Annotated in this window: 144 protein-coding genes and 6 pseudogenes; 63 read left to right on the top strand and 87 right to left on the bottom strand. The window is 71.8% G+C overall.

The window, feature by feature from the left end; translation table 11 throughout:
* Positions 1-519, bottom strand: a pseudogene (locus ADK41_RS05090) (helix-turn-helix domain-containing protein); the annotation flags it as partial.
* Between the two features lie 228 nt (positions 520-747).
* Positions 748-1,230: an ATP-binding protein gene (locus ADK41_RS05085; protein ID WP_030830721.1), complete on the bottom strand. Its 483-nt coding sequence runs from the start codon at positions 1,228-1,230 to the stop codon at positions 748-750.
* Positions 1,231-1,384: 154 nt separating this feature from the next.
* Here ADK41_RS05085 and ADK41_RS05080 point away from each other — a divergent pair, with 154 nt between their 5' ends.
* From ADK41_RS05080 to ADK41_RS05070, 3 genes are read left to right on the top strand one after another with little or no spacing between them, the layout of a single operon-like run.
* Positions 1,385-2,269: a helix-turn-helix domain-containing protein gene (locus tag ADK41_RS05080; protein ID WP_030830719.1), complete on the top strand. Its 885-nt coding sequence runs from the start codon at positions 1,385-1,387 to the stop codon at positions 2,267-2,269.
* Positions 2,266-2,475 (top strand): DUF397 domain-containing protein, encoded by a 210-nt coding sequence (locus tag ADK41_RS05075; RefSeq protein WP_030830716.1) that lies wholly within the window; start codon positions 2,266-2,268, stop codon positions 2,473-2,475. Before ADK41_RS05080 ends, ADK41_RS05075 begins: the two co-directional genes overlap by 4 nt.
* Positions 2,476-2,510: 35 nt before the next feature.
* A complete protein-coding gene (locus tag ADK41_RS05070; protein WP_234318901.1) occupies positions 2,511-4,388 on the top strand; it encodes a hypothetical protein in 1,878 nt (625 codons plus the stop codon).
* Positions 4,389-4,418: 30 nt separating this feature from the next.
* Here the strand turns inward: ADK41_RS05070 and ADK41_RS05065 are convergent, their stop codons facing one another.
* The gene (locus ADK41_RS05065; protein WP_030830710.1) at positions 4,419-5,846 is read right to left on the bottom strand and encodes an amidase; all 1,428 of its coding nucleotides are present in this window, start codon (positions 5,844-5,846) and stop codon (positions 4,419-4,421) included.
* Positions 5,847-6,291: 445 nt separating this feature from the next.
* Positions 6,292-6,486 carry a hypothetical protein gene (locus ADK41_RS05060; protein WP_030830707.1) on the bottom strand — a complete coding sequence of 65 codons (195 nt, stop codon included), beginning with the start codon at positions 6,484-6,486 and terminating at the stop codon, positions 6,292-6,294.
* 185 nt (positions 6,487-6,671) lie between these two features.
* On the opposite strand from ADK41_RS05060, the gene ADK41_RS05055 reads away from it, so the two are divergent.
* Positions 6,672-8,810, top strand: a complete 2,139-nt coding sequence (locus ADK41_RS05055; RefSeq protein WP_030830704.1) for a S9 family peptidase — start codon at positions 6,672-6,674, stop codon at positions 8,808-8,810.
* Between the two features lie 100 nt (positions 8,811-8,910).
* Here ADK41_RS05055 and ADK41_RS05050 read toward each other — a convergent pair whose 3' ends face one another.
* From ADK41_RS05050 to ADK41_RS05030, 5 genes are read right to left on the bottom strand one after another with little or no spacing between them, the layout of a single operon-like run.
* Positions 8,911-9,984 carry an ABC transporter ATP-binding protein gene (locus ADK41_RS05050; RefSeq protein ID WP_030830701.1) on the bottom strand — a complete coding sequence of 358 codons (1,074 nt, stop codon included), beginning with the start codon at positions 9,982-9,984 and terminating at the stop codon, positions 8,911-8,913.
* Positions 9,977-10,951 (bottom strand): ABC transporter ATP-binding protein, encoded by a 975-nt coding sequence (locus tag ADK41_RS05045; protein WP_030830698.1) that lies wholly within the window; start codon positions 10,949-10,951, stop codon positions 9,977-9,979. The genes ADK41_RS05050 and ADK41_RS05045 overlap by 8 nt, the downstream gene beginning before the upstream one ends.
* A gap of 6 nt (positions 10,952-10,957) precedes the next feature.
* Entirely contained in the window at positions 10,958-11,938 is a 981-nt protein-coding gene (locus ADK41_RS05040; protein WP_030830695.1) for an ABC transporter permease, read from the bottom strand.
* The gene (locus tag ADK41_RS05035) at positions 11,931-12,854 is read right to left on the bottom strand and encodes an ABC transporter permease (RefSeq protein WP_030830690.1); all 924 of its coding nucleotides are present in this window, start codon (positions 12,852-12,854) and stop codon (positions 11,931-11,933) included. The genes ADK41_RS05040 and ADK41_RS05035 overlap by 8 nt, the downstream gene beginning before the upstream one ends.
* Before the next feature lie 6 nt (positions 12,855-12,860).
* Positions 12,861-14,486: a peptide ABC transporter substrate-binding protein gene (locus tag ADK41_RS05030; RefSeq protein ID WP_030830687.1), complete on the bottom strand. Its 1,626-nt coding sequence runs from the start codon at positions 14,484-14,486 to the stop codon at positions 12,861-12,863.
* 190 nt (positions 14,487-14,676) lie between these two features.
* On the opposite strand from ADK41_RS05030, the gene ADK41_RS05025 reads away from it, so the two are divergent.
* Positions 14,677-15,099, top strand: a complete 423-nt coding sequence (locus tag ADK41_RS05025) for a YunG family protein (RefSeq protein WP_030830684.1) — start codon at positions 14,677-14,679, stop codon at positions 15,097-15,099.
* 93 nt (positions 15,100-15,192) lie between these two features.
* Here ADK41_RS05025 and ADK41_RS05020 read toward each other — a convergent pair whose 3' ends face one another.
* From ADK41_RS05020 to ADK41_RS04990, 7 genes are all read right to left on the bottom strand, one after another.
* Entirely contained in the window at positions 15,193-16,341 is a 1,149-nt protein-coding gene (locus ADK41_RS05020) for an ABC transporter ATP-binding protein (RefSeq protein ID WP_030830682.1), read from the bottom strand.
* Positions 16,334-17,392 carry an ABC transporter ATP-binding protein gene (locus tag ADK41_RS05015; protein WP_030830679.1) on the bottom strand — a complete coding sequence of 353 codons (1,059 nt, stop codon included), beginning with the start codon at positions 17,390-17,392 and terminating at the stop codon, positions 16,334-16,336. The genes ADK41_RS05020 and ADK41_RS05015 overlap by 8 nt, the downstream gene beginning before the upstream one ends.
* 11 nt (positions 17,393-17,403) lie before the next feature.
* On the bottom strand, positions 17,404-18,366 hold the full coding sequence (locus ADK41_RS05010; protein WP_030830676.1) for an ABC transporter permease: 963 nt from the start codon (positions 18,364-18,366) through the stop codon (positions 17,404-17,406).
* Positions 18,359-19,288: an ABC transporter permease gene (locus tag ADK41_RS05005; protein ID WP_030830673.1), complete on the bottom strand. Its 930-nt coding sequence runs from the start codon at positions 19,286-19,288 to the stop codon at positions 18,359-18,361. The genes ADK41_RS05010 and ADK41_RS05005 overlap by 8 nt, the downstream gene beginning before the upstream one ends.
* A 130-nt stretch (positions 19,289-19,418) precedes the next feature.
* A complete protein-coding gene (locus ADK41_RS05000; RefSeq protein WP_030830670.1) occupies positions 19,419-21,032 on the bottom strand; it encodes a peptide ABC transporter substrate-binding protein in 1,614 nt (537 codons plus the stop codon).
* A 713-nt stretch (positions 21,033-21,745) separates the two neighbouring features.
* Entirely contained in the window at positions 21,746-23,653 is a 1,908-nt protein-coding gene (typA, locus tag ADK41_RS04995; RefSeq protein ID WP_030830667.1) for a translational GTPase TypA, read from the bottom strand.
* Positions 23,654-23,956: 303 nt separating this feature from the next.
* Positions 23,957-26,146, bottom strand: a complete 2,190-nt coding sequence (locus ADK41_RS04990) for an ABC transporter family substrate-binding protein (protein ID WP_030830664.1) — start codon at positions 26,144-26,146, stop codon at positions 23,957-23,959.
* Between the two features lie 290 nt (positions 26,147-26,436).
* On the opposite strand from ADK41_RS04990, the gene ADK41_RS04985 reads away from it, so the two are divergent.
* The 4 genes from ADK41_RS04985 to ADK41_RS04970 are packed head-to-tail and all read left to right on the top strand — an operon-like array spanning position 26,437 to position 30,323.
* Complete coding sequence (locus ADK41_RS04985; protein WP_030830661.1) at positions 26,437-26,730, top strand: hypothetical protein; 294 nt, start codon at positions 26,437-26,439, stop codon at positions 26,728-26,730.
* Positions 26,731-26,774: 44 nt separating this feature from the next.
* Positions 26,775-27,611: a hypothetical protein gene (locus ADK41_RS04980; protein ID WP_030830658.1), complete on the top strand. Its 837-nt coding sequence runs from the start codon at positions 26,775-26,777 to the stop codon at positions 27,609-27,611.
* A gap of 16 nt (positions 27,612-27,627) precedes the next feature.
* Entirely contained in the window at positions 27,628-29,562 is a 1,935-nt protein-coding gene (locus ADK41_RS04975) for a fumarate reductase/succinate dehydrogenase flavoprotein subunit (RefSeq protein ID WP_030830655.1), read from the top strand.
* Entirely contained in the window at positions 29,559-30,323 is a 765-nt protein-coding gene (locus tag ADK41_RS04970; RefSeq protein ID WP_030830652.1) for a succinate dehydrogenase/fumarate reductase iron-sulfur subunit, read from the top strand. Before ADK41_RS04975 ends, ADK41_RS04970 begins: the two co-directional genes overlap by 4 nt.
* Here the strand turns inward: ADK41_RS04970 and ADK41_RS04965 are convergent.
* The 8 genes from ADK41_RS04965 to ADK41_RS04930 all read right to left on the bottom strand — a co-directional run bounded on the left by ADK41_RS04965 (position 30,310) and on the right by ADK41_RS04930 (position 38,957).
* Positions 30,310-31,581, bottom strand: coding sequence for a glycoside hydrolase family 18 protein (locus ADK41_RS04965; protein ID WP_030830650.1), 1,272 nt, complete (start codon positions 31,579-31,581; stop codon positions 30,310-30,312). The two genes, ADK41_RS04970 and ADK41_RS04965, sit on opposite strands and share 14 nt — an antisense overlap.
* 89 nt (positions 31,582-31,670) lie before the next feature.
* On the bottom strand, positions 31,671-32,225 hold the full coding sequence (locus ADK41_RS04960) for a GNAT family N-acetyltransferase (protein ID WP_030830648.1): 555 nt from the start codon (positions 32,223-32,225) through the stop codon (positions 31,671-31,673).
* 32 nt (positions 32,226-32,257) lie between these two features.
* Positions 32,258-34,909 (bottom strand): SpoIIE family protein phosphatase, encoded by a 2,652-nt coding sequence (locus ADK41_RS04955; protein WP_030830645.1) that lies wholly within the window; start codon positions 34,907-34,909, stop codon positions 32,258-32,260.
* A gap of 265 nt (positions 34,910-35,174) precedes the next feature.
* Positions 35,175-35,600 carry an ATP-binding protein gene (locus tag ADK41_RS04950; protein ID WP_030830641.1) on the bottom strand — a complete coding sequence of 142 codons (426 nt, stop codon included), beginning with the start codon at positions 35,598-35,600 and terminating at the stop codon, positions 35,175-35,177.
* A 163-nt stretch (positions 35,601-35,763) separates the two neighbouring features.
* On the bottom strand, positions 35,764-36,177 hold the full coding sequence (locus ADK41_RS04945; RefSeq protein WP_030830638.1) for a (deoxy)nucleoside triphosphate pyrophosphohydrolase: 414 nt from the start codon (positions 36,175-36,177) through the stop codon (positions 35,764-35,766).
* A 49-nt stretch (positions 36,178-36,226) separates the two neighbouring features.
* Positions 36,227-36,415, bottom strand: a complete 189-nt coding sequence (locus ADK41_RS04940; RefSeq protein WP_030830635.1) for an SPOR domain-containing protein — start codon at positions 36,413-36,415, stop codon at positions 36,227-36,229.
* Between the two features lie 442 nt (positions 36,416-36,857).
* Entirely contained in the window at positions 36,858-37,610 is a 753-nt protein-coding gene (locus tag ADK41_RS04935) for a GntR family transcriptional regulator (protein ID WP_030830632.1), read from the bottom strand.
* A gap of 147 nt (positions 37,611-37,757) precedes the next feature.
* Complete coding sequence (locus ADK41_RS04930) at positions 37,758-38,957, bottom strand: DUF4190 domain-containing protein (protein WP_030830629.1); 1,200 nt, start codon at positions 38,955-38,957, stop codon at positions 37,758-37,760.
* A gap of 209 nt (positions 38,958-39,166) precedes the next feature.
* Here ADK41_RS04930 and ADK41_RS04925 point away from each other — a divergent pair, with 209 nt between their 5' ends.
* The 3 genes and pseudogenes from ADK41_RS04925 (at position 39,167) to ADK41_RS04920 (ending at position 41,468) form a co-directional block, all read left to right on the top strand.
* On the top strand, positions 39,167-40,453 hold the full coding sequence (locus ADK41_RS04925) for a phosphatase PAP2 family protein (protein WP_030830626.1): 1,287 nt from the start codon (positions 39,167-39,169) through the stop codon (positions 40,451-40,453).
* Positions 40,423-40,859 (top strand): annotated as a pseudogene (locus tag ADK41_RS42795) (ISAzo13-like element transposase-related protein); the annotation flags it as partial. The gene ADK41_RS04925 and the pseudogene ADK41_RS42795, both read left to right, overlap by 31 nt.
* A gap of 111 nt (positions 40,860-40,970) precedes the next feature.
* Positions 40,971-41,468: a MarR family winged helix-turn-helix transcriptional regulator gene (locus ADK41_RS04920; protein WP_030830623.1), complete on the top strand. Its 498-nt coding sequence runs from the start codon at positions 40,971-40,973 to the stop codon at positions 41,466-41,468.
* A 10-nt stretch (positions 41,469-41,478) separates the two neighbouring features.
* Here ADK41_RS04920 and ADK41_RS04915 read toward each other — a convergent pair whose 3' ends face one another.
* From ADK41_RS04915 to ADK41_RS04890, 6 genes are all read right to left on the bottom strand, one after another.
* Positions 41,479-42,687, bottom strand: coding sequence for a PP2C family protein-serine/threonine phosphatase (locus tag ADK41_RS04915; RefSeq protein ID WP_051843308.1), 1,209 nt, complete (start codon positions 42,685-42,687; stop codon positions 41,479-41,481).
* Between the two features lie 32 nt (positions 42,688-42,719).
* Positions 42,720-44,525: a PP2C family protein-serine/threonine phosphatase gene (locus tag ADK41_RS04910; protein WP_063756558.1), complete on the bottom strand. Its 1,806-nt coding sequence runs from the start codon at positions 44,523-44,525 to the stop codon at positions 42,720-42,722.
* A 58-nt stretch (positions 44,526-44,583) separates the two neighbouring features.
* A complete protein-coding gene (locus ADK41_RS04905; RefSeq protein ID WP_030830617.1) occupies positions 44,584-45,033 on the bottom strand; it encodes a hypothetical protein in 450 nt (149 codons plus the stop codon).
* Positions 45,030-45,449: an anti-anti-sigma factor gene (locus ADK41_RS04900; RefSeq protein WP_037804662.1), complete on the bottom strand. Its 420-nt coding sequence runs from the start codon at positions 45,447-45,449 to the stop codon at positions 45,030-45,032. Before ADK41_RS04900 ends, ADK41_RS04905 begins: the two co-directional genes overlap by 4 nt.
* On the bottom strand, positions 45,446-46,330 hold the full coding sequence (locus ADK41_RS04895) for an STAS domain-containing protein (protein WP_030830612.1): 885 nt from the start codon (positions 46,328-46,330) through the stop codon (positions 45,446-45,448). The genes ADK41_RS04900 and ADK41_RS04895 overlap by 4 nt, the downstream gene beginning before the upstream one ends.
* Positions 46,331-46,469: 139 nt before the next feature.
* Positions 46,470-47,627 carry a PP2C family protein-serine/threonine phosphatase gene (locus tag ADK41_RS04890; protein WP_030830609.1) on the bottom strand — a complete coding sequence of 386 codons (1,158 nt, stop codon included), beginning with the start codon at positions 47,625-47,627 and terminating at the stop codon, positions 46,470-46,472.
* Positions 47,628-47,774: 147 nt separating this feature from the next.
* Here ADK41_RS04890 and ADK41_RS04885 point away from each other — a divergent pair, with 147 nt between their 5' ends.
* Together ADK41_RS04885 and ADK41_RS04880 are read left to right on the top strand one after the other, a co-directional pair.
* The gene (locus ADK41_RS04885; protein WP_199821843.1) at positions 47,775-48,260 is read left to right on the top strand and encodes a MarR family winged helix-turn-helix transcriptional regulator; all 486 of its coding nucleotides are present in this window, start codon (positions 47,775-47,777) and stop codon (positions 48,258-48,260) included.
* 601 nt (positions 48,261-48,861) lie between these two features.
* Positions 48,862-49,584, top strand: a complete 723-nt coding sequence (locus tag ADK41_RS04880) for a glycoside hydrolase family 11 protein (RefSeq protein WP_030830604.1) — start codon at positions 48,862-48,864, stop codon at positions 49,582-49,584.
* Between the two features lie 513 nt (positions 49,585-50,097).
* Here ADK41_RS04880 and ADK41_RS04875 read toward each other — a convergent pair.
* The 3 genes from ADK41_RS04875 to ADK41_RS04865 all read right to left on the bottom strand — a co-directional run bounded on the left by ADK41_RS04875 (position 50,098) and on the right by ADK41_RS04865 (position 52,159).
* Complete coding sequence (locus ADK41_RS04875) at positions 50,098-50,514, bottom strand: PIN domain nuclease (protein ID WP_030830601.1); 417 nt, start codon at positions 50,512-50,514, stop codon at positions 50,098-50,100.
* The gene (locus ADK41_RS04870) at positions 50,511-50,762 is read right to left on the bottom strand and encodes a type II toxin-antitoxin system VapB family antitoxin (protein ID WP_030830599.1); all 252 of its coding nucleotides are present in this window, start codon (positions 50,760-50,762) and stop codon (positions 50,511-50,513) included. Before ADK41_RS04870 ends, ADK41_RS04875 begins: the two co-directional genes overlap by 4 nt.
* 260 nt (positions 50,763-51,022) lie before the next feature.
* Complete coding sequence (locus tag ADK41_RS04865) at positions 51,023-52,159, bottom strand: Fic family protein (protein WP_030830597.1); 1,137 nt, start codon at positions 52,157-52,159, stop codon at positions 51,023-51,025.
* 140 nt (positions 52,160-52,299) lie between these two features.
* Here ADK41_RS04865 and ADK41_RS43840 point away from each other — a divergent pair, with 140 nt between their 5' ends.
* From ADK41_RS43840 to ADK41_RS04835, 7 genes are all read left to right on the top strand, one after another.
* Positions 52,300-52,425, top strand: a complete 126-nt coding sequence (locus ADK41_RS43840) for a hypothetical protein (protein WP_267883151.1) — start codon at positions 52,300-52,302, stop codon at positions 52,423-52,425.
* Positions 52,426-52,761: 336 nt separating this feature from the next.
* Positions 52,762-53,148, top strand: coding sequence for a CPCC family cysteine-rich protein (locus ADK41_RS04860; protein ID WP_030830594.1), 387 nt, complete (start codon positions 52,762-52,764; stop codon positions 53,146-53,148).
* Positions 53,145-53,876, top strand: coding sequence for a HEAT repeat domain-containing protein (locus ADK41_RS04855; protein ID WP_030830592.1), 732 nt, complete (start codon positions 53,145-53,147; stop codon positions 53,874-53,876). The genes ADK41_RS04860 and ADK41_RS04855 overlap by 4 nt, the downstream gene beginning before the upstream one ends.
* Before the next feature lie 546 nt (positions 53,877-54,422).
* Entirely contained in the window at positions 54,423-55,667 is a 1,245-nt protein-coding gene (locus ADK41_RS04850) for a helix-turn-helix domain-containing protein (RefSeq protein WP_030830589.1), read from the top strand.
* Between the two features lie 361 nt (positions 55,668-56,028).
* The gene (locus ADK41_RS04845) at positions 56,029-56,820 is read left to right on the top strand and encodes a toll/interleukin-1 receptor domain-containing protein (protein WP_030830586.1); all 792 of its coding nucleotides are present in this window, start codon (positions 56,029-56,031) and stop codon (positions 56,818-56,820) included.
* Positions 56,817-58,802: a hypothetical protein gene (locus ADK41_RS04840; protein WP_030830583.1), complete on the top strand. Its 1,986-nt coding sequence runs from the start codon at positions 56,817-56,819 to the stop codon at positions 58,800-58,802. Before ADK41_RS04845 ends, ADK41_RS04840 begins: the two co-directional genes overlap by 4 nt.
* A 53-nt stretch (positions 58,803-58,855) precedes the next feature.
* Entirely contained in the window at positions 58,856-60,118 is a 1,263-nt protein-coding gene (locus ADK41_RS04835; RefSeq protein ID WP_432422508.1) for a hypothetical protein, read from the top strand.
* Between the two features lie 189 nt (positions 60,119-60,307).
* On the opposite strand, the gene ychF is transcribed toward ADK41_RS04835, so the two are convergent.
* Entirely contained in the window at positions 60,308-61,396 is a 1,089-nt protein-coding gene (ychF, locus tag ADK41_RS04830) for a redox-regulated ATPase YchF (protein WP_030830578.1), read from the bottom strand.
* A 182-nt stretch (positions 61,397-61,578) separates the two neighbouring features.
* On the opposite strand from ychF, the gene ADK41_RS04825 reads away from it, so the two are divergent.
* On the top strand, positions 61,579-62,184 hold the full coding sequence (locus tag ADK41_RS04825) for a DUF6542 domain-containing protein (protein WP_199822399.1): 606 nt from the start codon (positions 61,579-61,581) through the stop codon (positions 62,182-62,184).
* Between the two features lie 3 nt (positions 62,185-62,187).
* On the opposite strand, the gene ppgK is transcribed toward ADK41_RS04825, so the two are convergent.
* Complete coding sequence (gene ppgK / locus ADK41_RS04820; protein WP_030830573.1) at positions 62,188-62,934, bottom strand: polyphosphate--glucose phosphotransferase; 747 nt, start codon at positions 62,932-62,934, stop codon at positions 62,188-62,190.
* 82 nt (positions 62,935-63,016) lie between these two features.
* Complete coding sequence (locus ADK41_RS04815) at positions 63,017-64,024, bottom strand: 4-hydroxy-3-methylbut-2-enyl diphosphate reductase (protein WP_078662050.1); 1,008 nt, start codon at positions 64,022-64,024, stop codon at positions 63,017-63,019.
* A gap of 65 nt (positions 64,025-64,089) precedes the next feature.
* Here ADK41_RS04815 and xseA point away from each other — a divergent pair, with 65 nt between their 5' ends.
* The 3 genes from xseA (at position 64,090) to ADK41_RS04800 (ending at position 66,275) form a co-directional block, all read left to right on the top strand.
* Positions 64,090-65,298 carry an exodeoxyribonuclease VII large subunit gene (gene xseA, locus ADK41_RS04810; protein WP_030830568.1) on the top strand — a complete coding sequence of 403 codons (1,209 nt, stop codon included), beginning with the start codon at positions 64,090-64,092 and terminating at the stop codon, positions 65,296-65,298.
* Between the two features lie 9 nt (positions 65,299-65,307).
* Entirely contained in the window at positions 65,308-65,559 is a 252-nt protein-coding gene (locus ADK41_RS04805; protein WP_030830566.1) for an exodeoxyribonuclease VII small subunit, read from the top strand.
* A gap of 125 nt (positions 65,560-65,684) precedes the next feature.
* Positions 65,685-66,275, top strand: a complete 591-nt coding sequence (locus ADK41_RS04800) for a malonic semialdehyde reductase (RefSeq protein WP_053635517.1) — start codon at positions 65,685-65,687, stop codon at positions 66,273-66,275.
* A gap of 81 nt (positions 66,276-66,356) precedes the next feature.
* Here the strand turns inward: ADK41_RS04800 and ADK41_RS04795 are convergent, their stop codons facing one another.
* Complete coding sequence (locus ADK41_RS04795; RefSeq protein WP_199821845.1) at positions 66,357-66,881, bottom strand: DUF4245 domain-containing protein; 525 nt, start codon at positions 66,879-66,881, stop codon at positions 66,357-66,359.
* A gap of 125 nt (positions 66,882-67,006) precedes the next feature.
* On the opposite strand from ADK41_RS04795, the gene glpX reads away from it, so the two are divergent.
* Positions 67,007-68,041, top strand: coding sequence for a class II fructose-bisphosphatase (gene glpX / locus ADK41_RS04790; protein ID WP_030830553.1), 1,035 nt, complete (start codon positions 67,007-67,009; stop codon positions 68,039-68,041).
* Positions 68,042-68,327: 286 nt separating this feature from the next.
* Here the strand turns inward: glpX and ADK41_RS04785 are convergent, their stop codons facing one another.
* Both ADK41_RS04785 and ADK41_RS04780 read right to left on the bottom strand, forming a co-directional pair.
* Complete coding sequence (locus ADK41_RS04785) at positions 68,328-68,702, bottom strand: WhiB family transcriptional regulator (protein WP_078662048.1); 375 nt, start codon at positions 68,700-68,702, stop codon at positions 68,328-68,330.
* 94 nt (positions 68,703-68,796) lie between these two features.
* Entirely contained in the window at positions 68,797-69,492 is a 696-nt protein-coding gene (locus ADK41_RS04780; RefSeq protein ID WP_030830547.1) for a DUF1707 SHOCT-like domain-containing protein, read from the bottom strand.
* A 146-nt stretch (positions 69,493-69,638) separates the two neighbouring features.
* Here ADK41_RS04780 and ADK41_RS04775 point away from each other — a divergent pair, with 146 nt between their 5' ends.
* The 5 genes from ADK41_RS04775 (at position 69,639) to ADK41_RS04755 (ending at position 77,686) form a co-directional block, all read left to right on the top strand.
* The gene (locus ADK41_RS04775) at positions 69,639-71,318 is read left to right on the top strand and encodes a fumarate hydratase (protein ID WP_030830543.1); all 1,680 of its coding nucleotides are present in this window, start codon (positions 69,639-69,641) and stop codon (positions 71,316-71,318) included.
* Between the two features lie 259 nt (positions 71,319-71,577).
* Entirely contained in the window at positions 71,578-72,999 is a 1,422-nt protein-coding gene (locus ADK41_RS04770) for a M28 family peptidase (RefSeq protein WP_037804653.1), read from the top strand.
* Positions 73,000-73,109: 110 nt separating this feature from the next.
* The gene (locus ADK41_RS04765) at positions 73,110-74,513 is read left to right on the top strand and encodes a class II fumarate hydratase (protein ID WP_030830538.1); all 1,404 of its coding nucleotides are present in this window, start codon (positions 73,110-73,112) and stop codon (positions 74,511-74,513) included.
* Between the two features lie 73 nt (positions 74,514-74,586).
* The gene (gene fomD / locus ADK41_RS04760; RefSeq protein WP_051843306.1) at positions 74,587-75,285 is read left to right on the top strand and encodes a cytidylyl-2-hydroxypropylphosphonate hydrolase; all 699 of its coding nucleotides are present in this window, start codon (positions 74,587-74,589) and stop codon (positions 75,283-75,285) included.
* 274 nt (positions 75,286-75,559) lie between these two features.
* Positions 75,560-77,686, top strand: coding sequence for an ATP-binding SpoIIE family protein phosphatase (locus tag ADK41_RS04755; protein WP_030830532.1), 2,127 nt, complete (start codon positions 75,560-75,562; stop codon positions 77,684-77,686).
* A 64-nt stretch (positions 77,687-77,750) separates the two neighbouring features.
* On the opposite strand, the gene ADK41_RS04750 is transcribed toward ADK41_RS04755, so the two are convergent.
* A complete protein-coding gene (locus ADK41_RS04750; protein WP_030830529.1) occupies positions 77,751-80,042 on the bottom strand; it encodes a transglycosylase domain-containing protein in 2,292 nt (763 codons plus the stop codon).
* Positions 80,043-80,302: 260 nt separating this feature from the next.
* Between ADK41_RS04750 and ADK41_RS04745 the strand changes: the two genes are divergently transcribed.
* The 5 genes from ADK41_RS04745 to ADK41_RS04725 all read left to right on the top strand — a co-directional run bounded on the left by ADK41_RS04745 (position 80,303) and on the right by ADK41_RS04725 (position 85,184).
* The gene (locus ADK41_RS04745) at positions 80,303-81,238 is read left to right on the top strand and encodes an SPFH domain-containing protein (RefSeq protein WP_030830526.1); all 936 of its coding nucleotides are present in this window, start codon (positions 80,303-80,305) and stop codon (positions 81,236-81,238) included.
* A complete protein-coding gene (locus ADK41_RS04740; RefSeq protein ID WP_030830524.1) occupies positions 81,235-81,489 on the top strand; it encodes a hypothetical protein in 255 nt (84 codons plus the stop codon). Before ADK41_RS04745 ends, ADK41_RS04740 begins: the two co-directional genes overlap by 4 nt.
* A 148-nt stretch (positions 81,490-81,637) precedes the next feature.
* Positions 81,638-82,162, top strand: coding sequence for a PadR family transcriptional regulator (locus ADK41_RS04735; protein ID WP_030830521.1), 525 nt, complete (start codon positions 81,638-81,640; stop codon positions 82,160-82,162).
* The gene (locus tag ADK41_RS04730; RefSeq protein WP_030830517.1) at positions 82,159-82,854 is read left to right on the top strand and encodes an ABC transporter ATP-binding protein; all 696 of its coding nucleotides are present in this window, start codon (positions 82,159-82,161) and stop codon (positions 82,852-82,854) included. Before ADK41_RS04735 ends, ADK41_RS04730 begins: the two co-directional genes overlap by 4 nt.
* Positions 82,851-85,184, top strand: coding sequence for an ABC transporter permease (locus tag ADK41_RS04725; protein ID WP_030830515.1), 2,334 nt, complete (start codon positions 82,851-82,853; stop codon positions 85,182-85,184). The genes ADK41_RS04730 and ADK41_RS04725 overlap by 4 nt, the downstream gene beginning before the upstream one ends.
* Positions 85,185-85,206: 22 nt before the next feature.
* Here ADK41_RS04725 and ADK41_RS04720 read toward each other — a convergent pair whose 3' ends face one another.
* The gene (locus tag ADK41_RS04720; protein WP_078662047.1) at positions 85,207-86,151 is read right to left on the bottom strand and encodes a hydrogen peroxide-inducible genes activator; all 945 of its coding nucleotides are present in this window, start codon (positions 86,149-86,151) and stop codon (positions 85,207-85,209) included.
* A 133-nt stretch (positions 86,152-86,284) separates the two neighbouring features.
* On the opposite strand from ADK41_RS04720, the gene ADK41_RS04715 reads away from it, so the two are divergent.
* Both ADK41_RS04715 and ADK41_RS04710 read left to right on the top strand, forming a co-directional pair.
* Positions 86,285-86,839 carry a peroxiredoxin gene (locus ADK41_RS04715; RefSeq protein ID WP_030830510.1) on the top strand — a complete coding sequence of 185 codons (555 nt, stop codon included), beginning with the start codon at positions 86,285-86,287 and terminating at the stop codon, positions 86,837-86,839.
* Positions 86,840-86,845: 6 nt separating this feature from the next.
* Positions 86,846-87,379 carry an alkyl hydroperoxide reductase gene (locus ADK41_RS04710; protein WP_030830500.1) on the top strand — a complete coding sequence of 178 codons (534 nt, stop codon included), beginning with the start codon at positions 86,846-86,848 and terminating at the stop codon, positions 87,377-87,379.
* Between the two features lie 409 nt (positions 87,380-87,788).
* Here ADK41_RS04710 and ADK41_RS04705 read toward each other — a convergent pair whose 3' ends face one another.
* The 6 genes and pseudogenes from ADK41_RS04705 to ADK41_RS04685 all read right to left on the bottom strand — a co-directional run bounded on the left by ADK41_RS04705 (position 87,789) and on the right by ADK41_RS04685 (position 94,743).
* Positions 87,789-89,207: an AI-2E family transporter gene (locus ADK41_RS04705; protein WP_030830497.1), complete on the bottom strand. Its 1,419-nt coding sequence runs from the start codon at positions 89,205-89,207 to the stop codon at positions 87,789-87,791.
* A gap of 143 nt (positions 89,208-89,350) precedes the next feature.
* Positions 89,351-90,058: a transglycosylase SLT domain-containing protein gene (locus tag ADK41_RS04700; protein ID WP_030830495.1), complete on the bottom strand. Its 708-nt coding sequence runs from the start codon at positions 90,056-90,058 to the stop codon at positions 89,351-89,353.
* Positions 90,059-90,499: 441 nt separating this feature from the next.
* Positions 90,500-91,825 carry a PhoH family protein gene (locus tag ADK41_RS04695; protein WP_030830481.1) on the bottom strand — a complete coding sequence of 442 codons (1,326 nt, stop codon included), beginning with the start codon at positions 91,823-91,825 and terminating at the stop codon, positions 90,500-90,502.
* Between the two features lie 305 nt (positions 91,826-92,130).
* Positions 92,131-92,904 (bottom strand): isoprenyl transferase, encoded by a 774-nt coding sequence (locus ADK41_RS04690; RefSeq protein ID WP_030830475.1) that lies wholly within the window; start codon positions 92,902-92,904, stop codon positions 92,131-92,133.
* A 696-nt stretch (positions 92,905-93,600) separates the two neighbouring features.
* Positions 93,601-93,822, bottom strand: a pseudogene (locus ADK41_RS42790) (hypothetical protein); the annotation flags it as partial.
* A 45-nt stretch (positions 93,823-93,867) separates the two neighbouring features.
* Positions 93,868-94,743 (bottom strand): LLM class flavin-dependent oxidoreductase, encoded by an 876-nt coding sequence (locus tag ADK41_RS04685; RefSeq protein ID WP_030830473.1) that lies wholly within the window; start codon positions 94,741-94,743, stop codon positions 93,868-93,870.
* A gap of 340 nt (positions 94,744-95,083) precedes the next feature.
* On the opposite strand from ADK41_RS04685, the gene ADK41_RS04680 reads away from it, so the two are divergent.
* Both ADK41_RS04680 and ADK41_RS04675 read left to right on the top strand, forming a co-directional pair.
* The gene (locus ADK41_RS04680; RefSeq protein ID WP_030830470.1) at positions 95,084-96,607 is read left to right on the top strand and encodes a discoidin domain-containing protein; all 1,524 of its coding nucleotides are present in this window, start codon (positions 95,084-95,086) and stop codon (positions 96,605-96,607) included.
* 69 nt (positions 96,608-96,676) lie between these two features.
* Positions 96,677-97,102, top strand: a complete 426-nt coding sequence (locus ADK41_RS04675; protein WP_030830467.1) for a DUF192 domain-containing protein — start codon at positions 96,677-96,679, stop codon at positions 97,100-97,102.
* Here the strand turns inward: ADK41_RS04675 and ADK41_RS04670 are convergent.
* The 14 genes from ADK41_RS04670 to ADK41_RS04605 all read right to left on the bottom strand — a co-directional run bounded on the left by ADK41_RS04670 (position 97,077) and on the right by ADK41_RS04605 (position 108,702).
* Positions 97,077-97,724, bottom strand: a complete 648-nt coding sequence (locus tag ADK41_RS04670) for an OmpA family protein (protein ID WP_030830465.1) — start codon at positions 97,722-97,724, stop codon at positions 97,077-97,079. The two genes, ADK41_RS04675 and ADK41_RS04670, sit on opposite strands and share 26 nt — an antisense overlap.
* A gap of 8 nt (positions 97,725-97,732) precedes the next feature.
* Positions 97,733-98,311 (bottom strand): hypothetical protein, encoded by a 579-nt coding sequence (locus tag ADK41_RS04665; RefSeq protein ID WP_030830463.1) that lies wholly within the window; start codon positions 98,309-98,311, stop codon positions 97,733-97,735.
* A 34-nt stretch (positions 98,312-98,345) separates the two neighbouring features.
* Positions 98,346-98,960, bottom strand: a complete 615-nt coding sequence (locus tag ADK41_RS04660; RefSeq protein WP_030830461.1) for a pilus assembly protein TadG-related protein — start codon at positions 98,958-98,960, stop codon at positions 98,346-98,348.
* Entirely contained in the window at positions 98,957-99,190 is a 234-nt protein-coding gene (locus tag ADK41_RS04655; RefSeq protein ID WP_030830459.1) for a hypothetical protein, read from the bottom strand. The genes ADK41_RS04660 and ADK41_RS04655 overlap by 4 nt, the downstream gene beginning before the upstream one ends.
* A gap of 160 nt (positions 99,191-99,350) precedes the next feature.
* Positions 99,351-100,214: a response regulator gene (locus ADK41_RS04650; RefSeq protein WP_030830456.1), complete on the bottom strand. Its 864-nt coding sequence runs from the start codon at positions 100,212-100,214 to the stop codon at positions 99,351-99,353.
* A complete protein-coding gene (locus ADK41_RS04645; RefSeq protein ID WP_030830454.1) occupies positions 100,211-101,818 on the bottom strand; it encodes a sensor histidine kinase in 1,608 nt (535 codons plus the stop codon). Before ADK41_RS04645 ends, ADK41_RS04650 begins: the two co-directional genes overlap by 4 nt.
* Positions 101,819-101,835: 17 nt before the next feature.
* Positions 101,836-102,723 (bottom strand): DUF5936 domain-containing protein, encoded by an 888-nt coding sequence (locus tag ADK41_RS04640; protein WP_030830452.1) that lies wholly within the window; start codon positions 102,721-102,723, stop codon positions 101,836-101,838.
* A gap of 22 nt (positions 102,724-102,745) precedes the next feature.
* Entirely contained in the window at positions 102,746-103,690 is a 945-nt protein-coding gene (locus ADK41_RS04635) for a type II secretion system F family protein (protein WP_030830450.1), read from the bottom strand.
* 11 nt (positions 103,691-103,701) lie between these two features.
* Positions 103,702-105,039, bottom strand: coding sequence for a CpaF family protein (locus ADK41_RS04630; RefSeq protein WP_030830448.1), 1,338 nt, complete (start codon positions 105,037-105,039; stop codon positions 103,702-103,704).
* A 14-nt stretch (positions 105,040-105,053) separates the two neighbouring features.
* A complete protein-coding gene (locus ADK41_RS04625) occupies positions 105,054-105,419 on the bottom strand; it encodes a TadE/TadG family type IV pilus assembly protein (protein ID WP_030830441.1) in 366 nt (121 codons plus the stop codon).
* 1 nt (position 105,420) lies between these two features.
* Complete coding sequence (locus ADK41_RS04620; protein ID WP_030830439.1) at positions 105,421-105,813, bottom strand: septum formation initiator; 393 nt, start codon at positions 105,811-105,813, stop codon at positions 105,421-105,423.
* A gap of 4 nt (positions 105,814-105,817) precedes the next feature.
* Positions 105,818-107,071: an AAA family ATPase gene (locus ADK41_RS04615; protein WP_030830437.1), complete on the bottom strand. Its 1,254-nt coding sequence runs from the start codon at positions 107,069-107,071 to the stop codon at positions 105,818-105,820.
* 9 nt (positions 107,072-107,080) lie between these two features.
* A complete protein-coding gene (cpaB, locus tag ADK41_RS04610) occupies positions 107,081-107,788 on the bottom strand; it encodes a Flp pilus assembly protein CpaB (protein WP_030830435.1) in 708 nt (235 codons plus the stop codon).
* An 80-nt stretch (positions 107,789-107,868) separates the two neighbouring features.
* A complete protein-coding gene (locus ADK41_RS04605; protein ID WP_030830432.1) occupies positions 107,869-108,702 on the bottom strand; it encodes a hypothetical protein in 834 nt (277 codons plus the stop codon).
* A 405-nt stretch (positions 108,703-109,107) separates the two neighbouring features.
* Here ADK41_RS04605 and ADK41_RS04600 point away from each other — a divergent pair, with 405 nt between their 5' ends.
* The 3 genes from ADK41_RS04600 to ADK41_RS04590 all read left to right on the top strand — a co-directional run bounded on the left by ADK41_RS04600 (position 109,108) and on the right by ADK41_RS04590 (position 112,843).
* A complete protein-coding gene (locus ADK41_RS04600) occupies positions 109,108-110,817 on the top strand; it encodes a chitinase (protein ID WP_030830427.1) in 1,710 nt (569 codons plus the stop codon).
* 158 nt (positions 110,818-110,975) lie between these two features.
* Complete coding sequence (locus ADK41_RS04595; protein ID WP_030830424.1) at positions 110,976-111,485, top strand: SigE family RNA polymerase sigma factor; 510 nt, start codon at positions 110,976-110,978, stop codon at positions 111,483-111,485.
* A gap of 83 nt (positions 111,486-111,568) precedes the next feature.
* A complete protein-coding gene (locus ADK41_RS04590; RefSeq protein WP_030830422.1) occupies positions 111,569-112,843 on the top strand; it encodes a hypothetical protein in 1,275 nt (424 codons plus the stop codon).
* Between the two features lie 19 nt (positions 112,844-112,862).
* Here ADK41_RS04590 and ADK41_RS04585 read toward each other — a convergent pair whose 3' ends face one another.
* On the bottom strand, positions 112,863-114,185 hold the full coding sequence (locus tag ADK41_RS04585; protein ID WP_030830420.1) for an Nramp family divalent metal transporter: 1,323 nt from the start codon (positions 114,183-114,185) through the stop codon (positions 112,863-112,865).
* A 195-nt stretch (positions 114,186-114,380) separates the two neighbouring features.
* Here ADK41_RS04585 and ADK41_RS04580 point away from each other — a divergent pair, with 195 nt between their 5' ends.
* Positions 114,381-115,721: a M14 family metallopeptidase gene (locus ADK41_RS04580; protein ID WP_030830418.1), complete on the top strand. Its 1,341-nt coding sequence runs from the start codon at positions 114,381-114,383 to the stop codon at positions 115,719-115,721.
* On the opposite strand, the gene ADK41_RS04575 is transcribed toward ADK41_RS04580, so the two are convergent.
* The 5 genes from ADK41_RS04575 to ADK41_RS04555 form a co-directional block, all read right to left on the bottom strand.
* Positions 115,718-116,320 (bottom strand): hypothetical protein, encoded by a 603-nt coding sequence (locus tag ADK41_RS04575; protein ID WP_037804649.1) that lies wholly within the window; start codon positions 116,318-116,320, stop codon positions 115,718-115,720. The genes ADK41_RS04580 and ADK41_RS04575 overlap by 4 nt on opposite strands.
* Positions 116,321-116,403: 83 nt before the next feature.
* On the bottom strand, positions 116,404-117,891 hold the full coding sequence (locus ADK41_RS04570) for a GntP family permease (RefSeq protein ID WP_030830414.1): 1,488 nt from the start codon (positions 117,889-117,891) through the stop codon (positions 116,404-116,406).
* A gap of 125 nt (positions 117,892-118,016) precedes the next feature.
* On the bottom strand, positions 118,017-118,427 hold the full coding sequence (locus ADK41_RS04565) for a RidA family protein (protein WP_030830412.1): 411 nt from the start codon (positions 118,425-118,427) through the stop codon (positions 118,017-118,019).
* Positions 118,424-119,188, bottom strand: a complete 765-nt coding sequence (locus ADK41_RS04560; protein ID WP_030830410.1) for an IclR family transcriptional regulator — start codon at positions 119,186-119,188, stop codon at positions 118,424-118,426. The genes ADK41_RS04565 and ADK41_RS04560 overlap by 4 nt, the downstream gene beginning before the upstream one ends.
* The gene (locus ADK41_RS04555; RefSeq protein ID WP_030830407.1) at positions 119,185-120,417 is read right to left on the bottom strand and encodes a sugar kinase; all 1,233 of its coding nucleotides are present in this window, start codon (positions 120,415-120,417) and stop codon (positions 119,185-119,187) included. The genes ADK41_RS04560 and ADK41_RS04555 overlap by 4 nt, the downstream gene beginning before the upstream one ends.
* Positions 120,418-120,551: 134 nt before the next feature.
* On the opposite strand from ADK41_RS04555, the gene ADK41_RS04550 reads away from it, so the two are divergent.
* The gene (locus tag ADK41_RS04550; protein ID WP_030830404.1) at positions 120,552-121,817 is read left to right on the top strand and encodes an amino acid deaminase; all 1,266 of its coding nucleotides are present in this window, start codon (positions 120,552-120,554) and stop codon (positions 121,815-121,817) included.
* A gap of 11 nt (positions 121,818-121,828) precedes the next feature.
* On the top strand, positions 121,829-123,439 hold the full coding sequence (locus ADK41_RS04545) for an N-acyl-D-amino-acid deacylase family protein (protein ID WP_030830401.1): 1,611 nt from the start codon (positions 121,829-121,831) through the stop codon (positions 123,437-123,439).
* An 18-nt stretch (positions 123,440-123,457) separates the two neighbouring features.
* Here ADK41_RS04545 and ADK41_RS04540 read toward each other — a convergent pair whose 3' ends face one another.
* Entirely contained in the window at positions 123,458-124,378 is a 921-nt protein-coding gene (locus ADK41_RS04540) for a trypsin-like serine peptidase (protein WP_030830399.1), read from the bottom strand.
* Between the two features lie 298 nt (positions 124,379-124,676).
* On the opposite strand from ADK41_RS04540, the gene ADK41_RS04535 reads away from it, so the two are divergent.
* Positions 124,677-125,888, top strand: a complete 1,212-nt coding sequence (locus ADK41_RS04535) for a pyridoxal phosphate-dependent aminotransferase (RefSeq protein WP_030830397.1) — start codon at positions 124,677-124,679, stop codon at positions 125,886-125,888.
* A gap of 92 nt (positions 125,889-125,980) precedes the next feature.
* Positions 125,981-126,406, top strand: a complete 426-nt coding sequence (locus ADK41_RS04530; RefSeq protein ID WP_030830395.1) for a hypothetical protein — start codon at positions 125,981-125,983, stop codon at positions 126,404-126,406.
* Between the two features lie 182 nt (positions 126,407-126,588).
* On the opposite strand, the gene ADK41_RS04525 is transcribed toward ADK41_RS04530, so the two are convergent.
* Both ADK41_RS04525 and ADK41_RS04520 read right to left on the bottom strand, forming a co-directional pair.
* On the bottom strand, positions 126,589-127,881 hold the full coding sequence (locus tag ADK41_RS04525) for a serine hydrolase domain-containing protein (RefSeq protein ID WP_030830393.1): 1,293 nt from the start codon (positions 127,879-127,881) through the stop codon (positions 126,589-126,591).
* 500 nt (positions 127,882-128,381) lie between these two features.
* The gene (locus ADK41_RS04520; RefSeq protein ID WP_234318900.1) at positions 128,382-129,338 is read right to left on the bottom strand and encodes an MBL fold metallo-hydrolase; all 957 of its coding nucleotides are present in this window, start codon (positions 129,336-129,338) and stop codon (positions 128,382-128,384) included.
* 133 nt (positions 129,339-129,471) lie between these two features.
* Between ADK41_RS04520 and ADK41_RS04515 the strand changes: the two genes are divergently transcribed.
* Together ADK41_RS04515 and ADK41_RS42445 are read left to right on the top strand one after the other, a co-directional pair.
* Positions 129,472-130,326 carry a helix-turn-helix domain-containing protein gene (locus tag ADK41_RS04515; RefSeq protein WP_051843304.1) on the top strand — a complete coding sequence of 285 codons (855 nt, stop codon included), beginning with the start codon at positions 129,472-129,474 and terminating at the stop codon, positions 130,324-130,326.
* Between the two features lie 75 nt (positions 130,327-130,401).
* A pseudogene (locus ADK41_RS42445) lies at positions 130,402-130,614 on the top strand (alpha/beta hydrolase); the annotation flags it as partial.
* A gap of 207 nt (positions 130,615-130,821) precedes the next feature.
* Here the strand turns inward: ADK41_RS42445 and ADK41_RS04505 are convergent.
* Positions 130,822-132,642: a phosphoenolpyruvate carboxykinase (GTP) gene (locus ADK41_RS04505; protein WP_030830382.1), complete on the bottom strand. Its 1,821-nt coding sequence runs from the start codon at positions 132,640-132,642 to the stop codon at positions 130,822-130,824.
* 326 nt (positions 132,643-132,968) lie between these two features.
* Here ADK41_RS04505 and trhA point away from each other — a divergent pair, with 326 nt between their 5' ends.
* The 3 genes from trhA to ADK41_RS04490 all read left to right on the top strand — a co-directional run bounded on the left by trhA (position 132,969) and on the right by ADK41_RS04490 (position 135,070).
* Positions 132,969-133,682, top strand: coding sequence for a PAQR family membrane homeostasis protein TrhA (gene trhA / locus ADK41_RS04500; protein WP_030830378.1), 714 nt, complete (start codon positions 132,969-132,971; stop codon positions 133,680-133,682).
* Positions 133,683-133,896: 214 nt separating this feature from the next.
* Positions 133,897-134,325 (top strand): hypothetical protein, encoded by a 429-nt coding sequence (locus tag ADK41_RS04495; RefSeq protein WP_051843301.1) that lies wholly within the window; start codon positions 133,897-133,899, stop codon positions 134,323-134,325.
* Positions 134,326-134,338: 13 nt separating this feature from the next.
* On the top strand, positions 134,339-135,070 hold the full coding sequence (locus ADK41_RS04490) for a Mut7-C RNAse domain-containing protein (protein ID WP_030830376.1): 732 nt from the start codon (positions 134,339-134,341) through the stop codon (positions 135,068-135,070).
* 161 nt (positions 135,071-135,231) lie between these two features.
* Here ADK41_RS04490 and ADK41_RS04485 read toward each other — a convergent pair whose 3' ends face one another.
* Positions 135,232-137,265 carry a thioredoxin domain-containing protein gene (locus ADK41_RS04485; RefSeq protein ID WP_030830373.1) on the bottom strand — a complete coding sequence of 678 codons (2,034 nt, stop codon included), beginning with the start codon at positions 137,263-137,265 and terminating at the stop codon, positions 135,232-135,234.
* Between the two features lie 110 nt (positions 137,266-137,375).
* On the opposite strand from ADK41_RS04485, the pseudogene ADK41_RS04480 reads away from it, so the two are divergent.
* Positions 137,376-137,621, top strand: a pseudogene (locus ADK41_RS04480) (hypothetical protein); the annotation flags it as partial.
* Between the two features lie 225 nt (positions 137,622-137,846).
* Here ADK41_RS04480 and ADK41_RS04475 read toward each other — a convergent pair.
* A complete protein-coding gene (locus tag ADK41_RS04475; RefSeq protein ID WP_030830367.1) occupies positions 137,847-138,095 on the bottom strand; it encodes a hypothetical protein in 249 nt (82 codons plus the stop codon).
* Positions 138,088-138,969, bottom strand: coding sequence for a mycothiol conjugate amidase Mca (gene mca, locus ADK41_RS04470; protein ID WP_030830364.1), 882 nt, complete (start codon positions 138,967-138,969; stop codon positions 138,088-138,090). The genes ADK41_RS04475 and mca overlap by 8 nt, the downstream gene beginning before the upstream one ends.
* A 148-nt stretch (positions 138,970-139,117) precedes the next feature.
* On the opposite strand from mca, the gene ADK41_RS04465 reads away from it, so the two are divergent.
* Both ADK41_RS04465 and greA read left to right on the top strand, forming a co-directional pair.
* Positions 139,118-139,516, top strand: coding sequence for a DUF4307 domain-containing protein (locus tag ADK41_RS04465; protein ID WP_030830362.1), 399 nt, complete (start codon positions 139,118-139,120; stop codon positions 139,514-139,516).
* A 169-nt stretch (positions 139,517-139,685) separates the two neighbouring features.
* Positions 139,686-140,183 (top strand): transcription elongation factor GreA, encoded by a 498-nt coding sequence (greA, locus tag ADK41_RS04460; protein WP_030830359.1) that lies wholly within the window; start codon positions 139,686-139,688, stop codon positions 140,181-140,183.
* Positions 140,184-140,241: 58 nt separating this feature from the next.
* Here greA and ADK41_RS04455 read toward each other — a convergent pair whose 3' ends face one another.
* The 3 genes from ADK41_RS04455 to ilvA all read right to left on the bottom strand — a co-directional run bounded on the left by ADK41_RS04455 (position 140,242) and on the right by ilvA (position 143,493).
* On the bottom strand, positions 140,242-141,093 hold the full coding sequence (locus ADK41_RS04455; protein WP_030830356.1) for an ABC transporter permease: 852 nt from the start codon (positions 141,091-141,093) through the stop codon (positions 140,242-140,244).
* Positions 141,090-142,085, bottom strand: a complete 996-nt coding sequence (locus ADK41_RS04450) for a daunorubicin resistance protein DrrA family ABC transporter ATP-binding protein (RefSeq protein ID WP_030830352.1) — start codon at positions 142,083-142,085, stop codon at positions 141,090-141,092. Before ADK41_RS04450 ends, ADK41_RS04455 begins: the two co-directional genes overlap by 4 nt.
* A 178-nt stretch (positions 142,086-142,263) precedes the next feature.
* Positions 142,264-143,493: a threonine ammonia-lyase gene (gene ilvA, locus ADK41_RS04445; protein WP_030830349.1), complete on the bottom strand. Its 1,230-nt coding sequence runs from the start codon at positions 143,491-143,493 to the stop codon at positions 142,264-142,266.
* A 174-nt stretch (positions 143,494-143,667) separates the two neighbouring features.
* On the opposite strand from ilvA, the gene ADK41_RS04440 reads away from it, so the two are divergent.
* The 3 genes from ADK41_RS04440 to ADK41_RS42780 all read left to right on the top strand — a co-directional run bounded on the left by ADK41_RS04440 (position 143,668) and on the right by ADK41_RS42780 (position 145,166).
* Positions 143,668-144,156 (top strand): MarR family winged helix-turn-helix transcriptional regulator, encoded by a 489-nt coding sequence (locus ADK41_RS04440; protein ID WP_030830346.1) that lies wholly within the window; start codon positions 143,668-143,670, stop codon positions 144,154-144,156.
* Positions 144,157-144,417: 261 nt separating this feature from the next.
* The gene (locus tag ADK41_RS42785) at positions 144,418-144,921 is read left to right on the top strand and encodes a sigma factor-like helix-turn-helix DNA-binding protein (RefSeq protein ID WP_030830343.1); all 504 of its coding nucleotides are present in this window, start codon (positions 144,418-144,420) and stop codon (positions 144,919-144,921) included.
* Positions 144,918-145,166 (top strand): hypothetical protein, encoded by a 249-nt coding sequence (locus ADK41_RS42780; RefSeq protein ID WP_030830340.1) that lies wholly within the window; start codon positions 144,918-144,920, stop codon positions 145,164-145,166. Before ADK41_RS42785 ends, ADK41_RS42780 begins: the two co-directional genes overlap by 4 nt.
* Before the next feature lie 3 nt (positions 145,167-145,169).
* On the opposite strand, the gene ADK41_RS04425 is transcribed toward ADK41_RS42780, so the two are convergent.
* Positions 145,170-146,327, bottom strand: a complete 1,158-nt coding sequence (locus ADK41_RS04425) for a cystathionine gamma-synthase (protein WP_030830337.1) — start codon at positions 146,325-146,327, stop codon at positions 145,170-145,172.
* Between the two features lie 144 nt (positions 146,328-146,471).
* Here ADK41_RS04425 and ADK41_RS04420 point away from each other — a divergent pair, with 144 nt between their 5' ends.
* The gene (locus ADK41_RS04420; RefSeq protein ID WP_030830334.1) at positions 146,472-147,590 is read left to right on the top strand and encodes a hypothetical protein; all 1,119 of its coding nucleotides are present in this window, start codon (positions 146,472-146,474) and stop codon (positions 147,588-147,590) included.
* A gap of 34 nt (positions 147,591-147,624) precedes the next feature.
* Here the strand turns inward: ADK41_RS04420 and ADK41_RS04415 are convergent, their stop codons facing one another.
* Complete coding sequence (locus ADK41_RS04415; RefSeq protein WP_030830331.1) at positions 147,625-148,665, bottom strand: NAD(P)-dependent alcohol dehydrogenase; 1,041 nt, start codon at positions 148,663-148,665, stop codon at positions 147,625-147,627.
* A 174-nt stretch (positions 148,666-148,839) separates the two neighbouring features.
* Here ADK41_RS04415 and ADK41_RS04410 point away from each other — a divergent pair, with 174 nt between their 5' ends.
* On the top strand, positions 148,840-149,757 hold the full coding sequence (locus ADK41_RS04410; protein WP_030830328.1) for a helix-turn-helix domain-containing protein: 918 nt from the start codon (positions 148,840-148,842) through the stop codon (positions 149,755-149,757).
* Positions 149,758-149,827: 70 nt separating this feature from the next.
* Here the strand turns inward: ADK41_RS04410 and ADK41_RS04405 are convergent, their stop codons facing one another.
* From ADK41_RS04405 to ADK41_RS04385, 5 genes are all read right to left on the bottom strand, one after another.
* Complete coding sequence (locus ADK41_RS04405; protein WP_234318903.1) at positions 149,828-153,085, bottom strand: S8 family peptidase; 3,258 nt, start codon at positions 153,083-153,085, stop codon at positions 149,828-149,830.
* A gap of 282 nt (positions 153,086-153,367) precedes the next feature.
* Entirely contained in the window at positions 153,368-154,051 is a 684-nt protein-coding gene (locus ADK41_RS04400; RefSeq protein ID WP_030830322.1) for an ABC transporter ATP-binding protein, read from the bottom strand.
* 77 nt (positions 154,052-154,128) lie between these two features.
* The gene (locus tag ADK41_RS04395) at positions 154,129-155,586 is read right to left on the bottom strand and encodes an ABC transporter permease (RefSeq protein ID WP_030830320.1); all 1,458 of its coding nucleotides are present in this window, start codon (positions 155,584-155,586) and stop codon (positions 154,129-154,131) included.
* Positions 155,587-155,737: 151 nt separating this feature from the next.
* Positions 155,738-156,991: a L,D-transpeptidase gene (locus ADK41_RS04390; RefSeq protein ID WP_030830317.1), complete on the bottom strand. Its 1,254-nt coding sequence runs from the start codon at positions 156,989-156,991 to the stop codon at positions 155,738-155,740.
* A 241-nt stretch (positions 156,992-157,232) separates the two neighbouring features.
* A complete protein-coding gene (locus ADK41_RS04385; protein WP_037804648.1) occupies positions 157,233-157,550 on the bottom strand; it encodes a hypothetical protein in 318 nt (105 codons plus the stop codon).
* A gap of 148 nt (positions 157,551-157,698) precedes the next feature.
* Between ADK41_RS04385 and ADK41_RS04380 the strand changes: the two genes are divergently transcribed.
* Positions 157,699-158,013 (top strand): LAETG motif-containing sortase-dependent surface protein, encoded by a 315-nt coding sequence (locus tag ADK41_RS04380; protein WP_030830312.1) that lies wholly within the window; start codon positions 157,699-157,701, stop codon positions 158,011-158,013.
* Positions 158,014-158,058: 45 nt separating this feature from the next.
* On the opposite strand, the gene hutH is transcribed toward ADK41_RS04380, so the two are convergent.
* The 3 genes from hutH to ADK41_RS04365 all read right to left on the bottom strand — a co-directional run bounded on the left by hutH (position 158,059) and on the right by ADK41_RS04365 (position 161,695).
* Entirely contained in the window at positions 158,059-159,597 is a 1,539-nt protein-coding gene (gene hutH / locus ADK41_RS04375; RefSeq protein WP_030830309.1) for a histidine ammonia-lyase, read from the bottom strand.
* Between the two features lie 82 nt (positions 159,598-159,679).
* On the bottom strand, positions 159,680-160,828 hold the full coding sequence (locus ADK41_RS04370) for a GGDEF domain-containing protein (protein ID WP_030830306.1): 1,149 nt from the start codon (positions 160,826-160,828) through the stop codon (positions 159,680-159,682).
* Between the two features lie 66 nt (positions 160,829-160,894).
* Positions 160,895-161,695, bottom strand: coding sequence for an enoyl-CoA hydratase/isomerase family protein (locus ADK41_RS04365; protein WP_030830303.1), 801 nt, complete (start codon positions 161,693-161,695; stop codon positions 160,895-160,897).
* 216 nt (positions 161,696-161,911) lie between these two features.
* Here ADK41_RS04365 and ADK41_RS04360 point away from each other — a divergent pair.
* Positions 161,912-162,198: pseudogene (locus ADK41_RS04360) on the top strand (hypothetical protein); the annotation flags it as partial.

Genomic DNA, 162,198 nt, shown 5'->3' with positions numbered 1-162,198 from the left:
GGGGAGGGGTTTGCGGGGTGCTCGTTGCTCACGCGTCTCCCGTGGGGTGCGCTCCTCGCAGGCCTCCTGCGGTTGTGGCTGCGGCTGCGGTCCGGCGGTCGTTCGGGAGGGTGCCTCAGCGGGGTGGCGGGCCGCCGCCGGCTGGTTGCACGAGATCGTACGGGTCACGATGCGGCCGGTGGAGGTGCGGACGCATTCGCGGCGCAGATAGCCGTGGGTCTCCAGCTCGCGCAGGGCGGCGGCGATGCGGGTGGCCCCCTCGGGGAACCGGGCGGCGAGGGTCTTGATGTCGGCGGGGGCGCCCTTCGGCAGTGACTGGAGGTGCGTGCCGAGCCCGATGGCGAGCAGCGAGAGCTCGCGGTGCTGGGCCAGGTGGTTGCCGATCACCGTGAAGCGGGTGGTGTGGCGGGTGTTGTCGTGTTGGAGCCCGCCGGTGGTGCGGTGGGCCCGGTTCGGGTGCTTGTTGCCCGCAAGGCGGGCCTGTGCGTGCGGGGGCACGCTAGGGTTCTGGGTACCCATCGGGAAGCCTTCTTCTTCCTCGGTGGTCAGGCCCTCGCACCGGGATTGTCCGTCCCGGCGGGGGCCGTCTCATGTCTGTGGTTGCGGTGGTGCGTTGCGCTGAGCGTCGCCCCTTGGGGGCCGCGAAATCCAGCCGGTTCGAGGATGTTCACCCGCCCGAGTGAGCGCGACCACGGGCGGGAGGGGTGGGGTTTGGCGGGGGGTGTTTTCCCTGAAGTTCTTTGTCTTTCAGTCGTCGACGGCACCGGAGCGCGAGGGTGCGGGTTCCGGCGGCGTGAAGCTCAGTTCGGCCCAGACGGTCTTGCGCGGGAACCGCCCTTCGGCTACTCCCCAGCGGTCGGCCAGCGCCTCGACGAGCAGCAGGCCCCGGCCCGACTCGGCCGTCGCGTCCGGTGCTTGCGGCGCGGGCATCCGGTCACCGCGTGTGTCGGTGACCTCGATGCGGAGCGTGGTGCCGACCACGTAGAGCGTGAGCCGGAAGCTGCGGCCGGGGAGGCGACCGTGGGTGGCCGCGTTGGTGGCCAATTCCGCGACGACGTGGCTCGCCCGTTCGTGCGGGAGTCCCCAGCTCCGGAGCGTGTCCACCGCGAGCAGGCGGGCGAGGCGGGCACCGCGGGGAGTGGACGACAGCAGCATGCTGAAGTTGCGGACGCCGTGGTCGGGTTCGGGTCGTGACCCATGCTCGGCGATTCCCTGAGTTTGCTGATTCACGTCACCGAGCGTGGCCGATCGGACGTACCGTGATCTGTGATTGCCCTGTTACGTAGAGCTACAGTCCAGGCTTTGTCCAGCGCTGTCGGGACTGTCGAAGCAACTCCTGCGAGCGGGGCGGAACAGTACGTCGCAGCACTACGGAGGGGCGCGCATGTCGGTGAACGGTGAGGCGGTGCGGATCGGGACCGGGACGGACCGGACGGACGAGCCGGGCTGGGAGGTGGACCCGGACGACGACTGGGCGCTCGCCGTGATCGCCACGGTGGGAAGGCAGTTGAGGCTTCGCCGGGAAGCGACGGGCATGCGGGTCTGCGACTTCGCGGTGGCGGTCGGGTACGGCGAGGACCTCGTCTACAAGATCGAGACGGGCAAGCGGATCCCGAGGCCCGAGTACCTGGACACGGCGGACGAGGTGCTGGGCGCCGGTGGGCTCATCGCGGCGATGAAGGAGGACGTGAAGAAGGTCCGGTACCCGAAGAAGGTGCGGGATCTGGCGCAGATGGAGGGGCGAGCCGTGGAGATCGGCCTCTACGTCTGCCACAGCATCAGCGGGCTCCTCCAGACGGCCGATCACGCCAGGGCGGCCTTCGAGTCACGGCAACCCGCCTACTCGCAGGAGGAAATCGAGCGGATGGTGGCCGCCCGCATGGACCGGCAAGCCATCTTCCAGAAGGACCCGGCGCCCACACTCGGTTTCGTCCTGGAGGAAGCTCCGCTACGGCGTCCGCTCGGAGGCACAATGGTGTGGCGCGCGCAGCTCGAACACCTGCTTGAGGTGGGCAGACTGCGTTGCGTGACGCTTCAAGTGATGCCGACGCGCTGCGAGGTCCATCCCGGCCTGGACGGGAAGATCGAGTTGCTGAAGTTCGAGGACGGCTCGGCAGTGGCACGCTGCGAGGGAGCGTTCAACGGCCGCCCGGTCTCGGACAGTCGGCAACTCCGCATCGTCGAACTACGGTATGGCACCATCCGTGCGCAGGCTCTCCCACCTCGGGAGTCGCTGGCCTTCATCGAGGAACTGCTGGGGGAAACATGATCCGCAAGGTCACCGGCCACCACACTTCGGTCCTCGCATGGTTCAAGAGCAGCTACAGCGACGGAAATGAAGGCGACTCCTGCGTCGAGATCGCCACCGAACCCGGCACGGTCCACGTCCGTGACTCGAAGAACGTTGAGGGCCCCCGGCTGGCCTTCACCCCCGCCGCATGGGCCGGCTTCGTGCCGTACGCGGTCGAGGGCTGATCCCGCCGGACAGCGCGTGTGATCATAATGCGCGGGTGTCCACACATCCCGTGCCGTTGCCCGCCGAGCACATACCGCCCGGCACCACCGACTGGCGGACTCCCGACGCCCGGCGCTGGCTCGCCGCCGTACCCGCCCTGTGGGCCCATCCTCTGTGGGCGGTCCTGGCGTTGGTCGTCTCCGTCGTGTGGGAACTGGAGGCGGGCCCCGTCGCCGCCTGCACGTCCGCCGACCCGTGCGGCACCGATTGGCCAGGGCTCGGGGTGGCCGTCGTCATGGTGCTGACCCCGTACTGGGTGTGGCGGCAACCGCGGCTCGCGCTCGCCGGGCTCGCGGCCGTGCTGGCGGCCCTCGTCGTCGAGGAGGGTTTCACCGCGTTCGGCCGGCCGTCCGCGCTCGCGTTCCTCCTGGCCGTCGCGTTCGCCACCGCGGGGATCGTCCACCGGCTGGCCGCCGCCGGACGGCAGCGGTCGCTGGCCCTGGAGGCGGCCGGACCGGTCGCACAGCCGCTGCCCGCCGCCGCGCGGACGTTCCGCCGGGGCCGGCTCTTCTTCGTCCTGGCCGCGCTGCTGCTGGCCGTCGCCGGGTTCGGCTTCCAGCAGGCCCAGCAGGTCGCCGACGCGTACGAGGAGCGGGCCGCGGGCGCCACGGAACTGTCCGGTCGGGTCACGGCCCTGGACCGGAGCGACGAGGACGCCGACGTCCTGACGGTGACGGCCGACGGGCGTACCCATCGCTTCGAGACGGCCTTCCCCGAGGACTTCCCCGTGGGCAGCCGGGTCGACGTCGTCGTGGACGGCGACTGGGCGGCGCTGGTCGCGGAGCCGTACGACGTCTTCGGCTGGGAGCTGCTGGTGCTGGGCGGCTCCGCCGCGGCACTGGCGTTCCTCGTGAACGGGGCGGTCGGGCGGACGCGTTCGCGGCGACTGGGGCGCGGACCGCTGCCGGTGCTGCACGTGCTGGTGCGCGAGGACCACAAGGACAGCCGCACCTGGGTGTTCGCGGCCGATGATCCGGAGGGTTTCCGGCCGATCCTGCACTTCCACTCGCAATACGTCTTCGAGGACCAGGACGAGGACGAGGATGACCGCGACGTGGACGAGGGCCCCGGGGCCGCCGTCGGACTCGACAGGCTCACGGAGATCATCCGGGGCGGGGGCCCCACCCCGCCGCTGCGGGAGGCCGTCCTGTACGGCGTCCCCTACGCGGGCGCCGAGGTGGCCTTCGCCGCGCGCACCGACGCGGACGCCGCCGAGGTGGTGGTGGAGTGCAGCGTCACCGCGGTGAGACCGGCCGTTCCGGGGTGGGGAAAGCGCGGGCCGCAGCACCATGAGCAGAAGGACCCGCAGCGGCCCGTCGACGAGGTCGCCGCCGGCATGACGCCCACGGCGGGCCCGCGGGTGTGGCGGGCCCACGGCTTCTCGCGTGCGGTCGGCCTCGGTCTGCTGCTGGTGCAGGGCGGCGGCATATGGGCCGCGCTCGATGAGGGGCCGTCGTGGAGCCTGCTGTGGTTGGCCGTGGTCCTGCCGTGGCTGGTGACGTCCGTGTCGACGGCGCTCACCTGGCGGATCACCGCCGACCGTAACGGGCTGTGGGTGACCGGGGCGTGGCGCGTGCGGCGGGTCCCGTGGGACGTGATCACGTCCGTGCGGCACTCCGACGACGGCATCCGCATCAGCCGGGCCGAGGGCTCCTCCGTCGGGGTCTCCCCCACCGGCTGGACGTGGCTGGAGCGCCGCCTGGGCCGCGAGCCGGGTGCGGAGCGCGTCACCGGGGAAGTGCGGGCGCTGCTGCTCCGCCCGGAGCTGCGACCGTCGGCGGAGGCGCCGTCGGGGCAGCAGGGCATGCCGGTCGGGCCTCCGCTGGTGGCCCTGTCGGTGCTGTGGGGCGCGGCGGTGCTGCTCCTGCTCTGAAGGACGGCGGGGCGGCACCCGGGCCTCCCCTCAGGAATCCTGGAGCCGCCGGAACGGCCGGTCCGCCTCCAGCTCGAACGCCAGCTCCAGCAGGGTGCGTTCGGCGCCCGGGCGGCCCGAGACCATAACGCCGACCGGCAGGCCGTCCGCCGTCGTGTGCGCGGCCGGGACCGCGATCGACGGGGTGCCGACGACGTTGTTGACCGGGGTGAACGCCACGTAGGCGAGGATGCGTTCGATCAGGGTGGCGTAGGGGACGGCCGGGTTGAGGTGGCCGATCGGCGGGGTGGTGTGGGCCAGGACCGGGGAGAGGATCACGTCGAGGCCCCGGAAGCCCGCCGCGTACGCCTCCCGCGTGCGCTTCAGCCGGCGCACGACGCCCGGCGTCCGCTTCCACTTCCCCACGTACGCCTCGCGCAGGCCCCGGCTCAGGCCGTCCATACGGCTCCGGTCGAAGTCCGCGCCCAGCGTCCTGCCGGTGACGCCGAGCAGGAACGACAGCATGCCCCAGTAGGTGAGGAAGTCGTCGGTGAAGTGCGGGTCGATGGACAGCTCCACCGGTTCCACGGTATGACCGAGCCGTTCGAGGCGCTCGGCCGTCTCCGTGACGGCCGCCCGGGTGTCGGCGTCCACCCGGACGCCGTTCGGGGAGTCCACCAGGAGGCCGATGCGCAGACGGCGGTCCGAAGGGCCCTCGACGAGGCCCACGGGCGGCAGCCCGGGGTTGCGCCAGTGCTGTTCCGCGGCGGCCAGGAACGCCGCGCTGTCGCGCACCGAGCGGCTCACGACGCCGTCGGTGACGAGGTCGATGGGGAGCCGGCGGCCCTGCGCGTTGGCCACCACCCGGCCGCGGGTCGGCTTGAGACCGACGAGTCCGCAACAGGCGGCCGGGATGCGGATCGAGCCGCCGCCGTCGTTGGCGTGCGCGATCGGCACCGCTCCGGCGGCGACCAGGGCCGCGCTGCCGCCCGAGGAACCGCCCGCCGAGTGGTCCGTGTGCCACGGGTTGCGGACGGGCTCGGCCCCCTCGAACTCCGTGGTGGGGCTGAACCCGAACTCGGGCAGCCGGGTCTTGCCGAGGACGGTGACACCGGTGCTCAGGAACTGGCGGGTGAACGGGGCGTGCCGTCGGGCGGCGCGGGGCGCGAAGGCGGCGCTGCCGTGCCCGGTGGGCAGGCCCTGGTAGTCGGTGTTGTCCTTGACGAAGGTCGGCACCCCGGCGAAGGCGCCGGCGGGCGCGGAGCCGTGCGCCGGGACGTCGAGGTGCACCTGGACCGCGTGGAGCCGGGACTCCACGGCCCCGACCCGGGCCGCCGCGTCACGGGCGGCCTCGGCGGCGCCGACCTCGCGCCGGCGGATCGCCTCGGCGAGGCCGACCGCGTCGTGATCGCCCAGGGCGTCGTCCCGGAAGACGTGCACCCTCGCCTGCGCCTCGCTCTGTTCCTCGGAAGTCGTCACCGTCGGCTCCGCCCTGCGCGCGTGGATGATGGCCCCGCCATCATTGCTTACCAGTGAGTAACAGGCGAGGGGGCGAGGCGCGCGAGTCGGGAGGACCACCCGCTCCGGCTGTCGCCGGCGACCGGTCCCCCGTCGCCCTCCCCCGCCCGCACGGTCCCACCGCACGATCCCGCCCGCACGGTCCCGGCGGAGTCGCCGCGGACGACGTGACGGCCGTCGGCACGGCTGCCGACGCGCCGCTCCCCCACGGCCCGCCCTCCGGGCCGCCGGCGCCACGGCGTCCGGCCGCGGCGGAAGGCCGGACGGAGCGCAGGCGTGTCCGCCCCTCGGGCGTCGCCGTCCGGAGCCCACGGGGACCGGCCCGGGGCGGAAGGGGAGGCCTGACGGGACGTGGGCTCCGGCCGGGTCCCGGGACGTGCCACGGGTCCCGGCCGGAAGACGGCGCTCAGAAGTTGATGCTGCCGATCATCCCCGCGAGGTTCGTCGTCAGTTCGCTGATGGTCGGGGCGATCGTCGACGAGGCGAGGTAGAAGCCGAGCAGCATGCACACCACGGCGTGCCCTGCCTTCAGACCCGACTTCTTGATCAGCAGGAAGACGATGATCGCCAGCAGCACCACCGCCGAAATCGAGAGTGCCACGGCGGTTCACCTCCAAAGGTCCCAGAGCGCGGGGGTAGGGGGACGTAGGAACATGGGGGCAAGCAAAGCCAGACAGCAGCCAGCAGGTTCATACCCACTATGCGCTAACGATCATAACTATCCGTACGTGCGCATCGGTCGGCGCACGGCCGCACAAGGGGGCGCATGGCCAATATGGTCATGGCATGACGACCGAGACCGACTCCTTCCCCCGACGGCACGCCCGTACCCTGCGTTTCACGCTCGGCGCGCCGCGTTCGTTCAGCGTGGCTCCCGACGGCTCGCGTGTCGTGTTCCTGCGCTCCGGTTCCGGTACGGACCGGGCCAATTCGCTGTGGGTCCTCGACACCGAAGGGGGCGGGGAGCGCGTGGCGGCCGACCCGCGCGCCCTCCTGGGCGGGGCCTCGGAGAACCTCTCCGCCGAGGAGCGGGCGCGGCGCGAGCGGAGCCGCGAAGGCGGCGCCGGCATCGTCGGCTACGCCACCGACGCGGCCGTCGAGTTGGCGTCTTTCGCCTTGTCAGGGCGGCTTTTCACGGCCGAACTGCGGGCCGGGACGGCACGTGAACTGCCCGCGCCGGGGCCGGTGATCGACCCCCGTCCGTCGCCCGACGGACGGTACGTCGCCTTCGTCTCCCGGGGCGCGCTGCGCGTCGTGGGGGCCGAGGGCGCGGACGGACACGCCCTCGCGACCCCGGAGTCGGAAGGTGTCACCTACGGTCTGGCCGAGTTCGTCGCGGCCGAGGAGATGGGCCGCTCGCGGGGCTTCTGGTGGGCTCCGGAGTCGGACCGGTTGCTGGTGGCGCGCGTGGACGACACGCCGGTACGGCGCTGGTGGATCTCCGATCCGGCGCACCCGGAGCGGGAGCCGCAGCGGGTGCCGTACCCGGCGGCGGGCACCCCGAACGCGGACGTCCGGCTGTTCGTGATCGGCCTCGACGGGACGCGCACCGAGGTCTCCTGGGACCGTGCGCGCTACCCGTACCTGGCCCATGTGCACTGGTCAGCGGCGGGTGCCCCGCTGCTGCTGGTCCAGGCGCGCGACCAGCGCGCCGCGCTGATCCTGGCCGTGGACCCGGACTCCGGGGCGACCCGGATGGTGCACGCCGACGAAGATCCGATTTGGCTGGAACTTTTCCCCGGGGCGCCCTGCTGGAGCCCCTCCGGGCAGCTGGTGCGGATCGCGGACGAGGGGGGCGCGCGACGACTCGCCGTCGGTGAACGACCGCTCACCGGAGCGCAGTTGCACATCCGCGCCGTACTGGACGTCTCCGCCGACGACGTGCTGGTCTCGGCGTCGGCGGGCGAGGAGGCGGCCGACCCGGAGGTCGGCGAGGTGCACGTCTACCGGGTGAACGAACTCGGCGTGGAACGCGTCTCGCGGGAGCCCGGTGTGCACTCGGCGGTACGCGCCGGAGGCGTGACCGTGCTCGTCTCCGCGGTGCCGGACCGGCCAGGTTCGCGGGTCCAGGTCCTGCGTGACGGGAAACCGACGGCGACTGTCCCCTCGTACGCCGAAGACCCCGGTATGTCCCCCCGCGTGACGCTGACACAGGGGGGCGCACGCCGTATTCCGTGCGCCGTGCTTATGCCCCGGGACTACGCCGGGGACACTCCCCTGCCGGTGCTCATGGACCCCTACGGCGGTCCGCACGGGCAGCGGGTGCTCGCCGCCCACAACCCGCACCTGACCTCGCAGTGGTTCGCCGACCAGGGTTTCGCGGTGATCGTCGCGGACGGACGGGGGACGCCGGGCCGCTCGCCCGCCTGGGAGAAGTCCGTCCGGGACGACCTCGCCGACGTCGTCGTCCAGGACCAGGTGGACGCGCTCCGGGCGCTCGCCGCCGACTTCCCGCTCGACCTGGACCGGGTCGCCGTCCGGGGCTGGTCCTTCGGCGGTTACCTGGCGGCCCTCGCCGTCCTGCGCCGCCCCGACGTCTTCCACGCGGCCGTGGTGGGCGCCCCGGTCACCGATCTCCGCCTCTACGACACCCACTACCAGGAACGGTACGTCGGCCACCCGGACGAGCAGCCGGAGGTCTACCGCCGCAACTCGGTGATCGACGACGCGGGCCTGGTCGGCGCCGTCGAGCCGCACCGCCCGATGATGATCATCCACGGCCTCGCGGACGACAACGTGGTGGTCGCCCACTCGCTGCGGCTCTCCTCCGCGCTGCTGGCGGCCGGCCGCCCGCACGAGGTGCTGCCCCTGTCCGGGGTCACCCACATGACCCCGCAGGAGGAGGTCGCCGAGAACCTGCTCCGCCTCCAGCTCGGCTTCCTCAAGCGCTCGCTGGGGCTCGCGAACGGGGACGAACCGCGTTAACACGTGCGCAACTCTGCGGAAGCGGTACCGATATACGGACACGGCACGCTGATCGGCGTACGGCCGTGCGGGTGCCGTGAGCGGGCCGGGGTGCGCCATGTCACCCCGGCCCGTTGCCGTGCCCCTCCACCGGCACCACCTGCTCCGGCGCGGAGCGCCCGACCGGTACGGCCTCCGCGAAGTGGCAGGCCGAGTCGTGCGCCGCCGGGCCGCCGGACGCCTCGAACCAGGCCGGCACCGCGAGCGCCGGCGCCTCCAGCGCGCAGCGCTCCCGCGCCTTCCAGCAGCGGGTGCGGAAGCGGCAGCCGGAGGGGACGTCCGTCGGCGACGGGACGTCGCCGCCGAGGATGATCCGCTCGCGGCGCTCCCGGGCCCGCGGGTCCGGTACGGGCACGGCGGAGAGCAGGGCCTGGGTGTACGGGTGGGTCGGGTGCTCGTAGATCTCGGTGTCCGTGCCGGTCTCCACGATCCGCCCCAGGTACATCACCCCGACCCGGTCGGAGAGGTGCCGGACGATCGACAGGTCGTGCGCGATGAACACGTACGCCAGGCCGAACTCGCTCTGCAGCCGGTCCATCAGGTTGACGACCTGGGCCTGCACCGACACGTCCAGCGCGGAGACCGGCTCGTCGGCGACGATCACCTCGGGGCGCAGCGCCAGGCCCCGTGCGATGCCGATGCGCTGGCGCTGGCCGCCGGAGAACTGGTGCGGGTAGCGGTTGGCGTACTCCGGGTCGAGGCCGACGACGTCCAGCAGCTCCCGCACCCGTCGGCGCCGGTCGCCCTTGGGCGCCGCCTCGGGGTGGATCTCGTACGGCTCCCCGATGATGTCGCCCACCGTCATGCGGGGGTTGAGGGAGGTGTACGGGTCCTGGAACACCATCTGGATGTTGCGGCGCACGGCCTTCAGCGCGCGCCCGGACAGCCGGGTGATGTCCTCGCCCTTGTAGCGGATCGAACCGGCCGTCGGACGTTCTAGGTTGACCAGCATCTTCGCGACCGTCGACTTGCCGCAGCCGGACTCGCCGACGATGCCCAGCGTCTCGCCCCGGCCGAGCGTGAAGTCCACGCCGTCGACCGCGCGCACGGCGCCGACCTGCTTGCGGAAGACGACGCCCCGGGTCAGCGGGTAGTGCTTGACCAGGCCGCTGACCTCCAGGACCGGCTCAGTCATCCAGGCACTCCCTCCAGAAGTGGCAGGCGCTCCCGCGCGTCGCCGAGACCTCGTACAGCGGGGGTTCGTCGGTGCGGCAGACGTCACGGGCCAGCGGGCAGCGGGGGTGGAAGGCGCAGCCCGGCGGGACGCGCGTGAGGTTGGGCGGCAGGCCCTTGATGGCGCGGAGCTCCCGGCCCTTGAGGTCCAGGCGCGGGACGGAGTCCAGCAGGCCCCGGGTGTACGGGTGCGCCGGGGCCTTGTAGACGTCGTGCACCGGCGCCGACTCGACGATCCGGCCCGCGTACATCACGGCGATGCGGTCGGCGACGTCGGCGACCACGCCCAGGTCGTGGGTGATGAGGATCAGGCCCATGCCCAGTTCGCGCCGGAGTTCCGCGAGCAGCTCCATGACCTGGGCCTGGACGGTGACGTCGAGGGCGGTGGTCGGTTCGTCGGCGATGATCAGTGCGGGTTCCAGGGCCAGCGCCATCGCGATCATGATGCGCTGGCGCATGCCGCCGGAGAACTGGTGCGGGTACTGCCCGGCCCGCTCCCGGGCGGCGGGGATGCGCACCCGGTCCATCAGCTCCACGGCCCGGGCCCGCGCGTCCCTGCGGGACATGCCCCGGTGCACGGTGAACATCTCGGCGAGCTGGTCGCCGACGCTGAGCACGGGGTTGAGGGACGACAGCGCGTCCTGGAAGATCATCGCCATCTCGGCGCCCCGGACCTTGCGCCGCTCGTCCTCCTTCAGCTTCAGCAGGTCCCGCCCCCGGAAGACGACCTCGCCGCCGGTGATCCGGCCGGGCGGGACGTCGAGGATGCCCATGACCGCCTGCGCGGTCACGGACTTGCCGGAGCCGGACTCGCCGAGCACGGCCAGGGTCTCGCCCGCGTCCACGCCGTAGCTGACACCGTCGACGGCCTTCGCGACCCCGTCCCGGGTGTGGAACTCCACGCGCAGGTCCCGCACTTCGAGCAGCACGGCGGCTCACCTCAGTTTCGGGTCGAGGGCGTCGCGCACCGCGTCGCCGAGCATGATGAACGCCAGGACGGTGACCGCGAGGGCCCCGGAGGGCCACAGCAGCGCGTGCGGGGCGTTGCGGATGTACGGGGAGGCGGCGGAGATGTCGATGCCCCAGGAGACGCTGGGCGGCTTCAGGCCGACGCCGAGGTAGGACAGGGTGGCCTCCAGCGCGATGTAGGTGCCGAGCGCGATGGTCGCGACGACGATGACGGGCGCGACGGCGTTGGGCGCGATGTGCCGCAGCACCAGCCGGGAGCGGGAGGCGCCGAGCGCCCGCGCGGCCTGGACGTAGTCGTTCTGCCGGGCGGTGATGACGGCGCTGCGGGCGATGCGGGAGATCTGCGGCCAGCCGAGCAGCACGATGAAGCCGATGACGGGCCAGACGGTGTCGCTGGTGACGACGGAGAGCAGCACCAGTCCGCCGAGGACGACCGGGATGGCGAAGAAGACGTCGGTGACGCGGGAGAGGACGGAGTCCCAGGCGCCCCCGAGGAAGCCCGCCAGGGCGCCCAGGACGCTGCCGAGGACCGCGACGCCCAGGGTGGCGAGGACGCCGACGGCGACGGACGTGCGGGCGCCGTAGACGGTGCGGGTGTAGACGTCGCAGCCCTGGCCGTCGAAGCCGAAGGGGTGGCCGGCCCGGGAGCCCTCCTGGGCCTTGGAGAGGTCGCACGTGAGGGGGCTGCCGGAGGTGATCGCCGAGGGCCACAGGGAGATGAGGACCAGGAAGAGGATGACCAGGGCGGAGACGAGGAAGACGGGGTTGCGGCGCAGGTCGCGCCAGGCGTCGGACCACAGGGAGCGCGGCTTGCCCCGCGGTCCGGAGCCGTCCGGGCCCTGCGGGCGCCGCTCCGGGGTCCTGGCCTCCACGACGTCCAGGTCCACGGCGCCGCCGGCGGCGGCCCCCGCGAGGGCGGGTTCGGGTTCGTAGTGCTGCTCAGGCATAGCGGATCCTCGGGTCGAGTACGGCGTAGAGGAGGTCGACGACGAGGTTGGCGACCAGGAAGACCAGCACCAGCACGGTGACGAAGCCGACGACGGTCTGGGTGTTCTGCCGCAGGATGCCCTGGTAGAGCTGGTAGCCGACGCCGTGGATGTTGAAGATCCGCTCGGTGACGATCGCGCCGCCCATGAGGAAGCCGATGTCGGCGCCGATGAAGGTGACCACGGGGATGAGCGAGTTGCGCAGCAGGTGCCGCACGACCACCCGGCGGTGGGGCAGGCCCTTGGCGACGGCGGTGCGGACGTAGTCGGAGCGCCGGTTCTCGGCGATGGAGGTGCGGGTCAGCCGGGTGACGTACGCCAGTGAGACCGAGGCCAGGACCAGGCCGGGCAGGATCAGCTCGTCGAAGGGCGCCCCGGAGGAGACCGAGGGCCGGATCCACCCCCACTCCACCCCGAGCAGCAGCTGGAGCAGCAGACCGGTGACGAACGTGGGCACGGAGACGACGACGAGGGTGAACAGCAGGACGCCGGTGTCGACGGGGCGGCCCCGGCGCAGTCCGGTGACCACCCCGAGGGCGATGCCGACGACGACCTCGAAGAGGATCGCGATCAGGGTGAGGCGGATGGTGACGGGGAACGCCGTCGCCATCAGCTCGGTGACCTCCTGGCCGTTGAAGGCCGTGCCGAAGTCGCCCGTGAAGACGTTGCCCATGTAGGTCAGGTATTGGCGCCAGACCGGCTCGTCGAGGCCGAACTCCTGCTCCAGCCGGGCGGCGGTCGCCGGGTCGCACCGCCGCTCGCCGCACAGGCCCGCGACGGGGTCGCCCATCACGTTGACCATGAGGAAGATCAGCAGCGTGGCCCCGACGAACACCGGGACCATCTGGATCAGCCGCCGGACGACGTAGCGTCCCATGGCGGCTCAACCCACCTTGATCTGGTCGTACACGGGGACGCTGAAGGGGTTGAGCCTGACGTCGGAGAGCCGTTCGGACCAGCCGGCGCTGCCGTTCTGGTACCAGAGCGGGATGGCGGCCATGTCGTCGCGGACGACCTCCTCGGCCTGCTGGAACAGTCCGACGGCCTTGGCGTCGTCGGTCTCCTGGTTGGCCCGGTCGACGAGGCCGTCGAACCGCTCGTTCGACCACATGCCGTCGTTGGAGGAGGCGCCCGTGTAGTAGAGCGGCTGGAGGAAGTTCTGGATGAGCGGGTAGTCCATCTGCCAGCCGGCGCGGAACAGGCCCGTCATCTTGCGGTCGGTGATCCGGCCGCGGAAGTCGGCGAAGGTGCCGACCGGGTCGGCGGTGCAGGCGTGTTCGTCGTCCAGCGCGTTGTTGATGGAGTTGCAGACGGCGTTGACCCATTCGCGGTGGGAGCCGGTGTCCGCGTTGAAGGTGATCGTCACCTTGCCGCCGGGCAGCCCGCCGCCCTCCCGGATGAGCCTCTTGGCCTCGTCGGGCCGGTACGCGCAGGCGTCCCCGCACAGGCCGGCCCGGTAGCCGCCGTCCTCGCCGAGGACGGGTGAGGTCCAGTCGGTGGCGGGGGTGCGGGTCCGCTGGAAGATCGTGTCGGTGATCTGCTTGCGGTCGATCGCCATGGACAGGCCCGTGCGGACCTTCTCCGAGCCGGGCTTGTTCCAGGCGTCGTCGTAGTAGGGGAAGGCGAGGGTCTGGAGGATGCCGGCGGGGGTGTTGAGGTAGCGGTCGCCGAGGTCGCTCCTGACGTTCTTCAGCTGGGCGGCGGGGATGTCGTCGGCGAGGTCGAGGTTGCCGGCCATCAGGTCGGTGTAGGCGGTGTTGGCGTCGGTGTAGACCTTGAGGTCGACGCCGCCGTTCCGCGCCTTGTCGGGGCCGGGGTAGTCGTTCCAGGTGCGCAGGGACATCTGCGAGCCGCGGGTGTACGAGTCCACCAGGTACGGGCCGTTGCCGACCGGTTTCCTCACCCAGGCGTCGTGGTCGTCGAAGAACGCGCGGGGCAGCGGGGCGAAGGCGTTGTAGCCGAGGGTGTCGGGGAAGGTCGAGAACTTCTGGGCGAGCTCGACGGTGAAGGTGCGCTCACCGGTGACCTTCAGACCGGACAGGGTGTCGGCGGTCTGTTCGCCCTCCTCGGGGTGGACCTGGTCGTAGCCCTTGATGTAGCCGAAGAAGTACGCGTTGCGCTGGTTGTTCCTCAGGCTCGCACCGTAGTTCCAGGCGTCGACGAAGGACCGGGCGGTGACCTTCTCGCCGTTGCTGAAGGTCCAGCCGTCCTTGACGGTGACGGTGAAGTTCCGCGAGTCGGAGGTCTCGATCCTCTCGGCGAGCATGTCCTTCGCCTCGCCGGTGACCGGGTCGTACCGCTTCAGCCCGCGGAAGACCATGTCGAGGACCTTGCCGCCCTGGACCTCGTTGGTGTTGGCCGGCTCCAGCGGGTTCTGCGGGTCGCCCCAGGAGGCGCTCAGTACGGCGCCGGCGTCGCCGCCGCCGCTGGCCTCTGCCTCGCAGGCGGCCGCGGCGAGGACGGCCGCCACCGCGCAGACGGCCCGTCGGGCGTGCGTGGCTCCGCGCATGGGTGCCTCCTCGTACGTGTGCCGTGGCGTGCTGGTCCTTTACGTCAATATCGCCGCGAGCGGCACGTGGGGCTCATTCGGTTCCACCGTCGGGGTGCGGCGGGCTCCGAACGGGTGACCCGCGCGGGGGCGCCCCGGGCCGACGCGGAACGGCCCGGCGGTGTCAGTGCCCCCTGGCAGGATCACCGGCATGACACCGTTGCTTCTCACCGACGTCGAACGAGCCGTGCGCAGCAGTTGGAGTGCCGAGACGTGCACCCCCGAGTACCGGTCCCGCTGGACCGCGGAGAACCCGGCCCGGGACCAGTGCGGGGTGACCGCGATGGTCCTCAACGACCTGCTGGGGGGTGAGCTGATCAGGGGAGAGGTCCACGTCGACGGGGAGCGCGTGGACTACCACTGGTGGAACCGCCTGGGCATGGGCGTCGAGATCGACCTCACCCGTGAGCAGTTCGGGCCGCAGGAGCACGTGGTCGGAGGCGTCGTCATCCCCCGCCCGCCCGAGATACGAAGGCTTCGCGAGGAGTACGAGCTCCTTCGCGAGCGTGTCCTGGACCGTCTCGGCCGGCGGCGGCCGACGGCCCCCGCGGCCGCGTCCCGCGAGCCGGTGTGAATCCGGTCGGCCGGTAGGCGGCCGGAACCGGAAAAGGCCTGTTCCCGGTACCCGCGCGGGTACCGGGAACAGGCTCGTGCCGTCGTGGTGCGGTCAGGCCGCGTGGACGACGTCCTTCTCCTCGGCGAAGTGGCAGGCCGACTCGTGGGCCGCCGGGGAGTCCGAGGTCTTGAAGCGCTCGGGCACCGCCAGCAGCGGGACCTCCTGGGCGCACTTGTCCTGGGCCTTCCAGCAGCGGGTGCGGAAGCGGCAGCCCGAGGGCGGATTGGCCGGGGACGGCACGTCGCCGGTGAGGATGATCCGCTCGCGGCCCTCGCGGGCCTCCGGGTCGGGGACCGGGACCGCCGACAGCAGCGCCTGGGTGTAGGGGTGCGTCGGGTGGTCGTAGATCTGCGTGTCCGTGCCGATCTCGGCCATCTTGCCGAGGTACATCACGCCCACGCGGTCCGAGATGTGCCGGACGATGGACAGGTCGTGCGCGATGAAGAGGTAGGACAGGTTGAACTCGTCCTGCAGCTTCTCCATCAGGTTGATGACCTGTGCCTGGACGGACACGTCCAGCGCGGAGACCGGCTCGTCGCAGATGATGATCTCGGGGTTGAGGGCCAGGCCGCGGGCGATGCCGATGCGCTGGCGCTGACCGCCCGAGAACTGGTGCGGGTAGCGGTTGATGTACTCGGGGTTGAGGCCGACGACGTCCAGGAGTTCCTGGACCCTGCGGCGGCGGTCGCCCTTCGGCGCCACCTCGGGGTGGATCTCGAAGGTCTCCCCGATGATGTCGCCCACCGTCATACGGGGGTTGAGCGAGGTGTACGGGTCCTGGAACACCATCTGGATGTTCCGCCGGACCGCCTTCAGCGCACGCCCGGACAGCTTGGTGATGTCCTGGCCCTTGTAGAAGACCTCGCCCGCGGTCGCCTTCTCCAGCATCATCAGGAGCTTGGCGACCGTGGACTTGCCGCAGCCGGACTCGCCCACGATGCCGAGCGTCTCGCCCTGGTACAGGTCGAAGGAGATCCCGTCCACGGCCTTGACCGCACCGACCTGACGCTTGAGCAGGATGCCCTGGGTCAGCGGGAAGTGCTTCACCAGGTTGCGCACCTGGAGGATCGGCTCACCGCGCTCGACGGGCGCGTCGATCGCGGCCACCGCCTGCTCCTCGGTCGCGGCGTCGACGGTCTCGACCCGGGCGACGTTGGGGGTGGCGTCCACGGCCTCGCTCGTCTTCTCCGGCTCAGCCATGGATCGTCTCCTTCCAGAAGTGGCACGCGCTGCCGCGGCCGGCCAGCGCGCCGCCGTCCCGCTCGGTGACGGGGAACAGCGGCGGGACGTCCGTGCGGCAGACGTCCTGCGCCTGCGGACACCGCGGGTTGAAGGCGCAGCCGGACGGGATGCGCGTCAGGTTGGGCGGCAGTCCCTTGATCGCGTACAGCTCCTGGCCCTTCTGGTCCAGGCGCGGGATCGAGTCGAGCAGGCCCTTGGTGTAGGGGTGCGCGGGCCGTTTGTACAGCTCGTGCACGGGCGCGGTCTCCACGATCCGCCCCGCGTACATCACCGCGATCTTGTCCGCGACGTCGGCGACGACGCCGAGGTCGTGGGTGATCAGGATCAGACCCATGTGGTACTCGCGCTGGAGCTCCGCGAGCAGGTCCATGACCTGGGCCTGGACGGTCACGTCGAGGGCCGTGGTGGGCTCGTCGGCGATGATCAGGTCCGGCTCCAGGGCGAGCGCCATCGCGATCATGATGCGCTGGCGCATACCGCCCGAGAACTGGTGCGGGTAGTCGTTGACCCGGGCCGCGGCGGCCGGGATCTTCACCCGGTCCATCAGCTCGATCGACTTGGCCTTGGCTTCCTTCTTGGACAGGCCCTGGTGGACGCGGAACATCTCGCCGAGCTGGTAGCCCACGGAGAGCACCGGGTTCAGCGAGGACAGCGCGTCCTGGAAGATCATCGCGATCTTGTTGCCGCGGATCTTCCGGCGCTCCTCGCCGGACATCTTCAGCATGTCCTGGCCGCGGAAGAGGATCTCCCCCTGGGGGATGCGGCCGGGCGGCATGTCGAGGATGCCCATGATGGCCTGGGCGGTGACGGACTTGCCGGAGCCGGACTCGCCGAGCACGGCGAGCGTCTCGCCCGCGTCGACGGAGTAGTTGACGCCGTTGACGGCCTTGGCGATCCCGTCGCGGGTGTGGAACTCCACGTGCAGGTCGCGCACTTCGAGCAGCGGGCGATCCGCGTCCCGCGAGGCGTCCGGCGCGGGGCTCCCGGCCGTTTCTTCGATGATGGTCACGTACGCCTCCCTCAGCGCAGCTTGGGGTCGAGGGCGTTGCGTACCGCATCGCCGAACATCAGGAACGAGAGCACCGTGATCGAGACCATCACCGACGGGACGATCAGGGTGTGGGGGGCGATGCGGAGCTGCTCACGTCCACGCGCCACGTCGCCGCCCCAGGAGACGGCCGTGTCGCCGAGACCCACGCCCAGGAAGGACAGGGTGGCCTCGGCCGCGATGTAGCCGCCGAGCGCGATGGTCGCCACGACGATGATGGGCGCGACCGCGTTGGGCAGGATGTGCCGGAACATGATCCGGGACGTCGAGGCGCCGAGCGCCTTGGCGGCCACCACGTAGTCCGCCTGCTTGACGGTGATCACGGCGCCGCGGGCGACACGGGCGATCTGGGTCCAGCCGAGGAAGGCGAGCGCCATGATGACGACCATGACGGTGCGGTCGTCGAAGGAGTTGAGGATCACCAGGGCGCCGAGCAGGAACGGGATGCCGAGGAAGATGTCGGTCAACCGCGAGAGCAGGGTGTCGGTCCAGCCTCCGAAGTAGCCGGCGATCATGCCGATGACCGTGCCGAGGACGGTGACGGCGACGGTGACGCCCACACCGACGGTGATCGAGGCACGGGCGCCGTAGACGACCCGGGCGTAGATCGAGCGGCCCTGGACGTCGTAGCCGAACCAGTCCGGGGCGAAGAAGTGGCTCCAGTTCGGCTTGCCCAGGTAGTGCTTGGCCAGGTCGGCGTCGCGCGGCGAGGCGCTGGTGAACAGTCCCGGCCAGATCGCCATCACCAGCAGGAACACGATCAGCACGGTCGAGACCAGGAACAGCGGGTTGCGCCGCAGGTCGTGCCAGGCGTCGGACCAGAGGCTGCGCGCCTTCTCGGGAGCCGGGCCGGAGTCGGTCACGACGACGCCGGCGGTGCTCGCGGTGTCCCCGGGGAGGGCGTCGACCGTCTTCTCGATGGTCTTGTCAGGCATACCGGATCCTCGGGTCCAGGACCGCGTAAAGCAGGTCGACGATCAAGCTGGCGGCGAGGTAGATGAGCACCATCAGCGAGGCGATGCCCACGACCGTGGCGCCCTCGCGCCGGGTGAGCGCCTCATAGATCTCGATACCGATGCCCCGCACGTTGAAGATGCCCTCGGTCACGATGGCGCCGGTCATCAGGCTGCCGATCTCGATGCCGAGGAAGGTGACCACGGGGATCAGCGAGTTGCGCATCAGGTGGACGCCGATGACGCGGCGGCGCGGCAGTCCCTTGGCGACGGCGGTGCGCATGTAGTCGGAACGCAGGTTCTCCGCGATCGACGTGCGGGTCAGCCGGGCCACGTAGGCGAGGGAGAGCGACGCCAGCACGGTGGCGGGAAGCGCGAGCTGGCCGAAGTCCGTCGAGTCGGTCACCGTGGGGGTGGTGACGGACCACTTGAACGCGAGCAGGTACTGCAGCAGGAAGCCCAGCACGAAGGACGGCATCGAGACGAGGACCAGGGTCAGCGTCAGCAGCCCGCGGTCCCGCAGCGTGTCGGGGCGCAGACCGGCGACGACGCCGAGGCCGATGCCCACGAGCGTGACGAAGGTGAAGGCGAAGATCGTCAGCCTGATCGTCACCGGGAACGCGTCGGTGATGACGTCGCTGATGGGCCGCTGACTGGCGATCTGGGTGCCGAAGTCACCCTGGACCAGCCCGGTCATGTAGTTCACGTACTGCTGCAGCAGCGGCTGATCAAGACCGAGGTCCTTCTTGATGCTCGCGACCACCGCCGGGTCGTACGCCTGGTCCCCCATCATCGCCCGGACGGGGTCGCCGGGAAGGGCGTACATCATACAGAAGATGATCAAGGTTGACCCGATGAAGACCGGGATCATCTGGAGCAGTCGTCGTGCGACATAGCGCCCCATAGGTGCCTCCGTGAGGGGTTAACGCAGGTGGGGGGCCGCCTCCTGGTGACGAGACGGCCCCACGCACCTCCCACCGCCGCCTGAGCGGCGGCGGGCTTACGGCCGAGTGGGAAGATCCCCGAGGATCCTCTTACTTGGTGGTGACGGCCCACACCTCGAGGTCACCGTGGAAGTCGACGTTGACGTTGTCGACGTTCTTACCGTGGCCGCCGTTGATGCGGTAGTACCAGAGCGGGATGGCCGGCATGTGCTCGACCAGCTTCTTCTCGACCTCCTGGAAGGCCTTCACCGACGCCTCGAGGGAATCGGCCTGGTCGGCCTCGTTCATCAACTTGTCGATCTCCTTGTTGGAGAAGCGACCGTTGTTGGCCTCGGCGGTGGTGTGGTAGAGCTCCTTCATGAAGTTTGCGTTGACCGGGTAGTCGGCGACCCAGCCACCGCGGTACATGCCCTTCACCTGGTCGTTGTCACGGGCCTCGAGGTCCGTGGCGAAGTCCGGCTTGGGGTCGCCGACGCAGTCGACGCCGGTGGCCTTGCGGATGGACTCGCAGACCGCGGTCACCCACTCCTTGTGCCCACCGTCGGTGTTGTACTGGACGGTGAACTTGTTGCCCGGAACGCCACCGCCCTCCTCGATGAGCTGCTTGGCCTTCTCCGGGTTGTACGTGAACACGTCGGTGTCCAGGTCCTGGTTGCCCTTGACGCCGGGCGGGGTGAAGGACTCGGCCGGCGTGCGGGTGTTGTTCAGGACCGTCTTGGTGATCGTCTCGCGGTCGATCGCCATCGACAGGCCCTGCAGGACCTTCGGGTCGATGTCCTTGAAGGTCTTGGAGTAGAACGCCGGGGTCAGCGTCTGGATGGCCGCGTACGGCTGCTCGATGGCGCCGTCGCCGAGGTCCTGCTTGTACTTCGGCAGGTCCGTCGGGCCGACCTGGCGGATCATGTCCAGGTTGCCGGAGACGACGTCCTTGTAGGCGGCCTCGAGCGTCGTGTAGGCCTTGAACTGGACGCCCTTGTTCTTCGCCTTGTTCGGGCCCTGGTACTCGTCCCAGGCCTTGACCTGGATGAGCTTCTTGTGGTCCCACTTCTCGAAGGTGTAGGGACCGTTGCCGACCGGCTTCTGGCCGAAGGCCTTCGGGTCGTCGTAGAAGACCTTGGGCAGCGGGGCCCACGTGGCGTAACCCAGCTTGTAGTTGAAGTACGGCATCGTGTACTTCAGCTCGATGGTGAAGGTGTGGTCGTCCAGGGCCTTCAGACCGGACATGGTCTCGGCCTTCGGGTCGCCCTTCTCCGGGTGGACGTCGTCGTAACCCTTGATGTCCTGGAACCAGAAGGAGTTCTGCTGGTTGTTCTTGATGTTGGCGTACCAGTTCCAGGCGTCGATGTACGACTTGGAGGTGACGTCCTCACCGTTGTGGAACTTCCAGCCCTTCTTGAGCTTGACCGTCCACGTCTTCGAGTCCTCGGTGGTGACCGACTCGGCGTTCGTGTAGACGATCTCGCCCTTGGAGTCGAAGTCCAGGAGCTGGGTGAACAGCGCCTGGATGACGTACGAGCCGTTGGACTCGTTGGTGTCGGCCGGGATCAGCGGCTTCTGCGGCTCACCGACGTCGATCGAGACATACCCCGCAGGGCCGGAACCCTTGCTCTTCCCCTCGTCACCGTCGCCGCCTCCACAGGCAGTGGCGGCCAGCGCGACGACTATCGCACCCGCGACCCACTTGGCGCTCTTGGCACCGCGCATGGGTTCCTCCTCATGAGTCCATTGGTTCACCGCAAAGAGGAGCACACGACATCTCACCGCCCACCGCCCGTCGCCGGTGTCGGAGATCGTCAGGTGCCCCCCGCGCTCGTGAGTCGGCGCTGTCAGCGCGTGACCCGTTCAGCCGAGCTCTACGCGCCTAACTATCTGCCATGCGCCACCGGCCGAACCACACCCCCGAGGTATCGGTTCGATCACAGCTGGGTCCTACATCTTCCAAAATCCGGACAAACCGTTTGGTGAAAGATCCCTGCGAAACGGACTTGTTACACATCTATCGGAGGTGACTGTCCGAATATCGGACGATCGCGCGGGGAAAACCGATTGCGCGTAACGTACCCGCCGTGCGGGCTGCGTTCCGGGGCTGCCGCGCGCTCAGCGCGCTTGGCCGGCAGGGCCGTTGGCCATGGACCGCGGGGCCCGGATCCGCCGGCCGCGGGACGCCGCTCCGAAAGCAGGCTAGTGCGATCCGGCCGTTCCAGCGGCACGCTCCGGCCAGATCAAGGGTTTTCCCTACGCCTGCCTTCTCCCGCTTTCCCTTTCCCTGCCGTGCCTTTGCACTCCCCTTGACTCCGGGTGCGCTCCCCTTGACTCCGGGCCGTTCACCGGCGGTGTTCCCCGCCTCGTACGCGAACGGCGCCGGACCCCCGTGTGCGGGTGTCCGGCGCCGTTCGTGAGGAGCGCTCCTACGACCGTCAGCCGTGCTTGGCGCGGCTCGCGGCGCGGGCGCGCTCGCGGGCGTCCAGGTTCACCTTGCGGATGCGCACGGCCTCCGGGGTGACCTCCACGCACTCGTCGTCGCGGCAGAACTCCAGGGACTGCTCCAGCGACAGCTTGCGCGGCGGGACGATCGCCTCGAACGAGTCGGCCGAGGACGACCGCATGTTGGTGAGCTTCTTCTCCTTGGTGATGTTGACGTCCATGTCGTCGGCGCGGGAGTTCTCGCCGACGATCATGCCCTCGTACACCTCGGTGCCCGGCTCCGTGAAGAGCACGCCGCGTTCCTGGAGGTTGGTCATCGCGAACGCGGTGACGGCACCGGAGCGGTCGGCGACCAGCGAGCCGTTGTTGCGGGTCGTCAGGGTGCCGAACCAGGGCTCGTGGCCCTCGTGGATGGAGTGGGCGATACCGGTGCCGCGGGTCTGGGTCAGGAACTCCGTCCGGAAACCGATCAGGCCGCGGGAGGGGACCACGAACTCCATGCGGACCCAGCCCGAGCCGTGGTTGGACATGTTGTCCATCCGGCCCTTGCGCACGCCCATCAGCTGCGTGACCGCGCCCATGTGCTCCTCGGGCACGTCGATCGTCATGCGCTCGACGGGCTCGTACGTCTTGCCGTCGACCTCCTTGGTGACGACCTGCGGCTTGCCGATGGTCAGCTCGAAGCCCTCGCGGCGCATCTGCTCGACCAGGATGGCCAGCGCCAGCTCACCGCGGCCCTGCACCTCCCAGGCGTCCGGACGCTCGGTGTCCAGGACGCGGAGCGAGACGTTGCCGATCAGCTCGCGGTCCAGGCGGTCCTTGACCTGGCGGGCGGTGACCTTGCGGTCCTTGACGACCGCCTTGTTGTCCGCGCCCTTGCCGGTGGCGCCGCGGCCGACCAGCGGCGAGGTGTTGGTGCCGATGGTCATGGAGATCGCCGGCTCGTCCACCGTGATCAGCGGCAGCGGGACCGGGTTCTCCGGGTCGGCCAGGGTCTCGCCGATCATGATCTCCGTGATGCCGGCGACCGCGCAGATGTCACCGGGGCCGGCCTTCTCGGCGGGCTTGCGGGTGAGCGCCTCGGTCATCATCAGCTCGGAGATGCGCACGTTGGAGACGGACCCGTCGCGCTTCATCCAGGCGACCGTCTGGCCCTTCTTCAGCTCGCCCTGGTGGACGCGGAGCAGGGCGATGCGGCCGAGGAAGTTGTCGGCGTCGAGGTTGGTGACGTGGGCCTGGAGCGGGGCGCCCTCGTCGTAGGTGGGGGCCGGGATGTGCTCCAGGATCGTGGAGAAGAACGGCTCCAGCGAGTCGGAGTCGCCCGGGACCGTGCCGTCCTCCGGCTTGGTCAGGGAGGCCACGCCGTCCCGGCCGCAGGCGTAGACGATCGGGAACTCGATCTGCTCCTCGTCGGCGTCCAGGTCGAGGAAGAGGTCGTAGGTCTCGTTGACGACCTCGTCGATGCGGGCGTCCGGACGGTCCGTCTTGTTGATGCAGAGGATGATCGGCAGCCGCTGCTGGAGCGCCTTGCGCAGCACGAAACGGGTCTGCGGCAGCGGGCCCTCGGAGGCGTCCACCAGCAGCACCACACCGTCGACCATCGACAGGCCGCGCTCGACCTCGCCGCCGAAGTCGGCGTGGCCGGGGGTGTCGATGATGTTGATCGTGATGGGCTCCCCGCCGTCCTTGGGGTGGTACTTCACCGCCGTGTTCTTGGCGAGGATCGTGATGCCCTTCTCACGCTCCAGGTCGTTCGAGTCCATCATGCGGTCGTCGACCTGGTCGAGCTGGTGCGCGGCGAAGGCGCCGGCCTGCTTGAGCATGCCGTCGACGATGGTGGTCTTGCCGTGGTCGACGTGGGCGACGATGGCGACGTTGCGGATGTCGTGGCGCGTGGCCATATAAGGCGTACTCCCGGAATACTGAGGAATGCCCCGCACGAGCGTCTGTGATGCGCGGGCCCTGCCGGGCTGAACACGCCTCGGCCTCACCCCATGGTACGGGTGTGTCGGCCCTGGAGTGGTCCCGAAGGCGTCGGCGCAGCTCAGAGGCCGGATCTCCGCCTCGGCCGCGGCGGATCCGGCCGGGCACGGCCGGCGGCGGCGCGGGCCGGGAGGCCGTCCTCGCCGGCGGCCCCGGAGCAGGGCGGGAAGCCGCCGCCGGTCCCCTCCCGGGTCCGTACCCGGCCCCCTCCCGGCTCCGCGCTACCCGGCGGACGGGGCGTCGGGCGACGGGCCCGCCGCCGGCTTCGCGCCCTTCTTCAGGAAGCCCATGTCCTCGTACACCGGCGTGCGGAACCCGAACGCGCCGGCGTTGGCCAGGTTCTTGCGGGCGGCGGTGAGCTGGGGGCGCTGGTAGAGGGGGATGGAACCGGCCGCCGCCCAGATGCGGGAGTCCGCCTTGCGGAGCAGGGCGCGGCGCTCGGAGTCGTCGAGCGTGGTGACGGCCTGGTCGAAGAGCTGGTCGACCTGGTCGGTGCCGACGCGGGTGTAGTTCTGCTCCACGTTCAGGGAGCCGTCCGCGGCCGGGGCCGGTTTGGCGTAGACGGGGCGGGCGTCGGTGGCGGGGTAGGCGGTCGCGGGCCAGGAGTACAGGGCGAGGTCGTACTCGCCGGACGCGATGTGGTCCTTGAAGTAGCTCTCGTCGTCGACCTCGGAGATCTTCGTGCCGATGCCGATCCGCTCCAGCATCGTCGCGATCCGGTCGGCCACGGTGCGCAGCGTGTCCGAGCCCGGTCCCGAGGGCAGGACGAAGCGGAGGGTGAGCGCCTTGCCGTCCTTGGCGACGCGGGCGCTCCCGGCCCGGGCCGGGGCGGCGGTGCCCCGGGGGGCGTAGGCGCCGGGGGCGCCGCCCCGCGTCAGCCGCCCGGCGCCGGTACCGGAGTCCCGCGGGGCCTTGTCGTCGTCCCCGCCGTCCCCGTTGCTCCCGTCGTCCTCTCCGACGATGTACGTGCCGTCGTCGCCGCCCTCGGAGTCGCTCCCGTCGTCCCCCTCCGAGCCGGCCGCCTCCTCCTCGTCGTCCTTCTTCTTCTCCTTCTTCACCGGCCCGCCCGGCTCCCAGCCGGCGTCCGCGAGCAGCGCCTGCGCCTCCTTGGCGTCCTGCTCGCCGAGGGCTCCGCTGCCGTCGGCGTAGGCGGCCTGGCCGGACAGCGCGAGGTGGCTGCCGAGGGGCTCGGCGGGCAGGCCGAGCGGTTCCAGGACCGCCTCGGCGATGGCCTCGCGGTCCAGCGCCCGGGCCACCGCGCGACGGACCCGCTCGTCGGCGAGGGGGCCGTCGGCGCCGTTGAGGGCGAGCTGGGTGTAGGCGGGCTCGAACGACTTGCGCACCTCGAAGCCGCCGAGGGCCTTCTGCCGGCGGGCGTGCTTCGCGGCCTTCTCGCGCAGCTTCTCGCGGGCGGAGATCTCCTCGTCGGCGGCCTCCTCGTCGGAGCCGTTGGCGACGGCCCAGGAGCGCAGCGCGTCCGCGGCGGACCGGTCCGCCGCGGGGCCCGCCAGAGGGCTGTCCCCGTTCCGCGGCAGCGCGGCGGCGGTGATGCGGCGGGCGGCGGCCGGGTCGATCTCGGCCAGGTCGACGGTGCCGGCGGTGAGCGCGGAGATCCGCTTGTCGTGGGGCACGGCCCGCAGCACGATCGTGGAGAGCTTCGCCGGGTCGCCCCACCAGCGCGCACTGCGGGCGAGGGTGACCTCGTCCTCCCCGGTGTCGACCTTCTTCACCGTGAAGGGCCCGGCGGTGACCTTGAGCTTCTTGCGGGCCCCGTCGTTGAAGGAGTCCGGGGCGCCCATGACCTGCTTCGGGTACAGCGGCGTGAACAGCGACTTCCAGTCGGCGTAGGGACGGCTGAAGGTGACCTTGACCTCGAGGTCGTTCCGGCCCCGCTCGACCTTCTCGATGTGGTCGTAGCCGGCGTTGCGGGCGGTCCAGTAGGCGGTGTCCTTCCCGGACAGGGCGCGCCACTGGGCGGCGAAGTCGGCGGCGCCGATCTCGCGGCCGTCGCTCCAGACGGCCTGCTGGTTGAGCCGGTAGAGGACCACCTGCCGGGGCTCGGTGTCGACGACCTCGGCGGACTCCAGGTAGTCGGGGTTGCGCACCGGCCGGCCCCGGCCGTCCGTCCGGTACAGCGACGGCAGGACGGCCTGGGCGATCCGGGTGGTGGTGGCGTCGGCGTCCGACTGGAAGGCGTTCAGGGTGTCCGGAACGGTGTCCACGGCCCAGCGCAGGGTGCCCCCGTCGGCGATCAGGGTCCGGTCGGCGCGCGCGACGTCCGCTCCCGCGAGGGGCTTGCCCGCCGGGTCGTCGGAGCCGCATCCGGCCAGCGCGGGCACCGCGAGCACGCCCGCCGTGAGGAAGGCGGCCGAGCGCAGAGCCGCGCGCGGGCCGACGCCGTCGTGGGACATCTCTGAGTACCTCCGGGAAGCCGCGGACGTTACGATCACTTTTGGTGGTATTTGGATCTCATCCGATGTATGCGGCCCACTGAAGAGGAAAGGGTTCGGCAACCCGGGGCGACACGGCGACCACGGACGGCAAGCCCACCCGTGCGGCGCAAAGCACCGCTCGGTGCACCCGTACGCCTCGGCCAATCGACGCACATCCCTTCACAGCGCAAGGTGTGACGCGCAACACTCTCAGGCGCATGAACGTTGCCGCCTTGGGCCAGAAGGACCCGTGGAAGTGAGGTCACGTCATGTCCGTGCACGAGGAACTGACATCCGTCCAGCGCTGCCTCGACGACCTGATCCGGTCGGTGGGGCGCCTGGAGAAGCAGCTGGGCAGCGGCGGCCTGGAGATGCGCCGCGTCCGCACCGACACCGATCACCTGCGCGAGAGCGTCGCGCTGCTGCGGGAGACGGCCGCCGTCCGCACGGCCCCGCAGAAACGCCCCGATCTCGTGACCATCTCCGACACTCCGTACGACCCCTCGCTGTGGGTGGACACGGACGACGAGGGTCTCGGCGCCCGCGACCGGCGCGCCCCCTGACCCCCGCCGACCGCGGCGCCCCCGACCCCCACCGGAGTGGACCAGTGGCCACTGGCACGGAACCTTCCGCCACACGACCCCGTCCGAGAAGCGGCGGTGTGCGCACCGGTACGCGTGCCGCGATCGCCGCCCCGCACCTGCGGACCGACCGCTGGTGGCTGGCCCCGGCCGCCACCGCGGCCGGGCTGCTCGCCTTCGTCGTCTACTCGACCTGGCGGGCCTTCGCGAACGCCGACTACTACGCGGCGCCGTACGTCTCGCCGTTCTACTCGCCCTGTCTCGCGGAGAACTGCGCGCCGATGCGGGCCGGGCCGAACTGGGAGCTGTTCGGCAGCTGGTGGGGCATCTCGCCGGCGATCATCATCCTGATCTTCCCGCTCGGTTTCCGGCTGACCTGCTACTACTACCGCAAGGCCTACTACCGGGGCTTCTGGGCGGCCCCGCCGGCCTGCGCGGTGGCCGAGCCGCACGGGAAGTACACCGGGGAGACCCGCTTCCCGCTGATCCTGCAGAACGTCCACCGGTACTTCTTCTACGCGGCGGTCCCGGTCGCCGGCATCCTGACCTACGACACCGTGCTCGCCTTCCGCGACGAGCACTACGCCTGGGGCCACATGGGGCTCGGCACCCTGGTGTTCCTGGTCAACATCGCGCTGATCTGGGCGTACACGATCTCCTGCCACTCCTGCCGGCACATCGTCGGCGGGAAGCTGAAGCACTTCTCGAAGCATCCGGTGCGCTACCGGATGTGGCGGGCGGTGGGCCGGCTGAACGCCCGGCACATGCAGCTCGCCTGGGCGTCGCTGCTGAGCGTGGCGCTCGCCGACCTCTACGTGTACCTCGTCGCGTCCGGTGTCCTCGACGATCCGCGCTTCTTCTAGCTGGGGGACTTGACTGATGTCCGTGGTCGACCGACAGGAGTGGGACGTCGTCGTGGTCGGGGCCGGCGGCGCCGGTCTGCGCGCCGCGATCGAGGCGCGCGAGCGGGGCGCCCGTACGGCGGTGATCTGCAAGTCGCTGTTCGGCAAGGCGCACACCGTGATGGCCGAGGGCGGCATCGCGGCGGCGATGGGCAACGCCAACGCCGGGGACGGCTGGCAGGTCCACTTCCGCGACACCCTGCGCGGCGGGAAGTTCCTCAACCAGTGGCGGATGGCCGAGCTGCACGCCCGGGAGGCGCCGCAGCGGGTGTGGGAGCTGGAGACCTGGGGCGCGCTGTTCGACCGGACGCAGGACGGCCGGATCTCGCAGCGCAACTTCGGCGGCCACGAGTACCCGCGCCTGGCGCATGTGGGCGACCGCACCGGCCTCGAGCTGATCCGCACCCTCCAGCAGAGGATCGTCGCGCTCCAGCAGGAGGACTTCCGGGAGACCGGGGACTACGAGTCCCGGCTGAAGGTCTTCCAGGAGTGCACGGTCACCCGGGTGCTGAAGGACGGCGAGAGGGTCTCCGGGGTCTTCGGGTACGAGCGGGAGTCCGGGCGCTTCTTCGTCCTGGAGGCGCCCGCCGTGGTGATCGCGACCGGCGGGATCGGCAAGTCGTTCAAGGTGACCTCGAACTCGTGGGAGTACACCGGTGACGGGCACGCGCTGGCGCTGCTGGCCGGGGCCCCGCTGCTGAACATGGAGTTCGTGCAGTTCCACCCGACCGGGATGGTCTGGCCGCCGTCGGTGAAGGGCATCCTCGTCACCGAGTCGGTGCGCGGGGACGGCGGGGTGCTGCGCGACTCCGAGGGCCGGCGGTTCATGTTCGACTACGTCCCGGACGTCTTCAAGGAGAAGTACGCCGAGACCGAGGAGGAGGCCGACCGCTGGTACGACGACCCGGACCACAACCGGCGCCCGCCCGAGCTGCTCCCCCGCGACGAGGTGGCCCGCGCGATCAACGCCGAGGTGAAGGCGGGCCGCGGCTCCCCGCACGGCGGGGTCTTCCTGGACGTGTCCACCCGGATGCCGGCCGAGGTGATCAAGCGGCGGCTGCCGTCGATGTACCACCAGTTCAAGGAGCTGGCGGACGTCGACATCACGGCGGAGGCGATGGAGGTCGGGCCGACCTGCCACTACGTGATGGGCGGCATCGCCGTCGACTCCGACTCGGCGGCGGCGCGCGGGGTGCCGGGGCTGTTCGCGGCCGGTGAGGTGGCCGGCGGGATGCACGGCTCCAACCGGCTCGGCGGGAACTCCCTGTCCGACCTGCTGGTCTTCGGACGCCGGGCGGGCCTGCACGCGGCCGAGTACGCGAGCGGGGCCGGGGCCGCGCGGCCCCGCGTGGACGACGCACAGGTCGACGCGGCCGCCGCGGAGGCCCTGCGCCCGTTCTCCGCGGAGGGCGGGGAGCCGGACGGGGGGCCGCCGGAGAACCCGTACACCCTGCACCAGGAACTCCAGCGGACCATGCACGACCTGGTCGGCATCATCCGCCGCGAGCACGAGATGGAGCAGGCTCTGGAGAAGCTCGCCGAGCTGCGCCTGCGGGCCCGCCGGGCCGGCGTCGAGGGGCACCGGCAGTTCAACCCGGGCTGGCACCTCGCCCTGGATCTGAGGAACATGCTGCTGGTCAGCGAGTGCGTGGCCCGGGCGGCGCTGGAGCGCACCGAGTCGCGCGGCGGGCACACCCGGGAGGACCACTCGGGGATGGAACGCTCCTGGCGCAACGTGAACCTGCTGTGCGCGCTCGCCGACCCCGTGGACGGTTTCGCGGCCACCGGTCCGGCACGCGGCCGGATCGCCCTGACCCGTGAGACCACCGAACCCATCCGCCCCGACCTGCTCGCCCTCTTCGAGAAGGAGGAGCTGGTCAAGTACCTGGCCGAAGAGGAGCTCTACGAGTGAGCAGCTACGAGGCCCGCTTCAAGGTGTGGCGCGGGGACGTCGAGGGCGGCGGTCTGGAGGACTTCGCGGTCGAGGTGAACGACGGCGAGGTGGTCCTCGACATCATCCACCGCCTCCAGGCCACCCAGGCCCCCGACCTCGCCGTGCGCTGGAACTGCAAGGCCGGCAAGTGCGGTTCGTGTTCGGCGGAGATCAACGGGCGTCCCCGGCTGCTGTGCATGACCCGCATGTCGGTGTTCGGGCGGGACGAGACGATCACCGTGACACCGCTGCGGGCCTTCCCGGTGATCCGCGACCTGGTGACCGACGTCGGCTTCAACTACGCCAAGGCCAGGGAGGTCCCGGCCTTCGTCCCGCCAAAGGGGGTCGGGCCGGGCGAGTACCGGATGACGCAGGAGGACGTGGACCGGTCCCAGGAGTTCCGCAAGTGCATCGAGTGCTTCCTGTGCCAGGACGTCTGCCACGTGGTCCGCGACCACGAGGAGAACAAGCCGGCGTTCGCCGGGCCCCGTTTCCTGATGCGGATCGCGGAACTCGACATGCACCCGCTGGACGCGGCCGGGGAGACCGGCCTGGACCGGGGGCGCGCGGCCCAGGACGACCACGGCCTCGGCTACTGCAACATCACCAAGTGCTGCACGGAGGTCTGCCCGGAGGGGATCAGGATCACGGACAACGCGCTGATCCCGCTGAAGGAACGGGCGGTGGACCGCACGTACGACCCGCTGGTGTGGCTGGGCTCGAAGATCAGGAGGCGTTAGGGCGCAGCCAGCCCTCCCGGTACTCCCGCCAGTTCGTCTCCGTCGCCGCGAAGTCGATGTACGGGGCGACGCCGAAGAGCTCGCGGTCGGGGTCCGTGCGGGAGAGGCCGAGGCGGGCGCCGCGGACGGCGGCGGCGACGGTCTCGGCGTGGCCCCAGTGGCTGGGGTTGCTCTCGTAGTAGAAGGGCAGGCCCATCAGCAGGTGGGTGGTGGGCGGGGTGACCTCCAGGGCGAGGGAGGTCTGCTGGGCCACGTAGCCGCCGTAGGTGCTCTCCAGCGGCCGCGCGGTGTCGTACGACATCACGGCGATCTGGTCGACGCGCCGGGCCACCTGGCCGAAGAACTCCTGCGACCACCACTTGGGGTTCTCGGCGAAGAGGCCGACGACGGAGTGGAGGGCCGGGAGCGGGTCGATCTGGTGGGCGGCCACGGACAGGTGCGCGTCCTCGGCGCGGGTGACGGCGCGCAGGTCGTCCAGGAGGGAGAGGTAGTCCCGGTCACCGGAGCGCAGGGGCTCCAGGTCGAGGTGGACGCCGTCGTAGCCGGTGTCCAGGACCTGACCGGCGCTGCGGACGACCTCCTCGCGGGTGGCGGCGTGGTCCAGGCGCAGGCCGTCGGGGCCGCCGTTGGCGAGGACGTCCCCGAGGAAGGCCTGGACCCGGACGCCCGGCAGTTCCCGGTGCACGGCGTCGATCAGCCAACGAGCACGCGGGTACGCGGACTTCGGCAGGGTCCCGTCGTGCTCCAGCGGTCCGGAGTGGACGTACAGGTCACGGATCCCGGTGTCCTCGAGGCGGCGGGCCAGCGCGGTGACGTCGGCGTCCTTCTTCCGCCCGTCGACCCAGGCGTGCCCGAGCCACATGGCGTCCCGGTCGCGGGTGTACGTGCCGTCCGCCGGGTCCCCCGTGTAGTTGACGCGCAGGGCGGTCTCGACGGCGAGAAGGGGGACGACCAGGAGGAGCGTGACCGCGAGGGCCGTGCGCCGGGCCCGGCGGACCCAGGGTCTGCGGCGTCTGCCGGCCTGCCCGTCGGGGGCCGTGGAGGAGCCGTCGCCTGCGCCCTCGACCGGCTCCCGCCGGGAAGCCGCGTCGGCCGGGACACCCGCTCCGGCCCGCCCCGGCGGGGAAGCCCCGCCGTCCGCGACCGCCGGCTCCGCGCGCCCGGACCCACCGACGCCCCCCGGCACGGCACCGGACGCCGACTCCGGGGACGGGTCGTGTGCCGCGGCCGCCGGTTCCTGCGGCTCGGTGCGTTCCATGCCGGCTCCTCTTCACCCGCCCGCTCCCGCAGGCAACCGCGTCGTCGATGTCGAGGGGAGGACGAGGGGAACGGGTGTTCCGGTTGCGATCATGCGGAAGAGGGCGCCTGCCGTGTGTGCCGGTGGCCGTCGAGGGGGAAGTCCGGCGGGGCGGCGGGGAGCAGGCCGGACAGCGTGAAGCCGCTCTTCTCGGCGACGCGGCAGGAGGCCGTGTTGTCGACCTGGTGCAGCAGGTCGAGGCGGGTCAGCCCCTCCCGGGCGAAGGCGGCGAAGGCCCAGTCGGCCACGGCGGCCAGGGCGCGCGGCGCCACTCCCCGGCCCCGCGCGTGGGCCGCCGTCCAGTAGCCGACCTCGGCCGGGGCGGCGGACGCGACCGGCCGTTTGAGCACGACGTGGCCCACCGGTCGGGCGTCGGACGCCTCCTCCACGGCGAAGGCGAGGCGTTCGCCGGTCTCCCAGCCGCGGTGCTGCTCGGCCACCCAGCGCGCCGCGCTCGGCTCGTCGTGCACGGGCGCGCCCGCCCAGCGGCGCATCGCCTCGTCCTCGTACAGCCCGGCCAGGACGGCCGCGTCCTCGGGCGCCCAGGGGCGCAGGGTGAGGGAGCCGGCCGTCAGCCGTACCGGGGTGGTCGGGGTGGTGTGCACGAGGCAAGCGTACGCACCGCTCCGACGGGCCGTCAGAACAGGCTCAGCAGGGCCTCCGCCGGGTCGGTGAGGACGGTGTCGGCACCGGGGAGGGGGAGTTCGAACCAGACCGTCTTGCCCCGGGGGGTGCGGCGGGAGCCCCAGGCCGCGCTGAGCAGACCGACCAGCTGGAGGCCCCGGCCGCCTTCGTCGGTGTCGCGGGCGCGGCGGCGGCGGGGCTGGACCAGACCCGCGTCCCAGACCTCGCAGACCAGGGTCCGGTCGAGCAGGAGACGGAGTCTGATCTCCCCCTCGCCGTACCGCAGGGCGTTGGTGACCAGCTCGCTGACCAGGAGCTCCGTGGTGTCGACCAGGGGCTCCAGGTCCCAGCCGGTCAGTCGCGCGCGGGCGTACTCGCGGGCGCGGCCCACGCTGCGGGGCTCGCGGGGCAGGGTCCAGTCGCCGACGGAGTCGGCGGGCAGTCCCTGGACGCGGGCCATCAGCAGGGCGATGTCGTCCTCGCCGTGGTGGGTGTCGAGGGTGTTGAGGACGTGGTCGCAGACGTCCTCCAGGTTCGGGGGGGAGTCGGCACGCCGTGCCGCCGTCGAGGGGTGGGACGGGTCCGTGAGCGCGCCCACGAAGGCCTGGAGCCCCTCGTCGAGGGGATGGTCGCGGCTTTCGACCAGTCCGTCCGTGTAGAGCGCGAGGAGGGCGCCTTCGGGCAGTTCGACCTCCACCTCCTCGAAGGGTTCGCCGCCGACGCCGAGCGGCATGCCGGGCGGTACGTCCAGCATCAGCGCGGGCTCGCCGGGTTCGACCAGGACGGGCGGCAGGTGGCCCGCGTTGGCGAAGGTGCAGCGCCTGGTCACCGAGTCGTAGACGGCGTAGACGCAGGTCGCCAGGTAGACCTCGGAGAGGTCGGCCTCGCGGGGGCGGCGGGCGGCGCGGGTGGCCTGCTGGACGCCTCCGGGGGCGCCGAGACCCCGGGCGATCTCGTCCAGTTGGGAGAGCACCTCGGCGGGCTCCAGGTCGAGCTGGGCCAGCGTCCTTACGGCGGTGCGCAGTTCGCCCATCGCGACGGCCGCGCGCAGACCGCGCCCCATGACGTCGCCGACGACCAGCGCGGTGCGGTGGCCGGGGAGTTCGATGACGTCGAACCAGTCGCCGCCGACCTCGCCGGTCCGGCCGGTGGCCGCGTTGCCGGGCAGGTAGCGGCAGGCGATGTCGAGGCCGGAGGCCTCCGGGTCACCGGGCGGGAGCAGGGAGCGCTGCAGTATCAACGCGCGTTCGTGCTCACGCCGGTAGAGGCGGGCGTTGTCGATGCAGACGGCGGCGCGTGCGGCCAGTTCGACCGCGAGGTCGCGGTCGCGGTCGCCGAACGGCTCGCTGCCCTTGGTGCGGGCGAACTGGGCGAGGCCCACCACGGTGTCGTGGGCGACCATCGGCACGGCGAGCGTGGACTGCACCAGGCCGCCGTCCCCGCCGGGGACGCTCTGCGGGCGGGCGGTGCGCAGGGCGTCCGCGCAGGGCGAGTTGAACGGGTAGTGGTGGACGGCGCCCAGCTTCACCGGATCACCGGTGCCGCCGAACGGCGCGTCGGAGACCGCGCTGGCGAAGGCGACGCGGCGCACCTCCGCGCTGCCGTCGGCGAGTCCCGGCGGGGTCTCGTCGCCGGCCAGCAGCCCCTGGTACAGGTCGACGGTGGCCAGGTCGCAGAAGCCGGGGACGACGACGTCGAGGAGTTCGCGCGCGGTGGTCTCCAGGTCGAGGGAGTTGCCGATCCGGGCGCCCGCCTCGTTGAGGAGGGCGAGATTGCGCCGCGCGGCGGCGGCCTCCCGGGCGGCGGCGCGACGGTCGGTGATGTCGGTTCCGAGCCAGGAGATGCCGATGGGCCGGCCGCTGCCGCTGTGCACGCGGTAGAGGTTGACGGACCAGTGGCGGCGCTCGTCGGAGCCCGGTACGTAGCCCGTGACGTGCATGTCCGTGATGGAGTCGCCGGTCTCCAGCACCCGGCGCAGGGTCGCGGCGACCCGCTCGGCCTCGCCGCGCGGCAGGTAGTCGTGCACGCTCTTGCCGCGGTGGTCGTCGGGGGCGCCGCCGAAGATGGAGGCGAACCGCTGGTTGGCGCGACGCACCCGCAGGTCGGGGTCGATCAGCAGGAAACCGAACGGGGATTGGCCGAATATGGCCTGCGAGGCGGCGAGGTCGGTCTCGATGCGGCGCAGGGTGCGGACGTCGACGACGATGCAGACGGCGGCCTTCTGCCCCTCCTCGGTCCGCGTCGGCATGACGTAGACCTCGGCGAGGCCCTCCCGATCGCGCCCGTCCGTCACCAGCGAGTCCGGCAGCCGGAAGGGCACCACTCCGGTCCACTCCCGGCCGTCGAGGATCTCGGCCATCTTGCGCTGGCCGCGCTCCCGGCGGACGGGCTCGACGAACGCCTCGATGGGGTCCATGCCGACGGCGCGCTCGGCGGGGATGCCGAAGATCTGCTCGGCGCGCAGGCTCCACTGGTCGACCAGCCCGTCCGGGCCGATGGAGAAGGAGGCGACCTTGATGTAGTCGTACATCGAGCCGGGCGGGCTGCTCTGCCACATCGCGTCGCCGGACGGAGCGTCGCCGGAGAAGAGGCCGTCGGCGGCCCCGCTTCTCGCGCCGCCCGACGGGTCCTCGGACTCCGTGGCCTTCGCTGGTATCTCGCTCACGCGAACCGTCCCCTCCAGCTCACCGCGTCCGGCACCGGTCACCGGGGGCGGCTGCCCGCAGTATCCAGCACTACGGTGCCGTACAACACGGTGTTCACGATCACAGCACGGTCCCGATGCTTTTCGGTCCGTGCCGTGAGAACACTTCCAGTCTTCTAACCAGCGGACACGTCGTCGAACCCCCTCTTCGGCAACCTCCGCGGCCTCGGACCGGTCACTCGGCGGAAGGGGCGGGCGCGCACACCCTGAACGGGCGTGCGATCCCTCATCTCGGCACCGCGAGTTCGAACCACACGGTCTTGCCGGCGGCGCCCGGCCGGCCGGCGGCGCCCGGCCGGGTGCCCCAGCGGCGGGAGGCGGAGGCCAGCAGCTGCAGCCCGCGTCCGCCCTCGTCCTCGGGCCGGGCGGCGCGCTCGCGCGGGGGCTCGGGGAGGGGGTCGGAGACCTCCACCAGGAGGACGCCGCCGAGGCCCGTGGGGCGTGTCAGGCGTACGCCGATGGGGCCGGTGGCGTACCGCAGGGCATTGGTGACCAGTTCGCTGACCAGCAGGGTCGCGAGGTCGCCGACGTCGTCGAGGTCCCAGAGGCGCAACTGGTCGCGGACGGCGCCGCGGGCGGCGCGCACGGTGCCCGGGTCTGCGGAGAAGGTCCACGCGGCGTGGTCGCCATCGGTGTCGATCACGCGGATCACCTCCCCGCCGAGGGAGTCGACCCATGTCCGTTTTCATGGGCTTAAGGGGCACATACCCGATATTCCGAACGGGGTACCGCGCCCGACGGCGCATCGTGGTACGAGCGGCGCGGGAAGGCGCTCACGCACCGTCACCCCCGCCTCCACGCGCCCGACCCGTGCCTCACACGCCTTCGCGGAGGCCGAGGTGGACGAGGGTCTCGCGGACCGCGGGCACGTCGTGGTCGAGCCAGTCGACGTCCCAGATCCGGTCGGGGGTGAGCCAGCGCAGCTCGTCGTGGTCCTCCAGGGGCCGGGGGGCGGCGGATCCGGGACGCAGGCGCGTGGTCCACACCCGCATCACGTACGGCGTCCGCAGCGGCCACTCCCCCGGGACGCGTTCCACGACCTCGGCGTCGACGCCGAGTTCCTCGCGCAGTTCCCGTACGACGGCCGCCTCGGGGGCCTCGCCCGGTTCGACCTTGCCGCCGGGCAGCTCCCAGCGTCCGGCCAGTTCGGCGGGTGCGCTCCGGCGGGCGGCGAGCAGCCGCCCCTCGTGCCACAGGGCCGCACCGACCACCACGATCCGCTCGCTCATGCGCCGGAGCCTACGGGAGGGGCGGGCGGGGGCTCGCCGACGGTCCGGGTCAGCCGGCGGACGTTCCGTTCTGGCCGATCCGCTCGACCCAGTAGAGCTGCTCGTGTCCGCGCCCGTCGAGGCTGTCCGCGATCTTCTCGGCCTCGGCGCGGGTCGCGTACCTGCCCACTCGGTAGCGATTGCCGTTGTCGTCCTGGCGCACGACGAGCCAGGGAAGAGTCACCGTGCCGTCGTTCATCGCTCCCCTCCGCTTCCCGCCCGCGGCCGGTGCCGCGTCCCGCCCGATAAGGAAACCCCAGTCCGCATATGCCCGAGCCTACGCCTTCACTTCACTGAGCGAATACGCCTTTTCACAAAGAGGCACGTAACCAGCCAGAACGCAGGGGGCGCACGGTGGTGGATGCGCCGTGCGGGGAGGTCGACGCGTCCGGTCAGCGGCATGGCGCCCGGTACGCCGCGCTCCGGGTACGACCTGGGAGAACGGCCAGATTGCTACGGCCCGGGGGCGACGGCGACACGGCCGGCGCGCCGGAGCGGAGGCGGGCCGGGGGCGCGGAAGGGCGCGCGGCGGATCGACGGAGGAGCGTGGCGATCGCCGCCGGGGAGCGGACGGGGAGGCGCGGGCGCGGGCCGCCGGAGACGACGGGGCGGGAGACCCGCCCCCCTCGCCGCCGGGTCCGCTACTTCACCGGGAGGTGGTAGGCGGCTCGGTAGCGGTCGGCGGGGATGACCACGTCGGCGGTCTCGACCGGCCGTCCCGAGGCGAAGTAGGTGCGCCGGATGACCAGGACGACGTGCCCGGGGACGCCGCCCAGCAGCACCAGTTCCTCGGCGAGGCCGGGGCGGGCGCCGACCTCCTCGGTGACGTTGTCCACGATCACGTCGATGGCGCGCATGCGCTCGACGACGCCCATGCCGCCGAGCGGCCCCTCCTCGGGCAGCATCACGGGGGTCCGGCCGGTGAGGGCGAGCGGCTCCCAGGAGGTGGAGAGCATCATCGGCTCACCGGCCTCCCGGAAGAGGTACCTGGTGCGCATCACGCGGTCGCCGGGTTCGATGCCGAGCCGCTCGGCGACGGCGCCGCAGGCCTCGGTCTGCTCACTGCTGGACTCCCAGGTGCCCCGGACACCCGCGTCGGCCTGCTCCTGACGGAACGGCGTGGCCCCGCGCTCCGGACGGAACCCCGAGCGGGCGATCCGCCGGGGCACCGGCTGCTCGCGCACGTACGTCCCCGAGCCGGAGCGGCCCTCGACGAGCCCCTCCGCCATGAGCACCTTGCGCGCCTCCAGCGCGACCGTGTCCGAGACGCCGTACTCCTCGCGGATCCTCGCCTGGGAGGGGAGCCGTGTGTGCGGCGGCAGCCGGCCGTCGACGATCTTCTTGCGGAGATCACCTGCGACACGCAGGTACGCCGGCTGTTCACCGAATGTCACGGGCCGCTCCCATCAGGTTGTACGGACAGCAACAGCGTGGCAACCGTAGGTTGTCCCGGGCAAGCGAAGGCCAGAGAATCACTCGATGTGATGACTTCTGCCGGGTGAGGGCTTTACGCAGGCACTTTCTCCCCGCTATGGCAGCCCTCACACCTTCATTCCGCCGCCGTCGGTGTCGCGTCCGGCCTCCCCGTCGTACTCGGGCGGCGCGGCGGCCAGGCCCAGGGCGTGGCGCGCGGTGACCGAAATGTAGGGGTCGGTCACGCCCCAGCCCGCGTCGGCGTGCTCGATGTACGTGTCCGCGTCGGCGGCGCCGGCGGCCTTCGCCCACTCCCCTCGCGCCTCCTCCAGGTCGGCGGCGAGGTCCCCCACCGGCCGTTCGGCGCCGGCGGGCCACTCGTGCCCCCGCAGCATCCGGACCTCCTCGGCGAGCGCGTCCGCGACCTTCGCCGCCCACTGCCTGTGTTCCGGCAGGTCGTCCTCGGGGAAGCCCGACCCGGGAGTCTCGTCCAGCACCGCGCCGAGGACGCGCTCGGCCTCCAGATAGGCCAGTTGGTGCGCGTCGAGCGTGGTCTCGTCCCGGCGCAGCGACCCGGTGAGGGTCTGCCGCGGGTCCCGGTCGCCGAAGACGCAGGTGATCTCGCGGTCGCCGAAGCGCCAGCTCTCGCGGGACGGGACGAGGTAGTAGACCTGCACGTGGCCGGGCAGCGCCCAGGGGTCCATGACGTAGGCGTCCTGGAGGTCGTGGCACCGCTCGTCGGCGGTGTCGGTGAGGCTGTCGTCGCCCGGGTGGCGGCCGTCGGGGAGGGTGACGACGGCGAAGACCTCACCGTCGTGCTCCCGCTCGCAGGGCACCCGGTCGGCGTCGGCGGTCCAGCCCTCCAGTCCGCCGGGCGAGTCGAAGCACTCGCCCTCGGCCAGGACGAGGACGCCGTTGCCGCGCATGCCCTCCTTGAGGCCCTCCCAGGCGTCGGCCAGGACGCCGGAGGCGAGGGCCGCCCCCCACAGCGCGAGCCCGAGCGACGACAGCACGGTTCCGGCGATCGCCATCCCCCGCCCCCGCTCCCCCCGCCGCTTGATCTGCCACAACGCGACCAGCCCCAGCACCAGCCCGACGGCCGGCACCAGGCACAGCACCCCGAACACCAGGGCGGCGACGGCGACACCGTTGACGACGGCCGGGGGCCTGGGCCCGTACGGCCCGTAGAGCCCGTACGGCGCGAAACCGGACGCGGCCCCGTGGGCGGACCGCGGCGGCGGATACGGGGCCTGGCCCTGGGAAGCGGGGCGCCGGCCCTGAGGGCCCTGAGGTTCCTGCGGGGGCCCGTGGGGCGGAGGTATGGACACGAGCCGCATCGTAGGCGCAGGTGGAGGGAGGTCGCGGTCCGAGCGGGGAGGCCCTGACGCACATCGGGCCCGCGGGGGGCCGTTAGCATGTGCGGACCCCCGACCATCAAACGATCACCCGATCTTCATACATAGACCTTCACGCATAGACCAGGAAGTTGAAAACAAAACCAAGCCGAATACCGGCGCGCGCACGTCGGCCGCGGGCGATCCTGTGGGCGGCCGCGGGTGTGGCGACCCTCGGATTCCTCGTGGCGCTGGAGTGCGTCGCGCGCGGCTACGGCCTGCCGGGGCCGATCACCCACCACGCGCGCGAGGTGGTCTTCGCCCCCGACTCGGGACCGCTGCTGTACGCCGGTCTCGCGTTGTCGATGGTGGTGCTCACCTGGCGGCAACGGCTCGTCGCGGCGGGCGCCGCGATCGGCATCGACGTCGCCTTCTTCCTGGTGCGGTGGGCGGCCGGCGCCGAGATGAACTTCGGCAACGGCGCGCTGTGGGTGGTCCTGGGCATCGCGGTCGTCGCCGTCACGCGCCGCACCGGGGCGGAACGCCTGCTGCTGCTGAAGGGCGCCGGTCTCGGCCTGCTCCTGGTGGCCGGCCACAAGACGGGCGACACCTGGCTGCTCATCACCTCGAAGACCCGCCCGACGGTGCTCGACCCGTACGTCGCGCTCGCCGATCACGCGCTGGGCGACCCGTCGTGGCTGGCCGGCCGGATCGTCGAGGCCACCGAGCCGATCGGCCCCTTCCTCCTCCACCTGGTCTACGGCCAGCTCCCGCTCGCGGCGGCGCTCGTCGGGCTGTACCAGCTGCGCCACGTGGCGGTGGAGCGCCGCTTCCCGGCCCACCACCTGGTGCGCACGTTCCTGGTCATCGGCCTGCTCGGGCCGGCCGTCTACATGGTCTTCCCGGTCGTCGGGCCGGTCTACGCCTACGGCGCCGACGGCGGGGCGTGGGCGGTGGGCCACCTGTGGCCGGACACCCTGCCGTCCATCGGCGCCCCGCAGCCGATCCCGTTCGACGGGATCACCCCGCGCAACTGCATGCCCAGCCTGCACACGGCGTGGGCCGTCACGCTCTTCGTCCACACCCGCAAGGGCTCACGCGCGATGCGCTGGGCGGGTACGTTCTGGCTGGTCGCCACCCTCTCGGCGACGCTGGGCTTCGGCTACCACTACGGCGTGGACCTGGTCGCCGGCGTGGTGTTCGCGCTCACGGTCGAGGCGGCGATGCGCTCGCTCGCGCACGGCTGGGACCGGTCGGCCACCTGGCTGGTCGCCCACGGCACGGTGGTCTTCACCGTGCTCCTGGTGGCGTACCGCCGGCTGCCGCAGGAGATGGCCGCGTACCCGTGGGCGTACGGGCCCCTCCTCCTCCTGGCGATGGCCTCGGTGGTCCACGGCTACCTGCGCACCACCGCGCGGTGGGGGACGACGGCCGCACCCGAGCCACACCGGGAACCGCAGCCCCCGCAACCGCGGCCGGAACCCGTCTGATCCGGGCCGTGGCCCGAGCGGGCGGGACGACGCTCCGCGAGGGGACGTCCGCCCCGGAGGCGGGCGAGCCCTGGGGGGCGGGTGCGGCGGCCGGGCGGTGGGCGCGAACGCGTCGCGCACCTCGATCCCGGACCGCGGTCCGCGCTGTCGACTCCGGTCGGGCCGGACGAACGCGGGGATCCGGTGCCGGCGTCGCGGTGGACGACCGAGTGGAGTCGGTCCGCCGCTGGTGGCGCGACCGGGGCCGGACCGCTCGTCCGCGGGCTTCCCGGCTGCCGATCACCGCCGATGCGGGCGGCCCCGACGGCTGTCGCACCCGGGCCCGGAAGCTCCGCCCCGCCCGCCCGGCCGCCGAATCGGGCACCGGCTCTTCCCGCACCTCACCATGAACCGGCGCGGTCGCCCGCCGGCTGTGCCGACGGCGTCGGGAACCGGCTTGCACCGCGCGTCTTCGGGTACAGCGAGGGGATGAGGATTATCTTCGCAGCGTCCGAAACATAATGAAAGCGATGTTTTGGTGACCTGTCTCGACGGCCCCGGCGACGACCCCGATGAGGGATCGGACGACGCCCCGGACGCCGTCGCGCTGGACATCGCCGACGCTGTGGAGAGTCTGACGAACCTGTGGTCGGTGGCCGCTCAGCAGGCGGCCCTGCGCCTGTCCACGCACCAGTTGCGGGCGCTGCTGGTCCTGGAGGCGGCCACGGAGCTGAACCTGACCTCGCTGGCCGAGCGACTGGGCACGGGCCTCCCCACGGCCAGTCGCCTCTGCGACCGGCTGGAGGCGGCGGGGATGCTGGAGCGTTCGCTGCATCCGGAGAAGCGCCGCGAGGTCCGGCTGAGCCTGACCACGCAGGGACGCCGCGTACTGGACGACGTCGCGGCCCGGCGGGCGCGGGCCCTGGCGGCCGTGCTGACCGGGATGGACCCGGCGGAGCGGTCGGCGCTGCGCCGCGTCATGAGGGCGTTCCTCGCCGCCCGGAGCGATGGGGAACACCCACCGGAGGCGCCGTGACCGGGCGGGTTCACCCCGCCCCGGACCCGTCGCCCGCCGCGGTGCCGGACCTGCCGGTCCAGTCGAGGCAGAGGACGGCGGCGTCGGCGGGGAGGTCCTTGCCGCCCGTGTGCTCCATCAGCCCGGCGACGACCGCGCGGGCCGTCTCGTGCGGCGGGGTCCGCCGGGTCGCGCCCAGGACCTGGCGCAGGGCCCGTTCCCCGAAGAGGTCTCCGGCCGCCGAGCTGGTGCCGTGCACCCCGGAGCTGATGCCGACCAGGCGGTCTCCGGGCTCCACCCGGAAGGTCTGCTCCTCGTACGGCGTCTCCTCGAACATCCCCAGGGGGAACTGCGCGGTCAGCTCGATCCGTTCGATCCCGGCGCCGCGCAGCCGGTAGATCTGGGGTGAGCCCGCGTCGACGGCGCTCACGATTCCCGTGTCCAGGTCGAAGCGCAGCAGCAGCGTCGAGGCGTACACCTTGCCGCCGTACTGGGCGTAGACGGCCTGGTCCGCGAGCGCGGCCTGGTCGGCGAGGCCGATGCCGGCCCGGCGGGCGTTGCGCAGGGCGCTGACGGTGAGGCCGGTGAGCAGGGAGGCGTCGATGCCCTGGCCCATGCCGTCGGTGAGGGTGACGGTGAGGTGGTCCGCGCCGGTGGACCAGTCGAAGTTGTCGCCGCCGATCGCGTAGGCGGGCTCCAGGTGGGCCCCGATGGTGTACTCGGGGCGGGCGCAGCCGCGCCCCGGCAGGAGCTGCCACTGCATCTCGGCCGCGAGGGTGAGGCGGCGGGTGCGGCGGGCCTGCAGGTAGAGGTCGGTGTCCCGGCCGGCCGTGGCGACCTCGTGCCCGAGTGCGGTGGCGAACTCACCGAGCCCGAGCACGGTGGCCGGATCCGCGGAGCCGGCGGGGACACGGACGGAGAGGACGCCGAGCCGGTCGCCCCGTACCGTCATGGGCAGGTGGATCAGCTCGGTGGCCGGGTCGCCGGTGATCTCGACCACCGGCTTCTGGGAGGTGAACGCGGTGCCGGCCGGACCGTCGTACGCGGAGACCGGCTCTCCGGTGTGCGGCAGGTGCGTGACCGGCTGGAGGAGCGTGAGGCCGTAGTCGGCCAGGAAGAGGGTGACCTCCCGGGCGCCGTACCCCTCGGACAGCAGTGCCCCGGCGGTGGCGGGCAGGGCGTGGGGTGGCGCCGCCCGCAGGCGGCTCTCCACGGACGACTGCTGTCCAGACACGTTCACGGCATCCGCCCTCTTCCCTCGGAATCTCCACGCTATCGCGGTGACGGGCGTTCACCGAAGGCGCGGGCGGGACGCGGCACCCCGGTGGGCCGGCCTCGGCGCCGGCCGTCGGCCGCCGGGGCGCCGCCTTGCGGCGGTACGCTGCGGCAGAGCAGGAGACAGACGTCGTCGTCCCGCTCGGACGCGTGGACGAGCGGCTCGACCAGCGACTCGGCGCACAGGTCCAGGTCCTCCAGGGCGGACTCGTCCAGCGCGGCCAGGGCCCGGCCGAGCAGCTCGATGCCGGTGTCGATGCCCCGGGAGCGCCGCTCCACCAGGCCGTCGGTGTAGAGCAGCAGGGTCGAGCCCGGTTCGAGACCGGTGGTGTGGTCCCGGTGCGTGAAGGGGACCGGGACGCCGAGCATGACCCCGGGTTTGCTGCCCAGCACCCGCACGGCGCCCCGGGGAGCCCGGACGACCCCCGGGGGGTGTCCGGCGGAGGCCCACGTCACCTGGGGGTCTCCCGGCCGGAAGCGCGCGATCGTCGCGGTGGCGTACAGGTCGGGCTGCTGGTGGCGCAGCATGCGGTGCAGACGCGTGAGGATCTCGGCGGGGCCGGCCCCGTCGACGGCGTACGCGCGCAGCGCGGTGCGCAACTGGCCCATGACCACGGCGGCGTGCAGCCCGTGCCCGGTGACGTCGCCGATGACCGTCAGCAGACTGCCGTCGGGTTGGAAGAAGGCGTCGTACCAGTCGCCGCCGATGTTGAGTCCCCGGGTGGCGGGCAGGTAGCGGGCGGCCAGGCGCAGGCCGTCGGCGGCGGGCAGGTCGGTGAGCTGGGCACGCTGGAGCGTCTCGGCGGTGTCCCGGTGCTGTTCGTAGCGGAGGGCGTTCTCCAGGGCGACGGCGATCCGGCGGGCGAGTTCGACCAGCATCACGCCGGTGTCCGCGTCGAAGCGGTCGCCGGGCGCCGTGAGGGTCAGCACGCCCAGGATCCGGCGCACCCCGAGGGGGATGCACAGCACGGGCCGGCCGGGGGAGAGCGCGGACGGCGGGAGGTCCTCGGTGCCGGGCAGTCCGCCGGGGTGGCGTCCGGCGTGCTGGGGACGGCCGGCGCGGGCGGCCGTGACCGCCGCGGCGGGGCGGGCGCCGCCGGTGGCCGCCTCGTTCCCGTCGAAGAGCCATACGTCGACCTGGCTCGCGTAGTCCGGGACGAGCCGGTCGGCCAGACGGCGCAGGATGTCCTCGTGGTCGAGGGATGCCGTCACGGCCGCGCTGACGTCGGTGAGGAACGTCAGCAGCCGCCGGGCCTTCTCCGCCTCGCCGCGCGTGGCCCGTTCGGCGTCGAGCAGACCGCGCTGGACGAGTGCGGCGGAGTCCAGCTCGGTGTGCAGGGCCAGCACGCCCTGGTTGGTCTGGTGCAGTTCCTCGCGGTGGAGGCGGAGGAGTTCCTCCACCTCGTCGAGCCGCCTCAGAACGGCCGCCGTCTCCTCGTCGGCGGCCAGGACGGCGTCGGTCGACGCGGGTTCGTCCGGGTCCGCCGGGTGGGCGAGGCTCCCGGGCACGGGGCCGGGGCAGGGGACGGCGAGCCGCCACGGGGAGGCCGGCCCGCCCGCCGGGAGGGGCCGCACCGTCGCCTGTATCCGCGCGGTCCCGTCCGGGCCGGGCGCTTCGACGGTGAGCGCGAGTTCCGCGCCGTCACCGTCGAGGCACCGGCGCAGCCGCTCCGTGAGCGCCGTGAGGAAGCGCGCCCGTTCGACCCCGGGGACTTCCAGGGCGGCCGTGAGGCGCGCGGCGGCCCTCCGGGCGCGGGCCGCGTCGGACGCCGTGGCGACCTCGCGGACGTCGGGCGGGATCACGACACCGCTCCGGCGGGGGCGCGGGTGGAGTCGTGCGCCGGAACGTCCCGGGCGCGTGTCACCACGCCCCCGAACGGGCCGCGGGTACGTCGGCGGTCCGGGCGACGACGGTGATGGGGGCGCCCCGGCCGGGTTCGGTGTCGGGCTCGCATGCGTGCACGAGGCGCCGGGCGCCGCTGAGGCCGCGCCCCGGGCCGCCGCCGCTGGTGTGTCCGTCGGTCGTGGCCGGCTCGACGTCATGGACCCCGGGACCGCTGTCGACGAGGGACAGCCGCGGCCCCCGGGCCGCGCCCCGCGTCACCGGAGCGATCTCCACGTGGCCGCCACCGCCGTGCGCCAGGGTGGTGCGGGCCGGTTCGCCGGCCGCGGTGACCGGTTCGGCCTGCCGCACCGGGCCGAGGCCGAGCCCGGCGGCGGCCCGGCGGATCCGCTGCCGCACCCGTGTCAGGTCCGGGCCCGAGGCGACCGGCAGGCTCGTCGCGACGGGGGGACCGGAGGTCGGCGTCACGTCCCCCTCCCCCGTCCGTCCGCGGCGGCCGGCAGGCTCCGCGTCAGCGGCTCCGTCCCCTGCTCGGCGCCGAGTGCGGTGGCCGCCCCGGGCAGGGTGGGCCCCTGCCCGACCGGGGTGATCGCCACGGCGGGCCGCATGCCGGCCACGGCGGTGTGGGCCGCCGGCGGACGGGTGTCCGCCGCGATCTCCGCGAGGACCCGCCCCGGGAACGAGTCCACGCCGTCCACGCCGTCCACGCCGGAGAGGCCGATGACCGCACCCGTCGCCCCGCCGCGGGCGATGCGGTGGGTGACGTCCTGCCGGAGCCGCTCGGCCGTCCCGCCGTGCGGCTCTCCCCGGAGGGTGACGAGCGGCCTCTCCCCCCGCGCCGGGACCGGCGCCGCGGCCGCGTGGCCCGGGTGGGGGGAGGTCACCGGGTGTCCGCGCGCGGGGAGACCTCGATGCCCTGCCGGGAGAGGACGTGGGCCAGGGCGTCCGCGAGCGAGGCGCGGGTGAGGACGGAGCCCAGGTCGATGCCGAGGTGCACGACGGTCCGGGCGATGGCCGGGCGGATGCCGGAGACGATGCACTCGGCCCCCATCAGCCGCGCGGCGTCGACCGTCTTCGTCAGATGCTCCGCGACGAGGGAGTCGACCGTGGACACACCGGTGATGTCCAGGATGACGTAGCGGGCGCGCCGGTCGACGATGCTCTCCAGCAGGGACTCCATGACGACCTGGCTGCGGGCGCTGTCCAGCGTGCCGATCAGCGGCACCGCGACGACGCCCTCCCACAGACTGATGACCGGGGTGGCCACCTCGAGCAGTTGCTGCCGCTGCCGCGCGATGAGCTCCTGGCCCGAGCCGAGCGCCGTCTGCATCACCACCAGGCGCAACGTGCCCATCAGGACGGTCAGCGCCAGCATGCTCTCGGCCGCCTCCGGGGCGGACGCGTCGGCGGGCTCCGCCCGCAGCAGCTCGGCGACCGGCGCCCGCAGGGCGGCCACCTCGTCCGCGATCTGCGCGGGGCTTGATCCGGTGCGGCTCCGGGCCTCGGACATGCGTCCGAGCTGTTCGCGCACCCGGTCGAAGCCGGGGGCCGCGACGTCCTCCAGCCTCCCGGTCGACGCCACCTCGGACAGGGCGTCCACGACGGCCTCGCAGGCCTCCACCGCCTCGTCGCGGGACACGGTGAACACGGCGCGGAAGAGCGGGGCGTCGGCCCAGCGCCGGGCGATCTGCTCGCGACGGCTCTCCAGGAAGGCGCGCAGCCCGCGCGCCGCCGACTCGACCGCCTCTTGCTCCGACACCCTCACCGTCTCCTCGCCCGCAGGGCCGCCGACCGGCCGTATCCATGTAGCAATTATTGCCACATGGCAAACGTTAACGTCGACCGTGTGCGGCGAACAACACGGACCGGCACATCGGCGAGGAGACCGGCGGCGCCCGCCCGGGTCAGCGGCCGTGCCAGTCGAGACAGACGACGAGGGCGTCGTCGTCGGGAAGGGACCGGCCACGGTGGCCGGTCAGCTCCCGGAGGACCGCGCGCGGGACCTCGGCGGCCGGCAGCAGCCGGGTGGACTGGATCGCCCGGGCGAGCGCGGCGTCGCCGTACGTCTCCCCCTGGGGGCCGGCGACCGCGTGCACACCGTCGCTGACGAAGACGAGCCGGTCCCCGGGCTCGACCCGGAACTCCTGGGTCACGTAGTCGGTCTCCTCGAACATGCCCAGCGGAAGCTGCGCCTCGAAGGTGACCGGCTCGACGGATCCGTTCCGCAGCCGGAACATCTGCGGGGATCCCGCGTCCACGACTGCCACGCGTCCGGTCACCAGGTCGAAGTCGAACATCAGCACCGACAGATAGCGGCGGCCCTGGTAGTGGGCGTAGACCGCCTGGTCGGCGAGGGCGGCCTGGTCGTCGATGGCGAGACCGGCACGCCGCGCGTTGCGCAGGGCGTTGATGGCCAGGTTCGTCAGCAGGGAGGCCTCTATGCCCTCGCCCATGCCGTTGGTGACGTAGAGCATCAGATGGTCCGCCGTGGCGGACCAGTCGAAGTTGTCGCCGTGGATCGCGTACGCGGGCTCCAGCTGTGCGCCGAGCTCGTACTCGGGGCGCGAGCAGGAGCGCGCGGGCAGCAGCTGCCACTGCATCTCGGCGGCCAGGGTGAGCCGGTCCTTGCGGCGCGCCTGCAGATAGACGTCGGTGTCACGCTCGGCGACGACCACTTCGTGGCCGAGCGCCCGCGCGATCTCCGCGAGCTCCTCGAGGACGCCTTCGGCGCCGTCCTCGTCCGGCAGGGTCACCGACAGCACGCCCAGCCGGTCGCCGCGCACGCTGACCGGCAGGTGCACGCGCACGCGGCCGTCGGCGGACTCGACCACCGGTTCCTGGGCGCCGAAGGCCCGGCCCACCACGCTGTTGTGCACGGACACCGGCTCCGTGGTGTAGGGGAGCACCGCCACGGGCTGGAGCGCGGTCAGGCTGTAGTCGGCCAGGAACAGTTCGGCGGATTCCGCCGCGTAGAGCTCCGCCAGCACGCGACGGGTGGCGTCGAGCAGTTCATGGGGTGCCGCTGTACGCAGAGCCCGCTCAGCGGTCACGAGTCTGTTCACGATGGCAATAACACCAATCCTTCGAAGAGTTCTTGTGTCCCCACCCGAGCGGCGACGCCGCTCACCGGGCGCCCCGGGGCGTCGGACCCATGTGTAGCCGCTGCGAATGGCTAGTACGCTGGCCGCTGTCCCAGTGCCTGCGAGAGTGTGACAGTGGCTGCTTTCCGCCCCCACCCGGAGCCCGTCGAGGTCGCCCGTGTGACCGCGACGGCGGGAGAGTTGCTGGAAGTCCTGTGGGGCCGCGCCTCGACCGCCCCGGCCTCCGCGTCCCAGATGCGCGTGCTGCTCACCCTGGAGCACCAGGACGGCATCAATCTGCGCACGCTCAGCGCCGCCCTCGCCTCGACCCCTCCGTCCACCAGCCGGCTCTGCGACCGGCTGGTCGCCGTCGGCCTCGTCGACCGTGTGGTCGGCCGGGCCGACCGGAGAGAGGTCCGGCTGCACCTCAGCAAGCGGGGCCGCGCGTTCCTCGACGACCTGCGCGCACGCAGGGAGCAGGAACTGCAGTCGGTGCTGACGCTCATGCCCGCGGCGAAACGGGCGGCACTGCTGGAAGGGCTGGAGGCGTTCTGCGACGCGGCGGCGCTGCGGATGCACGACGACGGCATGCGGTCGGACGACCGGACCGCCTGAGCACGAGGCCGCGACACCGGGCTCCCCGACGCCGTGGGGCGTCGACGGCTAGTGCGCGGAGGTGTTTCCGCCCCATCGGAACATTCCACTGCCTTCCCCGTCCGGTATGACACGGCTACTTCGTTGCCACAGGGCCATTATTGTCTCCCGGCAATCATCGCCTGCCCGGAGCTTACCCGCTTCGGATACCCCCCGATTCACCGGGTGATTCCGGGACCGCCGCACACCCGCCGAGCGGCGTCGCCGGACGGACCTCCTCCGCGCCTTCACCGACGGCCGGTGCCGACGGAGCGCCGAAGCACTCTCCCCCCGCCCCCGAAACTTTCGAGTTGACCGCACACACTTGCGCCCCGACCTGATCCGAACCCCCTCCCCGTCGCCCGCGGGTTCACGCGATCAGCGCTTTGAACAGGGAAAATGCATTCGTCAAGCATTTTTCCGAGCACGGAGACGTTTCCGAAAGAATGCCGAAACTGTTGACAGGGTCATGAAGCTCTCAGAAAACTGAGGCCGCCGAAGCAGAAGACCGCGTTCCACGCAAGGCCGCCGGGCGGTAGAAGGCCGTGCGGTCCCCCACCTGCCTTGACCGGAAGGAAACGACATGCACCAGGAAGGCACGCAGCAGGACCAGACCCAGCAGGCGATCATTCCCCCCGGCCTGAGCCGTCGGGGCTTCCTCGGTGGCGCCGGCGCCGCCACGCTGGCCACCGCGTCCGGGCTGCTGCTGCCCGGCACCGCCCACGCCGCCACCACCATCACCACCAACCAGACCGGTTACGACGGCATGTACTACACGTTCTGGACCGACGGCGGCGGCTCGGTCTCCATGACCCTCAACGGCGGCGGCAGCTACAGCACCAGGTGGACCAACTGCGGCAACTTCGTCGCGGGCAAGGGCTGGGCCAACGGCGGCCGCAGGACGGTCCGTTACACCGGGTACTTCAACCCCTCGGGCAACGGCTACGGCTGTCTCTACGGCTGGACCTCGAACCCGCTGGTCGAGTACTACATCGTCGACAACTGGGGCAGCTTCCGGCCCACCGGCCAGCACAAGGGCACCGTCTACAGCGACGGCGGCACGTACGACATCTACAGGACGACGCGGTACAACGCCCCCTCCGTCGAGGGCACCCGCACCTTCGACCAGTACTGGAGCGTCCGCCAGTCGAAGGTGACCAGCGGCTCCGGCACCATCACCACCGGCAACCACTTCGACGCCTGGGCCCGCGCGGGCATGAACCTCGGCCAGTTCAAGTACTACATGGTCATGGCGACCGAGGGCTACCAGAGCAGCGGCAGCTCGAACATCACCGTCAGCGGCTGACGTCCGCCCGGCGCGGGGACAGGGCCCGCGCCGAGTCGGCACCGCCACGACCAAGGGGCCGACCCTGAACGGGCCGACCCCTTGGTGAGCCGTGCGTACGGCAGCGGAATCGCGGTGGGAGCGCCCTACACGTTGAAGCGGAATACCCAAAACCAGATCCTGACCTGCGGAGGAGTCCCATCCAGGGCTCTGAACCGGGCTTTCTCCGTTGGCATGCGTTGGCTCTCGACGGCCGTTCACGGGTGTCCTGCGGACTGGCTGCGAACTGGCCGGGCGTGCAGAGGCCGAGAAATCCATGGCGCACCGGCCGGACCTGCAACGAGGCTGCGCAGGTGAGCGACCGCCACCCCTGTCCCTGCCGCGGGCGCGACGAGACCGGGCGCGGCGACGCGCGCCGAGACCGCGGCCACCGCCTTCCGTGAAAGGACGGGCCGGGCCCCGCCATGGCGGCAGGTGACGAAGGGGCGGGTTTTCCCCGGCATGAGAACACCGACCGCACCGGCACGCGTCGGCTCAGTCGGCCGTGCCGGGCTCCACGACCCACTCGGCCTTCAGCCCGCTCACCGAGGCGATCATGTCGAAGTCGCCGTCATAGTGCAGGACCGTGGCCCGGTGCCGTTCAGCGGTTGCCGCGATGAGGACGTCGGCCAGCGACAGCGCGCGGTGGAAGCCGGCGTTCAGCGCCAGGCCCTGGATCTCGAGTGCCCGCTCGAACTCCTGATCATTGCAGGGCAGGTAGTCGAAGCCGCGGAGCAGGGTACGCAGTCGCAGCGCTTCGGGCTTGCCGCGAGCCGAGTACAGGATCTCGTACTCCGTCGGGGCGCAGACCGCGAGGAGCCCGTCGCGGTCCAGCACATCCAGCCGCGCTCGCACCGCTGCCTTGCCCCGACGGGCCAGCGCCGACTTGTCGACGAGATAGCGCCCCTTCACGCCGCCGAGGCCCCGCCCTCATGCTTGAGCGTGCCGTCCGGATGACGCGGCCCGGTCTGCGAGCGGATCTCCGCGAACGCGTCCTCGAACTCCCCCTCGTCGATGGCGTCGAACAGCTCCCGGCGCAGCCGCAGCTTCACCCCCTCCTCCATGGCCGCCCGTACCGCGGCGGCCTTGGTCTTCACGCCGTACACCCGCATCGCCTGCTCGACGATCTCGTCGTCCAGATCAATCACGGTCCTGGCCATCAGCCATCCCTCCACAGCCCGACAACACATCAATGATATCAATTTGAACCAACGAATGGTATCGAAGTGCCGACGCGGGCGCTCCGCGTCATCCCGGCACGGGAAAAACCAGGGGCCCGGCCTCGAATTTCCGGGATGACGACGGGGTCCAGTTCCGCCGGCCGGCCATGGGAGACGGAGCGAGCAACGACTCGGACACACTGCGAGTGCACGCGTTCCACACCGCCATCGCGATTGACCCGGCAGTTCGCGAGATGCTCTCAGCTCGTGTACGGATCGGCCAGCGCCAGCGGGGTCCGAGCCGCTTCCAGGGCCGCCCCCGGGAAGGCGGGTCCGGCGGTGTAGAAGCGGGCACGGGTACGGCCGACCGGCGTCAGGATCTCGCCCGCGACCAGGTCCCGGAGGTCGCGTTGGGCACGCTGCAGACTCAGGTCCTCCGCCCGTTCGTAGCGCGTACGACGCACCCGCCCGGACATCGCCACGTCGTGCAGGGCGGAGACCACCCTTTCTTCCAGTCCCCGGGCCTCAGCGAACTCACCCAGCAGAAGCCACACCCGACTCGAACGATCCAGGCGATTGCGTACGGTCTGTGCCTGCTGGTGGTACGCGGTGAGGTTGAAACGTACCCAATCGGAGACGTCCTGGTCGGGGCGATAGGTGGCCCCCCGGCGCTGCAACTCGCGGTAGTACTCCCAGGTATTGCCGGGGCGCCCCAGCCAAGCCTCGATCGAGGAGAACTCGGGGGCCAGTTCTCCCTGTCTCGCGATCATGAGCGTCTGGAGGGACCGGGACATGCGGCCGTTGCCGTCCGCCCACGGATGGATGGCGACAAGGTGCAGATGCGCCATGGCGGCCCGCACCAGCGGGTGGGTTCCATCGTCCGTGTTCAGCCACTCGACCAGTTCACCCGTCAACGCAGGCACCTCGGCCGCGTCCGGTGCCGTATATGCCGCGATGCTGGGGTCGCGGGCGTCCGTCACGTACACCGCTCCGCGCCGCCACTGCCCGGCCGGCTTCCGCGGGGTGTGCCGGTGTCCCTGCAGCATCCAGTGGAGCGCGTTGAGCAGCTCCTTGCCGTATCGGAAGTCCGCGACGTCGTGCAGCGTCTGGATGTAGGTCATCATCCGCTGATAAGCGAGCGTCTCCTCCCGGTCCTCCTCAGAAACGTCGACATCCCGTTCGCCCTCCAGAAGGTCCTCGACGTCGACCGTGGACACTTTGAAGCCCTCGATCGAGTTGGAGGCCGCGACCGCATCCGCGGTCAAGAACTTGCGCAGCCCTTCGGTCCACTTCGCCGGAGTGGACCGGACCTGAAGACGCAACGAGCGGCGAAGGTCTTCGATCTCACCGAGAACACGCTGATCCTCGGCTTTGAGAGCAGGCGTGGGGAAGAGCATGCCCCCACTCTATGTTGACGCAAATATTACGTCAATGCGTCAGCATTCACCACCGACTCGACGCCGAGCCTCCACGGGAACGACGAAGACGAGCCCACGAGAGGGGCAGGAGCGGCAGCCTGCGCCTCGATGGCGGCACGGTGAGCGTGAAACGGGGCCGTACCACGGCCATGGCGCCCCTGCGCGCCGTGCACCATGCGAACGTAGAGGAGACCGACCGAACATCCACCATCGACTACGACCCCGGTGTCGCGACGGCCGGTTGAGTTCGGGTCCGCTGCCGCGGTCCGAATGCAGGATGCAGGCGGGCCAGGTCGAACCGTTCTGTGGACTGTTGCGGACAGCACAGCGGCCTGACCAGCGTTCTCACAGGTCAGGCCGCCTCTGACGATGAGGTCAGACGTTGAAGCGGAATGTCTGAGGCCAGATCCTAACCTGCGGCGGAGCCCCCTCCAGGGCTCTGACCTAGGATTTTATCGTTGGCATGCGTTGGCTCCCGACAACCATTTACGAGTGTCCTGCGGACTGGCTGCGGACTGGCGAGTCGCCACTGGCCTGGAAATACATGGCGCCGGCGACAGCAGGTCAATGAGACTGCGCGGGTGAGCCGTCGCTACCCCTGCCCTTGCTGCGGGCATCTCGTCCTGGACGAGATGCCCGGCTCATACGCCATCTGCCCCGTCCGCTTCTGGGAGGATGACGCCATCCAGTTCCGGTGGCCGACCATGGATGGCGGGGCGAACAAGGTCTCCTTGATTGAGGCCCAGCGCAATTACCAGGACTTCGGCGCCTGCGACCAGCACGGCCGACGGTTCGTTCGGCCCCCGGCAGCGGACGAACCGCTCGACCCGGCCTGGCGCCTGATCGACGTCACGCGAGACTCCTTCGAGGTCTGGGGAGCGGAGGATTGGGCCCCGTGGCCGGCGGACTCCTCGGTGCTCTGCTGGTGGCTGCCCACCTTCTGGCGCCGCGACCAGCCGGTGTCATGACCTCCCACATCGAGACACTCGTCCAGCAGCTCGACGGCAAGGCAGACGAGTCCTACGACGCCCGCGCGGAGCTGATCTGGATCGGCGCCGACGCCCTACCCGCCGTCATCGACGGCCTGCTTTCCCTCGGCGGCTTCGGTCAGCTGACCGCCATCGAGGTCTTCGAGGAGGTGGGCGATCCCCGTTGCGGCCCCGCTCTCATCGGCCTGCTGGACAGCGACAACCCGACCGTCCGCGAATGGGCGGCGACGGCCCTGGCGAGCCTGGAGATTGATGGAGCCGTCGAGCCCCTGCGCCGCGCCTACCGCGCCTGCCTGGAACGGGCGACCCCACCGGACTGGACCGAGCCGGGCGGCATCCGCTGGGCCCTGACCGAACTCAGCGCCCGCACCCCTGTCGTCCCGCCGCTCACCGCGCGCCTACGCGCCACCGTGGCAGACGACGCCCCTGGCTGGCCCTCGGCCCACTTCACCGAGATCATCAACGACCTGGCCGACCACGCCCAGGTGATCCTCTACTCCCGGTTCTGGCGGGTGGACGCCGGCCGCACCTACGGCATCTCCGACACCGGCCTGGACTGGGAACTTGACTGGACCGCGCCCTGGGAGCACCTGATCGAAGAGTCCCGCACCTGGTCCCTGCTGGAAGCCTCCGAAGCCCCCACCGGCGACAACATCTTCGTCGCCCCCACCTGGATCGACCGTACCGACCTGCACCCGGAGAGGTGACCGATGCCGCCCCAGCACCCCGAGGAGGTCGGCTACGGCCATGTGGTCAAGAGCTACGTGACGAGGATGTACGCGGGCCTCCCGCGCTGTCGAACGCGGCATCCCAGCTCTCCGGCCGCGTGGCGGCCACGAGCCGCACCATCAGCAGCTTCGACGCTGGGCGTCCCGAGGCGAACCGTCCGAGGTCATCTCCAGGGGACACGCAGGTTGCCGCGTAAAACAAGAACGGGGCTCCAGACCGCTTTGCAAGCTGTTCGACCAGCCGTGACTTGCCCACCCGGCACCGCCCGCTCAACATCACGCACCGACCGGGCCGCTCCCCCGCTGCCACCCTCTGCAGCCCGACAGAAGAGGCAACGGGCAACCACGCCGAACCCCGATTCTTGAGGCGCGCCTCGTGCCAGACTCGCCCTCGGATGCGAAGCGAAACGCCGCGGTCACAACGGGTGTTCGTCGTCAGCCTTCGTATCGGCCAGCGAATATCGAACGGAAGTTCCCTGCAGAAGCACACAACTCTCACGATCATTGTTCAAGGGGAGGCTAACGATGAGCACACCTTTACGTTTCGGCCCGGAACTTCGCCGTTTACGGCAGGAAGCCGGGCTGACTCTGACCGAGTTCTCCGCAGCTCTCAACTACGACAAGGGGCACCTCAGCAAGGTCGAGCGCGGGGAACGTTCCGCATCCCCCGAACTGGCCCGGCGGTGCGACGCCTTCCTCGGCGCGAACGGTGAGCTGCAGCGCCTGGCCGTCCGCCCCGAGAGCGACTCGGACACCACCGAAACCCCCGCCGCCACGAACCTCTGGCTCGTCGGGCGTCGAGCGGTCCTCTCGGCGGGTACGGGGGCGCTGATCGACCTCGGCCTGAAACTCGGCAGTCAGGCGCCCGCTGCCGCCGACCCCCTCCTCCCCTCCTTCCGCGCGCAGTTCGACCAACTGCGAAAGCTCGGCCAGTCCACCGCGCCGAAGGCCCTGCTTCCCCTGCTGGAGACGCAGACGCGCACGGTCACCGGGCTGGCCGCCGGCGCCCCGTCCGCCACTCGTGCCCGCGGGTTCCTGCTCGCGTCGCGATTCGCGGAGTTCAGCGGCTGGATGGCCCAGGAGGCCGGGGACAGCGGCGCGGCCCTCGGCTGGACAGGTGAGGCCGTCGAACTGGCGCACGCCGGAGGCGATCCGCACCTCGGTTCCTACGCGCTTGTGCGGCGCGCCCTTGTCACGCTCTACAACGGGGACGCCGCAGGCACCGTCGCCTTGGCCCAGCGGGCCCAGAGCAGCGAGCTCCCGCCGCGTATCCGGGGACTCGCGGCCCAGCGGGAGGCGCAGGGACACGCGCTCATCGGCAACGAACACGACTGCCTCCGCAGTCTCGACAGGGCGCGGGAACTGCTCGGCAGCGACGACGCCCGCAGCGGCGCCGAGCCTGTGATCGGCACCACCCACGTGAGCGATCCGGCGGCAATGACGACCGGCTGGTGCCTCTACGACCTCGGTCGCCCCAAGGCCGCCGCCGAGGTCCTCGACCGGGAGTGCCGCCGCCTTCCAGCGCACGCGCTGCGCACCCGCGCCCGGTACGGCTTCCGCAGGGCTTTGGCCCACGCCGCCTCCGGAGATGCCGAGCACGCGTGCACGATCGCCGGGGAGTTCCTGGGGATGATGCCGGTCGTATCCTCGGCGACGGTGAACAGCGACGTCCGGCGTCTCGCGCGGGAACTCTCCCGGTTCCGGAGCAGCCGGGCCGTACACGATCTGCAACCGGCGCTGGCACGGGTACTCGCCCCCGCGCACGACTGAGACCGCTTCCAGGACCGACGCCGGCTCCTCGAGCCGTCCGGCTCGCCGGACTGCCCGGTCGGCCCTCCGGATCCCGCGATCCCGACGGGACCTTCTGATCCCCGCCCGACGCTCGCTCCGTGCTCCGCCTTCCTCGGGCTACCCGCGACCAGTGAAGCGCCGGACGGCGCACCTCCATCCGTACGCCCTTCCGTGGACGCACCGTGCCGTCACGCGGTCGGGCGGTCGGGCGGTCGGGCGGTCGGGCGGTCGGGCGGTCGGGCGCCTCGTACCCCGGATGAGCCAGAGTCCCGGAGCCCGGTCTGCAGCCCTCGCGCCCATACCCATGCGCCTCCGCCCTCCTCTCACGAAGGGAACCTTCATGCCTGATGTCTTCGTCAACTACCGCACAGGTGACGTGGAAAACGCCGCGACCATGATCGCGCGAGAGCTCTCCCGCCGGTTCGGCGACGAGCGGATCTTCTTCGCCAGCAACTCGATCGAGGCCGGGCGCCGTTTCCCGGTGGAACTGATCAGGGCTATGGAGGAGTGCCAGGCACTTCTCGCCGTGATCGGCCCGCGTTGGGCGGAGGTACAGGGGGCCGACGGCCGCCCCGCCCTCGAAGCCGAGCAGGACTGGACCCGTCGTGAGATCCAGACCGCGCTCGACCGCGGGATCCTGGTGATCCCCGTGCTCGTCGGAAAGGCCACACGGATCAACCCCTCCGTCCTCCCGGAAGACCTGCGAGAACTGGCAGACTGCCAGTACAGGCGGTTCGACCACCGCAACGCCGAGTCGGACCTGACGTCGCTCGGCGACACCCTCGCCCGGCTGCTGCCGGAGCTGGGCGACGAGGACCGCGACGCCCGTGCGGCGCGGGAGCGAGCGGAGGCGAATTCCCGCAAGAAGTCGGACCGGGCCGCCGGACATACCAGGATGCGGACGCGTGACGTCGAGCAGCGCGTCCGCGGCGGCATCGGAAACCTCAACGGTGACCTGGGCACCTTCGTCAACGAGCCGCAGGGTCCCGTGAATACCGGTCGGGGCCACCAGTACAACGCTCCCCACTTCCAGGGCGACAACACCGGGGTCCAGTTCACGGCGGGCGACAACAGCGGTACGGTCCACCAGCGCTTCGAGCGTGAGCGCCGACGCTCGGACGACGGACGATGACCGGACGGGACCGCGTCACCGTCAACGATCCGCGCGCCCCGGTGAACAACGGCGAGGGGCACCAGTACGTCTTCTACGGCGTCGGCACGGACTGGATGATCCGAAAAGGGGTCGAGTCCCTCCGGATCGCCCGCGAGGACCGGATGCGCCTGGCCGACCGATTCGTTCCGCCGCGGAGCTACCGCGTCGCCTCCGACCGCCTGGAGAAGCCCGGATCGGTGGTGCTGCTGAAGGCTCCGCCCGGCAGCGGCCGCCGCGCCGCGGCGATCATGCTGCTGCACGGGGTCGGTGAGGACGGGGGCGCCGAAGAGGAGGGAGTCCGGTTCGAGGAGCTTCCCGTCATGGGCAAGGACGAGAACCCCCTCGCTCCCGGTGAGGGGGACCGCTTCCTCCTCGACCTGTCCGGGATCGCCGACGAAGAGGCGTACGCCAAGGCCCAGCGCCACCTGGCCGTGCGCCGGTCACAGGTCCAGGATGCGGGGGCCCACATGGTCGTCGTCCTGCCCTCGGGCATGGAGCACGCCCATGCGCCGGGCCTCGAACCGCACACGGTGACACTGGGGCGCCCCCGGGGCGTCGCCGTCGTCACCCGGTACCTCCGCATGGACCGGATGGCCTTCCGCCCCGCAGACCTGGAGGGCTCCGGACTTCAGCGCCTGTGCGACCGCTCCCCCATGCGGGAACTGGCGCGGTTCGCGGGGCTGGTGAGGGCCGCTCGTGACAGTGACCGGTTCGGCGCCGACTTCGCGGGATGGCTCGACCAGGCGATGCACGCGGTGACCGACCGCGCCGGTGAGGTGGGCCGACAGGTGGTCTCGGTCCGTACTGCGCCCGAGCGTGCCCTGCTGCTCGCGACGGCAATGTTCGAGGAGTCCGGCGCTGACATCGTCTACGAGGCGTGGCACGACCTTATGAGGACGGTGAGGCACGAGGAGGAGGCGACGACCGAGCTCGCGCGGACGGATTTCGGGGAGCGGTTGGCGGGGCTCGGAATCGAGCGGGACCCGGACGGACGGCTCCACTTCGAGCGGCTGGCCTATGCCGACGCGGTACGGACGTACTTCTGGGCGAACTTCCCCGGAGTACGCGACGATCTCAGGGATTGGATCGGCCATGCCGCCGGGCTGCGCGGTCTGACCACCGACGACCGGGTGAACGTCATCGTCCGCTTCAGTGAGCGGTCTCTGGCCGTCGGGCGGCCCGACCACCTCTTCGACCTTGCGGTCCGCTGGGCGGACAGTGCGACCGGGGCGTCCTGCGAACCGCGAGCCGTGGCGGCCCTCGAACTCGGCCTCAGTCACGAGAGGTTCGGAGGATGGTTCCGCAAGCGGATTTACAGGTGCGTGAGTTCCGGCTCCTTGTCGGACGGTCTCGCCCGCGTCCTGACCGTCGCCTGCCTGCAGAGCCTCGGCGCGACGCACCCGGATCAGGCGATGGTACGGCTTCACTACCTCGCCGTACGGAAGGGGGAGGCGGCACGCGAGGCCCGGGAGGCACTTCTCGGCTTCGCCGGCCGCGATCGCCGGCTCTACCGGCTGCTAATCGACCGTCTGCGGGACCGGACGCGTCGGGGGCCGCGCAATGCGGAGCTTCATCTCCGCCTGCTAGCGGAGCTGCTGAGGAGCGACCGGGCACCGGACCCGCCGCCGTGGCCGGACCTGTTCCTGGGCTGGGAGACGGTGTTCTCCCAGCCGCCGACGAGGCTCTGGAACTTGTTGGTGAGCAGCTGGCTGAGCGCCGCGGCGGGCGACAGCACACGGGAAATGGCGCTGGGCGTGATGGTCGGGGCAACGCACGGCCGCACGGCCGCTCTCCACCGCCTCTACGTCATCGCCTGCGGCTGGGCGGGGTCCGCGCACCACCCGTCCCGGGCGGGCGTCGCCACCCTCTTCTGGCAGCACATCGACCACGCGCAATACACCCGCACGGAGAACACGGAGCGTGCGGGTACCAGACCACGGACCACGGAAGAGGAACGATGAGACACCGCTTTCCCAGCCTGTTGTTCGTCGCTCTCTGCGGCCTCACACCGGCTGTGCTCGGAAACCTCCTGCACTGGTCGCCATGGCTGTGGGGCTTCATGTCCATGGTCACGACCTCGGGATCCCTGCTGCTCGTGATGACGGTCTTCAGCGGTGGCCGTGCGTCGGCAGGCCCGTACGAACCCAGGGAACCCGTGCCGCCCGCGGCACCGACGGAGCAGCCGTACCAGGAGACGCGGGTGATCGACGCGGCGCTGCCGAGCGGGGCAGACGGCTACGACTTCCTCTTCTCCGCCACTGTGTGGTGGAGGCCGGTCCCCGACGACCACGCCGGCCGGTCAGACGGCGCTTCCCCCGCCCTCGCCGTGTCCTCGGTCGTCAGCCGGGCCCTGGAGGTCGTCCGCCACGAGGAGCCCGGCCGGGTGAGCTTCGCGCGGTACCTCCTGGAGGGGGAGCTGAGCGCCCCGCTCCCCGACCGGAGCGGACGGGTGAAGGCTCTCGCGGCCGATGTGACGCTGACCCTCGCCCCCGCCGACCGCGAACGCCTGAGGAAGCTGAGCGACCTTCGCAAGGACGAGGTGGTCTGGGAGTACGAGCGTCAGCACGAGCGCAACAAGCGACGCTACCTCGGTGATGACGTACTCAAGAGCGCGGGCAGCGCGGTGGTGTGGTGGCTCGCCCGCCACGAGAACGAGATCGAGAAGGCGGTCGGCATGATCGGCCCGCTCGCCCAGATCGCGGCGGCGGCCAATGACGAGGAGGTGCCCGAGCTCTTCCGTCACCTGCTCGTACCGCACGTGGGCGCGCGGAGCGAGGCGACCGTCGGGGGCCCATCGTGGGACGGACACGGCCAGGAGGGAGGGGTGTTCGACCCCGAGGAGGAAGTGGGGGTCGCGGATCGGCTGCGCCTGTTGCTAGTGGCAGCAGGCCTGAAGCCGGACACGGACGGGCACACGGTGCTTGTGCATCGTGTGGTGCGGATCCTGGAAGAGGAAGGGCTGGACGAGGCCGCCGAGGAGATCAGGCAGACTTTTCTCCCGGTGCCCGACGAGGGCGACGACGAGGGACCGGGAGACGGGCCTTCGAGTGAAGGAGACCACACGGGACCCTGGTCGCCGCGCTTCCCGGACCCCGGGGGTTCGCCGTTCACTAACGCGGCCGCGGACCCGGATGCCGACACGGGCGAACGGAGCCAAGGCCGGCGGGAGACGAACGAGAGCGACACGACACCTCCGCATTTCCGCGACACCGCGCACAGCCGGCGCCGGCCCGCCGCACCTCGCGCAGGGGACGAGGACGGCGAGTACGAGGGCTGATCCGGTAGGCGGTCGGCTCTCCGTGGCTTCCCTTCACCGCACACCGCGGCAGGAAAGCCCCCTTCCTGTCCATGGACCTGGGCAAGCGCGGGAACCAGCCGGGGGCCCGACCTGGAAAGGCAGGGCCCCTCCCTCATGACCTGTATGACCTGTACGTTTCCAGGTCATCGATGTGGGATGGAGTACCCGCTACACGTTGAAGCGGAACTCCACCACGTCGCCGTCCTGCATGACGTACTCCTTGCCCTCCATGCGGGCCTTGCCCTTGGCGCGGGCCTCGGTGACCGAGCCGGTCTCGACCAGGTCGTGGAAGGAGATGACCTCCGCCTTGATGAAGCCCTTCTGGAAGTCGGTGTGGATGACACCGGCGGCCTCGGGGGCGGTGGCGCCCTTCTTGATGGTCCAGGCGCGGGATTCCTTCGGGCCGGCCGTGAGGTAGGTCTGCAGGCCGAGGGTGCGGAAGCCGACGTGGGCGAGGGTGGCGAGGCCGGGCTCGTCCTGGCCGACGGACTGGAGGAGTTCGAGGGCCTCGTCCTCGTCGAGCTCGGCGAGGTCCGCCTCCAGCTTGGCGTTGAGGAAGATCGCCTCGGCGGGGGCGACCAGGGCGCGCTGCTCGTCCTTGAAGGCCTCGTCGGTCAGCTCGTCCTCGTCGACGTTGAAGACGTAGAGGAAGGGCTTGGTCGTGAGGAGGTGCAGGTCGTGGAGGAGCTCGTTGCGCTCGGTGCCCTGGACGATGCCGTGGGCGAAGAGGGTGTCGCCCTTCTCCAGGATCTCCTTGGCCTCCTCGACCGCCTTGACCTTGGGCCCGATGTCCTTCTTGATCCGCGACTCCTTCTGGAGGCGGGGAAGGACCTTCTCGATGGTCTGGAGGTCGGCGAGGATCAGCTCGGTGTTGATCGTCTCGATGTCGTCCTTGGGCGAGACCTTGCCGTCGACGTGCACGACGTTCTCGTCCTTGAAGGCACGGATGACCTGGCAGATCGCGTCGGACTCACGGATGTTCGCGAGGAACTTGTTGCCGAGGCCCTCGCCCTCCGACGCGCCGCGCACGATGCCGGCGATGTCGACGAAGTCGACCGTGGCCGGAAGGACCCGCTGGGAGCCGAAGATCTCGGCCAGCTTGGTCAGCCGGGGGTCGGGGACGCCGACGACGCCGACGTTCGGCTCGATCGTGGCGAACGGGTAGTTGGCCGCCAGCACGTCGTTCTTGGTCAGGGCGTTGAACAGGGTCGACTTGCCGACATTCGGCAGACCGACGATTCCGATCGTGAGCGACACGTTGCGACTTCCCGTACGTGAGGATGGGGACGAGGACCGGCCGACGGGGCTGCGTGGGCCGATCCACCAGTCTACGGCGTGCCCGCCCGCACCCCGGCGACACAGTCGAACGTCCGGCCGGACTCCGATCCCCGGCGTGTCTCAGGGGCCGTTCGGCACATAAAACGACCTACGTTGGTTCAGTGGAGCAACACAGGACGCGACCCGCGCGGTACGGACGGTACGGACGGTACGGACCGCGACGTGACAGCCCGGCCGGACCGGCCAAGCCGCCGCTGCCTTCGCAGGCGGGACGGGCGGCGGGGGGCGGGGCCACGCGGTCCGCCCGGCCCGCCCGGGTGCCGGAGGGCCGGCCCGGTTCCCCGCCCGCGGTCCGGCGGCTGCCCAACCCGCGGCTCACCGGTCTGGGCTCGGTCCTGTTCTGCGGGCTGACGATGCTCGTCCTCGGTCTGCTGACCGAGGCGCTGTTCGGGGCTTCGCAGACCGTGTACGGCGTGCTCTTCCCGCCGGTGTGCGCGCTGACCGCGCTGTGGGTGCGCGAGGGGGACCTGCTCGTCGCGCCCGTCGTGGTGCCGATCGCGTTCGCCGTGGGGCTGGTCCCGCTCGCCGACGAGGGCGGCGGCGGCACCGGCGACCGGCTGATGGGCATGGTGACGGGCCTCGCCACCCAGGCCGGGTGGCTCTACGGCGGGACGCTGGTCGCGGGTCTGATCGTGCTCGTCCGCAGGACGCGCCGGGTGCGCGCGGCCAACCGGCGCACCGCGCGGAACCGTCCCGCCCGGCCGTAGGTCCTAGGCGCCCGTCGCCGCCCGCATCGCCGCGCCCACGATGCCGGCGTTGTTCTGCAGCTGGGCGGGGACGATCTCCGCCTTGATGCCCTGGATGCGGTCCAGGAACTTGTGGGACTTGCGGCTGACGCCGCCGCCGATGATGAACAGCTCGGGCGAGAACAGCATCTCGACGTGGGCCAGGTACTTCTGCACCCGGTGCGCCCAGTCCTCCCACGACAGGTCGTGGTCCTCCCTGGCCTTGCTGGAGGCCCGCTTCTCCGCCTCGTGGCCGTGCAGCTCCAGATGGCCCAGCTCGCTGTTGGGGACGAGGACGCCGTCCACGAACAGGGCGCTGCCGATGCCGGTGCCGAAGGTCAGCAGGATCACCGTGCCCCGGCGGTGGCGTCCGGCGCCGAAGTGCATCTCGGCGACGCCGGCCGCGTCCGCGTCGTTCACCACCGTCACCGGCAGGCCGCCCAGACGGTCGCCGAGCAGCACGCGCGCGTCGGTGTCGATCCAGCTCTTGTCGACGTTGGCAGCCGTACGGATCGTGGTGCCGCCGGTGACGACACCCGGGAAGGTGACCCCGACCGGTCCGGTCCAGCCGAAGTGGTCGACGACCTGCTTCACGCCGTCGGCCACCGCGTCGGGTGTGGCCGGGTGCGGGGTGAGGACCTTGCAGCGCTCCTGCGCCAGGTCCCCCTTGTCCAGGTCGACCGGGGCGCCCTTGATCCCGGAACCGCCGATGTCCACGCCGAAGATCTGCATGGCCCCACGTTACGACGTGGGACGCGACGTCACGGATCCGGCCTCCTCGGCCGTCACACCCGCTCCACCGTCACCGCGCGGATCACGCCCCGGAGCCGCCGCGCTCGGCCACCAGGGCCGCCGCCTCCTCGCGCAGGTCGCGGCGGAGCTCCTTGGGCAGCGAGAAGGTGATGGACTCCTCGGCGGCCTTGACGATCTCGACGTCCTCGAAGCCGCGCCCCGACAGCCATTCCAGCACCTGCTCGACCAGGACCTCCGGCACCGAGGCGCCCGAGGTGACGCCGACCGTGCTCACGCCCTCCAGCCAGGCCTCGTCGATCTCGTCGGCGAAGTCCACCAGGTACGCCGCACGGGCGCCGGCCAGCTTGGCGACCTCCACCAGCCGCTTGGAGTTGGAGGAGTTGCGCGAGCCGACCACGATCACCAGGTCCGCCTCGGCGCCCATCTGCTTGACCGCGAGCTGGCGGTTCTGCGTGGCGTAGCAGATGTCGTCGCTGGGCGGGGAGATCAGCTGGGGGAACTTCTCCTTGAGGGCGTCGACGGTCTCCATGGTCTCGTCGACGGAGAGGGTGGTCTGGGAGAGCCAGACGACCCTGGAGGGGTCGCGGACCTCGACCTTGGCCACGTCGTCGGGCCCGTCGACGAGCTGGATGTGGTCGGGGGCCTCGCCGGAGGTGCCGATGACCTCCTCGTGGCCCTCGTGGCCGATCAGCAGGATGTCGTAGTCGTCGTTCGCGAAGCGGACGGCTTCCTTGTGGACCTTGGTGACCAGCGGGCAGGTGGCGTCGATGGTGGCGAGCCGGCCGCGCTCGGCCTCCTCGTGGACGACCGGGGCGACGCCGTGCGCGGAGAACATGACGATGTTGCCCGGCGGGACCTCCTCCGTCCGTTCGACGAAGATCGCGCCCTTCTTCTCCAGGGTCTGCACGACGTATTTGTTGTGCACGATCTCGTGCCGGACGTAGACGGGGGCCCCGTACTGCTCCAGGGCCTTCTCGACGGCGATCACGGCGCGGTCCACTCCCGCGCAGTAGCCCCGGGGGGCGGCGAGCAGGACACGGCGGCCAGGCGAAGCGGTCATGCGTCCCATCGTAAGGCCGCGCGCGGAGGCCCGGTCACGGTGCGTTGTCGGTGGGGCGCACTACTCTCGCGGACATGGCTCTCAACACGTCTGCGGAAGCGCCGCTGCCCGTCGGTGAGGTGTCGCGGCTGATCGGGGGGTGGATCGACCGGCTCGGCGCGGTGTGGGTCGAGGGGCAGATCACCCAGCTGTCGCGGCGGCCGGGCGCCGGGGTGGTGTTCCTGACGCTGCGCGACCCGTCGTACGACGTCTCCGTGGGCGTGACCTGCTACCGGCAGGTGTTCGACGCGGTCGCGGACGTGGTGAGCGAGGGCGCGCGGGTGGTGGTGCACTGCAAGCCGGAGTGGTACGCGCCGCGCGGGCAGCTGTCGCTGCGGGCCGCCGAGATCAAGCCGGTCGGGGTCGGGGAGCTGCTGGCGCGCCTCGAGCAGCTGAAGAAGTCCCTCGCACGGGAGGGCCTGTTCGCACCGGAGCGGAAGAAGCCGCTGCCGTTCCTGCCGCGGCTGATCGGGCTGGTGTGCGGGCGGGCCTCGGCGGCCGAGCGGGACGTGCTGGAGAACGCCCGGCACCGGTGGCCCGCCGTCCGCTTCGAGGTGCGCAATGTGCCCGTGCAGGGGGTGCACGCGGTGCCGCAGGTGGTCCAGGCCGTGAAGGAGCTGGACGCGGTCGACGACGTGGACGTGATCATCGTGGCGCGGGGCGGCGGCAGTGTGGAGGACCTGCTGCCGTTCTCCGACGAGCAGCTGGTGCGGACGGTGGCGGCGTGCCGTACGCCGGTCGTCTCCGCGATCGGGCACGAGCCGGACAACCCGCTGCTCGACCACGTGGCCGACCTGCGTGCCTCCACGCCGACCGACGCCGCCAAGAAGGTGGTGCCGGACGTGGGCGAGGAGCACGAGCGGGTACGGATGCTGCGCGACCGGGCGCGGCGCTGCGTCCAGGCGCTGCTGGACCGGGAGGAGCGCGGGCTGGCGCACGCGCTGGCCCGGCCCTCGGTGCAGGATCCGCACCGGATGGTCGACGCGCGCGCGGAGGAGGTCACGGCGCTGCTGGAGCGGGTCCGGCGCTCGCTGCGGCACCGGCTGGACCGGGCCGACTCCGAGCTGACGCACACGCACGCGCGCGTGGTGGCCCTGTCCCCCGCCGCGACCCTGAAGCGCGGGTACGCCGTGCTCCAGCGGGCGGACGGGCACGCGGTGCGGGATCCGGCCGGGGTGGAGGCCGGCGAGGTGTTGCGGGCGCGGGTGTCCGAGGGCGAGTTCACTGTCCGAGTCGATGTTTAGGGTGGGCGGATGACCAGCAAGACGGAGCAGACGGCAGCGGCCGAGGCGCTCGGGTACGAGCAGGCGCGGGACGAACTGATCGAGGTCGTACGACGGCTGGAGACGGGCGGCACGACGCTGGAGGAGTCCCTCGCGCTCTGGGAGCGGGGCGAGGAGCTGGCCAGGGTGTGCCGGCGCCGGCTGGACGGGGCGCGGGCCCGGCTGGACGCGGCGCTCGCGGAGGAGAACGGGGCGGAGGACGCCGGGGAGGCCGATCAGTGAAGTGGATCACCGAGCTCCACATTTAATTGAACATTGAACATCAAGGGCGTACGGTCGGACCCGCCAAAAGGTCCGTGCTTCATACACGGAAATACGGGCCGACGTACCCCCGAGAAGGTTCACGCATGTCTCTCGCCCTCGACCCCGCCGCCCAGGACCTGCTGTTCCGCGAGGCGCGCACCGCCAACACGTTCACCGACGAGCCGGTGACCGACGAGCAGGTGCGGGCGATCCACGACCTGGTCAAGTACGGCCCCACCGCCTTCAACCAGAACCCCCTGCGCATCACCCTGGTCCGCTCCCCCGAGGCCCGTGAGCGCCTCGTCCACCACCTGGCGGAGGGCAACCGGGCCAAGACGGCCGCCGCCCCGCTGGTCGCCATCCTGTCCGCGGACAACGAGTTCCACGAGGAGCTCCCCGCCCTGCTCCCGCACTTCCCGCAGGCCAAGGACGTCTTCTTCGGCGAGCGCCCGGTGCGGGAGAGCGCCGCCGCGCTGAATGCCGCCCTCCAGGCCGCCTACTTCATCATCGGCGTACGCGCCGCGGGCCTGGCCGCCGGCCCGATGACCGGCCTCGACTTCGAGGGCCTCCGCAAGGAGTTCCTGGACGACGACCACACCCCGCTGATGGTCGTCAACATCGGCCGCCCCGGACCGGACGCGTGGTTCCCGCGCTCCCCTCGCCTGGAGTACGAGCAGGTCGTCACCACCGTCTGAGCCGCATCGGCACGGACCACAGGGGGCGGGGCCCTGCCGGATCGGCCGATCCGGCAGGGCCCCGCCCCCTGTGGGTTCCGCTCACTCCGTGCGCAGCGACCCGGCCATCTTCGTCAGCTGCCCGAACGACGCCGTGCCGGTCACGACGGTGGTCGAGCCCTCGGTGCCCTCCAGCACCAGCGCGTCGTAGTGGTCGCCCTCGTAGCGCGTCCAGGTCTCGCCGTCGATCCGCTGCGTGGTCTCCGTCTTCACGGCGCCCTGCGTCGTGTCCTCGATGAACGCCGACCGCTTGCCCGCGGACTGCTCGACCGCCACGTACTCCCCGTCGGGCGCGTGGAAGCCGAGGTGCCAGGCCTCGGACTCGGTGCCCCGGTAGCGGACGGAGGTGGGCTTCCACGCCTCCGGCAGGCCCTCCGGCGCGGCCACGGGGTAGGAGGCGGCCCGGCGGGCCGTGAGCAGGTCGACCCGGTAGTCGACCCGCTTGATGTCGGGCTCACCGTCCTCGTGCGGGATGAACAGCCAGACCACTCCCGCGACGAGCATGATGACCGCCAGGGAAAGGATCATGTCCCGGGCCGTTTTCTGCACACTGCTCGTTCCTGCCACGCCCCTATCGTCGCAGGTGCCCGGTGCGCTCATCCGTGGGGGGCCCTGCTCATTTTGTCGTACTGGCGATAGAGTCGTGTCCCACACCCTCATCCGGCCGTCGTCGTACAGAAAGGTGCGCTCCGATGACCGAACACCATCACCTGCCGTCCGAGCTCGATGTCCCGTCCGAAGCCCCCGACCGCAACCTCGCCCTGGAGCTCGTGCGGGTCACCGAGGCCGCGGCCATGGCGGCCGGCCGCTGGGTAGGGCGCGGCGACAAGAACGGCGCCGACGGCGCCGCGGTGCGCGCCATGCGCACCCTCGTCTCCACCGTCTCGATGAACGGCGTCGTCGTCATCGGCGAGGGCGAGAAGGACGAGGCCCCGATGCTCTTCAACGGGGAGCGCGTGGGTGACGGGACCGGCCCGGAGTGCGACATCGCCGTCGACCCGATCGACGGCACGACGCTGACCGCCAAGGGCATGACGAACGCCATCGCGGTGCTGGCCGCCGCCGAGCGCGGCTCGATGTTCGACCCGTCGGCCGTGTTCTACATGGACAAGCTGGTCACCGGCCCCGAGGCCGCCGACTTCGTCGACATCAACGCGCCGGTGAACGTGAACATCCGCCGGGTCGCCAAGGCCAAGCGGGCCACCCCCGAGGACGTCACCGTGGTGATCCTCGACCGGCCGCGGCACGAGGGCATCATCAAGGAGATCCGGGAGACCGGGGCGCGCATCAAGCTGATCTCCGACGGCGACGTGGCCGGCTCGATCCTCGCGCTGCGCGAGGGCACGGGCATCGACCTGCTGCTCGGGGTGGGCGGCACCCCCGAGGGCATCATCTCGGCCTGCGCGGTGAAGTGCCTGGGCGGGACGATCCAGGGCAAGCTGTGGCCCAAGGACGACGAGGAGCGGCAGCGGGCGGTCGACGCCGGGCACGATCTGGACCGGGTGCTGACCACGGAGGACCTGGTCACCGGGGACAACGTGTTCTTCGTGGCGACGGGGATCACCGACGGCGAGCTGCTGCGCGGAGTGCGGTACCGGTCGGAGACGGCCACGACCGATTCCATCGTGATGCGGTCCAGGTCGGGGACGGTCCGGAGGATCGACTCCGAGCACCGGCTCAGCAAGCTGCGGGCTTACAGCGCGATCGACTTCGACCGGGGCAAGTGAAACGTCACTTCGGTACGGGGGCTGCGGCGCGGCGCGTGGGCGAGTGCGTTGTGCCTGCGGCGCGGCGCGTGGGCGAGTGCGGGTGCGTGGGGGCTGGTCGCGCAGTTCCCCGCGCCCCTGGGTGGGTCGACCTGCCCGGCGTGAAAAGGCGCCCCCGTGCGAAGGGAGCGCCCACGCGGCGGAGCCGCACATGTCACAGCCCCACACCCCTGGGCGGGTCGACCCGCCCGGCGTGAAAAGGCGCCCCCTGTGCGGAGGGGGCGCTCTTTTCCTTTGCGCGTGGGTGTCAGCCCGCTGCCGCGATGCGGCCCGGGCGGGAGGTCTTCTTCAGTTCCATTTCGCGGCGCCTGCGGCGGGCCAGGACCACTCGGCGTTCGGCGGCGGTGAGGCCGCCCCAGACGCCGTAGGGCTCGGGCTGGAGCAGGGCGTGCTCGCGGCACTCGACCATCACCGGGCAGCGGGCGCAGACGCGCTTGGCCGCCTCCTCGCGGGAGAGCCGGGCGGCGGTGGGTTCCTTGGAGGGTGCGAAGAACAGCCCCGCCTCGTCGCGCCGGCACACCGCCTCGGTATGCCAGGGGGCGTCCTGGTCCCTGTCCCGCGCTGCCGCTCGCTGGGCCGGGACAGCGGCTATCTGCAGGGACGAATGCGGCGGTTGCAGCACGGTCTACTCCTGACGACGGCTTCGCGAGCGAGACACGATGCAGCAAGGCTTACCCGTTGTGCGCGCGCCTATGCACTGAGTTCCGGACCGCGCGTCAGTGCCCCAGGTGTCTGCGCGTGCTCCGGTCGACCTTGCGCTGCACCCGGTCGAGGATGTCCGCCACGAGCTTGCCGCGCTTGGGCCGCGCCTCGACGGAGCCCAGCACCGCCCAGCCGTCCACGTAGACCACCGGGGCCTCGGCGTCGGTCGCGTCGAGCGTGGCCACCTCGAAGGAGCCGAGCACGCCGCCGCCCATGCCGCGCAGCGACACGTTCTCCGGGACGCGGATCTCGACGCTGCCGAAGACGGCGAACGACTTGATCATGACCTGCTGGTGGTCGAACAGCGCCTCGCTGAGGTCGATCTCGACGCTGCCGAAGATCGCGTACGCGTGGATGCGGCGCCCGGTGCGCCAGCGGCCCTTGCGGGTGGCGGCGCCGAACACCGCGACCACGTTGTCGTCGGGGTCCACCGGGATGGCGCCGGTGGTGGGGCGGCTGGGGGCGGAGGCGTGCGCCGCGCGCCGCTGGTGGGCCGCCGGCAGGTCCCGGACGAACGCCTCCAGCTCCCCGACCGTCTTGGCGGCCAGCACGCCCTCGACGCGCTCCGCGTGCTCGTCGGGGGTGAGGCGGCCCTCGGCGAGGGCCTCGCGCAGGAGGCCGGCGGTACGGTCCCGGTCGGCGTCGGAGGCGCGCAGCTCGGCCGTCCGCGGTGCCGTGTCCGGCTGTTGGGCGTGCTTCTGAAGGTCCACGGCGGCAGCGTACCGAAACGCGATAGATCGCGACCACCCCCCGACGGGGACGACTGAGGACAACCTCACAGGTTCGCCGTGAGGAGCAGGTCCTACGCTGGTGAGCGCCCGCCAACGTCGGCGGGCGGCCGTCTGTCGAGTGAGGAATGGGCGAGATGCCTGAGTTCGAGTACGCCGATCTGCTCCCCATGGGAGAGGACACCACCCCCTACCGGCTGGTGACCTCCGAAGGTGTCTCCACCTTCGAGGCCGACGGACGGACGTTCCTCAAGGTGGAGCCGGAGGCGCTGCGCAAGCTCGCCGAGGAGGCCGTCCACGACATCCAGCACTATCTGCGCCCGGCCCACCTGGCGCAGCTGCGCCGCATCATCGACGACCCCGAGGCGTCGGCCAACGACAAGTTCGTGGCCCTGGACCTGCTGAAGAACGCGAACATCGCGGCGGCGGGCGTGCTGCCGATGTGCCAGGACACCGGTACGGCGATCGTCATGGGCAAGCGCGGGCAGAACGTGCTGACGTCCGGGCGCGACGAGGAGGCCCTGAGCAAGGGCATCTACGACGCCTACAAGAACCTGAACCTGCGCTACTCGCAGATGGCTCCGCTCACCATGTGGGAGGAGAAGAACACCGGCTCCAACCTCCCCGCGCAGATCGAGCTGTACGCGACGGACGGCGGCGCGTACAAGTTCCTGTTCATGGCCAAGGGCGGCGGGTCGGCCAACAAGTCGTTCCTCTACCAGGAGACCAAGGCCGTCCTGAACGAGACCTCCATGATGAAGTTCCTGGAGGAGAAGATCCGTTCGCTGGGCACGGCCGCCTGTCCGCCGTACCACCTGGCGATCGTCGTCGGCGGCACGTCGGCCGAGTACGCGCTGAAGACCGCGAAGTACGCCTCCGCGCACTACCTGGACGAGATCCCCACCGAGGGGTCGGCGCTCGGGCACGGCTTCCGGGACAAGGAGCTGGAGGAGAAGGTCTTCGAGCTGACGCAGAGGATCGGGATCGGGGCGCAGTTCGGGGGCAAGTACTTCTGCCACGACGTGCGGGTGGTGCGGCTGCCCCGGCACGGGGCGTCGTGCCCGGTCGCGATCGCGGTGTCGTGTTCGGCGGACCGGCAGGCCGTCGCGAAGATCACCGCCGAGGGCGTGTTCCTGGAGCAGCTGGAGACCGACCCGGCGCGGTTCCTGCCGGAGACGACCGACGAGCAGCTCGAGGAGTCGGGCGACGTCGTCAGGATCGACCTCAACCAGCCGATGGACGACATCCTGGCCGAGCTGACCAAGTACCCGGTCAAGACCCGGCTCTCGCTGACCGGGCCGCTGGTCGTGGCGCGGGACATCGCGCACGCGAAGATCAAGGAGCGGCTGGACGCGGGCGAGGGGATGCCGCAGTACCTGAAGGACCACCCGGTCTACTACGCGGGGCCCGCGAAGACGCCGGAGGGGTACGCGTCGGGATCGTTCGGACCGACGACGGCCGGGCGCATGGACTCGTACGTGGAGCAGTTCCAGGCCGCCGGCGGGTCCAAGGTGATGCTGGCGAAGGGGAACCGGTCGAAGCAGGTCACCGACGCGTGTGACGCGCACGGCGGGTTCTACCTGGGGTCCATCGGCGGGCCGGCGGCCCGGCTCGCGCAGGACTGCATCAAGAAGGTCGAGGTCGTCGAGTACGAGGAGCTCGGGATGGAGGCGGTGTGGAGGATCGAGGTGGAGGACTTCCCCGCGTTCATCGTCGTCGACGACAAGGGGAATGACTTCTTCCAGGATCCTTCGCCGCAGCAGCCGACGTTCACGTCGATTCCGGTGCGGGGGCCCGGACTGGCGTAGTTCCGCGGGAAGGGGCGGTGGGGCGAGGTTTTCTCGCCCCACCGCCCCTTCCCGTTCCCGACCCTTCGGGGGCGCTGGAGCGGATCACCGCCGTCCGCATAGCGGATCCCGTGTGCTTCTTTCGGACAATCAAGCCCCGACTTCACCCTTTCCGTTGACGGGCCCGACCAACCCTGTGAGTCTTCTCGCCACTCCGACATGCTCATGCCATGTCAATCCTGTGTGGCTCACCCCACAGCCACCTCCCGGAGGAGACAAGGTGAAACGAAGATTCGCCGTGGCGGGCTTCTCGCTCGCTGTCGTGCTCGGCTGCGGCACACTCCCCGCCGCGGCCACCGACTCCGCGCCCGCCGCGAACACCGCCGTCGCCGCGCCCGACGTCGACGTGACCAAGGTGAGGGCGCACCTGAGCGAACTCAGCGCCATCGCCGGACGGAACGGCGGGAACCGCCGGTCCACCACCCAGGGCTACCGCGACTCCGTCGCCTACGTGAAGGGCAAGCTGCAGGCCGCCGGGTACACCGTCACCGAGCAGCCGTGCACCTCCGGCTGCACCAGCGGGGCCGGGCCCAACCTGATCGCCGAGTGGCCGAAGGGCGACGCCGGCAACGTGTACATGTTCGGCGCCCACCTCGACGGCGTCTCGGCCGGGCCCGGCATGAACGACAACGGCTCCGGCTCGGCCGCCCTGCTCGAGAACGCCCTGACGCTGGCCCAGCAGAACCCGGCCATGCGCAACCGGGTCCGCTTCGCCTGGTGGACCGACGAGGAGCAGGGCCTCAACGGGTCTGACTTCTACGTGCGTTCGCTGTCGTCGACCGAGCGCGCGAGGATCAAGGCGTACTACAACTTCGACATGATCGCCTCCACCAACGGCGGCTACTTCATCAACCACATCACCTCCTCGGCCGCCGCGCCGATGAAGGCGTACTGGGACTCGCTGGGCCTCCAGCCGGAGGAGAACACCGAGGGCGCGGGGCGCAGCGACGACTACTCCTTCGAGCAGTACTCCATCCCCACCTCCGGCTACGCGATGGGCGCCAGCGCGCGGAAGACCTCCGCGCAGGCCGCCAAGTGGGGCGGCACGGCGAGCAGGGCGTACGACCCCTGCTACCACTCCTCCTGCGACACCCTCACCAACATCAACACCACCGGACTGGACCGCGCGTCCGACGGCATCGCGTACACGATCTGGCAGCGGGCCGTGGACAGCGGCACCGGCGGCGACTGCGACACCGCCGGAGCGGTCGTGAACGGCGGGTTCGAGAGCGGCACCTCGCCGTGGACCGGGACCACCGGGGCCATCGGCGCCCACTCGGGCCAGTCGGCCCACAGCGGGAGCCGGTTCGCCTGGCTCGGGGGGAACGGGACCACGAGCACCGAGTCGCTCAGCCAGACGGTGACCGTGCCGGCCGGGTGCTCGACGGCGTCGCTGACCTACTGGCTGCATATCGACACCGACGAGTCCGGCTCGACCGCCTACGACAAATTCACCGTCAAGGCCGGCGGCACCACGCTCGCCACCCTGTCCAACGCCAACGCCGGCAGCGGCTACGTGCAGCGGTCGGTCGACCTGTCGGCGTACGCCGGGCAGACGGTGACCCTGACCTTCACCGCCGGCGAGGACCGCAGCCTGCAGACCGGCTTCCTCCTGGACGACGTCACCCTCCAGAACGGCTGACCTCCCCCCACGGGACCGCCGCCCCGCCGCGCTCCTCCTGCGGTGGGGCGGCGGCCGTCCGGGAATACGCTCGTCGGACACGGCTGCTGTGCATGCTCGGAGGTACGACGATGACGACCACGGACGACGACCGGCACTACCGCGTCGAGCACGACTCCATGGGGGAGGTGAGGGTACCGGCCGACGCCAAGTGGCGCGCGCAGACCCAGCGCGCCGTGGAGAACTTCCCGGTCTCCGGGCAGCGCCTGGAGCGCGCCCACATCGAGGCCCTGGCCCGGATCAAGGGCGCCGCTGCCAAGGTGAACGCCCGGCTCGGGGTGCTGGACGAGGACGTCGCCGAGGCGATCCAGGAGGCGGCCGGCGAGGTCGCCGAGGGCCGGTGGGACGAGCACTTCCCCGTCGACGTGTTCCAGACGGGCTCCGGGACCTCCTCCAACATGAACGCCAACGAGGTCATCGCCACGCTCGCCACCGAACGGCTGGGGCGGGACGTGCACCCCAACGACCACGTCAACGCCTCGCAGTCGTCCAACGACGTCTTCCCGTCGTCCCTCCACATCGCCGCGACCGCCGCCGTCACCCGCGACCTGATTCCGGCCCTCGACCACCTCGCCGCGTCCCTGGAGCGCAAGGCCGAGGAGTTCGCCGACGTGGTGAAGTCCGGACGGACCCACCTGATGGACGCCACCCCGGTGACGCTGGGCCAGGAGTTCGGCGGGTACGCGGCCCAGATGCGGTACGGGATCGAGCGGCTGAACGCCTCCCTGCCGCGCCTGGCCGAGCTGCCGCTGGGCGGGACCGCCGTCGGCACCGGCATCAACACCCCGCCGGGGTTCGCCGCCGCCGTCATCGAGGAGGTCGCCCGCGCGACCGGGCTGCCGCTGACCGAGGCGCGCGACCACTTCGAGGCGCAGGGCGCCCGGGACGGCGTCGTGGAGACCAGCGGGCAGCTGCGCACCGTCGCCGTCGGGCTGACGAAGATCGCGAACGACCTGCGGTGGATGGCGTCGGGACCGCGCACCGGCCTCGCCGAGATCGGTCTGCCCGATCTCCAGCCCGGCTCCTCGATCATGCCCGGCAAGGTCAACCCGGTGATCCCGGAGGCCGTGCTCATGGTGTGCGCGCAGGTCACCGGCAACGACGCGACCGTCGCCGCGGCCGGCGCCTCCGGCAACTTCGAGCTCAACGTCATGCTGCCGGTCATCGCGAAGAACGTGCTGGAGTCGGTGCGGCTGCTCGCAGGCGTCTCCCGGCTGCTCGCCGACCGCACCGTCGACGGGATCGTCGCGCACCGGGAACGCGCCCGGGAGTACGCCGAGTCCTCGCCGTCCGTGGTCACCCCGCTCAACAAGTACCTCGGCTACGAGGAGGCCGCCAAGGTCGCCAAGAAGTCCCTGGCCGAGCGGAAGACCATCCGGCAGGTGGTCCTGGAGGGCGGCTACGTCGAGCGCGGCGACCTCACCGTCGAACAGCTCGACGAGGCGCTGGACGTCCTGCGCATGACGCGCCCGTGAAACCTCGCGCACCGGGTGTGAACCGTGACGGGGCGCCACGGCGTCGTAGGGCCGGGGCGCCTACTATCTGGCCATGGCGGAGGGCGGAGCGACGATGCGCGCAGAAGAGGAAGCGGGCGGGACGGCCGGACACTGGGCGCCCGGGGCACAGATCCTGTGGCGGTACCGGGAGAACGGCGGCGCGCGCATCCACATCGCGCGCCCCGTCACGGTCGTGCGCGACGACCCGGAACTGCTCGCGGTGTGGATGGCGCCCGGTACCGAGTGCGTGAAGCCGGTGCTCGCCGACGGCACGCCGGTGCACCGGGAGCCGCTGGGCACCCGGTACACCAAGCCGCGCACGGTGGGGCGGGGCCGCTGGCTGGGCACCGGCGTGCTGAAGCTGGCCCGGCCCGGCGATCCCTGGTCGGTGTGGCTGTTCTGGGAGCCGGGCTGGCGGTTCAAGAACTGGTACGTGAACCTGGAGGAGCCGCTGGCCCGCTGGGCGGGCGGGGTGGACTCCGAGGATCACTTCCTGGACATCTCCGTGCGCCCGGACCGGAACTGGTCCTGGCTGGACGAGGACGAGTTCGCGCAGGCCCGGCGGGACGGTCTGGTCGACTCCGCGCTGGCCGGGAGGGTGCGGGAGGCCGGACGGGCCGCGGTGACGGTGATCGAGTCCTGGGGGCCGCCGTTCGCCGACGGGTGGGAGAACTGGCGCCCGGACCCGTCGTGGACGGTACCGTCACTGCCACGGGACTGGGACCGCACTCCGGCGCATGCGTCCTCGTGAGACCCTTGCTGCGCCCCCGGGCAGGAAACGTAGGATCGTCCTCCGCAAGGGTGCGGGGCAGCAATCACCGGAACGCGCACCAGGCTTGACCGATCGTCACCGAGGGGCGGCAGGACGTGAGCGAGGGGTACGGAAACACCGGCGCCGGCCGGGAACGGCCGGCCGGCGGCACAGGAACAACCTCTGACCACGCGGGAAATCCGTTCCGGGGGCACGTATTCCGGGTATCGGAGTTCCGGCGGGACGAACCGCGCGCACGGCGTGCGCCGGACGGATGGACTCGACACGCGTGACGGAGCAGCCGACCTCCTTCGAACGCCCGCAGCCGGGCGTCGACCCCGCGGATCCCCGCGGGGCGCTCCTGCGTACCCCGCCACCGGAGCGTGTGCCGGGCACCGGGGCCGCCTTACCCGTACAGGGCCGTTCCGGCGACGAGCCTCCCGCGTCCGGGGCCGCGTCCCCGGAACCGTCGGGGGCCGCGTCGCCGGACACGGTGACGCCCGGCGACACCGGTCAGGACCCGGCGGCCGGGCCCGGCTCCGAGCACTCCCAGCCGGGTGCCGGGCAGGGCGCCGGGCCGGACACGCACCGGCCGCGTCCCGCGCCCGAGGGCATTCCGGTGCAGCCGGTCGTGGGCCCCGACGGCACGGAGCGGCGTACCGGGCAGCTCGCCCAGCCCGGCCGGCCCACACCGATGCGACGGGACGGGGACCGGCTGCGGTTCGTCGGCGCCGCGACCCGGCGGATCGCCCGCGGCATCGACCTGGACGAGATCGTGATGGGGCTGTGCCGGGCCACCGTGCCCACCTTCTCCGACGCGATCCTGGTCTACCTGCGCGATCCGCTGCCGGTCGGCGACGAGCGGCCCACCGGCCCGCTGGTGCTGCGGCTGCGCCGCACCGACCGGATCCCGGCCGAGCGGGACACCGAGGGCGGGTTCACCCCGGTCGCGCCGCCGGAGCCGTCCGAGCTGGACTCGGTCGGCGCGGAGCTGTGCACGGTGCGGCCCGGCAGCGCGCTCGCCGAGGTGCTGCGCGGTGTACGGCCGGTGTTCACGGACGCGCCCGCGGCCCGCGCCGCACTGCCCGAACTGCTCGGCGAGGAGGGCGCGTCGGCCGTACCGGACGGGCAGCGGGCGATCCTCGCGCCGCTGCGCGGCCGGCGGCGGGTGATCGGCGCGGCGCTGTTCCTGCGCCGCCCGGAGCGCATCCCGTTCGAGGCCGACGACCTGCTGGTCGCCGCGCAGCTCGCCACGCACAGCGCCCTCGGCATCGACAAGGCGGTGCTGTACGGGCGGGAGGCGTACATCGCGGACGAGCTGCAGCGCACGATGCTGCCGGAGAACCTGCCGCGCTGCACCGGCGTGCGGCTGGCGTCCCGGTACCTGCCGGCCGCGGAGACCGCGCGGGTCGGCGGCGACTGGTACGACGCCATCCCGCTGCCCGGCAGCCGGGTCGCGCTGGTGGTCGGCGACGTCATGGGGCACTCCATGACCTCGGCGGCGATCATGGGCCAGCTGCGCACCACCGCGCAGACCCTGGCCGGGCTCGACCTGCCCCCGCAGGAGGTGCTGCACCACCTCGACGAACAGGCGCAGCGGCTCGGCGTGGACCGCATGGCGACCTGCCTGTACGCGGTGTACGACCCGGTGTCGCACCGCATCACCATCGCCAACGCCGGCCACCCGCCGCCCGTCCTGCTGGAACTGGGCGGCCGGGCCGAGGTGCTGCGGGTGCCCGCGGGCGCCCCGATCGGCGTGGGCGGGGTGGACTTCGAGGCCGTGGAGCTGGACGCGCCCGCCGGGGCGACCCTGCTGCTCTACACCGACGGCCTGGTGGAGTCCCGGCTGCGGGACGTGTGGACCGGGATCGAGCAGCTGCGGGAGAAGCTCGCCGCGACCGCGCAGCTGACCGGGCCCGATCACCCGCCGCCCCTTGAGGCGCTGTGCGACGAGGTGCTCGACATGCTCGGTCCGGGCGACCGGGACGACGACATCGCGCTGCTCGCCGCCCGCTTCGACGGGATCGCGCCGAGCGACGTGGCGTACTGGTTCCTGGAGCCGGAGGACGCGGCCCCCGGCCGGGCCCGCCGCCTCGCCCGGCGGGCACTGTCCCGCTGGGGCATGGAGGAGCTGAGCGACTCCGTCGAGCTGCTGGTCAGCGAGGTGGTGACCAACGCCGTGCGGTACGCCACGCGGCCGGTCACGCTGCGGCTGCTGCGCACCGACGTGCTGCGCTGCGAGGTCGGCGACGACGTGCCCCAGCTGCCGCGGCTGCGGCAGGCGCGGGCCACGGACGAGGGCGGGCGCGGGCTGTACCTGGTGAACCGGCTGGCCCGGCGCTGGGGCGCGACCCGGCTGAGCACGGGCAAGGTGGTGTGGTTCGAGCTGAACCACGGCTGAACCGCCGTACGACGTGACGAAGGGGCGCCCGGTGTGATCACCGGGCGCCCCGCTCGTTCTCCGTCTACTGCTCCTCGTCGTCCCCCGGGTCCTCCGGGCCCCCCGGGAGCTCGAACGTCGGCGGTGCGGAGGTCGTCGGGTCCGCCGACGGTTCCGACGTCGGCGGCGCGGAGCTCGGCGGCGCGGAGCTCGGCGGCGCGGAGGTCTCCGGCGGCGCCTCGGTGGTCGGCTCCTCGCTCGTCGGCTCGTCGCTCGGCGTCCCGGACGGCGACTGCGAGACGGACGGCGAGCTGCTCGGCTTCTTCACCGCGTTGCCCTGCTTGGTGTCCAGGTCGAACTCGGTGACCTCGTCCATGACGCCGAAGGTGTACGCGGCCCAGATCTCCGCCGGGGGGCCGCCGCCGTTGACGCGGTAGTCGACGCCGGCCGCCTCGTACATCGGGACCTGCTCGCCGCTCTTCGCGTCCTCGCCGAACAGACCGACCGAGGTGACCAGTTCGGGCGTGAAGCCGGTGAACCAGGCCGACTTGTTGTTGTCGGACGTACCCGTCTTGCCGGCGACCTCCTGGCCGTTGCGCAGCGGGTTCTCCCGCACGGACGTCTTGGCCGTACCGTCGTCGACCACACCGGTCAGCACGGAGGTCACCGTGTCGGCGGCCTCGCGGCTGATGACCTGCTCGCCGACCGGGTCGGGGAACTCGACCGCGCGGTCCTTGTGCTCGACTGACTTCACGATCGCCGGGGTGACCTTCTTGCCGTGGTTGTCGAGGGTGGCGTAGACGCCGGCCATCTCCAGCGGGCTCGCGCCCATACTGCCCAGGGTCTGCGCGGGGACGGCCTCCATGCCCTCGGTCTCCATGCCGAGTTCGCCCGCGGTCCCGACCACCTCGGTCATGCCGACGTCGATGCCCATCTGCGCGAAGACCGAGTTGACGGACTTGTTCATCGCCTCCTGGACGGTGATGTCGCCGTAACTCCGGTCGTCCTCGTTGGGCGGCGCGAAGCCGACCTCCTTGCCGCCGTCCAGCACGGGCCGCTCGCTCGTGCCGTCGTACAGCGTGTTCGCCGTGATCGGCACGCCGTCCTGGGTCTCGGCGTCCTGGTCCACGGCCGCGGCGAGGATCACCGGCTTGAAGGTCGAGGCGGCCTGGTAGTCGTCACGGGTGGCGTTGTTGGTGTAGTGCTTCACGTAGTCCACGCCGCCGTACATCGCCACGACCGCGCCCGTCTTCGGGTCGACGGAGACGGCGCCGGCCTGGACGTCGGCGTCGACCTCGCGCTTGTCGGGGTCCAGCTTGCTGGTGAGCTTGGTCTTGACCGCCTCCTCCAGCGCCTTCTGCTTCTTCTTGTCGATGTTGAGCGTGACGGTGTAGCCGCCGAGGTCCAGCATGGCGTCGGCCTGCTTCATGTCCTCGGCGGTGCCCTGGGCGACGAGCTGCCGCTTGAGCGCGGCGTTGGCGGCCTCGACCAGGTATCCGGTCTGGCCCTCCATGCCGGGGGCGGCCTTGGGCTCCTCGGGCACCGGGAACTTCATGCCCTGGCGGTCGGCCCGGTCCAGCCACTTCTGCTCGACCATGTTGTCCAGGACGTAGTTCCAGCGCTCCTGGACGAGCCTCTTGCCGGTGTCGCTGGCGATCGCCCAGTCGTACTGGTTCGGCGCCTGGAGCAGCGCGGCGAGGTACGCCCCCTGCTCGACGGTCAGGTCCTCGGCGTCGACGCGGTAGTAGGCCTGCGCGGCGGCCTGGACGCCGTAGGCGCCGCGGCCGTAGTAGCTGGTGTTGATGTAGCCGGCGAGGATGTAGTCCTTGGACTTCTCCCGGTCCAGCTTCAGGGAGATGACCAGTTCCTTCAGCTTGCGGGTGACGGTCTGTTCCTGCGTCAGGTAGTAGTTCTTGACGTACTGCTGGGTGATCGTCGAACCGCCCTGCGCGCCCTTGCCCGAGACCGTGTTGAGCAGGCCGCGCGCGGTGCCCCTGAGGTCGACGCCGGAGTCCTTGTAGAAGGACTTGTTCTCGGCGGCGACGAAGGCGCGCTGGACGTCCTTGGGCACCTTCGCCAGGTCGACGATCTCGCGGTTGCGCTCGCCCGTGCGGGCCATGATGCTGCCGTCGCTGTACTCGTAGACGTTGCTCTGCAGCTCGGCGTCGGCGTTCCCCTCGGGGATGTCGATCATCATGTACAGCACGATGAAGGCGCCCATGCCGAGCAGGCAGAGGCCGAAGAACGTGCCGAGGATCTTCTTCCAGGTGAAGAGGCGGCGTATGCCGCCGCGGCCGGCCGTGCCCGACGAACGGCCCTGGGGTGCCGCACGGCGCCCACCGCGCTGTCGTGCGCGTCTTTCTTCCGCTCGTCCCATGCGTCCGTTCCGCTCCGCTTCGTTCGTGTGTGCTCTGTGGCCACACCAGTTCGCCGCTCGGGTCAGCTCAGAAAGCTAACACCGGGAGCTATGACAAAGAGCCGCCGATCCCACCTTTACGGGCGTGAGAATCAGCACCTGACCCAATGGAACCGACGTGCGAGAGGGGTGTGAGGTTGCCGTGATCGGGTAAAGTGCTATCACTTAGCTAGGCAGGTGCTAGCCGCTCGGCGAGCGCCCGGAGAAACGGGGGATCACCCATGTCCACACACGACACGCAGGTCACGGCCGATGTGCCCGAGATGCCGGCCCCACGCGTGCGGGAGTTCGCGGCGCACAGCATCGGCGGCGGGCTGGCCCTGCTGCTCGGCCTGGTCGGTCTGCTGCTCGGCACCGGACTGATCGTCACCGCCACGGCGGTCACCGGGGCCGGCGCCAAGGCCGTACTGATCATCGGCGGCGTCCTGGTCGCCGTCGCCGCGTTCCTCGCGATGTGCGGGCTGAACATGGTGGCGCCGGGCGAGGCGCGGGTGGTGCAGCTCTTCGGCCGCTACCGGGGCACGATCCGGCAGGACGGGCTGCGCTGGGTGAACCCCCTCACCTCGCGCCGGAAGATATCGACGCGGGTGCGCAACCACGAGACCGCGGTCCTGAAGGTGAACGACGCCTACGGCAACCCGATCGAGCTGGCCGCGGTCGTGGTGTGGCGGGTGGAGGACACCGCGCAGGCGACCTTCGAGGTCGACGACTACGTCGAGTTCGTCTCCACCCAGACCGAGGCGGCCGTGCGGCACATCGCCATCGAGTACCCCTACGACGCCCACGACGAGGACGGCCTGTCGCTGCGCGGCAACGCCGAGGAGATCACCGAGAAGCTCGCCGTCGAACTGCACGCGCGCGTGGAGGCGGCCGGGGTGCAGATCATCGAGTCCCGGTTCACCCACCTCGCGTACGCCCCCGAGATCGCCTCGGCGATGCTCCAGCGGCAGCAGGCCGGCGCGGTCGTGGCGGCGCGGCAGAAGATCGTGGAGGGCGCCGTGGGCATGGTGGAGTCGGCGCTGGCCCGGATCGCCGAGCAGGACATCGTGGAGCTGGACCCCGAACGGAAGGCGGCGATGGTGTCCAACCTGATGGTGGTGCTGTGCGGTGACCGCTCCGCGCAGCCGGTCCTCAACACCGGGACGCTCTACCAGTGACGACTCCGTCCGGGGGCTCGGCCCCCCAGGGCCGGCCGCAGCGCAAGCAGGTGCTGCTGCGGCTGGACCCGTCGGTGTACGAGGCGCTGGCGCGCTGGGCCAACGACGAGCTGCGCTCGGCGAACGCGCAGATCGAGTTCCTGCTGCGGCGGGCCCTCGCGGAGGCCGGGAGACTGCCCGGCGAGGTGGGACCCCTGCCCCGCCGCGGCCGTCCCCCCGGGGGGTCCGCCCCCGGGCCCCCTTCGACCTGAACGGCCCCGCCCGGGCGGGCCGAGCACGCCCGGCCCCCGGTAGCGGAACCGTGACAATCGGCCCCCACCTGCGCTTTCCCGCCCTCGCCCGCGCTCTGCGCCCGGGGTGTATACACACCGCGTATACACCGTGTGTAGAGTGCTCCGCATGTCCATCGGTCACACCCTCCTGGGACTCCTGGAGTCCGGTCCGCGTCACGGTTACGACCTGAAGCGGGCCTTCGACGAGAAGTTCGGTCACGACCGGCCGCTGCACTACGGCCAGGTCTACTCGACGATGTCCCGCCTGCTGAAGAACGGGCTCGTCGAAGTCGACGGCATCGAGACCGGCGGCGGTCCCGAGCGGAAGCGGTACGCGATCACCGAGGCCGGCATCACCGATGTCGAGCGCTGGCTCGCCACACCGGAGAAGCCGGAGCCGTACCTCCAGTCCACGCTCTACACCAAGGTCGTCCTCGCCCTGCTCACCAGCCGGGACGCCGCCGACATCCTCGACACGCAGCGCTCGGAGCACCTGCGCGGCATGCGGATCCTCACCGACCGCAAGCGCACCGGCGACCTCGCCGACCAGCTCATCTGCGACCACGCCCTGTTCCACCTCGAAGCCGACCTGCGCTGGCTGGAACTGACCGCGGCGCGTCTCGACAAGCTCCGCGCGGCGGTGACCCGATGACCACTCCCGTTCCCGCCGGTTCCCTGCTCGCCGCCCGGGACCTGCGCAAGGTCTACGGTCCGACCACCGCGCTCGACGGCGCCGCCTTCTCCATCCACCCCGGCGAGGTCGTCGCCGTGATGGGGCCCTCCGGGTCGGGCAAGTCGACGCTGCTGCACTGCCTCGCCGGGATCGTCACCCCCGACTCCGGGTCGATCCTGTACAACGGACGCGAGCTGACCGCGATGAGCGACGCCGAGCGCAGCGCCCTGCGGCGCTCGGAGTTCGGCTTCGTCTTCCAGTTCGGCCAGCTCGTCCCGGAGCTCACCTGTGTGGAGAACGTCGCCCTGCCGCTGCGGCTGAACGGCACGCCCCGCAAGGAGGCCGAGCGGGCCGCGCTGACCTGGATGGAGCGCCTGGAGGTCGACGGCATCCGCAAGAAGCGCCCCGGCGAGGTCTCCGGCGGTCAGGGCCAGCGGGTCGCCGTGGCCCGGTCGCTGGTCACCGGCCCGCGGGTGCTGTTCGCCGACGAGCCGACCGGCGCGCTGGACTCGTTCAACGGCGAGCGGGTGATGGAGCTGCTCACCGAGGCCGCCCGGTCCACCAACGCCGCCGTCGTCCTCGTCACCCACGAGGCGCGCGTGGCCGCGTACTCCGACCGCGAGGTCGTCGTGCGCGACGGGAAGTCCCGGGACATGGAGCGCGCCGTATGAATGCCGGTCAGTGGGTGCGGGACCTCGTCATGGGGGTCCGGTTCGCCTTCGCCGGCGGACGCGAGGGCTGGATCCGCGCGCTGCTCACCGCCGTCGGGGTCGGGCTGGGGGTGGCGCTGCTGCTGCTGACCACCGCCCTGCCGGGCGCGCTGGCGGAGCGGGACCGGCGGGGGGAGGCGCGGCTCGACTACACCTTCGGTGAGCAGATCGAGCGCGCCGACGACACCCTGGTGACCGCGGACACCGACACCGAGTTCGACGGCCGGGACATCCGCGGCCGGCTGCTGGAGCCGGAGGGCGCCAAGGCCCCGCTGCCGCCGGGGCTCCGGGAGTTCCCGGCGCCGGGCGAGATGTGGGTCTCCCCCGCGCTGAGGGAACTCCTCGGCTCCGACGACGGTCGACTGCTGCGGGAACGGCTGTCGTACGACATCGTGGGGACGATCGGCGAGCAGGGGCTGATCGGCTCGCAGGAGCTCGCCTACTACGCGGGCGCCGAGGGCCTCGCACAGCGGGTCGGCGACGGGATCGTGGGCCGTATCGACTCCTTCGGGGACCCCAACCCGGTGGAGGAGGAGATGGACCCGGTCCTCGTGCTGCTGGTCCTGGTCGTCTTCGTGGTGCTGCTGATGCCGGTCGCCGTGTTCATCGCCGCGGCCGTACGGTTCGGCGGCGAGCGGCGCGACCGCAGGCTGGCCGCGCTGCGGCTGGTCGGCTCCGACGGCGGCATGACCCGGCGGATCGCCGCGGGCGAGGCGCTCGGCGGGGCACTGCTGGGGCTGGTGTTCGGCACCGGGTTCTTCCTGGCGGGGCGTGAGTTCGGGGCGTCCGTCGAGGTGTTCCGGATCAGTGTCTTCCCGAGCTATCTGAACCCCTCGCCGCTGCTGGCGCTGCTGGTCGCGGTGGCGGTTCCGGGGGCCGCGGTGCTGGTGACGCTGCTGGCGCTGCGCGGGGTGGTCATCGAGCCGCTGGGCGTGGTGCGCACGGCGCGGCCCGCCCGCCGCAGGCTGTGGTGGCGGCTGCTGCTGCCGCTGGCCGGTGCCGGCATGCTGTTCCCCATGATCGGCCAGGGCCGGGAGAACGGGGACTTCAACCAGTACCTGGTCACCGGCGGTGTCGTCTGTCTGCTCGTCGGCGTCACCGCGCTGCTGCCGTGGATCGTGGAGACGGTCGTCGCCCGGCTCGGCTCGGGCAGCGTTTCCTGGCAACTCGCCGTGCGCCGACTCCGGTTGAGCAGCGGCGCGGCGGCCCGCATGGTCAACGGCATCGCGGTGGCCGTGGCCGGCGCGATCGCGCTGCAGATGCTGTTCGCCGGGGTGGAGGACGACTACACCAAGGCCACCGACTACGACGTGACCAGGGCCCAGATGCAGGTGCGGGTGCCCACGGGCGTGGAACTCGGCGCGGCCGCGACGAAGCTGGAGAGGACCGAGGGCGTACGCAAGGTGCACGCCCTGTCCGAGGGGTACCTCTATGACGCGCCGCCGCAGAAGGAGCCGCAGAACGGCGCGCCGCTGACCATCGGCGACTGCGCCACCCTGCGGGAGGTCGCGAAGCTGCCGGATTGCCGGGACGGTGACGCGTTCACGCTCCGCAGCGACGACTACGGCGACGGGACCGCGGCGCTAAACAAGCCCGGCCGGAAGCTGTACCTGGAGACGCCCGAAGGCCCCGGGGAGACCGAGGCCGTCGCCTGGACGCTCCCGGAGGGAGTGAAGCAGGCCGACCCGATCGACGACCCGACCGGCAACCGGCGCAACGGCTTCCTGATGACCCCGGGCGCGATGCCCGCAGCCATGGCGGAGGAGGTCAGAGGGGAGCTGTATCTGGTGATCGACGACTCGGTGCCGTACGTCCGCGAGTACGTGCGCAACGCGGCGGCCGAGATCGATCCGATGAGCGTTCCGGGGACGTGGTACGCCACCGAGCGTTCCGACCGCTACGAGTCGATCCGCACGGGCCTGTTCGTCGGCGCCGTGGCCGTGCTGGCGCTGATCGGGGCGAGTCTGCTGGTCTCCCAGCTGGAGCAGTTGCGGGAGCGCCGCAAGCTGCTGTCGGCCCTGGTCGCCTTCGGCACCCGCCGGCGCACCCTGAGCCTGTCGGTGCTCTGGCAGACGGCGATACCGATCGGCCTGGGCCTGCTGCTGGCCTCGGTGGTGGGCGTGACCCTGGGCGCGGTGCTGCTGAAGATGACCGCGACACCGGTGAGCGTGGACTGGGCGAGCGTCTTCCGGATGACCGGCGTCGGCGCGGGCGTGGTCCTCGCGGTGACCCTGCTGAGCCTGCCCCCGCTGCTGCGCATGATGCGTCCGGACGGGCTGCGCACGGAGTGAACGGCACGGACGGTGGGGGCGTTCAGCTCCCCACTATCCGTACCGGAAGGTCCCGCATCGCCGCCCGCAGGGACGCCGCCAGTTCCCTGTGCTCCGTCGCCCTCACCGTGCCCGTGCGCATGGCGAGGGCGATGCGGCGGGAAGGGGCCGGGTCGGCGAAGCGGGCGGTGAGCAGCCGGTTGGAGCGGGCGGTCTCGACCTCGACGGCGGTGCGCGGCAGCAGGGTCACCCCGAGGCCGCCCGCGACCAGCTGGACGAGGGTGCCCAGTCCGGCCGCCGTCGTCGTGGCCGGGACGTCGGCCCGCCCGGCCTCCCGGCAGATGTCCAGGGCCTGGTCGCGCAGGCAGTGGCCCTCGTCGAGCAGCAGCAGGTTCAGCTCGCGCAGCACCGCGCGGGGGATGCCCTCCCGGCCGCCGAGGCGGTGGCCGAGCGGGGTGACCAGCACGAAGTCCTCGTCGAAGAGGGGGATCTCGGTCACACCGGGAACGCCGAGGGGCACCGCGAGCAACAGCAGGTCGAGCCGGCCGCCGGCCAGTCCGTCCAGCAGGCTCGCGGTCTGCTCCTCGTGCACCTGGAGGTCGAGGAGCGGATAGCGGCCGCGGACCAGTCGCAGGACCGTCGGCAGCAGATAGGGCGCGACGGTCGGGATCACGCCGAGCCGCAGCACCCCGGTGAACGGCGCCCGCAGTGCGTCCGCCTCCTCCAGCAGCGCCCCGACCTCCTCCAGCACCGCCTTGGCGCGGACGGCGAGCCGCTCACCGGCCGGGGAGAGCAGCACCCTGCGCGTCGTACGCTCCACCAGGGTGACACCGAGCGTCTCCTCCAGCGCCGACACGGCGCCCGACAGCGCCGGCTGGCTCATCCCGATCGCCGAGGCGGCGTCCCGGAAGTGCAGATGCTCGGCCACCGCGGCGAACGCGCGGAGCTGAGCGAAACTGGGCTGCCTGCGCCTCTTGCCCACGGTCACTGATAGCTACCTCCGATCAACACGCCCGAGTGTAGCTATTTCACTAATCAATACACGGTGTGCCAACATCAACAAGGTCCAACCCATGGGAAACACCCGCAATCCGGGTGTTTCCCCGCTGCAAGGAGAGCCCGTGCTCACTGTCGGTGACAAGTTCCCCGATTTCGAACTGACCGCCTGTGTCTCGCTGGAGAAGGGCAAGGAGTTCGAGACGATCAACCACAAGACCTACGAGGGCAAGTGGAAGATCGTGTTCGCGTGGCCCAAGGACTTCACCTTCGTGTGCCCGACCGAGATCGCCGCCTTCGGCAAGCTGAACGACGAGTTCGCCGACCGTGACGCCCAGGTCCTGGGCTTCTCCGGCGACTCGGAGTTCGTCCACCACGCCTGGCGCAAGGACCACGACGACCTGCGCGACCTGCCGTTCCCGATGATGGCGGACTCCAAGCACGAGCTGATGCGCGAGCTCGGCATCGAGGGCGAGGACGGCTTCGCCAAGCGCGCCGTGTTCATCGTGGACCAGAACAACGAGATCCAGTTCTCCATGGTGACCGCCGGCTCCGTCGGCCGTAACCCCAAGGAGGTCCTGCGGGTCCTGGACGCCCTGCAGACCGACGAGCTCTGCCCGTGCAACTGGTCCAAGGGCGACGAGACCCTGGACCCGGTCGCGCTGCTGGCCGGGGAGTGAGCTGACGTGTCGCTCGACTCCCTGAAGTCCCGCATACCGGACTACGCCAAGGACCTGAAGCTCAACCTGGGCTCGGTCATCGGCAACTCCGACCTGCCGGCCCAGCAGCTGTGGGGCACGGTGCTGTCGACGGCGATCGCCTCGCGCTCGGCGATCGTGCTGCGCGAGCTGGAGCCGGAGGCGAAGGCGAACCTGTCGCCGGAGGCGTACACGGCCGCCAAGGCCGCCGCCGCGGTGATGGCGATGAACAACGTCTTCTACCGCACCCGTCACCTGCTGTCGGACCACGAGTACGGCAACCTGCGCGCCGGTCTGCGGATGAACGTCATCGGCAACCCGGGCGTCGACAAGGTCGACTTCGAGTTCTGGTCCTTCGCGGTCTCCGCGATCAACGGCTGCGGCATGTGCCTCGACTCCCACGAGCAGGTGCTGCGCAAGGCCGGCGTGGAGCGTGAGGTCATCCAGGAGGCCTTCAAGATCGCCTCGGTGGTCCAGGCGGTCGCCGCCACCCTGGACGCGGAAGCGGCCCTCGCGGAGTAACCCCGCCCACCGCCCCACCCCTCGGGCCCGCCCACCCCCCCCGGTAGGCGGGCCCACCCCATACACCCACACCCCCGCGCCTCCGCATCCCCGCGCCTCCGCGTCCCCACACCTCCGCGCCTCCGCGTCCCCACGCCTCCGCGCCCCGCGTCCCCGCGCCTCCGCGGGCAGTCGTGCCGCAGGGCGGCACGGGTGGGCGCGACGGCACCCCGTAAGCGCCGGGCTGCGCGAACACCCCCGTCCCGCACCGACACCACTCACCGGCGTTCGCCGGGTGCCTCCCCCACTCTCGGCTTCGCTCGAGCGGGGAGGACCCCCATCGCCCACCCGTGCCGCCCTGGGGGGCACCTCCCAGGCCCTTCGGGCACGGGAAGGGAAGGCACGACTGCCCGCAGCTACGGCAGTGTGGCTACTCCTCGCCCGTGTCCCCCGGCCGCTTCTCCTTCTCCGCATCCGCATCCGCCTCCGGCGTCGGAGGCTGAGGCGCCGGCGCCGGCGCCGGCGGGGCGCCCGGTTCGGACATCGCCGTGGCGCCGCGCGGCCGGGGCGCGTGGACCGGCACCGTCTCGTGGGCGTACGCCCGCAGATAACCGACGACGGTGTTCGTGACCGCGACCAGCGGCACGGCCACCACCGCCCCGCCGATGCCGGCCACCATGCCGCCCGAGGCGACCGCCAGCACCACCGCGAGCGGATGGACCCGCACCGCGCGGCCCAGAATGAACGGCTGGAGGATGTGCCCCTCGATCTGCTGCACCGCCAGCACCACCACCAGCACCATGACGCCCGTGAACACGCCCTGCGTGACGAGCCCGACGACCACCGCGAGCGCTCCCGACACCACCGCGCCCACCAGCGGGATGAACGAGAACAGGAAGATGAACACGGCGAGCGGCACCGCCATCGGCACGTCGAGGAAGTAGATGCCGAGACCGATGAAGATCGCGTCGATCAGAGCCACTATCACCGTGCCGCGCACGTACGCCGTCAGCGTCCGCCACGCGGCCGGGCCCGCCCCCGCGACACCCGGACGGGCCGCCGCCGGAACGAGCCGCAGCGACCACTCCCAGATCCGCTTGCCGTCGTAGAGCAGGAACAGCGTCGAGAAGACCGCCAGCAGTATGCCGGTGAGCGCCTCGACCACGACGGTCACGCCCTCCAGACCCGCCGAGGTGATCTGCTCGGTGTTGGCGCCGACCGCCTCCCGCAGGTTCTTGGCGATCTCGTTGATCTGCTTGTCGGTGACGTGGAAGGGGCTGTTGAGGAGCCAGTTGCGCAGCTCGTCGATGCCGTCCTGGATCTGGTCGGAGAGGTGGTCGATGTTCTCCATGACCTGCCAGGTCACGAACCAGCCGATGAGGCCGATCACGACGAACCCGAACAGCGCCGTCAGCGCGGTGGCCGGTCCGCGCGGCACGCCGAGCCGCCTCATCCGCGCCACCGTCGGCTGCAGCAGCGCGGTGATCAGCAGCGAGGCCACGAACGCCAGCACCACCAGCTGGACGGCGCTGATGATCCGCATGAGCACCCAGACCGTGCCGGCCAGCACCAGCAGCCGCCAGCCGGCCTCGGCCGCGACCCGTACCCCCCAGGGCACGGCCTGCGCCGGGTCGGGGCGGGCCGGGACGACGGTGGCTGTGTACGCGAGCGACGACTCGGGGGCGGGGCCCGGGGTCTCCACCCGTCCGGGTTCGGGGCCGGGATCGGGATCGGGATCGACATCCAGCCGGGGGTCCCGCTCCACCTCGGCGCGGCGCTCCTCCAGCCGCCTGCTGACCTCGGTCAGCCCGGCTCCGACCCGGCCGAGCCACCCTGGCACTCGCGACATGATCCGTCCTCTTCCCCCGTTTCCCCCCACCACTCCCCCTGGAGCCGTCGGTCAGACCGTACATGGCGAAAGCCCCGCACCGCAGGACGGTGTGGGGCTGTGCCGTGGTTGAGCGGGGCGGGGCCGAAGGGGCCCTGGTACCTCTAGTACCAGTGGTTGGCCTGCCAGAAGTTCCAGGCGCCGCAGGGGCTGCCGTAGCGGTCGTTCATGTAGCCCAGGCCCCACTTGATCTGCGTGGCCGGGTTCGTCGCCCAGTCGGCTCCGGCGGAGGCCATCTTGGAGCCCGGGAGTGCCTGCACCAGGCCGTAGGCGTCGGAGGTGGGGTTGTCGGCCCGGTAGTTCCAGCTGGACTCGTGGTCCACGATGTTGCTGAAGCACTGGAACTGGTCCGCCGGCACGATCTGCCGGGCCATCGCCTGTACTTGGGCGATCGTGTAGGACGACTGGACCGCGAAGCTGGACGCGTCACGGGTCGCGGAACGGCTGGCGGCGGCCTTGGCCTCCGCGCGCTCCTTGGCCTCCTTGGCCTCCTGCTCCGCCTTCTCGGCCGCTTCCTTCTTCTTCGCGACCGCCGTCTCGGCGGCGGCCTTGCGGGCGGCCTCCTCGGCGTCCTTCTTGGCGCTCGCGTCCGCGGCGATGGCCATCGTTTCGGCCTGCTGCGTCAGGGAGGCGGTCTGCACCTGGGCCTGCTGGCCCGCGGGGATGTCCGCGAGCAGCGTGGTGCCGCTTGCCGTCGCTTCGACGTCGTTGTTCTGCGCGGTGCTGCCCGAGGCAACGCCGACGACGCTTCCGACAGCGGTGACCGCGGTGGCCGAGGCCACTGCGAATCCCCGGACCGAGATCCGGCTCACACGGTTTCCTTCCAGCATCGCCCGCTCCGGTGACCCTCGCGGACGCAATCGTGCCCCTGGCACTGGCCTCCCCAACTACGGGTCACGGGAGGCGCGGGCCCGTTGGGCAACTCCTGCGAGGGAGCGCCGCGTGGTGACTCGGGCGGCATACGACGACGCTATGGAGTTGAGACTGTGGTGCTGTACCTCCCCCACCGCCTCAAAGGCGTGGGTGGTACCCCAAGGGGTACAGGTGTGTCGTATGCGGGGCCTGACAGGAGTGAGACTCTGCCGTAACCCGGCGCCGCAAGGCAATTATCCGTTGCGTGTGAAAGCTCACATCCCGTTTGGCCCTGGGGAATTCCGGAAATCCGCACACGCGCCGACGCCGCCCGGCTAGGCTCTACGCCTTTCCGGACGGCGCCGACCACAGGGTGACCGACCTCCCTGGGAAGCCGCGGGTCAGATCGGCCCGTCCTCCAGCATTTCGGTCACCAGCGCGGCGATCTGGGACCTCTCGGACCGCGTCAGGGTGACGTGCGCGAACAGCGGATGCCCCTTCAGCTTCTCGACGACGGCGACCACACCGTCGTACCGGCCGACCCTCAGATTGTCGCGCTGGGCGACGTCATGGGTCAGGACGACCCGGGAATTGGCCCCGATGCGGGACAGAACGGTCAGCAGGACGTTCCGCTCCAGCGACTGGGCCTCGTCCACGATCACGAACGCGTCGTGCAGCGAGCGGCCCCGGATGTGGGTGAGCGGCAGGACCTCCAGCATGCCGCGCGCGGTGACCTCCTCGATGACCTCCCGGCTGGTGACCGCCGACAGCGTGTCGAACACCGCCTGCGCCCAAGGGCTCATCTTCTCCGCCTCGGAACCGGGCAGATAGCCGAGCTCCTGCCCGCCCACCGCGTACAGCGGACGGAAGACCATCACCTTCTGGTGCTGACGGCGCTCCAGCACCGCCTCCAGGCCGGCGCACAGCGCCAGCGCCGACTTGCCGGTGCCGGCCCGGCCGCCCATGGACACGATCCCGACGTCCGGGTCGAGCAGCAGATCGAGCGCGATCCGCTGCTCGGCGCTGCGGCCCTTGACGCCGAACGCCTCCCGGTCGCCGCGCACCAGCCGCACGTTGCCGTCGGCGGTGACCCGCCCGAGCGCCTTGCCGCGCTCCGACTGGATGGTCAGTCCGGTGTGCACGGGCAGGTGCGCGGCCTCGGGCACGTACACGCGTCCCTCTTCGAAGAGGACGTCCACCTGCTCGCCGGGCAGGGTCAGTTCGGACATTCCGGTCCAGCCGGAGGAGTCCGTGATGGCGAGCTCCGCGCGGTACTCCTCGGCGAGGAGGCCCACGGAGGACGCCTTGATCCTGAGCGGGAGGTCCTTGGACACGACGGTGACGTCGAACCCCTCGGCCTGCAGGTTGCGGGCGACCGCGAGGATGCGGGAGTCGTTGTCCCCCAGGCGGTAGCCGCTGGGCAGCACGCTGGGGTCCGAGTGGTTGAGCTCGACCCGTACGGTCCCGCCGAGGTCCCCGGTCGGGATGGGGGCGTCGAGGCGGCCGTACCGCACCCGGTAGTCGTCCAGCAGACGCAGCGCCTGGCGGGCGAAGTAGCCGAGTTCGGGATGGTTCCGCTTGGCCTCCAGTTCGGTCACCACGACGACGGGGAGCACGACCTCGTGCTCGTCGAAGCGGCTCAGGGCGCCTGGATCGGCCAGCAGGACACTGGTGTCGAGAACATAGGTGCGCCGGTCTGGCTTGTGGCGCTTTGCGCTGGTCACCACGGAAGGACGTACCCCCTCGGATGAGGTCGGGGAGCGACGAGGCGGAGCTGGACCGGTCGACGGCCCTCGTGCACAGCGGGCCGGAAACCGGCCCTCCGCCGCTTCTTCCGTGCCGTGACCGCACGGTCGGGCTGGTGCAAAGGGCCTCCCGGGCGGACGGCGCCTGTGCCGCCCGCTGAGATCCGACACCCGTGGTTCGGGTGTCGACCTGTCTGGGTTATGCCCTCGAACGAACGCCGCCATGCCACGGCATATGACGGCGCGCCGGTGAACTCCGTGTGACCTGAGGTGGATGCGCGGGGCGCTCAGCCGCCGTAGCGCCGGTGACGTGCGGCGTAGTCGCGCATCGCGCGCAGGAAGTCGACCTTGCGGAAGGCCGGCCAGAACACGTCGCAGAAGTAGTACTCCGAATGCGCGGTCTGCCAGAGCATGAATCCGGACAGCCGCTGCTCGCCGCTGGTGCGGATGACGAGGTCCGGATCGGGCTGGGCCCGGGTGTAGAGGTGACGCCCGATCATGTCGATGTCGACGGCCTCGGCGAGCTCGTCCATCGACGTGCCGCGCTCGTGGGCGTCCAGCAGCATGGAGCGCACCGCGTCGGCGATCTCCTGGCGACCGCCGTATCCGATGGCGACGTTGACCACTATGCCGTCGACGTCCGCGGTGGCCTGCTCGGCCTCCTTCAGGGTGGTCTGCATCCCGGCGGGCAGCAGGTCGCGCGTGCCGACGTGGTGCACCCGCCAGCGTCCGTCGGCGGCGAGGGTGCGCACCACGTCCTCGATGATGCCGAGGAGCGGGACGAGCTCCTCCTTCGGCCGGTCGAAGTTGTCCGTCGACAGCAGCCAGAGGGTGACGACCTCGACGTCCGTCTCGCTGCACCAGCCGAGGAACTCCTCGATCTTGTCCGCGCCGGCCCGGTGGCCGTGGACGGTGCTGGAACCCGCGGCCTTCGCCCAGCGGCGGTTGCCGTCCATGATGACGCCGATGTGCTTGGGCACCTGAGCGGTGTCCAGGTGACCTTCCACCCGGCGTGCGTACAGCCTGACCAGCAGGCCGCGCAGCTTGTCGCGCAGGTTCACGTGATCGTCAGCCCCTCCGTGCGGATCGGACAGGCGCGGCGCGCCCCGCCGCGTCGCGCGGCGGGCGGCCCGGTCTCGGCCGCGGGCGGCCCCTGTCCGTATGGCGGTCCCCGAAGGCGAAGCGTACCCCTGCCGGGGCGGGGGTCCCCAAAGGCCGGGGTGGTCGCGCTCGCCGTCCGTCCGGCGGCGGCACGCGGTCCGTCACCTGTATGGCCGCCGTATGTGTGCGGGCGGCACATGTGCACGGGGACCGCATGCGGTGTGCCCACCGTTCCCGGACCGTCGCCCCGTGGGGTGCTCGCCCGGGGCCAAGAAAAAACGGGCCGGTCCGTGGGGGGGAGACGGACCGGCCCGAGGGGGGGTTTCCACCATAACCCTTCGTAAGTGATGCTGCGTACATCGGCGCGCCACAACTACTCTCCGAAACCGCCTGACGACGCGCGGACGGCCCCGAAAGACGCCCTCCGAGGCCCCGAGATGGCCGAAAGCCAGTGAAATCGCGTGAAAAACGAGCGGTGAGGGGTCTCCGCGCCGCATGTGACGCCATCCGCCACCGGAGTGACCGCACTTCCGGTCATCCCTCCGACGGGTGACCCGGGCACGGACACCGGGTTGACCCGAGAAGGTCGGCTCGGGCACCGCGCAGCCCCCTCCGCCGCGCGGTACCGTCGCCCGGCGCGGCTTTGCCGGCGCGAATCATCGTGGTCCGAACCCATGTGATCCCCCGCTCCACGGGCCGGCCGCATCCCGTGACGACGCGGAAACCCACCGGCGCGCGGTGCGGCCGGCTCCGCCCTTGCGGGCGTGGAAGAGGTGCCGGGTGCTGTGGGCCACAAAGGCCCCCTCGGCCTCGATCCGCTCGTGCAGGGCGCGCAACCGCGGCAGGTACGCCTCGACGGTGAAACCGGGGACCGTCCGGATCGCCTTGCACGGGAAGCGGAGCCCCGCGCCGTCCCCCCGGTTTCACGGCACCAGCGGCCGTACCTCCTCCGCCACGAACCGCACGAACCCCTCCGGGTCCGGCTCGTCGCCGGTCGGCTGGAGGATCACCGAGTCGGCCCCGGCCTCGGCGAGCCGCCGTACGGCCTTGGCGACGGCCTCCGCGTCCCCGGCGACCCCGAGGTCCGCCTCCCCGCCGGCCCCCTCGGCGGCCAGCTCGGCCCGCAGCCGTTCACCGGCACCGTCCCCCGTGGCCGCGAGCAGGTAGACGACGACCTTGTGGGATCCGTCGGTACGCCCCGCCGCGGCCCGTCCCTCCTCGATGAGCCGGCGCGCCCGCCGCACCCCGTCGGGCGAGGTGTCGGCGGTGAGGACGGTCCCGTCGGCGGCCTCACCGGTGAGCCGCACGGTCCTGGGCCCGGTGGCGCCGGCCAGCACCTCCACCGGCTCCTGCGGCGGCCAGTCGAGGGCGACGTCGTCGAGCCTGACGTACCGTCCCTCGGTGGTGACCCGCTCCCCTCGCAACAGGGCCCGCAGCGCGACGAGGTGCTCCCGCAGCAGGGTGAGCGGCGATTCGGCCCGCGCCCCGACCTGCCCCATCCAGTCCTGCACCCCGTGCCCGACGCCGAGGATCGCGCGCCCCGGGAACATCCGGTGCAGACTGGCGGCCTCCATGGCCGTCATGGCGACGTTCCGCAGCGGCACGGGCAGCAGCCCGACCCCGACCCGCACCCGCTCGGTCCACGCCAGCGCGGCGGCGGCGGTCGAGATCCCGCCCTCCCTGAAACAGTCCTCCCACAACCAGAGCTCCTCGAGCCCGACGTCGTCGGCGAGCCGGGCGACGGAACGGAGCCGCTCGGGGGCGAGCTGGGGACGGAAGACTGCGCCGAGTGTGGTCATGGGGGTTCCCTACCCACCCGGGGCGGGTCCTCGAAACCGACGCTCCCGGCGGGCCGTCACCCCGCGGGGCCCCTCGGCTCCCTGAGCGGGTGGCCGGTGACGAGGGCCGTGAGGGTCAGGGGCGTCGCCGTCCGGCTGGTCGAGGGAGGGGCGGTCCAGCGGCTGGACGCCGGGGTCTCCTTCCGGCCTCGCGGGCCGGTCCGGTTCTGCCCACCCGTGCGTGCCGCGGCGCCACCGCCCGTGCCGCCGTCGTTGTCAGCCCCGCCCACTAGGGTCCTGGATCACGGGTCGCCGCCGCTCGGCGGTGTTCTCTGACATGACGTCATGAGCGGGAGCTGCCATGGGCTTTGAGGCCACCTACGCCGACTTCTCCGTCGATCCGACCCGGCTGGCCAACTCCGAGGTCAGGCTTCACGGGGCCCGGTTCGCCGGGTCGCACGTGGCGCTGAGCGCGGGCGGGAGCGTGACGCTGGACTTCGAGGTGGAGGACCCGGAGGACGTCCCCCAGGCGACGCTCACCGTCACGGCCCTGGTCTCCAGGCTCGGCTCCGACCTCGGGTACGCGCCGATGGACGTACTGGTCCAGGGTGAGGTGGTGGCCGAGGACCTCACCGTGCCCGGCGGCGGCGACCTCCCGCACGACAACGTCTTCGCGGTGCCCGGGCGCCTGCTGAAGCCCGGCGTCAACAGGCTGGAGATACGTTCCTCGGCCAAGTCCGGCAGCATGCTCCGGCTCTACCGGATCACCCTGGACCCCGTCCGGGAGCGTGGCCGCTCCGAGCGTGCGCGGGCCGCCGAGGCCGCCCGTGACTCGGTCTTCACCTACCGGACGGAGATCCGCCCCGCCCACGCCGCCTTCGCCCCCTGGCAGGCGGCACAGCGGCTGCTCTTCCACATCGACCGGGACGAGCACTCCCTGCCCGCCCAGCTCGGCTGGCGTGGTGAGGGCGGCGCCGAGGCCGCCATCAGCTTCCAGTCCACCATGTCCGACTTCCACGGCGTGTACCGCACCGCGGACGGTACGGCGTACGAGTACCGGGGGCGGCTCACCGACCGCCGGCCGTTCTCGGACGACACCGTGAACCTCTCGGCGTCCCCCCTGCACCGCTTCCACACGGAGGAGGGATGGGGCGGTGACTGGCACACCTCGCACGAACTGCGGCTGCTGGTCGACGACGGCGGGGAGCCCGTCGAGCGGGTGACCTGGCGCGACCAGCGGGGCAACTCCGGGACGGTCGTGCTGCACCCCGACGTCTCCGAGGTCGAGGTGGGCGGTGTCGAGGCGAGCGACGAGTTCGAGGGCGGGGGCGAAGTGGCCGACAACCTCCTCGAGGACGAGCGCGGCAAGTGGCTGGCGTTCGCGGACACCGCCCACCTCGACCTCACCCTCGTCCGCCCCACCGCCGTCGCCTCGTACTCCCTGACGTCGGCGAACGACTGCGCCGAACGCGACCCCCGCGACTGGACCCTCTTCGGCTCGCACGACGGCGACACGTGGACGCCACTGGACACCCGGAGCGGTGAAAAGTTCACCGAGCGCTTCCAGACCCGCGCGTTCCACCTCCGCTCCACCTCCCATGCCTACCGTTACTACCGCCTCGACATCACCCGCAACGCCGGCGGCGCCGAGATCCAGCTCGGCCGGGTCCGGTTCGCGGAAGCGCCCGCCGGGCAGGCGTTCACCGGCTACTACCAGCGCTGGAACGAGGGCCCCATCGGCTACCGCGGCACGCCGGTCGCCGTCCCGTCCGCCGCCCTTCCCACGGCCCGCCACATCGCCTCGGAGCTCCAGGCCGCCGTCGCGGGCCTGTCCGAGACGGCCCGGACCCTGGCCGCGCTGGCGGAGCACCTGCGCAAGCACTGACTTCGGGGACCCGCGGGGATACGTTCGGTGCGGAGGGTTCGTCGGTGGGTGGTCGAGGGGGCGGTCGGGATGGGGCGCTGGCGGGACGGGCGTGGGGAGCTGATCGTGCGGGGGGAGGACGGAGAGCGGCCTCCGGTGCGCGTTGCGCTGGAGATCGCCGCCTCCTATCGGGCCCGTACGAAAGGGCTGCTGGGGCGGGACTCCCTCGACGGGGCCCTGCTGCTCTCCCCCGCCAACAGCGTGCACACCTTCCGTATGCGCATGCCCATCGACGTCGCCTACCTCGACCGGCGGCTCCGGGTCGTCGCCGTCCGCACCATGCCGCCCGGACGGCTCGGTCTGCCCCGGCTCCGGGCACGGCATGTGCTGGAAGCCGAGGCCGGGGCGATGGCGGGGTGGGGGCTGCGGGCCGGGGCCCGGGTCGAGGTGGACCTTCAGGCGCCGTCGCCGACCGCCTGCTCCGGCCGGCTCAGCCCGCCGTGCGCGGGAAGGTGATCTCGACCCTGCGGTTCTTCTTGCGGCCGGCCTCCGTCGAGTTGTCGGCGATCGGGTACTGCTCGCCGTATCCGCGCACCTCGTAGGTGATGTCCGCGTCGCTCAACTGCTGGCCCAGGACGGCCTGTACGGCGTTGGCGCGCCGGCGGGACAGGACGTCGCCGTGGGCGGACGAGCCCAGGTCGTCGGTGAAGCCGAAGACGCGGACCTTCGTCGCGTTCTGCGTCTTGATCTCGCCCGCGATCGTGACGATACGGGCCTTCGCCTCCGCGCCGAGCTTGGCGCTGTCCTTGCCGAACAGCACCTCGGCCTGGAGCGCGAACGTCACGTCGGAGTTGGTGTCCTCGCGGCGCTCGTCGCCGCTCTTTTCCTCCACGATCTGCTTGATGTCGAGGACCTTGGGCTCGGTGAGGGTGGCGCCCTCCGGGAGCTTGAGGTCGGGGTCGTTCGGGTCGACCTCGACGGGTGCGGACGCGGACGCCTCGGTTCCCGGCGGAACGCTGGGGCCGTCGTCCGCGTGGGCCACCACCGCGCCGTACAGGTGGGTGGCGGCCATGACCGTGGCAGCCGACAGGACCAGGGCGAGACGGGGCGGCGCCAAGCGGGTCGGGGTACGAGTCATGGCCGGCCTCACCCGGAAATCTTGATCGTGCCGCTGGAGAACGTCGGTACCTGGAGGTCGACCTCGACCGTGTCCGTCGGCGGTGCGGGGAACTGCATGAAGACAGGAAGGGCCTGACCTGCGTTGAGGGTGGCAAGACCGGTTGTGGTCAGTGGTCGGCCATCCGTGTCCCGCAGCACGTAATAGCGCTTCCTCCCCTTCGAGTCCACGAGGGTGGCACCACCGAGCGAGGGGCCGTGTTTGATGACCTCGGTCTCGTCCCCACTCGTCTGAGGCGGGACGGCCACTGATTCCGCACCGTCGTTCTTGAGATTTCCGCTCACGGTGACGAAGCCGCCGGAATCCCGTACGGCAGAGGTGACCTGTAGAAGCAGTCCGTCTGTACCTTTGAGTTCGGCCAGAGGAGTCTCCGCCTGCCCCTCCTGAGCACTCGGCTTGGAACCACTGTCCCTGGAGGCCGACGCCGAAGGGCTCGGCTTGTCGTCATCGCCTCCACCGCCACAGCCCACGGCGCCCACGGCAAGACCGGCCGTAATGGTCAACGCGACCACCCCCCTGCGGGCCTGCGCAGTGATCCGAATGCTCATCTCTCTGCTTCCTTCATCACTCGTCGTTCGCTTGTCAGTCGGCCAGGTGGACGTCGAACAGGTCCTCGGGCTGCGGCAGGAGCTCGTCGGGCGCCTTCGGGTCCAGCTCCCATTCCTCGCCGCCCTTGCAGCTGAGCAGCGGCAGTACGTCTTCCTCAGCTTCTTCAGCGGCCTCGGACGGGAGCGGGAAAGTACAGCGGGGTTCGATCACAGCGGTGGCGGTCGCGTCGGAGCGGCGGTTCTCCGTATCGGGGACGATCGAGTCTCCGACGGTCTTGTTGGTCTCCACCTCGACCCTGTAGCCGAGGAGGCCCGCCAGATCGCATCCGATCACACGGGCGTCGTTCCGCGCGGCAAGCTCGTGCGCGCGTCCGCAGGTGAGACCGATGCCGTCGACGTCCCCGTTGAAGATGGCCTGCCACTTCTCCGGATCGAGCAGGTCCTGAACCCACCGTTTCGCGAGCGCGTCCCGTGTGTCCTGGGCCGCCGCGAGCGCCGCCGCGTCGGCGGCGGTCTGCGCGCCGTTCCGATTCACCGCGGCCTGGCCGACCGCGAAGTACGCGAGCGCGAGAAAGAGCAGGCCCCCCACCACCGTGATGTAGATGGGGAAGGCCTGCCCTGCGTCGTCGTACCGGCGGAATCGCGTCAAGGAGCCACCTTGGCGATCTGTTCGTTGATCTTGCCGAGGATGGTCTGGCCGATGCTGGTGCCGGTGATCGCGAGCACGATCAGCACGACCACCGCGATGATGCCCAGGTACTCGACCGCGGTCTGCCCCTTGTCGGCGTTGCGGCGCTGCAGGGCCTCGACCGTCGTGTTCTTCCAGCCGTTGACCCGGACCTTGGTCGCGACGGCGGTCTTCGTCATCAGGTCGCTCATGGTGTTCCCCTCCGGCTGACGCGGTAGCGGCCTGCCTCGTGGGGCCGCTTTCGGCATCCGCACCGTACGGGTGGGAGTCCTGTCCGTCAGAGGGCCCCAGGGCCCAATCCCGGGCCCAAGCGCGGGCCCGGTTCCTCGTCTCCCTCGCCGTCACCGGAGGTCACCCCACCCCTCGGCCCGAACCGGGCGCAGTGCCGAGCCACTTCGCCGCGGCCTCGGAACGGCTCGTGCTGTGGAGCTTCGCGAAGATGCGGTTGATGTGGTTCTTGACCGTCTTCTCGCTGATGAAGCATGTGGCGGCGATCTGCTGGTTGGTCATGCCGGATGCGATGAGGTCCATGATCTCCGCCTCCCTCGCGCTGAGTCGGTACCTCGACCTGTCGGGAGCGACCGGACGGCCGCCCGTCCACCCAGACGACGATCGTGCCACACCTGGTTGCAGTTGCGAAAGGTTTTCCGCAGAAGTAGGCGAGGGCGGAATGTGGTGGAGGTCGAGTCCGTTTGACGGCGCGTTAGTTGCGCGTGCAGCGCCCAGTCCCTCCGGTAGCGTCCCGGTCGGTCGCGGGTCCTGACGGAGTTGCGAGAGCAATGCCCCTGCCGCTGTGGGGGTGAAGTGGGGCCTGCCCTCCCCGATGTCGCGGATCGCCGCCGCCAACTGGTCCGCCGTGAACTCGCCGTGCACCAGGTAGCCGCCCGCTCCCCTGCGCAGGGCCTCCCGGACGATCTCCGACTCCCCGCTGTACGTCAGCATCACCACGGAAGCGATCCGCACCAGGTACGGGAGTGCCGAGATGCCGTCCACGCCGGGCATGCGGACGTCCAGGAGGACCACGTCGGGGCGGTGGGCGCGGGCCGCCTCGCAGGCCTCCCGGCCGTCGGCCGCCTCCGCCACCACCGTGATGTCCTCGTGGCCGGTGAGGAGGGCGGTCAGGCCGGCGCGGACCACCGGGTTGTCGTCCGCCACGACGACCCGGAGGGGAGCCGGTGGCGGGACGCTCGCGAAGGGGTGGGGGGGTGTCGTCATGGGGTGGTCTCCGTGGGTGTCGTCACGGCCGCCAGCGGGAGTTCCAGGCGGACTTCGGTGCCTCGCGTGTGCGCGCCCCGGCCGATGCGGATGCGGGCGCCGACCGAGGCCGCCCGCTCGACCATGCCGACCAGGCCGAAGTGGCCCGTGCGGCGCAGTCGTCCGAGGTCGGTGCCGGGCGGAAGGCCGGTGCCGTCGTCGTACACGCTGATGCGGAGCAGATCGCCGTGGACTCCGGCGTGGACGTCGACCCTGGTCGGTCGCGCGTGGCGGTGGGCGTTCTCCATGGCCTCCGCGGCGATGGTGAGGAGTTGGCGGGCCACGGCGGGCGGGACGGGCGGGACCGCGTGCTCGCCGGTGGGACGGTAGGTGGCGGGCACTCCGGTGCGGGCGGAGAAGTCGCCGGTGCGGGCGGCCAGTTCCACCAGGACGTCCACGCCCTGGCCCGGGTCCGCCTCCCGGCGCAGGTCGGCCAGGAGTTCGCGGGACTCGGCCGCGGCTCTGCGGGCCGAGCGGGCCACCAGTTCCGCCTGTTGTCCCACCAGGGCCGGGTCCATGTGCGGGGCGCCCGCCGTGCCGGCCAGGCCGTCCGCCGCCAGGGCCACCCCGTGGAGGGTTTTCGCCACCGAGTCGTGCATCTCCCGGGCCAGGCGGGCTCGTTCGGCGCTGACCGCCTCCGTGACGGCCAGGCGGGCCTGGACCGTGGTCAGGGCCCGGGTCGCCGTGCCCAGGCGGAGCATGAGGTTGCGGAGGCTGGAGCCGACCGCGCCCGCGATCACGCAGAGGCCGGGGAGGAGGAGTGCTTCCGCCGGGTCCGTCCGCGGGCTGTCCAGGGCCGCGTGGACCAGGAGGAGGATCAGACCCTGGAGGGAGGCGAAGACGGCCGCGCCGCGCCAGCCGTAGATCAGGCCCGCGAGGAGGGGGGTGCAGACGCTGACGTAGGCGAGGGTGGTGTCGGGGCCCGCGGAGATGAGGAGCAGGGCTCCGAAGAGGGTGTCCGCCGCGAGGAGGGTGGGGTGGCGCAGGAGGAGGGGGCCGAAGCGTTCCCAGTCCCTGAAGAGGACGTAGGAGGCCATGAAGGTGGCCACCACGGCGAGGGCGACGAGGCGGGTGCTCCAGCCGGGGGCGGCGTTGAGGAGGGCGGAGGGGGTCGCCAGGGCGATCATCGCCAGTCTGAAGCCGAATGCCTGCCGGCACAGGGCTTGGAGGGCGTTGATCTGGATCTGGACGTCCGGGGCCTGTGCGGGTCGTGGGGGGTGCGTCCGGTCTTCGGCCGGATGGGGGTTCCCCTCCGCACCACCCGTGCGGGTTTCGTCGTCGGGTGCGGGTGGCCCCTGTGGGGGCTCGGCGCCGTCGGCGGCTACCGCTCCGTGGCCCTGTGGGGGGCCGGCGCCGTCGGCGGCCGACGGATCGGGCAGCCGGGGCCGGGTGCCCGTCGCCGGTTCCCAGCCCGGGGGCAGTGCCGGAGTCGCCGAGGTCACCGGGACGTCCGGGGCGCCCGTCCTCGCGTGGGGCGGGAGGACCGTGCCCGTCGGCGGGGTGGTGATCTCCGAGGGTCTGGGCGCGCGGCGGAACAGCCCCGTGCGCTCCCCGGTCGTCGTCATCGCACCCCGCCCCCGCCCTACTCGCCCGTGACCGCGCCGAAGTCGATGCCGGAGCCGAGGATCAGGCCGGCGCCGAGGAGGATCATCGTGGCCGGGACCATGAACGTGGTGATCATCATGGTGGCCTTCGGTACCGCGCGGGCCGCCTTGCGGCGGGCGTTCTGCGCGTCCGTCCGGCGCATGTCCTTGGCCAGGGACACCAGCGTGTCCACGATCGGCGCGCCCAGCTCCTCGCCCTGCTGCAACGCCGTGACGAACATCGCCACCTGCTCCGAGTCGTTGCGGCGGCGCAGCTCCGCGAACGCCTGCCTGCGGCTCATGCCCAGGTCCATCTGACGGAGCGTGATGCGCAGCTCGTCCGCCCACGGGCCCTCGTACTTCGACGACACCCGGTCCAGGGCCTGCCGGAAGCCCAGGCCCGCGCTCACCACCACCGCCAGCACGTCCAGGAAGTCCGGCAGCGTCCGCTCGATGACGTCCCTGCGGACGCGGATCGCCGACCAGATGCCGACCTCCGTCCAGAACGCGCCGAAGGCGAGGAGCAGCAGGGCCATGAAGAGCTGGCCGCGCATCAGGAAGACCAGGAAGCCCACGACGCCCAGGAAGCCGTACACCGCGCGGCGGGCGGCGTAGCGGTCGAGGGTGAGGCCGCCGGGGTTGCCCGCCAGGTCGATCCTGCGGCGGTACCTGGCGACCTGCCCCGGGCCCATGAGGCGCAGTACGGCGGGGGCGTAGCGCATGCCCAGGCGGTCGACGAGGGAGTCGACCGCGCCCGTGCGGGTGGAGCCGACCTCCAGGGCCAGGGCCAGGTCGCCGGGGAGTTTCGCCTCCGCCCGGTACATGCGGACGCCGGCGAAGACGCCGTAGACGGCGAGGCCCGTCAGGAGGGCGAGCAGAAGTGCCATGTCGGTCGGTCCTCCTCGCCGTTCAGACGTCGATGCGGGACAGGCGGCGGATGAGGACGAAGCCGACGGCGTACAGGCCGAACGCGATGATCACCGCGGCCTGTCCGGCCGGGGAGCCGGTCATGCGCTCCAGGGCGCCGTCCTTCACCCCGTCCATCAGGAACAACGAGCCGACGCCGAGGACGGGCACGGCGTACGACGTCATGCTGACCTGGGAGAGCTGGGTGCGGACCTCCCGCCGGGTCTCCTTGCGCTCCTCCAGCGTCTCCGTCAGGTTCCGCAGGGCGCTCACCACCTGGCCGCCCGCCCGGTTGGACAGCACGAGGGTGGTGACCAGGACGACGAGCTCGCGGGACGGGAGGCGGTCGGCGAGTTCGCCGAGGGCGTCGTCCATCGACGCGCCCACCGCCAGCTGGCTGGCCACCTTGGCCAGTTCCTCGCCCGCGGGGGCCTCCAGCTCCTCCGCCGCCATGCCGACGGCCGTACGGAGGGCGAGGCCGGCCTGGGTGGCGTTGGCGAGGATGCGGGCCAGCTCGGGGAGCTGGTTGATGAACTTCTCGATGCGTTTCTGCCGCTGCCAGTTGAGGAACTGCAGCGCCACCCCGATGCCGAGCAGGCCGGCGATCGGGCCGAAGAAGGGGGCGAGGGTCGCCTGGCCGACGAGCCACAGGCCGGCGACCGTGGCGAGCATGTAAACGAAGAACTCGCCGGGGGTGACGTCCAGGCCGGTGGCCGCCAGGCGCAGTTCGAGCTTCTTGCCGAGCCCGGTGCGGCGCAGGCGGCGGTCCAGGGCCGGGAAGTGACGCCGGCGGCCGGCGACGGGGATCCGACCGGTGGCCGACAGCCGGTCCACCAGCGCCTGCCGCTGCGCCCTGCCGGTGGCGTACGCGTGCACGCCGACGACCGCGAGGACGCAGGTCAGCAGCGTGACGCCGGTGGTCAGCGTGATCAGGTTCTGCAGCTCCATGGGGGCGGTTCCTACCTGGCTTCTCGGGTGGCGAGCTGGTCGTAGGACTGGGCGATGCCGAACGCCTGGGGGACGGGCTGGCTCGCCATGTGGAGGCGGTCGGCGGTGCGGCGCGGGAGGGGGTGGTGCTCGTAGGCGCCGTGGACGCGGCCGTCGGCGGTCATGGGCTGTGCGTGGAAGCGGACGACCGTGGCCAGCCGGTACGGCTCCGAGCCGTGGCTCTCCAGCAGGGCGACCTCGGTGATGCGGCGGGCGCCGTCGGCGAAGCGGGTGAGCTGGACGATGACGTCGACGGCGCTGTTGATCTGGTCGTGCAGGGCGACGAAGGGGATCTCCACGTCGGACATGGAGGCGAGGGTCTGGAGCCGCATCAGGGCGTCCTCGGCGCTGTTGGCGTGGACGGTCGCGAGGGAGCCGTCGTGGCCCGTCGACATGGCCTGGAGCATGTCCAGGGACTCACCGCCGCGGACCTCGCCGACGACGATGCGGTCGGGGCGCATGCGGAGGGAGTTGCGGACGAGGTCGCGGATGGTGACCTGGCCCTTGCCCTCGACGTTCGGCGGGCGGGACTCCAGGCGGATGACGTGCGGCTGCTGGAGCTGGAGTTCGGCGGAGTCCTCGATGGTGATGATGCGTTCGCGCTCGGGGATCAGGCCGGAGAGGGCGTTCAGGAGGGTCGTCTTCCCGGTGCCCGTCGCGCCCGACACGATGACGTTGAAGCGCGCCTGCACCAGGCCGGCCAGCAGGTACAGCGTGGGCTCGTCCAGCGAGCCGAGGCCGATCAGTTCCTGGAGGGTGAAGGAGCGGGGGAAGCGGCGGATGGTGAGGGTGGCGCCGGTCAGGGAGAGCGGCGGGATGATGACGTTGACGCGCTCCCCGGAGGGGAGGCGGGCGTCGACCATGGGGTTCGACTCGTCGACGCGGCGGTTGACCGTGGAGACGATGCGTTCGATCGTCTGCATGAGCTGGTCGTTGGAGGCGAAGCGGAGCGGGAGCTGTTCGACCCGGCCGCCGCGCTCCACGAAGATCGCGTCGGGGCCGTTCACCATGATCTCGGTGATGGACGCGTCCTCCAGCAGGGGTTCCAGGATGCCGAGGCCCAGGGCCTCGTCGACGACCCGGCGGATCAGCTGGGAGCGTTCGACGGTCGACAGGACCGGGCCCTCGCGGCTGATGATGTGGCCGAGGACGCGTTCCAGCCGGGCCCGGCGCTCGGCCGCGGCCAGCGCGCTCATCTCCGCGAGGTCGATCTCCTCCAGGAGCTTGGCGCGGTAGGAGGCGACCAGGTGGCCGTCCTCACCCCGTCCGGCCGTCTCCTCGGGGGAGTTGATGCGTGCCCGCAGGCTCATGGGTCGCTCGCTCCTCAGTGGTCGACCGGCATCGTGGCGGTCTTGCGGACGGGGTCGAAGTTCCAGCCGGGGACGATCGACGGGATGTCGATCGTGGCGGTGACGGTGACCTCGTCGCCGCCCTTCGCCACCGCGCAGCCGGTGCGCCCGGCCAGCCAGTCGCTGACCGCCGCCGTGCAGGCCGGTCCGGCCTCCCGGTCGAGCGACGCGCTGCGCGCCCCCGCACGGGCCGCCGTACCGGCCTGCTGGGCGGTGTAGGCGACCAGGCCGAGCTGGACGGCGGCCATGGCGACGACGAGCAGGACCGGGAGGAAGCCGAGGTACTCGACGGCGACCTGGCCGCGGTCGCGGGGGTGGCGTGCGCACGGCGTCTGCGGCATGTCAGTCCGTCTCCTCCTCGACCGCGCCCGCGTGCCCCTCCACGTCGAGGGGGAGGGAGAGGACGCCGGGGAAGAGGAGGGGGACGTCCAGCTCCACGTCGGCGGTGACGAAACCGCCCGAGGTCGCGCAGTCCACGGTCGCCCCTCCCGCCCACGCTCCCGACAGCTTGTCCAGCCCGGCCGCCCGGCAGGCGCCCTGGCGCGCGCCCGGCGCCGCCGCCGTGGCCGCCCGTACGGCCTCGTCCGCAGCATTCCCCGCGAGCGTGAACGCGTACCCCACCAGCACGAGTTGCCACAGCACCACCAGTGTCACGAGGATCGTGGGGGTCATGCCGAGGAACTCGATGGTGACCTGGCCCCGGTCGTCCGGTCGCCGTGACGCCGTCGTCCTCATCGCCTCATCCCCCCGAGTCCCTGCGCCGCCGCAGGCCCACCGACCCGCGGTCGCCGCGCAGCCGGCCCGCCTTCCGGGCGCCCTGCGCCGCCTTGACCAGGCCGAGTTCGCCGGCCAGCCCCCACAGGGCCTGCTTGACGGTGCTCTTGTTCTCCAGTTCGTGGACGCGGCCGGCGTCCACGACGGCCTGGAGTTCCCTGAAGTGGGCGGGGACCACGGTGGCCGCGACGACGGTGCCGGTGATCCTCCGGATGAGCGGGGGCTGGATCTCCGTGGACCGGGTGTGCCGGTTGACGACCACGGTGGTCTCCTCGGCCTTGCGGATCTGCAGCCGGTCCCACATCCGCACCGTCCGCTTGGCGCCCCGTACGGCGATGACGTCGGGGGTGGTGACCAGCAGGGCGGTGTCGGCCATCTCCACGGCCGCCGCGCCGGCGCCGCCGAGCTGGGCGCCGCAGTCGATGACGACGACCTCGTAGCGGGAGCGCAGGGCGCTGACGATCTGGCGGGCGGCGCGGTCGGTGACGTCCTCGCCGCGTTCGCCCTCGCCGGGGGCGAGCAGCAGGGCGAGGCCGGTGTCGTGGCGGAAGACGGCGTCGGCGAGGACGCGCGGGGAGATGTCGTTGATGGCGGCGAGGTCGACGACGGAGCGGCGGAACTGGACGTCCAGGTAGGCGGCGACGTCGCCGGTCTGGAGGTCCATGTCGACCAGGGCGGTGGGGCGGCCGGAGGCCTGGGCGGCGAGGGCGAGCTGGACGGCGGTCAGGGTCGCGCCGACGCCGCCCTTGGCGCCGCTGACGGTGACGACGGTGCCGCCGGAGCCGGTGAACACGTCGCCGCCGGAGCCGAGGTGGCGTCGTACGCCGGCGGACCACTGGGCGACGGCCTGGACGCGGCTGGCGAGTTCCTCGTAGCCGAGCGGGAGGGCGACCAGGCCGCGGGCTCCGTAGTCCATGGCGGCCTGGAAGAGGCCGGGGCTCGCGTCGGAGGTGACGAGGATGACGCCGACGGCGGGGAAGCGCAGGGCGACTTCGCGGATCAGCTCCAGGGCGGGGACGGGGCCGATCCGCTCGTGCACGACCACGACCTCGGGCAGTTCGTCGACGGACTCGGCGGCCAGCCGGGCGAGGGTGTCGACGAGCTGGGTGGAGTCGGCCACCGGGGTGACCGGTTCGGCGTCCGGGAGCTGGCTGAGCAGTGTGGTGAGGGACCGGACCGCGTCCGCGTCGCCGACTGCCGGGAGGATCCTCGTGGGCATGCGGGCCTCTCACTTGTCCTTCGCGAGTTCGTACGTCCGCTGCGAGTCCGGGACGGTGCCGTCGGTTCCGGGCGCGACCAGCGCGAGGCGGACCCGCCGGGCGAACGACTCGGCGTAGGTGATGCGCTGGGCGTCGCCGGCGGACAGCGCGAAGGTGATCGGGACGGCGTCGGTGGGCTCCCGGTCCCGGTCGTTCTCGTCGGGCCGGAGGGCGGTGAGCCGGCCCACGTCGAGGACCCTGGCGTTGGTCACGATGATCCTGGACTGGTCGGGGTCGCCCTCGCGCTCGCCCTCGAAGGTGGCGTAGACGTTGACCGAGGAGCCCGGTGTGATCTTGCCGGCCACGCCGGTCGCCGCGTCGATCATGATGGCGACCTCCTGCTGTCCCGGCCGCAGGGCGGGCTGGTTCACGATCATGTCGCTCTGCAGCAGGGAGCCCTCCCGCAGGTCGGTCACGGCGATCTTGCCCCGGATCTCGTCCAGGTCGGTGACGGCGTTCTTCGACAGCCACCGCTCGGGCATCTCGATCTTCTCGAACTGGCCGGTACTGAGGGGGGTGTAGGGCGCCACGTTCGTCTTCAGCCGGTACGCGGTGACCTCGGGGCCGACCTTGGACTCCACGTCGCTGATGACGGAGAGCACGCCGGCGAACGCGCCCAGGGCGCACAGGACCGACAGGAGCAGGAGTATCACGCCGCGGCGCTGACGGGAGTTCATGAACCGTGCAACCTCATCGGGGATATCGGTCGGGCGGGATCGGGCGGGGGCGAGCGGTGGTCGGGCGGGGGCGAGCGGGGTCAGGTGCCCCGGGTGAGGGCCGGCGTGCCCTCGGGTGCGGGCGGTACGGCGGAGCAGAACACGCACCGGTCGCCGATGACGTCGATGCCGCACCAGTGGCAGCTGCCGCGTCGTACGGAGGTGACCAGCTGGTACAGGACGGACAGGTCGGGCAGGTAGGTGCAGAACTCGATGATCCTGCCGGTCCCCCACCAGCCGGGGGACTCGGCGGGCAGCGGTGTCTCGCGCAGGCCCTGGACCTTCCAGGCCGGGGCCAGGGTGGTGGTGACCCAGTCGGACGGGAGCCGGCCCTTGGCGACGAGCATCCAGGTGCCGAACTCGGGGCCGTCGAGGGAGGCGTCGGGGCCGAGGCGGACGAGGCGCGGCTGCGGGTGGGCGAGCACGGCGAACTGGCTGCCGGGCATCCAGGACTTGGCGTGCTGCTTCAGGTCGACGGGGACGCGGTCGAGGCGGGCGACGGAACCGAGCAGGGCCCCGCAGTGGATGTAGTGGATCAGCAGCCGGCCGGCGGAGGCGAGGACGCCGGGGCTGAGGTCGCAGGAGGCGAGCTGCCGTAACTGGCGGGCCAGGACGGCCAGTCCGAGCGGTGGCAGATCGGGGCTGAAGAGGGCTATCCGGTCGCTCTCCAGCAGCGAGCGCAGGGTGTGCAGGCGTCGCCGGACGGCGGTGGGGGCGGCCCGGGAGCAGACCACGATGACGTGCCCGTGGTGCTCGATGAGCATCTGCAGCTCGGACAGGACCTGTTCGAGCGGGCGGGTGTCGACGTCCCGCAGCACCGCGGCGGGCAGGGTGCGTTCGTCCTGGGCCGGCAGCGCCATGTCGGCGCCGGTCACGGCGATGGCAGTTGGCACGCGCGGCTCCCCGTTCTCCCAGGCCCCTCGGCCCATCGGGCGTCACTCCGATGCTCCCCGGTGACTTCACTGCGTGACTACGTCAGCACTGTATCCGCGGGTCTGTGACCGGAGAACAGCGTTTGAGCAGCCGAACGACAACTACTGATGCACAAGGCGCGCCAAAACGGGACACGTCGAGCATCTCGCCGGTCCCGTCCGGGACCCGGGGGTGTGGCTCCCCGTGCACCGCCTTGACGCCGGGCGGCACCCCGGGACCGTTCCACCGGTCGATTCCGGTCTGGACCTATTGACAACACGATTGGTCTGGACCACCTTGTGCTGCACACGGTGGCCACCGTCGCCCGCTCCTCTCCTCCCCCCTCTTCTCCCCCACCGGAGGCCTCCATGAACCGCGCACCAGGAACGCCCGTTCGACGCAGACGTCTCTGGACCGGAGCCTTCGTCTCCGCCCTCGCCCTCGCCCTCCCCCTCGCCGGCGCGGGCCAGGCGTCCGCGGCGGACGTCGACAACGCCAGGAACGCCGGCTTCGAGGCGGGCCTGGGCGGCTGGACCTGTTCGGCGGACAGCGGCACGACCGTCTCCTCCCCGGTCCACGGCGGCACGGCCGCGCTCAAGGCCACACCCGCCGGGCAGGACAACGCCCGCTGCGCCCAGACCGTCGCGGTGAAGCCGAACTCCACGTACCGGCTGAGCGGCTGGGTGCGGGGCGGGTACGCCTACCTGGGCGTGACCGGCACCGGTACGACGGACGTCTCCACCTGGACCCCGGACTCCGGCAGCTGGAAGCAGCTGTCGACGGGCTTCACCACCGGCTCCTCCACCACCTCGGTCACGGTCTACACCCACGGCTGGTACGGCCAGGCCGCCTACTACGCGGACGACCTGTCGGTGTTCGGCCCCGACGGGGGCGGCGGCGGTGACCCGGAACCGACGGTCCCGGGCACACCGGGCGGTCTCGGCGTCTCCGGCACGACGTCCTCGTCGGTGTCCCTGGCCTGGAACGCGGTGTCGGGGGCCACGGGCTACACCCTCTACCGCGACGGTGCGAAGGTGACGGCCGTGTCGGGCACGTCGGCGACCGTGACCGGGCTCGCGGCCGCGTCGTCGTACTCCTTCCAGGTCGCGGCGGTCAACGCGGCGGGCGAGTCGCCGAAGTCGGCGGCGGTGACGGCGCGGACGAAGGAGAGCGGCGGAGGCGGGGGCGGTGACCTGCCCCGGCACGCGGTGACCGGGTACTGGCAGAACTTCGACAACGGTGCGGCGGTGCAGCGCCTCTCGGACGTGCAGAGCGCCTACGACATCATCGCGGTCGCCTTCGCCGACGCCACCGGCACACCGGGCGCGGTCACCTTCCACCTGGACTCGGCGGGCCTGGGCGGCTACACCGTGGACCAGTTCAAGGCGGACGTCCGGGCCAAGCAGGCGGCCGGGAAGAAGGTCATCATCTCGGTCGGCGGCGAGAAGGGCACCGTCGCGGTGAACGACCCCGCCTCGGCGACGAACTTCGCGGACTCGGTGTACGCCCTGATGCGGGAGTACGGCTTCGACGGCGTCGACATCGACCTGGAGAACGGCCTCGACCCGACCTACATGACGCAGGCGCTGCGCGCCCTGTCGGCGAAGGCGGGCCCGGACATGATCCTGACGATGGCGCCGCAGACCATCGACATGCAGTCGACGTCCGGCTCGTACTTCCGTACCGCGCTGAACGTGAAGGACATCCTCACGGTCGTCAACATGCAGTACTACAACAGCGGTTCCATGCTGGGCTGCGACGGCAAGGTGTACAGCCAGGGCTCGGTGGACTTCCTGACCGCGCTCGCCTGCATCCAGCTGGAGGGCGGTCTCGACCCGTCCCAGGTGGGCCTGGGCCTGCCGGCCTCGACGCGGGGCGCGGGCAGCGGCCACGTCTCGCCGACGGTGGTGAACAACGCCCTGGACTGCCTGACGAAGGGCGTCCACTGCGGCACCTTCAAGCCGTCGAGGACCTACCCGTCGCTGCGGGGCGCGATGACCTGGTCCACCAACTGGGACGCCACGGCCGGCAACGCCTGGTCCGACGCGGTGGGCCCGCACGTCCACGCGCTGCCGTAGCCGGCGCGACGCCCGTCGTCCGCCCCCGCCCACGTCACCGTGGGCGGGGGCGGCCCCGTTCCGCCGTGAGGTCCGTATGAAACATTCTCCCCGCCCCACCGCATCAATGAGGTGAAGGCGGCGGACACGGGACCGGACGAACACAGGGGGCACGGCACATGAGACAGGCGCGGGCGGACGAGTACGCCGAGTTCGCGGCGGCGCGGGCCGGCCACCTGTACCGGTCCGCGTGTCTGCTCACCGCCGGGGACACGCACCTGGCCGAGGATCTCGTGCAGGAGACCTTCGGGCGGCTGTACGTCCGCTGGGGACGCGTCTCCCGGGTCGGGAACCCCGCCGGGTACGCGCAGACCGTGCTCACCCGGACCTTCCTCGCCCACCAGCGGCGGCGCAGCAGCCGTGAACGGGCGACGGACGTGTTCCCGGACCTGCCCGGCGCCGGGGACGGGGACGCCTCACTGCGGCTCACGCTGCTGGACGCGCTGGCGCGGCTGCCCGCCAAGGACCGGGCCGTCGTCGTCCTGCGGTACTGGGAGGACCGGTCCGTCGAGGAGACCGCCGACGTCATGAACGTCAGCTCGGCGGCCGTTCGGACCCGCTGTTCCCGGGCGCTGGGCAGGTTGCGCGAACTGCTCGGCGAAGATCTCACGGAGTACGCCGGAACCTGACGTCTCCGGAGCCCGTTGTCCCCCCGTTCCCACTCCCCACTTCGGCTCTCACTTCTCCCACCATGCGGAAAGGGTGGTTCGCCATGCCCGAAAACCAGCATCAGGAACCCTTCGAGGAACGGCTCTCCGCCGCGCTGCACGAGACCGGCGGAGGCTTCGACGCCGACCGTTCGGCCCTCGTCGCCGGTGGGCGGGCCCGCGGACGGCGGGCGCTGACGCGGCGCCGGGCCGGGGTGCTCGGCGGGGTCGCCGGGGTCGCGCTGGTCGGGGTGGGCGGGGCGATGTTCCTGCCGCAGGGGAACTCCGACGGATCGGACGTCTCCGCCGCGGCCACCGGGGCCGCCTCCCGGCCGTCCGCGTCGGCCGCCGCCTCCGCCCCGGCTCCCGTGTCCGGCGACACCCTCCTCGACCGGCTCAAGGAGCTGCTGCCCGAGGGCGAGTTCAGTCGGGAGGAGGCCCGCGGGACGGCCGACGAACCGGGGCCGTACGCGTCTCTCGTCCACGACGACGGGCGGGGTGCCGCCGCGATCACCGTGGGGTTCGACCGGGTGGAGCCGGGCGGTGCCCAGGTCCGGCAGCTGACGCGGTGTCCCGACGAGACGTTCGTCCCCTACGACGACTGCTCCTCCACCCGGCTGTCCGACGGCTCGCTGCTGCGGCTGCTCAAGGGGTACGAGTATCCCGACAAACGCGTCGACACCAAGTACTGGTCCGCCGACCTGGTCACGGCCGAGGGGCAGCACGTCAGCGTCGGCGAGTGGAACGCTCCCGCGCAGAAGGGCGCGCCGGTCTCCCGTGCGGAGCCGCCGCTGTCGGCCGAGCAGCTGGAGGAGGTCGTCACGGCCGAGGTGTGGCGCCGGGTGGTGGACGCGATCCCCGAGACGCCGGAGCCCGCCGGGGGCGCCCCGACCGCCGACCTGCCGCCGGCCGCCTCCGGCGAGGACGTCGGCAGGACGCTGGCCGGGTTGCTCCCGGAGGGACTGGACGTGGTCAGGAAGGGTGACCCGGAGGGCGATTTCGCCTACGTCGTGGTCGACGACGGCCGGGGCGAGAGCCTCGTCCAGGTCAACGTCCAGCACGGCATGGGCGACATCGCCGGAGAGCTCTACACCGACGGCGAGACCCTGCCCGACGGCACCCGCGTCGCCGTCCGGCAGGGGAACGGGGACGACCGGGTCGCCGGAGTCCTGATGTGGACCGCCGACACCCTGCGGCCCGGCGAGGACGGCTTCCGCGTGGTGATCAGCGCTTTCAACAACGGTGCCGCGCACGCCGAGCCGTCCCGCGCCACCCCCGCGCTGACCGTCGACCAGCTGCGGGAGATGGCGCTCAGCCCGGAGTGGGACGAGCTGCGGTAGGGCCGGCGGTCCGTGCGGGTCAGAAGAACTCCGACCACGGCTGGTCCCGGACCTGCTTGACGCAGAGGACCAGGAACAGCAGGCCGGCGACGGCCAGCATGGTGTTGCTGAGGGGGCCGTTGCGCCACTCGCGCGGTGTGCGGCTCGAGTTGAGGAGCCAGAGCAGGGTGAGGGCGAGGAAGGGCATGAAGGCGGCGCCCAGGACGCCGTAGACGATGATCAGGCGGAAGGGCTGGCCCTGGAAGAGCAGGATCATGGGCGGGAAGGTGAGCCAGAGCAGGTAGGCGCGGAAGGCCCAGGAGCGTTCGCGGCGGCCGGAGGCCAGCTCGTCGCCGCGCGCCTCCCGCTCGCCCCGCCGCCGGGCCAGGAAGTCGGCGAACATCAGGCTCACCCCGTGCCACACGCCGATCAGGGAGGTGAAGGAGGTGGCGAAGAAGCCGATCAGGAAGAGCTTGCCGGTGGCCGGTCCGTACTGCCGCTCCAGGACGTCGCCGAGCTGGATCAGGCCCTTGTCGCCGCTCGCGATCGCGATGTTCGCCGAGTGCAGCAGCTCGGCGCCGACGAGGAGCATCGCGATGACGAAGACGCCGGTGGTGGCGTAGGCGACCCGGTTGTCCAGGCGCATGACCTTCATCCAGCCGGTGTTCGTCCAGCCCTTGGCGTTGACCCAGTAGCCGTACGCCGCCAGCGTGATGGTGCCGCCCACGCCGCCGATCAGACCGAGGGTGTTGAGGACCGAGCCCTTCTCGTCCGGGAGGACCGGGAGGAGGCCGGCGAAGGCGTCGCCGAGGTGGGGGGTGACGCGGACCGCCAGGTAGACGGTGACGGCGAACATGACGCCCACCAGGACCGTCATGACCTTCTCGAAGACGCCGTACTTGTTGAACCAGACGAAGACCAGGCCCACCAGGCCGCAGGCGATGCCCCACCCTTCGAGGTCCATCACGTCCGGGAAGAGCGCCTGCAGCGGCAGGGCGCTCGACGACATCGCCGCCGCGCCGTAGACGAAGCCCCAGATCACGGCGTAGACCGCGAAGAACCAGGTCGTCCAGCGGCCGAGGCTCGCCCAGCCGTCGAAGAGGGTGCGCCCGGTGGACAGGTGCCACCGGCCGCACGCCTCCGCGAGGGAGATCTTCACCAGACAGCCGACGATCGCGGCCCACAGCAGGGTGTAGCCGAAGTTGCCGCCCGCGACGAGGGTGGCCACGAGGTCGCCGGCGCCCACCCCCGTGGCCGCGACGACGATGCCGGGCCCGATGTGGCGCCAGAGGGACTGACGGGGAGCCGGTTCGCCCCCGAGTGGTACGCCGGTGTCTTCGATGTCGCCCGTGGTGTCCGCCATGGGGGTCAAGAAAGCCCATGGTCGCCGGTCGGACAAGAGGGCGTGCGGGGATCCCCACAGGATGCACCTGCCCGAGCGGTCGGCCGGATTCCCCACCTTGACCGGTCCATGTCACTCCGTGACGATGTCGGCACCGCACCACGCCCGCACCACGCACGTCGCCATGAACAACCCCACCTCCCACAAGGAGACTTCATGCGACTCCGCATCCGCGGCAGACGGCGCTCCGCCGCGCTCGCCACCCTCCTCTCCCTCGCCCTCGCGGCGCCGCTGTCGCTGACGGCGACCCGGGCCGGCGCGGACGGCGCCGACCGCCCCGCGCCCTCGGCCGAGGACGTCCGCCAGTACGAGATCCACCAGCGCACGAGCCCCGTGACCCGTACGGCGATCCAGCGCTCCGGCGTCACCGTGGACGAGGCCGACGAGGAGACCGTGGTGGTCTCCGGGCGGGCGGACCAGATCAAGGCGCTGCGGCGACAGGGCTACGAGGTCACGCCCCTGGGCGCCGCCCCCGACCGCTCGTCCGCCGCCGACGGCATGCGCCTGTTCGACTTCCCCTCGGCCGACTCCCGCTACCACAACTACGCCGAGATGAACGCGGAGATCGACCAGCGGCTGGCGGCGTACCCGAACATCATGAGCAAGCGGGTGATCGGCACGTCCCACCAGGGCCGGGACATCGTCGCCATCAAGGTCAGCGACAACGTGGCGAGCGACGAGAGCGAGCCGGAGGTCCTGTTCACCCACCACCAGCACGCCCGTGAGCACCTGACCGTGGAGATGGCCCTGTACCTGCTGCGCGAGCTCGGCGCGGGGTACGGCAACGACTCCCGGATCACCGGCATGGTCGACGGCCGGGAGATCTGGATCGTCCCCGACCTCAACCCGGACGGCGGCGAGTACGACATCGCCTCCGGCTCCTACCGCTCCTGGCGCAAGAACCGCCAGCCGAACTCCGGTTCGTCGTACGTCGGGACCGACCTGAACCGCAACTGGGACCACCGCTGGGGATGCTGCGGCGGCTCCTCGGGCTCCAAGTCCTCGGAGACCTACCGGGGTTCCGCCCCGGAGTCCGCGACCGAGGTGAAGGTCGTGGCGGACTTCGTGCGCAGCCGGGTCGTCGGCGGAGTGCAGCAGATCAAGGCCGGCGTCGACTTCCACACCTACAGCGAGCTGGTGCTGTGGCCGTTCGGCTACACCTACTCCGACACCACAACCGGGATGACGGCCGACGACCACGCCGCGTTCCAGGCCGTCGGCCGGAAGATGGCGACCAGTAACGGCTACACGCCCCAGCAGTCCAGCGACCTGTACATCACGGACGGGTCGATCGACGACTACCTGTGGGGCGCGCACAGGATCTTCGGGTACACCTTCGAGATGTACCCGGGTTCCGGCTCCGGAGGCGGGTTCTACCCGCCCGACGAGGTCATCGAGCGGGAGACCTCCCGCAACCGGGACGCCGTCCTGCAACTCCTGGAGAACGCGGACTGCATGTACCGCTCCATCGGCAAGGCGGCGCAGTACTGCGGTTAGGACGTCCGCTGCTTCGCGGCGCCGCCCTCGGCGCCGTCCGTGGCCTCCTCGGCCCCGGTCGGCTCCGTGTCCTCCTCGGCCGCCTCCGCGAAGTCGTCGGCGCCCTCCTCGAAGTACTCGTCCAGGACCGCGTCCAGAGCGGTGTCCCACTCGGTGAAACGGCTCCGGGAGTCGGCCTCGACCTCGAGGGGGTACCAACGGCTGTCGGGGGTGTGGACGGTGACCGTCCAGCGCTTGCCGAAGCGGGCGGTCTCCGTCTCCACCGCGCCGATCTCGTCCCAGCGGAACTCGCACTCCTGGTCGTCCAGGCGCAGTCGTACGCCCCTGTGGTCGGCGACGACCCGGGCGCGGCGGTCAAAGGCCTCGAAGACGGGGCCGTCGGGGGCCGCCTCCTCCTCGGGGGCGGCCCCCTCCCCGGCCCCGGCCTCCGCCTCGGCCACCGGCTCCGGGGCGTCGTCCTCCTCCGGGGCCGTGTCCTCCGGTTTCGCCTTCGCGTCCTCCTCCCGGCCGGACGCGGGCGAGGTGAGCCCGGGGATGAATGCCGGGTCGAAACCGGCGCCTTCCAGGGGCTGGCTGCTCGAACCTATGCGCTGCTCCACACCGCAGGAGTATGGTCGATAAACCTGTGCCGGACACGGCCGACCCCAACTTCGTTATCGGACGCCTACACAGGCGCCACGGCTCACACGACGAGGCTGAGCGCGGCGGCGACCACGAACCCGGCCACGGACAGCACGCTCTCCAGCACCGTCCACGTCCTGAGCGTGTCCCGCTCGCTGATGCCGAAGTACTTGGCGACCATCCAGAAGCCGCCGTCGTTGACGTGCGAGGCGAAGATCGAGCCCGCCGAGATGGCCATGATGACGAGCGCCACGAACGCCTGGGAGTGGTCGCCCTCGGCCAGCAGCGGGGCCACGATGCCCGCCGTCGTCACGATCGCCACCGTCGCCGAGCCCTGCGCGACCCGCAGCACCACGGAGATCAGGTAGGAGAGGACGATCACCGGGAGGCCGACGTCGTTGAAGGTGTCGGACAGCGCCTGGGCGACACCGCTGGCCTTGAGGACGGCGCCGAAGACACCGCCCGCGCCGACCACCAGCAGGATGTTGCCGACCGGCTTGAGGGAGGACGTGGAGACGGTCTCCAGGGACTTGCGGGACCAGCCGCGCCGGATGCCCAGCAGGTAGTACGCGAGGAACAGGGCGAGGGTGAGCGCCACGAAGGGGTGGCCGAAGAACTCGATGACCGAGCGGAGGGTGGAGGGGTCCAGCGCGATCGAGGAGAAGGTGGCCGCGAGGATCAGCAGGAGCGGCGTGCCGATGATGCCGAGGACCGTGCCGAGCGGCACCGGCGCCTCCCGCGGCTCGGCCCCGGAGGCGCGCTGCTCGGCGACGACGGCGTCCTTGGCCTCCTGCGCGGCCTCGACCATGTCCTGCGGTACGGGGACGAAGATCCGCTTGCCGATCCAGGCGGAGTAGACCCAGGCGGCGACGACGGCCGGCAGACCGCAGACGACGCCCATCAGGATGACCCAGCCCAGGTCCACGTGGAGCAGTCCGGCGGCGGCCACCGGGCCCGGGTGCGGGGGCAGGAAGGCGTGGGTGACCGAGAGGCCGGCGAGGAGGGGGAGGCAGTAGAGCAGGATCGACTTGCCGGAGCGCTTGGCGGCGGCGTACACGATCGGCGCGAGGACGAAGATGCCGACGTCGAAGAAGACCGGGATGCCGAAGATCAGACCGGTGAGGCCCATCGCGAGGGGCGCCCGCTTCTCGCCGAACAGGCCGAGCAGCCGGCCCGCCAGCACCTCCGCGCCGCCGCTGACCTCCAGGATCGCGCCGAGCATCGTGCCCAGGCCGATGATGATCGCGACATGGCCGAGGATGCCGCCCATGCCGGACTCGATGGTGGACACCGCGTCCGAGCGCTGGACCGTGCCGAAGAGTTCGGTGACCGACAGACCCGCCATCAGGCCGACGGCTATGGAGACGGCGAGCAGCGCGACGAACGGCTGGAGCCGGACCTTGATGATCAGGAAGAGCAGGAGCGCGATGCCGATGGCGGCGACGGTCAGCAGGCCCGCCGTGCCGTCGAGGAGGAGGAGCAGGCCTCCGGTGTGCGGTGGCGCCTCCGCGGCGGCAAGGGAGGCGAGCGGGAGGAACGGGTGGGACATGCGGGGGTCCTCTGGGTAAGTGCATGGGGCTTTCGGGCAGGGGGGATCGCGGCACGGCGTCCCAGGGGTGCGGGACGCCGTGCCGTGACGACGTACGGCGTGCGGGTGCGGGAAGGGCGCGCGGGTCAGCCGAGGACGGCGAGCGCGTCGATCTCGATGAGGAGGCCGGCGGGGAGACCGACGTAGACGGTCGTGCGGGCGGCGGGCGGCTGGGTGAGGCCCTGCTCCTCGAAGTAGGCGTTGTAGATCTCGTTCATCTCCGCGAAGTGGTCCACGTCGGTGAGGTAGACGCGGATCATCATCACGTCGTCCCAGCCCGCGCCGCCCTCTTCGAGGATCGCCTTGACGTTGGCGAGGGTCTGGAGGGTCTGCTCGCGCAGGGTCGGACCGGCGGGGGTGGGGGCCTTGCCCTCCTCGTGCGGGAGGAAGCCCACCTGACCGGCGACCTGGAGGATGCCGCCCTTGCGGACGCCGTGGGAGAACTTCGCGGGCGGGGCGGTGTGGGTGGCGGGGGTGAGCGCGGTCTTCTCGGTCATGCGGGGATGTCCTTCACTGGGGTTCTGCCGGAGTACTCGCCGCTGATCGCGTCCGCCGTACGGCGCACCAGCGGGAGCAGGGTGAGGAGTTCGTCGGCGGTGACGACGACGTTCGGCGCGGAGACCGACATCGCGGCGACCACCCGGCCGTCGGCGCCGCGGATCGGCGCGGCGACGCAGTTGATGGACTCCTCGTGGCCGCCGAGGTCGGTGGCCCAGCCCTGTTCGCGCACCTTGGCCAGTTCCTGGAGGAACGCGGTGGCGTGGGGTGTCGAACGGGACGTGTACATGGGGTAGTCGAGCTTCTCCGCGAGGACGCGGCGCTCGTGCTCGGGCAGGTCGGCGAGGAGCAGTTTGGCGACGGCCGCGACGGTGAGGGCGACCGGTTTGCCGATCCGTGAGTACATGCGGACCGGGTAGCGGCTCTCCACCTTGTCGATGTAGAGGACCTCGTTCTCCTCGTACACGGCGAGGTGGACGGTGTGTCCGCACTTCTCGTTGAGGCGTACGAGGTGGGCGTGGGCGATCTCGCGGACGTCGAGGTTCTCCATCGCCTCCTGGGCGAGGGCGAAGAGGCGGGCGCCGAGGCGGTAGCGCTGGTCGGACTGGCGGTAGACCAGGCCGTGCTCGTGGAGGGTGCGCAGGAGGCGGAGGGCGGTGGACTTGTGCACGTCCAGGCGGCCGGCGACCTGGCCGAGGTCGGCGGGGCCCTCCGCGAGCAGCGGGAGGATGCTCAGGGCGCGGTCTACGGTCTGGCTCATGGGGTGCGTGCCTCCTTCTCGGGCCCTTCGTGTTCATCGGCTCGGATCCAGCCGGGGCCGAGTCGCAGTCTCCCCCACGCGGTGTCGTCGAGGGCGGCGAGGCGGTCGGCGAGGGCGCGGGGCGGGGGCGCGGCGAGGTCGCCGGGGGTGGTGAGGGCGGCCGCGGCCATGAGGTGGCCGTGGCGCAGGCGGTCGCGTACGGGGAGGTCCCGGAGGGTCGCCGAGAGGAAGCCGGCGGCGAAGGCGTCGCCGGCGCCGGTGGTGGCGACCACGTCGACCTTCAGAGCGGGTTCACAGGTGCCCTGTGCCGGCGCTGGGCGGAGGCGGGTCGCGCGGCCCGGCGCCTGCGGGGCGCCGTCGCGCCCGCCCTCCCCCTCTCTCGGCTCCTCCCCCGCTCTCGGCTTCTCTCGAGCGGGGGGACCCCCGTCGCCCTGGGGGCGCCTCCCAGGCCCTTCCGGGCTCCGGGGGAGGCACGACTGCCCGCGGGGAGCGTGGAACACGACTGCCCCCCGTGCTCCTTGCTTGACGACCAGGATCTCCGGTTCGGGCAACGCCTCTCTGATCCGGGACGGGCCGCCCGTGACGCCCCAGGCCTGCTCCGCCTCGTCCTCTCCCACGAAGACGATGTCCGCGCCGCGCGCCAGGTCCAGGAGGACCTCCGGGCCGTGGGCGTCGCGCCACAGGCTCGGGCGGTGGTTCACGTCGAAGGAGACCAGGGGCCGGGCGGGGTGGGGGGCGGTCAGCTCCCGCAGCAGGTCCAGGCAGCCGGAGGAGAGCGCCGCCGTGATGCCGGACAGGTGCAGGACGCGTCCGGCGCGTACGGCGTCCAGGTCCACGCCGGCCGGCGACATCGCGGACGCCGCCGAGCCCGCCCGGTAGTACGCGACCTCGTGGGCGTCCGTGGCGCGGTCGCCGGCCGTGCGGAAGTAGACGCCGGTGGGGCGGGCCGGGTCGCGGCGGACGTGGGACACGTCGACGCCGTACCCGCCGATCGCCTCGACGAGGTGGTCGCCGAAGCCGTCGGCGCCGACCCGGCTGATCCACCGGGTGGTGTGGCCCGCCGCCGCGAGCACGCACGCCACGTTGGACTCCGCGCCGCCGATGCCCCGGTCGAAGGAGGGGACGTCGGCGAGGCGGCCCGGCCGGGAGGGCAGGAACGTCACCATGGACTCGCCGAGCGCGACGACGTCCACGACGTCGGGGGCGTTGCAGGGTCCGGTGGCGGTCACGATGGCGGGGCTCCTCGTCGGGTGGAGGGGCGCGGTGTCCGTTGACCGCGCGTGGCCGAGATGTTAGACAGCGGTAAGCGATATGCGCAACGAGTGTTGCAAGGAATGCAACACGACTGATCAGGGAGGATCCGATGGCCCTCGACGCTCTCACCCACCTCACCGAGGAACGGGTCGACCACCGCTTCAAGGGCCTTCCGCCGGACGCCGGGGGGCTGACCGTCGGCGAGCTGGCCGCGCAGCGCCGGAACCTCTTCACCGACGGTTTCACCACGCCCGTCCTCGCGCTCTCCGCGGAGCGTCTGGAGCACAACCTGAAGCTGATGGAGACGTACGCGGCCCGGCACGGGCTCGCCTTCGCGCCGCACGGCAAGACCTCCATGGCCCCGCAGCTCTTCCGGCGGCAGATCGAGCACGGGGCGTGGGGCATCACGCTGGCCGTTCCGCACCAGGTGCGGGTGGCGCGGGCGTTCGGGATCCAGCGCGTGTTCCTCGCCAACGAACTGGTGGACGCGGCGGCCCTGCGGTGGATCGCGGGCGAGCTGGACGCCGACCCCGCCTTCCGCTTCGTCTGCTACGTCGACTCCGTGCGCGGGGTGGAGCTGATGGACGCGGCCCTCAGCGGCGTCTCGCGGCCCGTGGACGTGGTCGTCGAGCTGGCCGCGGGCGAGGGCGCCCGCACCGGTGCGCGGACGGAGGCCGGGTGCGCCGCCGTCGCCGACGCGGTGGCCGGCGCCCGGTCGCTGCGGCTGGTGGGGGTCGCCGGGTACGAGGGCGAGGTGCCGCGGGCGGACCCGGAGCGGGTGCGCGCCTGGCTGCGGCGGCTGGTGGCGCTCGCCGTGGACTTCGACCGCGCGGGGCGCTTCGCGGGCCTCGACGAGATCGTGGTGAGCGCGGGCGGCAGCGCCTGGTTCGACGTGGTGGCGGACGTGTTCGCCGAGGTCCCCGGCCTCTCCGCGCCCGCCTTGAAGCTGCTGCGCTCGGGCGCGTACGTCTCGCACGACGACGGCCACTACCGCGAGCTGACCCCCTTCAACCGGGTTCCGGAGGAGGGCGCGCTGGAACCGGCGTTCCGCCTGTGGACGCAGGTGGTGTCCCGCCCCTCCGCCGAGCAGGCGTTCGCCAACGCGGGCAAGCGGGACGCGGCCTACGACCTCGACCTGCCGTTCGCCCAGGTGGTCAGCCGGGACGGCGTCGAGCGCCCGGCGGACGGGATCTCGGTGACCGGACTGTCCGACCAGCACGCCTGGCTGCGCACCACCGGGGAGGCCGATCTGGAGGTGGGGGACTGGGTGGGCCTCGGCCTGTCCCACCCGTGCACGTCGTTCGACAAGTGGGTGCTCGTCCCCGTGGCGGAGGCGGACGGCACGGTGGTCGACTACATCCGTACGTTCTTCTAGGAGGCCGGACCGTGGAAGAGCTCGTCATCCGGGACGCGGACGTCGTCGACGGCTCCGGCGACTTCTCGTACCGCGCGGACGTCGTGGTGGACGGCGGTCGCATCGTCTCCATCGTCAAGGAGGCCGCGGACGCGGGCTGCCAGCGTCCGAGGGCCCGGCGCGAACTGGACGCCGAGGGGCTGGTGCTGGCCCCCGGCTTCATCGACATGCACGCCCACAGCGATCTGGCGCTGCTGCGCGACCCCGACCACAGCGCCAAGGCCGCGCAGGGCGTCACCCTCGAAGTCCTCGGCCAGGACGGGCTGTCGTACGCGCCGGTCGACGACCGGACGCTCGGCGAGGTGCGCCGGGCGATCGCCGGCTGGAACGGCTCCGGGGACGACGTCGACTTCGACTGGCGGTCGGTGGGCGAGTACCTGGACCGGCTCGACCGGGGCATCGCGGTCAACGCCGCCTATCTGATCCCGCAGGGCACGGTCCGCGCGCTCGCCGTCGGCTGGGAGGACCGGCGGGCCACGCCCGAAGAGCTGGACCGGATGCGGCGGTTGGTCGCGGAGGGCATGGAGCAGGGCGCGGTCGGCATGTCGTCGGGGCTGACGTACACGCCCGGCATGTACGCCGCGGACGCCGAACTCACCGAGCTGTGCCGGGTGGTGGCGTCGTACGGCGGCTACTACTGCCCGCACCACCGCTCCTACGGCGCCGGCGCGCTGGAGGCGTACGAGGAGATGGTGGCGCTGACGCGGGAGGCGGACTGCCCGCTGCACCTCGCGCACGCCACCATGAACTTCGGCGTGAACAAGGGCCGGGCGCCCGAGCTGCTGACGCTCCTGGACGACGCCCTGGACGCGGGCGCGGACATCAGCCTCGACACCTACCCCTACACCCCCGGCTGCACCACCCTCGTGGCGCTGCTGCCGAGCTGGGCGAGCGAGGGCGGGCCGGAGGAGATCCTGCGGCGGCTCGCGGACGAGGGGACCGCCGGGCGGATCCGGCACCATCTGGAGGTCACCGGCTCGGACGGCTGCCACGGGGTGCCCGTGGAGTGGGAGACCATCGAGATCTCGGGGGTCGGCGATCCCGCGCTGAGCGCGTACGTGGGCCGTACGGTCCTGGAGTCGGCGCGGGCGCGCGGCGAGTCGCCCTGGGCGGTCGCGCGGGAGCTGCTGCTGAAGGACAGGCTCGCCCCGACGATCCTCCAGCACGTGGGCCACGAGGAGAACGTCCGGGCGATCATGCGGCACCGGGTGCACACCGGCGGCTCGGACGGCATCCTGCAGGGCGCGAAACCGCATCCGCGCGCGTACGGGACGTTCCCGCACTACCTCGGGCACTACGTCCGGGAGCTGGGGGTGCTGTCGCTGGAGGAGTGCGTCGCGCACCTGACCTCGCGTCCGGCCGCGCGGCTGCGGCTGCCGGACCGGGGACTGGTCCGCGAGGGGTACAGGGCGGACCTGGTGCTGTTCGACCCGGCGACGGTGGCCGCGGGGTCGACCTTCGCCGCACCGCGGACGCTTCCGACGGGCATCCCGCACGTGCTGGTCGACGGGCGGTTCGTGATCGAGGACGGGCGGCGCACGGACGTGCTCGCGGGGCGGGCGGTCCGCAGGACTCCCCGCTGACCGCCCGCCCTCACGTCCTCACGGCTTGGGGACGGCGCAGCCGCTCGCGCTCAGGTCGAGCTTGTTGTCCACGCCGAAGCAGGCGGGGAAGAGGTGGGTCTGCTGGGCGTAGTTGATGCCCTGGCGGACCGTGACCCGCCCGTTCTCGTCGACCTCGCACGGGTTGTTGACCGTGCAGCGCCCGCCGTCCTCGTTGCCGGTGTTGTTGACGGCGACCACCTGGCCGGTGGCGCCGTCGACGACCGGTGAGCCGGAGGTGCCGCCGATGGTGTCGCAGGCGGAGGTGTACCGGACCGAGTCCTTCCAGGTCCAGTTCCCCTCCTTCAGGCGGTACGCGAACCCGTCGACGGAGCAGGTGTAGATCCGCTTCCAGTACCCGGACACCACGCTGATGGACGTGCCGGCCGCCGGGCGGGTGGCGCTCAGGGTCAGCGCGTCGATGCCGTACGCGCTCTTGATCCGCGCGTACGTCGTGTCGAGCCGGTAGATCGCGGCGTCCGTGTCGGTCATGGTCGCGTACACGAGCCGGTCGGCGCGCAGGGTGGCGACCTTGGCGCCGGAGGAGTTCAGCAGCCCGAAGGTACGGCTGGACGCGCGGTCGACGAGGACCTGGCCGGGTGCGGGGAAGCCGCTCTCCAGGCAGTGGCCGTTGGTGAGGACGAGCGCCGGGTCGTCGGCCGCGGAGCCGGGCATGCGGACGACGGAGCCGGAGCAGTTGCTGAGCGAGACGGCGCCGGCGAAGTTCACCGCGCCCTCCCGGGGCGCGGTGAGTGCGGACAAGGCGTCCGCCGCGGTCCCGACCACGCCGTCGACGACATCCGTCAGCGTGGTCGGGGCCGCGTCCGCGCCCGTGGGGGAAGGCGCGGAAGCGACCGCGGGAGTCGCGCCCGCCCCGGCGAAGGCCAGGGCGCAGAGCGCGACGACGAGAGGTTTTCTCATGGGGGTCCCCTCTTGCGGCGTCGGGCGGCCGGAGGAGCCCGGCCGCCCACGAAGTTGTCATGCGCATTGTCAGCATGCGGAGGGCGGGGGGACAAGGCTTCGTTTCCGACCGGTGACCGGGCGCCGCGAGGCCCTCAGGTTCGCCCGGACCCGCGGAGAAAGAGGGGGCCGGGGAGGGGAGGGCCGGTGCGGAGGTGGTGGAGGCGCACGGCCGATCGGACACAACCACTCGAAACGACGCGCCCCACGTGGCGGAAAACACGGCCCGAAGGGCCATACCGGCCCGTAAGCTCCCAGCATGCAGGTGATCCAGTCGACCAAGCTCGCCAACGTCTGTTACGAGATCCGGGGCCCGGTGCTCGAGGAGGCGATGCGGCTGGAAGCGGCCGGTCACCGCATCCTCAAGCTGAACACCGGCAACCCGGCGGCGTTCGGCTTCGAGTGCCCGCCCGAAATCCTGGAGGACATCCTCCGCAACGTGTCGACGGCGCACGGCTACGGCGACGCGAAGGGCCTGCTGGCCGCGCGGCGGGCGGTCGTCATGCACAACCAGACCCTCGGCATCGAGACCGACGTCGAGCACGTCTTCATCGGCAACGGCGTGTCCGAGCTGATCGTGATGGCGATGCAGGGGCTGCTGGACGACGGCGACGAGGTGCTCGTGCCCGCGCCCGACTACCCGCTGTGGACGGCGGCCGTCTCCCTCTCCGGCGGCACGGCGGTGCACTACCGCTGCGACGAGCAGTCCGACTGGATGCCGGACCTCGCCGACGTGGAGCGCAAGGTCACCGACCGCACCAAGGCGATCGTCGTCATCAACCCGAACAACCCGACCGGCGCCGTCTACGACGAGGCGGTCCTCAAGGGCCTCACCGACATCGCCCGCCGCCACAACCTGCTGGTCTGCTCGGACGAGATCTACGACAAGATCCTCTACGACGACGCGCGGCACGTCCCGACCGCCTCCGTCGCCCCCGACCTGCTCACCCTCACCTTCAACGGCATGTCGAAGGCGTACCGGGTGGCCGGCTACCGGGTGGGCTGGATGTCGATCTCGGGCCCGCGCGCCCACGCCGACTCCTACATCGAGGGCCTGACGATCCTGGCGAACATGCGCCTGTGCGCGAACATGCCGGGCCAGCACGGGGTGGTCGCGGCGCTCAGCGGACGCCAGACGATCAACGAGCTCGTCCTGCCCGGCGGACGGCTGCGCGAGCAGCGGGACACGGCGTACGAGCTGCTCACCCAGATCCCCGGCGTGAGCTGCGTGAAGCCGAAGGGGGCGCTGTACCTCTTCCCCCGTCTCGACCCCGACGTCTTCAAGATCAAGGACGACCGGCGGATGGTGCTGGACCTGCTGCGCCGCGAGAAGATCATGGTCGTCCAGGGCACCGGCTTCAACTGGCCGGAGCCGGACCACTTCCGGGTGGTGACCCTGCCCTCGGTCACCGACCTGCGGGACGCGGTCGGGCGGATCGCCCGCTTCCTGGACGGCTACGGCCAGCCCTGAGGCCTTCTCGCGGACGGCCTTCTTACGAACGACTCAACTTTAGACTGGATCTAAGCTAGGATGGTTTCCTGTTGCATCACAGGAGGCCATCCATGTACGAGCCGATCCGTGCCAAGTCGGTCCACAGCACGATGGCCGGCGCCCCCCACGACTTCCCCCACCGCTCCCGTGAGGAAGAGCTGGACATCCAGCTCGCGGGCCACCTCGCCGCGCTGCTCGCCGTCACCGACGAGCTGCGCGTGGCGGCGCCCTCGGCCGATCTGGACACCGCGGCCGAGCGGCTCGCCGGGGAGATCGCCCGCCTGCGGGGAGGACGTACGCCGGCCCGCGCGTCGGCGACCACGAGGGACCGCGAGCCGAACGCGGCGGCCCTGCACCGGCGGGCGCACACGCTCGCCGGCCGCGCCCTGGTCGTCGCCGCCTCCCGCGCCGACACGGCGGTGGCGATCCTCGCCGCCGAGCGGATGGACGCGCACACGGCGGCCCTGGAGCCGCGCCCCCTCGCGTCCTCCCGCTGAGCCCCCCGCGAGGGCTCCCCCGAACGGCCCCGGTCCGCGTGCACCCGCAGCGACGCGCGGACCGGGCGCCACACCTCTTCCCGCCGTCACCCGGCCGAGCGGCCCGGCGAGAGGCACATCACCGCCGTGACGCGCCGGCCGGTGCGCGCGGCAACGGCCGGCTCGTGAGCAGGACTGGACGGCTAGACGGACGGCCGACCGGCCGGGGTGGCGCCGGTCAACGGGGAGTCGTCGATCCGGGGCAGCCGCGTGATCCGCTCCCCGCGGGCCTCCGGGCCCGCGGCCCCGGTCCCGGCGGCCTCCGGGCAGAGCGCGCGGACGACGTACGCGCCGAAGGCGTTGTCGATCGGGTGCACCCGCGGTACGCCGTCCTCGTCGAGTTCCTGGTACTTCATCAGGTTCTGCGCGACGGCCATCTGCCGCTTGCCGTCCCGGCTGGACAGCGCGATCGTGCCGGCCCCGAACACCGCGCCGTCGTGGCCCCAGAAGCGGCCGCAGGGCAGGTCCAGGGCGTAGATGCCGAGGCCGTAGTCCATGCCGGAGACGGGGACCGTGCGCGTCATCTCGTCGAGGGACGCCGCGCCGACGAGCTTCCCGCCGAGCAGGGCGCGGTAGAAGCGGTTGAGGTCGTCGGTGGTGGAGACGACCGAGCCCGCCGTGTACGCCCACGACATGTCGTAGACGCTGTAGTCGCGGGGCGGGTCGATCAGACCGTGGAACGACTCGTACATCCGCGGGTGCGGGCCCTTGAGGTACGGGGTGCGCGGCAGGTACGTGTGACGCAGTCCGGCCCGGTCGATGACGTTGCGGGTGAGGTACGCGGAGGCCTTCTGGCCGGTGACCTTCTCCAGAAGGAGCCCGGCGACGACGTAGTTGGTGTTGGAGTACGTGCCCGGCGCCGAGCCGGGGCGTCCGGTCGCGGGGGTCGCGAGGCCCAGCCGGACCAGTTCCCGCGGGCGGACGGAGCGGAAGCGCTCCTCGTCGAGGCTGGCCGCCGAGCCCCGGGTGAGGGAGGGGAAGGCGCCCGCGACGTAGTCGCCGATCCCGCTGGTGTGGTTGAGGAGCATCCGTACGGTGATCCGCCGTCCGCGCTCCCCGGGTATCAGGTCCGGCAGGTAGGCGGAGACGGGCGCGTCGAGCCGGATCCGGCCGCGCTCCGCCTGCTGGAGCAGGCCCACGGCGGTGAAGGTCTTGCTGATGCTGCCCACCCGCTGCCGCATGCCCGGCGTGACCGGGCGGCCGGTGTCCACGTCGGCGACGCCGGCCGCCCCGGTCCACCGCTCGCCACCGTCCCGGACGGACGAGAAGACGCCGTACATGCCCGCCTCGTGGACGGCGTCCAGCGCGTCCCGCAGTGCGCCTCCGTCCAGGGAGGTGGAGTCCCGCGGTCCGGCGGAAGCCGGTCCGGTGAGTACGGCGGCGGTCGCCAGTAACGTGGTGCTCAGGACGGTTCCGAGGAGCCGGGCGATGCGCAACTGCTTGTCCTTCCCTTGCGTTCGAGTGCGGTGTTCGAGCCGTTGAGATCATCGTCGAGGGAGACGGACGGTCCTCACATCCTTCCGGCGGATGATCGAATACCGGCCGTCGCGCGCCCGGATGTCCGTAAGGAGCCCTCCGGAAAAGGGCCTTGAGAGTTTCCACCCGTTGTTCCGACGCCGAGATCCGTGGTCGCCGCGGATGCACGGGGCCGTGCCCGGAGACGATGGCCTCGCCGGTGGGACTGCGGACCACCGGCCCGGTCATGGCGAGGTGGATCGGATCGGGGCTCAGGCGGCGGGGGCGGGCGAAGCGCCGGGAGCGGTGACGACGTGCCGGTGCGGCCGCGTGCTCCGGTTGCTCGGCCGTCTGCTCCGGGGCAGGGGCCGTCCCGGGCCGGGGAGGCACGGTGTCCGTGGCGTCCGCCGCAGGGCCCTGCCGTACGGCTGCCGCGGGCCGCGACCCGCGGCAGCCGTCCCTCGTGCCGTGATGCGGGGAGTCAGCCGCCCAGGACCGGGCGGACGAACGGTTGGTTCAGGTGTGCGGTGGCCAGCACGTGGTGGTGGGTGCGGGCCTCGGCGAGGAGGGCACGGCGGGTGCGGCGGGCCGTGGCCCGGTCGTTCTCCAAGCGGTAGGCGACGTCCGGCGCGGCGAGTTGGACGGCGTGGACCAGCACGTCACCCGTGATCACGACGCCGTCCCGGCCGCCGTCGACGAGCACGGACTGGTGGCCCGGGGTGTGGCCGGGTGTCGGTACGGCGGTCAGTGACGCACCGCCCGGGCGGCCCTGCACGGTGACCCGGCCGTCGATCTGGTGCAGCAGTCCGGCCCGGCGCAGGGGCTCGACCACGTAGGACGGGGCGCTGTCGTCGGCGTCCAGGGCCGCGATCTCCGAACGCTGCACCACATGGCGGGCGTCGGGGAACATCGGGGCGCCGGCCGGGTCGACGGTCCAGCCGAAGTGGTCCTCGTGAAGGTGGGTCAGCACCACGGTGTCGACGTCGTCCCGCTCGATACCCGCGAGTCGCAGGACCGACGGCAGGTGGCCGGGCACCGGTGCCCAGCCCGACGCGGGGCTGCCCGCCGGACCGATCCCCGTGTCGACGAGCGTGACGCGGCCACCGGGCCGCCGTACGGCGTAGCAGCGGAAGTCCAGCTCCCAGGTGTCGTCCGGCCCGAAAGCCGCCGGGTCCAGCCGCTCGGCCCGTGCCCAGTCCGCGTCGCCCGCGTCGGGGAACACCCCCTGCCGCGTGCCGGGGAAGGTGCCGTGGGCGTCCAGGAGGGCCATGACGTCGTAGGGGCCGGTGCGGCGGCGGACGACGGCACGGCGGCGGGGCGCGGCCACCGCCGGGGGGCCGCCCGCCCATGCCGCGAGCGCGCCGGCGCCCACGGCCGCCGCGCCGCGCAGGACTCCACGGCGGGTCGGTGCGCCGGACGGGACGAGGTGGTCGGTCATGCTCTCCCCCTGGAGTGGTGTGGTTTCGCGGTGGACGACAACCATCCTGGGAGGAGCCGGTACACCGGTGCTTGTACGTCCGTGTCCGGTTCGCGGGGGCCCGGGCAAGGGGCGCGGACCCTACGATGCCCTCATGGCCGGGGACCGGCGGGTGTATCTGCGCGACGACGACGTCCTGCTCGCCGACGTGCGCTGCGGCAGCACGGGGCGGGGCTGGTCGTCGGTGCGGCCCGCCCCGGTGTTCGGCCTGGTGCTGCTCCGGGACGGGGTGCTGCGCGGCCGGGTCGACGGTGTGGAGCACGTCCTGGACGCGGCCAGCGTGTATGTCGAACGCCTTGGTGCGGAACAGCAGTTCGCGCATCCGCTGGGACCGGACTCGTACACCGAGATCGTTCTGTCCGAGCCCCGGGTCGCGGAGCTGCTGGGCGGGGATCCCACCGTTCCCGAGGGCGTCGTCATGGTGACGCCGGAGCTGACGCTCGCCCACCGGCTGCTGCTGGCGCGGGCCCGCGGGGGCGCCGACGCCTTCACGCTGGGCGAGTGCACCGCCCGGCTGGCGGGCGAGGTGTTCGCAGGGCTCGCCCCCTCCCGCGCCGCCTCCGGCCGTCCCGCCTCCGCCGCCGCCCGCCGGCGCCTCACCGACGACGCGCGGGCCGCGCTGGCCGCCGAGCCGGCCATCGGGCTGGCGGCGCTGGGCCGGATCGTGGGCGCGTCACCGCATCATCTGAGCCGGACCTTCACGGGCGTCACCGGCATCACGCTGTCCGCACACCGGGACCGGCTGCGCCTCGCGCGGGCACTGGACCGCCTCGGCGAGGGCGAGCGCGATCTGGCGGGCCTGGCGCGGGAACTCGGCTACACCGACCAGTCCCACATGACCCGCGCCCTGCGCCGCATGGCGGGCCTCCCACCCGGCCGCCTGCGTGCCCTGCTGACCTCCCCGGCAGTCGCGGCCGCACTCACCTCGGAAACGCGCCCGCCTGCATGACGGCCATGGACGTGGTGGAGGAGCTTCCGGCGGACGTGCACCGGCCGGCCGCCCAGGGCGCGGGCACGCCGGTGTGCGGGACTGGCGGTCGATGTGCCCGGCCACGGCGACCGGCCGAAGGACGAGGGGCTGGACCGGATCGCCACCACGAACCAGGCCCGGGTGGCGGACGGGGAGGAACTGGCGCCGCTGATCGCCGGCTTCCAGGCGCTCGTCGCCCGCCGGACCGTCCCGGAGCGGCGGACGGTCCTGGACGCCGTTCAGGAGGTCGACCACGCCGGCCCCGGCGCCCAAAGGGCCGGTCGCCGTGGGCCCGGCACGGGCGAGGGCCCGTCGTCGTCCCTTCCGCCGGGGCGGGCGGGAGGGACGGCGACGGGCCCATGGGCCCGCACGTCGTTGTGCGGGCCTCGCCGGTGTGTTCCGCGGCCGGTCGTGGCGTGACGATCGCTGGTCAGGGCATCCTCATACCGACCGGCCGCGGGGTCCGTGCGGGCGTCAGCCCAGGCGCTCCACCAGCGCGTGGTACTGGTCCCACAGCTCCTTGGGCGTGTGGTCGCCGAAGGTGTCGAGGTGGTCGGGGACCAGGGCGGCCTCCTCGCGCCACACGTCCTTGTCGACGGTGAGCAGGAAGTCCAGGTCGGCGTCGGAGAGGTCCAGTCCTTCGGTGTCCAGCGCGGCCTTGGCCGGGAGCACACCGATGGGGGTCTCGACGCCCTCCGCCGTGCCCTCCAGGCGCTCCACGATCCACTTCAGGACGCGGGAGTTCTCGCCGAAGCCGGGCCAGACGAACCTGCCGGCGTCGTCCTTGCGGAACCAGTTGACGTAGTAGATCCTCGGCAGCTTGGACTGGTCCTTGTCCTTGGCCACGTCGATCCAGTGCGCCATGTAGTCGCCCATGTTGTAGCCGCAGAACGGCAGCATGGCGAACGGGTCGCGGCGCAGTTCGCCGACCTTGCCCTCGGCGGCGGCGGTCTTCTCGGAGGCCACGTTGGCGCCCAGGAAGACGCCGTGGTTCCAGTCGAAGGACTCGGTCACCAGCGGTACGGCGCTGGCGCGGCGTCCGCCGAAGAGGATCGCGGAGATCGGCACGCCCTTGGGGTCCTCCCACTCGGGCGCGATGATCGGGCACTGCGCGGCGGGCGTGGTGAAGCGGGCGTTGGGGTGGGCGGCGGGCGTGCCGGACTCGGGGGTCCAGTCGTTGCCCTTCCAGTCGGTGAGGTGGGCCGGGGTCTCCTCGGTCATGCCCTCCCACCACACGTCGCCGTCGTCGGTGAGGGCGACGTTGGTGAAGACGGAGTTGCCCCAGAGGGTCTTCATGGCGTTGGCGTTGGTGTGCTCGCCGGTGCCGGGGGCGACGCCGAAGAAGCCGGCCTCGGGGTTGATGGCGTACAGGCGGCCGTCCTCGCCGAAGCGCATCCAGGCGATGTCGTCGCCGATCGTCTCGACCGTCCAGCCGGAGATCGTGGGCTCGAGCATGGCGAGGTTGGTCTTGCCGCAGGCCGACGGGAAGGCGGCGGCGACGTACTTCGACTCACCGGTGGGCGGGGTGAGCTTGAGGATGAGCATGTGCTCGGCGAGCCAGCCCTCGTCGCGGGCCATGACGGAGGCGATGCGCAGGGCGTAGCACTTCTTGCCGAGCAGGGCGTTGCCGCCGTAGCCGGAGCCGTAGGACCAGATCTCGCGGTCCTCGGGGAAGTGCGAGATGTACTTGGTCCGGTTGCAGGGCCAGGGGACGTCCTCCTGGCCGGGTTCCAGCGGGGCGCCCACCGAGTGCACGGCCTTGACGAAGAAGCCGTCGGAGCCGAGCTCGTCCAGGACCGGCCGGCCCATCCGGGTCATGGTGCGCATGGAGACGGCGACGTACGCGGAGTCGGTGATCTCGACGCCGATGGCGGACAGCGGCGAGCCGAGGGGGCCCATGCAGAAGGGCACGACGTACATGGTGCGGCCCTTCATCGAGCCGCGGAAGACGCCCTGCTCGCCCCGGAAGGTCTCCCGCATCTCGGCGGGGGCCTTCCAGTGGTTGGTCGGGCCGGCGTCCTCCTCCTTCTCGGAGCAGATGAAGGTCCGGTCCTCGACGCGGGCGACGTCGGTGGGGTCGGAGGCCGCGTAGTAGGAGTGGGGGCGCTTGATCGGGTCGAGCTTGCGGAAGGTGCCCTTGGCGACGAGTTCCTCGCACAGGCGTTCGTACTCGGCCTCCGAGCCGTCGCACCAGACCACCCGGTCCGGCTGCGTCAGGTCTGCGATCTCGTCGACCCAGGAGATCAGTCCCTGGTGGGTGGTGGGGACGCCGGGTTCCGCGATGTCGCGCGCCACGATTGCTCCTAAATGAGGGTTTTTTGTTGGGAGGCCCCATGGGGGCTGCGACCCGGATGCTGCACGGTGGTGCGCTGCGCGCTCATCCGGTGTCGACCGCACTCATTTGATCATCCGACGAGCGCGCCCATCTGTCCAGAGGGCCGCACAAGTGAGCAACGTGACGATGGCCACGGTTTTTCGTGGGCCTTTACGCGCACGTTGGGTGCACCTGACGATTTCTTTGCGTGACGACTCGGCGAAGCGGCATGAGAGGATGGCCGCCCGACGGACCCAATCGGTCACCGCGAGGCATGACTTACGGCCCCGTAGGTACCATGCGGGACATGACTGCGTTCGCCCCCGACGCGCCCACGGACCCGCCGGCCGACGGCCGCGGTCCGGTGGCGACCTCCCTCCCGCATCCGGTCAAGCCCAAGCTCCGCGGCTGGCTGCACCTGGGCATGTTCCCCGCCGCCCTGGTCGCCGGACTGGTGCTGACCGCCTTCGCCGACTCGACCCGGGGCCGCCTGGCCTGCGGGGTCTACGCCCTGACCGCCTGCCTGCTGTTCGGCGTGAGCGCGCTCTACCACCGGGGCGACTGGAGCCCCCGCATGGACGGGGTGCTGCGCCGCCTCGACCACGCCAACATCTTCCTGATCATCGCGGGCACCTACACCCCGCTGACCATCCTGCTGCTGCCGGACTCCAAGGGACAGTGGCTGCTGTGGGGCATCTGGGCCGCCGCGGCGGCCGGGATCGTCTTCCGGGTGTTCTGGGTCGGCGCCCCCCGCTGGCTCTACACGCCCTGCTACATCGCGATGGGCTGGGCGGCCGTCTTCTTCCTGCCGGACTTCCTGCGCACGGGCGGCCTCGCCGTACTCGTCCTGGTGGTCGTCGGCGGGCTGCTCTACAGCGTGGGCGGGGTGATCTACGGCCTCAAGAAGCCCAACCCCTCACCGCGCTGGTTCGGCTTCCACGAGGTCTTCCACTCCTTCACCCTGGCCGCCTTCATCGCCCACTACGTGGGGATCTCCCTGGTGGCGTACCGGCACGGGTAGCGACCGGCGCCGGTCGCCGTGGCCGGCCAGGGCCGTCATGAAGGCCGCACCCCCTCCCCTCACCCCCGCCGACCCGCCCCGCCCGGGGCTGCGCGAGCGGAAGAAGACGCAGGACCCGTGAGGAGATCCGTGGTGCGGCCTTCGCGCTGACCGGGGAACGGGGCCACGACGCCGCGACGCCACGACGGCCGAGCGGATCGCCGAGCGCGCCGGGGTGCCGCCGGCGACCGTCGTCCGCCGCCCCCCGGCTAAGGAGGACACCGTCCTCCCGGACGAGTACGACCGGCCGATGGTCGCGGCGCTCGCCGCGCGGCCCTCCGAGGAGCCCCGGCCCGCCTCCGTCCGGCACGTGGTGCGCGGGACCGTGCGGCGCGCGACGGCCGAACGGCCCGAGGCGACACCACTGCGGGCCCGGCCGCCGGCGGTGCGCTCCCGGGCGCGGGAGAGCCTGTCGGCCACCGGACGGCTGCCCGCCGACGCGATCGCCGCGCGCACCGGGCTCGACCCGGACTGCCCGGAGGCGCGGGCCGCGACGTCGTCCCTGCTGAACGGCCTACTGAACGGCCTGCCGAAGGCCTCGGCGTACGGGGCCGGGCACGGCCCGCTCCCCGTGAAATCCCGGGGCGGCGGACACCTGACATGACATCCTTGGCCGGGTGAACGGTCCCGAGATCCACGTCGCGTTCGACCCCGAGCTGCTGCTCTTCGTCCCCCGGGCGCGTCCCACCGGCGCCACGAAGGCCGCCACCGACGGCGTCTCCAGCCTCGGCCACGTCGTCGAGTCCCTCGGAGTCCCGCTGACCGAGGTCGGCGCGCTGCTCGTGGACGGCCGCGAGGTGCCCGCCGGCCATGTGCCGGCCGCGGGCGAGTCGGTGGCCGTACGCGCCGTCGAGCACCCCCAGCGGGTGCCGGGCGCTCCCCTGCGCTTCCTGCTCGACGTGCACCTCGGCACGCTGGCGCGCCGGCTCCGTCTGCTGGGCGTGGACACGGCGTACGAGTCGACGGACATCGGCGATCCGGCGCTGGCCGCGCGGTCGGCGGCGGAGCAGCGGGTGATGCTCAGCCGGGACCGGGGGCTGCTGCGGCGGCGGGAGCTGTGGGCGGGGGCGTTCGTGTACAGCACCCGGCCCGAGGAGCAGCTCGCCTACGTGCTCGACCGGTTCCGGCCCGAGCTGCGTCCATGGAGCCGGTGCACCGCCTGCAACGGGCTGCTGCGGCGGGCCACCAAGGACGAGGTCGCCGACCAGTTGAAGGGCGGGACGCACCGTACGTACGACGTGTTCGCGCAGTGCGGTGAGTGCGGGCGCGCGTACTGGAAGGGCGCGCACCACGAGCAACTGGTCGCGATCGTGGAGCAGGCGGTCGCGGCCCACTCGGAGCGTCGCTGAGGGGACGCCCCGCGGAGCCGCCTCCGCGGCGACGGCCCCGCGCCCCCGCGGGACGCCCGGCGCGCCGTCGGGTCCTCCCTGCCGCGGGCCGTGCCGTCGCGGTTCTCGTCCGGGCACGACGGGCGGCCGGGCACGACGGGCGGCCGGGTACGGCCGCCGGTTCAGCCGCCCAGCGCCGTCCGCAGCCGGTCGGGGTCGGTCGTCGGCGCGTCACAGGTGAAGTTGCGGCAGACATAGGCGGCCGGTTCGCCCCCGACCAGGGGACAGTCGGCGAGCAGCGGGAACTCGTCGCTCTCCGGGGTCCCGGCGGCGACCACCGCGCCGGGCGCGGAACCCAGCAGCGCCGTGCGGTGCAGGGTGATGGTGGCCGGGTCGTCGAGCGCCGGACCGACCACCGCGACCTCCCGCGGACCGTCCAGCACGGCCTCGGCGACCGCGAGCCCCCACCCGATGAACCGCGGGACGCGCGGTCCGAGCGCCTTCACCACGCCCAGCGCCCGTTCGGCGGCCGTGCGGTGCGGCGCGGAGCCGGTGTGCGCGGCATAGCCCAGCAGGGCGCCCGCGGCAGCGGTCCAGCCGGACGGGACGGCGTTGTCGGTCGGGTCCTGCGGACGCCTGATCAGCCGCTCCGCGTCGGACGCCGTGTCGTACAGGGCGCCCGATCCGGGGTCGGTGAAGCGGGCCAGGACATGGTCGAGCAGCAGTCCGGCGAACTCCAGCCAGACGCCCTCACCCGTCACCGACGCCAGCGCCAGGAAGCCCTCGGCGACATCGGCGTAGTCCTCCAGCACGCCCGCGTTGGCCCCGACCCGGCCGTCCTTGCTGGTGCGGGCGATCCGGGCGTGGTCGTCCAGGTGCAGCCGGACCAGCAGGTCGCCGGCGGCGACGGCGGCCTCCGTCAGGTCCGGCCGGTCGAAGTAGGCGCCGGTCTCGGCGAGCGCGGCGATCGCCAGGCCGTTCCAGGCGGCGACCACCTTGTCGTCCCGGCCGGGCGCGGGCCGCGCGGAACGCGCCGCGAGCAGCCGCTCCCTGACGCCGGCGATCCGCCCGGCGTCGAACACCTCGTCCAGCTGCGGCAGTTGCAGCACCGAGGCGCCCTCCTCGAAGGTGCCCTCCACGGTCACGCCGAAGTACCGCGCGGCGAGTTCCGCGTCCTCGTCCCCGAGGACCTCCCGCAGCTGCGCGGGCGTCCACACGTAGTACGCGCCCTCGACGTGCCGGCCCGTGCCGTCGTCACTGTCGGCGTCCAGCGCGGACGCGAAACCGCCCTCGGCGGTGCGCAGTTCGCGGACCATGAAGTCGGCGGTCTCCAGCGCGACCCGGCGGGCGAGCTCGCTGCCGGTGGCCCGCCACAGGTGCGCGTACACCCGGCACAGCAGCGCGTTGTCGTAGAGCATCTTCTCGAAGTGCGGCACCACCCAGTCCCGGTCCACGGAGTACCGGGCGAAGCCGCCGCCGAGCTGGTCGTGGATCCCGCCGCGCGCCATGCGCTCGCAGGTGTCCGCCGCCATCTGCAGCGCGCCCTCGGCGCCGGTGCGGGCGTGGTGGCGCAGCAGGAACTCGATCACCAGGGACGGCGGGAACTTCGGCGCCCCGCCGAACCCGCCGCGCTGCGGGTCGTACTCCCTGGTCAGCCCGAGCAGCGCCTGCGAGAGCTCCTGCTCGCCGGGCAGCCGGTCGTCGCCGTAGGACAGCTCCCGGCCGGCCAGGTCCCGGGTGATCTTCCCCGCCACCTCGTCCACCTCGCCGCGCCGCTCGGCCCACGCCTGGCGGACGCCCTGGAGCACCTGCCGGAACGACGGCATGCCGTGCCGGGGGACGGGCGGGAAGTACGTACCGAAGTAGAACGGCTCCGCGTCCGGGGTGAGGAACACGGTCATGGGCCAGCCGCCCTGCCCGGTCGCCGCCTGCACCGCCTCCATGTAGACGGCGTCGACGTCCGGGCGCTCCTCGCGGTCCACCTTGACGCTGACGAAGTGCGCGTTCATGTCGTCGGCGGTGGCCTGGTCCTCGAAGGACTCGTGCGCCATGACGTGACACCAGTGGCAGCTCGAGTAGCCGACGCTCAGCAGCACCGGCACATCGCGCCGCCGCGCCTCGGCGAAGGCCTCCTCGGACCAGGACCACCAGTCGACGGGGTTGTCGGCGTGCTGGAGGAGGTAGGGGGACGTGGCCTGCGCAAGTCGGTTCGCCATGCCCCCATCCTCCCGCACCCGGGCCGCGGAGGCGGGCAGGCGATCGTCCGCCGCCCCGGACCGGCGCGAACCGGCGGCGGCGGACACCGCCGTCACCGGGCCCGCGACGGCTGCCGTACGCGGCGCCGGGCGGCACGGAGGTCGGTACGGCGGTGGCGCGGGAGGAGCTGTCCCAGCTGGGCCGGGCCGGCCACGCCTCGCGTGACGGGAGACTGGCCGACTGCGTGGAGGTGTACCCGCTCCTCCTGGAGCGGGGCGTCAGCCTGGAGGCGGGCTGGCAGGCCTGGAACCTGGGCATGGTCCCGAGCCGCCACGCCCGGGAGGTGATGGGAGTACCGGTGACCGGGAAGGCGTAGGCCGCACTGGTCACCGGCCGGTGGCTGTGCCCACCCGTTCCGCAGGGCGATGGGGGCGCCTCCCCTGCCTTTCGGGCAACGGGGGGCGGGTGGGCACGACCAGCCGCAGCCGGCGCCCGGCGCCACCGTGGACCGGACCGTCCGCGCGGCCCGGCGCTCGCGGGGTGCCTCCCCCGGGCCCTTGAGGCGCCGGGGAAGGCACGACCGCCCGCGGTCGACGCGGGCTCAGCCCCGATTCTCGGCGGCGCCCGCCGCCTCCGTCTTCTCGGCCCCGGCCCCCTCGGAGTCCTCCGGGAAGTCCACGCGGCCCATGTGGCGGTTCATGGACTTCATCAGGGCCCACACCGCCAGAGCCATCACCGCGAAGACGATGAAACCGAGGACACCGGGGGTGACCTTGTCCTCGTCGAGTTCCTTGGCGAGGGGGACCAGGTGGGTCAATGCCAGGCTTGCGCTTGCGCTCATGTCAGGCATTGTCCCGGATGCCCGCGAAGAGGTCGTCCTCGGGGAGGGAGGTGTCGACGAGGGACTTCGCGAGCTCGTACTCCTCCGTCGGCCAGACCTCCCGCTGGAGGTCCATCGGCACCCGGAACCAGCCCCCGTCGGGGTCGATCTGCGTCGCGTGCGCGATCAGCGCCTTGTCGCGGATCTCGAAGAAGTCGGCGCACGGCACATGCGTGGTGAGCGTGCGCTCCTTGCGCTCGAACTCGCTCCAGCGCTTCAGCCAGTCCCCGTACGGCGACTCCAGGCCGCGGTCCAGCATCGCCCGGTGCAGCGCCTCGGTGCGGGGGCGGTTGAACCCCTGGTTGTAGTACACCTTCAGCGGCTGGTACGCCGGGCCGTACTCGCCCTCCGGGTACTTCTCGACGTCCGCCGCGCCCTCGAACGCCACCATCGTGATCTTGTGGGTCATGATGTGGTCGGGGTGCGGGTAGCCGCCGTTCTCGTCGTAGGTGGTGATCACCTGGGGGCGGAACGCGCGGATCCTGCGGACCAGCTCACCGGCCGCCTTGTCGACGTCCTCCAGGGCGAAGCAGCCCTCCGGCAGCGGCGGCAGCGGGTCGCCCTCGGGCAGCCCGGAGTCGACGAACCCGAGCCACTCCTGCTTCACCCCCAGGATCTCCCGGGCCTCGTCCATCTCCTTCTTGCGCACCTCGTGGATGTTCTCCTCGATGTACGCGTCGCCCTGCAGTTTCGGGTTGAGGATGGAGCCGCGCTCCCCGCCCGTGCAGGTCACCACCAGCACGTCCACCCCCTCGGACACGTACTTCGCCATGGTGGCCGCGCCCTTGCTCGACTCGTCGTCGGGGTGGGCGTGCACGGCCATCAGTCGCAGCTGGTCAGTCAAGACTCAATCCTCAAGTCGGTAGGCGCCCTCAGTGCGGCGGCGCAGTCGCAGGCTTCTATAGTGACCGAATCGGGGGACGAATAATTCCGGGGTTTTCCGCTTCGGGGCCCGCCAGGGGCGCCGATCCCCTCCTGCCGAGGAGACGATCATGAGTACGTCGAGCACGCGGCCGCCCGAGGGCCGTTACGGCCGCTCCTCGGACGAGCGTGCCGACCGCACCCTCAAGGTCGTCGGCGCCGTGCTGTCGGTGCTGATGCTCGGGCTGATCGGCTGGTTCGGCTACTACTACGTGGCCCAGAACGAGATCAGCGCCGAGATGATCGGTTTCGACACCGCCGAGGACTCCGTGAAGGTGCACCTGGAGGTGCACAAGGACGCGGGGGCCACCGGCTACTGCACGGTCCGCTCCCAGTCCGAGGACGGCGCCGAGGTGGGCCGCGCCGACTTCCGCTTCGACGAGGACGCCACGCGCATCGACGAGGTCGTCACGCTCCGCACCACCTCCCGGCCCACCTCGGCCGAGCTCGTCGGCTGCCACGCGGACTGACGCCACGGGGAATACCTCGCCACTGACCTGCGCTGACATGAGTCCGGTGGCTTATGTCCTCCCCCTACGGGCACTCAATTGTTAGGCTCGTGGTTTCGCCCATCCATGGAGGAACATCCTTCTGGGTAGGGCGATGCTTTGTATTTCCCAGTACCTACGAGGAGCACCTGTGACCCAGACCAGCGAGAACGTCACCTGGCTGACCCAGGAGGCGTACAACAAGCTCAAGGACGAGCTTGCGTACCTTACTGGTCCCGCGCGCACGGAGATCGCCGCCAAGATCGCCGCCGCGCGCGAGGAGGGCGACCTGCGGGAGAACGGCGGGTACCACGCGGCCAAGGAGGAGCAGGGCAAGCAGGAGCTCCGTGTGCGCCAGCTCACCCAGCTCCTCGAGAACGCCAAGGTCGGCGAGGCCCCGGCGGCCGACGGTGTCGTGGCGCCCGGCATGGTCGTGACGATCGCCTTCGACGGTGACGAGGACGACACGCTGTCCTTCCTGCTCGCCTCCCGCGAGTACGCGAGCACCGACATCGAGACCTACTCGCCGCAGTCCCCGCTCGGCTCGGGCGTCATCGGCCACAAGGTCGGCGAGGACGCGGAGTACGAGCTGCCGAACGGCAGGAAGGCCTCGGTGAAGATCCTGGAGGCGAAGCCGTACACCGGCTGACCCGCCCCCGCGAGACCCCGACGGGCCCCCGGCACCCTGTGCGGCGCCGGGGGCTTCGTCATGCGGCCGCCGAGCGGTACTTGCGCACGGCGAGCGTGCGGAAGGCCGTCAGGATCAGCAGCGACCACAGGACGGACGCGAGTACCGGGTGCTGCATCGGCCAGGCGTCCGGAGTTCTGAAGCCGGGTGGCAGATTACCGAAGAGCTCTCGGCACGCCTGGACGGTGGTGCTGAACGGATTCCACTCGGCGATATGTCGGAAGACCGTTGGCAGGTTGTTGGAGTCCACGAAGGCGTTCGAGATGAACGTGAGCGGGAAGAGCCAGATCAGCCCGCCGGACGTGGCCGCTTCCGGGGTTCGGACGGACAGGCCGATGAGGGCGCCGATCCAGGAGAACGCGTACCCGAGCAGGAGCAGCAGACCGAACCCGGCCAGGACTTTGCCGAAGTCCTCGTGGACGCGCCAGCCGATGAGGAGCGCGACGCCTGCGAGGACGACCAGAGTGAACGCGGTCTGCACCAAGTCGGCGAGTGTGCGCCCGGTCAGCACCGCGCCGCGCGCCATGGGCAGCGAGCGGAAACGGTCGACGAGACCCTTGTGCATATCGTCGGCGATGCCCGCGCCCGCGCCCGCCGTGGCGAACGTGACGGTCTGGGCGAAGATGCCCGCCATCAGGAACTCACGGTAGTCCTGTGGCGAGAGCGAACCGCCGACTCTGATCGAGCCGCCGAAGACGTACGTAAACAGCACCACGAACATGATCGGCTGGATGAGCCCGAAGATCAGCATCTCGGGAATCCGGCTCATCCGAATCAGGTTCCGCCGGGTGATAACCAGGGAGTCCCGGATCGACCGGCCGATGGGGTTGCCGGGGGCCGTGGCCCGGACGGTGTCGGTGGCGGCGCTCATTTCGCGGTCTCCTTGGTGTCCTCGGCCTCGTCCCCGGACTCCGCGACACGGCCGGTGAGGGAGAGGAAGACGTCGTCGAGGGTGGGGCGGCGCAGACCGATGTCGTCGATCTCGATGCCGTCGGTGTCGAGGTCGCGGATGATCTCGGCGAGGAGCTTCGCGCCGCCGGAGACCGGTGTGGTGATCTTGCGCATGTGGTCCTCGACCGTGGTGTCGCCCTGGCCGACGCCGCGCAGGCGGTACTTGTCGAGGAGGGCGGACGCGGCCCGGATGTCCTCGCGGTCGTGCACCACGACCTCGACGCGTTCGCCGCCGGTACGGGCCTTGAGCTGGTCGGAGGTGCCCTGGGCGATGACCCGGCCGTGGTCGACGACCGCGATGTCGTGGGCCAGGTGGTCGGCCTCCTCCAGGTACTGGGTGGTGAGCAGCAGCGTCGTACCGCCGGAGACGAGCTGTTTGATCACCTCCCACAGCTGCTGGCGGTTGCGCGGGTCGAGGCCGGTCGTCGGCTCGTCCATGAACATCACGGGCGGCGAGACGACCAGGGCGGCGGCGAGGTCGAGGCGGCGGCGCATGCCTCCGGAGTAGGTCTTGGCGGTGCGGTCGGCGGCGTCCGCGAGGTGGAACTGCTCCAGCAGCTCGTCCGCGCGGGCCCTCGCCGCCTTCGCCCTCATCTGGTAGAGCCGGCCGACCATCTGCAGGTTCTCGCGGCCGGTCAGGTACTCGTCGACGGCGGCGAACTGGCCGGACAGGCCGATGGAGCGGCGCACGGCGTCGGGCTGCCTCAGCACGTCGAGGCCGGCGACGACGGCCTTGCCGCTGTCGGGCCGCAGCAGGGTGGTCAGGCAGCGGACGGTGGTGGTCTTGCCCGCGCCGTTCGGCCCGAGCAGGCCCAGGACGGTGCCCTCGGGGACTTCGAGGTCGACGCCGTCCAGTGCCCTGACGTTCCCGAAGGTCTTGACCAGACCTTCGGCATAGATGGCGCCTGGCATATGAGTCTCCACGTCGTCGTGATTCTTCGGAAAGCCTAGGTTCGCGCGCTGTGGTGTGCTGAGGTTTTCCGCCGGGCGGCGGGGCGTGTGGTGGAGCACCCGGCGACGAGATACACCATAACGCGATGTATCGCGTATCACCATGGACTCGCCCGAAGGAGTGACGCTCCGTCGGCCGTCAGTCCATGACCGTGTAACCCGCCTCGCGCAGGGCCCGTCCGACCTCCGCGCAGTGCTCCGGGCCCTTGGTCTCCAGGTGCAGTTCGACCTCCGCCTCCGTGAGCCCGAGCCGCGGGTCGGTCCGTACGTGGCTCACGTCGAGGACGTTGGCGTCGGCCGCCGACAACGCCCCCAGGAGCGAGGCCAGGGCGCCCGGCCGGTCCGTCAGGCGCAGTCGCACGGCCAGGTAGCGGCCCTGCGCGGCCATGCCGTGCCGCAGCACCCGCTCCATCAGCACCGGGTCCACGTTGCCGCCGGACAGCACCGCGACGACCGGTCCCTCGAAGGCGCCGGGCCGGCTCAGCAGCGCCGCGACCGGGCTCGCCCCGGCCGGCTCGACGACCAGCTTGGCCCGCTCCAGGCACAGCAGCAGCGCGGCCGACAGCTCGTCCTCGGTGACCGTGCACACCTCGTCCACCAACTCGCCGACGATCCCGAACGGCACGTCGCCGGGGCGCCCCACCCTGACCCCGTCGGCCATCGTCGCCGGGTCGCGCACCGGCACCGGACGCCCGGCCGCCAGCGAGGGCGGGTACGCCGCCGCGCCCGCCGCCTGCACGCCGACGATCCGCACATCGGGCCGCAGCGCCTTCACCGCGACCGCGATCCCGGCGGCCAGTCCGCCCCCGCCGACCCCGACGACGATCGTGCGCACCTCGGGGCACTGCTCCAGGATCTCCAGGCCCACCGTGCCCTGGCCCGCGATGACGTCCGGATGGTCGAAGGGGTGGATGAACACGGCGCCCGTCCGGTGCGCGTACTCCGTCGCCGCGGCCAGCGTCTCGTCGACCACCTGGCCCTGCAGGCGCACCTCGGCGCCGTACTCCCGGGTGGCGCTGATCTTCGGCAGCGGGGCGCCCCTCGGCATGAACACCGTGGACCGCACCCCGAGCAGCGACGACGCCAGCGCGACACCCTGCGCGTGGTTGCCGGCGCTCGCCGCGACGACCCCGGCGGCCCGCTCCTCGGGCAGCAGCCCGGCGATCCGCACGTACGCGCCGCGCAGCTTGAACGACCCCGTCCGCTGCAGGTTCTCGCACTTCAGGCGCACCGGCGCGCCCACCCGCCGGGACAGGTGCCTGCTGCTCTCCAGCGCGGTCGTCCGGGCCACGCCCGCGAGCATCTTCCGGGCGCCGCGCACATCGTCGAGGGTGACGGTCCGCAGGGATCCGGCCGTGCTGTAGCTCATGGCTCCAGGATCGCAGTTCGCCGGCGGAGGCGACCGGTGTGACCAACCCGCGGACTCGGCTTTGCGCAGCGCCGGTACGGGCCGCCGTCCGGCCGCGTACCCTGTCCCCCGATGAGCAGCCCTCCACGAAGTGAGCCCTCGGCCATGCCCACAACACCTGATATGTCGATGGACATGAGGACGGACCTGACGGCCGTCGGTGACACCGGTCTCCTCGACACGCTGCAGCACGAGGTGGCGTTGTTCGCCCGCCGTGCCGAACAGACGCGTCTGGGCGGGGTCGGCCAGGTGCGCAACTCGATGGACCGTGCCGCGTACCTGCTGCTCAACCGTCTCGACAAGGAAGGCCCGATGGGCGTCAAGGCGCTCGCCGCGAGCATGGGCATCGACTCCTCGACGGTCACCCGGCAGGTCGCCCCGCTCGTCGACACCGGCCTGGTCAAGCGGACCTCGCACCCCGAGGACGGGCGCGCGGTCGTGCTCCAGCTGTCCCCGCGCGGGCAGTCGCGCCTGGAGGAGGTGCGCTCCTCGCGGCGCCAGTTGATGGCCGAGCTGACGCAGGAGTGGGCGCCCGAGGAGCGCGAGGCGTTCTGCACGCTCCTGACGCGCTTCAACGGCGCGCTGTCGGCGCGGATGTCCGCGCCGGACCGGACCGACTCCTGATCTCCGGGGGCTGCGCTCCCCGGACTCCCTTCCGGCCCTGAGCGGGCCCCGTCCCCGAACGCCGGACGGGCTGATTCCGGCCCACCCGGCGAAAACCGGCCCCTCCGGCGTCCGAGGAGCGGGGGTCCCGGGGGGACGGGACCGGGGAGGGGCGGCGGGGGCGAAAAAACCGGAGCATCGCGCGTGCACGTCTCTTGACCGGGGGGCGCACTCTGGCCTGATATGAGAGCCGAGGGCTCTCAGGGACGGCGGGAGGCGAGGGTGCGACCACGGCACACGTCCCAGGACGACCTCCGCGTCCGCGAGTTCGAGGCGTACGTCGCGGGCGCCGGCACCCGGCTGCTGCACCTCGCGACCCTGCTCACCGCCGAGACCCCGGACGACAACCCGCACGCGCGGCGCCTGCTGACCCTGGCGCTGGCCCGCACGTACGCGAGCTGGGACCGGCTGCACGGCGAGGACCCCTACGCCCACACCCGCCAGTGCCTGGCGACCCGCTTCGCGAACGGCGCCTGGCACCGGCGCGGCGGCCTGCTCCGCCCCCGCGCCCGCCCGGCGGGCCTGCTGGCCCGGCTCTCCCCGCAGGAACGCCTGGTCCTGGTGCTGCGGCTGCGCGAGGGGATCGCCGAGGAACAGACGGCGGCCCTGCTCGGCCTGTCCGCGGAACGCGTGCGGGCCGTCCTCCACCGCGCGATGACCGCCGTGCTGAGTCCGCCCCCGAGACCGGCCTCCGCGGTGGGCGGCGTCAAGGCGGTGCCGTCGTGACCCGGATGAGGCGTGAGGCGACCGTACGGCGGATGCTGGAGCAGTCGCCGCCGCGCGTGCCGCCCGAACTCCACGCGGAGGCGGCGCGCCGCGGGGCCCGCGTGCTGCGCCGCAGGGTGCTCGCCCGCCGCGTGATGTGGCTGTTGTTGCTGGCGGGGACCGTGGCGTTCGTGGTGTGGGCGCTGACGGCGCGCCCCTGGGTGGAGCCGCCGTCTCGGACGACTCCACCGCTCACGGGCTGGTGACCGTCACCGTCCGAGCGCCTGCTGGAGGTCTTCGAGCAGGTCGTCGACGTTCTCGATGCCCACGGAGAGGCGCACCAGGTCGGCGGGGACCTCGAGCGCGGAGCCGGCCGCGGACGCGTGCGTCATCCGCCCGGGGTGCTCGATCAGCGACTCGACGCCGCCCAGGGACTCGCCGAGCGTGAACACCTCGGCCCGGTCGCAGACCTCGACGGCCGCCTCCTCGCCGCCCTCCACCCGGAAGGAGACCATGCCGCCGAAGGCCCGCATCTGCTTGGCGGCGACCTCGTGGCCGGGGTGGTCGGGCAGCCCCGGGTACAGGACGCTCGTCACGCGCGGGTGACGGGTGAGCATGTCGGCGATCCTCGTGGCGTTCTCGCTGTGCCGGTCCATGCGGACCGAGAGCGTCTTGGTGCCGCGCAGCACCAGCCAGGAGTCGAAGGGCCCGGCGACCGCGCCCATCGCGTTCTGGTGGTAGGCGAGTTCCTCGCCCAGCTCCGCGTCGCCGGTGATCAGGGCGCCGCCGACGACGTCGGAGTGGCCGCCCATGTACTTGGTCAGGGAGTGCACGACGACGTCCGCGCCGAGCGCGAGCGGCTGCTGGAGGTACGGCGTGGCGAAGGTGTTGTCGACGACGAGCCGGGCGCCCGCGTCCCGGGTCACCTGGGCCACGGCGGCGATGTCGGTGATGCCGAGCAGCGGGTTGGAGGGGGTCTCCACCCAGACGACCTTGGTGTTCGGGGTGATCGCGGCCCGGACCGCGGCCGGGTCGGAGGTGTCGGCCACGGACCATGCCACGCCCCAGCGGGCGACGACCTTGGCGAAGAGGCGGAACGTGCCGCCGTACGCGTCGTTCGGGATCACCACGTGGTCGCCGGGGCCGAGCAGCGTGCGCAACAGGCAGTCCTCGGCCGCCAGTCCGGACGCGAACGCGAGGCCGCGGCGGCCGCCCTCCAGGGCGGCGAGGTTCTCCTCCAGCGCGGTCCTGGTCGGATTGGCGCTGCGGCTGTACTCGTAGCCGCCGCGCAGGCCGCCGACGCCGTCCTGCTTGTAGGTGGACACCTGGTAGATCGGCGGGACGACCGCGCCCGTCAGGGGGTCGGCGGTGTTGCCCGCGTGGATCGCCAACGTCTCGAAGTGCTGACTGATATGCCTGTCGCTCATGGGAACCGAGGGTAGTGCGCGCACGGTGCGGATGAGGGACGGCGGGGCAGGCGGCGTGGGCGCAGCGGGCGGCCGCCGGGAGCTTTCCACAGGGTCCGGTACCGGGTTGGCCAATTGTCGGCGTGGTCTGGTTCGCTTGGTGGCATGGAGATTCTCTGGGTCCTGATCGCGCTCGTCATGCTCGGCTTCGTGGTGGTGCCGTTCGTGCGGCGCGGGCGCGGGACGATCACACGGGTCCCCGCCGGCCACCCGGACGCGGCGGACCCGGTGAACTACGGCTTCGCCCGCGAGGAGGAGCTGGACGTCCGCATGCCGGGTCCCGACCAGGACCTGCTGGACGTCCTGGACCTGGTGCAGCGCACGCAGGACTACCGCGCGGCGCAGCAGCTGCTGGCCGGCACGGAGCCGGAGGGCGAGCGGCGCTGGCAGCGCGTCCAGGCGTTCGCGGGCGCGGCCTCGCTGGAGTTGCAGCAGCGGCCCGGCGGGGTGGGCGAGGCGCCGGGCGGGCAGTGGCTGCGGGTGTGGCGGACCGAGATGCCCAAGGACGCGGGCGGCGCCGCGGTGCACGCCGAGTTCCTGGTGCAGCAGGCGTGGCGTACGGCGGCGCCCGGGACGGACGAGTTCCGGATCATCATGGAGGAGGCGAGGACGGCGTGCGGCGAGGCCGCGCTGCTGGCTCCCGGCGACCCCGTCCCGTACCTCGTGGAGCTGTCGGTGGCCCGTGGACTCGGTTACTCGCGGCAGGACTTCGAGCAGGTCTGGCTGAAGATCCTGGACCGCGCCCCGGCCCACATGGGGGCGCACCTGGCCGCACTGCACTACTGGTGCGAGAAGTGGCACGGCTCGCGGCAGCAGGCGTTCGCGTTCGCGGAGGCCGCGGCGGCGCGGGCGCCCCAGGGCTCCCTGCTCGCCGCCATGCCGCTCTTCGCGGTGTTCGAGCACCTGCCCGAGGTGAACCTGGTCGCCGGTTTCCACCAGAGCGAGACCGTCACCAAGGCGGTCCACGGCGCGCTGCACGCGGTGCACTCGGCCCGCCCCGACGACCCGATGACGGCGCACGTACGGCACCTGCTGGTCTTCTTCCTGGTCCGCGGCGAGCGCTGGGCGGAGGCCATGAGCCAGCTCATGCACGTCGACGGCCACGTGGGCGCCCTCCCCTGGACCCTCTCCCCCGACCCGGCCGCCGAGTTCGCCGTCTACCGCGCCCTGGCGGTGGCCGGCTACGAGGCGAACGGCGGCAGCCCGGCGACACTGCCGCGCTGACCGCCGCGGTCCAGGCCCCGGCCGGCGGCCGGGGTCAGATCGTCGCCGCGTCGATCACGAAGCGGTAGCGGACGTCGCTGTTCAGGACGCGCTCGTACGCCTCGTTGATCTCGGCCGCGCCGATCAGTTCGATCTCCGCGCCGATGCCGTGCTCCGCGCAGAAGTCCAGCATCTCCTGGGTCTCCCGGATGCCGCCGATGCTCGACCCCGCGAGGGTCTTGCGTCCGCCGATCACCGAGAAGAGGTTGAGGGAGACGGGCTCCTCCGGGGCGCCCACGTTCACCAGCGCGCCGTCCGTCCGCAGCAGCGACAGGTAGGCGCCGAGGTCGAGCGGGGCGGAGACCGTGGAGACGATCAGGTCGAAGGCGCCCTTCAGCTCCTCGAAGGTGGCCGGGTCCGCGGTGGCGTAGTAGTGGTCGGCGCCCAGCCGCAGCCCGTCGTCCTTCTTGCGCAGGGACTGCGACAGCACCGTCACCTCGGCGCCGAGCGCGTGCGCGATCTTCACGGCCATGTGGCCGAGGCCGCCGAGCCCGACGATCGCGACCTTCTTGCCGGGACCGGCGTTCCAGTGCCGCAGCGGGGAGTAGGTCGTGATGCCGGCGCACAGCAGGGGGGCGGCCTCGTCCAGCGAGATCCCCTCGGGGATGCCGACGACGAAGTCCTCGTCGACGACGATCTTCTCCGAGTAGCCGCCGTGGGTCGGCTCGCCGTCCTTGCCGATGCCGTTGTAGGTCATCACGTTGCCGCCGGTGCAGTACTGCTCCTTGCCGGCCCTGCAGTTGTCGCACTCGCGGCAGGAGTCGACCATGCAGCCGACGCCCACGCGGTCACCCACCTTGTACCGGGTGACGCCGGGGCCGACCTCGGAGACCACACCGGCGATCTCGTGGCCGGGGACCATCGGGAAGATCGCCTCGCCCCAGCCCTCACGGACCTGGTGGATGTCGGAGTGACAGATGCCGGCGAACTTGATGTCGATCAGGACGTCGTGCTCGCGGACCGCGCGCCGCTCGATGGTCGTCCGCTCCAGCGGAGCCTTGGCGGCGGGTGCGGCGTATGCGGCGACAGTGGTCATACCGGGGGTTCTCCTCGTGAGGTCGTACGCCCGGCTGTCTCCTGTTCGGCCGGGCACGGCCTCCAGCCTGCCCCGGCATTCCGGACTTACCCAGGCCACGGCTCTGCCTACGTTGGCTGTGCGTACCACTGGCGGGGACAGGATGCTGTGCGTACGACCGGGGATACTGGGGATATGGACGAGCAGCACACCCCCCCGGCCGGCCCCGCGAGCGGTGGCCTCGACCCGCGGACGGAGCTCAGCGAGTTCCTGCGCACCCGACGGGCCCGGCTGAAGCCGCAGGACGTGGGTCTGCCGGACTTCGGACGGCACCGCCGGGTGCCCGGTCTGCGTCGCGAGGAGCTGGCCCAGCTCGCCGGGGTGTCCGTGGCGTACTACACGCGCCTGGAGCAGGGCAACGGGCGGAACGTGTCGGCGGAAGTGCTGGACTCGATCGCGCGCGCCCTGCGCCTCACCGACGCCGAACGGTCCCATCTCACGCATCTGGCGAAGCCGAAGCGGCAGAAGCGCAAGCCGGCGGCCCGGGCCCAGCAGGTCCGCGCCCCGCTGCGGCACCTGCTGGAGTCGATGGACGCGGTCCCGGCGTACGTGGTGGGCCGGCGCTCGGACATCCTCGCCTGGAACCGGATGGCGGCGGCGGTCTTCGGGGACTGGGGGCTCCTCCCGGCGCAGGAGCGGAACTGGGCGCGGCTGGTGTTCCTGAACCCGGACTACCGCGAGCTGTTCGTGGAGTGGGAGCGGAAGGCGTACGACATGGTCGCCTATCTCCGCATGGACGCGGGCTGCCATCCGGACGACCCGCAGCTGTCCTCGCTGGTGGGCGAGCTGTCCGTGAAGAGCGAGGAGTTCCGCGGGCTGTGGGCGGCGCACGACGTCAAGGAGAAAAGCCATGGCGTCAAGCGCGTGCGGCATCCGCTGGTCGGTGAGCTGACGCTGCTGTGGGAGTCGTTCCGGCCGGCCGGCGACGACACGGGTCAGTCGCTGGTCACGTACTTCGCGGAGCCGGGTTCGCCGTCGGCGGAGGCCCTGCGGCTGCTGGCCAGCTGGGGCGCGGACGCGAGGCGGTCCGGGGCGGACGCGGCGGCTCCGTGACGCGGGAGGCCCCCCGACCACGGAACGGCCCGCCGGAAGCGGTGCTTCCGGCGGGCCGTCCGCTCACGGACTACTTGCCGTAGTACGCGTTGTAGATCGAGATCGTCGACGTGTTGCCCTTCTTGTCGGCGATCTTGGCGCGGAAGGAGACGGCCTTCCCCTTCGCCGGGTTCTTGACGGTGATCTTCCCCTTCGTGACCGTGGTCTTCTTCCAGGTCTTGCCGTGGTCGTAGGACACGTACACCGACAGGGACTTGAGGTTCTTGCCCTTGGCGGCGCCCTCGACGGCGACCGGGAAGGTGACCTTCTTGCCGGCCGTCACCTTGCTGTCCAGGCCGGTGGCCGCCTGGAAGCGGACCGTGGAGGCGGGCAGCTGCCTGAGGCCGGCGGTCTTCTTGGAGCGGAAGGTCCAGCTCGCGTCGATCCGCGTGGAGGCGGCGGCGACCTTGGCGCTGCGCTTGACCGAGGTGGTCAGCTTGTAGGAGGCGTCCGCGGACGGGACCTTGAACTCCTTCTCGTCGAACAGCGGGTCGTCGTGCGAGCCGACCTTCTTGCCGTTGCGGTAGAGGCTGGTGGTGACGGAGGTGAACTCCGAGGAGCCGTCGTGGCCCTTGCCGTCGGCGAACAGCGGGACCAGTCCGGAGATGCTGTTGCCGTCACGGAAGAGGCCGTAGTCGGAGGTGAGGCGCGGCCCGAAGACGGCCGTGTTCACGGTCTCCTGGTACGTCTTGCCGCCCTTGTAGCCCTTCGCGTACCCGATGACGTAGCCGGCCTCCCAGATCGGCCAGCCCTCCGCGTCGACACCGCCCTGCTGCTCGAAGTCGAGGTCCCACTTCGCCCCGGCCGTGGTGGACAGGTGCAGCGTGCGGGTGCCGGGCAGGTTCTGTGCCTGGCCGAACGAGGAGGCGCCGCTGCTCCCGGGCAACGTGCCGAAGACGCTGACGACGCCCTTCTTGCCGCTCGCCGCAGCGCCCATGCCGACCTTCACCGTGGCGAACTCGCCGGCCTTGTAGGTCCGGGTGTACCCGGTGGCGAGGTTCTTGACCTTGGCGCCGGTGACGGTGCTGTACTGCTCCTTGGCGCCCTTGCTGAAGTGGGCGTCCCACTGCTGGTACAGCGAGCCGTCGGTGACCTGCGGGCCGAGGTGGGCGGAGCGGAAGTTGTCGTACGAGTCCAGCCACCAGCCGAAGCCGTAGGCCGAGTCCTTCGTCTCGACGGTGTAGTCGGCGGAGGCGAATCCCGGCTTGACCGCCTTGTCCGGCACGGTGATCTTCACCGGCTTGGCCTTGCGGGCGTCCAGCGTGATCGTCGTGTTCTTGGTGACGTTCAGCTTCGGCTGGGCGAGCCAGTCGGCGCCCTCGTACTTCTCCGGGTCGGGGTTGACGAAGATGCCGGTGTCCAGGACGTAACCGCCCTTGGGCACGCGGACGGTGACGGTGCCGTCGGCCTCGTAGGGCCGGTGCCACCGGCCGGCGCCCAGGCCGGAGATGCCGGCGAGGTTGGCGACGTAGTTGGAGGCCGGCTTGCCCGCGCGGTCGAGGAACCTCAGCGTCACGTCGTACGACTCGACCTCGCGCTGCACCGCGGCCGCCGTGCGCACGGTCTGCCCGCCGCCGGTGGCGACCACGTACGCCGAGTAGGCGCCGTCGGTCGTGCCGCCGAGCCTGGTGTCGACCGTGACGCCCACGGAGGCCTTGCCGCCCGCGGGGACGGTGACCGTCGTGGCGGCCAGGGTGAAGAAGCCGGCCGGGGCCGCCTTGCCCTGGGGGTTCGTGGCGGTCGAGGTCAGCTTGAGGGTGACGTCCTGGGTGCCGAGGTTGCGGTAGGTGAGCTGCTTGGTGACCGGCTTGTCGTCGGTGTGCGGCCACTGCTGGACGCCGAAGCTCAGCGACACCGGGTCGGCGATCACGGTCTGCTTGATCGCCTTGTCGACCTGGACGCGGCCCGAGCCCTGCTCGAACGGCGTGTACGCGCCACCCTTGGTGGAGCCGGTGAGCGCGCCCTTCAGCTCGGCGTAGGTCCACTCCGGGTGCTGCTGCTTGAGGATCGCCGCCGCGCCCGCGACATGCGGGGTCGCCATCGACGTACCGGAGATGGTCATGTAGCCGGCCGGCTTCTCGCCGACCTCCTTGGCGATGTCGTTGCCCGTCGCCGAGGCGGCCGTGATGTCCACGCCGGGAGCGGTGACGTCCGGCTTGATCGCGCCGTCGCCGACGCGCGGGCCGGTGGAGGAGAAGTCGGCGAGCCCGTCCTTGTCGTCGACGGCGCCGACGGTGAGGGCGGCGTCCGCGCTGCCGGGCGAACCGACCGACTGCGGGCCCTCGTTGCCGGCCGCGATGGCGAACAGGACGCCCTTCTCGGCGGAGAGCTTGTCGACCGCCGCCTCCAGCGGGTCGACCTCGGGCGTGTCACCGCCGCCCAGGCTCATGTTGACGATGTCGGCGCCCTGTGCGGCCGCCCACTCCATGCCGGCCAGGATGCCGGAGTCGTCACCGTAGCCGGCGTCGTCGAGGACCTTGCCGTTGAGGATCTTCGCGCCGGGCGCGACGCCCTTGTACGCGCCCTTGGACCGGGCGCCCGTGCCGGCCGCGATGGACGCGACGTGGGTGCCGTGGCCGACCTTGTCGCCGGCGGTGGCCGCGGGGCTGAAGTTCTTGGACGCGGTCACCTGGCCCTTGAGGTCCGGGTGGGTGGCGTCGACGCCGGTGTCCAGGACGGCGATCCTCACGCCCTTGCCGTCGTATCCGGCCGCCCACGCCTTCGGGGTGCCGATCTGCGCCACGGACGTGTCGAGGGAGGCCTTGCGGACCCCGTCGAGCCAGACGTGGGCGATGCCGGAGGCGGTGCGGTCGCCGTTGGTGACGGCGTCCCACAGCTCGGGCGCGTCCTCGTGCGGGGTCTGCACCGCGTCCGCGTTCAGGGTCTTCAGGGTGCGGCGGACCGTGCCCGCGTCACGGACGTCGGCCTTGGCGGCCTGGGCGGCGCCCCGGTAGCCGACGATGACCTTCAGGCCCCGCTTCTGGGAGCCGCGGATCGTGGCCTTGTTCAGCTCGGTGACGTCGAACAGCCGCTGGTCCAGCTTGCCGCTCGCCACCAGCCGGGCGGCGTCGGCCGGCAGTACCAGGGTGTGGCCGCCGGTGCGGCGGACCTGCACGGGTATGTGCTCCCGGCCCTCGGCCCGCTCCAGACCGACCACGCGGCCCTTGGCGTCCACGGCGACCCGGTCACCCGTGATCAGCGTGATCCGGTGCTTGGCCTTCGGCGCGGAGGTCTCCGTCGTGGAGGCGGCCGCCGTGCGCTCCCCGTTCGCCGACGCCGGGCCGGCCATGCCCGCCGCGAGCGCCACGGCGGTCGCCGTGGCGACCGTGGCCGCGCACGCTCTCTTCACTTGTCTGCGCAAGGTTCCCCCTAGCGAAGTCGCCGGGCGAACTCGACGCCACCCGGCCGGGGGTGGTCTCGTACGCATGTGCGCACCCCCCGGATCACGCAGTATGCCGAGGGGTGATCAAGCGTCTCAAGGGACACCGGAAAGGGTGCCGAAGTCGACGGACGGCTGTAACGCCACCGCAGGAACTCCGTTACACAACCGCGTGGTTGACGCCCCTTCCGGTCAGACTCCCGGGTTCTCCCGCACGGTGATCCGCCCCTTGCGGATCGTCGCCAGGCGCGAGGCCGCCTTCGCGATCGCCGAGTCGTGGGTGACCATGACGAAGGTCAGCCCCAGCTCCTTCCACATGCGGATGAGCACGTCCATGATCTCGTCGCGCATCGACTCGTCGAGGTTTCCGGTGGGTTCGTCGGCGAGCAGCACCTTCGGCTCCTTCACCAGGGCCCGCGCGATGGCCACGCGCTGCTGCTGGCCGCCTGACATCTCACCGGGCAGGTGCCCGAGCCGCTCGCCCAGGCCGACCGACGCCAGCGCCTCGGCGGCCTTCTCCCGGCGCTCCCTGGCCTTCACGCCGAGCGGGACGAGCGCGGTCTCGACGTTCTCCTGCGCGGTGAGCGTGGGGATCAGGTTGAACGACTGGAAGACGAAGCCGATGCTCTCGCTGCGGACCCGGGTGAGCCGGGCCTCGGGCAGCTTGGCCAGGTCGGTGCCGTCCAGGACGACCTCGCCGGAGCTGGGCCGGTCGAGGCCGCCGAGCATCTGCAGCAGCGTGGACTTGCCGCCGCCGGTGGGGCCCTGGATGACGAGCCGGTCGCCGTCGGGGATGGTCAGGTCGATTCCGTCGAGGGCGTGGACGGTCTCCTTGCCGCGCGTGTAACGCCGGGTGACGCCTCTGAGTTCGTACATGGGTCTGCTCCTGGATCGCGTACGGGGGTGGGGCCCGTCCGCTGCGGGCGGGCCCCGGGGCCGGTGCCGGGCGGGTGTTACCCGACGCGGCGGAGCGCGTCGGCCGGCCGCAGCCGGGAGGCGCGCCAGCCGCCGAAGGCGCCGGCGACGAGACCGCCGGCCACGGCGAGGCCGACCGCGAGGGCGAGGGTGGTGAGGCTGACCGGCGCGGTGAGCGCGACGTCGAGGGTCTTGGCGGCGGCCTGCCGTCCGGGACCGCCCATGCCGCCACCGCCGGGACCGCCCACGCCGCCACCACCGCTGCCGCCGCCGAGCTGGGCCTGCAGGGTGGGGCTGACGGCGGTGACGGCGTACGCGCCCGCCAGGCCGAGAGCGATGCCGAGGGCGCCGCCGATCAGGCCCTGGACCATGGACTCGCCGACCACCTGCCGGGTCACCCGGCCGGACCTCCAGCCCAGCGCCTTGAGGGTGCCGAACTCGCGCACCCGGCGGGAGACGGCGGAGGAGGTGAGCAGGCCGGCGACGAGGAACGCGGCCACGAGCACCACGGCCGACAGCCACTTTCCGACGCCGGCGGCGAGCGAGGAGGCGGTGGACAGGGAGCCGGAGACGGTGTCCGCGAGGTCGGCGGAGGTCGTGACGGTCGTACCGGAAATGTTCTTCTGGATAACGGACTTGACGCTGTCGATCCGCTGGGAGTCGGTCGCCTTGACGTAGATCGTGGTGACCTCGTCCTCGGCGCCGGCGAGGGTCTGCGCCTGCTTCAGCGGCAGGTACAGGTTGGCCGCGGCGTCCCCGCTGGTGGCGGTGGCGATGCCGATGACCTTGTACCCGGCGCCCTTGACGGTGACGGTGTCACCGGTCTCGAGCTCCTTCTCCTTGGCGTAGGCGGAGTCGGCGACGGCGACCTTCGCGTCGGTCTCGGTCGTCTTGAAGGCGCGTCCGTCGGTGATCTCGGAGGAGGTCAGCGGGCCGAGGGCGGGCTCGGTGACGTCGGTGCCGTAGACGGAGTAGCTGTTGACGTCGAAGTCGGCGCCGCCGCCCTCGACCCGGCCCTGCGGGGAGGACTGGCCGCCGCCGGGACCGCCGCCCTGGCCGCTCCGGCCGTCCTGCTGGAACCGACCCCGGGTGAACTCGCCGCTCACCTTCATGACTTGGAGACTCAGTCCGCCCACCGCGTCGGCGACACCGTCCTGTTCGCCGACCTCGGTCACGGTGGAGCTCGCCAGGGTCTGGAAGCCCTGCACCATGACGCGGTCGCTGCTCTGCTCCCCGCCGGAGTCGTCCTGGGCGTCGAACTGGAACCGGGGGCGTTCACCGGCGGCCTCGGACCGGGCCTCGGCGGCCTTGGTGACCGTCATGTCCGTGCCGAGCCCGTACAGGGACTGCAGGACCTTCTCCTGCGCCTTGCCCATGCCGGAGGACACGGAGTCGACCACGATGACCAGCGCGATGCCGAGCGCGAGCCCGGAGGCGACGACGAGGGCCGCCTTTCTGCGGCGGCGCAGCTCGCGCCTCAGGTAGGTGAAGAACATGGCGGCAAGCTAGGGACGCCGGGTGATGAAGCGATAAGCGCCCCGTAAGAGCCTGATGAGAAGAAGACCGATGCCGCCGCCCGCTCCCCGGAAGGGGCGGACGGCGGCATCGGCCGGGTGGTGGGGAGAGGCGCCGCGTGCGCGGCCGGCGTCAGACCGCCGAGCCCGCCTTCCACTGCTCCCAGCTCATGTTCCAGCCGTTGAGGCCGTTGTCGGGGGCGATGGTCTTGTCGCCGGTGTTCTGGACGACGACCACGTCTCCGATGATCGAGTTGTCGTAGAACCAGGCGCCCGGCGTGCTCGGGTCGTTCGCGCCCTTGGTGTCGGACAGACCCACGCAGCCGTGGCTGGTGTTGACGCTGCCGAAGATGGACTTGGCGCCCCAGTAGTTGCCGTGGATGAAGGTGCCGGAGGTGCTCAGGCGCATGGCGTGCGGCACGTCCTTGATGTCGTACTCGCCCTCGCCGTCGTCGTCGGTGAAGCCGACCGTCGCGCCGTTCATCCGGGTCTCCTTGAACTTCTCGGAGATCACCATCTGGCCCTCGTACGTCTTGTTCTCGGGCGCCCCGGCGGAGATCGGGATGGTGCGGACGGTCTTGCCGTCCTGCGTGACCTTCATCTGCTTGGTCTTGGCGTCGACGTACGTGACCTGGTTGCGGCCGATCTTGAAGGTGACCGTCTTCTGCTGGACGCCGACGACGCCCTCGGCGCCCTCGACACCGTCGAGGGCCAGCTTCAGCGTGACGGTGGAGCCCTCCTGCCAGTACTCGTCGGGCCGGCAGTCCATGCGGTTGGCGTTGAACCAGTGGCAGACGACCTCCTGGCCACTGGTGGTGGAGACGGTGACGCCCTTCTGCACCGCGGCCTTGTTGGTGATCGCCTTGTCGAAGTTGATCGACACCGGCATGCCGACGCCGACGGTGGTGCCGTCGTCCGGGGTGAAGGTGCCGATGAAGCTGTTGTCCGGGGCGACCGTGGTGAACGAGGCGTTCTCGTGGGCGGCGAGGCCCGCGGAGTCCTCGGCGGTGGCCGACAGCTTGTAGGTGGTGGCCCGCTCCAGCTGCACGCTGGGCTTCCAGCTCTTCTTGTCGGCGGATATCTCACCGTCGACGGCGGTGCCGTCGGCGGTGGTCATCTTCACCTCGGTGAGCGTGCCCTTGGCCACGGTGACGGCGGCGGAGTTGTTGATGGAGGCGTTGTTGGAGCCGTCCTTCGGCGTGATCTTGATCTGTGCCTCGGAGGACTTCTTGGCCGCCGCCTCGTCGACCTGGGCCTGCGAGTCGCCCTTGCCGCTGTCGCCCGAGGCGCTGTCGTCTCCGCCGCCGGAACACGCCGAGAGCACCAGCACTCCGCCGAGCAGAGCGGACGCGGCCGCCAGACCCCTGCGCCGCTTACCGTCCGTCATCACACGCTTCTCCATCGTTGCCGAATCCCAACCCCACGAGCCCTCGGCCCGAAACCGAGGACCCGTCCACAACCTTCAACGCTACGACCGGCTTCCCCCGTTCCCCACGGCCCGAAGGTGTGGGGCTCACCACGTCCGCCGGGGCGAACGGTGGTGAGGATGCGGATCGGTGCGCCGTCGCTTGAGACGTTCCGGCCCCGGCGGCGGTTGCCGCCCGGGGTCACGATTTCCTCAAAACGCCTCAGCCGGCCCTGTCCGCCTCCTCCTCGTCGTCGTAGGGCTCGTCGTCATCGTCCTCGTCGAGGTCCCACTCCGCCGAGTCGGGGTCGTAGTCGATCTCCTCGCCGCTCCAGGAGGCCTGCAGCAGTTCCACGCCCGGCACCTCGTCGATCAGGGTGAACGGGTCGACGAGGTGGGCGAGTGCCTCCGCGGTGTCCTCCGTCACGGCGCTCTCGGCGTGTACCCGTTCCTCGTCCGGCATATCGCCGTCGTCCGCGATCCTGCGCAACGCGGCCCCGGTCACCGCCTCCTCGTCGTCGATCTCGAGGACGAGTTCCACGCGAAGCCGTACAAACCGTGATGTCTCTGGGGTGTTCATGTCCGGAGCGTACGTCCCCGGACCCCTGTGACTTTCCCGTGACCCGCGCCGTTCACTAACATCGCCCCACACGGCCAATTCGCCAGCGCCACAAGGGGATCGATATTCCGTGTCATCCGCGCTCCGTCCGTTGCTGACCGCCACCGCCGCGGGCACCCTGTTGTGCGCCCTGTGGTTCGTTCCGTCCGCGAACGCGACCTCGAACACGCCTGTGGCCGACACGGTCTCGGCGAGTCCGTCTCCGCAGGTCACGGAGCAGGCGAGAGTCGTGTCGACGTCCGTCGACGGCACCGCCGAGGAGGTCCGCCTCGCGGACACCGGCAGCTTCGACAGCACCCCGTACATCGCCGGCGGCACGGCCTGCCTCGCCCTCGGCGCCGGTTTCGTCGTCTACTCGGTCCGCCGGGAACGCCTGGGTCTGTAGGCGCGCGTGCGGGGCCCGGCGGAACGGCCGCCGGGCCCGGCCGGTTCAGCTCAGCGGTCCGGTGACCGTCTCCACGGCCGCCACCAGCCGCCCGTCCCGCACGAACGCCTCCGCCGCGGCGAGGTCGGGGGCGAGGTGACGGTCGGGTCCGGGGCCGCCCACCCCCGCCTCCCGCACGGCCTCGACGACCGCCCGCGTGGCCGGCGCCGGGGTCAGCCCCTCGCGCAGTTCCACGGCCCGCGTGGCCGCGTACAGTTCGATCGCGACGACCCGGGTGAGGTTGTCGACGGCCGTCCGCAGTTTCCGCGCCGCCGACCAGCCCATGGAGACGTGGTCCTCCTGCATCGCGGAGGACGGGATCGAGTCCGTCGACGCCGGTACGGCGAGCCGCTTCAACTCGCCGACCAGGGCGGCCTGCGTGTACTGGGCGATCATCAGCCCGGAGTCCACGCCGGGGTCGTCGGCGAGGAAGGGCGGCAGCCCGTGGCTGCGGTTCTTGTCCAGCAGCCGGTCGGTGCGGCGCTCGGCGATGGAGGCGAGGTCGGCGACGGCGATGGCGAGGAAGTCCAGCACGTAGGCGACCGGGGCCCCGTGGAAGTTGCCGTTGGACTCGACCCGGCCGTCGGGTAGGACGACCGGGTTGTCCACGGCTGCCGCGAGTTCACGCTCGGCGACCAGCCGGGCGTGGGCCAGGGTGTCCCGTCCGGCGCCGGCGACCTGCGGGGCGCAGCGCACCGAGTAGGCGTCCTGGACGCGGGGCGCGTCGTCCTGGTGATGCCCCGTCAGCCCCGAACCCTTCAGCACGGCCAGCATGTTGGCGGCGCTGGCGGCCTGGCCGGGGTGCGGGCGGATGGCGTGCAGTTCGGGGGCGAGCACCTTGTCGGTGCCGAGCAGCGCCTCCAGGCTCAGGGCGGCCGTGACGTCGGCGGACGTGTAGAGGAGGTCCAGGTCGGCGAGGGCCATGACCAGCATGCCGAGCATGCCGTCGGTGCCGTTGAGGAGGGCGAGCCCCTCCTTCTCGCGCAGCTCGACGGGCCGGATGCCGTGCTCGGCGAGCAGTTCGCCGGCCGGCCGCACGCCGCCGTCGGGCCCCTCCGCCTCCCCCTCGCCCATCAGCGTGAGGGCGCAGTGGGACAGCGGGGCCAGGTCGCCGGAGCAGCCGAGGGAGCCGTACTCGTGCACGACCGGGGTGATCCCGGCGTTCAGCACCTCGGCCATCGTCCGCGCCACCTCGGGCCGGACACCGGTGCGCCCGGAGCAGAGGGTCTTCAGCCGCAGGAACATCAGCGCCCGTACGACCTCGCGCTCCACCCGGGGCCCCATGCCCGCGGCGTGCGAGCGGACGATGTTGCGCTGCAGCCGGCCACGGAGCCCGGGGTCGATGTGCCGGGTCGCCAGGGCGCCGAAGCCGGTGCTCACCCCGTACACGGGGTCCGGCTTCGCGGCCAGGGCGTCCACGATCCCGCGGGACGCGGCGAGGGCGGCCACCGCCTCCGCGGACAGCTCCACGGGGGCGCCGCCGCGCGCCACGGCGAGCACGTCGGACGCGGTCACGCCGGCGGTCCCCACCACCACAGTGTGCATATTCATATTCAGGAGCGTACGCAGTGAATTCAACGATGTCACCACCGGGTCGGCGCCTCACCCCTTACCGGCGGGCCGTGCGCTACGGCGAATGCCGCCCCCGGAACCGGCGCCGCTCCCCGTCCGCCGCCCGCGACGGCTCGTCCGCGAGCCGTACGACGGGATCGTCCGGCCCTTTCCGTCCGGCCACGACGGGATGCGCGGCGCGCTCGGCCTTGGCCCGGTACTGCGCCGCGTCGGCCAGCCGGAACAGCCGCCGGGCGGAGTGCACCGGCCCGACGGGATCCTCGGTGGACGCCACCCCGCAGGCGACACCGTCCCCGATCCCCAGCTCCACGGCCCGTCGGCACACCTCGTCGGCGGCCTTGACGACCTCGTCGGCCGGCGGCCCCACCGCCAGCAGACAGAACTCGTCCCCGCCGAGCCGCGCCGCCAGGGCCCCCGGCAGCGTGGCCCCGCACAGCGACAGCACGGTCCCGAACCGCTCCAGGAGCCGGTCCCCCACGGCGTGCCCCAGCGTGTCGTTGACCCGCTTCAGCCCGTTCAGATCGCACACCACGAGACTGACGACGGCCCCGTCGCGCCGGTGCCGGTCGACGGCCTCGTCGAGCCGGGCGTCCACGGCGCGCCGGTTGGCCAGCCCGGTCAGCGAGTCCGTGTACGCCAGCCGCCGGACCTCCTCCAGCCGCTCGGTCTGCGCGATCCCCGCGGCCACGACGGCGGCCAGGACCGTCGCGAAGTCGGCGTCGCCCCGCCCGAAGACGGGCGCACCGGCCGGCCGGGCCACATACAGCTCGCCCCAGGCCCGCCCGTGCAGCACGATCGGCGCGACCACGCAGCACCCGCGCCCCCGCCGCCTGAGCGCGGCCACCCGCTGCCCGCAGTACCCGGAGCGCTCCGCCGGGGACCCCTCGGCGGTCTCCACCCACGCGTCGGGCTCGCCGCCCCCCGCCCACCGCTCGTGCAGGAACTCGGTGATCTCGGCGAACTGGTGCACCGGATAGGACTCGTCCTCCGGGAACTCCTCCTCGCCCTCGGCCAGCTCCCCGACGTTCACCAGCACCCGAAGCCGCCCGAGCCCCCGCTCCCACACCGACAGCGCGGCGAAGCTCCCGCCCAGCGCCCGGCAGGCCCCGCCGGCCGCGGCCCGCCAGGCGTCCCGCGAACCGTGCGCGGCGGCCATGCCCTGAGCCAGCGCCACCACGGCCGCCAGCCGGCTCTCCTCACCCATCTCTCCAGGTTAGGAAGATTCAGGTCGAACCGGGACATTAAAGGAGCGAACGGGGTTCGCCGGCCCCTACTCCCCGGGCCACTCCGGTCTGCGCTTCTCGTTGAAGGCGGCGACCCCCTCCGCCCGGTCCCCCGAGAACGCCACCGACCGCCAGGCCGCGTCCTCGACCTCCAGCCCGGCGGACAGGTCCAGTCCGTGCCCGAGCCGCAGGGCCCGCTTGGCCGCCCGCAGCCCCACCGGCGAGTTCCCGGCGATCCGGGACGCCATGGCGAGGGCCTCCTCCCGGTCCCGCCCCTCCTCCACCAGCTCGTCGACCAGCCCCAGCTCCCGGGCCTCACCGGCCTCCACCCGCCGCGCCGTGAAGATCAGCTCGGCGGCCCGCGCCGCCCCCACCCGCCGGGGCAGCAACTGCGTGCCGCCCCCGCCCGGGATCACCCCGACCGACACCTCGGGCAACCCCACGACCGCCGTACGGTCGGCGACGATCACGTCGCACGCCAGGGCCAGCTCGAACCCGCCGCCGAGCGCGAACCCGTGCACCGCCGCCACCGTCGGCACGGGCAGTTCGAGCACCCCGGTGTACGCCCCGCGCGCCACGGGCCGCTGGCGCACCAGGTCGGCGTCGCTGAAGGAATTGCGCTCCTTCAGATCGGCCCCCACGCAGAACGCCCGCTCGTGCGAGGAGCTCAGCACCACCACCCGCACGCTCCGGTCCTCCCCCAGCGCCGCACAGGCGCCGGCGAGGGAGCGGGCCATCCCGGTCGACACGGCGTTCATGGCCCCCGGGCGGTCGAGGACGAGCTCCGCGACGTGCCCCCGCTCGTGCCGGCGCACCAGCACGAACTCCCCGAACCGTTCCTCACTCATCGACGCCCTCCGGTTAACGCGGGTTAACTTCCACTCGCTCCGATCATCGCAGCCCGCGCCCACCGGGAAAAGGGCGCACGCCTGGTTCCCTCGTCACCCCCCGCCCACCCGTTCGAGTGACATCGTTCCGGCTCCCGGCCCGGCCCCTCACGGGAGCGCATAGCGTGCGCACACCGCGGCACGCCGCAGGCGCGCACGCGGGGGGAGGGGATCGCGATGACACCGACCACACCGGCGGAGGAGCCACCGGCAGGCGCCTCCCGCCCCCGGGGCCGCCACCGCAGGCCCCGCCCCCGCAAGGTCCTGCCGGTCGTGGGAAGCCTGGTCGTGGCCGCCGGCGCCGTGGCCCTGGTCCGGCTGACCGCCCTCCAGGGCGGCGGCACGGACACCGGCACGGAGGCGGGCCCCCGCCCCGTCCCCCGGACGGACACCGGCACACCCACCGCTTCCCCGGCCCCGCCCGGGACCGTCACCCCCGCCCCCGAGGCGCGCCCGTCCTCCCC

The organism is Streptomyces caelestis (assembly GCF_001279005.1).
Classification (GTDB): domain Bacteria; phylum Actinomycetota; class Actinomycetes; order Streptomycetales; family Streptomycetaceae; genus Streptomyces; species Streptomyces heliomycini.
Note: the sequence above shows the minus strand (reverse complement) of the source record. Positions and strands in the feature narration are given on the sequence as shown.

Excerpts from the sequence above, each read along its gene's own strand:
- ADK41_RS05080 (WP_030830719.1), top strand. The coding sequence starts at position 1,385 with ATGTCGGTGAACGGTGAGGCGGTGCGGATCGGGACCGGGACGGACCGG.
- ADK41_RS05075 (WP_030830716.1), top strand. The coding sequence starts at position 2,266 with ATGATCCGCAAGGTCACCGGCCACCACACTTCGGTCCTCGCATGGTTC.
- ADK41_RS05055 (WP_030830704.1), top strand. The coding sequence starts at position 6,672 with ATGACGACCGAGACCGACTCCTTCCCCCGACGGCACGCCCGTACCCTG.
- ADK41_RS05050 (WP_030830701.1), bottom strand. The coding sequence starts at position 9,984 with ATGACTGAGCCGGTCCTGGAGGTCAGCGGCCTGGTCAAGCACTACCCG.
- ADK41_RS05040 (WP_030830695.1), bottom strand. The coding sequence starts at position 11,938 with ATGCCTGAGCAGCACTACGAACCCGAACCCGCCCTCGCGGGGGCCGCC.
- ADK41_RS05035 (WP_030830690.1), bottom strand. The coding sequence starts at position 12,854 with ATGGGACGCTACGTCGTCCGGCGGCTGATCCAGATGGTCCCGGTGTTC.
- ADK41_RS05030 (WP_030830687.1), bottom strand. The coding sequence starts at position 14,486 with ATGCGCGGAGCCACGCACGCCCGACGGGCCGTCTGCGCGGTGGCGGCC.
- ADK41_RS05025 (WP_030830684.1), top strand. The coding sequence starts at position 14,677 with ATGACACCGTTGCTTCTCACCGACGTCGAACGAGCCGTGCGCAGCAGT.
- ADK41_RS05020 (WP_030830682.1), bottom strand. The coding sequence starts at position 16,341 with ATGGCTGAGCCGGAGAAGACGAGCGAGGCCGTGGACGCCACCCCCAAC.
- ADK41_RS05010 (WP_030830676.1), bottom strand. The coding sequence starts at position 18,366 with ATGCCTGACAAGACCATCGAGAAGACGGTCGACGCCCTCCCCGGGGAC.
- ADK41_RS05005 (WP_030830673.1), bottom strand. The coding sequence starts at position 19,288 with ATGGGGCGCTATGTCGCACGACGACTGCTCCAGATGATCCCGGTCTTC.
- ADK41_RS05000 (WP_030830670.1), bottom strand. The coding sequence starts at position 21,032 with ATGCGCGGTGCCAAGAGCGCCAAGTGGGTCGCGGGTGCGATAGTCGTC.
- typA (WP_030830667.1), bottom strand. The coding sequence starts at position 23,653 with ATGGCCACGCGCCACGACATCCGCAACGTCGCCATCGTCGCCCACGTC.
- ADK41_RS04990 (WP_030830664.1), bottom strand. The coding sequence starts at position 26,146 with ATGTCCCACGACGGCGTCGGCCCGCGCGCGGCTCTGCGCTCGGCCGCC.
- ADK41_RS04985 (WP_030830661.1), top strand. The coding sequence starts at position 26,437 with ATGTCCGTGCACGAGGAACTGACATCCGTCCAGCGCTGCCTCGACGAC.
- ADK41_RS04975 (WP_030830655.1), top strand. The coding sequence starts at position 27,628 with ATGTCCGTGGTCGACCGACAGGAGTGGGACGTCGTCGTGGTCGGGGCC.
- ADK41_RS04965 (WP_030830650.1), bottom strand. The coding sequence starts at position 31,581 with ATGGAACGCACCGAGCCGCAGGAACCGGCGGCCGCGGCACACGACCCG.
- ADK41_RS04945 (WP_030830638.1), bottom strand. The coding sequence starts at position 36,177 with ATGAGCGAGCGGATCGTGGTGGTCGGTGCGGCCCTGTGGCACGAGGGG.
- ADK41_RS04940 (WP_030830635.1), bottom strand. The coding sequence starts at position 36,415 with ATGAACGACGGCACGGTGACTCTTCCCTGGCTCGTCGTGCGCCAGGAC.
- ADK41_RS04880 (WP_030830604.1), top strand. The coding sequence starts at position 48,862 with ATGCACCAGGAAGGCACGCAGCAGGACCAGACCCAGCAGGCGATCATT.
- ADK41_RS04870 (WP_030830599.1), bottom strand. The coding sequence starts at position 50,762 with ATGGCCAGGACCGTGATTGATCTGGACGACGAGATCGTCGAGCAGGCG.
- ADK41_RS04865 (WP_030830597.1), bottom strand. The coding sequence starts at position 52,159 with ATGCTCTTCCCCACGCCTGCTCTCAAAGCCGAGGATCAGCGTGTTCTC.
- ADK41_RS04855 (WP_030830592.1), top strand. The coding sequence starts at position 53,145 with ATGACCTCCCACATCGAGACACTCGTCCAGCAGCTCGACGGCAAGGCA.
- ADK41_RS04850 (WP_030830589.1), top strand. The coding sequence starts at position 54,423 with ATGAGCACACCTTTACGTTTCGGCCCGGAACTTCGCCGTTTACGGCAG.
- ADK41_RS04845 (WP_030830586.1), top strand. The coding sequence starts at position 56,029 with ATGCCTGATGTCTTCGTCAACTACCGCACAGGTGACGTGGAAAACGCC.
- ADK41_RS04840 (WP_030830583.1), top strand. The coding sequence starts at position 56,817 with ATGACCGGACGGGACCGCGTCACCGTCAACGATCCGCGCGCCCCGGTG.
- ppgK (WP_030830573.1), bottom strand. The coding sequence starts at position 62,934 with ATGCAGATCTTCGGCGTGGACATCGGCGGTTCCGGGATCAAGGGCGCC.
- ADK41_RS04815 (WP_078662050.1), bottom strand. The coding sequence starts at position 64,024 with ATGGGACGCATGACCGCTTCGCCTGGCCGCCGTGTCCTGCTCGCCGCC.
- xseA (WP_030830568.1), top strand. The coding sequence starts at position 64,090 with ATGGCTCTCAACACGTCTGCGGAAGCGCCGCTGCCCGTCGGTGAGGTG.
- ADK41_RS04805 (WP_030830566.1), top strand. The coding sequence starts at position 65,308 with ATGACCAGCAAGACGGAGCAGACGGCAGCGGCCGAGGCGCTCGGGTAC.
- ADK41_RS04800 (WP_053635517.1), top strand. The coding sequence starts at position 65,685 with ATGTCTCTCGCCCTCGACCCCGCCGCCCAGGACCTGCTGTTCCGCGAG.
- glpX (WP_030830553.1), top strand. The coding sequence starts at position 67,007 with ATGACCGAACACCATCACCTGCCGTCCGAGCTCGATGTCCCGTCCGAA.
- ADK41_RS04775 (WP_030830543.1), top strand. The coding sequence starts at position 69,639 with ATGGGCGAGATGCCTGAGTTCGAGTACGCCGATCTGCTCCCCATGGGA.
- ADK41_RS04765 (WP_030830538.1), top strand. The coding sequence starts at position 73,110 with ATGACGACCACGGACGACGACCGGCACTACCGCGTCGAGCACGACTCC.
- fomD (WP_051843306.1), top strand. The coding sequence starts at position 74,587 with ATGGCGGAGGGCGGAGCGACGATGCGCGCAGAAGAGGAAGCGGGCGGG.
- ADK41_RS04755 (WP_030830532.1), top strand. The coding sequence starts at position 75,560 with ATGGACTCGACACGCGTGACGGAGCAGCCGACCTCCTTCGAACGCCCG.
- ADK41_RS04750 (WP_030830529.1), bottom strand. The coding sequence starts at position 80,042 with ATGGGACGAGCGGAAGAAAGACGCGCACGACAGCGCGGTGGGCGCCGT.
- ADK41_RS04745 (WP_030830526.1), top strand. The coding sequence starts at position 80,303 with ATGTCCACACACGACACGCAGGTCACGGCCGATGTGCCCGAGATGCCG.
- ADK41_RS04735 (WP_030830521.1), top strand. The coding sequence starts at position 81,638 with ATGTCCATCGGTCACACCCTCCTGGGACTCCTGGAGTCCGGTCCGCGT.
- ADK41_RS04730 (WP_030830517.1), top strand. The coding sequence starts at position 82,159 with ATGACCACTCCCGTTCCCGCCGGTTCCCTGCTCGCCGCCCGGGACCTG.
- ADK41_RS04725 (WP_030830515.1), top strand. The coding sequence starts at position 82,851 with ATGAATGCCGGTCAGTGGGTGCGGGACCTCGTCATGGGGGTCCGGTTC.
- ADK41_RS04705 (WP_030830497.1), bottom strand. The coding sequence starts at position 89,207 with ATGTCGCGAGTGCCAGGGTGGCTCGGCCGGGTCGGAGCCGGGCTGACC.
- ADK41_RS04685 (WP_030830473.1), bottom strand. The coding sequence starts at position 94,743 with ATGACCACACTCGGCGCAGTCTTCCGTCCCCAGCTCGCCCCCGAGCGG.
- ADK41_RS04680 (WP_030830470.1), top strand. The coding sequence starts at position 95,084 with ATGGGCTTTGAGGCCACCTACGCCGACTTCTCCGTCGATCCGACCCGG.
- ADK41_RS04675 (WP_030830467.1), top strand. The coding sequence starts at position 96,677 with ATGGGGCGCTGGCGGGACGGGCGTGGGGAGCTGATCGTGCGGGGGGAG.
- ADK41_RS04670 (WP_030830465.1), bottom strand. The coding sequence starts at position 97,724 with ATGACTCGTACCCCGACCCGCTTGGCGCCGCCCCGTCTCGCCCTGGTC.
- ADK41_RS04665 (WP_030830463.1), bottom strand. The coding sequence starts at position 98,311 with ATGAGCATTCGGATCACTGCGCAGGCCCGCAGGGGGGTGGTCGCGTTG.
- ADK41_RS04655 (WP_030830459.1), bottom strand. The coding sequence starts at position 99,190 with ATGAGCGACCTGATGACGAAGACCGCCGTCGCGACCAAGGTCCGGGTC.
- ADK41_RS04650 (WP_030830456.1), bottom strand. The coding sequence starts at position 100,214 with ATGACGACACCCCCCCACCCCTTCGCGAGCGTCCCGCCACCGGCTCCC.
- ADK41_RS04645 (WP_030830454.1), bottom strand. The coding sequence starts at position 101,818 with ATGACGACGACCGGGGAGCGCACGGGGCTGTTCCGCCGCGCGCCCAGA.
- ADK41_RS04640 (WP_030830452.1), bottom strand. The coding sequence starts at position 102,723 with ATGGCACTTCTGCTCGCCCTCCTGACGGGCCTCGCCGTCTACGGCGTC.
- ADK41_RS04635 (WP_030830450.1), bottom strand. The coding sequence starts at position 103,690 with ATGGAGCTGCAGAACCTGATCACGCTGACCACCGGCGTCACGCTGCTG.
- ADK41_RS04630 (WP_030830448.1), bottom strand. The coding sequence starts at position 105,039 with ATGAGCCTGCGGGCACGCATCAACTCCCCCGAGGAGACGGCCGGACGG.
- ADK41_RS04625 (WP_030830441.1), bottom strand. The coding sequence starts at position 105,419 with ATGCCGCAGACGCCGTGCGCACGCCACCCCCGCGACCGCGGCCAGGTC.
- ADK41_RS04620 (WP_030830439.1), bottom strand. The coding sequence starts at position 105,813 with ATGAGGACGACGGCGTCACGGCGACCGGACGACCGGGGCCAGGTCACC.
- ADK41_RS04615 (WP_030830437.1), bottom strand. The coding sequence starts at position 107,071 with ATGCCCACGAGGATCCTCCCGGCAGTCGGCGACGCGGACGCGGTCCGG.
- cpaB (WP_030830435.1), bottom strand. The coding sequence starts at position 107,788 with ATGAACTCCCGTCAGCGCCGCGGCGTGATACTCCTGCTCCTGTCGGTC.
- ADK41_RS04600 (WP_030830427.1), top strand. The coding sequence starts at position 109,108 with ATGAACCGCGCACCAGGAACGCCCGTTCGACGCAGACGTCTCTGGACC.
- ADK41_RS04595 (WP_030830424.1), top strand. The coding sequence starts at position 110,976 with ATGAGACAGGCGCGGGCGGACGAGTACGCCGAGTTCGCGGCGGCGCGG.
- ADK41_RS04590 (WP_030830422.1), top strand. The coding sequence starts at position 111,569 with ATGCCCGAAAACCAGCATCAGGAACCCTTCGAGGAACGGCTCTCCGCC.
- ADK41_RS04585 (WP_030830420.1), bottom strand. The coding sequence starts at position 114,185 with ATGGCGGACACCACGGGCGACATCGAAGACACCGGCGTACCACTCGGG.
- ADK41_RS04580 (WP_030830418.1), top strand. The coding sequence starts at position 114,381 with ATGCGACTCCGCATCCGCGGCAGACGGCGCTCCGCCGCGCTCGCCACC.
- ADK41_RS04570 (WP_030830414.1), bottom strand. The coding sequence starts at position 117,891 with ATGTCCCACCCGTTCCTCCCGCTCGCCTCCCTTGCCGCCGCGGAGGCG.
- ADK41_RS04565 (WP_030830412.1), bottom strand. The coding sequence starts at position 118,427 with ATGACCGAGAAGACCGCGCTCACCCCCGCCACCCACACCGCCCCGCCC.
- ADK41_RS04560 (WP_030830410.1), bottom strand. The coding sequence starts at position 119,188 with ATGAGCCAGACCGTAGACCGCGCCCTGAGCATCCTCCCGCTGCTCGCG.
- ADK41_RS04550 (WP_030830404.1), top strand. The coding sequence starts at position 120,552 with ATGGCCCTCGACGCTCTCACCCACCTCACCGAGGAACGGGTCGACCAC.
- ADK41_RS04540 (WP_030830399.1), bottom strand. The coding sequence starts at position 124,378 with ATGAGAAAACCTCTCGTCGTCGCGCTCTGCGCCCTGGCCTTCGCCGGG.
- ADK41_RS04535 (WP_030830397.1), top strand. The coding sequence starts at position 124,677 with ATGCAGGTGATCCAGTCGACCAAGCTCGCCAACGTCTGTTACGAGATC.
- ADK41_RS04530 (WP_030830395.1), top strand. The coding sequence starts at position 125,981 with ATGTACGAGCCGATCCGTGCCAAGTCGGTCCACAGCACGATGGCCGGC.
- ADK41_RS04520 (WP_234318900.1), bottom strand. The coding sequence starts at position 129,338 with ATGACCGACCACCTCGTCCCGTCCGGCGCACCGACCCGCCGTGGAGTC.
- ADK41_RS04515 (WP_051843304.1), top strand. The coding sequence starts at position 129,472 with ATGGCCGGGGACCGGCGGGTGTATCTGCGCGACGACGACGTCCTGCTC.
- trhA (WP_030830378.1), top strand. The coding sequence starts at position 132,969 with ATGACTGCGTTCGCCCCCGACGCGCCCACGGACCCGCCGGCCGACGGC.
- ADK41_RS04485 (WP_030830373.1), bottom strand. The coding sequence starts at position 137,265 with ATGGCGAACCGACTTGCGCAGGCCACGTCCCCCTACCTCCTCCAGCAC.
- ADK41_RS04475 (WP_030830367.1), bottom strand. The coding sequence starts at position 138,095 with ATGCCTGACATGAGCGCAAGCGCAAGCCTGGCATTGACCCACCTGGTC.
- ADK41_RS04465 (WP_030830362.1), top strand. The coding sequence starts at position 139,118 with ATGAGTACGTCGAGCACGCGGCCGCCCGAGGGCCGTTACGGCCGCTCC.
- ADK41_RS04455 (WP_030830356.1), bottom strand. The coding sequence starts at position 141,093 with ATGAGCGCCGCCACCGACACCGTCCGGGCCACGGCCCCCGGCAACCCC.
- ADK41_RS04450 (WP_030830352.1), bottom strand. The coding sequence starts at position 142,085 with ATGCCAGGCGCCATCTATGCCGAAGGTCTGGTCAAGACCTTCGGGAAC.
- ilvA (WP_030830349.1), bottom strand. The coding sequence starts at position 143,493 with ATGAGCTACAGCACGGCCGGATCCCTGCGGACCGTCACCCTCGACGAT.
- ADK41_RS04440 (WP_030830346.1), top strand. The coding sequence starts at position 143,668 with ATGAGGACGGACCTGACGGCCGTCGGTGACACCGGTCTCCTCGACACG.
- ADK41_RS04425 (WP_030830337.1), bottom strand. The coding sequence starts at position 146,327 with ATGAGCGACAGGCATATCAGTCAGCACTTCGAGACGTTGGCGATCCAC.
- ADK41_RS04420 (WP_030830334.1), top strand. The coding sequence starts at position 146,472 with ATGGAGATTCTCTGGGTCCTGATCGCGCTCGTCATGCTCGGCTTCGTG.
- ADK41_RS04415 (WP_030830331.1), bottom strand. The coding sequence starts at position 148,665 with ATGACCACTGTCGCCGCATACGCCGCACCCGCCGCCAAGGCTCCGCTG.
- ADK41_RS04410 (WP_030830328.1), top strand. The coding sequence starts at position 148,840 with ATGGACGAGCAGCACACCCCCCCGGCCGGCCCCGCGAGCGGTGGCCTC.
- ADK41_RS04405 (WP_234318903.1), bottom strand. The coding sequence starts at position 153,085 with ATGGCCGGCCCGGCGTCGGCGAACGGGGAGCGCACGGCGGCCGCCTCC.
- ADK41_RS04400 (WP_030830322.1), bottom strand. The coding sequence starts at position 154,051 with ATGTACGAACTCAGAGGCGTCACCCGGCGTTACACGCGCGGCAAGGAG.
- ADK41_RS04395 (WP_030830320.1), bottom strand. The coding sequence starts at position 155,586 with ATGTTCTTCACCTACCTGAGGCGCGAGCTGCGCCGCCGCAGAAAGGCG.
- ADK41_RS04390 (WP_030830317.1), bottom strand. The coding sequence starts at position 156,991 with ATGACGGACGGTAAGCGGCGCAGGGGTCTGGCGGCCGCGTCCGCTCTG.
- hutH (WP_030830309.1), bottom strand. The coding sequence starts at position 159,597 with ATGCACACTGTGGTGGTGGGGACCGCCGGCGTGACCGCGTCCGACGTG.
- ADK41_RS04370 (WP_030830306.1), bottom strand. The coding sequence starts at position 160,828 with ATGGGTGAGGAGAGCCGGCTGGCGGCCGTGGTGGCGCTGGCTCAGGGC.
- ADK41_RS04365 (WP_030830303.1), bottom strand. The coding sequence starts at position 161,695 with ATGAGTGAGGAACGGTTCGGGGAGTTCGTGCTGGTGCGCCGGCACGAG.